We start from the raw sequence: 179,156 nt of genomic DNA, 5'->3' as shown, positions 1-179,156 counted from the left end.
CCCGTCCGTTCCGCCACTTATTTAAGCCCTGAGTCTTAAACTCAGGGCTTTTTTGTTTTTAAATTTCATCACACACGGCGGCATTGTTGCTGATTTAGCAAAAATCTTCTGCATTTATCTGCCTTTTTCATCAAAGTTCTCCCCTGCATACTCTGCCTCATACAAACGCACACCCTTTAATGAGGTTAATAATGGCAATTCCTGCATTCGGTCTGGGCACTTTCCGCCTGAAAGACGACGTCGTCATCGCATCGGTTAAAACTGCGCTGGAACTGGGCTATCGCGCAGTAGACACTGCTCAAATCTATGATAATGAAGCGGCTGTTGGTCAGGCCCTGGAAGAAAGCGGTATTCCGCGTGATGAACTGTTTATCACCACCAAGATCTGGATCGAAAATCTGAGTAAGGACAAGCTGATCCCGAGCCTGAAGGATAGTCTGGCGAAACTGAATACTGATTATGTCGATCTGACCCTGATCCACTGGCCATCACCAAACGACGCCGTTCCGGTTGCTGAATTTATGCAGGCGCTGTTGTCGGCGAAAGAAGCTGGTCTGACTCGCCAGATTGGGATTTCGAACTTTACGGTTGAGCTGATGCAGCAGGCCATTGACGCCATTGGTGCTGAAAACATTGCGACTAACCAGATCGAACTGTCGCCATACCTGCAAAACCGCACCGTTGTTGAGTGGGCAAAACAGCATAACATCCACATCACGTCTTACATGACGCTGGCGTATGGCAAGGCACTGGCAGACGAAACGATTGGCCGCATTGCACAGAAGCATCAGGCGACCCCTGCTCAGGTGATTCTGGCGTGGGCGATGGCTCTGGGTTACGCAGTCATTCCTTCATCTACCAAACGTGTGAATCTCGAAAGCAACCTGCAGGCGCTGAACTTGAAGCTGGATGCAGAAGACATGGCGGCTATTGCTGCTCTGGAATGCAATGACCGCCTGGTGAGCCCGGAAGGTCTGGCACCAAAGTGGGATAACTGATCCTGATTACGGCCCTGCATAGGGCCGTTTTACTGCGTCACTCAGAAAATCAATAAATGCACGAATACGTGTACTAACCGCCCGGTCGCTATAGTACACCGCACTGAAAGGCATATTGACCGGCAAAAGTTTATCGGCAAGCACCTCAACGAACTCTCCGCTCTCAATCTCTTTATCAATCATAAAATCCGACAGGCAGGCAATGCCGTTTCCCGTCAGGCAGAGCTGCTTAAGTGTCTCGCCACTATTCGAAGATAACCCAGGCTTGATCTCAAAAAGCTGCCCATCCGCTTGTGAAACAGGCCAGCGGTTAAGAGATGACGGTTCGGTAAAGCCCAGGCAGACATGATTCACCAGATCGGCGACAGACTCTGGCGTACCGTGTACTGCCAGATACTCAGGCGAAGCAATAATCTTGCGATAACTGCTAAAGAGCGGCCGGGCGCGCAAGCTTGAGTCGGTTAAATTGCCCACGCGAATAGCCACATCGACTTTGCGTTCGATGAGGTTAATGAAGGTTTCTGAAGATACTAGCGAGAGCGTCATTTCAGGGTAGCGTTCGCGGAACGGTTTTATCAGCGGCATCAGTAAATGCAACATTACCGGCGTTGCGGCATCAATGCGCAATAATCCCCGCGGCGTTTGCTTACTTTCCATCACTTCATTTTCGGCTGCGGACATCGCCTGCAGAATCTGCTGCACGTTACGGAAGTAGCGTTCACCTTCCTCCGTCAGGCTCAACTGCCGAGTTGTGCGGTTGAGCAGGCTTACTCCCAGCTTCATCTCCAGTTTTTTAACCGTTCTGCTTACCGCAGAGTTAGCCTGTCCCAGCTGTTCTGCTGCGCGGCTGAAACTCCCGCTTTCTACTACGGCAACGAAAATCGCAAGTTCTTCCGATGTAGCCTTCATTGTTGCTCCACAAGCAAAATTCTATTGAGATTTTACATATTTTTGTTATTTAAGCATCCCGCCATACTGCGTGTCATCAAAAGACACCTGTTATGGAGTAAATTATGCCTCTGGCGCTTCTGGCACTGACAATCAGTGCTTTCGCAATCGGTACTACCGAATTTGTGATTGTCGGGCTTGTGCCGACCATCGCTGAACAACTCGCGATCTCCGTGCCGTCGGCAGGATTGCTGGTTTCTATCTATGCCTTGGGCGTAGCAATTGGCGCGCCTGTCCTGACCGCTTTAACGGGTAAATTGCCGCGTAAACAGCTGCTGATCGGGCTTATGGCTCTCTTTACAGTGGGTAACGTTATTGCCTGGCTGTCGCCTAATTACGAGACCCTGGTTGTGGCACGTCTACTCACTGGCCTGGCACACGGCGTATTTTTCTCTATTGGCTCGACGATTGCGACAAGCCTTGTGCCTAAAGAGAAAGCAGCTTCGGCCATTGCCATTATGTTTGGTGGCCTGACGGTAGCGCTGGTGACCGGCGTGCCATTAGGCACTTTCATCGGGCAGCATTTCGGCTGGCGTGAAACCTTCCTCGCGGTATCGGCTATTGGCGTGATCGCGTTAATCAGCAGCATGATCCTTATCCCGAAAGATATTCCTAACCGTGCGATGGCGGGAATAAAAGAGCAATTACAGGTACTAACGCATCCGCGTCTGGTGCTGATCTATCTGGTTACTGCTCTGGGCTATGGTGGCGTGTTCACCGCCTTCACCTTCCTTGCGCCAATGATGCAGGATCTGGCCGGCTTCTCACCTTCTGCGGTTAGCTGGATCCTGCTCGGTTATGGCGTATCGGTGGCTATCGGTAACATCTGGGGTGGGAAACTGGCGGATCGCCACGGTGCGGTGCCGGCTCTGAAGTTTATCTTTGCTGCTCTGGCTGCGTTACTTCTGGTCTTCCAGTTCACAGCGCATTCACATGTTGCTGCCTTGCTGACGATTTTGGTGATGGGTGTTTTTGCTTTCGGCAATGTGCCGGGATTACAAGTTTATGTTGTCCAAAAGGCTGAGCAATACACGCCCAACGCGGTAGATGTTGCCTCTGGGCTCAACATCGCGGCCTTTAACGTAGGGATTGCCCTGGGCTCCATTATTGGCGGTCAGACTGTACAGAACTTCGGTCTGGCGCAAACGCCTTGGATTGGCGCCGTGATCGTTGTTCTGGCGCTGCTGTTAATAGGCTTAAGTGGCCGACTCGATAAGCAATCACGGGTTGCTATCGGTTAAGTTTTATCTTTCCGGAGCGTGATTGTTTACGTTCCGGAAAGGCAATGGTTTGTAATGGTCGTTGAAAGTCTGCGCTAAAGTCCCTATAACTGAAAGATAGCCTGCGAGCTGCAGGCAAGTTGAGTTACTGAGGTCGTTAGCCAAACGTGCACAAGAATACCTATGCCATGAGATATGTAGCCGGACAGCCAGCAGAGCGCATTCTGCCTCCTGGCTCGTTCGCGACTATCGGTCAGGCATTACCCCCCGGTGAACCTTTACCCGGTCAGGACACAATTCGCGTTCTGGTGTGGAACATCTTTAAGCAGCAGCGGGCCGACTGGCTTTCAGTGCTGCAAACCTTCGGCAAAGACGCACATCTGATGTTGCTCCAGGAAGCGCAAACGACGCCTGAGCTGGTCAGGTTTGCGACCTCTAACTATCTGGCTGCCGACCAGGTTCCTGCCTTTGTTTTACCCCAGCATCCTTCTGGGGTGATGACGTTGTCTGCAGCCCATCCGGTATATTGCTGCCCGCTGCGTGAACGTGAGCCGATCCTGCGCTTGTCTAAATCAGCTTTGGTCACGGTCTATCCGCTGCCAGACGGGCGCATGTTGATGGTGATTAATATTCATGCTGTCAATTTTAGCCTCGGTGTTGATGTCTACAGCAAGCAGTTGGGGCCTATTGGAGACCAGATAGGGCATCACAACGGGCCGGTGATCATGGCAGGAGATTTCAATGCCTGGAGCCGCCCGCGTATGAACGCTCTCTTCCGCTTTGCCCGCGAGATGACGCTCCGTGAAGTCCGCTTTACTGACGATCACCGCCGCCGGGCGTTTGGTCGCCCTCTTGATTTTGTGTTCTATCGTGGCCTGAATGTCACCGAAGCTTCGGTGCTGGTGACTCGTGCATCAGACCATAATCCGCTACTAGTTGAATTCCGTCCCGGCAAGCCTGAGCTGAAATAAGGTTCGTCAGGTCTGCCGTTGGGCAGACCTGTGCGCTGCCCTTTTTCTCACTTAACCGCAAGGACATAACGATGACAACGCAATCCCATCACGACAAAGTTGGCCAGCAGTTTGGATCTCAGGCCAGCGCCTATTTGACCAGTACGGTTCATGCTTCCGGGCGCGATCTGGAGCGGCTTAGCGCAAGGCTGAATGACTTCCCTCATGCCACGCTCCTGGACATGGGATGCGGAGCAGGGCACGCCAGCTTTATTGCCGCGGCTAAAGTGAAATCGGTGGTGGCTTATGATCTGTCCGAGCAGATGCTGGCTGTCGTTGCTGAAGCGGCAACAACGCGCGGAATAGCGAATATTGCGACGCGTCAGGGATACGCGGAATCATTGCCGTTTGACGACGGTACTTTTGACGTGGTGATCAGTCGCTACTCAGCGCATCACTGGCACGATGTTGGTCAGGCGCTGCGCGAAGTAAAGCGCGTGCTTAAGCCCGGTGGTATTGCCATCTTTATGGATGTGACCTCGCCGGGCCATCCGGTTAAGGATATCTGGCTGCAAACGGTCGAGGCGCAGCGAGATACCTCGCATGTGCGTAATTATTCCAGCGGAGAGTGGCTTAGCCTGTTCAATGAGGCGGGCCTGGTCACGCACAGCGTGTTGTGTGACAGGTTGAATCTGGAATTTACCAGCTGGATCGCCAGAATGCGCACGCCGATAGTGTTATCAGACGCAATCCGCGCCTATCAAAAAAGCGCCTCGGACGAGGTGAAACAATACTTTGAATTGCAGCGGGACGGCTCATTCACCAGCGATATCATCATGCTGGAAGCGCGAAAGGCGTGAGGTAAAAAAGAAAAGGCACCGTAAGGTGCCTTTTTTGTTCTGGCTATCAGGTATCCGGCGAGCTGTTGCCGCTGACAAACAGCGTCAAACGGTCACCCGGTCTCAGGTCATCGGTACCGCTGTTCCAGCGCATCACATCTTTGATGTTCACGCCGTGACGTTTAGCAATACTCGACAACGAGTCGCCTTTGCGCACCTGATAAGTGATGCTGCTGTTATCGGCCAGCTGCGTGGCGCCACCTTTCACGCTGAGCGTCTGCCCAACTTTAAGGTGCGAACCGCGCAGGTTATTCCAGCTCTGCAAATCCTTAGCATTCACACCGAGGCGTGAAGCAATGCTGGACAGGGTATCCCCTGAACGCACTTTATAGGATTTGTTGCCACCCGCGTTGAGGCGGTTATCCGCCACCAACGTTGGCTGTAAAGCATCGATTTCACCTGAAGCCAGAGAGGCTTTCAGCTGCTCGGCATGCTTTTTCGGCACCATCACATAGCGCTGATTTTTTCCAACGGTGGTGCTTTTCACGCCGGCGTTGAAGGTCTTCAGGTTGGTGAGCGACATGCCTGCCATTTCGGCGACCTGCGTTAACTCAACCGGACTGCTTACTTCAACACGCGCCAGCGCGCGGCTTTCATCCGTTGTCGGGAGACGTACGCCGTACTTCTGACTGTTTTTGAGTATGTCACTCAACGCCAGCATTTTCGGTACGTAGATCTTTGTTTCACGTGGCAAAGCCAGCGACCAGAAATCGGTAGGTTTACCCCGCGATTTGTTCGCTTTAATAGCATTCAGCACGCGGCCTTCACCGCTGTTGTACGCCGCCACGGTCAACAACCAGTCGCCGTCAAACATCTTGTTCAAACGCTGCATCATATCCAGTGCGGCAGTGGTGGAAGCCACTACATCACGGCGTGCATCGTACGCTTTGGTCTGCTTCAGACCGTAATTGCGCCCCGTACTTGGGATAATCTGCCAAATGCCTGCGGCATTTGCACCAGACGTCGCGTGGGGGTCAAAAGCGCTCTCCACTATGGGTAGTAGTACTAGTTCCATTGGCATGTTGCGTTTCTTAACTTGCCCGGCAATCCAGTACATATACGGCTCTGCCCGTAATGTTACATCGTGGAGATAGCTCTTATTACTCAGGTACTTCTGTTTCTGTTCGCGGATACGGATGTTTTCCGGTATCCCCATCTTTAGCTCGTTGCCGATGAAGTTCCACAGGTTTTGATCTTGCGCGAGGAAGGTTCCATCATCCATCCATCGCGCGGAGGTCGCTCGACCCGTGTACTTTCCTGCTTCACCTTGACCAGCTGCAGACAGACTCTGTGCGTGCTGTTGAATGTTGGCATCATGCTTTGACGCCTGGCACCCGACAAGCAAGACAGAGGCGAGTAGTATCGCTTTTGCCTTCATGTGTGTGTCAATGGTTGCTTAAAAGACGAGCGATGATACCGTCGCCTTTTCGACAACACAACCAGAATATTCAGAAGCTGTCCTTCTTTGTCCTTAACCAGGCGAATATCTCATGGGGTTGTTGCAAGTTTGTTTCTTTTTTTATTTCTTCTTTTAAAACAGCGTCTTCAGTGCGTAAAAAAATATTTATTTCACGTTCAGTTTGCAGGGAAGACGGCAAAGTTGAATAGTTTTTTGCGCGTAACTCCTTAACTTTTCGATAGTATCCCGCTAAATGCTCATCATGGGGCAGAATACTTAAGGAAAACTTTATGTTCGATTCCGTATACTCATGTGCGCAACAAATCAGTGTATCTGCGGGGAGTTCATTAAGCTTTTGAAATGAATTAAACATCTGATCTGCCGTGCCTTCAAAAAGCCTTCCACAGCCGCCTGAAAACATTGTGTCGCCGCAAAATAGATAAGGAAAACTAAAAAAGGAGATATGTCCTAAAGTGTGACCAGGTGTTGCTATCACGCGAAATTCACGCCCAAGCAGACTAAACTTATCCCCTTCGCCCACGATCTGAGTGGCGCCTTTCTGCCGGGTTTCCTCCGGGCCGTAGACCTTAATCTTCGGAAACTTGTCCTTTAATTGCTGAACGCCACCCACATGATCGGCATGATGATGGGTCAGCAGAATGGCCTCTGGCTGCCAGCCGTTTTCCTCTATTCCCCTCAATACCGGTGCGGCGTCGCCAGGGTCAACGATCACACATTTTCCCTGCTCGTTATTAAGCACCCAGATGTAGTTATCCTGGAAGGCACGAATACTGTTAAGATTCATAGTTCAACCTCTCTATGGCCATTAAGAAGGTAGTGATGAAACCGGCAAGGATACCTGAGATTATCACTTCCCCCCATCATTGGGCGCAGCTGCGGTGGGGAGAACACTATCGGGATGCGCTCGAAGAGCAGCTCCGCCCGTGGCTGGCGAAAATGTTCGGCTTTCACTTATTGAAAATTGGCAACCTGAGTGCGGAAGTGAACACCGAAGCCTGCGCGATTTCGCATCAGGTTAATGTGGCCCTGCAGGGTGAACACCTACAGGTTAATGCCGATCCTCTGCACTTGCCTTTTGCGGCGAAGTCGGTGGATGCTTGCCTGTTGGCCCACACGTTACCCTGGTGCCCTGATCCCCACCGCCTGCTGCGGGAAGTGGATCGTGTCCTGATCGACGACGGTTGGATCGTGCTCAGCAGTTTTAATCCCATTAGCTTGCTGGGGCTGGGGAAAATGGTCCCGTTCCTGCGTAAGCGTGTTCCTTATAATAGCCGAATGTTTACCCCCATGAGGCAACAAGACTGGCTGTCGTTACTGAATTTTGAAGTGATGTACCGGCGCAGTTTTCAGGTCCTGCCCTGGCATAAGCAAGGTGGGCGTTTGCTGAGTACGCATCTGCCGGCGCTGGGCTGTATGCACGTTATCGTGGCGCGAAAACGCACGCTGCCGCTGACGCTGAACCCAATGAAAAGCCGCAAAGCGAAAAATCAGATTCGCTCGGCGGTAGGGGCAACGCGGCAGTACCGCGAAGCCGTTGCTAAGGTGCCGCCGCGTCCGGCTGATAACCCACATCCTCATGAGTAGGGTGGGAGGCCGCGTTGCGCGCCAGTTCGTCACAGCGTTCGTTCTCCGGGTGGCCCGCATGCCCTTTGACCCATTCCCACTTAATCTGGTGATGGCTCAGGGCGGCATCCAGGCGCTTCCATAAATCGACGTTTTTCACCGGCTTTTTATCTGCCGTCTTCCAGCCGCGTTTTTTCCAGTTGTGGATCCACTGGGTAATGCCCTGGCGGACGTACTGGCTGTCGGTGCTGAGGACCACATCGCAGGGTTCGATCAGCGCCTCAAGCGCGACGATAGCGGCCATCATTTCCATGCGGTTATTGGTGGTGAGACGAAACCCTTCGCTGAAGATTTTCTCGTGCTGCTTGTACCGCAAAATTGCCCCGAAGCCGCCCGGCCCTGGATTCCCCAGGCAGGAGCCATCGGTGAAAACTTCTACCTGTTTACGCATCTCTGGTAGACTTCCTGTGATGAAAACGTCAAGTCTGACACAAACGAGCGCGATGAGCACAGCTATATGATTTCTACCCCCACCAGACAAATAGTCCTCGATACCGAAACCACCGGTATGAACCAGATCGGTGCTCATTACGAAGGGCATCGCATTATCGAGATCGGTGCGGTTGAAGTGATCAACCGTCGCCTGACGGGCAACAACTTCCACGTCTACCTCAAGCCCGACCGGCTGGTGGATCCGGAAGCCTTTGGCGTTCACGGTATTGCGGACGAGTTCCTGGCGGATAAGCCGACCTTCGATCAGGTTGCAGACTCGTTCCTCGACTATATTCGCGGCGCCGAGCTGGTCATTCATAACGCCTCGTTTGATATCGGCTTTATGGACTACGAGTTCAGCAAGCTGCGGCGCGACATTCCCAAAACGGACACCTTCTGCAAGGTTACCGACAGCCTGGCAATGGCCCGTAAGATGTTCCCGGGCAAGCGAAATAGCCTCGATGCGCTCTGTTCTCGTTATGAAATAGACAACAGCAAACGTACGCTGCACGGCGCATTGCTCGATGCCCAAATCCTGGCCGACGTTTATCTGATGATGACCGGCGGGCAAACGTCACTCAAATTTTCTATGGAAGGTGATGTGCAACAGCAGCAGGGCAGCGGCGGCATTCAGCGCGTGGTGCGTCGTGCAACAGGTATGCGGGTGATCCACGCCAGTGATGAAGAGCTGGTGGCCCATGAATCGCGCCTTGATTTGGTGCATAAGAAAGGCGGCAGCTGCCTCTGGCGCAGCTAAAAACAGCCAAAATGAGTTAAAAATCGCCACTCAGGTGATTTTTGCGGCAAACGGTTAATTTTATGATAAAAAGCGTTGACGGTTATCGGGGCAATCCGTAATATCCGCTTCGTTCCCGACGGGGAACAAAACGCGGAGCGGTAGTTCAGTCGGTTAGAATACCTGCCTGTCACGCAGGGGGTCGCGGGTTCGAGTCCCGTCCGTTCCGCCACAATTCAGAAGGCCTGAGTCAGCAATGACTCAGGCCTTCGTCGTTTTTGCCTTTCTTAAAAATTCACCTAACCCCCGCGCCGCAATCGCGCGAGGGCTGGCTGAAACCACCTCTAGTGCCTGCTGGCCAACGCCACGCCGATCAAAATTGTCGCAATCCCGATGATATGGAAAAGATGCAGCGTTTCGCCGAGAAATACCAGCGACAGCACCACGCCAAAGACTGGGATCAGGTGAATGCTAAGCCCGGCACGTGCGGCACCGACGGCTTCCACGCAGCGTCCGTACAGCAGATAGGAAACAAAAGAGGGGAATGCACCGAGGAACACGACCGCTGAAATTGTCATGGTATTCCAGTGTGGCACAGCCCCGGTGCTCATTTCATGCAGCCACAGCGGCAGCGCCACCACCAGCGCGATAGCCACCTGAACGCCCAGCAGCCCCATGCGGCTAATATCGGAAGGGATTTTTCGGATCCACAGCGTATACAGCGCAAAACAAGCCATGGCCGCCAGCAGCATCAGGTCACCCGATGAAAACGCCATTTGCAGCAGCCCGTGGATATCGCCCTTAAAGATAATAAACAGCACACCGCAGCAGGAAATTGCCAGGCCGACCACCTGCTTAACGCTGAGCTTGTGCCCAAAGAATAGCGCACCAAACAGCATAATCAGCACCGGTATACAGGAGTTAAGCAACAGCGCGTTGGTACTCGAAGTGTGGTGCAGGCCGATATAGACCAGCAGGCTAAAGCAGACGATCCCCGTCACCGACACGGCGACAATCCAGCCCAGATACTCCCGGTAGCGACGAAAGTCTCTTTTTATATAAGGCAGCGCAAACGGCAGAATCACAATGAGCGCCACCAGCCAACGCATAAAGGTGAGCCCCACCGGGGGAATATCATTGCGAACGGCTTTGCCGACGATGTAATTACACGCCCAAAGCAGCGGCGGAATGGTGAACAGGAGCAAAACATACCAGGCCGACGGCTTATGGGGGGCAGCCTCAGTGGCCGACTTCTTACTGCTGAGCAAGGGATTCTCCTTTGACACGGGATTTTGCTGGAAAGGGCGAAGGGAGAATATATTACTCGCTGTCGGGCCAGCCGTCGTCGTGGAGAAGAAAAAGAGTATGTCTGAAGATTAAAAGGCCTGAACCCGTGTGGGCTCAGGCCTCAGGTTTACTCTTTGGAGGTAGCGACTCGGCCAGCAAAACCGGCAGAAACGCTAACTTTTTCGCTACGCGCCAGCCAGCGGTAGCAGCTCAGGCCGAGGAACACGCCGATAAACCAGCTGAAGTTGGCGACTTCATGCAACGAAGGAATAAAGCTGATGGTCAGGCAAACGGCAACCGAAGGCACCAGGGCGATAATCGCTTTCGGGTTAAAGCCATTGCTGTACCAGTAGCGGCCTTTCGGCGTGTCGTTAAACAGATCGTCGACGTGAATTTTACCGCCTTTCACCAGGTAGAAGTCCGCCAGCAGGATGCCGAACAGTGGCCCAATGAACGAGCCCAGCACATCCAGCGTGTAGTGGATAAGTTCCGGGGACTGGAACAGGTTCCACGGCGTCAGCAGCACAGAACCCACCGCGGCGATCATCCCACCCGCACGGAAGCTGATCTTCTGCGGAGAGCAGTTAGAGAAGTCGAACGCCGGAGAAACAAAGTTCGCCACGATATTGATCCCGATAGTCGCGGTGATCATCGTCAGCAGGCCAATCGCCATCGCGAGGCTGTTGCCGATATGGCTCACGGTTTCGATCGGGTCAGTGATCATTTTGCCGAACAGCGACTGAGTACCCGACACAATCACCACGGTGACAATCGAGAACAGCAGGAAGTTAAACGGCAGGCCCCAGCGGTTGCCGCGGCGGATCTCATTCATGCCTTTACCGTAGCGAGAGAAGTCGCCGAAGTTCAACAGCGGGCCGGAGAAGTACGACACCACCAGCGCGGTAGCGGTGATCATCTGCCACACCTGCTCGCCGGAGCTAAGCTGTTTGCTGGCTAAGGTAAAGGAGATCCCATCGAAGCCGGTCTGATACAGGATCCAGCCTGCCAGCGCCACCATCACGATGTATACCGCAGGGCCCGCGATATCAATAAAGCGCTTAATCGCATTCATCCCGTGCCAGAACACCATCGCCTGCAGCACCCACATAATGCCGAAGCAGACCCAGCCGAGCTGAGACAGGCCGAGGAAGCTGACGCTGGTCATCGGCGCAAGCGTTGGCCAGAACTTCAACAGCACCAGCATTAATGCATTAGCGGCCAGGTAAGTTTGTATCCCGTACCAGGCGAAGGCGATAAGCCCGCGGATCACCGCCGGAATATTCGCGCCGAAGACGCCGAAAGCCTGGCGGCAAATCACCGCGTAAGGCACGCCCGCCATCTGGCTGGGTTTGGCGACCAGGTTGGCACAAAACTGCACGATGCAAATCCCTGCCAGCAGGCAAATCAGCACCTGCCAGCTGGCAAGCCCGAGCGTAAAGAAGCTGGCTGCCACCACGTAGCCGCCCATGCTGTGTACATCAGACATCCAAAACGAAAAAATATTATACCAGGACCAAGTCTGGTGGCGGGTTGGGGCCAGGTCATCGTTGCACAGGCGCGGGCTGTAGCCGGCGTTGGCACTCTCTTTCATGGCTGATGCGTTGTTCTCTATACCTGGCATGGGATCTGCTCCTATAAAAACAGAAGATGGATTACGTCTGCCATAGGTATTGCAGGAACCAGGCCAGGTTTGCATTTCTTGTATTCAATTATCAATGATATTGTATACAAATAAAGGGTGCCTGGTGCTAACAGGAGAAGTGAATGAAACGTGATTTCGGGGTGACAGCCCCAGCAGAACTGCATGATAAAGAAGCCGTTATCTGGCAATCGCTGATGACGGCGATGGTCGAACACCAGCTGCCGCCGGGCAGCAAACTGCCGGAAGAAGCGCTGGCGGACGTTTTTGGCATTAGCCGAACCGGGATCCGTAAAGTCTTAACGCGCCTCGCAACGGTGCAAATGATCACCATGCTGCCCGGGCGTGGTGCATTCGTGGCGATGCCGGACGTCGAAGAATCAAAAGCGATCTTCCAGACGCGCTCCGTCCTCGAATGCGCCAACCTGCCTCATGTACTCGAGCATCTTCAGGCGCCGCACCTGGCCGCGCTGCGTAAAATCATCCAGCAGGAAGAAAAAGCGCACCGTGACGGAGACGGGCCGGCGGCCATCCGTCTTTCAGCGGCGTTTCATATTCAGCTGCAGGCTATCTCCGGCAATGCCGTGCTGACGGAAATGGTCACCAGTTTGACGCACCGCTCCTCGCTGGTGATCGCTGCCTGGGGCGCACCGTGGCAGCGGGGCTGCCGCTGTGACGATCATGAACATCTTATCGATCTGCTGCGTAAAAAAGACATTGAGCCGCTGACCCTGTCGATGAAGCACCACTTCGATCACATTGTTTCCAGCCTGCATTTTGAGCGCAGCGGTGAAACCACCCCAGACTTCGCCCGCCTCTTTGGCGCTCGACAGGAATAACCATGCCACAGCCTATTATTCAAGTGATCAACCCCAACACCAGTCTGGCGATGACGCACACCATTGCAGAAGCCGCGCGTAGTGTTGCCGCCCCCGGTACGCAAATCCTCGCGACTTGCCCGGAGCAGGGCGTGGAGTCAATAGAAGGGCACTTTGACGAAGCCATTGCGGCCATCGGCGTGCTGGAACAAATTCAGCAGGGCAAAGCGCAGGGTGCGAGCGGGCACGTCATTGCCTGCTTTGGCGACCCTGGACTGCTGGCGGCGCGTGAGATAGCCAGCGGGCCGGTGATTGGCATTGCCGCAGCGGCAATGCATATGGCCACGATGGTCGCCACCCGCTTCTCTATTGTCACCACGCTGCCGCGCACGGTGATCATCGCCCGCCATTTGCTGCAGCAATACGGCTTCGAGCATCACTGCGCGGCGCTGCATGCCATCGATCTGCCCGTGCTGGCGTTGGAAGACGGCACCGGGCTGGCCCAGCGCATGGTGCGTGAGCGCTGCATTCAGGCCAAAAAAGAAGACAACAGTGGGGCGATTGTGCTGGGCTGCGGCGGCATGGCAAACCTGGCGAAAGAGCTGACCGAAGAGATCGGTATCCCAGTTATCGACGGCGTCACCGCGGCGGTGAAGCTGGTGGAGTCGTTGGTTGCGCTGGGGATCGGCACCAGCAAATTTGGCGATCTCGCTTATCCGAATAAAAAGCCGCTTTCCGGCTCTTTTGCTCGCCTGGGTTAAGGTTAAAGAGGCTAATTATGACGGAAGAACAAAAGCGTAATCGCTACCCTTTTACCGAAAACTATCCGCGCGATCTCGCCGGTTATGCGGGAAATCCTCCTCATGCGCAGTGGCCAAACGGTGCACGTATTGCGGTTCAGTTTGTCCTGAACTTTGAAGAAGGGGCGGAAAACAACGTACTGCACGGCGACAGCGGCTCGGAACAATTTCTCTCCGACATCATCGGGGCGGCTAGTTTCCCGGACCGCCATATGTCGATGGACTCCCTGTACGAATACGGCTCCCGGGCAGGGTTCTGGCGTATCTACAATGAATTCCAGAAGCGCGGTCTGCCTCTGACGGTGTTTGGCGTCGCCATGGCGCTGGCCCGCAACCCGGAGATTGTGGCCGCGATTAAAGCCGCTGACTACGACGTGGTCAGCCATGGCTGGCGCTGGATCCATTATCAGAATATGGACGTTGCCACCGAGCGCCAGCACCTGCATCAGGCGATGGAAATCCTGGAAGATCTGTTTGGCTCCCGCCCGCTCGGCTGGTACACCGGGCGCGATAGCCCTAATACCCGCAGGCTGGTGGTTGAGCACGGCGGTATCCTGTACGACAGCGATTACTACGGCGACGATCTGCCTTTCTGGAGCAAAGTGGCCTGCGAAGACGGTAGCACCAAACCTCATCTTATCGTGCCGTACACGCTGGATACCAATGATATGCGCTTCGCCACCGCTCAGGGGTTTAATACCGCCGAGCAGTTTTACACCTACCTGAAAGACAGTTTTGACGTGCTGTATGAAGAAGGCGACACGGCACCGAAGATGATGTCTATCGGCATGCATTGCCGCCTGTTAGGGCGACCGGGCCGTTTCCGGGCCTTGCAGCGTTTTCTGGATTACGTGCAGCAACATGAAGGGGTGTGGATTTGCAGAAGGCAAGACATTGCTGAGCATTGGGTGAAGACGCACCCGTTTGTTGAATGATGTTATTGGCCTTCCCATTCTTTTGTGGAGGCCATTTTTATACAGATATCTCTTTGAGGCTCGTTTCTGAGATATTTGTTACTTTGCTGCTATTCCGTTCACCCGTATCTCTGCTTCCCCTGCACGTTCCGAGCACGGTGAACGTGTCAGGGGGCATTACGCCGTGCCCCCTGACAATCCCCGGTGCCCGGTGAGCTTATCGCCGCTGAAGCGGTAAACCCACCGGCTATCAGCCGACCCAGGACTGGGAGATAAAACGCAGGTCTGCCGCTTTAGCGGTCGATTTTTTTGCCGGGAGTCCGGGTTCTTAGGGGAGTGACGGTGACTCCCCTAAGACGTTCACCGGTATGGTGGCAACATATGAAGCTGTATTTGAGGTGAACGGAACACGACATGGGCTTTCATAAACAGAAGATTTTTATGGTGAAGCAACAGCCTGTCACCCCATCAAACTCACATGCGCCGCCACAATCTTCCAGCCTGAAGCAAACCGGACCCAGGTCTGCATCTGGCGGCCAATCTTATCGCTGCCTTCTCGGGTAAATTCTGTGCTCGCCACCGCGAGGTCGTCGCTGAAGGTGGTGATAACGGTATTTCTCAACTGGCGATCCAGCCCCTTCGGCGAACGCCCGTTGCGGAAAGCGCGGATCTGCTCAATGCCATAAAGGTTTTCCGTTGCGCCAAAACGCACGGTGCGAGCATCCTCCCAAAACAGCTCATCCAGAACGGCGACGTCATTGGTAATCAGCGCCTGCTCGTAGCGATAAAATGCCGCAGTGACTTCATTTAAAACGGCCGGGCGGTCGATATTATCTCGCATCATTTAACTTACCTTCGTCTGTAAAATACCCTGAGATTCCAGGCGGCGAGCGGCCTGCAAACACACGTCTTCCCGCCACAGTGCGGCAATTAATTGCACGCCAATCGGTAAACCGCCGGCCGCGACCAGCGGGGCGCTGACAACTGGTAATCCCAGGAAAGAGATTGGCTGCGTCAGGATCCCCATGCTGGCTTTGACCGGGATATCTTGCCCGTTGATATGCATGGTTTGCTGCCCGATAAGCGTGGCGCAGCACGGCGTGGCGGGGGCAACAAGCAGATCAAAATGGTCAAACAGCGGCAGCGTGCGATCGCGGAACCAGGCCCGGAAGCGCTGAGCCTGGGTGTACCAGGCCGACGGCGTCATGGCCCCCGCCAGCAGGCGTTCGCGCGAGTTAGGTTCGAAGCGCTCAGGGCTGGTTCGCAGTGCGGGCAGGTACTGATTTCCCCCTTCGGCGGCGGTCAGCAAAAAAGCCGCAGAACGGGCGAGCTCGGCTTCCGGCATAGAAACTTTTTCCGTGGCCTGGAGCGCTTTGGCTACCCGGCTAACGGCTTCTTTGGCATCCGCGTCACACCAGCTTTCAAAGAAACCCTCCAGCACCGCCACGCGAAGCGTCGTATCACGCTCAAGCGCTGCGCAAACCGGCTCAATGGCGCGCGAAGTCTGAAAAGGATCGCTACTGTCGTACCCTTGCAGCACATCGTAAACCGCCGCGACATCCTCCACGCTGCGAGCCAGCGGGCCGATATGGTCGAGGCTGGCGACAAAAGGATGGCTGCCGCCGCGCGACAGGCGACCAAAAGTCGGCTTCAGGCCCACGAGCCCGCAAAGTGAAGACGGGACGCGAATGGAGCCGTTGGTGTCGGTGCCAAGGGTGAAGTTCACCATGCCCGCTGCTACAGCTGCCGCTGAGCCGCCGGACGAGCCGCCCGCAATACGCGACAGATCGTGCGGGTTTTTGGTGGCTCCGTAATAACTGTTTTCCGTGGTGAAGCCGTAGGCATAGGCATCCATATTTAACGCCCCGCTTAGCATTCCCCCCGCTTTTTGCAGCTGTGTAATCGCGAAGGCATCTTCAGAGGCCGCGGGTTGCCCGGCAAACAGCTCCGCACCTGAAAGGGTTGTTACCCCTTTAATGTCGAAAAGATTTTTTACCGCGTAAGGCACGCCCGCGAGCGCTGGCAAAGGGCTGCCGCGACCGATCAGTTGGTCGATCGAGGTCGCCTCCTCCAGAAGACGATCCTGGGTGATTTCCGTAAAGGCATTAAGCTGCGGGTTTCGCTGCTCAATCTTTGCCAGCGTTTGCTGGGCCAGTTCGGTCGCTGAAAAATCTTTGTCCCGCAGTCCCTGCTGGATCTGTCGGATAGAAAGGACGGTCATAGCGTATAAACTCCGGCGGTTTCCTGGCGGTCAGCAAGCGGGAAGCCCATCAGCGGTTCAGCCATGGCCGCAATGCGTGTCAGCTGCAACTCCAGCTCTTTGCGGCGCTCGTCGGTCAGCGGCACGGCGAGCAGTTGCTCCATCAGGGCAACGTAGTGCTGCCAGTCAAAAGAAGATGGGTTCATTGGTATTTTCCTCAAAAGCCTGCTGCGCTGCCGTTGCTGCGCGGATCCCACGCACCTTCGAGCATGCCATTGGTATGTCTGACGATGGCGCCGGCGTGGCCGACGATCTCGCTGAAGGCGGGGATTGTTTCTACCTCGTGTCCGAGGGCTTCAAGCGCGTTTACGGTGTCCTGGCTAAAGCGGCTCTCAAGCTTGAGGCTGTCGGAAACCTGCCCCCAGGTGCGGCCCAGCAGCCAGCGCGGCGCGCAGATAGCCTCCTGTAAACCGACGCCCTGAAGTACATAGCGGGTAAAGATTGTCGCCTGCGTCTGCGGCTGGCCGTCACCGCCCATCGAGCCGTAAACCAGCGTTCTGCCGTCGGCGAGCCTGGCTGCTGCCGGGTTCAGGGTGTGGAACGGTTTTTTGCCCGGTGCCAGCGCCAGCAGATGCTCTGCATCGAGGCTGAAAGACGCCCCGCGGTTTTGCCACAGCACGCCACTTTGGGGTAGCACAACCCCGCTGCCGAACTCGTGATAAATACTCTGGATAAACGACACGGCCAGGCCATTCCCGTCAATGACGCCCATCCAGACCGTGTCGCCGGGGCCTTTACCTTTGCCCCACGGGGCTGGGCTTTGGTCATCAATTTTTGCGGCCAGCAGATCTAGTTCTTCGGGATCTAACAGGTTTTGTACTGAGGTTGCGATCAGGCGTGGGTCGGTGATGTGCGTGTCGCGCAGCGCAAAGGCTTTTTTAGTGGCTTCCACGATGCGATGTACGGTCTGAACTTCACTGGCGTTTGCCATCGACAGGCGGTCGGTAATGCCGAGGATCGCCAGCGAGACCAGCCCTTGCGTAGGCGGTGCGAGGTTAAAAACTTCCCCGGCCTGGTGCTCAAGGCGAAGCGGTTTGCTGCGGGTTGCCCGATGTGCGGCGAGATCAGCCGCGGTGATTGGCAGTCCCAGTTCGGCCAGCTCTTCGGCAATGATTGAAGCCAGCGGGCCGCGATAGAAACTGTCCAGGCCTTCTACGGTCATTCGCGTCAGGGTCTTGCCCAGCCGGGGCTGCGTGAAACGACTCCCGGTCGTGGGCACTTCACCACGCTGCAGGAACGTGTCGGCAAAACCTGGAATATCAACTAGCTCGGCGTATTTGCTTTGCGTCGCGTTCGCCTGAGAGGCGGTGACCGGGATCCCGTCCGCCGCATAGCGAATAGCATCGGCCATCAGGCGGGAAAGCGGCATCTGCCCGCCGCCAAGCTCCGATGACACTTTCAGTGCTTCTGCCCAGCCGCTTAGCGTGCCGGGCACGGTCAACGCAGCGCGGGTGCCGCGATGGGGAATAGCGCGTTCTCCCCGGTAGAAATCCAGTGACGCCAGCGATCCGGCGGCCCCGCTGGCGTCGATGGCCACAGGTTCCCCCTCAGGCGGAACAATCAGCCAGAATCCATCCCCGCCTATACCGTTCATATGGGGATAAACCACCGCGATAGTTGCGGCTGCGGCGACCATCGCTTCAATGGCATCACCGCCCTGGCGCAGCACAGACAGCGCACTTTCAGAAGCCAGATGATGGGGCGTTACCGCCATGCCTCCGGGGGCCATATTGCTTTGCATATTTTTCTTCTCTTGCAGGAAATCCGCTCGGGTAGGGGAGTCAGAAGCAAGAGATGTTCCAGGTTGACGAGGATCGTTTCACTGTGTCAGGCTTTGATGAAACAAAAGTTACAGGAGTCGGCATGAAACAGTTAGACGAGCGGTTGCGGGCGTCATGGGCGCTCTTTTCCCCGCAGGAGCAGCGCGTGGCCTCGTTCATAGTTGACCACTTTGATGACTTGATCAGCTACAACAGCGCCGAGTTGGCGCGGCTTTCAGGCGTGTCCAAGGCCACCGTGAGCCGCCTGTTTAAGCGCTTAGGTTACGAACGCTACAAAGATATGCGCGAAGAGCTGCGGACCCTGCGCCAGAGCGGGATGCCGCTGACGGAAAACCGTGATGCCGTGCAGGGCAACACGCTGCTGGCGCGTCATTACAAGCAGGAAATGGCGAACCTCACTCAACTGGTGAATCAGCTTGAAGCGGGCCCGTTTGCCGAAGTGGTCAATGCCCTTGTGAACGGAAAACGGCTGTTTATCATTGGGATGCGAAACTCCTGGCCGGTGGCGATGCACTTGCGCCAGCAGCTTTTGCAGGTGCGCAGCGGCGTACATCTGCTCCCGCAGCCGGGGCAGACGCTGGCGGAAGAGCTGGTGGATATCGGCCCGGAAGATTGCGTCGTCACCGTGGCGTTTCGCCGCAGGCCGCGCATTATCAAGCCGCTGCTCACCAGTTTGCAGCAGCGCGGTATACCGCTGGTGGTGCTGAGCGAACCGGGTTCGGCGGTGCTGGCAAGTTATCCTGGCTGGCATTTGAGCGCGCCGCTCGACAGCGTTTCGGCGTTTGACAGCTACAGCAGCGCCATGAGCCTGGTGAATTTACTGGCTAACGCGGTGCTGCACGAATCATTGACCAGTGGGCGTCAGCGTATCCATAATATCGCTGAATTGTATACAGAGCTGGACGAACTCGAACAGCGCTAATGCTCCTCGCTGGTGCAACTGCACAGTTCGGGTGAGCCAAAAGAGTTCATCGTTTTTACCCAAACCTGTTTTTCCGCGGTGGCTTAAGCCTGTCAGCCGGAAAAAATGTTGCCTGCGGCTGGCACATTAGTTGCAAAAGATGATTATAAGAATCTTTTGTTTCAATCTCAGACTCAAGGAATCGCCATGTTTGATATTCAGCAGTTTTCCCAGATCAACCCGCCGCACCGTTTGCTGATGGGGCCAGGCCCGATCAATGCCGATCCGCGCGTGCTGCGTGCCATGGCGAGCCAGCTTATCGGCCAGTATGACCCGGTGATGACGGGATATATGAATGAGGTGATGGTGCTGTACCGCGAGCTCTTCCGCACCGAAAACAAATGGACGATGCTGGTGGACGGCACTTCCCGCGCCGGGATCGAGGCCATTTTGCTGTCGGCTATTCGCCCTGGCGATAAAGTGCTTGTTCCCGTGTTTGGCCGTTTTGGTCACCTGCTGTGTGAGATTGCCCGCCGCTGCCGCGCCGAAGTGCACACCCTTGAAGTACCGTGGGGCGAAGTATTCAGCCCGCAGCAAATCGAAGACGCCATCAAAGCGGTAAAACCTCGCCTGCTGCTGACCGTACAGGGCGATACTTCCACCACGATGCTGCAGCCGCTGGCCGAACTGGGTGAGATCTGCCGCCGCCACGGCGTGCTGTTCTACACCGATGCTACAGCATCGTTTGGCGGGAACGAACTGCTCACCGATGCCTGGGGACTGGATGCCGTTTCCGCCGGATTGCAGAAGTGCCTGGGCGGCCCGTCAGGTAGCTCACCGGTCACCCTTAGCCCGAAAATGGAAGAGGCGATCCGCCGCCGTAAATGCGTGGAAGAAGGCATTCGCACCGCTGCCCATCAGGACGGGGACGAAGAGATGATCTACTCCAACTACTTCGATCTGGGCATGATCATGGACTACTGGGGGCCGGAACGCCTGAACCACCACACCGAAGCGACGAGCATGCTGTTTGCTGCCCGTGAGTGCGCCCGCGTGATCCTGGAAGAAGGTCTGGACGTCGGTATTGCCCGTCATGAGCTGCACGGCAGGGCGATGGTGGCGGGGATCCAGGGCATGGGGCTGGAAACATTCGGCGATCTTGACCACAAGATGAACAACGTCCTCGGCGTGACTATCCCAGCGCAGGTTCACGGCGAAGAGGTTCGTAAGCTGCTGCTGGAAGATTTCCATATCGAAATCGGCACCTCCTTCGGCCCGCTGCAGGGCAAAATCTGGCGCATCGGCACCATGGGCTACAACGCGCGCAAAGACTGCGTGCTGCAAACGCTCACCGCGCTGGAAGCGGTGCTTAACCGTCTCGGCTTTAAAAGCGTTCAGGGTGAAGCGATGCAGGCCGCGTGGAACGTTTACGCGCAGGGGGCCCGCTAATGGGCGCGCCGCTTATGGATGCTAACTATGCCGCGGTAGCCGCACAGCGCGTCATGGACAGGGCTGAACAGCTAGCTGCTATCAGCGAAAGCGCGGGCCAGCTGACCCGGGTTTACCTTTCGGTGCAACATTTGCGGGCGAATCAGCTGGTCGCTGGCTGGATGGAGCAGCTCGGCATGACGACCTGGCAGGACGCTGTCGGCAATATTTGTGGGCGTTACGAAGGCAGGCAAGAAGGCGCGCAGGCGATTTTGCTGGGGTCCCATCTTGATACGGTGCGCAATGCGGGCCGCTACGATGGGATGCTCGGCGTGCTGTGTGCCCTGGAAGTGGTCGCGTGCCTTTATCAAAACAATATCCAGCTCGAGCAGGCCATCGAAATTGTCGGTTTTGGCGATGAAGAAGGCACCCGCTTTGGGGTTACCCTGCTGGGGAGCCGAGGCATCACCGGCAGTTGGCCGGCGCATTGGCTGAGCTGTGAAGATGCCAGCGGCGTCAGCGTGGCGCAGGCCATGACGATTGCCGGTCTGGATCCGACGCGTATTGCCAGCGCGGAGCGGCCAAAAAGCGATTTCAGCGCTTACCTTGAGCTGCATATCGAGCAGGGACCGGTGCTGGAAGAGCAGGGCCTTGCGCTGGGCGTGGTCACGGCCATTAACGGCGCCCGTCGCCTGAACTGCAGCTTTACCGGCCATGCGGGCCATGCGGGGACGGTGCCAATGGCGCTGCGTAAAGATGCGCTGGCCGCCGCTGCCGAATGGATGACCTTTATTGAATCCGCCACGCGCCGCCACGGCCCCGACGAAGTTGCCACGGTGGGAACGTTAAGCTGCGCGCCAGGCGCGGTGAACGTTATCCCTGGCGACGTTCAGCTTACGCTGGACATTCGCAGCCCGCGTGACGAAAGCCTGGCGAGTTTGTTAGGCCAACTTCTTGCCGAAGGGGAAGCGATTGCCGCCCGTCGCGGTATGCGGTTTACCGCAGAAGCCTACTACGCGATTCCGGCCACGCCGTGTGATGCGGCGTTGCAGGCAACGCTAACGCAGGCGGTGAGTGATGTTCAGGGGCGGAGCCTGTCGTTGCCAAGCGGCGCAGGGCACGACGCCATTGCCATCGCCGAGCGTTGGCCGAGCGCCATGCTGTTTGTTCGCTGCGAGAAGGGCATCAGCCATCATCCGGCGGAATCGGTGACTGAAAGCGACGTGGCTCTTGCCGTCCAGGCTTTCACTCGCGCTGTCACTTTGCTGACGGAATAATAAAAAACCGGCCTGAATAAGCCGGTTTCTGCATACTTTCATTCTTAAAGGCTGAAAGGATCGGCATCCTGCCAGGCCGGGAATTTCTCCCGGTACTCCCGCAGCGCAATTAGCGAAAGGTCGGCATCAAGTCGTGCCGCCTGGTGAGGTTCAACGCTCGCCAGGATCTCGCCCTGCGGGCTGATGATCCGGCTGTCGCCCCGGTAATGGTGGCCGTTGCCGTCGGTGCCCACGCGATTGCAGCCTGCCACATAAGCCTGGTTCTCAATGGCGCGCGCCTGCAGCAGGCTTTGCCAGTGCAGCGAGCGCGGCGCTGGCCAGTTGGCGACGTACAGCGCCAGATCGTAGTCGTTGCGATTGCGAGACCACACCGGAAAGCGCAGGTCGTAGCAAACCAGCGGTAAAATACGCCAGCCCTTCCACTCAATAATCACGCGTTCTTCCCCGGCCTGGTAATGATGATGCTCATCGGCCATGCGGAACAGGTGGCGCTTATCGTAGAAGTGAACTTTGCCATCCGGCTGAACCAGCAGGAAGCGGTTCACCGGCCCGCGTTCGGTTTGCAGAGCGGCACTACCGGCGATCATCGCCTGCGTTTGCTGGGCTTTGAACTGCATCCAGTCAATCACTTCCTGTTCCGGCATTGACTGCACGGCGGCTTCCATCGCAAAGCCGGTGGTGAACATTTCCGGCAGAATAATCAGGTCACGCCCGCGCACGCCCTCCAGCAGCACATCAAAATGACGCAGGTTCGCGGCACCGTCCATCCAGACGAGCGGTTGTTGCAGAACGGAAACTTTCAGAACAGACACCATCGGCAGCCTCTTAGCAGAATATTTCATCCACTTTAGCACGAGAAAACGTGCTTTTGTTGGCAATAAAAAACCCCTCATAAGAGGGGTTAATGGTTAGGCGGCTTCAACCTTTCTGTGCTTTTCCGGCACCTTCACCGGCTGTGTCGCCAGCGCCTCCGGATCAAACTCATCCACGTTGATGCTGCGCAGGCGGCTGGCTTCCGCTTTGGTCAGAATCGCCGCTTCATCGGCGGTGATCTTGCCTTCACCCAGCAGCTGCTTCGCCAGCTCATCCAGGCGAGTGAACGGCAGATTGCGCTTCAGCTCTTTGCACACGCGCTGGTGGATTGGCTCGGCGGCCATAATATCCAGCAGAGCGGCTTCCAGCAGGCCAGCAGGGTTATGCTCGCTTGGCGTCAGGTACTGACCGCGGCCAATACGCGACCGGGTTGCGGACGGCACCTGCAGGATTTTCGCCAGCTTGTGGTCCAGCACATCGGACGGCGCATCGTAGCGGCGACCCAGCGGGAAGATAACCAGGCGCAGCGTACCGGCCACAAAGCGGTTCGGGAAGTTACGCAGCAGGTCATCAATCGCCTGTTCGGCCTGGAACAGCGCATCCTGCACGCCCCAGTGAACCAGCGGCAGATCGGCTTCGTTACGCCCTTCATCTTCGTAGCGTTTCAGCACCGCCGTCGCCAGATAAAGCTGGCTCAGCACATCACCCAGGCGAGCAGAGATACGCTCTCTGCGCTTCAGGCTACCGCCCAGCACGGCCATGGAGACATCCGACAGCAGCGCCAGGTTTGCGCTCAGGCGGTTGATGTACTGGTAGTAGCGTTTCGTTGCATCGCGGGTCGGCGTGCCGCTGCCGAGGCCATTGGTCAGGCCCAGCCACAGGCTGCGCATTTTGTTGCTGCCAACGTGGCCGATGTGTTTGAACAGCAGCTTATCGAAGGCATTCACGTCGTTGTTCTGCGCCGCAGCCATCTCTTCCAGCACGTACGGATGGCAGCGAATTGCGCCCTGGCCAAAGATGATCATACTGCGGGTCAGAATGTTAGCGCCTTCAACCGTGATGGCGATCGGCGCGCCCTGGTAAGCACGGGCCACGAAGTTAGCGTCACCGAGCATGATGCCTTTCCCGCCGACGATATCCATCGCATCAAGAATGGCGCGCTGGCCGCGGTGGGTACAGTGGTACTTAACAATCGCAGACAGTACGGCAGGTTTCTCACCGAGCACGATACCGTAGGTAATTAAAGAAGCTGCAGCATCCATGACATACGCGTTACCGGCGATGCGTGCCAGCGGCTCTTCAATCCCTTCCATTTTGCCGATAGAGATTTTGAACTGACGGCGGATATGCGCGTAAGCACCCGTTGCCATCGCCACGGATTTCAGGCCGCCGGTAGCGTTAGACGGCAGGGTAATGCCGCGACCTACGGACAGGCACTCAACCAGCATACGCCAGCCCTGACCGGCCATTTTTGGGCCACCGATAATAAAGTCGATGGGCACAAAGATGTCGTTCCCACGGGTTGGGCCGTTCTGGAACGGCACGTTCAGCGGGAAGTGACGTTTGCCGATTTCCACGCCAGGTGTGTGGGTTGGGATCAGCGCACAGGTAATGCCGAGGTCTTCTTCGCCGCCGAGCAGGCGTTTCGGGTCAGACAGTTTGAATGCCAGGCCCAGTACGGTGGCGATAGGGGCGAGAGTGATATAGCGTTTGTTCCAGGTCAGGCGCATACCGAGCACCTGCTCGCCCTGCCATTCCCCCATGCAAACCACGCCGCTGTCCGGGATTGCGCCGGCATCGGAACCGGCTTCCGGGCTGGTCAGCGCGAAGCAAGGGATTTCCAGGCCGCGTGCCAGGCGAGGCAGGTAGTGATCTTTTTGCTCTTCGGTGCCGTAGTGCTGCAGCAGTTCGCCCGGGCCTAAGGAGTTAGGCACACCGACGGTAATCGCCAGGATCCCGGAAACGCCGGACAGTTTTTGCAGCACGCGAGCCTGAGCATAGGCAGAGAACTCGAGGCCGCCGTACTCTTTCTTGATGATCATCGCGAAGAAGCGATGCTCTTTCAGGTAAGCCCACAGTTCAGGGGGCAGGTCGGCCAGCTCATGGGTGATCTGGAAGTCGTTCGCCATGCGGCAGGCTTCTTCCACCGGGCCATCAAGGAACGCCTGTTCCTCTTCGGTCAGCTTTGGCTGAGGGTAGTTATGCAGTTTTTGCCAGTCCGGCTTGCCGCGGAACAGATCGCCTTCCCACCAGGTCGTCCCGGCGTCGATGGCTTCTTTTTCGGTGCGGGACATCGGCGGCATGACTTTGCGGAAGCCACGGAAGATCGGTGCGGAGATCAGCGATTTACGCAGCGGCGTGACCAGCAGCGGCACCAGAATTACCGCCAGCGGAACCAGCACCCAGAAAGACCAGATGCCAGCGAAGCCCAGCGCGGCGGTCCACGCGAGCAGAAGCACGCTGCTAAGCAGCAGATTTGCCTGGTGATAGAACAACACACCCAGCAGAACAACGGTAAGGACAATGCTTAAAATCAACATAAAGAAAGCTCCCTTGCTTGTAGGAGGTCTGACCACTTGTGATGTATTGGTTGTAGTGGATGTTGCTTTCTTTAGCAATGTGTTTACAAAATAATTACAACCTCGCTCACATTGTTGCCGCACTTCCAGGGAAAACCCCGGCTTAACGCGCGGGGTTACGCTTCTCGCTTTCGGCGCTATCCGGTACACTGCGGGATGTGAAATTCACTCAAACCTCAAGGACCTCCTCATGTACCAGGATCTTATTCGTAGTGAGCTCAATGAAGCGGCGGAAACGCTGACTAACTTCCTTAAGGATGAAGCCAACATTCATGCCATCCAGCGCGCAGCGGTGCTGCTGGCAGACAGTTTCAAAGCGGGCGGCAAAGTACTGTCCTGCGGGAACGGTGGCTCACACTGCGATGCTATGCACTTTGCGGAAGAGTTAACGGGCCGCTATCGTGAGAACCGCCCGGGCTATCCGGCGATCGCGATTTCTGACGTGAGCCACATCTCCTGCGTCAGCAACGATTTTGGCTACGACTATGTCTTTTCTCGCTACGTTGAAGCCGTTGGCTGCGAAGGCGACGTGCTGCTGGGGATCTCCACGTCCGGCAACTCCGGCAACGTCATCAAAGCGATTGAAGCTGCCCGCGCGAAAGGCATGAAAGTCATTACCCTGACCGGCAAAGACGGCGGCAAAATGGCCGGTACGGCGGACATCGAAATTCGTGTGCCGCACTTCGGCTATGCGGACCGCATTCAGGAAATTCACATCAAAGTGATCCACATCCTGATTCAGTTAATCGAAAAAGAAATGGTTAAAGCTTAGCCCGTAATGCCCCAGTTCCTCCCGGAGCAGGGGCATTCGTTGTGGGAGAGAAGAGATGTGCGAACTGCTCGGGATGAGTGCCAACGTACCGACGGATATCTGTTTTAGTTTTACCGGACTGGTGCAGCGCGGAGGCGGAACAGGCCCCCATAAAGACGGCTGGGGTATAACCTTCTACGAAGGAAAAGGCTGCCGCACGTTTAAAGATCCGCAGCCGAGCTTTAACTCGCCCATCGCCCGCCTCGTGCAGGATTACCCAATTAAATCCTGCTCGGTTATTGCGCATATTCGCCAGGCAAACCGCGGCAAGGTTGCGCTGGAAAACACCCATCCGTTCACCCGCGAACTGTGGGGCCGCAACTGGACCTATGCCCATAACGGGCAACTCAAGGGCTATCGCACGCTGGAGACGGGGACGTTTCGCCCGATTGGCGAAACGGACAGCGAGCAGGCGTTCTGCTGGCTACTGCACAAACTCACGCAGCGTTACCCGCGCACGCCGGGCAATATGGAAGCGGTGTTCCGCTACATCACTGAACTGGGTGCAGAGCTTAGAGAAAAGGGCGTGTTTAACATGCTGCTGTCGGACGGGCGCTACGTGATGGCGTTTTGCTCGACGAACCTGTTCTGGATCACCCGCAGAGCGCCATTCGGTGTCGCTAAGCTGCTGGATCAGGACGTGGAAATTGATTTTCAGGAAGAGACCACACCGAACGATGTGGTCACGGTCATCGCAACTCAGCCGCTGACCGCCAACGAAACCTGGCACAAAATTGAGCCAGGCAAGTCGGCGTTATTTTGCCTCGGTGAGCTTATAGTTTGAAGCCAGCTGCGGTTGAACTGGCGTCATCACGGTAGGTTTGCTGATGACGTAGTTCCCGCTGACCACGGCCACGCCCGGTGGCTGATGGTTAGCCGCGAAGTAGTCATAGCCCGGTTTCAGCTCTTTCCAGAAGTTGATGTAGGTGGAGTACTTGTGGCGTTCCATATTGGCGTCGGTCATGCGGAACGGGAAAATACTGACCTGCACGCGAGGCTGGCCAAACACCAAAGCCCCGGTCACAAACTGGAAGATTTCATCGATGCCGGAGTCGGTCATGGCATAGCAGCCAATCGACACGCAGGCGCCGTGAATCATCAGGTATTTCCCTTCATAGCCGTGAGCGCGGTCAAATTCATTCGGGAAGCCGATATTAATGGCTTTATAGAAGCGGCTGTCCGGTTTTAACTGACTGCGATCAACGCTATAAAACCCTTCCGGACTTTTAAAATCGCCCTGACGCTGTTTTGGCCCCAAGCCGCCGGAATAGTTACAGATGCGGTAACTGTTGAGGAGCTGATACTGTTCGCCCATCTTTACCCACAGTTCCAGGGTGCGCTCTTCTTTAAAGATTTGAATATAAACCGGGGAGCCCATTAGCTGCTGTCTGCTATCTTTGCCGACAGGGGCGGCGACACCGCTGCTGTTAAGCAGGCTGGCGAAAGAGAAAAACGGCATAGAGAGCATCGCAATAATCAGTGCGATCTTACGCATACTGCTTGATTCCTTGATAAACCTGAAACTAACAGCCAGGACGGCTAAAGGGACCCGAAATCAGAAAATTCTGTACAGGATTGCGCTCACATTAGCATCGTGGCTAATTTTCGCAAGCGCCAGACGCGGGCGTTTACACATTTTATTGGAATCAATTGGAGTTTTTGCGGTGTGTCACTTTATGCCCGAGGTGATGCCGCTCGCAGGGAAAGATTTGTTGGCCGGCGACAATTTCCTCATTTTGAAAATTAGCTGTATACTTATCCAGTGTTGTTTTTCTGGTTGAGTGGATATGCGCAAAATCATTCATGTCGATATGGACTGCTTTTTTGCCGCCGTTGAGATGCGTGATAATCCAGCCCTGCGCGATATACCCCTCGCTATTGGCGGCAGCGCCCAACGGCGAGGGGTGATCAGCACGGCGAACTATCCCGCCAGAAAATACGGCGTGCGCAGCGCGATGTCGACCGCGATGGCGCTAAAACTCTGTCCGCATCTCACGCTATTGCCGGGCCGGTTCGACGCCTATAAAGAAGCCTCCAACCATATTCGTGAAATCTTCTCCCGCTATACCCCGCTGATCGAACCCTTGTCGCTGGATGAAGCTTATCTGGACGTCACGGATAGCGAACACTGCCAGGGCTCGGCCACGTTGATTGCACGCGAAATTCGCCAGGCCATTGCCGACGAACTGAACCTGACCGCCTCAGCTGGAATTGCGCCGATAAAGTTTCTGGCAAAGATTGCCTCCGACCTCAATAAACCCAACGGCCAGTATGTCATTACGCCCGAACAGGTACCGGACTTTTTAGCGACGCTACCGCTCGGGAAAATTCCCGGCGTGGGCAAAGTCACGGTGGCAAAGCTGGAAACGCTCGGTCTGCGAACCTGCGCTGACGTGCAAAATGCTGACCTGGCCATGTTGTTAAAACGCTTTGGGAAATTTGGCCGGGTGCTGTGGGAGCGCAGCCAGGGCATTGATGAGCGCGAGATCAGTAACGATCGTCAGAGAAAGTCGGTGGGGGTAGAGCGGACGCTCGCGGAAGACATTCATGAATGGCCAGAATGCGAAGAGATTATTGAACGGCTGTATCCGGAGCTTGAGAAGAGACTTGCCAAAGAGCGGGCCGACCTGCGTATCGCCCGGCAAGGCATCAAGCTGAAGTTTAATGATTTTCAGCTGACGACCCAGGAGCACGTCTGGCCGAAACTGAACAAAGAAGACCTGATCGCCACCGCCCGTAAAACATGGGAAGAGCGGCGGGGAGGGCGCGGCGTCCGGCTGGTGGGGCTGCATGTGACGCTGCTCGACCCGCAGCTGGAGAGGCAACTGCTGCTGGGGTTGTGAATAAGACCCTTATCCCGGCCTTCCCCTGGAAGGGAGAAGGGGAAAAACACGTTTTCGCTGAAAATGAGGCAGACAAAGAAAATCCCCTCTCCCTTATAAGGAGAGGGTTAGGGTGAGGGTAAAACTTATTTCGCCGGAATCGCCTTTAGCAGCTCGGTCAGCAGCGTCCAGTACTGGCCAACGCTCTCAATATGTACCTGCTCGTCCGGGGAATGTGGGCCGGTAATGGTTGGCCCGATGGACACCATGTCCATCTCCGGGTATGGCTTTTTGAACAGACCACATTCCAGGCCCGCGTGGATAACCATGATGTTCGGTGTCTGGTTGAACAGCTTCTGGTAAGTCTCGCGCACCAGGGCCATCACCGGAGACTTAGCGTCCGGCTGCCAGCCAGGATAGCTGCCTTTCGCCACGGTTTTTGCCCCAGCCAGTTCACCCAGGGACTCCAGCACGCTAACCACGTAGTCTTTACCAGAATCGATCAGGGAACGAATCAGGCAGATAATTTCTGCACTGTCGTCGCTCATGGTCACGACGCCCGCGTTCAGGGAAGTCTCAACCACGCCTTTCACTTCGTCTGAGTTACGAATCACGCCGTTTGGCGTGGCGTTCAGCAGATGCAGGAAGGTATCGCGAGTTTTAGAGGTCAGCGCCTGTTTATCAGACGTTGTGGCTTCCACCAGCACGGTAATGTTCTTCTCGACCGCAGACAGTTCATTTTTCAGAACGGCCAGGTAAGCGTTAGCCGCAGACTTCAGCTCGGCAGCTTTCGCCGCAGGCACGGCCAACGTGGCGAAGGCTTCGCGCGGAATGGCGTTACGCAGGGTGCCGCCGTTCAGGTCGAGCAGACGTGCGTCCAGTTCCGCAGCATGAGCCAGCAGGAAGCGAGCCAGCAACTTGTTGGCGTTCCCCAGGCCCAGATGGATGTCTGCGCCGGAGTGGCCGCCTTTCAGCCCTTTGATAGTCAGCTTGAAGGTGTCAAACCCAGCCGGAACGGCTTCACGCTGCAGCGGCAGCGTGGTGATAAAGTCGATCCCGCCCGCGCAGCCCATGTAGATCTCACCTTCCGTTTCGGAGTCGGTGTTGATCAGGATATCTGCCTGCATCCAGCCCGCCTGCAGGCCAAATGCGCCGTCCATCCCGGCTTCTTCGGTCATGGTCAGCAGCACTTCCAGCGGGCCGTGTGCCACGCTGTCGTCAGCCAGCACCGCCAGCGCGGAAGCCATACCGATGCCGTTGTCTGCGCCCAGAGTGGTGCCGCGCGCTTTTACCCACTCGCCGTCGATGTACGGCTGGATAGGATCTTTAGCAAAGTCGTGAACGGTGTCGTTGTTTTTTTGCGGCACCATGTCGAGGTGCGCCTGAAGCGCCACAGGTTTGCGGTTTTCCATGCCCGGTGTAGCAGGTTTGCGAATCAGGATATTCCCCACCTGGTCACGTTCGACGTGCAGGCCTTTTTCTTTTGCCCAGGACAGGATGTGTTCCGCCAGCGCTTCTTCATGATAGGACGGATGCGGAATAGAACAGATTTTGGCAAAAATATCCCACAGCGGCTGTGGCGATAATTGAGACAATTCAGACACGTTGAGTCTCCCTGGAGTCGTTTTTTTGGCTGACCGGTTACGTTTTTAGCCGGGTTCAGATACACCACAAGCACGGCTTGCGCGATGTCCTGAGAATACCACTTTCTTTTGTTGCGTGAAGGCTGAATACGAGCAAAATCCGCTGCCAATGGCCTGCGGCACTGGTTTTTAGTGCGTCAGATCTCTATAATCTCGCGCAACCAAAACTCCTTCGAATACTTTTTAAGCCGTTATTTACAGGCCGGGACACTTCACATGAGCGAAAAATACGTCGTCACCTGGGACATGTTGCAGATTCACGCCCGCAAACTGGCTCAGCGTCTGCTGCCAGCCGAACAGTGGAAAGGCATTATTGCCGTTAGCCGTGGTGGCCTGGTGCCGGGCGCGCTGCTGGCTCGTGAACTGGGTATTCGCCATGTTGATACCGTTTGTATCTCCAGCTACGACCACGACAACCAGCGTGAGCTGACCGTGCTGAAGCGTGCGGAAGGCGACGGCGAAGGTTTTATCGTGATCGATGACCTGGTCGACACCGGCGGCACCGCGGTAGCCATTCGCGAAATGTATCCGAAAGCTCACTTCGTCACTATCTTCGCTAAACCAGCCGGTCAGCCGCTGGTGGACGATTACGTGATTGATATTCCGCAGGACACCTGGATTGAGCAGCCGTGGGATATGGGCGTGGTGTTTGTGCCGCCGTTGGCTGGCCGTTAATCCCTCCATGATTTGAGCTTTGTCATTTATTTGGCGCCCGGCATTGCCGGGCGTTTGTGTTATTTGGACCGTATCAGGCTACAATAGCGACGTTTCTCGTATTCATGGAGGCAGTGAAACGATGTCGCAGGCCAACCTCAGCGAAACCCTCTTTAAGCCAAGATTCAAACACCCGGAAACGTCCACGCTTGTTCGTCGCGCGCGGCATACCGCCACGCCCGCGATCCAGTCCGCGCTGGACGGCAAAAACGTGCCCCACTGGTACCGCATGATCAACCGCCTGATGTGGATCTGGCGCGGGGTCGATCCGCGCGAAATCCTCGAAGTCCAGGCCCGGATTGCCTGCACCGAGGCTGAACGTACCAACGACGACTTGTTTGATACCGTGATGGGCTATCGCGGGGGGAACTGGATCTACGAATGGTCGAAGCAGGCGATGCTCTGGCAGCAGCGTGCCGGCCAGGAAACGGACGAAGAGAAAATCGGCAAATTCTGGCTGCAGGCGGCTAACCTCTACAGCATTGCAGCTTACCCGCATCTGAAAGGGGATGCGCTGGCGGAGCAGGCCCAGGTGTTGGCTAATCGGGCTTACGAAGAGGCGGCTCCCCGGTTGTCCGGCGGGCTGCGCGAGCTTGAATTCCCGATGACCGGTGGCGGCACCATCAGCGGCTTCCTGCACATGCCTAAAGGGGCAGAAGGGCCATTCCCGACCGTGCTGATGTGCGGCGGCCTCGATGCCTTACAGAGCGATTATTACAGCCTGTTTGAGAAATATTTTGCCCCACAGGGCATCGCGATGTTGACCATCGACATGCCTTCTGTGGGCTTCTCCTCTAAATGGAAACTGACCCAGGATTCCAGCGTGCTGCACCAGCACGTGCTCAAAGCGCTACCGAATATACCGTGGGTTGATCACACCCGCGTTGCGGCGTTCGGTTTCCGCTTTGGAGCCAACGTCGCCGTGCGCCTGGCCTACCTCGAAGCGCCGCGCCTGAAAGCCGTTGCCTGCCTTGGGCCGGTGGTTCACGCCCTGCTGAGCGACCCGCAGCGCCAGGCCAACGTGCCGGAAATGTACATTGACGTGCTGGCGAGCCGCCTGGGCATGACCAGCATCTCCGACAGCGCGCTGAGCGTGGAGCTAAACCGCTACTCCCTGAAAACGCAGGGGTTGCTGGGCCGCCGTTGCCCAACGCCAATGCTGTCAGGCTTCTGGGAGAACGATCCGTTCAGCCCGGAAGAAGAATCTCGTTTAATCACTTCGTCATCTGCCGACGGCAAATTACTCCCGATCCCGTTTAAGCCGGTGTATCAAAACTTTGACAAAGCGCTGCGGGAAATTACCGGCTGGGTGAAACAAAGATTACGTTAAATATTTGCTAAATTACGGCGGTTTGCTAAAACAGTTGCTTCACAACAGGAGATCGTAATGACGTTACCGAGTGGACACCCGAAAAGTAGACTGATCAGAAAGTTCGCCTCGCTTGGCCCGTATATCCGGGAAGAGCAGTGTGAAGACAACCGTTTCTTCTTCGATTGCCTGGCGGTGTGCGTTAACGTAAAACCCGCGCCGGAGAAACGCGAATTTTGGGGATGGTGGATGGTGCTGGAAGCCCAGGAAAAGCAGTTTACCTACACCTGGCAGTTCGGCCTGTTTGATAAAGACGGCAAATGGACGGCGACCCCGGCAAAAGATAAAGAAGTGGATGAAAAACTGGAGCAGACGCTGCGCGGTTTCCACGGACGCCTGAAAGATTTACTCGCCACCCTTGAACTTGGGCTGGTGCCTGCCGAGAACTTTGCAGAAAAGTCGCTTAAACTCTCCGCCTGAAAATAAAAAATCCCCGTCAAGCTGACGGGGATTTTTTTATCCGCAGTATCGCGAATTAGAACTGGTAAACCATACCTACCGCAACAACGTCGTCGTTGTTCAGATTCAGCTTGTTGTTATCGCTCAGCTGGTTGATTTTGTAATCCACAAACGCAGACATGTTTTTGTTGAAGTAGTAAGTCGCTGCTACGTCGATGTATTTCACCAGATCCGCATCACCCACGCCTTCAATGTCTTTCCCTTTCGACTGAACATAGCCCAGGGATGGACGCAAGCCGAAGTCGAACTGGTACTGAGCGATGGCTTCGAACGCCTGGTTTTTATTGGCAAAGCCGCTCATTTTGGTTGACACATTGTTGATCAGCGCAGTGCCGCTCAGCGGGGTCATGTTGCTGGTTTCTGCATAGATAGCGGCCAGGTACACGTTGTTTTTGTCGTATTTCAGACCGGTGGTCCAGGCTTCAGCTTTGCTGCCTTTGCCGAAAGTGGAGGCTTTCTGATCGCTGGTACGGTTAGAGTTGGCGTATGCTGCGCCCACGCTCAGGCCGGTGTCCGCGATGTCGTATGACAGGCTGGTACCGAAGCCATCACCGTTCTGGCGAGTGATATCGCCGCGGGAGTTGGCGCTGTCTCCGCCGTTTTTGCCCTGGTATTGCAGGGCCAGCTTCAGGCCGTCAACCAGGCCAAAGAAGTTGTTGTTACGGTAAGTTGCCACGCCGGTTGCACGACCGGTCATGTAGGTATCTGCTCTGACGAAAGAGTCAGCGCCGAACTCTGGCATCATATCGGTGTAAGCGCCAATGTTGTACAGCACGCCATAGTTACGACCGTAATCGAATGAGCCGTAGTCCCCGGCTTTCAGGCCCGCGAACGCCAGGCGAGTTTTGGTGCCGGTAGAGTCGTTCTCTGCTTTGCTACCCGCAATCTGGTATTCCCACTGGCCGTAACCGGTCAGCTGGCTGTTAATCTGAGTTTCGCCTTTGAAGCCCAGACGAGCATAGGTTTGGTCGCCGTCAGAGCCGTTGTTATCGCTGAAGTAATGTTCGGCTTTTACGCGGCCATACAGGTCCAGCTTGTTGCCGTTCTTGTTATAAACTTCGGCTGCCTGAGCTGCAGAAGCCGCCATGATGCCCATTACCACTAATGCCAGTGTGCTCTTTTTCATTTGTTATCCCAAGAATGATGAACGCTTGCAAAATTGTTCTGGGAGTCGGGCTCCCGCTAAAAACAGGAAGGGTTTTATCGTTCTCAGATTAAAGATTTATGACAATTTAGGAGAAAGATTAAATAAACGTAATAAAGTTTGAATGTCATAAAAATGTAAAATATATCCGCTATCGTCAGCGATCCTTTCTGGCTTATTAGCCCTTTTCCCACGCCGCCTGTTGGCAAGCCGCGCGACTCCTGTTACAACGTCATCTGGCTTTTTAATTTCCCCTTATTTGTAGAAACGGCAGAGAATCATGAGTGACAGCCAGACGCTGGTCGTAAAACTAGGCACCAGCGTATTAACCGGTGGCTCCCGCCGCCTGAACCGCGCCCATATTGTTGAACTGGTTCGCCAGTGTGCCCAGCTGCACGCGGCGGGGCATCGTATTGTGATTGTGACCTCCGGGGCGATTGCCGCCGGGCGTGAACACCTCGGCTACCCCGAACTCCCCGCCACCATCGCGTCCAAGCAGCTGCTGGCCGCGGTAGGGCAAAGTCGCCTGATTCAGCTCTGGGAACAGCTGTTCTCTATTTACGGCATTCACGTCGGGCAGATGCTGCTGACCCGCGCCGATATGGAAGATCGCGAACGCTTCCTTAATGCCCGCGACACGCTCAGAGCGCTGTTAGATAACAACATTGTGCCGGTCATTAATGAAAACGATGCCGTGGCGACGGCGGAAATCAAAGTCGGCGATAACGACAACCTTTCCGCACTGGCCGCGATTCTGGCCGGGGCCGACAAGCTGCTGCTGCTCACCGACCAGCAGGGCCTCTACACCGCAGACCCGCGTAACAATCCGGCAGCGGAACTGATTAAAGAAGTGCACGGCATCGACGATGCGCTGCGCGCCATTGCGGGCGACAGCGTTTCCGGCCTCGGCACGGGCGGCATGGGCACCAAGCTCCAGGCGGCCGACGTGGCCTGCCGCGCGGGTATCGACGTTATTATTGCTGCAGGCAGCAAGCCGGGCGTTATCGGCGACGTCATGGCCGGCAACCCTGTAGGGACGCGCTTCCACGCGCAGCAGTCGCCGCTGGAGAACCGCAAACGCTGGATCTTTGGCGCTCCGCCTGCCGGCGAAATCACCGTGGATGACGGCGCGCTGTCCGCTATTCTGGAGCGCGGTAGTTCATTGCTGCCTAAAGGTATCAAAAGCGTGAGCGGCAATTTCTCCCGTGGCGAGGTAATCCGCATTCGCAGCCTGGAAGGGCGCGACATCGCCCACGGCGTTTGCCGCTACAACAGCGACGCGCTGCGCCGCATTGCCGGGCATCATTCCCAGCAAATCGACGAAATCCTCGGCTATGAATACGGCCCGGTGGCCGTGCATCGCGACGACATGATTGTTAATTAAGGAGCAGATCAATGCTTGAACAAATGGGCAAAGCGGCAAAAGAGGCCTCTTACCAGCTGGCACTGCTCTCCGGCCGCGAAAAGAGCCGCGTGCTGGAAAAAATTGCCGACTACCTTGAAGCGCGTTCGGAGCAGATCCTGACCGCCAACCAGCAGGACGTGGACGAGGCGCGTAAAAACGGCCTCAGCGAAGCCATGCTCGACCGCCTGCAGCTCACCCCGGCTCGCCTGAAGGGCATCGCCGACGATGTGCGCCAGGTGTGCAGCCTAGCCGACCCGGTAGGGCAGGTGATCGACGGCGGGCTGCTGGACAGCGGGCTGCGCATCGAACGCCGCCGCGTGCCGCTCGGCGTAGTGGGCGTGATCTATGAAGCTCGCCCGAACGTGACCGTGGACGTCGCCTCTCTGTGCCTGAAAACTGGCAACGCCGCCATTCTGCGCGGCGGGAAAGAAACCTGGCGTACCAACAACGCCACGGTGGCGGTGATCCAGCAGGCGCTGGAAGAGTGTGGCCTGCCGAAAGCGGCCGTTCAGGCGATTGAAAACCCGGACCGCGCACTGGTCACCGAAATGCTACGCCTCGATCGCTACATCGACATGCTGATCCCTCGCGGTGGCGCGGGCCTGCATAAACTTTGCCGCGAACAGTCGACGATCCCGGTGATCACCGGCGGCATCGGCGTGTGCCACATCGTGGTGGACGACACCGCCGAAATTGAACCGGCGCTGAAAATCATCGTGAACGCCAAAACCCAGCGCCCGAGCACCTGCAACACGGTGGAAACGCTGCTGGTGCACCAGGCGATTGCCGACTGCTTCCTGCCTGCGCTGAGCAAGCAGATGGCCGAGTCCGGTGTGACCCTGCATGCTGACGAGAAATCGCTGCCTGTACTGCAAACCGGCCCGGCGGCGGTGGAAGCGGTGAAGGAGGCGGATTACAACGACGAATGGCTGTCGCTGCACCTGAATGTGAAAGTGGTGGCGGATCTTGATGATGCCATCGCCCATATTCGTGAGCACGGTACTCAGCATTCGGACGCGATCCTGACCCGTACGCTGCGCAACGCGAACCGCTTTATTAACGAAGTGGATTCCTCTGCCGTGTACGTTAACGCCTCAACCCGCTTCACCGACGGCGCCCAGTTCGGTCTTGGAGCGGAAGTGGCGGTCAGCACCCAGAAGCTGCACGCCCGCGGCCCGATGGGGCTGGAAGCCTTAACCACCTACAAGTGGATCGGCTTCGGCGACGACACGATTCGTGCGTAATTGAAGACAGGGTGATGCAAAAACCAGCAGTCAGTTTGATAAGTGGTTGACGCATCACCCTATCTTCCTTAACCTTTTACACCGCAGCCACGCTCGTGGCGCGTCCTGAAAGCCGATATAGCTCAGTTGGTAGAGCAGCGCATTCGTAATGCGAAGGTCGTAGGTTCGACTCCTATTATCGGCACCATTTCAAGCTCTTCCCAAGTCTACCGAAATCAACTAAAAGCCCGTATACTGCGGTTTCTGGCCCGTATCTTATCTCCTGTTATCAACTGTACTCAACCGAAATCAAGTCACAGTTGGGGGCATAAGTGGGGGCATTCTGTGTTCGGTCCAGGGAGATGCCCCCAATGAAGCTTAATGCCCGACAGGTAGATGCTGCTAAACCCAGAGAGAAAGCCTACAAGCTGGCAGATGGTGCTGGTTTGTATCTTGAAGTCGTACCCTCTGGTTCTCGATACTGGCGAATGAAATATCGCTTCAATGGAAAAGAGAAGCGTATGGCTTTTGGTGTTTATCCAGCAGTGTCCCTTGCACAAGCGAGGGCACTACGTGATGAAGCCAAGAAAAAACTGGCCGAAGGTATCGATCCATCGTTTGCTAAAAAAGAAGAAAAGCTGGTTCGCGATGTGCAACTCAATAATACGTTCCAGTCTGTGGCACTTGAGTGGCACGGTACGAAGGTGAGTAGATGGTCAGAAGGGTATGCTTCTGACATTCTGGAGGCCTTCAATAAAGATATTTTCCCTTATATCGGCCAACTGCCGGTGAATGAAATCAAACCGCTGGTTCTGCTTAATGTGCTGCGTCGAATGGAAAGCCGTGGCGCGACAGAGAAGGCCAAGAAGGTTCGCCAGCGCTGCAGTGAAGTCTTTCGTTACGCCATAGTTACCGGTCGTGCGGAATACAATCCTGCAGCGGATCTAACCAGCGCGATGTCAGGGCATGAATCGAAGCATTATCCCTTCCTGACTGTTGAAGAGTTACCAGACTTCTTTGAAGCCCTATCCAGCTATACAGGAAGCCCGCTAGTTGTCCTTGCCGCTCGCCTGCTAATCCTTACGGGAGTTCGCACCGGCGAGCTTCGAGGTGCTTTCTGGAGTGAGTTTGATCTTGAGAAAGCTGTATGGGAAATTCCTGCCGACCGAATGAAGATGAAACGGCCTCACCTTGTCCCCCTCTCTACCCAAGCACTAGAGATCGTACAGCAGCTCAAAGTGATGTCTGGGCAATATCCTCTGGTGTTTCCTGGGAGGAATGATCCCCGCAAAACAATGAGCGAAGCGAGTATTAATCAGGTGTTTAAGCGGATTGGATACACGGGGAAGGTAACGGGGCATGGTTTCCGCCACACGATGAGTACGATTTTGCACGAGGAAGGGTTCAATACGGCATGGATTGAAACTCAGCTTGCGCATGTCGATAAGAATGCGATTCGCGGGACGTACAACCATGCTCAGTATCTGGAAGGGCGGAGGGAGATGATGCAGTGGTACGGGGAATGCATTGAAAGTATGTTTGAAAGAAAAGTAGCCGTTAAGTTGCAGGCTAATACAAAGGAGCTGTATTGAGCTAGATTGTTCCTTCTAAGCATTCTGCAAAGTGACGGTTGCTAAGGAAGCTATAAAGCAAACCGCATAATGCATGATATGCAGATATGATTCGTCGTGATGTTCTTCACGATGTCGCGTTCAACATTAGATTTAGTATGGAATTATGCTTGCGTATTTTTTATACTTTCTTCAAAATTATCCATAATTTTCATGTTGTTCAGATTATATCCTGAACCAGAACTGCAAGGTAGCAAGTCGAATGAGTATAGGAAAATCCTCCCAACCAAAGTCCAGTGCGCCTGGCCAATATTTGGGATTTGCGCTTCAACCTGTTCGCCTCTGCTACCATCTTCTCAACTGTTCTGATGATGCATGTGTATCGCTCGAGTATCTTGACGACGTAGCCGTACATTATCCTGATGGCCGGATTATATTGGAGCAGACTAAAAGTGCTTTAACGCATAACCCTTTATCAGACTGGTCGGAGGATTTCTGGAAGACAATTTCTAACTGGATCGACATAGTGACAGTAAATGATATATGTCTTAGCAAAGTAAGTTTTCGCTACTATGTTACACCTGCAAAAAATATAGGTACAATTTGTTCGCTATTTCATAATTCCAAAAATGATGACGATATTAAAAAACTGATGTTTTTTTTGCAGAGTGAACTGAAAAAATTAAAATCAGAACCTGCATGTATGAAATATATTTCTCGGTTTCTTAATGCTACACAAGAAGAACAAAAAGCAATAATTGAAAATTTAGTTATAGAGAATGACAGAATAGATCCGCTCGATTCAATTCGTAAGTGTTTAAAACCTACAATTGCAGAAGAACTAATTGAACTAACTTGCCGGTATGCGATAGGAATGGCAAAAGAAAAAGCTGATGGACTTATCCGTAATAAACAAAATGCAGTTATATCTGTGCAGGAATTTAGAAAAGTGTTTATAAATTTTGTACAGAAAAATAATATTCCTGGATACCTTCAGCCACTCAGTACAGAAATTAATAATTCTGATGCTGAAGCATTGCTCAAACGGGCCCCCACGTTTATAAAACAACTAAAATTGATAGAGCTTCCTCAAGAGCGTCAGCTTAGGGCTGTCAGTGACCTATTAAAGACGGATGCTAACATAACCATGTGGGCCGAAAATGGACTGATATTTGAACAAAATATTTCTGAATGGCATAATTCATTGTTAAGACAGTACGATGCAACATGCGATGATATTGAGATTTTCCACTCTGACAAGCCTGAAATAAGCAGAGGTAAAGTTATTTATAGCCGTTGTTCCGCTACAAAAGTATCTTTCGATAATCAGATAGTCCCTGAATATTTTACTAATGGAGGTTTCAATCTTCTGGCTGACGATCTCCGTCTAGGATGGCATCCGAATTATATAGAGCTTCTCGATAAGGATGAATAATGAGAATAGAACTGAGAAAGCCCGAACTGAATGATGCAGCTTTAGTACAAAATAGTGCTATGGGAGCCTTTTTTTTATGGCTATTTTGCCGATATTATCAACATTACAAGAAGGAGTGTCCCACTCTTACTATCGCTTTTCTAGTTTTACCGCTTATTTTACATAAATCAACTGTTAAACTCATTTGTAGTACACAAAAGGCTTCAGGTATACATCTCTTTGCAGGGAAAATACAAAAAAAGAGAGAAGCAATATTTACAATTCATGAAAGAACTCTTCAATTACGCTCACTTACATTTGAATCTTTAAGTGTTGCAGAAGTTGCTGGGTTATTAGAAATTGACACTAAAACAGCAACGTTAATAGTTAGATGTGATGATTCAGAGCTTGATTTACCATTGCTATCGGATGATTTGAAAAAAATTCATGCTTGCTGTGATAAATTAGCGTATTGGTTCTCTGAAGTTTCGGAACAACAAATTGCAAAAACATTGATGGTGGATTTCTGATGTATTTTCAAATAAGAAAATTGGTACTTTGGCCTAAAACAAATCATCAACCACGGATTGTAGAATTTGAACCCGGAAAAGTAAACATTATCAGTGGTGCATCAAAAACAGGTAAGTCGGCTGTTATCCCTATTATCGATTATTGTCTATGTTCTGATAAATGTGCAATTCCAGTAGGCGTCATTCGAGAATCATGTTCGTGGTTTGGTGTATTGATTGATACTACTGAAGGACCAAAATTGCTGGCACGTAAAGAACCTGGTAATCAGCAGGGAACTAGTGAAATGTATATAGAAGAAGGTGATGGAATAATTATACCTGCATTAGCTCCTCAGAAAAATAGTACAATGACTCATGTGAAAGGAATCTTGGATCGTTTGGCAGGTTTATCAGATTTAGCATTTGAACCAACTGGACATGATAATTTTCGCAGCCGTCCAAGTTTCCGTGACTTAATGGCATTTATTTTTCAGCCACAAAACATAATAGCAAATCCAGATGTTTTATTCTTTAAAGCAGATACTACAGAGCATAGAGAAAAGCTTAAGACTATATTTCCGTATGTTTTGGGTGCTATTAGCCCCTTGGTTCTTCAGGCAAGACATGAGTTAGATAGAGTTACTCGTCAATTACGTCGTAAAGAAACAGAACTTAAAACACGTAAAGCCTCAGGAGATGCCTGGCAACGAGAAAGTCGGATTTGGTTGTCACTTGCTATTGAATACGGGCTTTTACCCGTAGAACAGGCTATTCCTGACGAGTGGCCTGCAACTTTAAAGCTTTTGAAGTCAATCCTTAAAAAGGATATTAAAGTTTCTCAACCTTCTTTAGATTCAACACAATACGTTATCACTGAATTAAAGAAATTGAGAGCAAGAGAAGTAAGTAATATTACACAAATTAATAAGATTCGAAGCCAACTTGTAGAACTTGAGAGGCTTAATGATAGTAGTGATTTATATAAAAAAGGGCTTGAAGTAAAAAGAGAGCGTCTTAGTCTATCTACATGGATCCGTGAACAATGTACTCGCGCTGAAACAATTGAGCCGTTAAATGAAAAACGAAGCTACGAAAAAATTAGGAAGCTTTGTCTCGCACTTGAAGGTATTGAACTGCAATTGCGTTCTTATCCACAAGTCAACCATTCTTTGGATAAGGAGACTTTACATCTTCGTTCCGAACTACATGAATTTACGAAAGAGTTAGCGTCAATAAAGCAAGAAATACGAGCGTTAGAGAAACAGTCTGAAGAAGTAAGAAAATATAACACGCAAGGAGAATTGATCTCCCGTTTTATTGGTAGACTGGAGGAAGCATTACGCTTGTATCAAAGTACAGATGTGTTAACTAATTTGATAAATGAAATTAAAGAATTACAGTTAGAGCAAAATAGGTTATCGAAATTAGTTTCAGAGAAAGAAATTACACGTAAACTCGATATAGCGCTTGATAAAATTCAACGAGCAACAGGGAAATTACTTCCTTATTTGGATGGAGAGTGGCCAGATTCGCCAGTTAGGTTAATTATTAATGATTTAACTGTAAAAGTTAGTAGAGGAGAGCGCGATGATTATCTCTGGGAAACGGGGAGTGGAGCAAACTGGTTAGCTTACCATATTGCTACAACGCTAGCTTTGCAATGGATATTTACGCGAAATTCTCAGCATCCAGTACCAAGTTTGCTCATTTATGATCAGCCAAGTCAAGTATATTTTCCTGTAAGGCAAGCGGGATCTTTAGGTAGTGAAAATAGTGAGCCTGACTGGCAGAGTGAGGATATTATTGCAGTCCGTAAAGTTTTTGAGGTTTTAAATAAATTTATAGCGTCAACCAAAGGTTTATTCCAGTTTATTGTATTGGATCACGCTGATGAAGAAGTGTGGAATAGTCTGGATAACGTCCATTTAGTAGAGGAGTGGCGTGGTGCGGCGTTGATTCCATATGATTGGATTGCTCGTGATTAATTGGTATTATTATCCATGGCAGTATTGTTTTTTGTTTCAAATATGTGTTGCTAAATATATATTTCCCTCACTGGTAGGTGAGGGAAGAATGTTAAAGTATTTGAACTGAATCGATAATTAAAAGCTTTTGAAGTTTTCATTCTTTTTAGTTTTAGTGTTGTGTTCTTTAACGCCCTTATTCCGATTTTTTTTGGGGAGGGTGGGTTTTTTACTAGAATATAATAATTGGAAAACATTAGCGTTCTCTCAGTTGGGACTCAGGATCATTCTTACAATCAATGATAATAATGAATTTAACTATTCTAATTAGTCCTTTTTCGCAATTGGGAATTATTTTATCCAGAATATGGTATTGATTTTATCTAATTATTAATCCGCATGAAGATTGACCTGCTCCCCGTTGATTAATACACCGCGATGTTAGTAATGTCTTCATAAGCCACATGAGGACATCCCCATGAAGAAGCGTTTTTCCGAAGAACAGATCATCAGTATTCTCCGAGAGGCCGAAGCCGGGGTTTCTGCCCGTGAGCTTTGCTGTAAGCACGCCATTTCCGACGCCACCTTTTACACCTGGCGTAAGAAGTATGGCGGTATGGAGGTGCCCGAGGTTAAGCGCCTGAAGTCGCTTGAGGAAGAGAACGCCAGACTCAAGAAGCTGCTTGCCGAAGCAATGCTGGATAAGGAGGCACTTCAGGTGGCTCTGGGGCGAAAGTACTGACGACAGACCAGAAGCGGGAAGCCGTTGAATTTATGTGTAATGTGACCGGTCTGTCGCAACGTCGTGCCTGCAGGCTTACAGGTTTGTCCCTGTCGACCTGCCGCTATGAGGCTCAGCGTCCGGCGGCTGATGCGCATTTATCAGGGCGCATCACTGGGCTGGCCCTGGAGCGCAGGCGTTTTGGCTACCGACGCATCTGGCAGTTACTGCGCCGTGAAGGCCTTCATGTTAATCACAAGCGCGTGTACCGCCTTTACCACCTTAACGGGCTGGGCGTAAAACGCAGACGACGTCGTAAAGGGCTGGCAACAGAACGTCTGCCGCTGCTCCGCCCGGAGGCGCCCAACCTGACCTGGTCGATGGATTTTGTCATGGACGCGCTGGCCACCGGTCGCAGGATCAAGTACCTGACCTGCGTGGACGACTTCACGAAGAAGTGTCTGACAATTACCACCGCATTCGGGATTTCAGGCGTGCAGGTCACGCGAATTCTGGACAGTATTGCACTGTTTCGCGGCTATCCGGCGACGATAAGAACGGACCAGGGGCCGGAGTTTACCTGCGCAGAGCACTTGACCAGTGGGCTTATGAGCATGGGGTGGAGCTGCGGCTTATCCAACCGGGCAAGCCAACACAGAACGGATTTATTGAAAGTTTTAACGGACGATTCAGGGATGAGTGTCTCAATGAGCACTGGTTCAGCGATATCGTTCACGCCCGGAAAAAGATTAATGACTGGCGGCAGGATTATAACGAGTGTCGTCCACATTCATCGCTGAACTACCAGACTCCGGCTGAATTTGCAGCGGACTGGCGAAACGGGAAATATGAAGAAAAACCAACCGACATTACTAACTGAAGGTTGTATCTAATCCTAGGGGCAGGTCAATCAACATTAATTAATGAATAATTCTTTTTTAGGTTTACATGCGCGTTATAAAACATTTCAATGGAAATAGATAGGGCACGGATAGGTATGCATATATCAAATTACTAAAATTTATTGGAAACTGAAATAAGTATTCCAGTTCGAGATTTTTTCTTGGCATATATTTACAAATATAATATTAAAGAGTTATCTCATGTTGTACCATTTATAGAGTGATCCATTTTTTCAATCATATAGCAGATAATCAAGGCAACTCAGAGAAGCGGAGTTTCTCTGAGTTGCCTTGATTTAAATGGTATCTTATTTTGCAGATGCCACAGTAACTTTAAATCCACGTTGAGTAAGATTTGAATACGTATTCATCAGATTGACTTTACTGAAGAAAGGTAAATTTTTTAGTAATTTATTGTTATCACAGCCTAACATTAATAGAACAATTTCGAATTCACTACTCTTTATTTTTTTTTCTGGTACAAGGCTCATCGCAGCATTTCCGTAGTTATTTTTTATAACAACCCGTGCTGCTTTTCTAAACTCTTCGTCACTGAGAATCAGTTCAGAAGCGATGCTTGCTTGTGCGAAAAGATGACTTAAACCAGAGGAACCGCCTTTTCTATGTTTGGCGTGAATTAAAATTTTATTTTTAACATCAGCTAAATCACATAATTCTATGGAAGTTGTAGTCCTACTGCTTTTAACTAGTTTTTTATCCATAAGAATATAAGATTTGGTTTTACTAATGCGTTCATTATAATCGCCCTCGGATTCTAGTTTCTCTTTATTAGTAGATTTATCTATTGTTCTTATTAGATCAGGGAATGAATTTTTATGTGTAGGTATAATGCTTAATTCTTTTTCAACGTATTCTGAAAATTTCTTTTCAATTTCAAACCACTGCCCCAGAAACAACATATATGTTTTTCTTTTATGCGTTATTTCCAAGTTAAGGCATTTATAGACTGAGAATGCCTTAACTTCGGAACCTTGATGGTTAAAAGCAAAAAGCTTATCTCTCTTTAATTTATCGATATCAAAATTCGGAAGTTCGATAGTATTAAAATATATATTTTTATCAATGCTATAAGAAATATTACTCTTAGCTCTAGTAAAACTAAAGTATTCTATATCTTCATCATTCATTATTTCCGGGGCTACTATCGAAACATCATCATATTTTTTTGATTTTATAATCCCTATCAATAAATCGTCCAGTTCCTCAATCGTAGCTGGCTTACCTACTTTTTTTAGATTATCTACCCATGAGAATTGCTTTAAATACTCTTTTCCTTCATAGCGTTGTAAACACTCATCGAGGTAACGAACCAAATCACTTGGCTCTAACTCTATTTTTACTTGTAGTGAATTATCTCCTCCACAAATATTTTTGAAGGAAACCCCATCTAAAGGTAAACCAGTGACTGATCTTAAAATATCTTTAGAAATATCTACGCCAAACATAGATATCTCAGTTCCTAAAGAAGCTTGTGTTTTCTTTTGCACCGGAGAATCATCAATGGTGAATGTATCAACACTTCTTAGCGAATCATGCTTCAACATATTTAACGCTGACTTAATACCAAAGTCTGAAACAAAGTAAGATTGTTCTAATAAACTTCTTCCATATCCGAAAGTGATAGCAAACACTCTTGATTTAGATTTAATTAACAGCACTGCTGAACTGGATCTAGTTATTAAATCATTTATTTTATTTCCAGTAAACCCTTCGAAGAATTCTTTCCATTTGGGTGTGTTGTCCTTTACATCTTTTATAAAACAGGAACCTTTGATACCTTTTACACCATTTAGTGCATATTCTTTACAGACCTTAGAAAGGAAAAAAGTAAAGTCCTTGGACGCGTATTTTTTTTCAGCTAAAAATATATTAAGAGCCATCATTTTCTTAGACATAAAACCTCCTTTTTTACTAAGTCTGTAAAATATTTAATTAACTTAAATCAAATTAAAGGATTAAAATTTGCTTGGTGCTTTAACTAACTAATAAGGCGGTCAAGAATGTATCTAAATGCTCGATTTATGTATGAATTTTTTACATATTCTACTTCAATAAACATAACATTCAAAATCATATAAATCATTTGTTATCAATGACTTAAATAAAAATGTGAGTATTTCATTTATTTTCAACATCTCCTTATGATTATGATTCCTGACTGGGTAGTCAATCGGAGCGCATATCTCAAAAAATCTTAATTTAATCTAACTCATTAAATAAAAACAATTTTTTAACATGCCATAATCAGACACAGAAAATTTTACCCCACGCTGATGACCATACTTGGACTGATGGTCATCATTGCCATCGGCCTGATGCTTACCGGGCATCACGTCTGGACGGTTTCGTTGTTATTAGGCCTCTGGGGCATGCTGGCAACCGCCTCGCCAACCGGATGGTGGACATGGATTGCGCGTAAGCTTCCCGACAACGCGGAAGCCGGAGACGGGTTAATGGTCTCGGTGATTCAACTCTCAATCGCCTTTGGATCAACGACAGGAGGCATCGTGTTTGACCACCTTGGTTGGCTGAGCTCGTTTGCCATGAGGAGCGTGCTACTCCTTTGCGCGGGCGTACTGACCTTTTTCACCGCACGTCAGAAGGCCGGTGCGCTTTAATCCGTCGAAGGTCCGCGCTCTAGAAATGTGGAAAGTGCAATATAGCTGCGTACGGAGCGTACGCCCTCAAGGCTCTGAATCTCCATCAGGAAATTTTCCAGCGATTCGGTATCGGCGGCGCGTACTTTGATAAAGACGCAGCCGTCGCCGGCAACGGTATGCAATTCTTCCACTTCCTTGCTGCAGGTTTTGGACTGGCTTCACCTAACTGGGCGGGCGCGATTCTATCCTTCATTGCGCTGGGGCTGGCTTTCGTTGCGTGGCAAAGTGCGCGTAAAGGTTATATTTTGCCGGTACTTGAATAAGTTACATAAAACGATGAGCGCCCACTATGGGTTGGGCGCTCTTTTAAACGATTAGAGCGCAAGCCGTGGAAGTCGCCGCGATGATGCCATTCATGGAGAAGAACACGAACACAGCGCCGACAATCACGGTAATCCCACCTACACCCAAGCCGGTGGTAACCGCCAGCACTATTGTGGCAATGAATACGGCATTCCTGAGCAACGCTTCCAGTGGGTAGCGGTGAACCAGACGTCTGTTGACCATGCTCACCGCCATTAGTCCAACAATGTTTACTGCAAACAGCCGACCGTAGTGCTGCGGATCAACGCCGAAGTAAGTGATGTACACGAAAGGAGAGCCGGTGATAAAGGCGTAGGCTGCAACGTAGTAGAACGTCAGGCATAGCGTAAACCGCATGTATTTGGCGTTGGTGAGCAAGGCATAGTAGTTTTGAAAGGCTTTGGTTACGGAGGCTTGCAGCGTTTTTCAGCAGGTAATGTCTCCGGCAACCAGAATAAGGACATCAGCATTAATGTTCCGATAATCGCCAGCAGCCAGAAAATGGCATGCCACGAGGTGACTTTAATTTTCTGCCCGCCGATCAGGGGCCCGGCAATCGGTGCGATGGCCATGATTATCATCAGTGTCGAAAGCATTTGTGCTGCACGAGTGCGGCTAAAGAGGTCGCGGATCATTGCCCTTGCCAGCATCGGGCCGGTACAGGCACCTAAGGTCTGAAAAACACGCCAGAAGACAATTTGTACGATATCAGTTGATAACGCGCAGCCCACCGAGCCGATGATGAACAGACCTAAACCGATAAACAGCGGCAGACGGCGTCAATAACGATCGCTAATTGGTCCCCAAATCAATTGTGCAATGCAAAAGCCGATAAGGAACCCTGTGATTGTCAGCTCTGCATCACCCTGTAAATCTTTCTCCATGACGGGCATAGCTGGAAGATAGATGTCGGTTGATAAAGAGGTAACAGCCATCAGGGCGCTAAGAATGAGTAGAAACGAAAAACCGGTTTTGTTTGCTGTAACCGGTTGTATTTGTGCCTGTTGATTAAGCATGGTGATCCGTTGGACATGAAGAGATAGGAGTATGTTAACGGGTTTGTGCTTATTGATAATCACAGGGGGGAGGATAGGGATTATGAATGGCATTCATCAATTTCTGGAATTGCCTACGAAGCAATTACCCTCTTCCATAGATGCCTCAAGAGGTATTAATACTGACTACAGCCAAAAGAACGCTCTTGACGGCTGTAGGATTTGGTTCTCTCTTTAGCGAAGTAACTCAAGCGAAACGTCAGTTGATTATAAACCTCTCTGTAACCGGGGGAGTTAATATCCAGGTAATAAAGTGGGTTATCGGGAAAGCGGGCTAGCGTCCAGTGCTCTGGGCGGTGACTAAGCTGTAAAGCACTCAGCCAGGCCTCTCGTATCAAGGACGCCAGGCCCGTCCCGTCTTCTTTGTAACTCCCCAGCCCATTGAATGTATCGTTATTCACGAACAACACCATGTGGTAATGCGATTTCTGATTAATCTCACCCATCTCCCGAACCCAGGCATCGCGAAGGTGGCATGGATATGTTCGTTTACCCTGCTTCAACTTACTTCTGTAGCGCGCTGCAATCTTTGCATCAAGGGATTCAATGAAACGAGATATCAGGCCCTGTCGGTTAATGAGCATATTGTCAGGAAGACGCAGGTCTACCCGAACTGCCATCGTCCGTGCATGCTCTGCAGTCGTGTTATCTATAACGCGTAGAATACGCTGTAGGTAAGTGGTGTTGAATGGTGCATGCCGTCTATCGAGACAGATATTGTCAAACATATAATTTTCCTTGGGTAATAAATTACGGGCAGGGCAAAGCCTTACCCGCAATGGGCTGTTAAAGGGATTAAGGATTTAAAGGGTGATGCCAGCCATTAAGGCTGTCGTGTATGAGTAACCGTATATGGGCGTGACAATGAGATAATATTGCTTATATATCAGTTTGTTAATTAATATTACCAACCCGTCATGGGTTATGAATTACGAATCCACAAGCACCAGGGGCCGGATGATAGAAAGTGATTGATTTTTACTCCGAAGTTATATGCCCCCATATAATAACTTTCTGGTGTACCAATCAATCCCATGATTGCCTGGTACGTATCACTAAATTTGTATCTCCCGACTGTATATCCCTTTTCTGCATTGAGGGCAGCGTTTCTCGCCGCCATATGACAGGCCGCACATCGTGCATTGCCATTGGGTTGTTGTAATGACTGGGGGCAGTTGCGCCACGAGTTGCTGAAGTTTCTCTATGGTGGAAGATTTCCCACTTGCTGCTGCCAACCAGGGACACTGCAAAAGGGCTTCCGGTTGTCCGCGTGGAATATCGTGTTCAAACCATGACGGTGAATTTCTGGTGGGGAGGTGGAATATCAATGGGCACTGACAATGGTGGCAGCGCCACTCTTCACTTTCTGCCATATTCACCTGGCGGGCAGGCACAATTTCGCCGGTTCTACGCTGTGCGATATAACATTTTTGTACTCGCATTTTCCAGACCTCACATTGGCCTGCTGGCACGAATATAATTTTCAGTTAGCGTTTTCAGTCCCCGGTAAGATTTTGGTTTTTCTGACATCCATTGCTTCAGAGTGTCAGGAAGCAGTAAGTGCAGTGAATAACATTCATCCAAATCCCGGCCTGCAACCAGTTCACACCAGCATAGTAGTGTCAGCGTTTGCCGAAAGCCCGGTTGCGTATGCAGCCGGAATAACATCTGTAATTGTTCCGCCAGTCTGCTTTTCCCAAGGCGATAACATTCACTGAGCAACACTCCAGGTAACAGAGAATAGTCAGTACGTTTATTCAGTCGGGGGATAACAGCACACTCTTCCTCCTGGGATGTTTGAGTGACCTGTAATAGATACTGTGGGATGACAATTACCGATGCCATAGCGTCCGATGACCGGCACGATGTAATCGCAAGTTTGTGCCAGTGCTCTATTTCTTGCTGACACAAACCATGTAACAAATTGATGCGGGTAAAGTCATTAAGCCAGGCATTGTAATGGTTGAGCAATGGGATGTTTTTCATAGAAGATTTTCCTTAATTATTAAATTTCAGGCAGCCGTAAGCCTCCGCAGAAAGCGGATAGTGCAAGTACGGTCTGGGTTAGTTTTATTTGGTGAAGTAGGGCTTACTACTGTTTGCGGGATGCATCAATACGTGCCTGAAGCCAGGCTTCTACTTCACTTTTCCGCCAACGGGAGCTGCGCCCAAATTTGGTGGGTTTTGGAAACTCATCATCTTTGATGAGTTTGTAAAACCACTTATCCGTTAACCCGGTGAGTTGGGTGATAAAAATCATATCGATAAACTGGTCTTCGAGCAGGGAAGGTGTAACGGTCATGGCGGGATCCTCCGGTAGCTAAATGGATACCGGAGTCGGTTTATGAATGACTGCTGCCCGCTCCGGCATAGTTACCGGTGCTGCTGTAAAAAATAGAGATGATTGTTGCTTAGCTCCGAAGCTCATCCAGCCTTGCTGATTAAGCAATACCTCTTACACCCATCTGCAGCATCCTTAGCCTGTCCGACAAGAGGACTTCTTCCTGCGGCTTAATCTGCTGGTTGAAGAATATTGTTTGCAATTAGTGTTTTATTTCGTAGGTATGAGATGTGTTTTTTTTTGTAACTTATTGATATTTAAATTTTAAGATATGTTTTATACATACGTTTTTACTACATTAAAACCATGTTATTTTTATTTTTTTATGTCATTTTTTTATCAATATCACTATTGATAACATACGTTTTCACTATGTAAAATGAAGCCAATGAACCTCTGGAGTTGGTGGCAAAATGAACGAAAAAACGGTTGCTGAGGAAAGTCGGGCATGGGAGAAGGAACGTATCGAAAAAGAAAAAATCAGACTCAGAAAGGAACAGGCAGAAAATCGCACCTGGATAAAAAACAAGCTAAAGTGGTTGAATAAAGAGCCCCGGGCAGCTTTTTTCCATTTTTTTTACCTTGCTTTATATTTCGAAAAATTCAGAGGGGCAGGGGCTTTCCCAGAGGTTGAAAACCATGTAAACCCATTATCACAAAGTGCTCTCGGAGGTCCACCGCTTAATCTGGCGATTGATCAAACTCCAAGTCAGCAACCTGAAAAAATGGCTACGCTTGGTGTAATCGCATCAACATTTGATTTTAGTTCTAACCAGAACAAATCTGAGTTAGATGTCCCGGAGTCGCCAAAGAGTTCCGTAAAATCAGAAGAGAACAGCTTGCTTCTGTCGCATTCTGATAAGCAAGAAAACATCGCAATAGACTTAGAAAATTTTCTCGGGACATTTAATGTTTCCACGTTAAAAAACCAACCAGCCAATGGCGTTTCTTTTCCAGTTTTTGCTAATAAAATCACCGGGGTGCAAGATATTGCCGGATGTATCATAAATACATTATCTGATTTCGACACAAAGAATATTATTAATTTCTTACGAGAAACCAGCAAGGTGTGGACAAGGGCTCAGGAGGATTTTCAGCAAGCTTTCTCGTGGATGGATATTAAAAATGAAGAACAATGTATTTGGGTATGGAATACCATGAAAAATAAAGGTGTTTCCCCTCCGCTAAATCCACTTAATAATTTTCAGCGCTGGTATTTTATCTGTGCAACATTCGACTTATGGAACGGGTGGACGGATGAACAAGTTAAGGAATTAACGAAAGATCATAAAAAAATAAGCCAACAGCGCCTTGAATTAAGGGATTCACCTTGTACTCATCAGAAACACAAAGCAGTTTTGATGGATGAACTTGAAAAAGCCTGGAAGATGAAACTGGGTCGCAAGACGATAAAAAATCATAATGCAGAACTCATACTTCCGACCAAAATAAAAAAGAAACTCAGGAAGCTCTCCGTTCATTACAACATGTCTGAGTCAGATGTGATGGCCTCGCTTATTGAAAGTGAGTATGTAAGAAACAATCTATAGAAAATCAAACTTCCGCGTTTATTTAAAATAATTTCATATATATATCATCTCCCTGAACATCCCCCATTAAAGGCAGAACCATGAGGTTCTGCTTTTTTGTTTTTATTTCAGAGGAGCGGTAATGAATCAATTTGACGGTTCACAGTCACTGCAGCAATCGCTTTCCGGCCTGCCGCAATGGGCATCAGAGCATATTCTGCAGCAGATAAACCAGCTTATTCACTATGAGCCGGTGATAGGCATTATGGGCAAAACAGGAGCGGGAAAGTCTTCGTTGTGCAATGCCCTGTTTGCCAGTGAGGTTTCACCTGTCAGCGATGTGGCTGCCTGTACTCGCGAACCACTGCGCTTTCGACTGCAGGTGGGGGAACGCGTGATGAGCATCGTGGACCTGCCTGGTGTCGGGGAAAGTCAGACCCGTGATGCAGAGTATGCCGCATTGTACCGGCGACAGCTTCCCCGGCTTGACTTGGTGCTGTGGTTGATTAAGGCCGATGACCGGGCGCTGGCGGTGGATGAGCATTTTTACCGTCAGGTGATTGGCGAGCAGTACCGGCATAAGATGCTGTTTGTCATCAGTCAGGCCGACAAGATTGAGCCAGCCAGTGGCAGCGAGATATTGTCTACGGAGCAGAAACGCAATATCAGCCGCAAAATCTGCCTGTTACATGAACTGTTCCAGCCGGTAAACCCGGTTTGTGCGGTGTCAGTACGTCTGCAATGGGGGCTTCGGGTAATGGCTGAAAGGATGATCCGTTGCCTGCCACGTGAGGCCAGCAGTCCGGTAGCGGTACAGCTCAGTGCGCCGCTTCGTACCGATGCCGTTAATAAAAAAGCATGTGACGATTTTGGGGAAACGGTAGGCTCGGTACTGGATACAGTAAGTTCCATGCCCCTGATACCGGCACCGGTTCGGGCAATCATTCAGACTGTACGCGACACCGTGGTGTCGGTTGCCCGTGCCGTCTGGAATTTCTTCTTCTGAATATTGCCACTTAATCCGTCGTTTCCTGAGCCCTGTCGCCATTTGAGCGGCAGGGCTTTTTTGTCTTTATTTCCCATCATGAGGAGTCTGCTTATGACCCGTCTGGCTTCGCGCTTTGGCGCAGCAAATCTTATTCGTCGTGATCGTCCGTTAACCAGTGAAGAGCTGTTTCGTGTAGTGCCCAGCGTATTCAGCGAGGAAAAACACGAATCCCGCAGTGAACGTTACACATACATCCCCACCATCTCCCTGCTGGAAAGCCTGCAGCGGGAAGGCTTTCAGCCGTTCTTTGCCTGTCAGACCAGGGTTCGTGACCCAGGGCGTCGCGAACATACAAAGCACATGCTGCGTCTGCGCCGTGAGGGGCAAATTACTGGTAAACAGGTGCCAGAAATCATTCTGCTCAACTCCCATGATGGCACCAGCTCGTATCAGATGCTGCCGGGATTATTTCGTGCGGTATGCCAGAACGGCCTCGTCTGCGGTGAGTCGTTTGGCGAGGTGCGGGTGCCGCACAAAGGGGATGTGGTGAGTCAGGTGATTGAAGGGGCGTATGAAGTGCTGGGTATTTTTGACCGTGTGGAAGAGAAGCGGGATGCCATGCAGTCGCTGATGCTGCCGCCACCTGCACAACAGGCTTTGGCACAGGCTGCACTGACGTACCGTTTTGGTGAGGACCACCAGCCGGTGACAGCACCTCAGATACTCTCCCCACGCCGCTGGCAGGATGAGAGCAATGATCTGTGGACCACATACCAGCGTATTCAGGAGAACCTGATTAAGGGCGGGCTCAGTGGCCGGAGTGCAAAAGGCGGGCGAACACATACCCGCGCCGTGCGTGGTATCGACGGAGATGTGAAGCTCAACCGGGCTCTCTGGGTGATGGCGGAAGCTATGCTGAGTGGGTTTCAGTCCTGAGAGTGTTATCGCCATGTTAACAAAGGACACTCCCTGTCCGTTTTACCTCCATTGGATTGAGTGTTTTATCACCGCATTTCACGGTGTGCCGCGTCGGGCCTGCCTCCGGTGGCAGAGAAAAAATAGTTCATTCCATGTCCATACCCTGTCCGCCCCCCTCTTTAGAATCATTTCATATTCAGTCAGTTAATTATTACGGAGATTCGAGATGACACAGGCAGAGCGCCGTCATGACCGGCTGGCTGTCAGGCTGTCACTGATAATCAGCCGCCTGGTTGCCGGTGAAACACTGAACATGACGCGGCTTGCTGCAGAGTTTGGAGTGTCAGTCCGTACCCTGCGACGGGATTTTCGTGAACGGCTGATGTACCTCGACCTTGAGTATCGACGGGGGCAATGCCGCCTGCGCAGCACCGGTGGGGGCGTACAGGGGGAACTCGATGCGCTGACCTTCGCGCACCGGGCCGGACTGGCCGATATTTTTCCGGGGCTGGACCGGCGTCTGGCGGGCATGCTGCTCACTGCAGGAGGGATGCCGTGTCTGGTATGGCAGCCGCCACAGTCTGTGTCACCGGCCAGCTCACTGGTCTTCTACCGTCTTGTCAGTGCCATTACTGCCTGCCAGCGGGTACTGTTGCTGGCCGAGGGAGAGCGCTGTGACGGGCTGGCCCCGTACCGCCTGATATCACTCGACGGCTGCTGGTACCTCACTGGTGAACTTAACGGGTATATCACCGTGCATCCTCTGGCGACTATCCATGCGGTGACGGTTCTGAACACCACTTTTACCCCGCTAAAACGTCTCAGCCAGTTAACCACACAGGCGGGCTTTATCCGGGCTCTTCCGCACTTCAGCTGTATCCGCGAAGTCCTGTCTCCTGGTCCCTCTGAGGAGAAGCCGGACAACACACTAATTTAATAACCTCTGTTAAGAAGGAAAAGCAATGACCTGGCATTACGAGAAAAATGGCATACGTTACGGCAATATGACCAAAGACGACCTCATCGGCCTGATTTTACGCGGAGAAGCGAACGCTACCGCACTGGTGTAATGGCATTAACTTAAGGAACAGAAATCAATTTCAACAACGCTCATGGTAACTGTACTGAATCGAAACGACTATCCAACGTAACTGCCATATTTAAGTTAGCCAGGATGTTTGCCGATAGTTATTAACTGATGTTTTTTAAATTTTCAAAGAGGATAGCTGTGAAAATATTATTGATTGTCCTGACTCTATGTTTGAGCTTTAGCGTTAAAGCCACCCCGATGGAGGCTGCTGCCAACTGCACCGATAATTGCCCTTATCCTAGCGAGCTGTACAAATCAGACAAAGCATTTGCGGATGCCTTAGCCGGGAACTTGCGTGCTATTGGGATTAAGGACGCTTTTACCAGAACCGGCGCGCTTAATGGCACTGAATCGCCGGTAAGCTCGTATCAATATAAAGGCGATACCGTGATTACCGGCTCAATTTGCGCCAGTGACTGTTTTACCCACTTCAATTTCATCTACAACGTCGTTACCAAAACAGCCGCATCTGTATATATCGAAGGTGATAAAGCTACTTTGATGGGTAAGCCACCAGAGGACGTTACTAACTTTCTGCTAAAAGATGAAAATATTGCCACCACAACTATCGCCCCTTTAGCACCAAAGGGACCATCTGAGAGTGGAGAAAATTCAGACAAAACTATCTGGGAACTAAAAGACAAGAGCGGGCGGCTGTTGGGGGATGTGTGCGCTGGAAAACCGGGTACCTGCGCCATCGTAATGAACACGACAAACCTCGTGGCCGTAGTTAATCATAAATCTCTCAACGGATGCGCCATGGGAGATTTCTACGTCGTAAGTAGACCTGAGCAGTTTTGGAGTCAGTATGATACAGGCACCTGCAGCAGAGACGCCTATTTTGCTGAAGGGACAATGAATAATGGTCAATATCGTACAATCGATGTTCACCTTAATGGAGAACTGGTCAAACGTTTCCCAATCGAATACTGGTCATTGGCAAAATCCTTTTCCGGCAGTAACCGTCCGAAATGGAAGGAAAAGGAATATGGTAGAGGTTCTATTTACCAAACTAACGAAGAGCCGATGGAGAAACCAACTTACACCCCAGAGGAATTGGAAAAAATGGAGGCTGCGCAAAAAATGGGGGGGCGTGGTTTTTCTGGTACCTCAAACGACATTAATCAAGCTGTAAGCGATGCCGGTGGGATTATGAATTATATAAAGAAGACAACAGGAACAGATAAAGATCAGACACAAAAATAATCCGCCTCACTACCATGTAAGCGCTCTATTTTTGGGCGATTAGAAATTGAGAATCAAGGTACTTAGCTTAGCCCCTGTGCTCATGTTGCGGGGGTTAATTTTACTTAAAGTCTATGTGAAAGCAGAAATTATTTTTTCCTACACGCAAATCATTCATCCAGTAGCAGGCTGAAGTTGTTAGTTACCTGAATAACAACATGCCCCTCGAAGATTGCAAGCATATCCACTTTAGCTCAGCGATTCGCTGTTCTGAAAGCTGGATGGTCTGGCGGGTGTGGTACTTTGAACCTGATGCTGGTGCAGGACTTAACCGTTATATCCGCAAGTCATGCATCCTCAGAGCATCCTCCTCCTGATTACACCCCCTGCACGTCCTTTATTTCCCATACACCAGCCATCGTCGCTGGCGTTTTTATTGAAGGAGAATATCCATGACGACACAAACACAATGCGAATTGATGTCCGCTAATGAACCTCAATTTGACCTTACTGCAACACCAGTACCTGACGAGCAGTGTCTCGATTTCTGGCCGCTGTACTTTGGCGATATCCCGCATTGGATAACGCTGGAGCCCCACATTTTCGCCTGGATGGACCGCTTCTGTGATGAGTATAGCGGTGGTATCTGGTCCTTTTACACGCTCAGCAATGGCGGCGCGTTTATGGCTCCCGATGCTGACACTGACGATAAATTGCATCTGCTCAACAGCATGAACGGTAATGTTGCGGAAATGAGCGCGGAAGCTGCAGGTATCGCTGTCTGCCTGATCGAATACAGCCATCACGCCTGTCGCACCGCATGCGATGCCATGACTGAGCATTATTACCGCCTGCGGGATTACGCTCTGCAGCACCCTGAATCCAGCGCCATTCTGCGCATTATTGATTAAGGATACTTATGATGGAACAGTTACTTATCCCACTGACTCCGGCACTACCACTAACCGCACAACGCACGGTAAAACGCGCCTTAACGCTGCTTGACCAACACCTGCGCGAAACAGGCGTGGCATTCACCTCCACTCAGGCTGCCCGTGACTGGCTGAAACTGAAAATGGCGGGGCTGGAGCGCGAAGAGTTTATGGTGCTGTACCTGAATCAGCAGAACCAGTTGATTGCCCATGAAACCCTGTTTGCCGGTTCCATTAGCAGCACCGAGGTACATCCCCGTGAGGTGGTCAAACGCGCCCTGTATTTCAATGCAGCAGCAGTGATACTGGCGCATAACCACCCCTCCGGTGACACCACGCCCAGCCAGGCAGATAAGACCATAACACAGCGTCTGGTGCAGGCGCTTCAGCTCGTTGATATCCGTGTGCCTGACCACCTTATCGTCGGTGGTACGCAGATATTGTCGTTCGCTGAGCATGGTCTGCTTTGAGGTATTACATGAAAATTATCAGTAAACGCCGGGCGATGACAATTTACCGTCAGCATCCGGCCTCACGCATTTTTCGATACTGCACCGGCAGATACCAGTGGCACGGCAGTGTCTGTCATTACACCGGTAAGGTAGTACCTGACATTCCCGGCATGCTGGCGGGATACGCCGAACGCCGCCAGGACCGCAATGGACCTTATACCTGTCTGATGAGTATCACCCTGAACTGACAATAAAGAGGTTATAAATGAGCAATCCCACATGGGGCCTGCAGCGGGATATCACGCCGTGCCTGGGAGCACGTCTGGTGCAGGAGAGCAACCGACTGTACTATCTGGCTGACCGAGCAAGTATCACCGATAAGTTTAGTGATGTCGAAAGCCTGAAGTTGGATGTCGTATTTCCACATTTTATCAGTCAGATGGAATCGATGCTGACCACTGGTGAAATGAATCCCCGCCATGCCCACTGTGTCACCCTGTACCACAACGGTTTCACCTGCGAAGCCGATACCCTTGGTAGTTGCGGCTACGTATACATCGCCATTTATCCCACTCAACGTTAATTACTTTCACGAGAGAAAAAATGAAATTTCTACCTGCAAAAAATACGCGGGCGGCGAAGCCATGCCTGTCGCCCGTGACTATCTGGCAAATGTTACTTAGTCGTCTGCTGGAACAGCATTATGGCCTGACGCTAAACGATACACCTTTCTGTGATGAAACCGTCATACAGGAACATATCGATGCCGATATCACTCTGGCTAATGCCGTTAACTTTCTGGTGGAAAAGTATGAGTTAGTACGTATCGATCCCACAGGATTTACCTCACATGAACAAGCGCCATATTTGACCGTGATAGATATCCTTCATGCCAGGAAATCATGCGGATTAATGAACAGTTGTTCTTATCGGGAAGTAAGTAATATTGTTCTTAGCCGATCACGGTTGTGAGGGGATGGAGGTCTGAGACTGTCTCCACGATACGTGAAGAATTTAATGAGATTAACGACTCGATGAAAGGCTCATCGAGTCGCATGAAAAACAAGGTGGGGGCACAAAAGGGGGCATTTATAAAGATGAAACAAGAAAATATGTATATTTATCAATGGTTATGTGGGGTGCGTTATGTTCCTATTATCGCACCAGTCACTTCTACTTCATTGATTTAATTAACATTAAATTCATTCAGAGTGAAATCGCGTAGCCTCTACTACATAGAGGTCATACAGCCGATGGCTCAACGTGATAATCTGTATCGCCGTAGCAGCGGTATTTATGTTGTCCGTATTGCAGTTCCCGCCCGATACCGTCTCTACACGGACAGCGTGAGATTGTCTGATAAATTTTACCTTGCGCACCAGGAGCTGGATAGCGCGAAACCGGATGCGATATGAAGTCTCCTGGACAGGTCTTTATTATCAGTAGTGAAGTCGCTTATTTTTCGTTTTCGCTCATTGCTTACTGAGGCTCTGTTCTCGATTTGGTACCGAAATCGTAGGTATTTCAGAAGCGCTGTTGTGGGTTAACGCCTGTGGTTTTTAATGCTTTTTTGGTGAATGGTTCGTTTTGCAGGGATACTTACACTTTGGGACATCAGCCCCAGCGTCTATAATCCGGGCAGAGTTTTTTCCTGCTAAAACCGTGGCTAATCGTCCGTTGAGATAGCATAAAACCTTGCGACATCCGGGTTCCGGATTGCCGTGAGCGACCTACATTCAAAAAGGGTAATATGAAACAAATTACGTTCAGCGATCTACAAAAACAAAGCGAGCAGGCCGCAAACTCCCCTCGCTTACGTGCCAATCGTAATCTCCATCCTGAATTGAGCGATCCTGTTCAGCGTCTGGCTATTGCTATGGAACCGGGTACCTATGTCCGTCCTCACCGCCACCCGCACACGTTCGAGCTGCTGACACCCCTTAGCGGACGCTTTTTGGTATTGCATTTTGATGAGAATGGCAACGTGACCCACCGCGCTGTGTTAGGTGAAGACTGCAAGGTGCTGGAGACGGATGCCGGAACCTGGCATGCGGTGTTATCGCTGGATAAAGGTGGGGTTATTTTTGAGGTAAAACAGGGGGCGTACCAGCCTGTAGCTGAGCAAGATATGGCCCCATGGGCACCCACCGAAAATGAGCCGGGAGCGGCTGAGCTGATGAAATGGTATGCCGTGGCGCAAGTGGGAGATGGCGGTTTTTCCCTGTAATATTACCGCATCCTCTCAGGCTCTTTCCTGGTCTGGCGAAATAAACGTAAAGCCGTATACAACGGCTTTAGCGCGTTTTTATCTCGTGTTTTCAACTGAACTTGCGCCTGATTATGTCCCGATCATCCCCGAGGTCAGGATCCAGCAACCTTATCGATGGGCAGAAATGAATGCGTTCGCACAGCCTATAAGACAACCAGAAGCATAGCGTTTAATTCGACCGCTATACCTCAGCTATACATTAAATCTTTGGGTCTTCCAGGTGGCATTGGTACGCGGTGCCGCCGTGTTCGGCCACAAACCAGTCAACTGCGCCGCCTGTAAGGCGGTTGATTTCCACATTGGAAACCAGGCCCCAGGTTTTTTGGTCTCGTGAACCTTCAATTTTATAGGCGATCTCTTTGTCATTGACGACCGGCTGCACCACCCGGAACCAGGTGTCGTCGCGGCCCTGCGGTTCACCGCCGATGTCCACGATCACCGCTTCGGTCATCCACTGGGTTGTCTGGCCGTTACCCACGCAGGTGCTGCCTTTATCTGCCTGCATATTGAAACACAGCTGGCCGTTATCCAGATAAGGCGCGGGCCAAATCTCAGAGGACGTTGTTGAGCTCTTATCTTGTGGCTCACAGACAATGAGCGAAGGCTTAGCCGCCACGGCAGGCAGGCTCAGGAATAGAGCAAAGGCGAGGTATTTGCGTTTCATTAACAGTCCATATTCGTAGTAAAAGGAGGAACTAACATGAATACCGTCAATTTAGTGAGTGCCGTTGCCTTAGGCAACAAGATTATATTGCTATTAAATAACAACTCGGGTGCTCTATAATCCCGGCACTAAAAATACCTCAGGGAATTTATAATGAAGTCAATTCTTGCGGGCAGCGCCATCGTTGGGGCTGCGCTTGTCGTTTCATCCTTAATTAGTTCCGGCCCGGTTTTATTTAAGAGTGAAAATATTATTTCCGTCACTGGTGGTACAGTGAAACTCGGTAACATCTACGATGAGCACAAAGTCGTCTCTGCGAAACTGATTTTTGATGACAATGTCGCGAATCAGGAGTTTTTGGAGCAGGCTAATGCGGATGATTATAAAGTCGCCTTTAAAGACAAGCTCACCGAGCTGGCGGATTTAATCAATAAAGGCCGCAAAGAAGACGAGAAAACGACGGCAGAAAGTCTGAAACTGACTAAAGCCGCAAAATTAGAAATCACCACCGCAGTAAGATACCGCAGCGAGTACCAGCCGGTATTCACCCTGGTGCTAGGCACGAAAACGGTTGATTTACCGGTTGACACTCATCTGTATGCAAAATCTATTGAATCGGTGGATGCCTTCCTGAAGGAACAGAAACCGCGGTTTGACTCAGCGCTGTATCTCAAAAAATAGTTTTTTCATTAGCTTCTAAAACCATTGCTTTTACAAATCAGCGCGCTGGTCCTGAGGGTAAAGGCCAGCTTATCGGCGTACTTGCTGTAGTAGTTGTGCTCTTCTTCCAGGCCTTTATCCTGTGCCAGTTGAACGGTTTTTAGCGAGCAGGTGCGATAAATCAGGTCTTTTTGCATTGCCGTTTGCGTTTCCCGCTGTTTGGCTGGCGACATGGCAGCCCATTTTTCCGACAGCGAATAATCATAAACCACCTTATTCCCTTTGGCCTGGATCGCCTCGACGGTAATCACTTCGTCTACTTTGAGGCGCTCCTGGCCACGCATACGTTTTTTGTCTTCGGCAGCGGCATATGCGGCCAGCGCGTTGACATCCATCCCCTGGATTTTCTGTGTATAGGCCTGGACATAGGCGTCTGGTTGGGCGTAATGCCTGGCGTAAGCCTGCCTAATCTGGGGATCGCTGGCGCTGCATCCGCTGATGATCACCGGCAGCAGAGCGATTAATCTTCTCTTTATCATTGTTTTCTCTCCATTGTTACCAGGAGGTTATCAGCCAGTCAGCTTAGACCATTTTTCATCAGTGGATGCCGTTATTTACCGCCAGGTTGCCAGTAGCACCCTGGTGAGGCCGCTCCGGTAGTGGGCGGTATAAACCTGAACGACTCTGTGGTAATCAATCAATAAATACAGCAGCTTGCTTATTTATTCATGATATGTGCATATGTCGGGCGATATATTAATCATCAGCCTGACAATAAACGAAGTAACTAAGACAGAGAAACTTATTCCTGTCCGCCAAAAAAATGCGAATTATGGAGGTGTTTTTACAAGCTGAATGACATTGTTAAATATAGCGGTTATTGAATACCACGAAAAACTAACGCATCTAATTCCTCGCGGAGCACTGGCTTCGAAATATAATACCCTTGAAATAAACTGATGCCCATTTTCTTTAGCATAATGAATTTCTGCGGGCTATCGACACCTTCTGCCACGCACTGGCTGCCTGTCACGCTGGCATAATAGATTAAGCCATCAATGAGGTTTTTATCATCGCGATTATTGATAAATGTTTCTACAATGTAGCGATCCAGCTTATAGTGATTGAATTTTATCTGCCTGACTGGAAATGAGACGCTATTTTTTGCGAAGCAATCATCCAGCGCAATTTTTACGCCTAGCCCGGAAATCTGATTTAATACAGTTACCGTTTTAGACTCATAGCTTAAATCCACATTCTCGTTAATATCCAGCACCAGGCAGCGTATCCAGGTCGGCTCAAGCAACTGGGCTTTGGCGGCTTCAACAATTTTAAACAGGGCAGTACTCTCAGTGAGTGCCCGTGGAATATTGACTGAAAACTCTAGTTTTCCCGCATAGTTATTGATATTCACCACGGCTTCTCTGATGATGTGGGCCGTGAGCATGATCCACGTTTCTCGTGTCCGGATCTCATGGAAAAAGTCTTTTGGCAACAATACATTGCCGTTGGTGTACCAGCGGCAAAATATCTCAAAGCCCGCTATCTGCATCTCGCCGTCTACAATGGGCTGGAAAACGGGGAAGATCAGACCATGCTGAAGGGCATGGGTAATCTTTCTCTCCTCGCTGCTGAGCATTCTGGTTGTTAATCCCCTGGGCTTCGACTGGCGCTGTGCTTTGCGATGCCGGCCGGGCAGCAGCCTGGCCATCATCGGGTGAATGGCCGCCAGTTTTTTTAACCCGCTCGAACGCAGGTTATAGAGCGTTTTCGTACTGAAGCTTTTTATTGTCGCGGTGTCTTCATTGTCAGAGGGGCTAAAAAGTTCCAGAAGCGTATTGACCTCATGGATAGTGAGCCCTTCATGACGTAAGCCGCCATTGCGTTCTTCCTGCCTGGCAAGCGAGACAAGCGTGGGAATGTTTTTAATGTCTTTATGCAGCGTATTTCTGAGTTTTATCACGCTGGTATAGATGCTGACTCCCCTGATGGTACTGAGGTTCGAGTTTCGCGGCATCACATTTTTAAAATAACTAAACAGCCATGAAGATGACAACCCACTTATGATCAGGATATTTATCTTATGGTGATGAATTTGTAATAACGATATCAGGCTTTTCAGCGTCATCAGCATCTGAAAGGGATCTTCAGGAATAAAAACTATCAGATGGTTAAATTCATCGCTTTCATTTCTTTTAGAAATCAATCGGGTGTTTTTCTCGGGGGTAATCAGTTTTGTATTCATTCCCTTTTCATGAAGCAATGCAGAAAGACCTGTTGCAGAAAAATGACAGGCAGAAAGTATGTGATAAACAAACTCAACGTGGGAATGTTGAGATGGCACAGGCAATAACGGTGAGGTTATATTCATATCAATTATCCATTAGTCATTATTTCTATACCCGGTGCAATAGGTTTTATTGCGTGGTATATCCTCGCCAGAGGTTTTTTTGATATGTGAAAGCCCGGCCGGCGCAGAATGAAAAGTGTCTGCGTCAGATATTAATTTTTTAATGTGCAAACTAAGATTTGCGGTTTTTTTCCAGATTAAAGGTGCATATTAAGTTCCTTTTAATAAATTCTGGTGGGTCATTTCCCTGTAATATTAATGATAAATTCAATGCAATGAGTATTTTATAATTATTTTAAGCGAGGTTATCCCTGTTGTTTTTTGTAGGTGGTCTTTTTTTGAATTTTTAGTCAACGTTCCTGTTTCTTCTCTAGTTTCTTTACAACGTGTGGAATGTCAATAGAAATTAATTTCAAAACCGTGATTGAGAATAACATCAGGGAAAATTCCTAATAGGATTAAATATAAAAAACATTTAAAATCAATGCAATGTGATGATATTGATGTTTTGTTAAATATAATTTCAAGGACGATTTAAGAGACTTTATTAATATTTCATCCCGGCTCCCACCAATATTGAGAGGGTAGCTCTCTTAGGGGCGAGCTTATGTGAATAGGCGATCGTTTCGTGAAGCTGAAACATAGGTCTTATGGAAGGCATAGCGACTGCCGGTTCTGATTCGTTTTAGTGAAATTGTTTAAAGGAATAAATTATGAAAATCAAAAATCTGGCTTTCGTTGTACTGTCAGCCCTCTCTCTGAGCTCGGGAGCGGCTTATGCCGTTACGGTTAACGGTGGCACCGTTCATTTTAAAGGTGAAATTGTTAACGCTGCCTGCGCCGTTGATGCGGGTTCGGTAGACCAGACTGTTCAACTGGGTCAGGTTCGTTCAGCCCGACTGGCAGCGGTAGGCAGCACCAGTTCTGCGGTGGGTTTCAACATCCAACTGAATGATTGCGATACCACTGTGTCCACCAAAGCCTCCGTTGCGTTCTCTGGCGTAGCAGTAACCGGTAAACCCGACACGCTGGCAATTCAGGGTCCTGCGGCGGGCGGTGCGACTAATGTGGGGATTCAGATCCTCGACAGCACCAGCACACCGCTGGCACTGGATGGGGCAACCTTCAGCGCCAAAACTACGCTGAATGATGGCACCAATATTATTCCTCTGCAGGCTCGTTACATCGCGCTGGGTGCGGCTACGGCCGGTACCGCTAACGCGGACGCGACCTTTAAAGTTCAGTACGAGTAATCAGTCAGTCATACAGGGAAATCACTCGGGGCCAGGGACGGCCCGTCATCTACTACGGATTTGAAGGTGATAACGATGAGAGGAATAAAGTGGGTTCTATTGAGCGTTCTTCTGCCCTCGCTGGCGCTGGCCGGTAACAGAACACATGTCATGCTGCCAGGCGGCAATATGCGCTTTCAGGGCACGATCGTTGCCGAATCCTGCCGCGTAGAAGCGGGCGATCGCCAAATGACGGTTGAAATGGGCAGGATCAGCAGCAATCGCTTCCACGCGCCTGGGGAAGATAGCGACCCGGTGCCTTTCGCGCTCCACCTTCAGGACTGTAATACCAATGTTAGTCGGCACGTTGGCGTGGCGTTTATGGGCGTGGCCGACGGTAAAAACCCGGCGGTACTTTCGGTGGGCGAGGGACCGGGTATAGCTGAAGGCGTGGGCGTTGCACTTTTTGATGCCGAAGAGCGCCAAATCCCGCTCAATGCCCCGGCAAAGCTCTGGACCCGGATATATACCGGGCCAAACACACTCCATTTTATCGCTAAATATCGCGCCACCGGGCATCAGGTTACCGGCGGGCTGGCTAATGCCCAGGCCTGGTTTGCTTTGACCTATTTATAGCCTGAATGCGGGCGTAGTGGACACAAACAACAACGACAAGGACAGAGGTGCGAGCGTGACAAAAAGCTTACTAAGAGGTCGCGGTTTACTGGCGGCGATGATGATAGCTGCGGCAATGGGCTTTATGGCTCGTGCAGAGGCGGGTGTAGCGTTAGGGGCGACTCGCGTTATTTATCCTGAAGGGCAAAAGCAGGTTCAACTGGCGGTGACCAGCAACGATGAAAAAAGCACTTACCTTATTCAGTCGTGGGTAGAAAACGCCAGTGGTGACAAAGACAGCCGGTTCGTGATCACCCCGCCGCTGTTTGCCATCAAAGGGAAAAAAGAAACCACGTTACGCATTTTAGATGCGACCAATAACCAGTTGCCGAAGGATCGGGAGAGCCTGTTCTGGCTGAACGTGAAAGCTATTCCATCCATGGAAAAATCAAAGCTGAATGAGAACACGCTCCAGCTGGCGATCATCAGCCGAATCAAACTTTATTACCGCCCGGATAACCTGGCGCTGGCCCCGGAGAAAGCGGCAGAAAAGCTGACCTTTAGCCGCAGCAATGGCCAACTGATAGTAAACAATCCCACCCCGTATTACCTGACGGTGACGGATATAAATGCCGGCACCCGCGTGCTGGACAATGCGCTTGTCCCGCCGCTGGGAAAAACTTCAGTGAAGCTACCGGCCGATGCCGGGGCCAACATCACTTACCAGACCATTAACGACTACGGGGCGCTAACGCCACGGATGCAGGGCGTTATGCAGTAATTCAGGACAGGCCGTCCTGCGTTAAATAACAATGAAGAACTGACTGCCGGGCGAATGCGGACCGGAGGGACAATGTCACATCTAAAATATGGATTAGCGCGTTTCGGCTCCCGTCGCCCACGGCGCAAATTAGCTTCTTTTTGTACTCTGGTACAAACGCCGCTGGCGCTTTTCATCGCTATGCAGGCCTGTTCGGCCCACGCGGATTTGTATTTTAACCCGCGCTTTTTAGCCGACGATCCTTCGGCGGTGGCTGATTTGTCCAGTTTTGAAAGCGGGCAGGAAGCCCCCCCGGGGACTTATCGTGTCGATATTTATCTCAACCAAGGGTTTGTCGCCACGCGGGACGTCAAATTCGCTGCGGCAAAGAACAGCAGCGGCCTGGCTCCCTGCCTGACGCGTGAGCAATGGGCCGGAATGGGCGTTAACGTGGCGGCCATTGCCGGCATGAATGCCCTGGCGTCGGACGCCTGCGTGCCGATGACCGAACTTATTCCTGAGGCTACCGCCGAGTTTGATGTCGGCCTGCAAAGGCTGAACCTGACGGTGCCGCAGGCGTTTATGGGCAACCGGGCCAGAGGGTACATCCCGCCTGATCGCTGGGATAACGGCATTAACGCCGGCCTGCTGAATTACAATTTCACCGGCAATAGCGTGCAAAACGATCGCGGTGGTAACAGCAATTATGCCTGGCTGAACCTTCAGAGCGGGATCAACCTCGGGGCGTGGCGGCTGCGCGACAACACCACCTGGAGCTACAACAGCGGCGGTGGCAGCTCAGCGAACGAAAATAAATGGCAGCACGTCAACACCTGGCTTGAGCGCGATATTATTTCCCTGCGCTCACGGCTAACGCTGGGCGACAGCTATACGGACAGCGATATTTTTGACGGGGTCAATTTCCGGGGGGCTCAATTAGCCTCCGACGATAATATGCTGCCCGACAGCATGAAAGGCTTTGCGCCGGTGATCCGCGGCATTGCCCGGGGCACGGCGCACGTCATCGTCAAACAAAATGGCTATGAAATCTACCAGGGCACCGTTCCGCCTGGTCCATTCACGATTAACGATCTCTATGCCGCCACCGGCGGCGGCGATCTGCAGGTCACTATCAAAGAAACCGACGGCAGCAGCCAAATCTTTAGCGTGCCGTGGTCATCCGTGCCTGTTTTACAGCGCGAAGGGCGCACGCGTTTTTCCCTGACCGCCGGGGAGTATCGCAGCGGCAATCGCCAGCAGGAAGAGCCTAAGTTCTTCCAGGGCACGGTGCTGCATGGTTTGTCCGATGGCTGGACGCTTTATGGCGGCAGCCAACTGGCTGACCGTTACCGCAGCTTCAACCTTGGCGTAGGGAAAAACATGGGCGTGCTGGGGGCGCTGTCGATGGACGTAACCCAGGCCAATGCCAGGCTAGCGGATGACAGCGAGCACCAGGGGCAGTCGCTTCGCTTCCTCTATAACAAATCGCTGAACGAACTGGGCACCAATATCCAACTGGTGGGCTACCGGTATTCAACCAGCGGCTATTTTACCCTCGCCGACAGTGCCTACAGCCGGATGAGTGGTTACAGCGTGGAAACGCAGGACGGCGTGATTCAGGTTAAGCCTAAGTTTACCGACTACTACAACCTCGCCTACAACAAGCGCGGCAGGGTGCAGTTGAGCCTGACCCAACAGCTGGGCAGAACGACAACGCTTTATCTCAGCGGCAGCCACCAGACTTACTGGAACAGCAGCAGCGCCGACGAGCAGATGCAGGTGGGGTTGAACACCGCCGTGGATGACATCAACTGGACGGTCAGCTACAGCCTGACGAAAAACGCCTGGCAGGAAGGGCGTGACCAGATGCTGGCGGTAAACGTCAATATCCCGTTAAGCCACTGGCTGCGTTCCGACAGCAAATCCGTCTGGCGTAATGCCAACGCCAGCTACAGCGCATCGCACGATCTTAATGGCCGGATGACCAACCTGGCCGGGCTGTACGGCACGCTGCTGGAGGACAATAACCTGAGCTATAGCGTGCAGACCGGCTACGCGGGCGGCGGGCACGGGAATAGCAACAGTACAGGTTATGCCGCACTGAACTATCGCGGCGGATATGGCAACGCGAACGTGGGCTATAGCCGCAGCGACGGCATGAAACAGGTTTACTACGGCGCGAGCGGTGGCGTACTGGCGCATGCGGATGGTGTGACCTTCAGCCAGCCGCTGAATAGCACGGTCGTGCTGGTGAAAGCCCCCGGAGCCGGGGACGTCAAAGTCGAAAACCAAACCGGCGTGCGTACTGACTGGCGCGGTTATGCCGTGCTCCCGTATGCCAGCGACTACCGTGAAAACAGGATCGCGCTGGATACCAACACGCTGGCCGACAACGTAGATCTTCAGGATGCGGTCGCCAACGTGGTGCCAACCCACGGCGCCGTGGTGCGCGCGGAATTCAAGCCACAGGTTGGGGTGAAAATGCTCATGACGCTGACCCACAACGGCAAGCCGGTGCCTTTCGGGGCGGTTGTGACCGCCGAAGGCCTGCAGGTGAGCAGTATTGTGGCCGACGGCGGGCAGGTGTACCTGAGCGGAATGCCGCTGGTGGGCAAGGTGTTAGCCAAATGGGGAGACGGACCGGGTGCCAGCTGCGTGGCGGACTACCGTCTGGGTGAAGAGAGCCAGAAGCAGATGCTGAGCTCGCTTTCGGCACTGTGTCGCTAAGGAATAAGCATGACTAAATCTCTTTATATCGTCGGCATCGCCCTGTCACTGTTCGCCGCTGCTGCTGAAGCGGCAGACAGCACGATTACTATTAGCGGCAATGTCCGGGACAACGCCTGCTCGGTTGCGGCGGAGTCAAAAGATTTCACCGTCGATCTGATGAATAACTCTGCCAAACAGTTTTCTGCGGTGGGAGCCACCACGCCGCTGGTGCCTTTTCGCATCGTGCTTTCCCCATGTGGCGGCCTGGCTACCGCGGTGAAAGTCGGGTTTACCGGCGTGGCGGATAGCATCAACACCAGTTTATTAAAGCTGGACAGCGGTGTATCGGCGGCGGCAGGCATGGGGATCCAAATCCTGGACAATGCCCGGACGCCGATGCCGATCAACGCGGGATCGTCGGCTATTCAGTGGACCACGCTGGTACCCGGCCAGACCAACGTATTGGGTTTTTATGCCCGCCTGATGGCAACGCAGCTGCCGGTCACCGCCGGTCACGTAAATGCGACCGCAGTATTCACACTTGAATTTCAGTAACCGGAGGCGGACATGAAATGGATTCTACCCGGGAGAGCGCTTGCCGGAGTACTGCTGGTGCTCTCTGCCACGGCGAAGGCGGATGACGTCACGATTACCGTGAACGGCAGGGTAGTGGCGAAGCCCTGCACGATCTCGACCCCAACGGCCACGGTCGATCTGGGCGATCTCTATACCTTTAGCCTGGTGCAGGCCGGCGCCTCATCCGCCTGGCATGATGTTGTCCTGAGTTTGACCAACTGCCCGGTCGGGACCTCTAAAGTGACCGCGACGTTCAGCGGCACGGCGGATGCCACGGGGTATTACGCCAACCAGGGCACGGCGCGTAATCTCCAGCTCCAGCTGCAGGACAACGGCGGCGCGACGTTGAATAACGGCGCCAATAAAACTGTTCAGGTCGATGCCGGCAGCCAGGGGGCGAGTTTTCCTCTGCAGGTCAGGGCGATAACGGTCAACGGCGGGACTACCCAGGGAACCATTCAGGCGGTGATCAATGTCACCTACACCTGGTCCTGATCGCAAGGAGGATGCAATGAAAAAAGTCATCGCGTTATTGGCCACGGTGGCCGGTCTGGGGTGGTCAACCACCAGCCAGGCGTTTACCTGCCAGTCACTGGGGACATCCATCAGCGGCTCCGGCACCGTGAACGTCAAGGTTAATCTTGTGCCGTCCATTTCGACAGGGCAAAACTTAGTGGTCGATCTTTCCCAGTCGATTCAGTGCAAAAACGATGCCCCAGCTCAATATACCGATCCGGTAAGGATCAAGTCCGGCTCCGCGTATCAGGGCGTGCTCGCCGCTTTCAGAGGATCATTAGGCTATTTCGGGGTGCAATATCCTTTCCCAACCACAACGGAAACCGCCTGGGTAAACCACACCTGGGGCGATTATCGTGGCTGGCAGGCCGTGCTGTATTTAACGCCCGTCAGCACCGCCAGTGGCGTGGTAGTTAAAGCCAACACCATGATTGCCCAGCTTATTCTGGAAAAAGAAGACTCCATTAACGGAAATCGCCAGGTAATCAACTGGAATATCTACGCCAACAACGATGTCGTGGTGCCCACCGGTGGCTGTGACGTGTCCGCCCGTAACGTGACGGTAAATCTGCCGGATTACCCTGGCACGGCACCTGCGCCTGTCACCGTGCGCTGCGCGCAAAACCAGAGAATTGGTTACTTTTTGTCAGGCAACACGCTGGGCAGCGATAACTCCATTTTCACCAATACGTCTGCCAGCTCGCCAGCCCAGGGGATTGGGGTTCAATTGCTGCGGAACGGTACTGCCATAAAGAGCGGGGGGGCCAACACCGTTTCTTTGGGAACGGTTGGGACGACCCCGATTGATCTGGGGCTAACGGCGACCTACGCGCGAACCACCGGGCAGGTTACGGCGGGCAATGTACAGTCGATAATCGGGGTGACGTTTGTTTACCAGTAGCGGCACATCCGCAGAGGCGAGCGAGCGTGTGACCTACATTCTCTCGCCCTGCAACATGATGGCGTGCGGGCTGGCGAATTTGTTATCAGCAAGTCAAACCCGCACGGTATTTTTCCCAGGCTTGGGGGAAGAAAGATCGCAGGAAGAGAGTGGGGCGCGGTTTGTGGTCTATCTGCCCGATCGGCCCTACTGGCTGCTTGTCGTCTTGCGGCAGGTGGCGCAACTGCTCGATCGACATGATGGCCAGCTCCCCATGCTCATTTTGAGCCGAAGTTCAGCCTCATGGATCTGGCGTTCGCTACAGAAATTAGTGAAAAAAGACGGTTATCTTGGCGGCGTGCGGGTGATGCCGTCCGATCTGCCCTGCGCCAGCCTGGCCGCGCTGCTGCGCGGGGACTGGGATAACAGCGTCAGTCTCAAAAAACACGGCCTTGAAGAGGAGCTGGTGAGCCAGATCCGGCCAGACGGTTTGACCCGAAAAGAGCTGGATGTGCTGGTGGACTCTCTGGCCGGGCAGACGATTCAGGAGCAGGCGAAACAGCGCGGCGTCAGCCATAAGACGCTGTATGTGCAGCGAATATCCGGGTTAAAAAAAATGGTTCATCCGCTGCTGCATGAGAAGGCGCCGATGGCGAGTAATAAGCAGAAAAAAGGAGACTCAGCGGGGATGCTGGCTGCCCTTTCACCGTTTGAAAGGGAGCTGGTTTATGCCATCCACAACCGCCAGATTTACCCGGTATTCCAGCCTATTGTGAACGGTGGGCTGCAGCTGAAAGGGTTAGAAATCCTGGCCCGCTGGCATCGAAATGGGCAAACCCTACAGCCCGCAGAGTTTCTGCCGCAGATCCGCTCCAGCTATACGTGGCGGCTGTTAACGGCCTTTATGCTGCAAGAGGCGGTGGGCGGCATTAATCAGTACCAGGGGGAGTATTATTTCGCGGTGAATATTCCGGCCGCGGTTTCAAACAGTGAAAGTCTGTTCGGCATTATTAAACGTCTGAGTACCCGGCTGATAAATCCATTCTGGACGGACAGGCTGGTGCTGGAAATATCAGAAGATCTGAATTTGAATCAGCATCAGGAGAGCCGGTTCTTTATTACCCAGCTTCAGCACCAGGGATACCGGGTGATGCTTGATGATTGCTTTTCGCAGAGCAGCGTTTATTTCCCGGTGCGGGCGGTGCGGTTCAACGATTACAAACTGGATCGCAAAGTCGTGGCCGACGCGCAGTATGAACCTCACGCGCTGGCGCTGATCAAAAGCCTGGCGTACTACTGTGAATTAACGGGAAGTTACTGCGTTGCCGAGGGGATTGATAGCCGCGAGAAATTAAGGCTGCTGCTGGCATCCGGGGTGCATCTCTTTCAGGGGTTCGGTATCTCTCAGCCCGTTTTCAAGTTTGAACTGCGGCAAATGATTGCTGCTTTGAAAAAAAGAGAGACGGTGCAGCCTATAGCCTGAATCAGCGCTTTTATCCTACTCCTCTCCCTGGAAGGGAGAGGGGCAGAACTGTTCCCGTATGTTTGAGTGAGACCGCTAATGCCCGTGACTAGCGATTCTCTTCAATATAACGCGCCAGATCCGCCGGGGTTTTCAGCACGGTGGCGACTTCCGTCGGCGGGATCATGCAGCCGTACACGTCCTGCACTTCCAGCACCAAATCAACGGCCAGAATAGAGTCGAGAATGTCGGACTCGATCAGTTCATCGTTAAAACCGACCTTGCGGGATAACACTTTTTCAAACAGGGCGAGAATTTCTTGTTCCATCTTATTTTCCTGGGTCATTAATTCGTGCGAGCCTGGGTATCCAGCAGCTTGCGGTCGATTTTGCCGTTAGGGTTCAGCGGCAAAGCGTCTTTAATAATGATTTGTGAAGGCACCATATAAGGCGGGATCACCTTCGCGAGCGAAGTCTTGATCGCCTCCGGGGCAAGGCCAGTGACGCAGAACGCTGCAATACGCAGCACGCCGCCGCCGGACTTCATCAGCGGCAGTACCACGGCTTCGCTAATACCGGACATCGCCAGTAGGCGGTTTTCAATTTCGTTGATTTCAATGCGGTAACCGTTCAGCTTGATCTGGCTGTCGTTACGGCCCTGGCAATACAGCAGCCCGTCTTCGTAGCCGAGATCGCCGGTGCGATAGCCGCGGTATTGCTCGCTTTCGCGGCGCAGCAATTTCGCGGCGTTTTCCTGCGGCAGGCCGAGATAACCGCGCATGACGTTTTTCCCCCAGATAATCAGCTCACCTTCGGAGGTAATCTCCATGTGGGATTCCGGCATCATGGTGCCCACCGGCAGCACATCGTTTTCGCTGTGCAGGATCTCGTCGGTAATTTCAATCACCGTGGTGGCGATGGTAGCTTCCGTTGGGCCATAGGAGTTCAGGATTTTGGCCTGTGGGAAACGGCGGCGCAGTTGCCTGACCAGCGCTTTGTTCAGCACTTCACCAATAAACACAAACACGCTCAGCGTGGGCAAATACTCGGCGCTGAACTGCGGGGAAAGCAGCTTCTGGTAGGCAAAAGAGGGCGTGGAAACCCAGGCCGAAACTTCGTTGGTTTTCAGGCGATCGAGCCAGTTTTCAGCGGCAATATCTTCCTTGGCGTTCAGCACGATGTGTCCGCCGGTGGCGAGATTCGCCAGCAAAGGAATAAGAGACAGGTCGAAGCTGAACACCGCGTGGTTCATTAATACCGGCACGTCCGGCAGCGCAAAGTCATTGCGCACCCACTTCATGAAGTGCCATAGGCTCTCGCGGCCAATCTGCACGCCTTTCGGTTTCCCGGTGCTGCCTGAGGTAAACATGATGTAAGCCAGATCGGGCTCGGCCAGCACGCTGCCGGTTTCGCCGGTCGCCACAAACTGCTTCGCCACGACGTCGTAGTAATAAGGGGCGCTGGCAAGCTGGCAGATCTCTTTCAGTCGCTCCTGCGGGTAGATGCAGTCCACCGGAATATACGGGATGTTGTGCAGCAGGCAACTGTAAATTGCCACGGCAAATTCGGCCTGCTGATGCCCGTATAAAACCACCGGCGTGCCGGCGGGTTGTTCGCACTGCGCGTAGCGCTGCGCCCAGTCGGTTGCAGCGACGGAAAGCTGTTGCCAGGTCAGGGCGGTATCGCTGCCGCTGACGGCTAACTGGTTTGGACGCGCGGGGTCAAGTAATGCCGCACGCAGAAAATCCTGCAGTTCCTGAAGCTCTGGATGAAGGTTCATAGAGGTGACATTCCACTAAAGATGTAGAGGGAGACCGCGGCGCTAGCCAGCGTCAGAATTCGTCCAAAAAACGCGATAACCGGATGGCGTAAGCCGTTACTCAAGGCCGGGCTACGTTTGGCTGACCAAAGCAGCATGTTATGGGCAACGGAAATGGCGCCGAACAGCGCGCCGCTGATGACGTAGTGTCGTTCAAGCCCGTTCCAGGCCCCCATGCAAAAGAGCGTGCAGAAGATGCCCACGTTCTGTGCCAGGGTTTTGTTTTGACGGAAGAAATCGAGCTTCATCAGATTCATGTAAATTGGCATAAAGACCACGTCGCGCAGCCACTCAGACAGGCTGATGTGGAACCGGCGCCAGAAGTCCTGCGGGTTTTTGGCCAGAATCGGCATATTGAAGTTGGCCGGAATATTCAGGCCAAACAGCCGCCCGGCGCCGATAGCCATGTTGCTGTAGCCCGCAAAATCAAAGTAGAGATAGGCGCTGTAGGCGACCGACATCACCACGCCGACGGTGAGCGTGAACGGCCGGTGGCTCCAGGACTCAATCACCAGATTGTCGATAAGCATCGCAAACAAAAACTTCTGCACGACGCCGGTGACGATTTGCTCCACGGCCAGTAAAAACTGTTCGCGGGTCAGCCTGAATACCGGCTTATTAATATCGCCGACCCAGGTTCTCCAGCGGTACATCGGGCCCGCAAGAATAATAAACGGCATAAACAGATAGCAGAAGTAATGCAAAAAGTTCTGGCCATCTTTTTTGCTGCGGTAAAGCAGCACGTCAATGGCGCGGAAAGTCATAAACGACAGGCCAATCATGCCCCAGTGATTATTCAGGTGTAACTTCACCAGCAATAGCGGCAGCAGCGTCAGGGTGACCGCTTGCCAGGTTTTTAACCAACCTTTCTCTTTCAGGGTGACGAGAAGATAAAACGCAAAGAATACCGCCACCGGAACCAGGTAATCCCCCTGGAAAATATATCCCCAGGCCAGCGCCGCGAGCACGGAGAATGCCGCCAAATAAGTCAGCCGGTAATGCAATACGCGGTTAACCAGCGCAAACAGCAGCGCCGATGAAAACAGAAAGAAAAAAAATGCCCCGGAGCTATACATCATTCATCCTTCAGAATTTTTGATATTCAAAATGCACTTTGATACTCATGCTGTCGTCCACGGAAGACCATGCGATCACCGTGATAGCCAGCAAGAGGTAAAGCACAAACAGGCGAACGGCAGTTTTCATCGTGTAAAGCTCTCGGCAATAAAGCGGTCCATAGCAACCCACGCCAGCTCGGTGGGATGCAGGCGATCCCAGTTCCAGCCATTTTGATAAGGCTGGGCGTACATATCGAAATAGCGCACCTGGTTTTGCTCGAGATACGCCCTGATCTGGCGGTCAACGGGCTGGAATTTCTGCGTGTTTTTCAGCGCCCACGGGTTAAGCGGATCGACGATCACCACGAACTGGGCATGGCGGGATTTGAGCAGATCGATAGTGGCCTTGAAGGCTTCCATCTGGCGGTTTACCACCGGCGTTTCGTACCACTCTTCCGCCGTTTTTCCGTCTTCATAAACGCTTTTGTCCATCCACAAGGTGGCGGCACTTTGCTGGCGAACCTGATTCAATACGCGGGCATGGGCCAGCTGTTCGTTCCAGTCTGGCGCGGCGTACTTATCAGCGGGAGCGGGCCATGGGCGGTGAGGTTCAGGCGCAATGCGCAGCCACGCCAGCCAATGGTTTTTTACCATGGTGCAGAAGTTAGCAAACTCATAATTAATAGACTGCCAAATTACTTTTGGCCGCCAGCCATATATTTTCATTTCGCCCAGGGTTAAATGGCTGATGTCCTCTTCATCAATATGGTGTAAGTAATTGACCAGGAAAGGACGGGCTTTTTCATCCGCCATCAGTGGGTTAAAAATAGCGGCCGGGAAATGATCGGCAAAAATAGCCGGAGGAATAGTGTCAAAATAAAAACTGTCCGGGGCAAACAGCAGAACAATTTTACTGTTGGCATTTATATCGTTTTTAAAACGTGAGAGCAGCAGGAATTGTGTGATGTTATCGACATAACTATCCCCGTAAGCCACCACCGGCTGATGTAATTGCTTATTAAAGTAATTATATACAGCGTAATGTTCATCTTCCGATGTCGACACCTCAGAAGCGCCGAGGAAAAATAATGCATTACCTTGTAATGCATGGGAAATTGTCGCTATTTTCTGTGATTGCTCTTTCGCTGTACCGTCCATGCTTTTAATCAGCGGCTGGAATGTTAGCGGCGTGAACAAGCCCGTCACCAGGGCCGGAACGCATAAGACCAGAACGGCAAGCAGCGCCATCAGGATATGTAGGCAGAGAGTATTCTTGATTTTCATTATTAATTTGAGGTTACATGACTACCATTTGTTTAAAATTTGTTATTTTTTATCAACACAACAAATCATCCCTGTGCATCGCTGCACTATATACCAGCCTTTCCCCGATGATGAGCGTTGCTGTGTAACGGTATGTACAACGAAGTACGTATTGTAATAATTCCCGCTACGCTTAGATGACGGGGGAAGTTGTATGGCCTGGCCGAGTAGGCTTATGGACTTACGTCAGGTGTTTTTCTGTCAACATTCCGCCACGTTCGTGAATTTCCTCAGCCTTTTGTTAAAAGTAGCGGATGACTCCGTACGCTCTTGATGAAAATAATCTCACGCTCCTGAGTGAGCGCAGAATTTGATCTGAATATAAAAACCTCCCCCGGCAGGGCTATCGGCGAGAAAGATTCAATGACATATATTGAAAGAAAAATAAAGCCATAATCCTAAAATAGACCTGTTGCCCATAAGGGCATGGAGTTTGCGATAAAATACAAGCTGGCAATTATTTGGAATGGCTCAATATGTGCGTAATTAACTGGGATTTTATTGATAAAATTGTCTATATCAATCTGGCGAAACGTCAGGATAGAAAGGCTGAAATTATCGCGGAATTAAAAAAGGTTCAGGCCCCGGAAGAAAAAATTATCCATTTTCAGGCCATTGAGGAAGAAGAGGGCGCGCTGGGCTGCGCAAAGTCCCACCTGAATGTCCTGATCATGGCGCAAATAAATGGCTGGAACAACGTCCTGATTCTTGAAGATGATATGGTGTTCGATGAGGATCCTCAATCTATTGAAAGAGCTAATATTTTTCTGGGTGAGTTAGCGCACACTGACTGGGATGTGGGGTTTCTTTCGGCCAGCTATTACATCATTAAAAAGGTGAGTTCCGCTTTTTATAAAGTCGAGTTCGCTTTTCTTGCAAACAGTTATCTGGTGAACAGGCCTTATTATCGAACGCTGATGCACAATTATTCTCGGGCCATTTATCGAATGGAGCAGGGCGAAGCGCGCAATAAAGCCGGACTGGATACCAACTGGTTAAAACTGATGGCTCAGGGAAACTGGTACGGCGTATATCCCTGCATCGGGCATCAGCGCCCCGGGCTCAGTGATATAGAAAATACGGTCATGGACAGACGAGAGTATTTTAAACGGCCAATTGAAGACATTAAACGCTACGGCTCATTTTAAGCTTGGCGAAGAATGAAGGGGCTGAAGCATCAGCCCCCGAAAAGAAGGGATGCTTCAGCGGGAGGGTTATTCGCTTTCGCCGAGGGGCGCTTCCAGAGGAACAAAGCTGTTAATAATCCGGACATAATGTTTACGCTGTGCTTCGGTGAAATCATTATTTACGGCCAGGGTAAACACCAGCAGCTTACGTTTATTCGGGTTCAGCACCGGGTGCCCCGGAAGCGTAATGATAGACGAGACCTGGCGGATCCATGTGCCGTCCTCGAGAAACTTATTCGCGGTTTGCAGGACCGGCAGTTTGGCAGGTCCGATCTCATGCCTGAGGTTCTTCCCTTCGACCTCGAATCCCGGGACGAAGCGTTTCATTTTATCCCACTGTTTTTCACAGAACTGATCAACGGTCTGCTCTTCTTCAAGAGTGGTGCGGTTGATCAAGATGTTATAGGGATTGTGATCCTCATCCATGTAGCGAAGGATATTGATCGACTGATCCTCCTGCGGATTCAACGTCACGAAACTGCCCTCATTGAGGGGGTAGGTCACAGGTTTGTTACTCATAAGCGACTCTCTCAATCCTTGTAGTCTTGCATAGATAACGGAATGATTTCGACGCGGCGGTTTTGCGCGCGTCCTTCCTGGGTGGCGTTACTGGCTATCGGGCGAGAGTTGCCCGCGCCTTCAACGATAAACTGGCTGGCGGCCAGGCCCGAGTGTTCCACCAGCCAGTCGCGGATAACGCGAGCGCGCTCTGTGGACAGGGCCATGTTGACAGTGGCAGAGCCGGTGTTGTCAGAATGGCCGATGATCAGATACATCTGCAGCGGATTGCGCGCCATCTCAGGCACCAGCTGCGTCAGAATGTGCTGGCTTTCCGGCATCAGGTTACTGCTGCCGTTCTCAAATAAAGGCGCGTTGTTCACGAGCTGCAGGAATGCCGATGCATCGGGTTTGTCATTTATTCCCAGCAGTCTTTGGAGCGGCTTTATCTGGCTAATCTGGCCGCGAATTTCCACCGCATCCTGCTGTATGGCGTAGCCAATGCCGCCCGCGAGGCACAGCAGCAGCAGGGCGGCGAGTGCTTTAGGCCAGCGTCGGCGGCGTGGGATCTCCACCGGCACTGGAATCGGCGCAGGAGAGGGGGTAGGAGGCGGCTCTTCAACCGGCGGCAGGGGAATCTCCGGCAGCGGAGGCAGGGCGATAGAAGCCGACAGGCCGGGCAAAATACCGTATCGCTCTGAAAGCCACAGGGACCAGGCCCCATGCCGGGTGAATCCCTGGCCGTGATCGGCGAGAGTGATGCCGGCAAAGTCGAGCTGGGTGCTGTCAAACAGGGTCTGTAACACGTTCATGATACGGCTTTCAGCCAGCCAGGAAAGCAGCGTGCTGGCTACCGCGTGGCGCTGAATGGCGTAGAGATCTTTCCCGTCGTCATTAGCTTCCAGCTCGGCCAGCAGGCTCGCCCACTGATGCTCAAGCTTGAGGTGGCCGTAAGGCGGCTCGGCAAGCCCGCCGGTCCAGATAGCCCGATCCGGATCGTGGGCGGAGCGCTGCTGGCTGAGCCGGGTGTAGAGCCCCAGCATGCAGGGTAAAGGCTCAGAAAGGCGGATGGATGAAAAGGCGTATTGCCAGGCGGTAATTTGCTCGATCATGATGCTACTGCTTTCAAAGCCGTCGGCAAGCAGCGGGAAATAAGCCATCGTAGCAAGGGCGATGTTATTTTTCTTTAAATACGCCATCCGTTTGGCCAGGCCGTTGGCGTTCTCCTCAATCACCCACAGGATGCCATGCTCGCTGCCGGATGACAGGTTTGACTGGCTGAACCATTTTCCAGCAAACGGCCCGATGACGAAGATCATCAAGCGCGGGGATCCTGCCGCCCCGGCCCGCGGGCTCACCCAGGATGCCGTTGCGTGTTCCGAAGGAGGCGTCTCTGCCCGGGCGCGTGAAAAATAGCGGGCGCGTTTAGCCGCCCGCAGCGAGACCAGGGCATCGGTACTGCCTTCAATTTGCATCACCAGCGTCAGCAGCTTCCAGGCGTAGCGAAAAATGATCTCGCTGTCGGCGTTGAGCAGGGCATCCAGCCGGGCGGAAAGGGGGAGCGCTTCCTCGCTGTCAACAAAGCCATAGAAATACTGCACCAGCGAGTAGCGTTGCCAGGACAGAGAGTTGTTTTGGGCATTGCTGCTCAAGCGCTTATCAAAATAATCACACAGCGCCCGGCACAGCGCCTCGCTTTCTTCAGGCACCTGGTTTTCCACCAGCAGCGCCTTGTTGAACTGCTCAATCAGCGAGATCAGCCTGAGCTGAAAGTCCGGCGCAGAGGGAATAATGCCGTCAAAAGAAAACAGGGTATCCACGCTGACTAATCGACAAAAAAGGGCTTCACTTTTCACCATGTCTTCTCCGTGACGGTGCCCCAGCCCAGGCTGTCTGACCAGGTGCACAGCCTGATCGAGCCTGGTTTGCTTAGGCTGGTGGTTTTAAATTCCACCGGAAGCGAGATCTCTTCCGAGGACGTTTTTTGGCGTAGTTCATGCAGTTCGCTGCGGGTGAGCGTTTGCCTGTGGAACAACTCGTTCTGTTGGGTATAGACGCTGATATGCAGTGCGCTTACGTCGCCGTTGTCTGCTTCATAATCAGTCTTGCTCAGCGTAAGGGTCTTCTTATGCCAGGCATATTGCCGACGTAGCCATTCGGCATGGTCGGCGGGCGGGTCGGAGAAGAAATTCACTTTATCCTCGGCCATGACTTCCGGTAAAACCGTGCCGTTTTTCAGGCAAATACCGGCCTGATATTCAAACTGCTCCAGCGTTCTGATCTTTCCCAGCCCATAGGGGGCCAAGCCGCCTTCGGGCTCGCTCTCCAGACCTAGCACGGTTCTGACTCGCTTTTTCGACGCGGCATCGCGCTCCCACCAGGCCTTCTCAACGGAGCCCTGTTCTTTGGCCTGATTCGTGTGGTCGCCCCAGACTTTGCTGTGCTCTTTGCGCTGATAGTAGTGCCATAGCAGAGGCTTATGGGGATGGTAGATATCGTAGCCGTGGCTAAACGCGCGCACGGCCATGGCTATTTCCTCACCTGCGAAGAAAATCTGTGGGTCGTTGGGGATCTCTTTTACGAAGTCCCCGCGGGTAAAAATAAATCCTCCGGCCAGGTAGCTGCCCCTGACGGGTTCGGGAGACTCAAAAGGCGTGGAGCTGAACATCGGGAGCCCTTGCGGGTTGAACTCCCGGAAGATTAAGCGGCTCACATAACGTTTTTTACTGGCTTCTTCGTCTTCTCCGGGAACAAACGCAGGCGGGTAGGAGGAGAGCACTGGCCGGGGAGATTTCGCCGCTAGCTGGCGCAGCGTGCTTATCATTTCGTTATCCCAGCCGGGGATAAACCGGCAGTGGGAATCAATTTGCAGAAAATAGTCTGCTGCCTCAAATAGCGATTCCGCGAGGCTCCGCGCCCAGCAGGCCCCCTGGCTGGCATAGTAGTGCACGCTGATGAGTTCGATTCGGGCCTGCTGGAAACTGAAAATAAACGCCTCGTGTCCGGCAACATGCCGGCTGCCCATGGGGACGAAGCCGTGTCGCGTAAAGAGGCTGAGATCCTCATCGTCCTGCCAGCACACGGCAATGTGCAGCCTTTCAGGCTGGCTGGCGTGGCGCAGCATATCCTGAAGCGTCGGGATCAGCTGCGGATCCCGATAACTGGCAATGCTGATAAAAATTGTTGCGGGGTTGCCCATATTTCCTTATTCCCTGGCTTACTGAATACTAAAAATAATTTCTGCTTTTGCCGTGAACAGGCCACCGGCAGGTGCCGTACCGTTGCCCTGGACCAGCGTCGCTTTCCAGGCAAATTCAGCCGGACCCTGGCTGGTGATAACCCGTGAGGATTCAGAGGTGGATCCATCGACTTTCATGATTTTGTTGTCGCCGTCGGTGATGCGGATTTTTAAGCGATCCATATTGCCGTCAGAGTCTTTGATACGAATAAAACCGCCGTCTGCCGTAGGGGTATCGGTAATCATCGACGCGGAGGCCGAGTAGGATCCATAGTCACTCTTACAGACGATGGCGAAGTCCAGGCTGCGGGTAACCCCGGCTTTTAGCAGCGTGGGCGTCACGTCGTTAAAGTCGATAGTTTTAGCGTTATCCGCAGTACAGGCCGGGGTACTGATAATTTTCATTTCCCCGATAGAGAGGCTATGGGTGAACGACGCGGGGTTATCTGACAGGATATAGTTGTAGCCAATTTGTCCGGCGGGCAGGATGGTATCCCCCGTCGCGGCATTGGCCAGGCGCAGGTTATTGCTGAGTTTATAAAACTCAATTCGATAAAAAGACTGCGGTGGAATATCGAGTGAACCAACCGAGCTGCCATTTGAGAAAGTCAGATAACTGGTCGACGGGAAATTACCAAACGCCGAGCCGTTGCTCGCCAGCATTTTGATGCCAATGCCCGGAATGTTGGTCGCATAAATTTTTGTGGATGTATCCTGCCCGGACAGCGACACGGCGCGTTTGCCGTACTCTGTTCCCTTAATACAGTCGTCATAACCTACGCCAGCGCCGCCCACCGTCGGGCTGTCATATTGGGCTATTGGCGTAGAAGTACTCACCGGCGCATCAGCGGAAATAATGATTGTCTTAGCGTCAATGGTGAGCGGCGTGGGGGTCCCGCGCGCCAGCGTACAAACGGCCCATGCGCCAGGCGACATCAGCAGCCCGGAAATCAGAAGGGTGAGTATCCTTAACATTGTTTATTCCTTTTCCTGGTTCAGCATTGCGATAACTTCTGGGGGATACATTTTTTGCAGCTCGGCGAAGCTCTTGCCTATGCTTTCCTCCGCGTATTTCAGCACCGGCACCAGCGGGCTGCTTGGCTCTGCCACGGCAAACCAACTGCGGATTTCCTGCAGGCGCTGGAGCGCTTGCGCGCGCGTATTAACCCCTTTTTGCGGTTCGTGCCGCGCAGGACGAGGCACCGGGACAGGAGGCTGCCAGGCCGCTTCGTCAGCCGGGACGGCTACCTGACCAGGGGGCTGCGTGGGCACAGGCTCCGGCACGCTTTCGGGGGCTTTTTCCAAAGGGAGATCTCTGGCGGGCATTTCGCTGCCAAACTCGCGGCTAAACATGCCAAGAATGCCGGACAACAGCGGCAGTTCAGGTGCCTCGTGCCCCAGCGTCTCCGCCAGGATCTGTTTTATCTGCTGCACAAAGTAATGGGCCTGCGTTAGCGGGCGAATCTCTTCTCGTGCGCTGGTGTGCCATTCGCGAATGATGGCGGCGACGGCCTCGTCCGACAGCGCACCTTCTTCTCTTGGCAGTTGGTGGGCTTTTTCAAATTCTTTAACGGTAATTTGCAGCCCGGAAGCTTTGGGCAGCGGCTGGTTGCGCAGATCCGTCAGTAGACCACCAATATCCTCCAGCTCGGCGAAGGCGTTTGCCCGCAGCATTGGCTCGAACTCCCCTTCGTCAAGCAGCTGTGGATGCAGGTCGTCCGGCCAGCTTTGTAGCAGGGCAAGCAGCGCCTCCGCGCCTTCGGCCAGCGCAGACAGCCCGCGCTTACGCAGGCGGCAGCGCATCAAAATAATCACCAGGCGAACATCTTTGCTTTTTTGCAGCAGGGCCTGGCAGTCGCGTTCGGTTTCCGTCCAGTTCACCGGCTCAGCGGCTTCAACGAAGTCGCCGTATTCGGCCCCAAGCTTTGGCTGCAGGCGCGACTGCAGCATGATAAAAGCAGGATCGTAATCGAGCGCTTCGCCGCAGGGCGAGTCGCCCGGAAAGGGCTGCATCAATGACTGGTAATAGTCCGAGCAGGTCAGGCTTTCGTATTGATTCATGTGCGTGTCTTTTCATCCATGGTTACGTTCTCTTCCAGGCGAAGGGCTACCGGCGGTACATCTCGGGCTCAAAGCTCATCCCGAAAACGGGGGTTTCGCTGGCCTCTCTTTCCAGCCAGCTCGCATAACCCAGCTGGTGGCTACCGTCTAACGTGGCCTGGGGCACCTGATCGGCGGCAAGCACCAGCTGCACATCCCAGGCATACTCAAAGCCGATAAAACTTCGAACCAGCTCGCGCAGCACCGCCATATCGCTGCCCCAGGGGCTGAACAGCATGTACTGAGCCAGCGTGAGCGGGCCCATCATCAGCTTGAATTTATGCTGCCGGTCGAGGACGGTATTACCGAGGATGGCCCCGTCGCCCAGCAGCGCGGCGTAGCGGTCGTCGCCCAAAGCGGTCTGATCTTTGCCCTCAAGGAAAATCCACTGCAGCTCAAACTCTTCCATCTGCACCGGAACCTGGAAGTAGTACTCCATGGCGCCTAGCAGGCCATCAGGGTTGCGTGCTTCTCGAATCAGGTGAGCGGATGACGCAAGGCGGGCGTGAATCGGCAGCGGGGCGGGATCGAGCTCGGAGGGATCCAGTCCCACCAGGCTGCCCACGTAAAATGAAAAACGCTCGTCTTCTTTACGATCGAGCGAGGCGGTGTCCTGCGATAAGAACCAGGCCCGATAAAACTGGCTCAGCGCCCGGTGGTGGAAGATATCCACGAAATCAATCAGCGTCGGGTCGTGCTGTTCGTAGCGGGAATAAGCCAGCTCAGAGAGGTGCAGCGGCATTGCCCCCTGAGCGCCCCAGATCCCCAGCCCAAAAAGCTGCAGTTTGATTTTGTCGTCCTGCTGATGGATGGCCGCTATCTCTCGAGGGGAGAAGGCCATGCTGGAGATCTGGCCGAGCCTGAAGCGCTCCTGAGAGGGGAGCGCGGCCTTACCCGGCGGCGGCAGAGACGGCGTGCGTGCGGCAATAGCCCGCATAATGCTGATAAATCCCGCATCCCAGGGGGCGCTGGGATCGAACCAGTTTTCCAGCCCTGGCGGTAATGACGAGGCCTGCGGCAACTTCGGGAGGGTCATAGCGCGCCTCGCCTGCCCGGGCGCGCTTTCCAGCGGGCGACCAGGCCTCGCTGCATGGAGTGCAGCTCAGTTTCGGTAAAAATATTGATGGCGGCATGCCGCGACAAATAGTTCTCCATAATCAGCCCAAACAGATAAGGGCTGACCCCGGAGAAACCTTCTTCGTCAACCGTCAGGCTACAGTTCACGCCGCGCCCGTAAACCAACAGCCCCTCATCCGAGAGGCGGCGAACCACCGGGCGGGTCTGGCAGCCCACGAGACTGTTAATTTGCGCCATGGACTCCAGATCGGATGCGGTAGTGAACAGCCGCAGCATATTACGAAGCGCCTCGCCCCCTTGAGCATGGTCCATATCCGACAGCGGCAGATAGTTGAAGCTCAGCTGACGAATCAGGCGCCAGGCCGTTTCGCCGAGAGCAAACGGTGAGCGGGGCGCGCTGGGAGAACTGACAAAGCGCGCGCCGTGAATGGGAACCGAGTCCGACATTGTCAGATCGAGGCTGCCGCTGCTGGTCAGCAGGCGGGGCAAATCACGATTGGTGACCATCGCATCGACCAGCAGATAGCGAATATGCTCGCCGTAAGGCGCTTCTTGCTGATCAACCAGCGAGATGAAGATTTCAGTCCCGCTGTAGGGCGTGCGGGTATCGTATTTTCGGCTGCTGGACTCTTTGGTTCTCACCGTGCGGTTGACGGAAAAATAGCGGCCAAAGTTGCCGGTATCGCTATGGCGGGTCTGATAGAGCGGGTTAAAGGTCAGCTCTTCGCTGGTTTCGGCCTGCAGACCAAACACTTTATTGACCGAGAACACCTCATAGTCGAGAGGACGGCTGCGGTCCGGCACGATATGAAAGTTATTGAGCGCCCGGTTGACCTCAATCCTGTCGACACGTTTAGGGAAAAGGTTAATGACGGGCGTGCAAAACAGCAGAAAGCGCGATGCGTCCAGGTGGGCGACTAAATCCTGCGGTAACTTATTCAACAGGATAATTATCTCTACTTCATTGGTGTTATTATCCGCAAAGGATTCAGCCAGCTGCGTGAGTGAGAAAAAATAAAACCTTTCACGGCAGGAAATATATTCCTGAATCAGCGTATGACCATGAAACATATTCCACTGTAGCGGCAATAAGCTCTGATCTGGCGCCATGCCTTCAAATTTCAGCGCCTGTTCATTGATGACATGATAACGGTTTTTTTCCCGTTCTCCGCTGCGAACCACCATCGCAACGTGGCTGCCGTGAAGCAGTTCGAACGTATGAGAAACGATACGCTCATCGCCCTGGATATATATCGGCAGTTCATTCAGCCCCTTCAGTTCAGAAAAGACCAGCTCTCCCTGCAGCTTAAGTTTAATTCGCAAAGCACCTTTTAATTGATGATGCTTGATGCGGTAATGTTCAAGGTTAGGGATATCCGGGGGGATTGAGGTCAGGCGTACCTCGGCAATTTCCAGCGGCCAAAGCGTCACATCCTGGTTATTTCTGAACTCGCAGCGGGTCATCTCACCGGGCAAAATACGGCTATAAAAGGCGCTTTGTTTTGGGATCCTGTAACCCTGGGTGAGATCGCCCTCGCTAAGATTAGGCTCCAGCTGCACCACCCCCATCGAGGGGGTTGGGGAGTTATAGTTTGGATAGACAATGTCCAGCAGGCGCTGGGTAAATTTGGGAAACTCAGCGTCCAGCTTTATCTGCGTTCTGGCGGATAAGAAGCAAAACGCCTCGATTAAACGCTCAACGTAAGGATCGGCAATCTCAATGCCGTTCATCCCCAGGCGCCCGGCAATCTTGGGATGACGTTCGGCGAACTCTTGCGCCATTTCTCTGACGAAAGTTAGCTCCCGGTTGTAGTAATCCAGAAAGTTGTGTTCCACTTGTCACCCTGTCAATTATTACAGCAAATATGTTTTTGCCATGCTGGAGATAAATATTTGAAGACAGAAAAAATCTTTTTTGTCGGAGGCGTTCTTCTGTTTATGAACCCGATTCTAAAAGTAAACGTTAAGTTTTCGTATGCCTGCATCATGCGTTTTAGAGAATTTAAGAATGGCTTTCGGGCGTAATTCTTAAAACCCGTGATGTTGGCCAGCAAGGGTTTTTATTTTAATTTTTGTTAATTACTATGCCCTACAGGTAACGTTCCGTAATGCGCTTAATGCGTTGTTTCGGCTCTCTGATCCACGTGGATAAGTGGATGAATAAAATAATCGAATAATCGAATTAAAACAGGGCGAGTTTTATCGTGGCGATAACCAGAAAAAACCTATTCGGTAAGCTAAATACCATCTTGTTTAAAGGCGTAGAGAGCGCCACAACGCTGTGTAAATTACGCGGTAACCCTTATGTTGAACTGGTGCACTGGTTAAACCAGATATATCAGCAGCAGGATAGCGATATTCGGCACATCATTCGGCACTTCGAGCTTGATGCGGAAATGCTGGAGCGTGATTTTTCTCAGGCGCTGACTCGCCTGCCTGCCGGGGCCAGCGCTATCTCTGATTTCTCCTATCACATTGAGCTGGCCATTGAGCGCTCGTGGGTATTTGCCAGCCTGGAATGCCATAACAATTGCATCCGCAGCGGCCATTTGCTGATTGCCCTGCTGACGACGATGGAGCTGCGCCGTGCGCTGTTCGCCATCTCTCCGGCGTTTGAAAAAATCCCTCTCGAACATTTAAGTAAGGATCTCGGGTACATCACCCGTGAGTCGGCGGAACAAAATGATTTAGCCGGTGGCGCAGCGGTGTCCGACGAGGCCGGGGTGCCTGGCGAAGCCAGCCACGCAATGGGCAGCGCTCAGGGCGGTGGGCTGGCGCAGTATTCTACCGATCTGACGGCGCTGGCGCGGGAAGGAAAAATTGATCCTGTGCTGGGGCGCGATAAAGAGATCAACACCATGGTCGATATCCTGCTGCGCCGTCGCCAGAATAACCCGCTGCTCACCGGTGAGGCCGGGGTAGGTAAAACTGCGGTTGTGGAGGGGCTTGCTCTGGCGATTGCGGCCGGGGATGTGCCACCTTCCCTGCAAAAGGTTCGCCTGCTTACGCTGGATGTGGTTGCCCTTTCCGCAGGCGCCAGCATGAAAGGTGAGTTTGAAGCTCGCCTGAAAGCGGTGCTGGAAGAAGCGGTCAATTCGGCTGAGCCCGTCATCCTGTTTATTGACGAAGTTCATACGCTGGTGGGGGCTGGCGGTAACGCCGGAACCGGCGACGCCGCGAACCTGATGAAGCCGATGCTGGCCCGTGGTCAGCTGCGCACTATTGGCGCGACGACCTGGAGCGAATTTAAGCGTCATATTGAGAAAGATCCTGCGCTGACGCGCCGCTTCCAGGTTCTGCAGGTTGAAGAACCGTCAGAAGCGCTGGCGATTGCGATGGTGCGAGGCCTGCTGCCTGTGCTGGAGAAGCATCACGGCGTGTGGATCATGGATGAAGCTATTCGCGCCGCCGTCAGGCTCTCACACCGGTATATTCCGGCCCGCCAGCTGCCAGATAAAGCGATTAGCCTGCTGGATACCGCCTGTGCCAGGGTTGCCGTGGCACAGCACGCGCCGCCGGCCGAGCTGCAGATGCTGAAGTTCCACAGCGAGTCGGCCCAGGCCGAGCTGTCGCTGCTGGAAAAAGCCATCGGCTTTGGCAAAGAGGACGATAAGCGCAGAGAGCCTATCCAGAACGCGATTTCTGAACATGCCGAAAACGCTAAGGTTCTGGACAGCCGCTGGAGCCAGGAATGCGAGTTAGTCTCCAGCATTATCGACACGCGTCAGCAACTTCTTGCGGCCACGGTTGAAGATACCGAAGTATCAGAAACGGAAAAGGTGGCCTATCTGCAGCAGCGTTTAGGAGAGCTTGAAACCACGCTGAGCGAAATTCGCGGCGAGCAGCCGCTGGTGCAGGCCGAAGTGAATGCCGACGTGGTGGCTTCGATTGTGGCGAACTGGACGGGGATCCCGGTCGGGCAGGTGCTTAAAGATGACGTCAGCGCGGTGATGGAGCTGCCGCAGCGTTTGGCCGAGCGCGTTATCGGGCAGCAGTACGCGCTGGACTGCCTGAGCCAGAGCATTCAGACCGCTCGCGCAGGGCTGGCGGATCCGAAAAAACCGTTTGGCGTCTTTATGCTTGTGGGGCCTTCCGGGGTGGGGAAAACCGAAACGGCTTTGGCCATTGCCAGCCAGCTGTATGGCGGTGAGCAAAACCTTATCACCATTAACATGAGCGAATACCAGGAAGCCCACACCGTCTCTTCCCTGAAGGGCTCACCTCCGGGCTACGTGGGCTACGGCGAGGGGGGCGTATTAACCGAGGCCGTCAGGCGTAAACCCTACAGCGTCATTCTGCTGGATGAAGTGGAAAAGGCGCACTCAGACGTGCACGAATTGTTTTTCCAAGTCTTTGATAAAGGATCGATGGAAGACGGTGAAGGCCGGCAAATCGACTTCCGTAATACCATTATATTGCTAACAAGTAATACGGGGAGCGACATTATTAGCAGTGCTTGTGCGGATCCTGAAACCATGCCGGGCGAAGAAAGTTTGCTGAAGGTTATTCAGCCTGCTTTGCTGAAAGTCTTCCCGGCAGCATTTTTAGGTCGAGTTACCGTAATACCTTATTTACCGCTGGCAACGTCTTCACTCCAGCGCATTGTTAATATTCATCTTAATCGTATTGCCGAACGTGCTAAGGCGAATTATGACCTTGAATTAAGCTTCAGCGAAGAACTGGTGCAGCACGTTGTGGAGCAGTGCCCGGTGGCGGAAACCGGGGCAAGGATGCTAATCCGCTTTATTGAGAAAAACATTTTGCCGAAAGTTGGCGTAGCTATCTTAAATTCGACTGGCGCAGCTGCTACACAAAATAAAAATGTGGCCATGCGTGTGGCTTATTCACATGAGAAAGGCATTGAACTTATCCATCAAACGGAGGAATTGCCGACGACGTAATTTAAGAAAGTTGCACCAGGAATTATGTATCTACTGTTTATAAAGTTTTTACTTACTGAAATATAGGGAATTATATCATGCGCAATTTTAAAATGACGCTGTGCGCCATGGCTTTGGCTGCGGTATCAACTTCTGCTCTGGCGGCGAATGAAACGCAGGGCACCGTCACCTTCAACGGTCAACTGATTGCCGAAACTTGCACCATCGCCAGCGATTCTGTCGATCGCCAGGTTCAGCTGCCAAAGGTGTCTATCCAGACCCTGAATGCCTCCGGCACAACCGCGGGTTCTAAAGGTTTTGATCTGAACGTTGAAAACTGCCCTACCGGCATCACTCAGGTGGCTGCGCACTTCGAAGCCGTCGGCAGCAGCGGCGTAAACAGCCAGACCGGTAACCTGACCAACAGCGCGACCACCGGTGCCGCAACCAAAGTTGAAGTTCGTCTGTACAACTCCGACGAGCAGCAGCTGAAGCTGGGCGAAACCGGTGCTCCGGCCCCTGTAACTGGCGGTAAAGCGACTATGCGTTACTACGGTGGTTACTATGCGACCGATGCCACTACCGCAGGTTTGGTTCAGGCGAAAGCTAGCTACACCCTGGCATACCCATAACAGGTTTGCTTCTAAATGAAGTGCGGGGCGAGCAATCGCCCCATTCTTAAAACCTGCTTTCATTATCAGGTAGATGTTATACGCGCAGGGCCGTGCTATGAAATATCAATATGCAATATTCTCAAAACTGACAGCTTTATTTATTCTCCTGCTGGCCGTCTCCCAGTCGGCGTTTTCTGGGATGACGATATCCGGTACCCGGATTATATTTCCCGGCGGTGAAAGAGAGCAGACGGTGCGTACGACAAATAAAGGCCCGTCGCCTTTGCTGGTACAGGTTTGGGTCGATGATGGTGGTAAAAATGACGACATTAATAAGATAAAAGTTCCTTTTACCACTACGCCGCCCGTGTATCGTGTTGATCCGGGCAAAGGGCAAAGTATCCGTCTGATATACAATGGCATGAATCTGCCTCAGGATCGCGAATCTGTATTTTGGTTCAATATGTTAGAGATCCCGCCAATGAAAGAGGGGGCCAAAGAAACGGACCATCTGGAGTTGGCCTTCCGCACCCGAATTAAAATATTTTACCGTCCGTCGGTCTTGAAGAGCAGCAGCTCTCAGGAGATTGGTAAACTGACCTGGGAAAACCTGGGGGCAGGAAAAGGCATAAAAGTGAACAATCCTACGCCTTACCATTTCTCTTTTGATAGCGCATCGCTGATGTCCGGGACGGTAAAACAGCCATTGGCAGTGGATATGATCGCGCCCTTTAGCAGCAAAGTGTTTTTACCAGAAAATAAAGGTTCTGTATCGGGGGCTATTAGCGGTGCAGTCGTTCGTGTCATTAATGATTATGGCAGCGTAATTGAATATCGCTTAATTCCCGCCTCGGGAAATACCTTAACAATAGAAAGAAAGTCGCAATAAATTTCATCGGTTTTTCAACTGAGCCAGAAATGCTTTTTATTTAAGGCCGGATAGCCACGCTTTGTGGTCAGGGAGTCAGGGACGTGAGACTAAAAGAAAGCAAGAAATATGCACGACGAGTCACGCGCGAATCGAAAGTCGCGTTTGCTGTTCGCCATATCCTTATGGCTTCTTTAGGAGCTAGCTTTTCCGTACTGGCTCAGGGAAATACCGCCAGCCTGCCGACCAGAAATGAACAGAGTTCTCGCCCGGAAAGCGTGAAATTTAACAGCGCCTTTATCCATGGGCAGAGCGTTGATGTCTCTCGGTATTTTGAAGGAAACCCTGCACCAGCCGGAGAATACAGCGTACAGGTTGCGGTCAATGGAGAAGGGCGGGGCCAGTACAAGGTTCTGTTCAAGGACGTAAACGGCAGCGTCGGGGCTGTGCCCTGTTTTAGCCAGGAGCAGCTGGGTCGAATGGGCATTAAAGTGTCACATAACCCGCTCGACGGCGCGGCGCATACCGCCGGAGATGACGGAGACAAACAGTGCGCCACGCTTGACCGCTGGGTTGACGGAGCCAGCGCCAGCTATCAGCCCGGCGACTTCTATCTCGATTTGACGGTTCCCCAGGCCTCCACGGTTCAGTACCCAAGGGGTTATACCGACCCCAATACGTGGGATTCTGGCGTACCCATTGGATTGTTGGATTACAACTCCAACGTCTATGTGCAGCAGACTAACAACCGGTTTGACAGCAAAGACGGGCATTCCGTAAGCGGTAATCTTGGCATGCTGGCGGGCCTTAACTTTTTCGACTGGCGGCTGCGTAAACGGTTCAATACCAGCTGGAGCAACGATCAATCGTCCCACAGCCAGTCCCTGTTTACGTATCTTCAGCGCGATATCCCGGTGTTAAAAAGCCAGCTCACGCTGGGCGACAGCACAACCAGCGGCGATCTGTTTGACAGCATGACGGTGAGAGGCGTCCAGCTCCAGTCCGACGATCGTATGCTGCCGGATGGGCTTCGCTATTACACCCCGCTGGTGCGTGGCTTTGCGGAGACCAACGCCAAAGTTCAGGTCAGGCAGCGAGGGCAGGTCCTGTATGAAACGACCGTGCCACCTGGCGCGTTTGAACTGAGCGATATCGGGGCTATGGGCTATGGCGGCGATCTGCAGGTTACCGTAACCGAGGCTGACGGGCGCCAGAGAACCCAGATCGTACCGTTTTCCTCACCGCCGATGCTGCTTCACGATGGCGTATCACGCTTCGGCGTCACCGTGGGCAAATTGAAAGATGACTCGCTGAAAGAAGAGCCGGGGCTGGCGCAGGGATTTTACCAGTACGGCATCGGCAACATGTACACGCTATACGGCGGCGGGCAGCTGGCCGATAACTACAGCGCGCTGGGGATTGGTCATGCCTTCAACACGCCGCTGGGCGGGGTTTCGATGGATATTACCCGCGCACGCAGTGAGCTTGGTAATGGCAGAGTTTCCACCGGGAATAGCTATAACGTTGGCTTCAGTAAATATCTGGATACGACGTCTACCGACGTTACGCTTGCGGCTTACCGCTACTCTTCGAAAGGATTTTATAGCCTGAGGGACGCGGCGTTAGATCGCTATGGGGCCAAAAGCGATAATTTTATCGTCGATTACCGGACCAAAGAGCGCTTTACCGTGAGCGTCGGGCAGCCGCTGTGGAATGGCGCCAGGCTGAATTTGTCCGGCAACTTCTATAGCTACTGGGACGACAGGTCTTCCACCAGCCAGTACATGCTGTCGTACAACAAATCCGAGCGCTATTTCTCTTGGGCGGTGTCCGCGTCCCGGGCCTATAACAGCGACGGGGAGAATATCGATAGCGTGATGCTGTCCGTCAGCGTGCCGCTGGGCCGAGCGAGCATGACCAGCAAACCGCTGTTTAACTCGCTTTATTCCTCGGTCAGCCACGATAACCAGGGCGGCAGTGCGGTACAGATGAACGCCATTGGCAGCCAGGGCGAGCAAAACGAACTGAGCTACGGCGTCGGGACTTCCGTGAACAAAGCGAGAAACGCTGGGACGCGCAGCGCGTTCAACGGCAACGTGAACTACAACTCGCCGTTTGGCCAGTTCGGATCAACGGCCTCCGTCGGGAATAAATCGAACCAGCTCTCGTTCTCGGCCAACGGCAGCCTGGTGGCGCATCAGGGCGGGATCACTGCCGGACCTCGACTGGGCGACTATCCGTTTGCCCTCGTTGAGGCGGACGGCGCCAAAGGCGCGAGAATGCTGAATGGCTATGGGTCGCAAATTGATGGCAATGGGTTTGCCATTGTGCCTTCGCTGACGCCTTACCGGGAAAATATTGTGGCGGTGAATACCCGCGGCCTGCCGGACACGGTAGACGTCCTGGAAAGCGAGAGCACGGTCATCCCGCGCATGGGTGCGGCGGTAAAAGTGAATGTGAAAACGCTCGTCGGTGATCCGGTCGTACTGATTGTGAAAGATAGCAAGGGTGAGCCGCTGCCAATCGGGATGGATGTTTACGATGAGCGTGACGCCAGCCTCGGCATTATTGGCCAGGGAGGCATGGCCTTTATTCGTGGCTGGCAGGCTGAGAAAAATAATCTGTATTTAAAAAGTGCTTCCGGTCAGCGACTTTGCACTATTTATTCCGATAGCAATATTGCAAATAAAATGAAGGGCGCGCGTGGCTCTATTACTCAGGTAGAGGTCTTATGTCATTGATGAATACTCTTGCCGGCGGCCGAGGCACTTTCCGTGGCCTGTGCTACGCGGCCCTGGTGGGCGCTCAGTTTTTCGCCGCGGCGAACGCCTGCTCAACGAATTGTTCGATAGATGTTTTCTTTACCGGTAATTACACCGATGAAACCTGCAGTGTGGCGATCAATAACGCCAGCAGCAATGAAATTGTGACGCTCCCACGTGTCGCCGTAGCCTCGCTTAGCCGCGACGGCAATGAGGCCGGCAGCGTTCCGTTCGATATTACGCTCAAGGATTGCCCGGCCAGCAGAACGATAACGGTATTTTTTAATAGCACCATTTCTGCAGCTGATACCGAAACGGGAAACTTAGTGAATAGCAGCGGAACGGACTTAAGCCGCGGCGTTCAAATTAGATTGCGTAAAGAAAATAGTTCGCAGGTCATTATTGATAGTGCTGATTCAGGGCAGGATTACGTTATTTCCGCCACGGCCGAACCATTGAGCCACAGATTTACAGCGAGCTATTACGCAAAAGGGAACTCGACCGTCACCGCGGGCCAGGTTCACGCCGTGGCGGGGGTCGAGCTTGTTTATAAATAACAGGGAGGCTTGCTGATTATTTGAACGTTGACCATCCGACAAGCGACGGTTTATCCATAAACGGTTATTAAAGAGTATTGACTACTATGAGCAAAAGCAACTCGCAAAAATTCATCGCACGAAACCGTGCTCCGCGCGTACAGATTGAGTACGACGTGGAAATTTATGGCAGTGAAAAGAAGATTGAACTGCCGTTTGTTATGGGCGTTCTGGCGGACCTGTCCGGCAAGCCACTTGAGCCGCTTCCCCCGGTCGCCGACAGAAAGTTCCTCAGCATCGACATCGATAACTTTGACGAGCGTATGAAGGCTATGCGCCCGCGCGTGGCGTTTGCAGTCCCGAATACCCTGACGGGCGAAGGGCAGCTGATGGTTGATATGACCTTTGACAGCATGGACGATTTTGCCCCCGACGCCATTGCCCGCAAAGTCGATTCGTTATCCCAGCTGCTTGAAGCCAGAACCCAGCTTGCCAACCTGCAAACCTATATGGACGGTAAAGCCGGGGCGGAAAGCCTGGTCATGAAAGTGTTGAACGATAAGTCGCTGCTGAACACGCTGGCTTCGTCGCCAAAGCCAAAACAGGCTGATGAAGCCGCGTCCCAAAAGTGATGAAGAGAGATAATAATGGCTACTCAAGCAGAAACAAATAAACAGGCAGCCCCGCAGGCCGCCACCCAAAGCGACTTTAACGCTTTGCTGACCCGTGAATTTAAGCCAAAGTCCGATCAGGCGAAAACCGCGGTCGAAATTGCCGTAAAAACCCTGGCTGAGCAGGCGCTAAGCACCTCGATCACCATGGCCGATGACGCCTATAAAAACATTGCCGCGATCATCGCCGAGATCGACATGAAACTCTCCGAGCAGATCAACCTGATCCTGCATCACGAAGAGTTTCAGCGCCTCGAAAGCGCATGGCGCGGTTTGCATTATCTCGTCTACAACACGGAGACGGATGAAAAGCTGAAACTGCGCTTTATGGATATCTCTAAAAACGATCTGCGCCGCAACATGAAGCGTTACAAAGGGATTGCCTGGGATCAGAGCCCGCTGTTCAAGCAAATTTACGAAGAAGAGTATGGCCAGCTTGGTGGCGAGCCCTACGGCTGCCTGGTGGCGGATTACCATTTCGACCACAGCGCGCCGGACGTAGATCTGCTCTCGTCCATCGGTAAAGTGGCGGCTTCTGCCCATATGCCATTTATTACCGGCGCGGCGCCGTCCGTTATGCAGATGGATTCCTGGCAGGAACTGGCTAACCCGCGCGATCTGACGAAAATCTTCACCCAAAACCTGGAATATGCGGCCTGGAACTCGCTGCGCCAGTCGGAAGATTCTCGTTACATCGGCCTGGCGATGCCGCGCTTCCTGGCGCGTTTGCCTTACGGCATCAATACCAATCCGGTGGATGATTTTAACTTCGAAGAAACCACCGACGGGGCCGATCACGGCAAATATGTGTGGTCTAACGCCGCTTATGCGATGGCGGTGAACATCAACCGTTCATTCAAACATTACGGCTGGTGCACCATGATCCGCGGCGTAGAAAGCGGCGGCGTGGTGGAGGATCTTCCGTGCCACACCTTCCCGACCGATGATGGCGGCGTGGACATGAAGTGCCCAACCGAAATTGCTATCTCTGACCGTCGTGAGGCCGAGCTGGCTAAAAACGGCTTTATTCCGCTGGTGCATCGCAAAAACACTGACTATGCGGCCTTTATTGGCGCTCAGTCGCTGCAGAAACCTTCCGAATATTACGATCCGGACGCAACGGCGAACGCCAATTTGTCCGCACGTCTGCCTTACCTGTTCGCCTGCTCGCGTTTTGCGCATTACCTGAAGTGTATCGTGCGCGACAAGATCGGCTCCTTCAAAGAGCGTGAAGATATGCAGCGCTGGTTGAACAACTGGGTCATGAACTATGTGGACGGTGACCCGGCAAACTCATCTCAGGAAACGAAAGCTCGCCGCCCTCTGGCCGCGGCCGAAGTGGTGGTTGAGGATGTTGAAGGCAACCCGGGTTATTACCAGGCGAAGTTCTTCCTCCGTCCACACTTCCAGCTGGAAGGTTTGACGGTGTCACTGCGTATGGTAGCCAAATTACCTTCGCTGAAAGACGTTGCCTGATAAGGCAATTTAAAAATGGTTGTCTGATTCAGGCAATTTAAATAAAGAATAATCACTTCATTATTCTTTAAAGGTGCGGCCGCGCCGGGGATTCTTGCGCGCCGAAAATGTTGTAGGGAATTTTCATCATAATGAAATTGCTTCTACGACTTAATTTTAACGTTGCACACTGTGTGACACTCTTAAATGAGAGCTGAAAAGGAAATATTATGGCTCAGGATATGTTTATTAAAATTGATGGCATCGAAGGCGAGTCTCTGGATGCTACCCATAAAAATGAAATTGAAGTGCTCGCATGGCGTTGGGCCAGCTCACAGCACTCAAATATGCACAGCGGCTCCGGCGGCGGTTCCGGTAAAGCTACGGTGGACGATTTCTGCTTCGAACACTATGTCGACAAGGCCAGCACCAACCTGCTGAGCTACTGTCTGTCCGGTAAGCACATCAAAGACATTCAGTTTGTTATTCGTAAAGCCGGTGGCGATCCGCTGGAATACCTGACGCTGAAATTCACCGATGTGATTATTACTCATGTTGAAACTGCGGGCTCCAGCGAAGACGAAACGCGTCCACGTGAGAAGGTGACCTTCGCCTTCACCAAACTCACTCAGGACTACGTGATGCAGAATGCAGAAGGCGCTAAATCCGGCGTTATCTCTACCAGCTACGACGTTAAAGCTAACCTGCGCAGCTAATACTGCCGGGTTATCAATGGTTTTGCCGCTTCGGCGGCAAAACTTTCTCCAGGCGGGGGTGCGGGATATTTCGCTCCCTGCGCGGGTCGCGCGTTAATTCGATACACATCGTTCAGGAAATAAAGTGCGTGGATAGGGATATGTTTTGCAAAACAGAAATAAAGAATTGCCGGTTAGCGCTTGTGAAGTGTCTGCTGATTATTGGGCTGGGGACTTTGTTATTTTCCTGCAGCAGCAGTAACGATAAGCAGCCTGCTGGCAGTGAAATAAAAATTAATCTGGTTGCAGACAAAGATATTAATCCTAACGATGGCGGCCATCCGGCACCGCTCAACATATTTATTTATAACGTCAAAGAGCGGGATGTTTTCACCAATGCCGATTTTTTTGAAATTGTAGAAGGAAATAATAAAACCCTGCAAACCGCTATATCAAAAGAGTACGAGGCCATCCTTCAGCCGGGTGAGTCGCGTAGCGTCACAATTAAGCCTGATGGTGACGGCAGAACCCTGGGGTTTATTGGTGCTTATCGTGACCTAAATAATGCAATCTGGCTGGCGACATGGACGCGACCGGAAAAGGAAACATCGTGGTGGCGGAACATGTTCAGCGACGACTCGCTGACCCTGCAGGCACATTTCCAAAAAACAGCAATTACAATTAAAAAAATGGATTAAACCATGAGAACAAATAAAGTCGTCTGGAGTGAAGGGCTGTTTTTGCGCCCGCAGCTTTTTCAACAGCAAGAACGCTACTTTGAATATTTTGCCCACAAAAGAGCGTCGACGCTCAGCCCTTTCTTTTGGGGGTTCTCGCAGTACGAAATCGATCGTGAGGCTTTGTCATACGGCAAACTGGTGCTGCGCGCCGCGCGCGGCGTTTTGCCCGACGGCACGCCGTTCGATGTCCCCGATCATGCCGATTTGCCTGAGCCGCTGACGATCCTGCCTGAACATCTGGGCAAAATGATCTATCTGGCGGTGCCGCTGCGTCTGGATAACAGCGATGAAACGATCTTCAGCCAGCATGACGCCAGCTCGCTGGCGCGTTTCCGCGCTCAGGAAGCCGAGCTCTGCGATACCAACGCCATTCGCCAGGGGCCAAAACCCGTACAGATTGCCCAACTGAGGCTCAAGCTGGTCTCTGAAACTGAAATGACCGAATCGTGGATTGGTCTTCCGCTGACGCGGGTGAAAGCGATTCAGCCAGACGGGAGCGTGCTGCTTCACACGGATGACTACATCCCACCGGTGACCGGCTATGCGGCGAATCCTTTGCTGAGTGAATGGCTGACGCACCTTAATGGTCTGGTAAAAATGCGTGCCGGCATGCTGGCTAATCGCCTCTCCTCCTCTGACGGCAAAGCCAGCGCCAGCGCCGAAATTGTTGATTACCTGCTGCTGCAGATCTTCAACAAGTACGAGCCGATTCTTGACCATTTACGCCACATACCCGAGCTACCGCCCATTGTGCTTTATGAAGAGCTGGCCAAGCTGGCAGGGGAGCTTTCGACCTTTGTTCGAACCAAAACGCGGCGGCCAAAACCTGCGCCGGGATACGATCATGCGCGGCTTTATCCCTCGATCCGTCCTCTGGTCGATGATGTACACGATTTGCTGAACCAGATTCTGGTTCGTGCGGGCCAGCTCATTGACCTGCAGGCGAAAGGCAACGGCGTTTGGGCGGCTTCCGTGCTGCCGAACGAGCTGCGTTCCTTCTCTAACTTGGTGCTGGCCGTTCACGCGCAGCTGCCAATGGATGTGCTGCATCAGCACTTCCAGGCCCAGGCCAAAATCAGCGCGCCACAGCAGCTGCACGAGCTGGTGCGCTCCCACCTGCCGGGGCTGGTCCTGCAGGGGCTGCCGGTACCGCCGCGGCAGATTCCCTACAGCACCGGGTACGTGTATTTCGAGTTGCTTAAAAACGGACCTTTCTGGGAAAAAATCTCGGCAACCGGCGCGCTGGCGCTGCACGTTGCCGGTGAGTTCCCTGGCCTGAAAATGGAACTTTGGGGAATCCGGACCTGATGAAAGACGAGATTAATCAGCACGCTACGCCAACGCCGGGGGGCATGCAGGATGACGATACCTCTCCTCAGGCGCTGGGCCGTTTTCTTCTTGATGAGCAGGGGGACTGGATCCAGGAGCCGGAAGCCACGCCGACGGCTCAGGGCCGTGCCGGGGAAAATAGCGAGACCAGGACAGGCGATGACCGGGCGTTAAGAAGCGAAAGCGTTCAGCAGCGCATGATCAAGGTCAGCGCCGCTGAGAATCCGCTGCTTGAAGCCGCTCAGCCGCTGCTGCGTGCGCTGAGCGATATGCCGGAGCAGATTGGCGATTTAACGCACGTTGAGATCCTGAAAAATACGCTTAAGAGCCAGATTAATCTCTTCGGCATCGTCTGCGATGAAGTGAACATCCCGTGGAAAAAAATGGCGATAGTTCGCTATTGCCTGTGCACCGCGCTGGATGAAGCGGCACACACCGCGCCTTGGGGGCTTGAGGCTGGCTGGTCTCAGAGCAACCTGCTCAACCACTTTGAAGGGGATAACGATGGCGGGAACAAGTTCTTCCTGCTCATCGGTCGCCTGTCGATGAACCCGACCGAGTTTGCTGACGTCCTTGAGGTCCTGCTGCGCATCCTTGGCCTCGGCTTCGAGGGGCGTTACAGCATCATTGAGGACGGGGATCGCCAGCTTACCAAGATCCGCCAGCGCCTGTTGACCCTGGTACAAAGCACGCGCAATACCACGCCGCCTGCATTGTCGCCGCACGGGCTTCAGCCTCATGGCCCGGCGCGGCGGGAAAGGCTGATTGTACCTGTCCGGCTGACCGCGCTTTGCGCGGGCATTCTGGTGGCCTCGGCCTTTATCTGGTGTAAGTACTCGTTGCTGGTGAATAGCACGAGAATCATCAGTGATATCAATGCGATGAAGAACGTTAAGGTCAGCGCGCCGCCGGTGAAAATGCGGCTCAGGCTGAGCGTTTTGCTCCGCAATGAAATTCAACGGCAGCTGCTCAGCGTCGATGAAACGCAAAAGCAAAGCAAAGTCGTGTTGAAGGGCGATTCCCTGTTCTTATCCGGTTCAACCAAAGTGCAGCCTGAGATGATCAACGTGATTGAACGCGTGGCCCGTGAAGTCCGTCGCGTTAACGGCGATCTGGTGATTGTCGGCCACACCGACGCCACGCCGATCAGCCGGCCGGGCTTACCCAACAACGTAGTGCTTTCAGAAAAACGAGCCGCCGAAGTGGCCCGCTACTTTATTGAGGCGGGTGTGCCGGAGAGCAAAGTGAAAGTCGAAGGGGTGGGCAGCAGCCAGCCGGTGGCCTCTGATGCTACCGCTCAGGGACGGGCGAAGAATCGCCGCGTAGAGTTTTTTGTCACGTATTAACGAGAGCGACAATGTCTTATTTGAATAGAGTCTTCGCGGCGCGGTTTTTGAAGACGCTGCTGATTATGTGCTGTATCGGGCTATTGGTTGCCGCTATCTGGTTCCTGGGGCCGTTCTTTGGGTTTGGCGAGTCGCGCCCGCTGCTGAGCGTTGAGTCACGCATTATTTTTATCCTGCTGGCGGCATTTTGCCTCGCCGGGATCTGGCTACGCTGGCCGGTCTTCATCATGGTGATTGCGGCACTTTGCGTGGTGGTCTGGGTGCTGGGGCCGTTCCTTCTGGTGGGCGAAAAACATCCGCTGGAGCCGGTGAGCATCAGGCTGATGGTCATTGCAGTTATGCTGTTTTTGGCGCTGCTTTACGGCCTGTGGTTGCTGCTGCTGGCGCTGAAAGACAACCCAAAACTGCTGGATAAACTCACCCGCGGCAAGACGTCAACGGTCGAAAATGATACGTCAGAAGCGGCTGCCGCCATTGGCAACGCCGTCGACTATGTGAACAAAAATCGCAGTACGCTCTCTTTTTTCCAGCGTGTGATTTTAGCGCGTAAGCCGCTCGATCTGATGCCGTGGTACATGGTGCTCGGCACTGATGATGCCGGGAAAACCTCGGCGATTCTGGCTTCAGGGCAGAACTTCCCGGTGCCGGAGCAGCTTAATCAAGTGGGCAAATCCGCCGTGCAGACGCGTAACTGCAAATGCTGGTTCGCCAATGACGCCATCTATGTGGATACCGCTGGCAAGTACGTTAGTGACCCTGAGCAAAGCCTTAGTGAGTGGCGGGCCATACTCAAAGCGTTAAAAAAACACAGGCCGGTCAAAGCGCTGAATGGCGCCGTCGTCACTTTTTCCGCCGCCGATCTCCTGGGGCGAAGCACCGCCGAACTTTTTGAGCTGGCGGCGAGCCTGCGTGCCCGAATTGAGGATCTGCGCCAGACGCTGGGCGTGCGTTTCCCGGTTTATGTCCTCGTCACCAAACTCGATCAGCTTCCCGGTTTTGCCGAGTATTTCAGGATCCTGACCGAGCAGGAGCGTGAGCAGGTCTGGGGCGTGACTTTCCCTTACGGCGAGGCGCGCACCGAGCCTGTATCCGAGCTGAGCGGGCAAATCAGAGACGAGCTGGCCCTGCTGGAAGAGAGGATCGAGCGTGACATGATCGTTCGTCAGCAGGAAGAGTACGATAACCGCGATCGCAAAAAAATGTATGCCCTGCCGCAGGACTTCCATCTGCTCTCCGGCCTGGTGGCGGATGTGGTGCATAACATCTTCTTTGCCTCCCGCTACAACGAGTCGCAGAGCTATACCCTGCTGCGCGGGATCTATTTCTGTAGCAGCCATCAGCCGGTCGACTTTAGCCTGGTGAATAACCAAAGCATCATGCGCAAGTGGTTCAACTACGTGGAGCATAAAACGCCGCCGGTGATGGCCACCCTGATTGCGCAGCCAAAAGACAGGGACTTCCTGATAAGCGACGTTTCATACGGGCGTCAGTACTTCCTTAAGCAGTTGTTCAGTGACGTGATCGTCAAAGACAAAGATCTGGCGCGCCATAACCTGGCGAATGAATCGAAGTTCCGTTTACAGCGTTTGCTGGGCCACACGCTTAGCGTTGTTATCGCCTTTATTCTGCTGAATGGCTTCTACAACAGCTACGGGAACAACAGCGAATACCTCGCCGAGGTGAAGAGCCGGGTTGCCGTTTTGGGCGGCGAGGTCAATCGATTCGTCAGTTCGGCAAACGATAATTTGCTGCCGCGTACCTTAATGCTGGCGCAGTCTCTACCGGAGTATGGCTCTCTCGACGTCTTTAACCCGACCCTCGACTGGCGCTATGGCTTGTACACCGGCACGGATGTGGTTGAGGCCTCGGGTTCGCTGTACCAGTATTTCCTGCAGCGTCTGCTGCTGCCGCAGATTGAACAGCAGGCCACGCTGGCGTTACAGGAAGCGGTTGATGGCGGAAAACCTGAACGTATTTATGACCAGTTGAAGCTGTATCTGCAGGTTTTTGGACAAGGCAAATTCGATCGTCAGTCTCTGACGGAGAGCATCACTAATCTGTGGGAGGCTCGCGGTAAGCTTCAGCCTTACGAAGAGCGCCAGATCTTTGTTTCCCATCTGAGAAATCTGCTTTCTTCTCCAGAGTGGCGCCGCTATGGCCAGCCCGCTGACGACGGGCTGGTGAAATATGCGCGCGCCATACTGCAGCGTCAGGACCTGGCCAGTCGGCTGTATGAGCGTCTCAAAGACGCCGCCGCTCAGGATGCGCCTGCTGATTTAACGCTCAGTGACATGGCGAAGTCGCGCAGCGGTGAGCTTTTCTCCGTTATTGATGAACACGCTGAAATCGCCATTCCCGGTTTATTTACCCGTTCGGGTTACTACGACGTGTTTAAAAAAAAAATGGCTCCAGGCCTGATGTGGCTGGAGCGTGAGGATGCCTGGGTGTCCGGGAATGGGGAAGAACAGGGCAGCCAGGAGGCAAAGCCGCAGGTAAAAATGGCCGGCAACGGCGTGCTGGTTAACCCAATACAGCAGCAGGTTCTGGCGCTCTATCTCGATGAGTACACGCGGCACTGGCAGGATTTTCTCAGCAATATTCGTATCAAAACGGACGTACTGCCGCTGGGCTACGGCAGCGCGGGAGTGGCGGCAGATATTTATATGCTGCGGGCGCTGAGCGCCTCTGATTCTCCGCTGGCAAGCCTGGTTACCCGGGCGGTGCGGGAAACGACGCTGGTTGGGAAAGAGGATAAATCGCTGCTCGATAACGTCCCGAATAAAGGACGAATCCTGAATGCCGCCGCTAAGGTCAGCCTGGCCTATGCCGCGATGGAAAAAAAGCTGCTGCGGGAGCGGGTGGATGACCACTTTTCTCCCCTACGCGAGTTTGTGACCGGCAGCCGTGAACCGGCTGAAGGAGAGCGTAACGCGGGGCCGGGGGCGGAGCTGAGCAAGCTGCTTGGCGCGTTAAGTGAGCAGTACACGCTGTTCGTTATTTACGATGATGCGCTGAAGAACGGTAATGCCGTGGCGTTATCCGGCACTGCCAGAAAAATCGGCGCAGAGTCGCAAACCTGGCCCGATCCGTTACCCAATGTGATTGCCCCTCTGTTGGACGGGGCATGGACGCGGGCCAACCAGGAAGCCATCGCCAAAAGCAGCGAAGGGATAGATGAAAACCTGGGGCGCGTTTGCCGCGCAACTTTGCAGGGGCGTTACCCGTTTGCCTGGAGCCAGCGTGACGTAAAACCGTCTGATTTCGAACGCTTCTTTGCCGCTGGTGGCCTGGTGGATGAGTACTTCAAAAAGAACCTGGCGGACAAGGTGGATACCTCTTCGCATCCGTGGCGCTTTAAGGGTGACGTCGAGGGCAACGAAGACACTCTGGAAGTGTTTGAACAGGCCGCTGAGATTCGCGACGCGTTCTTCCAGTCTGAAGGCGGGCGCAAACTTTCCCTCACCTTCGACATTGCGGTGCCTTATTTGGATCCGGCCATTACGCAGCTGAACATGAATTTTGACGGCAAACAGGTGAGCTATGCCCACTGGCCGGTTGCCCCTGTATCTCTCGCCTGGCCTGCCTCGCGCATGACGTCAAGGGTCAGCATCAATGCGACTCCGCGCGTGACGGCGGGAACCTCGTCCCTGAGCTTCAGCGGGCCGTGGGCATTGTTCCGCTGGATGGACAGCGCCGACGATATGGTGGCCAGCGAAGGTGATGACACGGTGCTGGTTTATAAGCTGGATTCGCGACGGGCAAATATTCAGGTTTCAGGCCTGACCTATAAAGACATCCCCGTCCGGGATCTCTTAAAAGCGTTTCGCTGCCCCGGAGACGCATAGCCGTCTCCACCATTCGCCAGAGGAAAATATGTTGCTACGCCTGTATTTACTTGTTGATGAGTCGCGGGCTGGCCTGTTTCGCAGAAGAGGGAAAAAGCAGCGAGAGGTGCGCTCCATTATTACCCAACAGATTCTGCCGGGCATTGGCTCCTCATTACCGGACGACTATTTACCTGAGCACTATCCGTGGTCGTTTGTTATTTCGTCACCTTCGTCGCGAGGGTACGACGCTTATTGCGGTGCTTTTATGCTGCGGCCTGGAAAAGGAGGCGTTCCCTCGCTGGTCATTATTTATGGCGAAGCGCCCTGGCCGTGGCTGAAGAAAAATTTGCAGGATGAATGTCCACTGCCCTTTTGGGCATCAAGGATTTTAAACAATGTGCCCGATAGCGACGTGGCCGGGCAAAACTGGCGCCCGCTGTGGCAGTGGGTTAAAGCGCTGAGGCGAGCGTATTCGCCGCTCTGGGAGAAGCTGGTGCTGACGCCAGCCTGGCAGTTCAAAAATCATTCTCAGGTGTTACTCAGGGAGGGGTCACAGGAAGATTATCGCATTCATAACCGTGATGGTGTTGAGGCTATGCCGTGGAAGAACTGGCCCGACTGTATTGAGCAGGAGGCGGGTATCTGGATTTGGCGGCAAAGCCGGCACAGAAAAATAGTGGATTCTCAGAGGATCCCTTTACGACGCGCTGAGGCTAAACCGCCCGACGCATCCTTCTAAGTTATTGACAACGCATCGGGTGATTACATGTCACGCACTATTAGATTAAGCAGCCCGGCGATGCCTGTGCTGCTTGGGGAACCCGCGCTGGTTATCTCGAAGCTGGAAGGGGAAGAGTCACTCTCCTCCCTCTACAGCTACGCGATTACCGCTAAAACACCAGCCAATCCCCAAATACCCTGGCAGTCAGCTTCTAATGTCGACCTGAAGTCGCTGATTGGTAAAGAGATGACGGTTCATATTGAACTCGACGGGAATGGGTTGGGAGACGTTCACGGTGTCGGTCAGGAGATTCGTGAAATTTCCGGCATGGTTCAGCGTGCCCGCTATGTTGGCCGCGACGGCTATCAGGCGTTGTATGAAGTTATTATTCGCCCCTGGCTGCACCTCGCTGAGCTGACGGCTGACTTTAAAATTTTCCAGCAAAAATCGGTGGTGACCATTATCGATGAGGTGCTGGGCGACTATAACTTCCCGTTTGAGAAGCGCCTTGCAGGGAATTATCCGCTTCTCGATTTCCAGGTTCAGTATGGCGAAACGGATTTCAATTTTATTGAACGCCTGATGGAAGAGTGGGGGATCTATTGGTTCTTCGAGCATAGCGAGGGCAGTCATAAGCTGATCCTCGTGGATAACGTGGGCGCGCATAAGCGATTCTCCAGTGAGGCTTATCACGTTATTCAGTACGCTTCAGACCGTCCAAAAATGGATCAGGAATACGTCAGCCAGTTCCATTTCCAGGAGACCATTACTTCCGGGAAATGGGTAACGAATGACTACGACTTCACCAAATCACGCGCCGATATCATGGCGCTGGACAGCAAACCTCGGAAGACCAGCTTCAACCAGATGGAGATTTTCCACTGGCCGGGAGATTACGAACAGCCGAGCATCGGGGAGCAGCTTGCGCGCGTCCGCATGGAAGAGCGTGGCGCCTTGGGCTCCCGCTGCGAAGGTTCCGGTGAACTTCGTGGGATTGTCTGCGGCTGCGACTTTGAGCTTGTTAACTATCCCGTGGAAAAGGCTAACCGTGAGTACATGGTGCTGCGTAGCCATTTGCTGGTTGAGGAAATCGATCAGCTCTCATCGCACGATGAATTCCTCTATAGCTGTAACTTTACCGTTCAGCCGACGACCAAGATTTATCGTCACCCGATGACGGTGGCGAGGCCAAAAACCAGCGGTCCACAAACGGCTATCGTCGTTGGCCCTCCGGGAGAAGAGATCTGGACCGATGAATATGGCCGGGTAAAAGTCCGTTTTCTTTGGGATCGCTACGGCAAAAACCGTGAATCGGACTCCTGCTGGCTGCGAGTGAGCCAGGCCTGGGCCGGCAACAATTTCGGTGGGATTTACATTCCCCGCATTGGTCACGAAGTGATTGTTGATTTTATCAATGGCGATCCTGACAGGCCGCTTATCACCGGCAGCCTCTACAACAACGTCACCATGCCGCCCTGGGATCTCCCGGTTAACGCCACCCAGAGCGGGCTGGTTAGCCGCACCGTAGGCGGTGGTCGCAGCAATTTTAACGGGATCCGTTTTGAGGATAAGCCGGGGCTGGAGCAGTACTGGGAGCAGGCTGAACGCAACATGAGCCGCCTGACGAAACAGAACGAAGACCAGACCATAGGCATGAACTCTAACGTGAATGTTGGCCTGTCGCGTAACCTCTTTGTCGGGGCCAACTACATGTCTGACGTTATCGGGAACAGCAGCGCCATTATCGGTGCGGCGCTGGCAATCCAGGTGGGCGGCAGCCAAAGCGACAATGTTTTAGGGGCAAAAGGCATCAACGTCGGCGGCGCATTTATGACTGCCGTTGGGGGCTACCATTCGCTTTCCGTTGGGGGCGCACATCAGGTCAACGTAGGCGGTTATCATTCCCTGGCCGTTGGGGGCGCGAGCACCATGGTGGCCGGCGGGGCGATGACGCTTTCCGCGGGAGGCGAGCTGGTTATTTCCGCGAAGAAAATCAAAATCGTCGGCTCAGACCAGGTGATTATCCAGGGCGGCGAAGTGGATATTAACCCTGGCGACTGCGGTGACAACTGCGGAGGCGGCGGAGGCGGCGGTGGGGGCGGCGGCATGATTGGTTTGCCGGGGCTGCCGGCTATTACGGCTCTGTTTGGCGTGGTTATTCCTTTACCACCGCTGCCAACGCCAGAGCCGCCGCCGCCAACGATAACGCCAACTCAACCGCCGACGGAAACCCCAACGGAGACGCCGACGGAAACCCCAACGGAGACGCCGACGGAAACGCCAACGGAAACACCGACGGAAACCCCAACGGAGACACCGACGGAAACCCCAACGGAGACACCGACGGAAACCCCAACGGAGACACCGACGGAAACCCCAACGGAGACGCCAACGGAGACACCGACGGAGACGCCAACGGAGACGCCAACGGAGACGCCAACGGAGACACCGACGGAGACGCCGACCGGAAGTGAAACAATAGAGCCTTAACATTCAAATGATTACGGCGGTGGTTCGTTTGCCTCCGCCCTGACTGTTTTATTAAGGAGTGCGAACGATGCAAAACGCAGGACGAGTAGGCGATGCGACCGCGCATGGCGGAGCATTATGCAGTGGATCGGGTGACGTTTATATCAATGGATTGCCGGCGGCAATGGCTGGTATGAGCGTCGCGCCTTGTGCTTTGGGGCACGGGGCCGCCCCCGTAGCGACAGGATCCGGGTCGGTCTTTATCAACGGTTTACCAGCAGCGCGCCTGGGGGACGTGACCGGCTGCGGCGCGGTTGTCGCCACCGGTTCCGGCGATGTCTACATAGGCTAAGCCGTGAATATTCACTTTGAATGGCCTGCTTCACGCCCGCCTGTCGCGCTGCCCAGAAACCTGACGGCCGAGACGGCTGCGGTGTTTGATGTAGCCAGTGGCTGTTTCGGCATCCATAACGCCCATTCCGGGCAGGATGCCGTCATCTTCTACTGGCATCTGGCAAGACCGGTGATGTTAAGCCTTTGCTTGCACCATGTGTGCCTGCTTGATGGCTGCGAAGTGGCCTATGGGTGCAGCCAGCCGCTGAACGATAAAAGCCAGCTGCAGCTAGGCCACTTTAAACTGGGCTTTGTCAGCCAAGACAGCACTGACGTCGATGAGCAAACTTTCTATCGGCTGATTTACCCCGGCGGTGCATGGCAGTCTGCGGATAAGGTGCCTGAGGTTGAAGATATCCTGCCCAACGGCGGGCATTACATCAACGACTTACGCTATTTCAATGACGTTATCCTCGAACAGGCCAAGGGCAATGATGTGCTGAAAACGCTTGAGGTTGAATACAAGCGTTTTCTCATCTGGCGCGAGCAGGATGGCGGCTATTCAGGTGGAATGGCTCAGCATGCCGATTACATCATCAAAACGGATCTGCGATTTGATGATGTCAACGCGCAAATCAAAGGCAAGACGCTGACCGAATGTATTGTTGCTAAAGATTTTCTCATGGAGAAGGTATGGCCTGAGCTGGAACGCGGCGAAGCGGCGGATGACATTTTTAGCGAGGAGGAAAAAACCGACTTGCTGCTTGTCCTGTCGCCCGAGCACATTGCGGCCAAAGGAAAAAATACGGTGCCTGAGCTGGTATTTCAGGACTTCAATAAAGTGGGTCTGGACTCTTATTACTAATTAAAGGAATTGTCATGATGCAGGATTTTACTTCACTTACCCAGGCGCTTAAAAACGCGTCATTGAATGCGCTGCTAGAGCAGGTGCTGGCGCAGGTTAAAACGAATCCACAGGATCTTAAAGCTCGTGAAGTGCTGTTTAAGCTCTACTGCGTCGAGGGGAGCTGGGACAAGGCGCTGTTGCAGCTGCAAACCCTGGCGCTGCTGGACGATGCTCTGCACAAGCAGACAGAGCTGTATAAAAATCTGGTCTTCAGCGAAATGCAACGTTTGCAGGTTTTAACCGGTGAACGGCAGGCTGCGACGCTGCAGGGAGAAATGCCGTTATGGATGGAAAAGCTGCATCAGGCGAACGTCGAGCATTATCAGGGGCAGACCCGACTGGCGGCGCTTTCTCGCGGTGAGGCTTTTGAGCTTGCACCTGAAAGCGCAGGGCAAAGCGATACGCTGGCGGCATTCAAGTGGATAGCCGACAGCGATGGCCGCCTGGGGCCGGTCTGCGAATTTATTTGTGCAGGGGGCTATCGTTGGCTGCCGTTTGCCTCAATACAAACGCTCAGCGTTTCCACCCCTGGCGATTTGCTTGATCTGATTTGGCTGCCTGCAACCATCAAGGTTGCCGATGAGGTATACCACGGGTATATCCCTGCCCGTTACCCCGTAGAACCTCAGGACGATCAGCAAAATAAACTGGGGCTGAAAACAGAGTGGATAACGCTGTCTGAAGATCTTTCGGCGGGTACCGGGCGTAAAGTGCTGGTGACCGATATTAGCGATCGTTCAATAATGGAAGTTGGCGACATTGTTTTCGAATAATCCCTCAGAACGAAAGCAGCAATATCTTCCCACGCTGCTACAGCGCCTGCAGGACGATGAACCCAAAAGTCCTCACGATCGCGCGAGATTAATTGACATAAAGGGGATGCGGAGTCTGGTTCAAAAGGAGATTGTTGATCTTATTAATCATACCAATATAGAAGATAGACTAAATGAGCAGCAACATAAGCTAATTATGGCTTCTGTTCTCAATTATGGGGTGCCGGCCTTGATAGGCACCCAGGAAAATCACAAGAATTGGAGTGTTATAGAAAAAACGATTCGTAACACTATTTTACGCTTTGAGCCAAGAATTATTCCTGAAACGCTTATCGTCCGCTCACTACAGGACAAGGAGGGTGTAGCCCGGCATGCCGTTATACCGTTCGAGATCCGCGGGCTCATATACTGGCAGCCCAGGCCGGTTGATTTATGCATGAGCGGTCGCTATGACTTTGAGTCTGAAAAAGTCGATTTGAAGTTGCTATAAGTGCATCACAGATTTACTCTTTGGGGTATGCCCATTTCTGGGTATTCTTATCTTTAAGAAATGTGGTCGGGCTTTTTTCCTGGCTACTTATCTCAAAATATCCTCATCAGATAAATCCCCATGCTTCCTGTGTAATAAATTGCTGCGCATTATATTAATGTGCGCGGCTGTTTTTATTGTTTGTAGTTTAAAAAACTATATTTAAGCCTATTATCTAGACGATAATTTTGAAAAAACGCATGTTAATGATATATTTGATCGTTTTATGGGTTGAGGGTAAACTTAAGTCCGACTTCCAACAAAGTCTTAATCTAAGAATAGGAGGGGCGTTTATCCTCCTGCACCAATTTTTTGTGTCTCATTAAAATTAGTCTCTATCTCTGGTTGGTTTAATCATATAGGCTGTTTTTCTATCTTTAACAGTATGTTAGCTTAATCTTTCTCATCTTCGTATGGAGGAAAATATTTAAGGAAGGCATTACGTCAGGGGCCGGATAGGTTATGTCTGAATGGCTTAACTTACCATAAGTTGTTTCTATTCGCTCACTTTGTCTTTTCTGACAAGCATTTCGTATGCCCTGGAGTAGCTGCAACTTGGATGGGAATCGCAACACATGGGTGTGAAGTATGTTGAACATATTATTATTGGATTCTAACTATTACCAGACATCGGGACTGAGCCTCTTAATTACTAACCAACTTGCTGAGGAAAGCCTCGGTGAGGTCTGTTTTTTATTACCGTCCGAAGAAATGAGTTATGACATCGCTAACATTATCTTTCAGGATGACAGAGTAACGATTCAAATTAATAACCAACGGAATAATGAAGTTTCGTTTGATGGCGGATACAAGGAGAATGAAAAAATAATTGTCCATGTTCCATTTTTAACCAGAAACCAAACGCTTAACGACATATCCATGAAGATCGGCAAGATACTTGCGATTGCGCGTTCGGATTATAACCTGCTCATCAACAAGGAAGAGGCCTACTGGAGCCTGGGGCTAAAGAAATATGCACAGCTCTCTGATACTGAAAATAATGTAATGATTCTGATTGGTCGGGGGTACAACAGCACCGATATTTCTAGGATCCTTAATCGCTCAAGAAAAACCATTAGCACGCATTATCGTAACGCCAGCCGAAAAATGGGGGCGGCAAATAGAGCCGAATTTTATCGGTTTGCATCATTTATTGCCCGCTGCGGACGCGATGAAAGAAACACCCTTTGCCTGTGAGGCAATGATCAACTTAAAAGGAATTGAAAATGAAGTATAAAATATACATCAAATGGAGATTAAACCCCTTACTGCCCCAACGGCTGTGTATTTTAAGCGTACTTGCGGCTGGCTGTTCGCCCGCGTGGGCGGCCAATAATGACACGATTATTATCAACGGCGGTAATAGCACCCTAAGCAACACGACGTTGAATAATGAGGTTACAGGCAATTTTATTGTCCAGGCGAGAAATAATGCGACCGTCTCCGCCTCTCAATTGGTTCTTAATAGTTCCGGAAAGAATGGGGGAGGCGCGTGGATAGATAATAGCGAATTCAACGTGCAGGACTTGCAGGTCAACGTGACCGGCAAGGGCGGCAGCGGGGTTTACTTTGCCAATGACAGCTTTGGAACATTAGATAAATTTAACATTACCGGGCAGGACAACGCGCTGGGTCTGGTTCTGGACGGTTACTGGACGGCAAACCAGGGAACGTCGGTGGTGCAGGCATCCAATGGGGAGATCGCCACACAGGGCGGCGATGCTATCAGGGTGATGGCCGGGGAGCTGACGCTGAATAACGTCTCTGCCAGTACTGAGGGCGATCACAGCTACGCGGTTAACGCGAATTTAGCCGCAAAAATTGCGATTGAAGGCGGTACTTTCACTACCGAAGGCGCATACAGCGATGCCTTCTGGGTGGCATCCAGGGACTCCTCCGTCGCAGTGAACAACGCGAAAATCGCCACAAAGGGGGATAACGCTATTGCCGTTAATGCCCAGCGGGGTGAGGCCCGGATGACCCGCAGTACCATTGAAACGTTGGGGGATAATGCCCACGGTTTGTACAGCGAATACCTGATTACCGGCGATAACCTGTCTGTCACCACTTCGGGTAAAGGCAGCGTGGGCATGTTTACCGCACGCGGTGGGCAAGGCAGCTTAACAAATAGCCATATCTCGACGTCGGGCGAGCTTGCCCCGGGCCTGCTGGCCTACCCCAATGCGCAAATCAAAGCGGATCATGTGCAGATCGAAACCACGGGCAAAACAAGTTTTGGCCTCTGGAGCCAGGGGGGAGAGCTAGACGTCAAGCACAGCACGATTTCTACCACAGGAGAGGACGCGAGCGGCCTCTATGTGAATGGCAGTTCATCGTCAACGGCAATCAGTAACACCGTGACGCTGGAAAATGTGGGGCTGAATGCCGCCCAGGCTCGGGCCATTGACGTTACGGCGACCGAGCTGCTGCTGAACGTCAAGGATTCCGACATCAGCGGTGGCAACGGCCAGCTGATGACGGTGGAGCACTATGATGACGGGGCCAGCGGTGTCAACAACGTCTACAGCAAGGTGACATTTAATGCCGCCAGCAGCGCGCTGAAAGGTGACATTGTGGTGGACGATCCGGCCAATAGCGTGGCGGTAAATCTGACATCCGGCTCCGTGCTGACGGGAGCCGTGACCCATGCATCCTCGCTGATGCTCGACGAGAGCAGCCGTTGGAATATCAATAACCGCTCTGTCGTTGGGCAACTGACCAATAATGGCACGCTCGTTTTTACCGACGAGAACAATTTTGACTCGCTTACCGTAGCAGGCGATTACGCCGGTGATGGCGGGCTGATGGTGATGAACAGCGTGCTTGGCGACGATAATTCTCCGGCGAATAAGCTGATAGTTCAGGGTGACGTTCTGCCCGGCACAACGCACGTTAGCGTGAATAATTTGGGGGGACGCGGGGCCAGTACCGTGGAAGGCATCGAACTGGTTGATGTGCAGGGGACGTCCCAAGGCAGCTTCGTTAAGGCGGGCCGTATTGTTGCGGGAGCCTACGACTACGATCTGGTTCGGAAAAACGACAGCTGGTATCTCACCAGCCAGCTTACCCCGGTGGATCCCGAACCTACACCCGAGCCGGATCCTGCACCTACACCCGAGCCGGCACCCGAACCGAAAGTCGATCCGATCGTTCGACCTGAGGGCGGGAGCTATACGGCTAACCTCGCGGCAGCGAATAACCTGTTTATCATGACCCTGCATGACCGACTCGGAGAGACGCAATTTATTGATGCCTTAACCGGCCAACGGGAGGTGACCAGTCTTTGGCTACGCCAGGTTGGCGGCCACAATGTCTGGCGCGATGGCAGCGGGCAGCTAAAAACACAAAGTAACCGTTACCTGACGCAGATGGGCGGCGACGTGGCCCGCTGGAGCACGGACGGCACCGACCGCTGGCATGTCGGGGTTATGGCAGGTTACGGGAAAAACAGCAGCACGACGGAGAATAGATCCAGCGGCTATCGTTCGAAAGGCACGGTGGACGGCTACAGTATTGGCGGCTACGGCACCTGGTACGCTAACGAAGAGGATCGCACCGGCGCATGGCTGGACAGCTGGCTTCAGTACGGCTGGTTTAATAACGAAGTGAAGGGCGATAGCCTTGCGACGGAAACCTATAAGTCGCATGGGATAACCGCCTCGCTGGAAGCTGGTTATACCTGGAAACTAGGCCAGTTTTGGAGCAGCCAGGGTACCGTCAACGAATGGTTTGTGCAGCCACACGCCCAGGCGGTCTGGATGGGCGTTCGCGCAGACAAGCATCAGGAAGAGAACGGCACCCGCGTTCGCCAGGAGGGGGACGGCAATATGCTGACCCGCTTAGGGGTTAAAACCTGGCTCAAAAGCCACCACGCACGCGATGGCCATAAGCAGCGTGAGTTCCAGCCCTTTGTTGAGCTGAACTGGCTGCACAACACGCGCAGTTTTGCGACAAACCTCGATGAGGTTCGCATCGGCCAGAATGGCGCGACCAATATTGCAGAAGCCAAAGTTGGGCTCGAGGGGCAGATCAGCGCCCGGGTGAATCTGTGGGGCAATGTCGGCGTGCAGATAGGGGATGCGGGCTACAGCGACGCTGCGGCGATGTTTGGTATGAAATACAATTTCTAAGCCCTTAAATTCGGGCAGGCTAGCGCCTGCCCGAATGCTTTTTATGGGTTGAGGTGATGACGGATATGAGAATCGTTGCAAAGGAATGTTTTTATCTGGACGGATTGTTAACGCTGTTAGAAAGAATGCATCTCGACTACACCGAATGGGGTATCTGGATCACCGGACAGCGTTTTATCCCGTTTTTTATTTTTACAGAAAATAACGCCTACGCGCTTTATAACAGCGTGTTTCGACACAGAATACCTTCGCCGTCGATCATATTTTGTTCCGACCGGGCGAAGACTTTCCTTCAGGATATTTGGTACAGGGAAGAAATCTATTTTATTTCGTTGAGCGATGATTGTTATACGATCGGCGGAAAAATCAACTCAGCCATTGCGAAAATACTGTACCCTAAAAGGCAGCGTATCGTGCCTTCCTGCCCGTACTGCCGTTTAGACTGCGATGAAATAAATGTTATTCGCTTTTTGTTAAAAGGCTATAAGCCCGCCATGATTGCAGACTCTCTCAGCATAACGATTCGGCAGATCAGCCTCCATAAGCGTTCAGCAATGAGTAAGCTCCAGGTGAAAAGCTTCGCGGAGCTCTACTTTAAGGTTAAGTTATTAGACGCTATCGCTTAAATTCAAATTTTGATGGCAAATATCTTCTTTGTTGGGGGAAAGGCATGAGTATGAAAATACGTAAAGCAAGGCTGGAAGATGTGCCGCTCTTAGCGACGTTGGGGAGCGAAAGTTATCGCCATCACTTTGAGCGACACTGGGTATCTGCTGAGGAGCTTCAGGCTTTTATTGAAGAGGAATACGCTCCGCAGACGCTGGCCGAGAGCCTGGCCTGCCCTGAGGTCAGCTGGTTTATTGCTGAGGTAGAAAAGCCGGTGGGATTTGCCAAAATCAGCTGGAACCTGCCGGTGCCGGAGCAGTCGTTTTCCGGCGCTTTGCTGAACAAACTCTATCTTGCCCCCGGCGAGACAGGTAAACACTACGGCAAGCTGATTTTCGACGAAATGCTTCGGCTGGCGCAGCGGCGAGAACAGCATTATCTCTGGCTACAGGTTCTGGAAGGGAACGAAGGCGCCCGGCGCTTTTATGAAGCCCTGGGCATGCGCCACTTAACCAGCGAAACGTTTTCCAGTGCGAGCCAAACCAGCACCCTCTATATCCTCGGCAAGAGCATTCAGAAATGATCAAGCCTGGCGTCCTGTCCTCTTTTTTAATTATCGCACTGAGTCTGCCTGCAGCGGCTTTTGCCGTGCCAGACGTTCAGGTTGGCTTTTCGCCCGAAGGCTCGGCCCAAGCGCTGGTGCTGCAGACGCTCGCCGGAGCGCAGAAGTCTATCCGCATGATAGGTTATTCGTTCCAGGCCCCCGATATTGTTCAGGCGCTGGTGGATGCGAAAAAGCGGGGCGTTGACGTTCGCGTGGTGGTGGATAAAAAGCGTAACCAGAATAAAGCCAGTCTGAAAGCAATGCACTATGCCGCAGCCAACGGCGTGCAGCTCCGGATCGACGGGCATTATCACATTCAGCATGACAAAACGATCGTTGTGGATGAGCGAACCGTTGAAACTGGCTCGTTCAACTTTGCGCCTTCTGCCGAAACTGAAAACAGTGAAAACGTGGTGGTGCTAAGCAATATGCCTGACATTGCCAGGCAGTATGTCGCCCACTGGGAAAGCCGCTGGGCGCTGGGTGTGCCTTTTCAGCTATCCCCCTGAATGACCTCATCTTCCTTAAATTTGGTAGGTACAGTTTTGAACAGCCCTGCCGATGTCATCCGCTTCCGGGATGATGTTTTAAGGATAGAAAATGCTGCAAAAAATAAATCTCTCTGTGTTGGCAACGGCATTATTGCTGGCTGGATGTGCCTCAAAACCTTTGCCTGACACCGAAAAACGCGTGGCGACGCAGACGGTAACCTCGACGAATCAGTCACAGCTTATTGTTGAAAGTTGGGAGAAGATCGAGACCAGTATTAGCCGCCCAACTGACACCCAACTGCGCTACGTGACTCAGGGCGATACCTCTAAAACCGCGGCGCTGAAAACGCTGCAGTTCGTCGCCCTGGCATTTGCGGGAGGTGGGCAGGTCAATGGTTTTAGCAAGGAAGATTTGAAAGGGACTCAGGTGCCGGGCGTTATGAACCCTTCCATTACTTACCTGACGCCGCGCGTGAGCGACATCATGAAAAACGAGATGGATCGCCAGCCGATGAGAAAATACAACAGCCCGCTGATCATCAAGCCCACAACCTGGAAGCTGATGTATAAAAACCTGGCGGGCGGTGACGACAATTATACGTTAGTGATGAAAACGACGCTCAGTCGCAATGCCACAGACAAAACAGGAAAAGACAACTACATGTTCGTGGAGTGTGTTTCTACCGAAACGACTCAGCAATATACCCTCCCACAATGGCAGGCCAATAACTATGCCAAAGTGAATGAGGTGACAAAGCAGGTATTGGATAGCTGTCTCGCTAAATTTACTACCAAGGCGCATGATTTCCTTTAATGACGAAGGAAGTCACCGTTTTAAAAAGAATGCCTGGATCATTTCATCGGGCATTCAATTACCCCCTTGCTGTTCAGTAAATGTGTCAGTGTAAGCCCATCAGGTTAAATGACATCATCACCCGGTCAGCTCAACTGAACCGGCCTTTATCGCCGTTTCCCCTTGCTTTGCCTTACCTGAATTTATTGAAACTAACCCCATTTCCTTTCCATCCGGGATATTCATTCTCGCTGAAAACCTGATTGATGTTTTAATTGTTATGTTATAACGTTTTGCTTTTCGTGTAAGGAACACACAGGGGAACAATATGATCATGAAAAAATCGGCGTTTATTCTGGGCATGGGCGTGTTGTTGGCGAGCCATCAGGCGCTGGCGCACGGCCATCATCACGGTAAACCGCTCACGGAAGTGGAACAAAAGGCGAGCGAAGGGATCTTTGACGACGTTAACGTGAAAGATCGCGCGCTGTCCGACTGGGACGGCATCTGGCAGTCGGTCAATCCCCTGCTGCTAAGCGGTGACCTCGATCCGGTGCTGGAGAAAAAGGCCAAAAAGAGCGGCAAAAGCCTGGCGGAATATCGTGCGTATTATCAAAAGGGCTATGCGACAAACGTGGAGATGATGGGGATTGAGAATAACGTCATCGAGTTTCACGTCGGCAAAGAAGTGCAAAGTTGTCATTACGACTATGCCGGGCACAAAATCCTGACCTATGCCTCGGGAAAGAAAGGCGTTCGCTACCTGTTTGAGTGCAAAGATGCGCAGTCCAAAGCGCCAAAGTTTGTGCAGTTTAGCGACCACATCATCGCCCCGCGCCAGTCGCAGCATTTCCATATCTTTATGGGGAGCGAATCACAAGATGCTTTGCTGAAAGAGATGGACAACTGGCCGACGTATTACCCGTACAACATGACCAAAGCGCAGGTTGTGGACGAGATGCTGCATCACTAACAATGTAAAAGGGCGGCCCGGTGGCCGCCTTATTGTTAGAACAGGTAGCGAGCACCCAGAGTGAACTCGCTGGAGGCCAGGCGAGCTTTCATCTGCTCATCCTTCAGGCCACGCACGTTCCCGAAGGTGTTATAGCCGCTTTCCACTTTCCCCATATCCACGTAGCGATAGCCCACGTCGAAACTCAGGCGAGCGACCGGTGAGTAGCTGATGCCCGCGCCCAGCGAATAAGCGAGATTGTTTTGCGTGCTGTCGGCGTATTCACGGGCGGCGTTGCCCTGCCAGCCACCGGCCTTCACTTTCGCAATACCTAAGCCAGCGGTGCCAAACAGCGACACGCCATAGCCAATGTCGTAATCGCGATAGACGTTCAGCATCAGCCGCTCGGTGTTCAGCTTCAGGTGGTTCAGGCTGGTCGGGAAGGCGGATGAGCCGCTGGTAAATTCAGTTTTCTGGCGGAAAGTGTATTCTCCTTCGGTGCGCCAGCCGTTGCCGTACTGGTAGCCCGCCGCCAGTGACGCGCCGCCGAGCCTGTCTTTCTCTTTACCGCCAACAAACTGGCCGACGCCGGGACGGCTGCTGGTGTCCTGGTCACTGGCGCGCTGCTCGCTGTGTACATATTTCGCCGAAGCGTAGTAGCCTTCATCGCTGGTGGCTGCGGCGGCATGGCCTGCGCTCAGCAGAAGCGCCAGCGTCAGTAAGCTTTTCTTGTCATGCATGTCCTGCTCCTTGTGGTGTTATCCCGCGTTCAGTTCTTTCTCAATATTGTTTAAGCCTGCCAGGGCACAGGCCTGATCCAGATGGCCGCCCGGTGCGCCGCCGACGCCGACCGCGCCAATCACCTGTTCACCCGACTTCACCGGCACGCCGCCCGCCAGCAGCAGGAAGCCTGGAATATCACGCAGGTTGGCCGCGCCCGCATTGGACTGGGAACCCTTCATCACGTTGTCGGTTGGGTTTTTGGTGGTCAGCGAGGTGAAGGCCTTCATGCGGCTGGCTTCCACGGTATGCGGCCCGGCGTTGTCCATGCGCTTCATCACCAGCGGCGTGCCTGAACGATCGACTACGGTGACCGCCACGTTGTAGTTGTCTTTGGCACAGGCCTGAAGGACGTTTTGCGCCAGCTTATCGGCGAGATCGAGGGAGATGTTTTTTTGGCTCAGTACGCCATTGGCGGCGCTGGCCGTGGAGACAAGACCGCCCAGCAGCAGGGCGCTTAACAGAACACGTTTCATGATGTTGCTCCAGAGTTGTTGGCTATGGGGCAATACTATGCAACGCGGAGATAGCGGGAAATTGGCGCGAACACCTAACTTTCCAGGTAGTTTTACTTAGTCTCTTTGGCGATATCGCCGTAGGTTTTCAGCAGTTTGGGCAGCGAGTTGACTTCCAGTTTGGAGAAAATATTGGCGCGGTGCGCTTCCACGGTGCGTGGCGACAGCGAACACAGCTGCGCGATCTCCTTACTGGAATAGCCCTGAATAAGCTGCTCCAGCATCTCTTTTTCCCGCGCAGTAAGCGTGGCCAGCTTTTCCTGCAGCGGCTGCCATTGCTGCCGGGCTTCAACCTTCGCTTTCTGTTGTTCCATTGCCGCACCGACAACCTCAAACAGCAGATCGGCATCAACCGGCTTGGTCAGGAACTCAAAGGCACCGTTCTTAAAGGCGCGGCGGCACAAATCGATGTTGCCGTGTCCGGTCATGATAATCACTGGCAGCGCCAGGCCCTGCTGCGTCCACTCCTCCAGCAGCGTCAGCCCGGTTTTCCCTGGCATGCGGATATCGAGCAGCATACAGCCGTCGAGCTGGCTTAAGTCATCGGCATTTTGCTGAAACGCCTGGGCGCTGTCAAAAGCCTGGGTTTGCCAACCGACGGTGGCGAGCAGCAGACTCAGCGAGTCACGAATGGCGGCGTCATCGTCAATCAGCCAGATACACGGGGCCATTATTTCTCCTCATCCTTAAGCGGGAACCACAGGCGGAAGCAGGCTCCGCCCGCTGATGTGTTGCTGGCCTCAAGGGTGCCGTTCAGGCGCTGTACCAGCGTGTCGGCGAGCGCCATCCCCAGCCCGACGCCCTGCGCTCGGGTGGTGAAGAACGGAATAAAGACCTGTTCCAGCGCCTCAGGGGAAAGCCCCGGCCCGCCGTCGGTGACCGTCAGCGCGATGCCGTTATTATCCGAGCTTGCCTCCAGGTGTACCCAGCCTGCGCCGTTGGTTTGTGCCTGAATCGCGTTGCTGGCGATGTTATGCAGGATTTGCTCAACCCACAGCGGCGGGGCGATGAGCGGCGGCAGGTCGTCGGCAAAATGGCTGGTGACGCGGATTTTGCTGTGGCTCAGTTCGTTATCCAACAGTTTGCACACGCGCTGCCAGAGCGACGGGAGATCGACCCGCTGGTGCTCGGCGCGTTCGCTGGTGAGCTTCTGGCGAAATTGGCTAAGCAGGCCGTCGATGCGCTTTATCTGCAGCACAGCGGCGTCCAGCAGTTGTGGTACCTGAGCCGGATTATCCTGTTTAATCAGCCGTACTGCTGCCTGGTTATAGCTCATGATGGCGCTCAGCGGCTGGTTCAGCTCGTGCACCATGCCGGCCGCCAATTCTCCCATGGTATTGAGGCGCGTCAGTTCGGCGTAGCGGGCGCGCAGGTCGGCAATGTCCCGGCGGCGTTTGTTGGCCTGATATTGCGTCAGCAAGTAGATCGCCAGCGCCCAAAACAGCGCCGGGGATGCTATCAGCCACCAGGGCAGTTTCGCCCATGCCGGGCTGTCGCTGACCGAAACTAAAAACGGCTGTGTCGGGCTGGCCACGGTTTTATCCCACTGCCAGTAACCCTTGTTGGCGGTGCCCTGTTCGCAAAGAAGAGCGTTATTCCAGCTGATGCTGAGGTGTTGAAACGTCTTTTTCTCGCCCAGCGTGTCGAGCAGCGTCGGGAAATCGATCAGCAGCGAGAGGTTAGGGCGGTTCAGCCAGTAGCGGCCATTGGCTTCTGGCACAATCGCCAGGCGAGGCTCCGGGTTGTCATGCCGCCGCCACTCGACGATCTGCGGCAGAATGTGCTGCACCTCAACGGCGTTTTGGCTGACGGGCAGCAGAGGAATGATGGCATCGTGCTGGGACAGCTTAACCGTGATTTCGCGGTAAAGAATGCGGAAGTCGGCGGATTTATCTTCGTACTGCTGCTGTAAAAACCAGGCGCCAAGTCCCGCACAGCTAAGCAGCGTGAGCAGGAGCCAGCTGATTATCCTTAACATGCGAAGTCCTTGCGTTGGCATCGGCTGAAATGTGGCCTCAGTATGGGGTAACTTTGGGGCAAAAAAAAGCGGGCACCGTAGCGCCCGCCTTATTATCAGTATTCGCTGAAATCAGTGCTTGTTACAGCCCGCGCACTGTTTGTTCTGGATCTGCTGGAAGAAGTCGTTGCCTTTGTCATCCACCAGGATAAACGCCGGGAAGTCTTCCACTTCGATTTTCCAGATAGCTTCCATACCCAGCTCAGGGTATTCCACCAGTTCAAGGCTCTTGATGCTGTTTTGCGCCAGCACCGCTGCCGGGCCGCCGATGCTGCCGAGGTAGAAGCCGCCGTGTTTGTGGCAGGCGTCGGTCACTGGCTTGCTGCGGTTGCCTTTGGCCAGCATGATCATGCTGCCGCCGTTGGCCTGCAGCTGGTCCACGTAGGAGTCCATGCGGCCTGCAGTAGTTGGGCCCAGGGAACCGGAAGCGTAGCCTTCCGGGGTTTTAGCCGGGCCAGCGTAGTAGATCGGGTGATCTTTCACGTACTGCGGCAGCGCTTCGCCGTTATCGAGGCGTTCTTTCAGCTTCGCGTGGGCGATGTCGCGTGCCACGATGATGGTGCCGCTAAGCGACAGGCGAGTGGACACCGGGAAGTCGGACAGCTGCGCGAGGATCTCTTTCATCGGGCGGTTCAGGTTCACTTTCACCGCTTCGCCTTCTCCGGCCTGGCGCAGCTCTTCCGGGATGTATTTGCCCGGATTGCTTTCCAGCTTCTCAATCCAAATGCCGTCTTTGTTGATTTTCGCCTTGATGTTGCGGTCGGCGGAGCAGGAGACGCCCATGCCGATTGGGCAGGATGCGCCGTGGCGCGGCAGACGAACGACGCGGATATCGTGGGCGAAGTATTTGCCGCCGAACTGCGCGCCCAGGCCAAGCTTCTGCGCTTCTTTCAGCAGCTCTTGCTCAAGCTGCACGTCGCGGAATGCCTGGCCGTGCTCGTTCCCTTCGGTTGGCAGACCGTCGTAGTAATGGGTCGACGCCAGCTTCACGGTTTTCAGCGTGGATTCTGCGGAGGTACCGCCAATCACAAACGCGACGTGATACGGCGGGCAGGCTGCGGTGCCCAGCGTGCGCATTTTCTCAACCAGGTAATTTTTCAGCTTCGCCGGGGTGATCAGTGCTTTAGTTTCCTGATACAGATAGGTTTTGTTGGCGGAACCGCCGCCTTTGGCGACGCACAGGAATTTGTATTCATCACCGTCCACGCTGTAGAGGTCAATTTGTGCAGGCAGGTTGGTGCCGGTATTAACCTCTTTGTACATATCCAGCGCGGCGTTCTGGGAGTAGCGCAGGTTATCTTCGATGTAGGTGTTGTACACGCCCTGAGACAGCGCCGCTTCATCGCCGCCGCCGGTCCAGACGCGCTGGCCTTTTTTGCCCATGATGATGGCGGTGCCGGTGTCCTGGCAGGTCGGCAGAATGCCCTTGGCCGAGATGTCTGAGTTACGCAGGAACTGCAGCGCGACGTACTTATCGTTTTCGCTGGCTTCCGGGTCGCTCAGGATATCCGCCACCTGCTGCTGGTGCGCCGGACGCAGCATAAACGCCGCATCGTGAAACGCCTGCTGAGCGAGCAGGGTCAGCGCCTGTGGCTCAACTTTAAGGATGGACTGGCCTTCAAATTCGCTGACGGAAACGTGGTCGCGGGTTAACAGGTAATATTCGGTGTCGTCATGCGCCAGCGGGAAGGGATTTTGGTAAACAAAAGGTTTGTTCGACATAGCTCGTTACTCCATAAAAATAAACCGCCGGAGGTTGCCCTCCAGCGGCTTTAAATCAGAACATCAGGGACATCCACGGATAACCAATCACCAGCAGCGCGGCCAGGAACAGGCCACCGAAGATGGTGCCCAGGCGCCAGTAATCTTTGGTTGGCAGGTAGCCGCTACCGTAGTAGATAGGGCTTGGGCCGGTGCCGTATGGGGTGATGATGCCCATGATACCCAGCGAGGTCACCATCAGCAGACAGAACACTTCCATATTCATGCCCGGAATGGTGGAGGCGATGGTCAGCATCGCTGGCAGCAGCGCGGTGGTGTGCGCGGTGGTGCTCGCAAACAGGTAGTGCAGCAGGTAGAACGCCAGCAGCAGGACAATGGTCGCGGTGCCAGGGGCGATACCGGTCATCAGCGCGCCGCCTTCTTTACCCAGCCAGGAGATGAAGCCGGTAGAAGACAGGCCATCGGCCAGGGCAACCAGGGTGGCGAACCAGACAAAGGTGTTCCACGCTGCTTTGTTATTGGTGATGTCGTTCCAGTTCAGAACGCCGGTCCACAGCATCAGCACGATAACCAGCAGGGCCGCAAGCGCAGGTTCAATCCAGCTTGCCGCGAAAATCCACATCACCAGCGCGGAGCAGACGAACACCAGCAGCAGGATTTCGTTGCGGGACAGTTTGCCCAGTTTTTCCAGTTCACGGCTCGCCCATTTTGGCACTTCGTCGTTCACTTTCACTTCAGGCGGGTAGAGCCAGTAAGCCAGCAGCGGCATGGTCAGCAGTAACAGCAGGCCCAGCGGCAGGAAGGCGAGGAACCACATGCCCCAGGAGATGTTGATGCCAACGATGCTTTTCACCAAAGCCAGCGCCAGCAGGTTAGGGGCCAGCGCAGAGAGGAACATTGAGCTGGTGATACAGGCTGCGGTGATAGCCACCCACATCAGGTAAGAACCGATTTTACGCGCGCTTGGGTCGTTAGGTTTTGAGCCATACAGCGGCGGCAGGTTAGCGATAATCGGGTAGATGGTCCCGCCGCTGCGTGCGGTGTTGGACGGGGTAAACGGTGCCAGCAGCAGGTCGGCGAAAGCAATGGCGTAGCCCAGCGTCAGGCTGCGGCGGCCAAGGTATTTCACCAGAATAAGCGCCAGTCGGCGACCAAACTGAGTCTTATCGTAACCGGCAGCAAACATAAATGCGCCAAAGATAAGCCAGACGGTGGAGTTCCCGAAGCCGCTAACTGCCCATTTAAAGGAGGCACCCGCCAGCTTGAATTTTGGGTCGGCCATTTGCTCCGGGCTGAACAGCAGCCACTGACTGCCGAGCGAAATGACGACGATCCCGGTCAGGCCGATAACGGCGCCCGGCAGCGGTTCGAAGATAAGCCCGACGATAACGCCGACGAAGACAGCGAAGAAGTGCCAGGCGTATGGCGGCAGGCCGTCCGGAACCGGAACCAGCATCAGCAACAGCGCCACAATGATGGGCAGGGCCATCATCAGCCAACGTTTGTTGTTGCCTGCTTTTTTATTGCTCTCTTTGAGCGGCGGTAGATTGGTGGTTATTACACTCATAATGACACCGTTATAAGGAGTTAAGGATTCGTTTTATATTCCCGCTTACTTTAGTTTTTAAACTTACTTTATTAATTAAATGTTCTTGGTTAGCGGTTGCGGAAATAGGTATTCATCGCTTTTTATCGGCGGTGAATTAAATTTTATGGATAGTTATATATTGCGCTTTCGGGGTATATGACAATTGATCGAGATCAAAAAAACAGATTCTGGTTATTTTTTTCGTAAAAAATAATAGTTCGTATTTTAGCAGGGTTATTTACGACGAAAAGTTATCAGTTTGATCATTAAAAAAGCGGCGCTCAGGTCATTTTTGATGTTTTTTGCTGACTCGATTCCGCTTGCCGCATGGTCTGGCGCGTGTTCACGGCGTGCATCTGGTAGGTAACTAAAATGTTATATTAATTTAATAAGCTGTTATCTTTTATATTTTAATTAATAACACGTTGTGGGTAATTGTGTTATTACGGTTCTTCAATAGTTTTTAAACTAACGTAAATAGTTTGGTAACTAAAAATAGTCTTATATTGTTGACATGCGAAATGGCCAATAACCAGAACGAAAATAGTGCCAGCAACCGAATTCTCAGTTTTAAATTTTAAAGTTTGGAGTCGACATTATGAGCACCGACAAAAACATGTTAAGCCCATTTACTTTACCTAACGGTACGGCGTTAAAAAATCGTCTGCTAATGGCACCGATGACTACCTGTACCGGGTATTTTGATGGCACCGTGACCGAAGAGCTGGTGGAGTACTACCGCGTCCGCGCCGGGAGCATCGGTACCATCGTGGTGGAATGCTGCTTTATTGACGATTTAGGCCTGGCCTTCCCTGGCGCTATCGGGATAGACACCGACGAAAAAATTGCTGGCCTGGCGAAAATCGCCGCCGCGATTAAAGCTGAAGGCTCCAGAGCCCTGCTGCAGATTTACCACGGCGGCCGCATGGTCGACCCTAAACTCATCGGTGGCCGCACGCCGGTTGGCCCAAGCGCGCTGGCCGCACCACGCGACGGCGCTGCAACGCCTCGTGCCCTGACCACAGAAGAAGTGGCGGGCATGGTGACTAAATTTGGTGAGGCCGTTCGCCGCGCCATTCAGGCTGGTTTCGACGGTGTGGAAATCCACGGCGCGAACACCTATCTGATTCAACAGTTCTACTCCCCGAACTCAAACCAGCGTGATGACGAATGGGGCGGCAGCCGCGATAACCGCGCTAAGTTCCCGCTTGCCGTGCTGGATATCACCCATCAGATGGTGCGTCAGTTTGCTGACGATGCATTCATCATCGGCTACCGTTTCTCCCCGGAAGAGCTTGAAGTGCCTGGGATTCGTTTCGACGACACCATGTACCTGCTGGAAAAACTGGCCGCGCGAGGCCTGGACTACCTGCACTTCTCTCTGGGTTACTCGCTGCGTCCGTCCATTAACGACACCACCGACCCGACGCCGCTGATCAACAAATACTGTGCAATGCGCTCAGACGCGCTGGCGCAGATCCCGGTGATGGGCGTGGGCGGCATCGTGAATGCTTCCGATGTGGAAACCGCGCTGGAGCACGGGTATGACCTGGTGGCCGTAGGCCGCGCCTGCATTGCCTACCCGGACTGGACTGCCCGCATCGCCAACGGCGAAGTGCTGGATCTGTTTATCGACAGCACCAAACGCGAAGAATTGACCATCCCTGAGCCGCTGTGGCGCTTCTCGCTGGTCGAGGCGATGATCCGTGACATGAGCATGGGCGGTGCCTCTAAATTTAAACCGGGGATTTTCGAAGAAACCGTCAGCGATGACGTCAACCAACTGGTGATTAACGTCAGCCTCGACAGCGATCGCATCGCCGATATCGCGCTGGCCGCTGGCCCGCAGGACGACGTGGAGTTCACCACTAACTTCGAAGAAATTCGTACCCGTATCCTGACCGCCAACTCGCCGTTTGTGGATGCCATTTCCGGCGCGACTTCCCAGAGCGAAGCGGTGAAAAAAGCCGTTTCTAAAGCGATGGTGAAATCCAGCAAGCAGCAGGCGTTTGAAGAAAGCGGCGGCGTTAGCGCCCCGCAGAGCTACGACGTGGTTGTGGTCGGCAGCGGCGGTGCCGGTCTGGCGGCGGCGATTCAGGCCCACGACGAAGGTGCCAGCGTGCTGATCGTTGAGAAAATGCCGTCCATCGGCGGGAACACCGTTAAGGCATCTGCCGGGATGAACGCGGCGGAAACCCGCTTCCAGCGCGTCAAAGGTATCTTCGACAGCAAAGAGCTGTTCTATGCCGAAACCCTGAAAGGTGGCTACAACAAAAATAACCCAGAGCTGCTGCACCGCTTTGTGGAAAGCGCCCCGCAGGCCATTGAGTGGCTGGCGGATCGCGGCATCATGCTGAACGACATCACCACCACCGGCGGGATGAGCATTGACCGCACCCACCGCCCACGTGACGGATCGGCGGTCGGCGGCTACCTGATCAGCGGCCTGCTGCGTAACATCAACAAACGCAGCATCGACGTGCTGATGGAAACGGCGGTCACGGAAATCCTGTTTGACCAGGGCGCGGTGAGCGGCGTGGCGCTGCTGACGGACGAAAACGAAGCGCTGACCATCCACGCGAAAAGCGTGATCGTGGCGACCGGCGGCTTCAGCGCCAACAGCTCGATGGTGGTGAAATACCGCCCGGATCTGGAAGGCTTTGTCACCACTAACCACAAAGGCGCCACGGGCGGCGGTATCGCGCTGCTGGAAAAACTGGGCGCAGGCACCGTGGATATGGGCGAAATACAGATTCACCCAACCGTGGAGCAAACCACCTCGTACCTGATTTCCGAGTCCATTCGCGGCGGCGGTGCCATCCTTGTGAACCAAAAAGGTAGCCGCTTCTTCAACGAAATGGAAACCCGCGATAAAGTGTCGGCGCAGATTATCGCGCTGCCGGAGAAATACGCTTACATCGTGTTCGACGAGAACGTTCGCACTAAAAACAAAGCGGCAGATGAGTACATCGCCAAAGGCTTTGTGGTCAGCGCCGAAGGGCCTCGCGAACTGGCGGAGAAACTGGGAATGGATTACCACACCTTCCTCTCCACGCTTGAGCGTTACAACGGCTTCGTGGAAAATCAGTACGACGAAGATTTTGGCCGTAAAACCGCGCTGCGCAACCCGATTAAAGATGGCCCGTTCCACGCCATCCGCATCGCCCCTGGAGTGCACCACACCATGGGCGGCGTGACCATCAACGCCGAAACCGAAGTGCTGGATAAACAGCATCAGGTTATCCCTGGCGCGTTCGCGGCGGGTGAAGTGGCCGGTGGTATTCACGGCGGCAACCGCATCGGCGGTAACGCGGTGGCGGATATTATTGTCTTTGGTACCCTGGCGGGCCATCAGGCGGCAAGCTGGGCAAAACGCTAAGCCCAACTGCGCTCCGGCCCTCGCCGGGGCGCAACCTTTTCAGCAAAAGGAGCCCGCGATGTCGCAACCCGAAGGTGTTTATGGCTACTCCGCCGTTTTAATGGGCTCGCCCATTCTCCTCAAGCTGTTCGAACCCAACGAAACCCTCGCCTCTCAGGTATTCCGCCTGATCAAACAATACGAAGATCTGCTCACCGTGAACCGGGCCGAATCCCAGGTGATGAGCATTAATCACGCGGCGGGCAAACATCCGGTTGCCGTCAGCCGTCCGGTGTTCGAGCTTATCAAATGCGCCAAAGCCGCCAGCCTGTTCCCCGACAGTATTTTTAATCTCGCCATTGGCCCGCTGGTGAAGCGGTGGAAGATTGGTTTCAAGGGCGATAGCGTTCCGCCGGCAGAAGACATCGCCGCGCTGCTGCCGCGCACGCAGCCGCATCAGGTGGTGCTGGACGAAGCCGAAGGCAGCGTTTATCTGGCGCATAGTGGGATGGAAATAGACCTGGGCGCGATAGCCAAGGGCTACATTGCCGACCGGGTTCGTGACTTCCTGCGGCGGCAGGGGGTTGCGCAGGGGCTGATTAATCTCGGCGGCAACGTGCAGACGCTGGGCTCGCCGGAAGGCGGCTGGTCAATCGGGCTGAAAAAACCATTTAGCGGCCCGGACGACATGCTGGGCGTGATTGAGGTGGCGAACAAATCGGTGGTGACGTCCGGCGTTTACGAGCGCTATTTCGAGCTGGACGGCAAACGCTATCACCATATCCTCGATCCGCGCACGGGCTACCCGCTGGATAACGACCTGGATAGCGTGACGATCGTCTCGACTGACTCGCTGGACGGGGACATCTGGACGACGTTGATTTACGGGATGGGCATCGAAAAGGGCTGTGCCGTGCTGGCGAATCGCCCCGATATCGAGGCGATTTTTGTCACCAAACAGCGAGAGATTATCCTCTCTTCCGCCAGCCAGTTCCGCTTTACGTTACTGGATGACAGCTATCGGCTGATTACTGGCAGTACTGCTTGAGCAGGCCAAGCTGTTCGGCCTGCAGGCGATAGCGGTACACCGGGCGGCCAGTCATGCCGTAATGAATACTGGTGAACAGGATATTGATCTGCGCCAGCCAGATCAGATACTTACGACATGACACGCGAGAGATATTTACCGCCGCTGCCAGTTCGTCGGTGGAGAACTCTTCCGTTGGGTGCGTGTCGATCCACTGGCAAATGGTACGCAGCGTTTGCGGCGTCAGCCCCTTCGGCAGGCGCTTGGCGTCCGCCACCACCGGGGAGCCACCGTGCAGCAGTCTGTCAACGTCCGCCTGCTCGTAGTATTTGTGGGTGCCCATCAGGTTTTTCTTTTCGCGCCAGTTGGTTAACGCTTCTTCAAAGCGCGGGAACTGGAACGGTTTAATCAGGTAATCCACCACGCCGTAGTGCATCGACTTCTGGATAGTCGCCGCGTCCGCCGCCGAGGAGATAACGATCACATCGATGGTTTTCCCCGCTTCGCGCAGCGTCGGCAGCAGATCCAGGCCGTTGTCCTGCTGCATATACACATCCAGCAGGATCAGATCTATTTTTAGCTCCGGGTTGCTGACCATCTCCCGCGCCTGCTTCAGCGTGGAGGCGGAACCGCAGCAGCTAAAGCCCGGGATTTGGCTGACGTAGGCGCGGTTAAGCTCCGCGACCATCGCATCATCATCAACAATTAAGACATTAATCACGCATTGTTCCTTTCACTATCCCAGGGTAACTGCACAAAGAATTGGGTGAAGACGCCGGGTTCTGACTCCACCTGAATGCTGCCGCCAAGGCGTTCAAGCTGCTGCCTGGCAAGGAACAGCCCTACGCCGCGTTGTTCGCCTTTGGTGGAGTAGCCTTTGTCAAAAATAGACTGAATGTGGTCCGGCTCGATGCCCGGCCCGTCGTCGCTGACTTCAACGCTCAGCACGCCATTCTGGTAGTGCAGCAGCACGCCCACTTCCCCATCAGGCTGGTCGCCCATCGCGTCCAGCGCGTTTTCTATCAGGTTGCCCAGCGCGGTAATCAGCGCCATCACCTGAAGTTCGTTCGGGTTGTCCGGGAGCTGGCATTCATCGGCAAGCGCCAGATGGTGGCCCGCTTCCCGCGCGCGGTTAATCTTGCCAATCAGGAACCCGGCAATCACCGGCGACTTAATTTTGCTCTGCAGCGTGCCAATTTCCGTCTGGTAATTGCTGGCGGTTTGCAGAATGTACTCTTCAAGCTTGTCGTAATGTTTAAGCTGTAGCAGGCCAAGAATAACGTGCAGCTTATTCATAAATTCGTGCGAGCGCTCGCGCAGCGCGTCGACATAATTCACCATGCCGTCTACACGCTGGGTCAACAAATTGATTTCAGTCTTATCGCGGAAGGTGCTTATGGCGCCGATCACCTGATTATTTATACGAATTGGCACCGCATTACACAAGACTAGACGGCCATAGCTGATGATTTGCCGGTCCTGAATTGGCGTGCCGGTGTGCAGCACTTCGCACAGCGTGGCCACCAGCGGCCCTGGCGGCACGGTTTTGCCGAGGCGGAAATCATCCGGGGAGAGCAGCATTTTGCGCGCCGCGTGGTTGATGAGCGTTACCCGGCCTTCGCGGTCGACGGCAATAATGCCCTCTTTAACGGACTGCAGCATCGCCTGGCGCTGCTCGAACAGCGCGGAGATTTCATACGGCTCGAAGCCGAACAGAATGCGTTTCAGCACCCGCACCAGCACCCAGGTGCCGAGCGAGCCGAACAGGGCGCTGAACAACACCGTCCAGAGCACGCTCCAGCGGCTCTTGCTGATCTGCTCGTCTACCTTGCTCAGCGAAATGCCGATGGCGACTACGCCTATCTGCTTATGTTGCTCGTTATAGACCGGCGTAAAGACGCGCAGGGCTTCCGCCAGCACCCCGTGGTTGATCGACACATTCTCTTTGCCCTCCAGCGCCGGGAAAATGTCGTCGCCAATAAAATGCGAGCCAATATTGCCGGGTTTGGGGTGCGAGTAGCGAATGCCGTTCATGTCGGTCACCACCACAAACAGCAGGTCGTTACGCTCCTGCACGCGGGAGGCCACGGGGGGAATGATGTCTTTGTTGTGGGGCTGCGTCAGGCCGTATTTGATCGTCGGATCGTCGGCCAGGGTTCTTGCCACCGCCAGCGCGGTGTCTTTCAGGCCGCTGCGGGTGGCGTTGCTGATCTGGATAAAATACAGGGCGTAAACCACAAGCAACACCGAGCCGATAACGGCGCATAGCATCAGCGTCACCGAGGTGCTGAGTTTCATCGGGCGCTTGGCCGTCGTTTGCGGGGGCTTCGTGTCGCTCATGGTTGTTCCGGTCCGGGGCGCAAACGGTGATTATCGCCGATGGAACCGGATTGTAAAAGCCGTGTCAGAGATAGCGGCCAATATACCTCTGCGGGGAAACGCCCAGCTTTTTCCTGAACATAGCGATAAATGCGCTGCTGCTGGCGTAGCCGAGCGTGCTGGAGAGATTGCTGATGGTGGTGCCGCGCGCAAGGTGGCAGACGGCTTCCACCAGATGCATTTGCTGCCGCCATTCGGTAAAGCTGAGCTGCGTCTCTTCCCGGAACAGCCTCGCCAGGGTTCTTTCGCTCGCGCCCACCCGTTTTCCCCACCAGGCCAGGGTTTCCCGCTGGGAAAGGTCGCAGCACAGCGCATCGCAGAGCTGGCGAATACGCCTGTCGTGGGGGAGGGTGATATGGCACAGGGCAATATCCTGTAGGCGCAGCAGCTCGTTGTGCAGCAGGTCGTGCAATAGCTGGCTTCGCTGCGGGTCGGTGGTTTTTTCCAGGCCAGCGGCGGTCAGGGACTGAAACAGCGGCGTAATAGCCAGGCTGCGACTGTGGCGGCTGAACGCAGCTGAAGCCGTAGGCGTCATGTAGAGATTGTGGGTGACCACGTTGCCGATGGCTTCCAGGCCGTGAGGCAGGCGCCCCGGCAGCCAAAGCGCGTGTCCAGGGGCGACGACCCAGACATTTTGCTCGCTGCGGATTTTTGCCACGCCGCTGACCGGGTAAATCAGCTGGCCCTGCTCGTGGGCGTGAAACGGCTCCTGGCTTCCTGCGCTATAATGGAGTTCTCGTACTTCCAGAAACGCTTCCTGCGGACTCTGCTGTGTGAATTGCTTTATCATTTGTTGCCTGCCATTCGTCCGATTCTCGCCATTTCATGATGCAGTAGCGCGTTAAGACAATCTCTGTCCGCTTTGCGATATCCCGTCAACCGATCGCGCTATTCTGCCACGGGTGCTCTTCTCTTTTAAAGGTGAATAATTATCATTTCGATCCTCTTCTTATAACATGATACGGTCGATATGAAACAGGGCGGATGGGTAAACGGGAACATGCCTTTAAAGGCGTTAAGTTGTGCGATCTTTGCGGCGTGCGCGGGCTTTGCCCATGCAGCGGACAAATCGGCGGCACAGGACAGCACGATGGTTGTTACGGCCACGGCACCTTCTTCTTCCGGGCAGGAAGATGAAACCAATGTGGTGGCACATGAGGCGGTGGCTGGCACCAAATCCAGCTCGCTGATTAGCCGCACGCCGCAGAGTATTTCGGTGGTAACACAGGCGCAAATCGCGGCCATGGCGGCAAAAAATATTCCCCAGACGCTGCGCTACGTCGCGGGCGTCTCCTCGGAAGATGCCGGCCCGGATACCCGCTTTGACACCATCATGGTGCGTGGCTTTGAAGCCGACGAATATCTGGACGGCCTGCGCCTGCCGCGCGAAGCCTGGTGGAGCCGCCCGGCGTGGGATCCGTTCCTGCTTTCCCGCATTGAAGTGGTTAAAGGTCCGGCTTCGGTGCTCTACGGCCAGGCCAACCCCGGCGGCGTAGTGAATCTTGTCAGCAAAACGCCGCAGGCCCAGCCGGGCGGCCAGGTTTACGTCAGCGCCGGGAATAACAGCCAGTTTGGCACCGGTTTTGACGTCACCGGCCCGCTAACCGACAGCAAAGAGTGGCTCGGTCGGGTAGCGGGCACCTTCTTCGACACCAAAACGCAGGTCGATCACACCCGCTACCAGCACTACGACATTGCGCCGTCCGTGACCTGGCAGCCAAACGATCGCACCAGCCTGACGCTGCTGGCCCAGTTGCGCCAGGATCCTGACACCGGTTTCTACAACATGCTGCCGGTCAAAGGCACGCTGGTGAACAACCCGAACGGTAATATTGGCACCCATTTCTACGGCGGCCAGCCGGGCTTTGATACCTACACCCGCAGGCAGGGCAGCATCGGCTATCAGTTCCGTACCGAATTGAACGATAACATTACGCTGCGCCAGAATGTGCGTTACATCAGCAGCAGCGCCGATTACCGCATGGTGTACCCGTTCGGGACGTACCCAACCCAGCCGCTGGTTGACCGCTACTCCATGAACCTTACCGAAACGATGAGCAACTTTGCGGCGGATAACCAGGGCGAGTTTCGCTTTGATACCGGCCCAGTGTCGCACACCGCGCTGCTCGGCGTGGATGTGATGCACTCCTCGGTGCGCAGCCAGGCGGGCTACGGCGACGCTGCGCCACTGAATTACCTCAACCCGGACTACAGCACGCCGGTCGAGATCCCGGCGTTTACCAGCAACAGCCATTCTACGATGGATCAAACGGGGCTTTACCTGCAGGATCAGCTGGCGCTGGACAACTGGGTGATGAGCCTCGCCGGGCGGTATGACAGCGCGCAGACCAAAGCGACCAACCTGCTGGACGGTTCTCACCAGACGCGCAATGACTACGCCACCACCGGCCGCGCGGGGCTGTTGTACCACTTTGATAACGGCATTGCGCCGTACATCAGCTATTCCACCTCGTTTGTGCCAAGCGCGGGTACCGGCTTTAACGGCAATGCGTTTAAGCCAACCAAGGGCAAGCAGACCGAAGTTGGGCTGAAGTACGATCCGGTCGGAATGGACGCGCTGTTTACTCTGGCGCTGTTCGATCTGCGTCAAACCAACGTCGCCACGCCGGATCCCGATCATGTGAATTACAGCGTGCAGACCGGAGAGATCCGCTCCCGTGGGATCGAACTGGAAGGTAAAGTGAACGTCACGCCAGCCTGGCAGATCCTCGCGTCCTACTCACTGACCGACCCGGAAGTGCTGAAGGCGAACGACGGCAGCGAAGGCAAACACCCGACGGGCATTTCCCGCAACCAGGCTAAGCTCTGGAGCCAGTACGCGTTCAGCGGCCCGCTGGATGGTTTCTCCCTCGGCGGCGGCGTGCGCTATGTCGGCCCAAGCTATGCGACAACGGATAACTCGCTGCAGGTGCCGGGCGCCACCGTGTATGACGCCCGCATCGGCTGGCAGTATCGCCAGTGGCAGGTTGCCCTTAACGCCGCTAACCTGACGAACAAAACCTACCTTGCAGCCTGCCAAAACAACGGCTGTGAGTACGCGGTTAAGCGTCAGTACGTGGCAACGTTAAGCTACCAGTGGTAAGCGAATGCTCTCCCGCAGACGTTTACTGACCTTTGCGCTGGCCGCCCCGTTTATCGGGGCGGCTGGTGCCGTTTCCGGGCCTCCGCAGCGCCTGGCGGTGCTGGACTGGGGGCTGACTGAGCTGATTCTGGCGCTTGGCGTGACGCCGCAGTCGGTATCGGCCCCCGACTGGTATCGCAAGCTGATAGGCACGCCGGAACTCCCCGCCAGCGTGGTGGATATCGGCCTGCTGTTTCAGCCAAACCTCGAAATCCTGTATGCGCTGAAGCCCGATCTGATCGTTATCACGCCGGGTCACGCGCTTCTTAAGCCTCAGCTGGATCGTATTGCGCCCACGCTGACGCTGCCCACCGGCAGTCTCGCCGAATGGCAAATTTCCCTCGATAAGCTGGCTGTTGTACTCCAGCGCCAGGCGCAGGCTCGTGCGGTCACGGCGGCTTTTGAGCAGGCTGCGATTTGTGCCAGAGAATCCGCTTCTGCTTATCAACGTCCGCTGTTTATCGCCACGCCGGTAGATGTGCTGCATATGCGGCTTTACGGCGCGGGCAGTCTCGCCGGAGATGTGCTGTCGCGCTGCGGTTTCAGCAATGCCTGGCGAGGCGGCGTTAACGCGCAGGGCGAGGCTATGGTCGAGCTGACGCGCATTGGGGCAGACAATGCCGGGCTGATTCTTTTGCCGGAGGACGGGCAATGGCCGCAGATCCAACGCTGGCAGAGTTCACTGCTCTGGCAGCGCCTGCCGCTCACCTCTCAGACTCAACTGGCGTTCCCGGCGCAAAAATTCAATTCCGGTGGTGCGCTGGTGACGGCCACGCGCATTGCCGACGCATTGGGGCAAATCGTGGCGGGGTGGCAGCATGGCTGAGATGGGAAAAACAACGGCTTCCTGGCTGCTGATCGCCGGGCTTTGGCTGGCGAACATCGCCATGGCGCTGCAAAACGTGATGCAGTACGGCGGGCTTGTCCACGGCCTGAACGTCCTGTTTAGCTCGAAAATGGCCGACGCGCAGGCGGTGATCCTGCACTCCATGTGGTTCCCGCGCCAGGTGATGGCCTTACTCGGCGGCGCCGTGCTGGCCCTTTGCGGCTGGCTGATGCAGCGGGCGCTGCGCAATCCGCTGGCGGAACCGATTACCCTCGGCATGACTTCCGGCGCGACGCTGGCTTTGGGCGTGGCGTCGATGTGGTTCCCGGCGACGCTGCTATCGGCGCGAACCGGCATAGTGATTACCGGGGAAGTTGTCGCTTTGCTGCTGGTGTTGCTGCTTTCCTGGCGGCAGCGTCTGTCGCCGCTGGTGATGATTCAGGCGGGGATGTTGGTCAACCTGTGGTGCGGCTCGCTGACGATGATCATGGCGGTGATCAACGACCGTTTTCTGCTGTCGGTGCTGATGTGGGGCGGCGGTTCGCTGGCACAGCAGGACTGGAGCGGCGTGACGGCGATTCTGCCCTGGCTCGGGCTGTGCGGCCTGGCCTTGCTCCTGCTGCTGCGTCCGCTGGCGCTGCTCAGGCTGCCGGAGGCGATGGTGAGCAGCTTGGGCGCATCTCCGCTGCTGATCCGTTCGGCGGCGATGGCGCTGGCGCTGGGGATGAGTGCCTTAATCATTAATAGCGTCGGGGTGATTGGTTTTATCGGCCTGGCTGCCCCGCACCTGGCGCGCTTAGGTGGGGCGCGTACCACGCGGCAAATGCTCAGCCACTCGCTGCTTATCGGGGCCGGTTTGCTGTGGTTTACCGACCTGTGCGTCAGCCGTGTCACGCTGTTGGACGGGCAACTGCTGCCGGTGGGGATGTTAACTGCCCTGACCGGCGGGCCGCTGCTGATCCTGCTGGCGGGCAAGGCCCGGCACCAGGTACTGGATACCACGCCTTCAGCTTACGAAGGCGAGGCGGGCGGCGTGCGCTTCCCGGCGGGCATGGCTTTTGCGCTGCTACTGGTGGCTGTTGTGCTGTCACTGTTTGTCGGCCACGGGCTGCACGGCTGGCACTGGACGACGCTCGCGGAGCAACCCGCTTTGCTGCCGATGCGCCTGCCGCGCCTGCTGGCGGCATTGAGCGCCGGGGCTTTACTGGCGGCGGCGGGCGTGTTGATGCAGCGCGTCAGCGGCAACCCGCTGGCAAGCCCGGAGATCCTCGGCATCGGCGGCGGGGCGGCGATGGGCGTGACGGCATTTCTGCTGCTGTTCCCCACGGGCGGAACGGGGCTGATGATCCTCAGCAGCGCCGCCGGGGCGCTGATCAGCCTGCTGGTAACGCTGTGGAGCAGCCGGCAGAGCGCCTTTAACCCGCAGCGGGTGCTGCTGAACGGTCTGGCGCTGAACGCGCTGTTCCAGGCTATCGCCAGCATTGTGATGCTGAATAACCGCCAGGCCAGTTCGATGCTGCTGCAGCTGATGACCGGCAGCACCTACTACGTCAATAACGGCATCGCCATCGGCGTGTTCTTCGCCATGTTGCTGTTGTTGGCGTTTTCTCCGCTGTGCAAACGCTGGCTACTGCTGCTGCCGCTCGGGCAGGTGAGCGGTTCGCTGGGCGTGAATGTCGCCAGGGCGAGGATCAGCGTGCTGGCGCTGGCCGCATTGATGACCGGGCTGGCCACGCTGATCGTCGGGCCGGTGTCGTTTGTCGGGCTGCTGGGGCCGCATCTGGCGAGAAAAGCCGGTGCGAAACGCCCGATGGAGCAGTTGTTCACCGCCGCGCTGCTGTCCGCGCTGATTATGGTGCTGGCAGACTGGATGGGCCGCAATTTTCTTTATCCGCGTCAGCTGCCCGTGGGGCTGGTGGCGTCGCTGGTCGGCGTACCGCTGCTGGTATGGCCGCTGATCCGTAGCCGGGCGCATACACATCAACAATAGCGCCGGCAGAGTAATGTCGAAAAGGAAGTAACAATGTCTCTGTTAATGATGCTGTTCCGCCTGGTGGGCGGCTGGCTGGTGCTGGCGGCGTTTGCCAGCGTGGTCAGCGGGTTAAGCAACGCCTCGCTGCTGGCGGTGATCAACCATAGCCTGACGCTGCCGCCCGGCGGGCTGGCCGACGTGGCGCTGAAGTTTGTGCTGCTGGCCGCGTTAATGCTGGGCACCCGCGTGCTGGCCGAAACGCTGTTTATGTGGCTCGGGCAAAAAGTGAAGGCCACGCTGCGCAAAGACGTGGTGGATCACGTCAGCGAAACCGCCTGGGCGCAGTTGGAGAAAACCGGCATGGCAAAAGCGGTGTCCATTCTGACTCAGGATCTCGACACGCTGGTGGTCTTTTTCGTCAGCCTGCCGGGGCTGCTTATCTACGGGGCGGCGATTGTCGGCTGCCTGATTTACCTCGGCACGCTGTCGTGGCAGGTCCTGCTGCTGGCGCTGCTGGTGCTTGGCCTGGGGGCGATGGGCTACCGCGCCGCCCACGGTAAAGCGTTGGGGCTGTTGCGTAGCTCGCGGCAGCGGGAAGATACGCTGATTGCCCAGTGTAAAAAACTGTTCGATGGCGGGCGCGAGTTTCGCCTGAACCCGTCGCGCAGGCGGCATTTTGTCGACGGACCGCTGAGCGAGAATATCGAGGCGGTGCGCATCGAACGCACTCGTGGGTATGTGTTTTACGGCCTGGCGAAGAGCTGGGGTAGCGTGCTGTTCTTCGCGTTTATCGGTGTGGTGCTTTACTGGCTGCGGGAATCCCTGGCGCTCAGCTCGGCGGTGATGACCGGCTACACGATGATTTTTCTGTACATGATTGTGCCGGTGGAAGGCGTTTTGTCGGCGTTGCCGACGGTGACCAGCGCCCGCATCGCGCTCCAGCGAATCGCCCAGCTTAAAACCGATCTGCCGCAGGAAAAGCTGCTGCCGCTAAAAAGCCTGCCGCGTTTTGACGGCCTTGAGCTGGCCGATATTCGCTACGAATATCAGGGCGAAGAGGGGGAACGTTTTACTCTCGGGCCGCTTGATCTTCGTTTCACTCAGGGCGAGCTGGTCTTTCTGGTGGGCGGCAACGGTAGCGGGAAAACCACGCTGGCAAATTTGCTGGTGGGCCTTTACCCGCCGGACAGCGGCGAGCTTCGGCTTAACGGCAGGCTGATAACACCCGAGCAGCGTGAGATCTACCGCCAGCATTTCGCCGTGGTATTCAATGATTTCTTCCTGTTTGATGACGTGGATAACATCCACGAGCGCACGGCGGACCAGGTGAACAAGCTGCTGCACCTGCTGAAGCTCGACCACAAAGTGGCCTTCCGGGACGGGCGTTTCTCGACCACCGCGCTTTCTCAGGGGCAGCGTAAACGTCTCGCGCTGCTGCAGGCGTGGCTGGAGAACCGGCCTTTTTATCTGTTTGACGAATGGGCGGCGGATCAGGATCCTGGTTTTAAAGAGGTGTTCTACAAAGTGCTGCTGCCGATGCTGAAAGCGGAAGGCAAAACGGTGCTTGCCATTACCCACGATGACCGCTATTTCCCGCTGGCGGACAGGCTGATCAAGCTGGAGTCAGGGCAGGTGGTGGCAGACAGCATACTCAGGCCGCTGTCTGCCTGAATCGCAGAGCTACACCAAATGACACGCGACGCGATGAGCATCGCTCACTTCCCGCAGCGCCGGGACTTCCTGGCGGCAGCGGTCGGTGACCAGCGGGCAGCGCGAGGAGAAGCGGCAGCCGGAAGGCGGGCGAGAAGGATCGGGGATTTCGCCCTGAATGGCTGCCACCGGCTCGCTGTCCGGGTCCAGCGTCGGGACCGCGGCTAACAGCGCCTGCGTGTAGGGGTGCAGCGGTCGGCTGAACAGCACGTCGCGGCTGGCGGTTTCCACCAGTTGGCCGAGATACATCACCGCTACGTCATCGCAGAGGTGCTCCACCACGCCGAGATCGTGTGAGATAAACAGAAACGTCACGCCGCGTTCGTCACGCAGATCGGAAAACAGGTTGATGATCTGCGCCTGAATGGAAACGTCGAGCGCCGAGATCGGTTCGTCCGCAATAATAAAATCGGGGTTAAGGATCAGGGCACGAGCAATACCGATGCGCTGGCGTTGGCCGCCCGAAAACTCATGCGGGAAGCGGGTGTAATGCTGCGGTGCCAGCCCGCAAATCTTCATCACTTCCAGCACCTTGTCCCGAAGTTCGGCGCGGGTGCACAGCTTGTGCTCCAGCATCGCTTCCCCGATGGCATCGCCCACGCGGATGCGCGGGTTTAGCGAGCTGTATGGATCCTGAAATACCAGCTGGATTTTGGGGCGCAGCGCCCGCGATTCTTTGGCGCTCAACTCACTCAATTCTTTGCCGCGATACTTCACGCTACCGGCGGTTTTGTCATACAGGCCAAGCAGGGTGCGGCCAACGGTGGTTTTCCCGCTGCCGGACTCGCCCACGAGGCCGAAAATAGTGCCCTGGCGAATGTTGAAGCTGACGCCGTCGACCGCGCGCAGTTCGCCAGTTTGTTGGCCAAAAAGCCCGTCGCGCAGCGGGAAGTGTTTTTTGAGCCCTTCGACTTCAATAACGTACCGAGTGTTCACGATGCGGACTCCGCTAACTCACTGTAAAAACAGGCGGCCTGTCGCTGCTGCCCGAGCAGCGCCGGAATGCCCTGGCGGCAGCGCTCGGTAGCGCGTTCGCAGCGATCGGTAAAGGCGCAGTAAGGTGGCAGGGCAGCTAAATCAGGCACCTGGCCGGGGATCGAATAGAGCCTGCGGCGGCGCTCGCCCGGGATTGGCCGGGAAGAGATCAGCCCTTTGGTATAAGGATGCAGCGGATTGCGGAGCACCTCCGCCGTTGGCCCCTGCTCAACGATGCGCCCGGCATACATCACCACGACGTGTTCGGCCATCCGGGCGATAACGCCGAGATCGTGGGTGATCAGCATCAGCGCCATACGGTGCTGGCGAGCCTGATCCCGCAATAGACGCAGGATCTGCGCCTGAACGGTGACGTCCAGTGCCGTCGTCGGCTCATCGGCGATCAGCAGCTTTGGCCTGCAGCTCAGCGCCATGGCGATCATCACGCGCTGTAACATCCCGCCGGAAAGCTGGTGCGGATAGCTGGCCATCAGGCTTTCCGCTCGCGCCAGCCCGACGTCGGTCAGCATTTGTGTCGCCAGCTGCCAGGCGGTTTTGGGCGTATCGCCCCGGTGGCGGATTAGCGGCTCGCAAAGCTGGTCGCCGATAGTCAGCACCGGGTTCAGGGCGGTCATTGGCTCCTGGAAAATCATCGCCAGTTCGTTGCCGCGCAAATCTGCCATCTGCGCGGGCTTCAGGCCCAGCAGATTTTTCCCCTGAAACAGGATTTCGCCGCCGTCGATACGCGCCGCCTGCGGAGGCAGTAGCCCCATCAGCGACATGGCGGTCACGCTTTTGCCGCAGCCTGATTCGCCAACGACGCCGACGGTTTGCCCGGCGCGAACGATAAACGACACGTCCTGCACGGCACGCACGCGCCCCTGCTCTCCGGAGAAGGAGAGGGAAAGGTTATTAAACTCAATCAACGCTTCGTTCATTTCGCGCCTCGCTTCATTTTCGGATCCAGCGCATCGCGCAGGCCGTCGCCCAGCACGTTAATGGCGATCACGGTGATAAAAATGGCGATACCCGGCGGCATCCACAGCCACGGGCGGCGCTGGAAGTCGATCAGGCTGTTGGCGCTGTCCATCATGTTGCCCCACGAAGGCGTGGGCGGCACGACGCCGAGGCCGAGGTAGCTCAGCGCTGACTCCATCAGAATGGCGTTGGCCACCGCCATCGTCGCCATCACCACCAGAATTGGAATGGTGTTCGGCAACAAGTGCCCGAATAGGCGGCGGCGGGCGGAAAGGCCTAATACGCGGGTCGCCAGCATAAAGTCGCGCTCGCGCAGGGAGAGGATTTGCCCGCGCACCAGGCGCGCCAGCTTCGGCCACTCCAGCAGGCTCAGCATGATAACCACCATGTAAATGCGCGAGTCCGGCGAGAAGTCGAGCTCCGACAGCATCGCGCCCGCGACGATCAGCAGCGGCAGGCTGGGAATGGTCATCACAAGGTCTGCCAGGCGCATAATCAGTTTGTCGGTCCAGCCGCCGAGATAGCCGGAAACCGCGCCGAGCAGGTAGCCGAGGGTAACCGAGAGCAGCATGGTCAGCAGGCCGATAATTAATGAGATGCGCCCGGCCAGCAGCAGGCGGGTGTAGACATCGCGCCCGAGGAAGTCGGTGCCCAGCCAGTGGATTTCGCCCGGCGGTTTGTTGAGCATCAGGGCGTCGGTGGCGTCGTCCTTCCACGGTGACCAGAGCGGCCCCAGGGCACACCAGATTGCCATCACTATCAGCAGAATCAGGCAGAACATCGCCAGGCGGTTGCGCCTCAGTGCCTGCCAGGCCTGCCGCCACGGTGAAGGCGTCACCTGTGCCAGCGCCGGGATTTCGGCCTTGCGCAGGCGGCGGTTAGTAGAAAACAGAGAACTGAGCATCACGACCTCACCCGAATGCGCGGGTCAGCCCACGCGTAAAGCACGTCGGCAATCAGGTTGCCGAGGATTGTCAGTACCGCCAGAAACAGCGTGAGGCCCATCAGAACCGGGTAGTCACGGGCGGCGAGGGAATCAATATGAATGTGGCCGGCGCCCGGCCAGTTAAAGACTTTTTCGGTAATGATTGCCCCGGAGAACAGTCCCGGCAGCTCAAAGCCCAGAAGGGTGATGATCGGCAGCAGCGCATTGCGCAGGGCATGTTTAAGAATAACGGTACGTTCGCGTAGCCCTTTGGCGCGGGCGGTGCGTATAAAGTCCATTTTCACCACGTCCAGCATGCTGGCGCGGAAGTAGCGCGTCAGACTGCCCGCCTGCAGCATCACCAGTGCGAGTACGGGAAGCACAAGGTGGGCGGCAACCTGCACGACGTAGGCCCAGCCGGAGGCGTCGCTGCCGGTGTTGGTCATGCCGCCAACCGGCAGCCAGTGCAGATCCACCGCGAACCATTTGATCAGCAGCAGGCAGAGGAAAAAGGTCGGGAAAGACATGGCGGCGAACACCAGCACGCTCACCAGATGGTCAAACAGCGAATTGGGCCTCATGGCCGAAACAATCCCCACCGCCAGACCAATCCCCCAGTAGAACACCAGCGCGATGGAGGCCAGCAGGAAAGAGTTCCAGACGTACTGGTTCAGCAATTGGCTAACGGGGATTTGATATTGCAGAGAGAAGCCCAGGTCTCCCGTCAGCAGCTGTCCTAGCCAGTGGAGATAGCGGGTGAACAGCGGCTGGTCGAGGCCGTAAATAGCCTTTAGTTCGGCAACGCGGGCGGCGGTCAGCGTAATATTGCCGTCGATAAAATCACCGGGCGTTTTCGCGAACAGCATAAAGATAATAAACGAGGCGAGCAGCAGCATCGGCAGGGTTTGCAGCAGGCGGCGCAGAATAAAATTTTTCATCACGTTCTCACTGCCGCCGCCCCGGTAAAAGGGCGGCGGCAAGGGTTACTGCGTTACTTAACGATTTTCACATCCGGCAGGCTGCCGGTCAGGCCGTTGTAGATGTCTGGCTTAAAGCCGGTGACGCGGGCGCTGCTGGCGGACAGGATCTTGCGGTTGCCGAGCAGAATCGCCGGAGGATCTGCCGCCAGCACTTTATACAGCTCGTGGTAGATAGCCTTACGCTTCTCTTCATCCAGCGTGGCGTTGCCTTCGTTTATTAGCTTGTCGACCTGCGCATTGCTGTAGCCGGAGGCCTTCGCTTCATTGCTGTAGAAGTCCCAGACGCCGTCGTGCGGATCGTTCAGGGTGCTGGTGCTGAAGGAGGCCAGATCGTAGTTGCCCGCTTTGCGCTGCGCCATCAGGGCGTTGAAATCGACGACCTGCGGCTTCAGCAACACGCCGATCTGCTGCCAGTTTTCTTTGGCGATAGGGATCAGCGCGTCGTTCAACACTTTTTTGCTGACCAGCAGCGTCAGCTCCAGGCGCTTGCCGTCCTTCACGCGGATGCCGTTCGGGCCAGGTTTCCAGCCTGCTTCATCCAGCAGTTTTTTCGCCTGTGCCTGATCGAATTTGTACGGGTTCACGCCTTCCGGGTTATAGGCCCAGGAGATCGGCGAGATCGGCTCGTTGGCAACCGTGCCATAGCCCTGGTAGACCACGTCAATCAGCTTCTGGCGATCCAAGCCGTAGATTAGCGCCTGGCGAACTTTTACGTCCTGCAGCGCCGGGCGACGAACGTTGAATTCGACCTTGCTGTAGTCGCTGGAGCCGTAAAGATTGATATTGGCGAAGCCCAGCAGTTTTAGCTGCTCGATATCGTCCGGGCGGGAAGTAAAGGCGTCGTAATCCGTCTCGCCGGTCTGGAACAGCTGGAAATTGGTGGACGGGTTAGTCACGCGGTAAATAAAGCGTGGCGTTGGCGGCGTGCCGCGATAGAAATGGGTGTTGGCGTGGAAGCGAATTTCCTGCCCTGGGATGTATTTCTCATACACATACGGGCCGTTGCCCAGCGGTTTGCCGTGCAGGGTACGCAGGTAATCCAGGTTGCCGCGCTGGTAGCCTTTGCCGTAGTACGCCTTCGACAGCACCGGGCCGCCTATCTTGCCCAGCGTGGTCGCCCCCGGCTGGGTGGTGGTGACCTGCAGCGTGAGCGGGTCAATCACCTTCAGGCCGCTGACGCTGTCGGCTTTCCCGGCTTTGTATTCGGCACCGCCCGCGATGTTGGCGAGCGTAATGTCGGTGTCGCCGTCATATTTCGGGTCATACAGCACGGTGAGCGTGAACGCGACGTCTTCAGCGGTGAGCGGGGAACCGTCGCTAAAGGTCAGGTTAGGGCGCAGTTTGATGGTATAGACTTTGCCATCCGGGCTGACCGTCCAGCTTTCGGCGAGGCCAGGGACCAGATTGCCGTGGCTGTCCCAGTCGATCAGGCGTGAGAAAATGACGTTGGTGACGTTTTCATCCCAGCCGTTAACGAAGAAGTAAGGGTTGAATATGCCCTGAGGTTCGGAAATCCCTGCGACCACGGTGTCTTTGCGCAGCTTGGCCGTGGCCGGGATTTGACTGGCGTCGGTGGCGGGCGTGATGCCCTCTTTTAAGATGTCATCGGCCGCCGCCGCGCCGGAGAAAGCCACCACGCTGCTAATCAGGGCTGCCTGTAAGGCCAGGCGAAAGCGCGTGGGTTTTGTTTGTAATGCGTCAAGTAACCTGGCCAATAGCATTCCCTCAAGATTTTTTGCTGTAAAATTTACAAATCATGACGAAAGATAAAAGCCCAGATCTTGCCTGTCTAACAACGAAACGCTATGCCTTATAGCGATTTGTTCCTTTGCCCCCGCAAAGCGTATTAGTTGTGCTGGAGTAAGTCCCAGCGGTTGCCGTAGAGATCTTCAAAGACCGCAACCGTGCCGTATTCTTCCTCTCGTGGAACTTCGCAGAAATGCACGCCGTTGGCCGTCATCATGGCGTGATCGCGCCAAAAATCATCGGTGTGAAGGAAAAGGAAAACCCTACCGCCGCACTGATCGCCAATAGAAGCCTGCTGGCGTTCGTTGGTGGCTTTGGCTAACAGCAGGTGGCAATCACTTTCCGGGTTTGGCGTGACCACAACCCAGCGTTTTCCCTCTTGAGGCGTGTCCTCCACAAGCGTGAAGCCCAGTTTTTGGGTGTAGTATTCAATCGCTTTGTCGTAATCATCCACAACGATAGCCACGCAGCCCAGCGCCCGTTTTTGCGTTTTCAATGCCTGCTCCTTTCCTCTGGTGATAAACGGGGGCGAGCATAACATTCACCAAGGATTATTTCCGAAGTGTAACCATTCCTTGCCACTCTTAGTTTCAGGTGTTAAAAGGTGCCCCTTTGACAAATCACAAAGGAGCAGGGCGTGAAAAACACGTCAGTCGCCTCTGAGCCACAGGGCCAGGGTGCGGGGCCGGAGGATGGCCATCAATTACAGCGCGGCTTGCAGAATCGCCATATTCAGCTGATTGCGCTGGGCGGTGCGATCGGCACCGGACTCTTTCTCGGCATTGGCCCGGCGATCCAAATGGCGGGGCCTGCCGTCCTGCTGGGCTACGGCGTGGCGGGGATCATTGCATTTCTGATCATGCGACAGCTCGGTGAGATGGTGGTTGAAGAGCCGGTTTCTGGTTCGTTTTCGCATTTTGCCTATAAATATTGGGGGCCGTTTGCTGGCTTCCTGTCCGGCTGGAATTACTGGGTGATGTTCGTGCTGGTCGGCATGGCAGAGCTGACCGCCGGCGGCATTTATATGCAGTACTGGTTCCCGGACGTGCCGACCTGGACCTGGGTGGCGCTGTTCTTTGTGGTGATTAACGCTGCGAACCTGGTGAACGTGCGCCTTTATGGCGAGATGGAGTTCTGGTTTGCGCTGATTAAGGTGCTGGCGATTGTCGGCATGATTGGCTTCGGCATCTGGCTGCTGGCCTCCGGCCACGGCGGCGAGCGCGCGGGCGTGAGCAACCTCTGGCAGCACGGGGGCTTCCTCGCCACGGGCTGGCACGGGCTGATTTTGTCCCTCGCGGTGATTATGTTCTCGTTCGGCGGGCTGGAGCTTATCGGTATTACGGCTGCCGAGGCGCGTTCGCCACAAACCACCATCCCGAAAGCGGTAAACCAGGTGGTGTATCGCATTCTGCTGTTTTATATCGGCTCGCTGGTGGTGCTGCTTTCGCTCTACCCGTGGCTGGAGATCAAGTCCAACAGCAGCCCGTTTGTGATGATTTTCCACGAGCTGAACAGCAATGTGGTCGCCTCGGCGCTCAACTTCGTGATTCTGGTGGCTTCGTTGTCGGTTTATAACAGCGGCGTGTATTCCAACAGCCGGATGCTGTTCGGCCTCTCCGTGCAGCGCAATGCGCCAAAATTCCTGGCGAAAGTCAGCCGCGGTGGCGTGCCGGTGAATTCACTGCTGCTGTCTGGCGCGATCACTTCGCTGGTTGTTGTCCTCAACTACGTGCTGCCGCATGACGCCTTTGGGCTGCTGATGGCGCTGGTGGTGGCGACGCTGCTGCTGAACTGGATCATGATTTCGCTGGCGCACATCAAGTTCCGCCGCGCGATGCGTAGCCAGGGGCACGAAACCAGCTTCAAGGCGCTGCTTTACCCGTTCGGTAACTACCTGTGCATCGCCTTTATGATGATGGTGCTGGGGCTGATGTGTACCCTCGACGGGATGCGCGTGTCTGCCATGCTGCTGCCGGCCTGGATAGTGTTCCTCTTTATTGCCTTTAAGCTGCTGCGCCGTAAAGCATAAGTCGTCATACTGCGGTCTAAAGTCAGTTAATTTTACTCCGCCGGACAAGGGCAACAGCACTGTCCGGCACCTTATCCTCCCGGATTTACGCTATCATGCTGCTCTAAAGAAACGGGTGTTAAAAGGGCAGGGGAATGAGCGTTAGTCGGAAAGGGATGCTGTATGTGTTGTTTGCGGCGGTGCTGTGGGGAAGCTCCGGGGTTTGTGCGCAGTACATTATGGAGCAAAGCCATATTTCCTCGGCGTCGCTGACCATGCTCCGACTGCTGTTCTCCGGCCTGATTCTGCTGATGCTGTCGTTTATGCACGGGGACAAAATCTTCGCCGTGTTTAAGCAACGAAACGACCTGATTTCCCTGCTGATTTTTACCCTCTGCGGCGCGTTGACGGTGCAGCTGACCTTCCTTTTGACCATCGAACAGTCCAACGCCGCGACAGCTACGGTGCTGCAATTCCTTTCGCCGACCATTATCGTGGCCTGGTTTGCCTTTGTGCGGAAAAAGCGTTCCGGCAAACTGGTTTATGCCGCGATTGGCACCTCGTTAATTGGGACGTTTGTGCTGGTGACTCACGGCAACCCGGCGTCGATCACCATTTCCGGCAGCGCGTTATTCTGGGGTATCGCCTCCGCGTTTGCCGCAGCGTTTTACACGACCTATCCCTCGAAGCTGATTGCTCGCTACGGCACACTGCCCGTTGTGGGCTGGAGTATGCTGCTGGGCGGCGCGGCGCTCCTGCCGTTTTACGCCAGCCAGATCGGCAGTTTTACCGCCACCGGCGGCACGCTGCTGGCCTTCTTCTACCTGGTGATAGTCGGCACGGCGATCACTTTCAGCCTCTACCTGACCGGGGCGCAAATGATTGGCGGGCCAAAGGCCAGCATTCTGAGTTGCGCGGAGCCACTGAGCAGCGCATTGCTCTCGGTGCTGCTGCTGGGCATTAGCTTTACGCTGCCGGACTGGCTGGGGTCGCTGCTGATTATCTCCTCGGTGGTGCTTATCTCCCTGGATTCCCGGGGAAAGCTGCATTCACACTAAGCCGCTACATTTTGCAAGGTTTAATTACCGGCAGAAATATCATATTTTGAGGGGTAGAAGTTGCCGTTGTGATACGGTAAAAAGTGCGCTTCCCGGCGCAAGTCTGCACCTCCGATAAAGGTATTTCAGAGTGATGATTGATAATCTAATTGAGCGTATCTCTTCCGCCTTAGACGCCGAATACACCCTGGAAGGTTTGGTCAGACAGCTGCTGGAAATGTTGGAGCTGGTGACCAACATGGAATCCACCTACCTGACCCGCATCGACGCGGAGGGCAGCCAGCAGCATATTGTTTTCTCCCGCAATACCAAAGCGATGAATATTCCAGAGGGGCTTTCCGTCCCCTGGGAAGATACGCTGTGCAAACGCGCTTTAGACGAAGGCCGCCGCTATACCTGCGATGTCGCAAGCGTATGGGGTGATTCTGAAGCGGCAAAGGCGCTGGGGATTGTGACCTACGTCAGCACGCCCGTGACCCTTGCCGATGGTTCGCTCTACGGCACGCTCTGCGCCGCCAGTTCTGAACAGCGCGAGCTGACCGATCATAGCGAACAGGTCTTGCAGCTGTTTTCTCAGCTGATTGCACAGCAGATTCAGAATGAGCAGCTATTGAAAAAGCTTCAGCAGGCCAACGTCGCGCTGACGACCGCCAGCTACACCGATGAATTAACCGGATTGCCTAACCGCCGCGCGGTCTTCGACCAGCTGCCTCGTTTGTTCTCGCGCGCCAAAGATGACGCCCGCTACGTGCTGGTGGCCTTTGCCGATCTGGATGGATTTAAACAGATAAACGATTTGCACGGGCATGAAACCGGGGACGATTTCCTTTGCGCCATCGGCCAGCGGCTGAAAGAGGGCGTGAGGGGGGACGAAATATTAGGTCGCCTGGGCGGCGATGAGTTTATCGTTGCCGGTGCGGGGCCTACGGAATACAGCGAAGCTCTGCGAGCGACCATGGCTTTTCGTGCCAGGCTGGCAGAGCTGCTGAGCGGCGAGTACCAGCTAAAATCCTGCGTGATTGATTATGCGGGGCCCAGCATCGGGGCTATCGCCGTGAATCCGGCTACTATCACGCCGGACGATGCGATACGCGAGGCGGACACGCTTATGTATGTGGATAAGAAGCGCCGTAAAAATGGCGCGGCGGTAAGCTAAACGCCGCGCGCAATCCTCAGGATGCCGGTGTTACTACAGCCTTATTACCGCTAAGTTCAGTCACCAGATCGTTCACGCCGTCGCTCATGTTAACGAAGCGAGTCAGCGGCGAGCGTGTGACCACCACAAAAACGCCCACGTTGTTCTGCGGCACCATTGCCATGTAGGTGATAAAGCCGCCGCCGCCGCCGGTTTTCTGAATAATGCCCGGACGGCCCTCTTTCGGTGACATCCAGACCCAGCCCATGCCCAGCGCGTCGGCTTTCCCCGGCACGTCCATGCCAATGACCTTATGCAACTGGCTGCGCTGATAAATCAGCGTTTGCATTCTGTCTGCCTGGCCGCCGCGATGATGGAAGTCGGAAGAGAGGAATTGCTGCATCCAGCGCATCATATCGCCGGGGGTAGAATAGACGCCGCCGCTGCCCACCGCCGCCAGCGTGTTATCGCAAGGGCTGGCGCCTTTCTCGGCAATCATCAGGCGCTTGCACTGGTCTGGTGACGGGGTAAAGGTGGTGTCTTTCATTCCCAGCGGGCGAGCGATTTGCTCATCGAACAGGTCGGCATATGGCCTGCCGGTTGCGCGGGACAGGGCATCGGCCAGCAGGTCAAACGCCAGGTTTGAATAGGCGGCCACGGTGCCCGGGGCGGCTTTCAGCGTGGCCTGCGAGAGCCAGTTCCAGCGCTGATCCCGCGTCGGCCAGGTGAACACCGTGCGGTGCGGTGCGCCGCCGGGCTGTTCGCGCGGCAGGGAACTGGTATGAGTGGCCAGGTTAATCAGCGTAATCGGCTGGCCGTTAAAGGTCGGCACCCGGGCGCCGGGAGGCGCATATTTGCTGAGCGGATCGTTGAGCTGAACCTTCCCCTGATCGAGCATTTTTACCAGCATTTCGCTGGTCATCAGCTTTGTCAGTGAGGCGATGCGGATCACCGAATCCAGCTGCGGGCGAACGTTATTGCCTGGCCGGGTATCGCCGAAGCTGCGAAACACCCGCTGGTTACCGTCAATCACCACGATAGCCATGCCGGTGGCTCCACTGCCGTAATAAATATGGTTGGCATAGCGATCGACAACGTCGGCGGCAAATTCAGGTGCCGGAGACGGTTGCGCAAAACTGAGCGCCGGCAGCAGCGCAGCGGCCAGCAAAAGAAGACGAGGAAGACGAGTTTTCAACGCAAAAATCCAGTTTAAAAAATAAGGCGGTATAGCAGGTATTTATACTACTCCGCGCCCTTATGCAAAGCGTCAATTCAGCCTTTACGGCCTGAAAAGCGTAACCGTGCGTTACATCACCAGATGACGCACAAAAGTTTGTCAGTTGCGGTTTAATAAAGCATCTTTTGCGTGTTTTTACACTCCGGCTGGCGCTGTTGCCCGGCGACCATAAAGAAAGATCTTAAATAAGATTAAAGACCGATGATTTCGCTACGCTGCTTTAGCAAAAAGTGCGTATTATCCTGCTCGTTATTAACGGTCTGAGTGCAACTATTTCTGAACCCCGGAATCTTAGTAACGGCTTAAGGCGTACCGCGATTGATTCAATTCTTTATGCGATACATTATCCCCTCGCATTAAAGAAGTGAATATGTCTACTAAACCGCTGTTTTATAAGTGCCTCCTGCATCCTCGCTATTGGCTGACCTGGTTTGGGCTGGGTGTGCTTTGGCTGTGGGTTCAGCTTCCGTACCCGGTATTGATGAAAATGGGCGACCTGATTGGCCGTTTCTCGATGTATTTTCTCAAGCGCCGGGTCACCATTGCCCGCCAGAATCTTCACCTTTGCTTCCCGCACTACAGCGAAGAGCAGGTTGAGGCCACCGTGCGGCAAAACTTTTCCTCCCTCGGGATGGGGCTGATTGAGACTGGCATGGCTTGGTTCTGGCCGGATGCGAGAGTGCGCAAATGGTTTGACGTTCGCGGCCTGGAGCACATCAATGCTGCCTGCGATAAAGGCAAAGGCGTGATGGTTATCGGCGTGCATTTTATGTCGCTGGAACTGGGCGGGCGCGTAATGGGGCTGTGTCGTCCAATGATGGCGATGTACCGGCCGCACAACAACAAAGTCATGGAATATGTGCAAACCCGTGGGCGCTCGCGCTCCAACAAAGCGATGCTCGACAGGCGTAACCTGAAAGGAATGGTGAAGGCGCTGAAATCCGGTGAGGCCGTGTGGTTCGCGCCGGACCAGGATTACGGCCCGAAAGGCAGTTCCTTTGCGCCATTCTTTGCGGTTCAGGATGCTGCGACCACCAACGGCACCTTTACCATTGCTCGCCTGGCAAAACCCGCCATTCTGACCACGGTTTTGATTCGCAAGCCCGGCGGATCCGGTTACCAGTTGGTTATCGAACCTGAGTTTTATGACTATCCGGCCGAAGATGAGCAGGCTGCTGCGGCTTACATGAACCGTAAGATTGAGCACGAAATTATGCGCGCGCCGGAGCAGTATCTGTGGCTGCACCGCCGTTTTAAAACCCGGCCTTTTGGCCACGCCGGGCTTTACACGATTTAATCTTTAGGCAGGTGTGCTACGCTTTTTTCTTCTTAATTGAGGAGAGTTAGCATGCCTGCATCGCGCATTGTGATGGTCATCGATATGCAAAACGGTGTCCTGGAGTCCCCCCGCCGCGCCCGCGAAAAAACTGCCGCCAGAATTAATCAACTCATTGATGCCGCCGATAAAGTCATTTTTATTCAGCATAATGAAGCGGAACTGCAGCCGGGCAGTGACGCCTTCGACATTATTCCTGAACTTCACCGCCCGGAAGGGGCGCTGTATGTGACCAAAACGGCGTGCGACGCGTTTTACCACACCGAACTGGACTCTCTGTTAAAACAGCATGGGATTAATGCGCTGGTCGTATGCGGCTGTGCCACGGATTACTGTGTGGATACCACCATTAAAAATGGCGTCAGCCGGGGCTATGCGATGACGGTTGCCAGCGATGCCCATACCACGGCGGACCGTGCATCGGTGAGCGCCGAAGCGCTGATTAATCACCACAACGAGGTTTGGGCCAATCTGTCGATTCCGGGCAATACCCTGACAGTGAAAACCACCGCGGCCATTCTCGACGGCTGGCGCTAAGTTATGTAAGCCGCTCTCACTCCTTGATACAACATTCAGCAAGCATTATCGTAGAACGTTCGCTATAACCAGCAGATATAACAACAAAAAGTCGTACCAGGAGTGCTGTAATGTTTAAATCTTTCTTCCCGTCACCGAAGCTGTTTTTTATTTCGGCGGCAATATGGGGACTGCTCGCAGTGATATTCTGGCAGGCCGGCGGCGGCCTGTGGTTAGAGAATCTTGTGGGCGCGAGCCAGCAAATACCGATCAGTGCGGCACGTTTCTGGACGTTAAAAGCATTTGTTTTTTATGCTTTTTATGCTGTCTGTGTGGGCCTTTTTGCCGGTGTATGGGCGCTGGTGAGTCCGCATCCGTGGCAGCGCTGGTCGATTCTCGGCTCTTCGCTTATCGTCTTTGTGACCTGGTTTATGGTCGAGCTGGGCGTAGCGATCAACGCCTGGTATGCGCCGTTCTTTGACCTTATCCAAACCGCGTTAGCGTCCCCGAATAAAGTCCCGCTGCAGCGATTCTATAGCGAAACCGGCGTGTTTCTTGGTATCGCGCTGATTTATGTCACCGTCGGCGTGCTGAACAGCTTCTTTATCAGCCATTATGTGTTTCGCTGGCGCACGGCGATGAACGACTACTATATGGAGCACTGGCAGAAACTGCGCCACATCGAAGGGGCTGCCCAGCGTGTTCAGGAAGACACCATGCGCTTTGCCTCTACGCTTGAGGATATGGGCGTGAGCCTGCTGCAGTCGGTGATGACGCTGATTGCTTTCCTGCCGATTCTTGTCGCGCTGTCTCCGCACGTGAAAGAACTGCCGATTGTCGGGGCGGTGCCTTATGGCCTGGTGATTGCGGCGATTATCTGGTCGCTGATGGGAACCGGCCTGCTGGCCGCGGTCGGGATAAAGCTGCCGGGGCTGCAGTTTAATAACCAAAAAGTTGAGGCCGCCTACCGTAAAGAGCTGGTTTACGGGGAAGACGACGGCAGCCGTGCTACGCCTCCAACGGTTAAAGCGCTGTTTGGCGACGTGCGGCATAACTATTTCCGTCTCTACTTCCACTACACCTATTTTAATATTGTGCGGATTCTTTATCTGCAGATAGACAACGTGTTTGGTCTTTTCCTGCTGTTCCCTTCTATTGCCGCAGGCGCGATTACCCTGGGGCTGATGCAGCAGATCACCAACGCCTTTGGCCAGGTTCGCGGCTCGTTCCAGTACTTGATCAGCTCCTGGACCACGCTGGTTGAGCTGATGTCTATCTACAAGCGTCTGCGCAGCTTTGAGAGAACGCTGCAGGATGTGCCGGTGCCGGGCACCGAAGAAGCCGTCTGAGGCTAAAAGAAAAGGGATGACAAGATGTCATCCCTTTTTTTGATCAGTGCCCTGCGGAAGGAGCACCCGGCGCTCCAGCCCGTATAAACGGCGGACGGGCAAACCAAATCACCAAAATCAGCGCCATAAAGCCCCAGCCCAGCAGCCAGAAGTAGTCGATGGTCGACATCATATAGGCCTGCTGCTCAATGGTTTTATCCACCACGGCCAGGTGCTGCTGCGTGGCGCCGCCCATCTTGTGCAGGTAATCCACCGCCGACGGATTGTAGGCTGAGACGCTCTCCGTCAGGTTGGCATGGTGATAAACCTCGCGGCGCGACCAAATCCAGGTGGTCAGGGACGAAGCAAACGACCCGCCAAGCACGCGGAAAAAGGTTGCCAGTCCGGAGCCTTCCGCGACCTCAACGCCGTGCAGATTCGACAGCACAATGGTGGTGATCGGCATGAAGAAGAATGCCACGCCAATCCCCATAAACAGCTGCACTTCGGCGATGGTGCGGAAATCCACGTTGGTATTAAACTGTGCGCGCAGCAGGCACGAAGCGCCCATGGTCAGGAACGACAGCGTGGCCAGCAGGCGCATATCCACTTTGTTGGCGTAGCGCCCGACAATCGGCGTAAGTAAGAGCGGCAGCACGCCCATCGGGGCAGCGGCCAGCCCGGCCCAAATTGCGGTGTAACCCATCTGGGTTTGCAGCCACTGCGGCAGAATAATGTTAATGGCGAAGAACGCCGCATAGCCCAGCGTCAACGACAGTGTCCCGATGGCGAAGTTGCGGTCGGCGAACAGCCGCAGGTTGACTATCGGGTGGCGCTCGCCCAGTTCCCAGATGACAAACGACACCAGTGAAACCGCGGAGATAACCGACATGGTGATGATCTCCGGCGAGGCGAACCAGTCGAGATCGTTCCCCTTATCCAGCACCACCTGCAGCAGCCCCACGCCCAGCACCAGCAGGGCAATTCCGATGTAGTCGATAGGGGCGATGGTGGTTGTCTCTTCACGCTCGCGCAGCTGCGTCCAGACCACGATGGCGGCAAAGATCCCGATTGGCACGTTGATGTAGAAGATCCACGGCCAGGAATAGTTATCGGTGATCCAGCCGCCGGTGATCGGCCCCACAATCGGCGCGACAACCGTCACCATCGACAGCAGCGCCAGCGCCATACTTCGCTTGCTGGACGGGAAGATAATCAGCAACAGCGTCTGGCACATCGGGAACATTGGCCCGGCGAAAAAGCCCTGCAGCGCGCGGAAGATAATCAGCTCGGTCATGCTGTGGGCAAAGCCGCACAGGAACGAGGTGAGGGTGAACAGCGCCACGGATCCGACGAACAGTTTGAGCTGCCCGAACCGGCGGGTAAACCAGCCGGTCAGCGGCAGGGCAATGGCGTTACACACCGCGAACGAGGTGATAACCCAGGTGCCCTGGTCGGCGCTGACGCCGAGGTTACCGGCGATCGTCGGCAGCGCCACGTTAGCGATGGTGGAGTCCAGCACCTGCATAAACGTCGCCAGCGACAGCGCGATCGTCGCCAGCAGCAGGCTGGGAGGCGTAAACGCCGCCTTATCTTGCATAACGTCTCTCTTAGCGGTTGGCTGATGCTACCGGCTGGCTGTTGTCATGAAGGATTTTGGTGACCAGTTGGTCAGCTTCGTCCAGCGCGTTCTGGTAAACGTCGGTGGTGAAGCGCGGCGCGGCGACGGTTTTTTGCGGCAGCAGGTGGCCGTCTGCATTACGAATATCAACGCGAGCAAACATCGACAGGCCTACCCGCAGCGGGTGTTTCTGCATGTCGTGCGGATCAAGCGTAATGCGGACCGGCAGGCGCTGAACGATTTTGATCCAGTTCCCGCTGGCGTTCTGGGCCGGTAGCAGCGAGAAGGCGCTGCCGGTGCCGATGCCGAGGCTTTCAATGGTGCCGTGATACTCCACGTCGTCCCCATAGAGATCGGCAGTGAGCGTTACTTTCTGCCCCAGGCGCATGTCCTGCATCTGGCTCTCTTTGAAGTTGGCGTCAACCCAGACCTGGTCCAGCGGCACAATCGCCAGCAGGGTGGTGCCGGAATCAACGCGCATTCCCAGCTGAACGGCGCGTTTAGCGACAAAGCCGCTCACCGGCGCAACGATGGTGCTGCGGGCGTTATCGAGGAAACGCTGGCGCAGCGTGGCTACGGCGCTTTTAATTTCCGGATGGCTGTCGATAACCGTGTCATCCACCATCGCTAAATTAGTGCGTAATGCCTGCTGGGCGGCGGTGAGATCGCTTTGTGCGCTGGTGACGGCATCGCGATAGTGGGCCAAATCTTCAGCGGCGATAGCGCCGGTGGCAAAAATCTTCTGGCGGCGAGCGTAGTCGCTCTGTGCCGTTTGCAGCGCCACCTGCTTCGCGGCGACCTGGGCCCGGTAGTTATCTGCGGTGCTGTAAAGCCCACGCACCTGACGCACGGTATTTGCCAGGTTAGCTTCTGCCTGCTGGAGCGCGATTTCGGTGTCGCTCGGGTCGAGCTGCACCAGCGGCTGCCCTTTTTCGACGTAGTCACCTTCATCGACACTGACCTGGGTTACCGTGCCGCCGATTTGCGGCGTCAGCGTCACCTGGTTGCCGTTAACGTAGGCGTCGTCGGTGGTTTCGTAGTAGCGCGCGTAAAGCATGTACCACGCCACGCAACCAGCGCCGATCAGCAGCAGGATAATGAGAAAAATGGCGAAGTTACGCTTGCGCTTGCTCGGCGCGCGTTCAACCTGCTCGGTAGAGGTTTGCATTTTTATGTGGCCTTAATCAGAAAGCTTAGAGGTGGCGCTCGGTGATCTCATCCGGCAGCATTTTGATCAGCAGTTCATTGAGCTGCTTTGCTTCTTCAGGCGTCAGGCGCTCGGTAAGGGTGCCGATGATCGACGCCAGCGCATCGTTCTGGAAAGCTTCGCACAGCTCTTGCCCTTTCTCGGTCAGCGCCAGAATGACCTGGCGTTTATCTTCGGGGTTCACGTTTCGCACGATCAGATCTCGCTTCACCATTCGTTCAAGCATGCGGCTCATGGCGCCGGTATCCATCACCAGGTTTTTGCTGACTTCTACCGGGCTGTTAAAGCCCTTAAAGATGCTTATCAAGACTTTAAATTGCGCACCGGTGATGCCCATCGGCGAAAAGTACTGGGTGATGAGCTGGTCTTTGAACTGGTTCGACAGGTGAATCAGCAGGCCAAGGTGCAGTTTGGAATAGGGATTACCCGTAGTATTACTCATGGTATTTGCCTGGTCAGTAGTTGCAAATGAAATTACTGACCAGGCATATAGTTGTCAATCGGTGATTTCCAGTAGCGCACAAACTGAAAAACAGGCAGGGTGGTGCGGTTGATGATGAAAGGGAAAGGAAATTAACATGGTGGGTTCTCTCTCTCCGGCCCGGCGGCTTGCCGTACCGGGGCTGCTGGCGCTGCTTGTGCTAGCTGGCTGTACAACTAAAACCACAACCCCGGGTACCACGACAACGGCGGCAAAACCGATAGATATCGAAACCCTGGCCCAGCGTAAAATCCCTGACGGGGTGAAGGACCGCGCGGGGCTGGCAAAAGATCTGCTGACGACCCTGAAAAGCCAGAACCTCGAGCAGAGCGAAGAGAATATCTGTTCGGTGCTGGCGGTGGCGCTGCAGGAGTCTAATTTGCAGGCCGATCCCGCGGTGCCGGGGTTGAATAAAATTGCCTGGAAAGAGATCGATCGCCGCGCGGAAAAAATGCACATCCCGCCGCTGCTGGTGCACACCGCGCTGCGCATTAACTCCCCTAACGGCAAAAGCTATAGCGAGAGGCTGGATAACGTCAAAACTGAAGGGCAGCTCAGCGCAATTTTCGATGATTTCCTGACGATGGTGCCGATGGGGCAAAAGCTGTTCGGCAGCTTTAACCCGGTACGCACCGGTGGCACGATGCAGGTCAGCGTGGCCTTTGCCGAGAAACATACCGATGGCTACCCGTGGAAAATAGAGGGGACGGTGCGACAGGAAGTTTTCACCCGCCGCGGTGGGCTTTGGTTCGGGACTTACCATTTGCTGAATTACCCGGCTAACTATACGAAATCGCTTTATCGCTTCGCCGACTACAACGCGGGCTGGTACGCCAGCCGAAATGCGGCTTTCCAGAGCGCAGTGAGTAAGGCGACGGGCGTGAAGCTGGCGCTGGACGGCGACCTGATTCTGTACACCAGCGATAAACCGAGCAGCACCGAAATGGCGGTGCGTAAGCTATCGAAACAGCTGGATATGAGCGACAGTGAAATCCGTAGGGCGCTACAAAAAGGTGACAGCATTGGGTTTGAAAAAACCAGTCTTTACAAGCAGGTCTTCGCGATAGCGGAGAAAAAAGCGGGGCAGCCGCTGGCCAGAGAAGTGCTGCCGGGGATCGTGCTTGAAAGCCCTAAAATCACCCGTAATTTGACCACGGCCTGGTTTGCAAAACGCGTGGACGACAGGCGGGCAAGCTGTATGCAGAGGTGATGATGACAGGCGGAAGCGGCAAAGCTTCCGCCTTTTTGATCAGTAATACCAGGCGGAGTGGCGGCGGTTTCTCAGGCGTATCGTCAGGGCGACAATGCCGATAGCGACAGCGCCAAGCAGGAAGGGAATCAACCCGAACACGGTGCTGACCGCCAGGCCCATCTCAATGCGCGGGCGGCTGGCATCGTTGCCTTGCGCCAGGTATTCCAGCAGGCCGGGCGCCTGCACAATAAGATTCAGCATTTGGGTGGCCACCCAGAAGCAAAAGAGAACGAACAGCGCATAGGCAATATTGCCCGGCACCGATCTTTCTGATTTTGCTGTCATTATGACCCGAGTAGCCGGAATAACGGCTTTCGACAATGAAATATCAGGCATCACGACCTCCCGTAAAAACGCAATCTGAACCAAATGTGTGGCATCTCATCGCGTGAATTTTGGCAGGAGAGAAGCGTTGTCAATATCAGATTGCTGGTAATTTGAAGGCCAGAATCCTCCTGGATTTGCATTTTTTGCTCAAGTTCACATTTTCTTAACTTAAGATAAATCTCGTTAACATTATGCTAGCAGAGTGCGTGGCAACCGCGCGTTTCTCTGCCGCCGATGTGCGACAATGCCTGCAGGCTTATTTTTGAATGCGTGAGGCGGCTATGTTAACCCTGAAAATGCGTCGGGACTGGCACTACTATGCGGTGGCGATTGGGCTGATTTTTATTCTGAATGGAGTGGTCGGCCTGCTGGGCCTGGAAACGAAGGGCTGGCAGAGCTATGCGGTGGGGCTGGTGACCTGGGCGATCGGTTTTTGGCTTGCGGGCTTTATTATCCGCCGCCCCCGGGAAGAGTCGGACACGGCGGAGCCTTAAGGATTACGAAGTGATCGAGCTTTTCAGCGCGCAATCCTGCTGGTGGCGCTCAAGGGCAAGCTCAATCAGGCGGGTAATCAACTCCTGGTAGCTGATACCGCTGGCCTGCCACAGCTTGGGATACATGCTGATGTTGGTAAAGCCCGGCAGCGTGTTGATCTCATTGATGATCACGTCGTTATTTTCCGTCAGGAACACGTCGACGCGGGCCATGCCGCTACATTCCAGCGCCTGATAGGCGCGAACCGCAATTTTACGGATTTTGTCGTTAACGTCGGCGTCAAGCGCCGCCGGAACGACAACCTGTGCCGCCTGCTCATCAATGTACTTGGTGTCGTAAGAATAGAACTCGCTGTTCACCACGATCTCCCCGCAGGTGCTGGCCTGTGGGTAATCATTCCCCAGCACGGCGCACTCGATTTCACGGCCTTTAATGCCGGTTTCAACCACCACTTTATGGTCAAACTCAAAGGCTAACGCCACCGCCGCGTGATATTGCTCTTCGGTGCTGGCTTTGCTGACGCCGACGGAGGAACCCTGGTTGGCTGGCTTCACAAACAGCGGCAGACCCAGCTGTTTTTCAACCTCGGCGAAGCTGATTTTGGCGCGGTTAGCGCGGGTTAGCGTGATGAACGGAGCAACGTTCAGGCCCGCATCGCGCAGCAGGCGTTTGGCGACGTCTTTATCCATGCTGACAGCTGAGCCCAGCACGCCGGAGCCAACGAACGGCAGATTGGCGACGCGGAGCATGCCCTGCAGGGATCCGTCTTCGCCCAGCGTGCCGTGCACAATCGGGAAAATCACGTCAATTTGGGAAAGCTGTTCTGCGGTGCTGGTTTCAATCAACTGGTGTTCGGTCTGGCCGGGGACCAGCGCCACGTTTTTCTCTGACCGGTTCAGGGCGATAAGCGCCGGATTGTTGGCGTTCAGCAGGTAGCTGGACGCATCGTTGATATGCCACTGGCCCTGTTTATCAATCCCCAGCAGCACAACATCAAACTTCGACTTATCAATGGCGTCGACGATATTTTTTGCCGACTGCAGCGACACCTCGTGTTCTGCCGATTTTCCACCAAACACGATACCAACCCGCAGTTTTGCCATGCCTTTAATCCACCCATAAACTTTACGAAAGGGGACAACATAGCACGCTCATTCCGGGGATTCATGTGGTTCCTGCAACAACCTGTCCGGTCGGGCAGGATATGTGCTTTAGTAAGCAATCATGTCTGGATCGTAATGACAGCGGCGTGGCGCTGACGGCAATATTCATTAGTGTGATAAGCTTTCCAGAAATCGTTCTATTCTGGTTGCATCCCCTTTGAAAAAGCGCGCTATGGAGTCCTGGAAGGTCAATCTCATTTCGGTCTGGTTCGGCTGTTTTTTTACCGGCCTTGCGATCAGCCAAATTTTGCCTTTTCTTCCGCTCTACGTTGAGCAGCTTGGCGTCACTTCCCACGAAGCCCTTTCCCTTTGGTCCGGCCTGACGTTCAGCGTCACGTTTTTGGTTTCGGCTATCGTTTCGCCGATGTGGGGCAGCCTGGCCGATCGCAAAGGGCGTAAGCTAATGTTGCTTCGCGCCTCGTTTGGTATGGCGGTGGCGATTCTTCTCCAGGCCTTTGCCACCAACGTCTGGCAGCTGTTCCTGTTGCGCGCGGTAATGGGGTTAACGTCAGGTTATATTCCTAATGCAATGGCGCTGATTGCCTCTCAGGTGCCACGCGAGCGCAGCGGCTGGGCTATCAGTACGCTCTCAACCGGGCAAATCAGCGGCGTGATTGTGGGCCCGCTGCTCGGCGGTTTTATGGCGGATCATCTTGGGCTAAGGCCGGTATTCTTTGCCACTGCGGGGCTGCTGATGGTCAGTTTCCTGGTGACGCTGCTGCTGATTAAAGAGGGCGCTCGCCCGAAAATCAGTAAAGATGAGCGCCTGAGCGGGAAAGAAGTTTTCGCCACGCTGCCTTATCCCTGGCTGATCCTCAGTCTGTTTATCACCACGCTGGTGATCCAGCTCTGTAACGGCTCAATTGGCCCGATTCTGGCGCTGTTTATCAAACAGCTGGCGCCGGACAGCAACAATATTGCGTTTATGAGCGGATTTATCGCCGCCTTGCCGGGCATATCCGCGCTCTTTGCCGCACCTAAATTGGGCAAACTGGGCGACCGGATTGGCACTGAACGTATTTTGATGGCGACGCTGTGCTGCGCCGTGGTGTTATTCCTTGCCATGTCCTTTGTCACCTCGCCGATGCAGCTTGGCATCTTGCGCTTTTTGCTGGGCTTTGCCGACGGGGCAATGTTACCGGCGGTGCAAACGCTGTTGCTCAAATACTGCAGCGACCAGGTCACCGGGCGTATCTTCGGTTATAACCAGTCGTTTATGTATTTGGGGAATGTCGCCGGGCCTTTAATGGGGGCGGGGGTTTCTGCAATGGCCGGTTTTCGTTACGTTTTTGCGGCAACCGCCGTGGTTGTGCTGCTCAATGTCTGGCAGCTGGCGGTGGCTTTTAAGCGCAAGAATGCCCGTCAGGCGCTGGCCAGTAAAAGCGCTTAGCCGCCAGTCAGTTTCTCTGTGGGGGATATTATTGAGCAAAATATGAAGATTGATTTCGACTTATTATTCATTTAGTCGCCGCCACAGATTTAGAGGATAATATTCCATTATTCTTTTTTTGTGGTGCAAAAAATTCGTTGTCGGGATTATTATCAGACGGAATCATTTTAATATTGCTGCTATTTGCTGTGACGCACATATTTAACCTGAGATATTGCTCTCAGGTGGATCTGAGTGTTAACGTCATGCCTTAAACCCGCAGGGACTGAAAAAATGAAAAATCTTATTGCTGAGTTATTGGTTAAGCTCGCCGAAAAGGAAGAAGAATCGAAAGAGCTGGTTGCTCAGGTTGAAGCGCTGGAAATAGTTGTCACAGCCTTATTGAGACGCCTTGAACAGGGAGAACGTTCGGCACTGGTTGCCAGCATTGAAGGGGCGTTAGATGATGCCTCCCCAAAGACGGCAGTGCCGGTCCAGGATACCGAATTACTCCGACAATATTTAAAAAAGCTCCTTATCCATCCCCGTAGTTGAATCAAATTTCACTGTCATATTAGTGTCATAAGTCATTTTTATACTCGCTCTGTTTTTATTTATATTCAGTAGTTACTACATGGAGAAAATAAAGTGAAACAGAGCGTAATTATCGCCAGCCTGCTGCCTTTGCTGCTTGTCAGCGCCCCATCAAAATCACAAGAAACATCCTCTTCCCCTCTGGAAAATCGCGCCGCTCAGGGAGATTTAACTCAACCGGGTGGTGCTCGCCGTATTACAGGCGATCAAACTGAAGCGATTCGTGCCTCGCTCAACAATAAAACAGCGAAGAACATTATTCTGCTGATTGGCGACGGTATGGGCGATTCGGAAATTACCGCTGCCAGAAACTATGCCGAAGGGGCTGGTGGTTTCTTTAAAGGAATTGATGCCTTACCGCTGACCGGGCAATACACCCATTATTCTTTAGACAAGAAAACGAAAAAGCCGGATTACGTCACCGATTCTGCTGCTTCCGCCACGGCGTGGAGTACCGGCGTGAAAACCTATAACGGTGCGCTGGGCGTGGACGTTGACGGGAAAGATCATGTCACCATCCTTGAACTGGCGAAGGCGGCCGGTAAGGCGACGGGCAACGTATCCACGGCGGAAATTCAGGATGCCACGCCAGCGGCGCTGGTTTCCCACGTGACGGGGCGTAAATGCTATGGCCCAAGCGCGACCAGCGAAAAATGTGCCACTAACGCGCTGGAAAACGGGGGCAAAGGCTCCATTACCGAGCAACTGCTGAATACCCGCGCCGACGTGACGCTTGGTGGAGGGGCAAAAACCTTTAGTGAAACGGCAAAAGCCGGTGAATGGAACGGGAAAACGCTGCGCGAGCAGGCCGATGCCCGTGGCTATCAGTGGGTAGATAACGCTGCCGGCCTTGCGGCGGTAACTGAAGCTAACCAGCAAAAACCGCTGATCGGTATGTTCGCCGACGGCAATATGCCTGTGCGTTGGGAAGGGCCGAAGGCCACTTACCACGGGAATATCGATCAACCAGCCGTGACCTGTACGCCTAATCCGAAGCGCGACAGCAGCGTGCCGACCCTGGCGCAGATGACCGAAAAAGCTATCGACCTGCTGAAAGGAAACGAGAAAGGCTTCTTCCTTCAGGTCGAAGGCGCTTCTATTGATAAACAGGATCACGCCGCTAACCCATGCGGGCAGATTGGCGAGACGGTCGATCTCGATGAAGCCGTGCAAAAAGCGCTGGAGTTTGCCCGTAAAGACGGCAATACACTGGTTGTCGTCACCGCAGACCACGCCCATTCCAGCCAGATTGTGGCGCCGGACACCAAAGCGCCTGGCCTGACTCAAGCGCTGAACACCAAAGATGGCGCGGTGATGGTCATCAGCTACGGCAACTCCGAGGGTGAATCTCAGGAGCACACCGGCACCCAGCTACGCGTGGCGGCCTATGGCCCACATGCAGCCAATGTGGTGGGGCTGACCGATCAGACCGATCTGTTCTACACCATGAAATCAGCGATGGCGCTGGAGTAAAGGTGAGCTTGCGTAACAGGTAAGAAAAAAATGCGGCGGAAACGTCGCATTTTTTTTGCCTTAGGCCAGACTTTAAACGTCACAATAAAAAAGGAATAAGGTATGAAATTTTCATTATTAGCGGTGTTACTGGTAGGGCTGGTTGGGTCAGCAACGGCGGCGGATAAAACGATGACGCCGCAGCAGCAGCGTATGACGACCTGTAATCAGCAGGCTGCTTCTCAGTCTCTGAAAGGGGACCAGCGTAAGAGCTACATGAGCAGCTGTCTCAAAGGGGAAGCGCCTGCCGCGGCGGGGAAAACCCTGACGCCTCAGCAACAAAAAATGAAGGACTGTAATGCGGACGCGGCGAAGCAATCGCTGAAGGGCGATGCCAGAAAAACCTTTATGAGTAATTGCCTGAAGAAAAAGTAAGTTGTTTTGAATGATCCTCACCCCGGCCCTCTCCCTTCGGCAGAGGGCTTTTATTTTGGGTTTTAATGAGGGGATTTGTGCTCGATCTAATCCCCTCTCCCCGTGGGGAGAGGGTTAGGGTGAGGGGCTAGATCAAAATCAGGACTTCCCGAGCAGCTCTGACTTCGCCATACACTTCACCATCGCTTCCATCACGGCGGCGCGGAAACCTTTCTCTTCCAGCACTTTGACCGCTTCAATGGTGGTGCCGCCAGGGGAACAAACCATGTCTTTCAGCTCACCCGGATGGGTACCGGTTTCCAGCACCATCTTCGCCGAGCCCATCACCGCCTGAGCGGCAAACTGATAGGCCTGTTTGCGCGGCATACCGCCCAGCACGGCGGCATCAGCCATGGCTTCGATAAACATAAATACGTAAGCCGGGGCAGAGCCGCTGACGCCCACGACCGGGTGGATCATCGCTTCGCTTACTACTTCGGCCTGGCCAAAACTGCGGAAAATGCTCACCGCATCGGCAATGTCTTCCGGCGTGACTAGCGCGTTTGGCGTGACCGACGTCATGCCCGCGTTCACCAGCGCAGGGGTATTCGGCATTGCCCGGATAATTTTCCGGTCATGGCCCAGCACTTTGGCCAGGGTTTCCAGAGTGATACCCGCGGCAATGGAGATAATCACGGTGTCTTTGTTCAGGTCGGAGTTAACTTCGCTCAGCACCTTAAGCATGATGTTTGGCTTCACGGCACCAAAGACGATGTCGGCTATCTGCGCAACTTCCTGCGCGCTCTGCGCCGGGTTAATGCCGTATTCTTCGCACAGGGCCTGAACTTTGTCCGGCGACGGGGTATAGATCCAGATATTGCCGGCGGGCACAAGGCCGCTGGAAATCAGGCCGCCGAGGATGGCTTTGCCCATGTTACCGCAGCCAATAAACCCTATTTTCTTGTCCATAGCATGACTCCATGGTGATGTGTTTTGTTATTTGATGGTAATAGCTTAACCAGACTTCTGACAAATCTAATGGGGATAAAATTCTGCAATGTGTCGCCATAAAAATAAACTGGAAAATCAATTCATTGATTTTCGGCTGATAACCACAAAGAGGGAAAAACCACGCTTTTTCCCTCTTTGTCAGCAATCTCTTAACGCGCTTTTTACCGCTTAGGCTATGTTTGCACTCAACCGCGAGCGGGTGGGGGTGGAAACAGATAAATTTTGTCATTCGGCAAAAGCACGGCAAAATCGCCCCATTCCCACCGAAAGTCAGGAGCCATAATGCAAATTTGGGTGGATGCCGATGCGTGTCCAAAAGTCATCAAAGAGGTGCTGTTTCGCGCGGCAGATCGCGCTCAGGTTATGGTCACGCTGGTGGCTAATCAGGGGATGAAAACGCCGCCGTCGCGGTTTATTCGCAGCCTGCAGGTTGCCTCTGGATTTGACGTGGCGGATAACGAAATAGTGCGTCGCTGCGAGAAAGACGATTTGGTTATCACCGCCGATATTCCGCTGGCGGCAGATGTGCTGGAGAAAGGGGCGGTGGCGCTGAATCCCCGGGGCGAGCTTTATACCCCTGCAACCATTCGTGAACGCCTGACGATGCGTGACTTTATGGATACTCTGCGCGCCAGCGGCGTGCAAACCGGCGGGCCGGACAGCCTGAGCCAGCGCGACCGCCAGCAGTTTGCCAATGAGCTGGAAAAGTGGCTGCTGAAGGTCGCGCGGGCGCAAAAGTCTTAGATAAAGCTGTCGTCGTCGTCGCCGTAATCGTCGCCGCCAAAATCATCGTTACCGTAATCGGTATTGTCCTGCGACTGCCAGCCGCCCTGGTTCAGGAACTGACGGTCGTCGACCTGGCTGTAGTCGTTGACCGAGTCGAATGAGCTGTTGTCGAAGGTCGGCGCCGGTTCATTGATAATATTGACGATCTCTTCCGGCTGGCTGCGGTGGAACATGCTGGTCAGCATTTCTGCCACCACGACACCACCGGCTACGCCCGCTGCGGTTTGCAGCGCGCCAGATAAGAACCCGCCTCCGGCACGTGGGGCGCTGGCTGGGGCAGCCTGTTGCTGTGGTGCACCATACCCGGCAGGGGCACCGTACCCGCCCTGTTGTGGCGCGCCGTAGCCTGGTGCAGAAGAGGTGCCATAGTTCTGGCTACCCGGAATCGGATCGGAGCCACGAGCAGTATTATTACTGTTGCTGCTGCCGCCACCGAACAACCCGGCAAGGAAACCACCGCTGCTTTGCTGCTGGCGAGATTTCTGCTCCAGCTCGCTCACCTGCGCTTCCAGGGCCTGAATTTTGCCATTCAGCTGCTTCATGGCCGCTTCCTGGATAAGGATCGTCTGCGTCATGTAGTAAGCGGCACCCGGCTGCTGGCTGAGGTGTTGCGCAATCCGCTGTTCGGCGGCCGCATCGCGGGTGGCACTTTGGCTTTCGGCCTGTTTCAGACGGTCAAAAAGCCCGTCAATAAGACGCTGCTCTTCAGCTTGCATGGTTCATACCTCTGTCATGATGAAATCTTAAAACGAGTCTGGATCACATTCAGCGTAGGTGAAACGCCTTAATCGTAAAGCTAACCATAAATGTGTTACCGAATCTCAGATTAAGGGTTGTCATTGGCCTGGCGTTTAAAGTATTGTGGCGCAGTTAGCAGGTGGTGGATTTAGTTTACACTTGTTACGTATCAGTTAATGCCGTTATAGCTGGGTTTTAAGCGATAGGCTTCATTTTTGTAATCATAAGTTTACACTTGTCGCGTACTAGTTTAGTGGTATTATCGCATTCTGTTCTCCTGCTTTTACCCCTTGTGGCCTCAGGCCCGCATTTCCGAGGATTATCTTTGATGACTCAACCCCTATTCTTAGTCGGCGCTCGCGGCTGTGGTAAGACGACCGTCGGTCAGGCATTGGCGAGAACGCTGGGTTACGCCTTTGTCGATACCGATAGTTTTCTGCTGAACCACACCGGCAAGAGCGTGGCGGAGATTGTGGCCGAAGAGGGCTGGGAAGGGTTTCGGGCTCGTGAATCCGATGCGCTGCAGCGCGTGACGGCCCCGGCGACCGTGGTGGCAACCGGTGGCGGCATGGTGCTGGCAGAGGGCAATCGGCAGTTTATGCAGGAAAACGGTATCCCCGTTTGGTTACATGCCCCGGCGCAGGTCCTGGCTTCACGCCTGACCGCCTCTCCGGAAGAAGGGCAGCGCCCAACGCTCACAGGGAAAGGCGTTACCGATGAAATCGTTGACGTGCTCGCCGCTCGCGAAGGGCTCTACCGGCAGGTTGCCCGCCACATTGTGGACGCCACTCGCTCTCCTGATGCGGTAGTGGAAGCAATCCTCAGCGCGTTACAAATGGCCCGCGCCAGTTAGCCTATACTTAACGCTCATCCATAAGAAATTAAGGACGAGCGATGGCCATTCAGCCGCCTTCCTTCGAGATCCTGACCGGCAAGATCAGGCGTACGCCGCGCGTGCGACCTTCTTCATAAGAGAAACTTTTATCTCATTCATTTAGCTAAAATATATTCCTTAGAGATGTTGCTCAGTAGTTGATGTTTCGTTAAGGATTTCGATGTCGCTCTGGTTGTATGCTGCGGATTGTGGCGATCAAAAAGTGATCGACCCGGCGGAGTTATTTCATAGCGGACGTGGAGCAGTGCAGCGAAGAGGGCGGTAACTGAGTAATAGCGGAGCGAAGCATGAAACCAACTGTAGCCATTCTCACCGTCGGCAAAGTGTCAGTCAGTGAGGTTTTACCTTTTTTAACTGAACATATCTCTGAACAACAAATCTCCCAGGTCAGCCTGTTGGGCAATCTCTCCCCCGATGAGGTTCGCCGTCAGTTTTCCCCGTCCCCCGGCGAAGAAACGCTGCTCACGCTATTGGCGGATAACACCATTACGTCAGTCGGGCGTGACAAAATCTCCATTGCGATGCAGGGCATCATCGAACAGCTGGATAATCAGGGCTACGAAGTTATCCTGCTGATGAGCACGATGCCGCTGACGGGGTTAAGCGCCCGCAATGCCATCCTGCTGGAGCCTGAGCGCATCATACCTCCGCTGGTGGCGTCGATTGTGGATGGTCATCAGGTCGGGATCATTCTGCCGGTTGCAGAAATGATTAAGTTTCAGGAGCTGAAGTGGCGCAAGCTGACCCATCCGCCGCTTTACTCGCTTGCGAACCCGATCCACGGTAGCGAAGCCGAGCTGCTGGAGGCCGGAAAAAAACTGATCGATGAAGGGGCGGATGTTCTGGTCCTTGACTGCCTTGGCTACCATCAAAAACACCGGGATTTACTGCAAAAGCAGCTGGATGTGCCGGTGCTGCTATCCAACGTACTGGTGGCCAGATTAGCCGCAGAATTGCTTATCTGAACGGAATTAACAATTTGCGTGACAGGCCGGAGAGTTCGCCTCTATAGTGGTTTTTTCACTAATGTCGATAAAGGGCCTGTCCATGCTTCAGAGTAACGAGTACTTCTCCGGGAAAGTAAAATCCATCGGTTTTACCAGCAGCAGCACTGGCCGTGCGAGCGTTGGGGTGATGGCGGAGGGGGAATACATCTTCGGGACCGCCCAGCCGGAAGAGATGACCGTAGTGAGCGGCGCTTTGCACGTTTTGCTGCCAGGGGAAACAGAGTGGAAAACCTATGCTGCGGGCGAAGTCTTTAACGTTCCGGGCCACAGCGAGTTTCATCTGCAGGTTGCTGAGCCAACGTCCTACCTCTGCCGCTACCTGGCCGATAAATAACTGACTTTCAGGCCCCTCGTTTCACCGCGAGGGGCTTTTTTTATGCATCAGCCACGGCAATTAACGCTGTGCTTCTCCGCCGAGAGCTTCCACCAGGTTGGTAATCAGCGCCGACAGCTCGCCGGTCATCAGAATAAAATCGGCGTCGAAACGCCCGCCAAAATCTTCCCGGTCGATATCGTCGTTCTGTTCGCGCAGGATATCGGCAAACTTCAGGCGTTTGACTGAGCCATCGTCCGCCAGCACGAACTGAATGCGCTCCTGCCAGTCCAGCGCCAGCTTGGTGACCACTTTGCCGGTTTCAATGTGCGCGGCGATTTCATCGCACACCAGCTCTTGCTGCTTGCAGCGGATCACGCCGCCGCCTTCAAGGATCGCCTTGAGTTCAGCTTCGTCCATCAGCGCAAAGCCTGCCGGAACATCCCCTGAACGTACCCACTCGGTCAGCGTCAGTTCGATAGGGTTTTCCAGCGCCAGCGGGACCACCGGCAGAGAACCCAGGCTTTTACGCAGCAGGGCCAGCGTATCTTCCGCTTTTTTGGCGCTGGCGCAGTCAACCATGATCAGGCCATTGACGGTGTCTATCCACATCATAGTTTGGCTAAAGCGGCTGAAAGCGCGCGGCAGCAGGGAGTGCAGCACTTCGTCTTTCAGGGAATCTTTCTCGGTCTTCTTCAGCTTGCGGGCCTGTTCCGCTTCGAGCTTATTGATTTTGGCTTCAAGAGCCTGTTTGATGACCGGAGCGGGCAGAATTTTTTCTTCTTTACGGGCGCAAATCACAATCTGGCCGTTGGCAACATGGGTTAATGCATCGCTGTGCGAGCCCATCGGCGACACCCAGCCGGTTTTGGCCATGTCCTGGCTGCCGCAAGGGGTGAAGGTGAAGGCGGCTAACTGTTTTTCCATTGCATCCGCCGTCAGCGTGATGTCACGGCTTAAACGGTAAACCATTAAATTTTTAAACCACAGCATGATTCTGTCCCAGGTTGTCAGTTAAACGCAGCGGGCATGATAACGAATTGACGGCCTCGTTTCATTGTCTTTGCTTGGTCTGCATTTTAGGTAGTTGATAATTATCACCAAATGAGGAAGTTCTTGTGCGCATAGGTATCGATCTCGGTGGGACTAAAACAGAAGTGATCGCGCTGGCAGACGACGGTAAACAACTTTATCGCCACCGTTTGCCCACGCCAAAAAACGACTACCAGGCCACCATCAAAAACATTGTTGAGCTAGTGCGGCTGGCGGAAGAAGCCACGGGCGAGACCGGTACGGTAGGGCTTGGGATCCCGGGATCGATCTCCCCTTATACCCGGGTGGTGAAAAATGCGAACTCAACCTGGCTGAACGGGCAGCCGTTTGACAAGGATCTTAGCGTGGCGCTCAAGCGCGAAGTCAGGCTGGCGAACGATGCTAACTGCCTGGCGGTGTCGGAAGCGATTGACGGCGCTGCCGCAGGGGCGCCGATCGTCTTCGCGGTGATCATCGGCACCGGCTGCGGCGCGGGCGTGGCGATCAATGGCCGAAGTCTGATCGGCGGCAACGGCACCGCGGGCGAGTGGGGGCATAACCCACTGCCGTGGATGGATGAAGACGAACTGCGTTTCCGGGAAGAAGTACCGTGCTACTGCGGCAAACAGGGCTGTATTGAGACCTTTATTTCCGGCACCGGATTCGGCACGGACTACCAGCGCCTGAGCGGAAAAACGCTGAAAGGCCATGAGATTATCAGCCTGGCAGAGCAGCAGGATCCGCTGGCGGAGCTGGCGATCAGTCGCTATGAGACGCGTCTGGCGAAGGCGTTGGCGCATATCGTCAATATTCTGGATCCGGATGTGATCGTGCTGGGCGGAGGGATGAGCAACGTGGAGCGTTTATACCGGACGGTGCCGCAGCTGATCAAACCGTGGGTGTTTGGCGGCGAGTGTGAAACGCCCGTTCGCAAAGCGGTGCACGGGGATTCCAGCGGCGTTCGCGGTGCGGCGTGGCTGTGGCCGATAGAGAAGTAAATCGCCCCTCACCCCAGCCCTCTCCCCAAAGGGGAGAGGCGGAAAACAGATGCCGGAAACGTGGTTTTTTCCCTATGCCTCTGGGAGAGGAGTAGGGGGGAAGGGAAAAACCAGAAGCGACAGCGTAGTTGAAGTTAGTACCGGGTTTAAAGCGAAACGCGGTTCCGGCTTAAATCGCCTTCGTTTTCTCTCCGACTGGCCAGGGTCCGGACGTCGGGAACGGCCGGAGGCTGAGAGCGTCGGGAACGCATCTCAGCCGGCCCAGGACTGGGAGATAAAACGGAGGTCTGCCGCTTCAGCGGTCGATTTATTTGGCCGGGAGTCCGGGTTCTCAGGGGAATGACGGTGATTCCCCTGAGACGTTCACCGATGCGGTGGTGACATATGAAACCGAACTGGAAGTGAACGGAACCTTAACCGTTCCTTCATAAGCGTACTTGTGACTTAAAGAGCGTTCCCTCTGGTGAGAGCCTGGCAAGGATCACTCCACCGCGAAAGCCTTATCCAGCCGGCTGACACCTAACCCGTTAATCTTCTTCACCTTAATCTGCACCGGGATCCGCTCCTTCATCGCCTCAACGTGGCTGATCACGCCGATGGTTTTGCCGCTGGCGTTCAGCGTATCCAGCGCGTCGAGTGCGGTATCCAGCGTCTGCGCGTCCAGGGTGCCAAAACCTTCATCCAGGAACAGGGAATCAATACGGGTTTTATGGCTGACAAGGTCGGATAACGCCAGCGCCAGCGCCAGGCTCACCAGGAAGCTTTCGCCGCCGGAAAGCGTGCGGGTGTCACGTACCGCATCGGCCTGCCAGGTATCGACCACCTGTAACTCAAGCGCCTCGCTGTCTTTACGCTGCAGCAAGTAGCGCCCGTGCAGGCGATTGAGCTGATTGTTTGCCAGCCAGACGAGGTTATCCAGCGTCAGACCTTGCGCAAATTTGCGGAATTTATCCCCTTCTTTGGAGCCGATAAGTGCGTTGAGGTAGCCCCAGTCTTCCGCCTGAGCTTCACAGGCTTTTATTTCCTGCATCAACGTTTGCTGGCGAACCCGGTTTTCCTCGTCGTGCCGCAGCTGCTGGGTAATTTGGCCCTGTTGTGAAGCATTCTCACGCAGTTGGAGGGCAAGCGCCGAGATTTGCGTCTCCAGTGCGCCAGGAGCTGTTTCTTCATGCAGATTTTCTGGCCGCGCCGATAAGTGTTGAGTCAACGCACTTTCAGCCTGTTCCAGCAGAGTGACCTGCTGCTGATGCTGGCGTTCCAGAAGCTGTTTACGCTGTTCCAGCTCAAGGCGCTCGACCTCTTCCAGCAGAGCGCTGCGGAAATCGGCTTCGTCGCTGAACTGGCTGGCCAAAAGTGCATTCCCGAACTGCGTCCGCGCCGCCGTGCTTTCTTCTGCACTTTGCTTCAGTTGCTGTTGCAGGGACTGGCGCTGCCCTTCCAGCAGGTTGCAATCGTTATGCAGCGCTTGCCAGTTTTTCAGCGCCGCCTCATGCTCGAGTTCATCCAGCGGCTGCGGGGCGGAGCCATCGTCCGCAAGGGTTGAGAGCAACATGTCGAGAGTGGAGAGCTGCTGGCGAAGCTGCGGCAGTTTGTCCTGCTGGTGCTGCCATTGCTGAGATTCCCTTTGGCGAGCCTCAAGCCAGGTTTGCTCTTCGCCAGGCTCAGGATGCTGGAGACCGGCCTGCTCCAGCCCCGCTTGTAGTGAAGCGCGCTGCGCCACAAAGTCTCCGTGCAGTTTCTCATGCTGCTGGTTATCGCGCTGATATTGCGCCTCCAGCGCCTGCCGCTCGCCGAGCTGGCGCAGTTGTTGCTCGCGCTGTTCCTGCTCTTCAAGCCACGCGCTGAGATCGTCCTGAGGTGTTAAAGCGATAGCGAGTTCCGCGCACTGCTGCTGCCAGCGGGCTGACAGTACAGTTTTTTCTGCCTCGATGGCGGTGCTGGCCTGTGCCAGTTTTTCGCGCTGCTGGCGCTGGGTATCAAGCTGACCTTTAAGGGCAAAGCCAAGCTCTGCGAGTTTAGCCACTTCTTGCTTAAGAGCGGCCAGGCGCTGTTGGTGCTCCCCAGGTTCGAGAGCCTTATACGCCTCTACAGCCGGGTGTTGGGTTGAGCCGCAAAGCGGACACGGCGAGTCAGGCTGCAGGCGTGCGCGCTCGGCTTCAAGGCTTTGGATGCGCTTTTCCTGTTCGACGACTTTTTCCAGATCCGCTTCGTGCTGGCGTTTGTCTTTGTACTGCTGGCGCTTTTTCCCCAGGTCAACGTCTCGCTCGGCAATCTGTTTATCCAGCTCGACAAGCTCGCGCTGTTGCTCGGTTTTGCGTTTCTCCAGCGTGGCAAACTGCGGCTGCAAAGTAGCCAACAGCTGGCGGGCAGGCCGGGTTGCCAGCATCTGCTGTAAATGAGCGCTCACTTCATCAGGAGAAAGGCTAAGCTTTGGCTCCGGCAGCGCCTGCAGCTTTTGCCGACTGGCCTCGAGCGCCTGCTTTAGCTCGGTAAGCTGTTTTTCGTCGCGCTGCTGCTGCGTGAATGCCATGCGCCAGCCCGTCAGTTCGGCAGACCAAAGTCGATAACGGTCATTCGCTGCGAGCCAGTCTTCGACCTGCTGAGCTTCTCTCTTCAGCCGCTGAGCCTGTTCGGCGGCCAGCATTCGGGTTTGCTGCCGGCGGACGGAAAGCTGATGTAAGCGGGTATTCACTTTCTCCGCCGCCTCGCTGTTTTGCTTCAGCGACTGCTGCTTTTCCTGCAGCCGCTGCCAGTCAGGGCGAAGTTTTTCGGCGGGCAGAGCTCGGGTCAGTTTCGCCAGCATGGGCTCTGCGTCTTTGACCGCCTGGCTGGCTGTGTCCAGCGCCTGTTGCTTTTGGGCTTTGTCGGCAGAAAGTCGGGCTAGCTGAGTGAGCCACTGCTGGTGTTGCTGCTGCCGTTGGAGCTCCCTGGACAGCTTTTTCTCTTCCAGAGTGAGCGCCTGCAAACTCTCGGTAAGCTGCTGTTGCTGCTCAGCGGTTAGTAGCGCGACGCCGGAAGCCTGAGCCAGCAGGTTTTCAAGGCGGCTTTTGATTTGCTTATGATTTTCAAACACCGCGGCGGAAACGGTGCCGTAAATCTCCGTGCCGGTGAGCTCTTCAAGCAGCGAGGCGCGGTCGTTGGCATCGGCGTTTAAAAAGGCGGCGAACTGCCCCTGGGAGAGCATCATTGAGCGGGTGAAACGGTCGTAGTCGAGCCCGGTGAGCGCGGCGATAATCTCCAGCTTGTCTTTGATTTTATCCGCCAGGATTTTGCCGTCGCTGATTTGAGCCAGCTCCACGCGCGGCGCCTGAAGATTGCCGTTTGCCGCGTTGCGGGCGCGGTTCTGGCTCCAGAAGGCGCGGTAGCCCGTACCTTTTACCTCAAACTCGACTTCGGCCAGGCATTCTGCTGTGTCGCGGGTCATCAAGTCATTTTGCGACTGCGACACGGTGCTGAGGCGCGGTGTCTTGTGGTACAGCGCCAGGCAAATGGCATCCAGCAGGGTGGTTTTGCCGGCGCCCGTGGGGCCGGTGATGGCAAACAGCCCGTTGCTGGCGAAAGGTTCCTGGGTGAAATCAATTTTCCACTCGCCTTTCAGGGAGTTAATGTTTTTTAACCGCAGGCTGAGGATCTTCATACCTGTTCCTCCTGCTGGTGCAAATCTGAAAGGGTTTGGGCAAACAGCGTTCTTAGCCTGGCGGCGCGCTCCTCGCTGGTTTCTTCCTGACTCAGCCGCCGCTCAAAAACTTCTTCAACGCTTAACTCGCTCAGCGTCTCTTTATGCTGGCTGGCAATCACCCGCTCGCGCTGTTCGCGGCTGCGGCGAAGCAGGACAACTTCGACCGGCAAATCGTCGGTCAGCGCCTGCACCTGACGCTGCATGTCGTGCAGATATTCGTCGGTGGCGATTTCGATATCCAGCCAGACTTTGGGTTCAGCAGGCGCGTTTCGCCACTGCTCTAGCTGCTGCTCGATTTCACTCAGTGACCCTTTCACGATGGCCAGCGGCTGGCTGATGGGGACTTCCAGAGGCTCGACGCTGGTTAGCGCTCCGCCGCTGAATGTCACCAGAAAAACGGTTTTTGCTTTGCCGGTTTCGTCGAAACTCAGCGGAATCGGCGAGCCGCTGTAGCGAATATGCTCCGTGCCGCCAATTTTTTGCGCGCGATGAATGTGCCCGAGCGCAATGTAGTCGGCGGGCGGGAAGTGCTGCGCCGGGAAGGCATCCAGCGTGCCAATATAAATGTCACGCACCGCATCGGATTTCGTGACGCCTACCGTGGTCAGGTGCCCGGTCGCAATAATCGGCAGTGGCTGGTCACCGCGAAGCGCCACGGCGGCGGCATAACATTGCTGATAATGTTCGCTGATGGCTTCCATTAAAGATCGCTGTTTTTCATGGCCGGACAGCCCCGCCTGGCTGCTTTGAATGTCGCGAGGACGCAGGAAAGGAATTGGGCAGAGAATCGCCCCCGGCGTGCCGTCTTTTTGGTTGAGCAGCAGCGCCTGTTCGTCTTTGTTATGGCGGGCGCTGGCAATGACGCGGGTGTTCAGGCAGGCCAGCAGCTCGCGGGATTCATTCAGGGTAGCTACGGAATCGTGATTCCCCGCCAGCACCACCAGCTGGCAGCCGGTGCCCTGCAGCTGCACGACAAAACGATTATACATTTCACGGGCGTAGCTCGGCGGCGAGCCGGTATCAAAGATATCTCCCGCGACGAGGATCGCATCCACCTGATGTTCGACTGCGGCGTTTAACAACCAGTCGAGAAAGGCCTGATGTTCAGAAGCCCGGCTTTTGGTATAGAAGTTTTGGCCGAGGTGCCAGTCTGATGTGTGGAGAATGCGCATAACCTGTCCCATGGCAAAGAGGCGAATTACCGATTATAAGCTATTGAGCTGGCAGCGTAACCGTCAGTAAAAATCCATGGCTGTCATAATTCAAAAAGGTGAAATATCTGGCCGTCATCTTTTTCATAAATCTGTCACAAATCTGACGCATACTGGCGCACAATTAATAAGAGATGGTCTCTTTTCAACAGGGTAAATCATGGCGAGACGCATTTTAGTCGTAGAAGATGAAGCTCCGATTCGTGAAATGGTGAGCTTTGTGCTCGAGCAAAATGGCTTCCAGTCGGTAGAGGCGGAAGATTATGACAGCGCGGTTAACCTGCTGATTGAACCTTTCCCCGACCTGATCCTGCTGGACTGGATGCTGCCAGGCGGTTCCGGGATCCAGTTCATCAAGCACCTGAAGCGCGAAGCGCTGACCCGCGAAATCCCGGTGATGATGCTGACCGCGCGTGGCGAAGAAGAAGATCGCGTGCGTGGCCTTGAAGTCGGTGCCGATGATTACATCACTAAGCCGTTCTCGCCTAAAGAGCTGGTGGCGCGTATTAAAGCGGTGATGCGCCGTATTTCCCCGATGGCGGTGGAAGAAGTGATTGAGATGCAGGGGCTGAGTCTTGACCCGTCCTCACACCGCGTGATGACCGGCGAAGATCCCCTCGACATGGGGCCAACTGAATTTAAGCTGTTACACTTCTTTATGACCCACCCGGAGCGCGTTTACAGCCGTGAACAGCTGCTCAATAACGTTTGGGGAACGAACGTTTACGTTGAAGACCGTACCGTAGACGTGCATATTCGTCGCCTGCGTAAAGCGTTGGAAACAAGTGGTCATGACAAAATGGTGCAAACAGTTCGCGGCACGGGTTATCGTTTTTCAACCCGTTTTTAATATGCTGACAGGAGCGTGACGCGTGCTGGAACGGCTGTCATGGAAAAGGCTGGTACTGGAGCTGGTGCTCTGTTGTATGCCAGCGGCAATTCTCGGATTGATTTTTGGCCACCTGCCGTGGTTTTTACTGGCGGCAGTGACCGCCCTGCTAAGCTGGCATTTCTGGAATTTACTTCGTCTCTCCTGGTGGCTGTGGGTTGACCGCAGCATGACCCCGCCGCCCGGGCGGGGAAGCTGGGAACCTCTGCTGTACGGGCTGCACCAGATGCAGCTGCGTAATAAAAAGCGCCGCAAAGAGTTAGGCAACCTGATCAAACGCTTCCGAAGCGGAGCCGAATCGCTGCCCGATGCGGTGGTGCTGACCACCGAAGAAGGCACCATTTTTTGGTGTAACGGCCTGGCGCAACAGCTGCTTGGCCTGCGCTGGCCGGACGACAGCGGCCAAAATATCCTCAACCTGCTGCGTTACCCTGAATTCTCGCAATACGTGGCGAAGCAGCAGTTTGGCCGCCCGCTGACGCTGGTACTGAACAATGGCCGTCATCTTGAGTTCCGCGTGATGCCCTACGCCGACGGGCAGTGGCTGATGGTGGCGCGAGACGTCACGCAGATGCACCAGCTTGAAGGCGCTCGCCGCAATTTCTTTGCCAACGTTAGCCATGAGCTGCGCACGCCGCTGACCGTGTTACAGGGTTATCTGGAGATGATGCAGGATCAGGCTCTGGAAGGGCCGCTGCGGGATAAAGCGCTGCATACCATGCGCGAGCAAACTTCGCGCATGGAAGGGCTGGTGAGGCAATTGTTAACGCTGTCGCGCATCGAAGCCGCGCCCACGCTGTCGATGAATGAGAAAATCGACGTGCCGCTAATGCTGCGCGTGGTGGAACGAGAGGCGCAGACGTTGAGCCAGCAGAAGCAAACGCTCACTTTTAACGTTGAGCCAGGGCTGCATGTTTACGGTAACGAAGAGCAGCTGCGCAGTGCGATCTCTAACCTGGTGTATAACGCGGTGAATCACACGCCTGCCGGGACGCACATCACCGTCACCTGGCGCAGGTTGCCTCACGGCGTAGCGTTCAGCGTGAAGGATACCGGGCCGGGGATCTCCGCCGAGCACATTCCGCGCCTGACGGAGCGTTTCTACCGAGTAGACAAAGCGCGTTCCCGGCAGACCGGAGGCAGCGGGCTTGGGCTGGCCATCGTGAAGCATGCCCTTAGCCATCATGATGCGCGGCTGGATATCGAAAGCGTACCGGGGCAGGGCTCGACGTTTTCGTTCATCCTGCCCGAGCGCTTAATCGCCCCTGAGTCAGCGGTGGCTGCACATTAATTCACCGTAACCGTCAAGTACACTTTCCACAGGCCAGTTTTCTGGCCTTTTTGTTTGTATTTTCATCACTCGTTAAGTGATGAATATTGAATTGGTGCTTTTTTGTCCGAATGATAAGCCATAACAAAAGCGTATAATCAACTTTATTCACTGCTTATGCGTATTTTTAAAGGATATATTTCTGGTTTCCCGATCCCTTCTTGTCTTCAAACGCTATAAGCGTTTTAATTGCCCCCCTGTTATTACCAGACCGACTGAAATTGCGTGGTAATTCGACTAACTATTCTTCGCCACCGATCCGGAGAAGCATATTCCGCTGTCGTTACCGGTAATAACCGCGTTTTTACCGAACGTTATTTGGACTGAGCGTCGGTTTAAAAATTTGAGCATTTTCAACACCACACATCCACAGGCTGCTTTATTTTATGACCTATCATTTGAAATCTCGTGACATCATCGCTCTGGGCTTTATGACCTTTGCGCTGTTTGTGGGCGCGGGCAACATTATTTTCCCTCCTATGGTTGGCTTACAGGCTGGCGAGCACGTCTGGACGGCGGCGCTTGGCTTCTTGGTCACGGCGGTAGGTTTACCCGTTCTGACTATCGTGGCGATTGCCCGCGTCGGCGGCGGTATTGACAGCCTTAGCTCGCCTATTGGCCGCCGCGCCGGTATTTTGCTGGCGACCGTCTGCTACCTGGCCGTAGGGCCGCTGTTTGCCACGCCGCGTACCACCACCGTTTCCTTTGAAGTGGGGATTGCTCCGCTGACCGGCATGGGCGATATGCCGTTGTTTATTTACAGTCTGGTGTACTTTGCGCTGGTGATCGGTATTTCTCTTTATCCGGGTAAGCTGCTGGATACCGTGGGCCACGTGCTGGCGCCGGTGAAAATCATCGCGCTGCTGATCCTGGCGGCCGGGGCGGTGCTGTGGCCAGCCGGTGGCCTGAGCACGGCGACTGAAGCCTACCAGAACGCGGCGTTTTCTAACGGCTTCGTGAACGGTTACCTGACGATGGACACGCTGGCTTCGCTGGTGTTCGGTATTGTTATCGTGAATGCCGCGCGCTCTCGCGGTGTGACCGAATCTCGCCTGCTGACCCGCTACACGATTTGGGCTGGCCTGATTGCCGGTATCGGCCTGACGGTTATCTACCTGGCGTTGTTCCACCTCGGTTCCGATAGCGCGAACCTGGTCGATCAGAAAGCCAACGGCGCGGCTATTCTGCACGCTTATGTGGCGCATACCTTTGGCGGGGCCGGTAGCTTCTTCCTGGCTGCGCTGATCTTCCTGGCTTGTCTGGTTACCGCCGTAGGCCTGACCTGTGCCTGCGCGGAGTTCTTTAGCCAGTATCTGCCGCTTTCTTACCGCTCGCTGGTGTTTATCCTCGGTCTGTTCTCGATGGTGGTATCTAACCTGGGCCTGAGCCACCTGATTCAGATTTCGATCCCGGTACTGACGGCAATCTATCCACCTTGTATTGCCCTGGTGGTGCTGAGCTTCACCCGTCCGTGGTGGAACAATTCCACCCGCGTTATTGCCCCGGCGATGCTGATAAGCCTGCTGTTTGGTATTATTGACGGCATTAAGGCATCGGCCATCAGCGACATGCTGCCTGGCTGGGCGGCGAAACTGCCGCTGGCGGATCAGGGACTTGCCTGGCTGCTGCCGACCGTTGCGATAGTGGTGATCACCGCTATCTGGGACAAAGCAGCGGGGCGCCAGGTCACCTCCGCCGCCCACTAAGTTTTTGATTGCTAAGTAACCACGGAGTCGTCCTCCG

159 protein-coding genes, 2 tRNA genes and 5 pseudogenes are annotated in these 179,156 nt (G+C 54.1%); 104 read left to right on the top strand and 62 right to left on the bottom strand.

The window, feature by feature from the left end:
- Positions 1-191 precede the first annotated feature (191 nt).
- Positions 192-998 (top strand): 2,5-didehydrogluconate reductase DkgB, encoded by an 807-nt coding sequence (dkgB, locus tag ACR6JA_RS19025; RefSeq protein ID WP_008457256.1) that lies wholly within the window; start codon positions 192-194, stop codon positions 996-998.
- Between the two features lie 6 nt (positions 999-1,004).
- Here dkgB and yafC read toward each other — a convergent pair whose 3' ends face one another.
- Positions 1,005-1,907, bottom strand: coding sequence for a DNA-binding transcriptional regulator YafC (gene yafC, locus ACR6JA_RS19020; protein WP_494493963.1), 903 nt, complete (start codon positions 1,905-1,907; stop codon positions 1,005-1,007).
- A gap of 104 nt (positions 1,908-2,011) precedes the next feature.
- Here yafC and ACR6JA_RS19015 point away from each other — a divergent pair, with 104 nt between their 5' ends.
- The 3 genes from ACR6JA_RS19015 to ACR6JA_RS19005 all read left to right on the top strand — a co-directional run bounded on the left by ACR6JA_RS19015 (position 2,012) and on the right by ACR6JA_RS19005 (position 4,976).
- Positions 2,012-3,187 carry an MFS transporter gene (locus ACR6JA_RS19015; protein ID WP_166876476.1) on the top strand — a complete coding sequence of 392 codons (1,176 nt, stop codon included), beginning with the start codon at positions 2,012-2,014 and terminating at the stop codon, positions 3,185-3,187.
- Between the two features lie 146 nt (positions 3,188-3,333).
- A complete protein-coding gene (locus tag ACR6JA_RS19010) occupies positions 3,334-4,137 on the top strand; it encodes an endonuclease/exonuclease/phosphatase family protein (protein ID WP_008457262.1) in 804 nt (267 codons plus the stop codon).
- A gap of 71 nt (positions 4,138-4,208) precedes the next feature.
- Positions 4,209-4,976 carry a class I SAM-dependent methyltransferase gene (locus ACR6JA_RS19005; protein WP_494493964.1) on the top strand — a complete coding sequence of 256 codons (768 nt, stop codon included), beginning with the start codon at positions 4,209-4,211 and terminating at the stop codon, positions 4,974-4,976.
- 46 nt (positions 4,977-5,022) lie between these two features.
- Here the strand turns inward: ACR6JA_RS19005 and mltD are convergent, their stop codons facing one another.
- Both mltD and gloB read right to left on the bottom strand, forming a co-directional pair.
- Positions 5,023-6,393 carry a murein transglycosylase D gene (gene mltD / locus ACR6JA_RS19000; RefSeq protein WP_034808691.1) on the bottom strand — a complete coding sequence of 457 codons (1,371 nt, stop codon included), beginning with the start codon at positions 6,391-6,393 and terminating at the stop codon, positions 5,023-5,025.
- A 70-nt stretch (positions 6,394-6,463) separates the two neighbouring features.
- Positions 6,464-7,219 (bottom strand): hydroxyacylglutathione hydrolase, encoded by a 756-nt coding sequence (gloB, locus tag ACR6JA_RS18995; protein ID WP_494493965.1) that lies wholly within the window; start codon positions 7,217-7,219, stop codon positions 6,464-6,466.
- Between the two features lie 35 nt (positions 7,220-7,254).
- On the opposite strand from gloB, the gene ACR6JA_RS18990 reads away from it, so the two are divergent.
- Positions 7,255-8,019, top strand: a complete 765-nt coding sequence (locus ACR6JA_RS18990; protein WP_336818457.1) for a class I SAM-dependent methyltransferase — start codon at positions 7,255-7,257, stop codon at positions 8,017-8,019.
- Here ACR6JA_RS18990 and rnhA read toward each other — a convergent pair.
- Entirely contained in the window at positions 7,973-8,449 is a 477-nt protein-coding gene (rnhA, locus tag ACR6JA_RS18985) for a ribonuclease HI (RefSeq protein ID WP_434082312.1), read from the bottom strand. The genes ACR6JA_RS18990 and rnhA overlap by 47 nt on opposite strands.
- Positions 8,450-8,515: 66 nt before the next feature.
- Here rnhA and dnaQ point away from each other — a divergent pair, with 66 nt between their 5' ends.
- Both dnaQ and ACR6JA_RS18975 read left to right on the top strand, forming a co-directional pair.
- Positions 8,516-9,247, top strand: coding sequence for a DNA polymerase III subunit epsilon (gene dnaQ, locus ACR6JA_RS18980; RefSeq protein WP_494493966.1), 732 nt, complete (start codon positions 8,516-8,518; stop codon positions 9,245-9,247).
- A 134-nt stretch (positions 9,248-9,381) separates the two neighbouring features.
- Positions 9,382-9,458, top strand: a tRNA-Asp gene (locus tag ACR6JA_RS18975).
- Positions 9,459-9,570: 112 nt separating this feature from the next.
- Here the strand turns inward: ACR6JA_RS18975 and ACR6JA_RS18970 are convergent.
- On the bottom strand, positions 9,571-10,494 hold the full coding sequence (locus ACR6JA_RS18970) for a DMT family transporter (protein WP_494493967.1): 924 nt from the start codon (positions 10,492-10,494) through the stop codon (positions 9,571-9,573).
- Between the two features lie 146 nt (positions 10,495-10,640).
- Positions 10,641-12,134 carry an NCS1 family nucleobase:cation symporter-1 gene (locus ACR6JA_RS18965; RefSeq protein ID WP_494493968.1) on the bottom strand — a complete coding sequence of 498 codons (1,494 nt, stop codon included), beginning with the start codon at positions 12,132-12,134 and terminating at the stop codon, positions 10,641-10,643.
- A gap of 143 nt (positions 12,135-12,277) precedes the next feature.
- Between ACR6JA_RS18965 and ACR6JA_RS18960 the strand changes: the two genes are divergently transcribed.
- The 3 genes from ACR6JA_RS18960 to puuE are packed head-to-tail and all read left to right on the top strand — an operon-like array spanning position 12,278 to position 14,705.
- Positions 12,278-12,991, top strand: a complete 714-nt coding sequence (locus ACR6JA_RS18960; RefSeq protein WP_494493969.1) for a GntR family transcriptional regulator — start codon at positions 12,278-12,280, stop codon at positions 12,989-12,991.
- Between the two features lie 2 nt (positions 12,992-12,993).
- Positions 12,994-13,731, top strand: coding sequence for an allantoin racemase (hpxA, locus tag ACR6JA_RS18955; RefSeq protein WP_494493970.1), 738 nt, complete (start codon positions 12,994-12,996; stop codon positions 13,729-13,731).
- Positions 13,732-13,748: 17 nt separating this feature from the next.
- Positions 13,749-14,705, top strand: a complete 957-nt coding sequence (gene puuE / locus ACR6JA_RS18950; RefSeq protein WP_494493972.1) for an allantoinase PuuE — start codon at positions 13,749-13,751, stop codon at positions 14,703-14,705.
- A gap of 439 nt (positions 14,706-15,144) precedes the next feature.
- Here the strand turns inward: puuE and hpxZ are convergent, their stop codons facing one another.
- Genes hpxZ through ACR6JA_RS18930 form a run of 4 tightly spaced genes read right to left on the bottom strand, consistent with a single transcriptional unit; the run spans position 15,145 to position 18,685 of the window.
- Complete coding sequence (hpxZ, locus tag ACR6JA_RS18945; RefSeq protein WP_008457285.1) at positions 15,145-15,528, bottom strand: oxalurate catabolism protein HpxZ; 384 nt, start codon at positions 15,526-15,528, stop codon at positions 15,145-15,147.
- Positions 15,529-16,905: an AtzE family amidohydrolase gene (locus tag ACR6JA_RS18940; RefSeq protein WP_494493973.1), complete on the bottom strand. Its 1,377-nt coding sequence runs from the start codon at positions 16,903-16,905 to the stop codon at positions 15,529-15,531. It lies immediately after the preceding gene.
- The gene (hpxX, locus tag ACR6JA_RS18935) at positions 16,902-17,090 is read right to left on the bottom strand and encodes an oxalurate catabolism protein HpxX (RefSeq protein ID WP_494493974.1); all 189 of its coding nucleotides are present in this window, start codon (positions 17,088-17,090) and stop codon (positions 16,902-16,904) included. The genes ACR6JA_RS18940 and hpxX overlap by 4 nt, the downstream gene beginning before the upstream one ends.
- Before the next feature lie 11 nt (positions 17,091-17,101).
- A complete protein-coding gene (locus ACR6JA_RS18930; RefSeq protein WP_494493975.1) occupies positions 17,102-18,685 on the bottom strand; it encodes a gamma-glutamyltransferase family protein in 1,584 nt (527 codons plus the stop codon).
- Between the two features lie 122 nt (positions 18,686-18,807).
- Here ACR6JA_RS18930 and ACR6JA_RS18925 point away from each other — a divergent pair, with 122 nt between their 5' ends.
- From ACR6JA_RS18925 to hpxK, 3 genes are all read left to right on the top strand, one after another.
- On the top strand, positions 18,808-19,647 hold the full coding sequence (locus ACR6JA_RS18925; protein ID WP_494493976.1) for a MurR/RpiR family transcriptional regulator: 840 nt from the start codon (positions 18,808-18,810) through the stop codon (positions 19,645-19,647).
- Between the two features lie 186 nt (positions 19,648-19,833).
- The gene (locus tag ACR6JA_RS18920; RefSeq protein ID WP_213712979.1) at positions 19,834-21,075 is read left to right on the top strand and encodes a pyridoxal-phosphate-dependent aminotransferase family protein; all 1,242 of its coding nucleotides are present in this window, start codon (positions 19,834-19,836) and stop codon (positions 21,073-21,075) included.
- Positions 21,075-22,331: an allantoate amidohydrolase gene (gene hpxK / locus ACR6JA_RS18915; RefSeq protein WP_494493977.1), complete on the top strand. Its 1,257-nt coding sequence runs from the start codon at positions 21,075-21,077 to the stop codon at positions 22,329-22,331. Before ACR6JA_RS18920 ends, hpxK begins: the two co-directional genes overlap by 1 nt.
- Before the next feature lie 44 nt (positions 22,332-22,375).
- Here the strand turns inward: hpxK and ACR6JA_RS18910 are convergent, their stop codons facing one another.
- Together ACR6JA_RS18910 and fadE are read right to left on the bottom strand one after the other, a co-directional pair.
- Complete coding sequence (locus ACR6JA_RS18910; RefSeq protein WP_494493978.1) at positions 22,376-23,146, bottom strand: amidohydrolase; 771 nt, start codon at positions 23,144-23,146, stop codon at positions 22,376-22,378.
- Between the two features lie 93 nt (positions 23,147-23,239).
- Positions 23,240-25,684 (bottom strand): acyl-CoA dehydrogenase FadE, encoded by a 2,445-nt coding sequence (gene fadE, locus ACR6JA_RS18905; protein WP_213712983.1) that lies wholly within the window; start codon positions 25,682-25,684, stop codon positions 23,240-23,242.
- A 229-nt stretch (positions 25,685-25,913) separates the two neighbouring features.
- Here fadE and lpcA point away from each other — a divergent pair, with 229 nt between their 5' ends.
- Both lpcA and ACR6JA_RS18895 read left to right on the top strand, forming a co-directional pair.
- The gene (lpcA, locus tag ACR6JA_RS18900) at positions 25,914-26,495 is read left to right on the top strand and encodes a D-sedoheptulose 7-phosphate isomerase (RefSeq protein WP_213712985.1); all 582 of its coding nucleotides are present in this window, start codon (positions 25,914-25,916) and stop codon (positions 26,493-26,495) included.
- A gap of 55 nt (positions 26,496-26,550) precedes the next feature.
- On the top strand, positions 26,551-27,318 hold the full coding sequence (locus tag ACR6JA_RS18895) for a class II glutamine amidotransferase (RefSeq protein WP_008457309.1): 768 nt from the start codon (positions 26,551-26,553) through the stop codon (positions 27,316-27,318).
- Here ACR6JA_RS18895 and dpaA read toward each other — a convergent pair.
- Positions 27,289-28,029: a peptidoglycan meso-diaminopimelic acid protein amidase gene (gene dpaA / locus ACR6JA_RS18890; protein ID WP_336983802.1), complete on the bottom strand. Its 741-nt coding sequence runs from the start codon at positions 28,027-28,029 to the stop codon at positions 27,289-27,291. The two genes, ACR6JA_RS18895 and dpaA, sit on opposite strands and share 30 nt — an antisense overlap.
- A 292-nt stretch (positions 28,030-28,321) precedes the next feature.
- On the opposite strand from dpaA, the gene dinB reads away from it, so the two are divergent.
- The gene (dinB, locus tag ACR6JA_RS18885) at positions 28,322-29,377 is read left to right on the top strand and encodes a DNA polymerase IV (RefSeq protein ID WP_213712989.1); all 1,056 of its coding nucleotides are present in this window, start codon (positions 28,322-28,324) and stop codon (positions 29,375-29,377) included.
- Between the two features lie 125 nt (positions 29,378-29,502).
- Here the strand turns inward: dinB and pepD are convergent, their stop codons facing one another.
- Positions 29,503-30,960 carry a beta-Ala-His dipeptidase gene (gene pepD, locus ACR6JA_RS18880; RefSeq protein WP_494493979.1) on the bottom strand — a complete coding sequence of 486 codons (1,458 nt, stop codon included), beginning with the start codon at positions 30,958-30,960 and terminating at the stop codon, positions 29,503-29,505.
- A 255-nt stretch (positions 30,961-31,215) separates the two neighbouring features.
- Here pepD and gpt point away from each other — a divergent pair, with 255 nt between their 5' ends.
- The 3 genes from gpt to crl all read left to right on the top strand — a co-directional run bounded on the left by gpt (position 31,216) and on the right by crl (position 33,502).
- Positions 31,216-31,674, top strand: coding sequence for a xanthine phosphoribosyltransferase (gene gpt / locus ACR6JA_RS18875; protein ID WP_008457349.1), 459 nt, complete (start codon positions 31,216-31,218; stop codon positions 31,672-31,674).
- Between the two features lie 121 nt (positions 31,675-31,795).
- Entirely contained in the window at positions 31,796-33,043 is a 1,248-nt protein-coding gene (gene frsA, locus ACR6JA_RS18870) for an esterase FrsA (protein ID WP_494493980.1), read from the top strand.
- A gap of 57 nt (positions 33,044-33,100) precedes the next feature.
- A complete protein-coding gene (crl, locus tag ACR6JA_RS18865) occupies positions 33,101-33,502 on the top strand; it encodes a sigma factor-binding protein Crl (RefSeq protein ID WP_008457351.1) in 402 nt (133 codons plus the stop codon).
- 55 nt (positions 33,503-33,557) lie between these two features.
- Here the strand turns inward: crl and ompC are convergent, their stop codons facing one another.
- Positions 33,558-34,667 (bottom strand): porin OmpC, encoded by a 1,110-nt coding sequence (gene ompC, locus ACR6JA_RS18860; protein WP_494493981.1) that lies wholly within the window; start codon positions 34,665-34,667, stop codon positions 33,558-33,560.
- 298 nt (positions 34,668-34,965) lie between these two features.
- Between ompC and proB the strand changes: the two genes are divergently transcribed.
- The 8 genes and pseudogenes from proB to ACR6JA_RS18820 all read left to right on the top strand — a co-directional run bounded on the left by proB (position 34,966) and on the right by ACR6JA_RS18820 (position 44,372).
- Positions 34,966-36,069, top strand: coding sequence for a glutamate 5-kinase (gene proB / locus ACR6JA_RS18855; protein ID WP_045781450.1), 1,104 nt, complete (start codon positions 34,966-34,968; stop codon positions 36,067-36,069).
- A gap of 11 nt (positions 36,070-36,080) precedes the next feature.
- On the top strand, positions 36,081-37,334 hold the full coding sequence (proA, locus tag ACR6JA_RS18850; RefSeq protein WP_494493982.1) for a glutamate-5-semialdehyde dehydrogenase: 1,254 nt from the start codon (positions 36,081-36,083) through the stop codon (positions 37,332-37,334).
- Positions 37,335-37,445: 111 nt separating this feature from the next.
- A tRNA-Thr gene (locus ACR6JA_RS18845) sits at positions 37,446-37,521 on the top strand.
- A gap of 163 nt (positions 37,522-37,684) precedes the next feature.
- A complete protein-coding gene (locus ACR6JA_RS18840; protein ID WP_116541138.1) occupies positions 37,685-38,905 on the top strand; it encodes a tyrosine-type recombinase/integrase in 1,221 nt (406 codons plus the stop codon).
- Between the two features lie 241 nt (positions 38,906-39,146).
- Positions 39,147-40,319, top strand: coding sequence for an ABC-three component system protein (locus ACR6JA_RS18835; RefSeq protein ID WP_129985708.1), 1,173 nt, complete (start codon positions 39,147-39,149; stop codon positions 40,317-40,319).
- Positions 40,319-40,828, top strand: coding sequence for a three component ABC system middle component (locus ACR6JA_RS18830; protein WP_129985706.1), 510 nt, complete (start codon positions 40,319-40,321; stop codon positions 40,826-40,828). The genes ACR6JA_RS18835 and ACR6JA_RS18830 overlap by 1 nt, the downstream gene beginning before the upstream one ends.
- Complete coding sequence (locus ACR6JA_RS18825; protein ID WP_494493983.1) at positions 40,828-42,792, top strand: DUF3732 domain-containing protein; 1,965 nt, start codon at positions 40,828-40,830, stop codon at positions 42,790-42,792. Before ACR6JA_RS18830 ends, ACR6JA_RS18825 begins: the two co-directional genes overlap by 1 nt.
- 457 nt (positions 42,793-43,249) lie before the next feature.
- Positions 43,250-44,372 (top strand): annotated as a pseudogene (locus ACR6JA_RS18820) (IS3 family transposase).
- A 330-nt stretch (positions 44,373-44,702) separates the two neighbouring features.
- Here the strand turns inward: ACR6JA_RS18820 and ACR6JA_RS18815 are convergent.
- Positions 44,703-46,310 (bottom strand): TIGR04141 family sporadically distributed protein, encoded by a 1,608-nt coding sequence (locus ACR6JA_RS18815; RefSeq protein WP_494493984.1) that lies wholly within the window; start codon positions 46,308-46,310, stop codon positions 44,703-44,705.
- A 342-nt stretch (positions 46,311-46,652) separates the two neighbouring features.
- On the opposite strand from ACR6JA_RS18815, the pseudogene ACR6JA_RS18810 reads away from it, so the two are divergent.
- Positions 46,653-47,033, top strand: a pseudogene (locus tag ACR6JA_RS18810) (MFS transporter); the annotation flags it as partial.
- Here the strand turns inward: ACR6JA_RS18810 and ACR6JA_RS18805 are convergent.
- A complete protein-coding gene (locus ACR6JA_RS18805; RefSeq protein WP_240733391.1) occupies positions 47,030-47,197 on the bottom strand; it encodes an Lrp/AsnC ligand binding domain-containing protein in 168 nt (55 codons plus the stop codon). The pseudogene ACR6JA_RS18810 and the gene ACR6JA_RS18805 overlap by 4 nt on opposite strands.
- Here ACR6JA_RS18805 and ACR6JA_RS18800 point away from each other — a divergent pair.
- Positions 47,192-47,338, top strand: a complete 147-nt coding sequence (locus tag ACR6JA_RS18800; RefSeq protein ID WP_205745122.1) for a hypothetical protein — start codon at positions 47,192-47,194, stop codon at positions 47,336-47,338. The genes ACR6JA_RS18805 and ACR6JA_RS18800 overlap by 6 nt on opposite strands.
- Positions 47,339-47,390: 52 nt before the next feature.
- On the opposite strand, the pseudogene ACR6JA_RS18795 reads toward ACR6JA_RS18800, so the two are convergent.
- The 5 genes and pseudogenes from ACR6JA_RS18795 to ACR6JA_RS18775 all read right to left on the bottom strand — a co-directional run.
- Positions 47,391-48,394: pseudogene (locus tag ACR6JA_RS18795) on the bottom strand (multidrug effflux MFS transporter); the annotation flags it as partial.
- A gap of 155 nt (positions 48,395-48,549) precedes the next feature.
- Positions 48,550-49,161: an inovirus Gp2 family protein gene (locus ACR6JA_RS18790; RefSeq protein ID WP_116541143.1), complete on the bottom strand. Its 612-nt coding sequence runs from the start codon at positions 49,159-49,161 to the stop codon at positions 48,550-48,552.
- Between the two features lie 327 nt (positions 49,162-49,488).
- Positions 49,489-49,875: a putative zinc ribbon protein gene (locus ACR6JA_RS18785; RefSeq protein ID WP_130994061.1), complete on the bottom strand. Its 387-nt coding sequence runs from the start codon at positions 49,873-49,875 to the stop codon at positions 49,489-49,491.
- A 10-nt stretch (positions 49,876-49,885) separates the two neighbouring features.
- Entirely contained in the window at positions 49,886-50,419 is a 534-nt protein-coding gene (locus ACR6JA_RS18780) for a secretoglobin family protein (protein ID WP_494493985.1), read from the bottom strand.
- 106 nt (positions 50,420-50,525) lie between these two features.
- Positions 50,526-50,735, bottom strand: a complete 210-nt coding sequence (locus ACR6JA_RS18775; RefSeq protein ID WP_116541146.1) for a helix-turn-helix transcriptional regulator — start codon at positions 50,733-50,735, stop codon at positions 50,526-50,528.
- Between the two features lie 452 nt (positions 50,736-51,187).
- On the opposite strand from ACR6JA_RS18775, the gene ACR6JA_RS18770 reads away from it, so the two are divergent.
- From ACR6JA_RS18770 to ACR6JA_RS18705, 14 genes and pseudogenes are all read left to right on the top strand, one after another.
- Positions 51,188-52,324 carry a hypothetical protein gene (locus ACR6JA_RS18770; protein ID WP_494493986.1) on the top strand — a complete coding sequence of 379 codons (1,137 nt, stop codon included), beginning with the start codon at positions 51,188-51,190 and terminating at the stop codon, positions 52,322-52,324.
- 121 nt (positions 52,325-52,445) lie between these two features.
- Positions 52,446-53,309: a GTPase family protein gene (locus ACR6JA_RS18765; RefSeq protein WP_494493987.1), complete on the top strand. Its 864-nt coding sequence runs from the start codon at positions 52,446-52,448 to the stop codon at positions 53,307-53,309.
- 93 nt (positions 53,310-53,402) lie between these two features.
- Entirely contained in the window at positions 53,403-54,227 is an 825-nt protein-coding gene (locus ACR6JA_RS18760) for a DUF932 domain-containing protein (protein WP_128298989.1), read from the top strand.
- A 208-nt stretch (positions 54,228-54,435) separates the two neighbouring features.
- Positions 54,436-55,146 (top strand): DeoR family transcriptional regulator, encoded by a 711-nt coding sequence (locus ACR6JA_RS18755; RefSeq protein ID WP_116541150.1) that lies wholly within the window; start codon positions 54,436-54,438, stop codon positions 55,144-55,146.
- A gap of 25 nt (positions 55,147-55,171) precedes the next feature.
- Positions 55,172-55,279 (top strand): DUF4339 domain-containing protein, encoded by a 108-nt coding sequence (locus ACR6JA_RS18750; RefSeq protein ID WP_116541151.1) that lies wholly within the window; start codon positions 55,172-55,174, stop codon positions 55,277-55,279.
- Between the two features lie 158 nt (positions 55,280-55,437).
- Positions 55,438-56,505 (top strand): hypothetical protein, encoded by a 1,068-nt coding sequence (locus ACR6JA_RS18745; protein WP_494493988.1) that lies wholly within the window; start codon positions 55,438-55,440, stop codon positions 56,503-56,505.
- 164 nt (positions 56,506-56,669) lie between these two features.
- Positions 56,670-56,861 (top strand): annotated as a pseudogene (locus ACR6JA_RS18740) (DUF905 family protein); the annotation flags it as partial.
- A 75-nt stretch (positions 56,862-56,936) separates the two neighbouring features.
- Positions 56,937-57,395 carry an antirestriction protein gene (locus ACR6JA_RS18735; protein ID WP_494493989.1) on the top strand — a complete coding sequence of 153 codons (459 nt, stop codon included), beginning with the start codon at positions 56,937-56,939 and terminating at the stop codon, positions 57,393-57,395.
- Positions 57,396-57,403: 8 nt separating this feature from the next.
- On the top strand, positions 57,404-57,886 hold the full coding sequence (locus tag ACR6JA_RS18730) for a JAB domain-containing protein (RefSeq protein ID WP_116541154.1): 483 nt from the start codon (positions 57,404-57,406) through the stop codon (positions 57,884-57,886).
- A gap of 8 nt (positions 57,887-57,894) precedes the next feature.
- Positions 57,895-58,116, top strand: a complete 222-nt coding sequence (locus tag ACR6JA_RS18725) for a DUF987 domain-containing protein (RefSeq protein WP_494493990.1) — start codon at positions 57,895-57,897, stop codon at positions 58,114-58,116.
- Positions 58,117-58,133: 17 nt separating this feature from the next.
- Positions 58,134-58,451: a type IV toxin-antitoxin system YeeU family antitoxin gene (locus ACR6JA_RS18720; RefSeq protein WP_494493991.1), complete on the top strand. Its 318-nt coding sequence runs from the start codon at positions 58,134-58,136 to the stop codon at positions 58,449-58,451.
- Positions 58,452-58,471: 20 nt separating this feature from the next.
- Entirely contained in the window at positions 58,472-58,840 is a 369-nt protein-coding gene (locus ACR6JA_RS18715) for a TA system toxin CbtA family protein (RefSeq protein WP_494493992.1), read from the top strand.
- Between the two features lie 281 nt (positions 58,841-59,121).
- Positions 59,122-59,208, top strand: a pseudogene (locus tag ACR6JA_RS18710) (hypothetical protein); the annotation flags it as partial.
- Positions 59,209-59,618: 410 nt separating this feature from the next.
- On the top strand, positions 59,619-60,095 hold the full coding sequence (locus ACR6JA_RS18705) for a WbuC family cupin fold metalloprotein (protein ID WP_213713020.1): 477 nt from the start codon (positions 59,619-59,621) through the stop codon (positions 60,093-60,095).
- 241 nt (positions 60,096-60,336) lie between these two features.
- Here the strand turns inward: ACR6JA_RS18705 and ACR6JA_RS18700 are convergent, their stop codons facing one another.
- Positions 60,337-60,801: a hypothetical protein gene (locus ACR6JA_RS18700; protein ID WP_494493993.1), complete on the bottom strand. Its 465-nt coding sequence runs from the start codon at positions 60,799-60,801 to the stop codon at positions 60,337-60,339.
- Positions 60,802-60,954: 153 nt separating this feature from the next.
- Between ACR6JA_RS18700 and ACR6JA_RS18695 the strand changes: the two genes are divergently transcribed.
- Complete coding sequence (locus ACR6JA_RS18695) at positions 60,955-61,482, top strand: hypothetical protein (protein WP_213713022.1); 528 nt, start codon at positions 60,955-60,957, stop codon at positions 61,480-61,482.
- A gap of 8 nt (positions 61,483-61,490) precedes the next feature.
- Here the strand turns inward: ACR6JA_RS18695 and ACR6JA_RS18690 are convergent, their stop codons facing one another.
- Positions 61,491-62,000: a hypothetical protein gene (locus tag ACR6JA_RS18690; protein ID WP_213713024.1), complete on the bottom strand. Its 510-nt coding sequence runs from the start codon at positions 61,998-62,000 to the stop codon at positions 61,491-61,493.
- Positions 62,001-62,338: 338 nt separating this feature from the next.
- On the bottom strand, positions 62,339-63,832 hold the full coding sequence (locus tag ACR6JA_RS18685) for an EAL domain-containing protein (RefSeq protein ID WP_494493994.1): 1,494 nt from the start codon (positions 63,830-63,832) through the stop codon (positions 62,339-62,341).
- A gap of 692 nt (positions 63,833-64,524) precedes the next feature.
- Between ACR6JA_RS18685 and fimA the strand changes: the two genes are divergently transcribed.
- The 8 genes from fimA to ACR6JA_RS18645 all read left to right on the top strand — a co-directional run bounded on the left by fimA (position 64,525) and on the right by ACR6JA_RS18645 (position 72,582).
- Positions 64,525-65,064, top strand: a complete 540-nt coding sequence (gene fimA / locus ACR6JA_RS18680) for a type 1 fimbrial major subunit FimA (RefSeq protein ID WP_039300680.1) — start codon at positions 64,525-64,527, stop codon at positions 65,062-65,064.
- A 75-nt stretch (positions 65,065-65,139) separates the two neighbouring features.
- Positions 65,140-65,679: a type 1 fimbrial minor subunit FimI gene (fimI, locus tag ACR6JA_RS18675; RefSeq protein WP_213713028.1), complete on the top strand. Its 540-nt coding sequence runs from the start codon at positions 65,140-65,142 to the stop codon at positions 65,677-65,679.
- Positions 65,680-65,734: 55 nt separating this feature from the next.
- The gene (locus tag ACR6JA_RS18670) at positions 65,735-66,439 is read left to right on the top strand and encodes a fimbria/pilus periplasmic chaperone (protein ID WP_434082313.1); all 705 of its coding nucleotides are present in this window, start codon (positions 65,735-65,737) and stop codon (positions 66,437-66,439) included.
- 72 nt (positions 66,440-66,511) lie between these two features.
- Positions 66,512-69,145: a fimbrial biogenesis usher protein gene (locus ACR6JA_RS18665; RefSeq protein WP_213713030.1), complete on the top strand. Its 2,634-nt coding sequence runs from the start codon at positions 66,512-66,514 to the stop codon at positions 69,143-69,145.
- 9 nt (positions 69,146-69,154) lie between these two features.
- A complete protein-coding gene (gene fimF, locus ACR6JA_RS18660) occupies positions 69,155-69,682 on the top strand; it encodes a type 1 fimbrial adaptor subunit FimF (RefSeq protein WP_213713032.1) in 528 nt (175 codons plus the stop codon).
- 12 nt (positions 69,683-69,694) lie between these two features.
- A complete protein-coding gene (fimG, locus tag ACR6JA_RS18655; protein WP_494493995.1) occupies positions 69,695-70,198 on the top strand; it encodes a type 1 fimbrial minor subunit FimG in 504 nt (167 codons plus the stop codon).
- A 16-nt stretch (positions 70,199-70,214) separates the two neighbouring features.
- Positions 70,215-71,120, top strand: coding sequence for a fimbrial protein (locus ACR6JA_RS18650; RefSeq protein ID WP_213713036.1), 906 nt, complete (start codon positions 70,215-70,217; stop codon positions 71,118-71,120).
- The gene (locus ACR6JA_RS18645) at positions 71,107-72,582 is read left to right on the top strand and encodes an EAL domain-containing protein (RefSeq protein ID WP_494493996.1); all 1,476 of its coding nucleotides are present in this window, start codon (positions 71,107-71,109) and stop codon (positions 72,580-72,582) included. The genes ACR6JA_RS18650 and ACR6JA_RS18645 overlap by 14 nt, the downstream gene beginning before the upstream one ends.
- Positions 72,583-72,670: 88 nt before the next feature.
- Here ACR6JA_RS18645 and ACR6JA_RS18640 read toward each other — a convergent pair whose 3' ends face one another.
- The 4 genes from ACR6JA_RS18640 to ACR6JA_RS18625 form a co-directional block, all read right to left on the bottom strand.
- The gene (locus ACR6JA_RS18640) at positions 72,671-72,889 is read right to left on the bottom strand and encodes an acyl carrier protein (RefSeq protein ID WP_008454337.1); all 219 of its coding nucleotides are present in this window, start codon (positions 72,887-72,889) and stop codon (positions 72,671-72,673) included.
- Positions 72,890-72,906: 17 nt separating this feature from the next.
- Positions 72,907-74,340 carry an AMP-binding protein gene (locus tag ACR6JA_RS18635; RefSeq protein ID WP_494493997.1) on the bottom strand — a complete coding sequence of 478 codons (1,434 nt, stop codon included), beginning with the start codon at positions 74,338-74,340 and terminating at the stop codon, positions 72,907-72,909.
- Entirely contained in the window at positions 74,337-75,455 is a 1,119-nt protein-coding gene (locus tag ACR6JA_RS18630; RefSeq protein ID WP_166876646.1) for a membrane-bound O-acyltransferase family protein, read from the bottom strand. The genes ACR6JA_RS18635 and ACR6JA_RS18630 overlap by 4 nt, the downstream gene beginning before the upstream one ends.
- A gap of 126 nt (positions 75,456-75,581) precedes the next feature.
- Positions 75,582-76,721: a D-alanyl-lipoteichoic acid biosynthesis protein DltD gene (locus ACR6JA_RS18625; RefSeq protein ID WP_494493998.1), complete on the bottom strand. Its 1,140-nt coding sequence runs from the start codon at positions 76,719-76,721 to the stop codon at positions 75,582-75,584.
- A gap of 500 nt (positions 76,722-77,221) precedes the next feature.
- On the opposite strand from ACR6JA_RS18625, the gene ACR6JA_RS18620 reads away from it, so the two are divergent.
- Positions 77,222-77,908, top strand: a complete 687-nt coding sequence (locus ACR6JA_RS18620; protein ID WP_494493999.1) for a glycosyltransferase family 25 protein — start codon at positions 77,222-77,224, stop codon at positions 77,906-77,908.
- 66 nt (positions 77,909-77,974) lie between these two features.
- Here the strand turns inward: ACR6JA_RS18620 and ACR6JA_RS18615 are convergent, their stop codons facing one another.
- Genes ACR6JA_RS18615 through tssF form a run of 7 tightly spaced genes read right to left on the bottom strand, consistent with a single transcriptional unit; the run spans position 77,975 to position 86,696 of the window.
- Positions 77,975-78,466, bottom strand: a complete 492-nt coding sequence (locus ACR6JA_RS18615; protein WP_008454347.1) for a DcrB-related protein — start codon at positions 78,464-78,466, stop codon at positions 77,975-77,977.
- Between the two features lie 11 nt (positions 78,467-78,477).
- Positions 78,478-80,304: an OmpA family protein gene (locus ACR6JA_RS18610; RefSeq protein ID WP_494494000.1), complete on the bottom strand. Its 1,827-nt coding sequence runs from the start codon at positions 80,302-80,304 to the stop codon at positions 78,478-78,480.
- Complete coding sequence (locus tag ACR6JA_RS18605) at positions 80,298-81,644, bottom strand: GlcNAc-transferase family protein (protein WP_213713044.1); 1,347 nt, start codon at positions 81,642-81,644, stop codon at positions 80,298-80,300. The genes ACR6JA_RS18610 and ACR6JA_RS18605 overlap by 7 nt, the downstream gene beginning before the upstream one ends.
- An 18-nt stretch (positions 81,645-81,662) precedes the next feature.
- The gene (locus tag ACR6JA_RS18600; RefSeq protein WP_213713046.1) at positions 81,663-82,658 is read right to left on the bottom strand and encodes a fimbrial protein; all 996 of its coding nucleotides are present in this window, start codon (positions 82,656-82,658) and stop codon (positions 81,663-81,665) included.
- Between the two features lie 3 nt (positions 82,659-82,661).
- Positions 82,662-83,744, bottom strand: coding sequence for a type VI secretion system protein TssA (locus tag ACR6JA_RS18595; protein ID WP_213713048.1), 1,083 nt, complete (start codon positions 83,742-83,744; stop codon positions 82,662-82,664).
- A 46-nt stretch (positions 83,745-83,790) separates the two neighbouring features.
- Entirely contained in the window at positions 83,791-84,819 is a 1,029-nt protein-coding gene (tssG, locus tag ACR6JA_RS18590) for a type VI secretion system baseplate subunit TssG (protein ID WP_166876319.1), read from the bottom strand.
- The gene (gene tssF, locus ACR6JA_RS18585) at positions 84,816-86,696 is read right to left on the bottom strand and encodes a type VI secretion system baseplate subunit TssF (RefSeq protein ID WP_213713050.1); all 1,881 of its coding nucleotides are present in this window, start codon (positions 86,694-86,696) and stop codon (positions 84,816-84,818) included. Before tssF ends, tssG begins: the two co-directional genes overlap by 4 nt.
- 368 nt (positions 86,697-87,064) lie before the next feature.
- Here tssF and tssH point away from each other — a divergent pair, with 368 nt between their 5' ends.
- The 25 genes from tssH (at position 87,065) to zinT (ending at position 117,912) form a co-directional block, all read left to right on the top strand.
- A complete protein-coding gene (gene tssH / locus ACR6JA_RS18580; protein WP_213713052.1) occupies positions 87,065-89,761 on the top strand; it encodes a type VI secretion system ATPase TssH in 2,697 nt (898 codons plus the stop codon).
- A gap of 77 nt (positions 89,762-89,838) precedes the next feature.
- Positions 89,839-90,372 (top strand): fimbrial protein, encoded by a 534-nt coding sequence (locus ACR6JA_RS18575; protein ID WP_213713055.1) that lies wholly within the window; start codon positions 89,839-89,841, stop codon positions 90,370-90,372.
- Between the two features lie 115 nt (positions 90,373-90,487).
- Positions 90,488-91,243 carry a fimbria/pilus periplasmic chaperone gene (locus ACR6JA_RS18570; protein ID WP_494494098.1) on the top strand — a complete coding sequence of 252 codons (756 nt, stop codon included), beginning with the start codon at positions 90,488-90,490 and terminating at the stop codon, positions 91,241-91,243.
- Between the two features lie 83 nt (positions 91,244-91,326).
- On the top strand, positions 91,327-93,963 hold the full coding sequence (locus tag ACR6JA_RS18565; RefSeq protein WP_494494001.1) for a fimbria/pilus outer membrane usher protein: 2,637 nt from the start codon (positions 91,327-91,329) through the stop codon (positions 93,961-93,963).
- The gene (locus ACR6JA_RS18560) at positions 93,954-94,541 is read left to right on the top strand and encodes a fimbrial protein (protein WP_008454366.1); all 588 of its coding nucleotides are present in this window, start codon (positions 93,954-93,956) and stop codon (positions 94,539-94,541) included. Before ACR6JA_RS18565 ends, ACR6JA_RS18560 begins: the two co-directional genes overlap by 10 nt.
- Before the next feature lie 86 nt (positions 94,542-94,627).
- A complete protein-coding gene (tssB, locus tag ACR6JA_RS18555) occupies positions 94,628-95,152 on the top strand; it encodes a type VI secretion system contractile sheath small subunit (protein WP_008454368.1) in 525 nt (174 codons plus the stop codon).
- Positions 95,153-95,167: 15 nt separating this feature from the next.
- Positions 95,168-96,667: a type VI secretion system contractile sheath large subunit gene (tssC, locus tag ACR6JA_RS18550; RefSeq protein WP_008454369.1), complete on the top strand. Its 1,500-nt coding sequence runs from the start codon at positions 95,168-95,170 to the stop codon at positions 96,665-96,667.
- A gap of 209 nt (positions 96,668-96,876) precedes the next feature.
- Complete coding sequence (locus ACR6JA_RS18545) at positions 96,877-97,362, top strand: Hcp family type VI secretion system effector (protein WP_008454370.1); 486 nt, start codon at positions 96,877-96,879, stop codon at positions 97,360-97,362.
- Between the two features lie 128 nt (positions 97,363-97,490).
- Positions 97,491-98,039 (top strand): type VI secretion system lipoprotein TssJ, encoded by a 549-nt coding sequence (tssJ, locus tag ACR6JA_RS18540; RefSeq protein ID WP_494599208.1) that lies wholly within the window; start codon positions 97,491-97,493, stop codon positions 98,037-98,039.
- 3 nt (positions 98,040-98,042) lie between these two features.
- Positions 98,043-99,389, top strand: a complete 1,347-nt coding sequence (tssK, locus tag ACR6JA_RS18535; RefSeq protein WP_494494002.1) for a type VI secretion system baseplate subunit TssK — start codon at positions 98,043-98,045, stop codon at positions 99,387-99,389.
- On the top strand, positions 99,389-100,756 hold the full coding sequence (gene tssL, locus ACR6JA_RS18530; RefSeq protein ID WP_213713067.1) for a type VI secretion system protein TssL, long form: 1,368 nt from the start codon (positions 99,389-99,391) through the stop codon (positions 100,754-100,756). The genes tssK and tssL overlap by 1 nt, the downstream gene beginning before the upstream one ends.
- 11 nt (positions 100,757-100,767) lie before the next feature.
- Entirely contained in the window at positions 100,768-104,601 is a 3,834-nt protein-coding gene (gene tssM / locus ACR6JA_RS18525) for a type VI secretion system membrane subunit TssM (protein ID WP_213713069.1), read from the top strand.
- Positions 104,602-104,629: 28 nt separating this feature from the next.
- On the top strand, positions 104,630-105,322 hold the full coding sequence (locus ACR6JA_RS18520) for a T6SS protein Cts1T (RefSeq protein ID WP_166866550.1): 693 nt from the start codon (positions 104,630-104,632) through the stop codon (positions 105,320-105,322).
- A 60-nt stretch (positions 105,323-105,382) separates the two neighbouring features.
- The gene (locus ACR6JA_RS18515; protein ID WP_494599243.1) at positions 105,383-107,794 is read left to right on the top strand and encodes a type VI secretion system Vgr family protein; all 2,412 of its coding nucleotides are present in this window, start codon (positions 105,383-105,385) and stop codon (positions 107,792-107,794) included.
- Between the two features lie 67 nt (positions 107,795-107,861).
- On the top strand, positions 107,862-108,125 hold the full coding sequence (locus tag ACR6JA_RS18510) for a PAAR domain-containing protein (RefSeq protein WP_008454379.1): 264 nt from the start codon (positions 107,862-107,864) through the stop codon (positions 108,123-108,125).
- Between the two features lie 3 nt (positions 108,126-108,128).
- Positions 108,129-108,971: a TagK domain-containing protein gene (locus ACR6JA_RS18505; protein ID WP_494494003.1), complete on the top strand. Its 843-nt coding sequence runs from the start codon at positions 108,129-108,131 to the stop codon at positions 108,969-108,971.
- Between the two features lie 14 nt (positions 108,972-108,985).
- Positions 108,986-109,786: a type VI secretion system accessory protein TagJ gene (locus tag ACR6JA_RS18500; protein WP_166876286.1), complete on the top strand. Its 801-nt coding sequence runs from the start codon at positions 108,986-108,988 to the stop codon at positions 109,784-109,786.
- Complete coding sequence (locus ACR6JA_RS18495) at positions 109,773-110,276, top strand: type VI secretion system baseplate subunit TssE (protein ID WP_008454385.1); 504 nt, start codon at positions 109,773-109,775, stop codon at positions 110,274-110,276. Before ACR6JA_RS18500 ends, ACR6JA_RS18495 begins: the two co-directional genes overlap by 14 nt.
- Positions 110,277-110,903: 627 nt before the next feature.
- Positions 110,904-111,512 (top strand): helix-turn-helix transcriptional regulator, encoded by a 609-nt coding sequence (locus ACR6JA_RS18490; RefSeq protein ID WP_166866544.1) that lies wholly within the window; start codon positions 110,904-110,906, stop codon positions 111,510-111,512.
- Between the two features lie 29 nt (positions 111,513-111,541).
- Positions 111,542-114,445 (top strand): autotransporter outer membrane beta-barrel domain-containing protein, encoded by a 2,904-nt coding sequence (locus tag ACR6JA_RS18485; protein ID WP_494494004.1) that lies wholly within the window; start codon positions 111,542-111,544, stop codon positions 114,443-114,445.
- A gap of 65 nt (positions 114,446-114,510) precedes the next feature.
- Positions 114,511-115,071 carry a helix-turn-helix domain-containing protein gene (locus ACR6JA_RS18480; protein ID WP_166876280.1) on the top strand — a complete coding sequence of 187 codons (561 nt, stop codon included), beginning with the start codon at positions 114,511-114,513 and terminating at the stop codon, positions 115,069-115,071.
- Positions 115,072-115,121: 50 nt separating this feature from the next.
- A complete protein-coding gene (locus ACR6JA_RS18475; protein WP_349773463.1) occupies positions 115,122-115,634 on the top strand; it encodes a GNAT family N-acetyltransferase in 513 nt (170 codons plus the stop codon).
- Positions 115,631-116,164, top strand: coding sequence for a phospholipase D family nuclease (locus tag ACR6JA_RS18470; RefSeq protein ID WP_213713080.1), 534 nt, complete (start codon positions 115,631-115,633; stop codon positions 116,162-116,164). Before ACR6JA_RS18475 ends, ACR6JA_RS18470 begins: the two co-directional genes overlap by 4 nt.
- Before the next feature lie 91 nt (positions 116,165-116,255).
- On the top strand, positions 116,256-116,960 hold the full coding sequence (locus ACR6JA_RS18465; protein ID WP_213713082.1) for a hypothetical protein: 705 nt from the start codon (positions 116,256-116,258) through the stop codon (positions 116,958-116,960).
- Positions 116,961-117,267: 307 nt separating this feature from the next.
- Complete coding sequence (gene zinT, locus ACR6JA_RS18460; protein WP_213713084.1) at positions 117,268-117,912, top strand: metal-binding protein ZinT; 645 nt, start codon at positions 117,268-117,270, stop codon at positions 117,910-117,912.
- 35 nt (positions 117,913-117,947) lie between these two features.
- On the opposite strand, the gene ACR6JA_RS18455 is transcribed toward zinT, so the two are convergent.
- From ACR6JA_RS18455 to ACR6JA_RS18430, 6 genes are all read right to left on the bottom strand, one after another.
- Positions 117,948-118,631 (bottom strand): outer membrane protein, encoded by a 684-nt coding sequence (locus ACR6JA_RS18455; protein ID WP_494494005.1) that lies wholly within the window; start codon positions 118,629-118,631, stop codon positions 117,948-117,950.
- 18 nt (positions 118,632-118,649) lie between these two features.
- Positions 118,650-119,147, bottom strand: coding sequence for a GlcG/HbpS family heme-binding protein (locus tag ACR6JA_RS18450; protein ID WP_494494006.1), 498 nt, complete (start codon positions 119,145-119,147; stop codon positions 118,650-118,652).
- Positions 119,148-119,239: 92 nt separating this feature from the next.
- Complete coding sequence (locus ACR6JA_RS18445; RefSeq protein WP_494494007.1) at positions 119,240-119,857, bottom strand: response regulator transcription factor; 618 nt, start codon at positions 119,855-119,857, stop codon at positions 119,240-119,242.
- Entirely contained in the window at positions 119,857-121,164 is a 1,308-nt protein-coding gene (locus ACR6JA_RS18440) for a sensor histidine kinase (RefSeq protein ID WP_494494008.1), read from the bottom strand. The genes ACR6JA_RS18445 and ACR6JA_RS18440 overlap by 1 nt, the downstream gene beginning before the upstream one ends.
- A 111-nt stretch (positions 121,165-121,275) precedes the next feature.
- Positions 121,276-122,925 carry a class I fumarate hydratase FumA gene (gene fumA, locus ACR6JA_RS18435; protein ID WP_213713094.1) on the bottom strand — a complete coding sequence of 550 codons (1,650 nt, stop codon included), beginning with the start codon at positions 122,923-122,925 and terminating at the stop codon, positions 121,276-121,278.
- Between the two features lie 55 nt (positions 122,926-122,980).
- On the bottom strand, positions 122,981-124,492 hold the full coding sequence (locus tag ACR6JA_RS18430; RefSeq protein ID WP_008454410.1) for an anion permease: 1,512 nt from the start codon (positions 124,490-124,492) through the stop codon (positions 122,981-122,983).
- A gap of 619 nt (positions 124,493-125,111) precedes the next feature.
- Between ACR6JA_RS18430 and ACR6JA_RS18425 the strand changes: the two genes are divergently transcribed.
- Together ACR6JA_RS18425 and ACR6JA_RS18420 are read left to right on the top strand one after the other, a co-directional pair.
- Positions 125,112-127,892 carry a flavocytochrome c gene (locus tag ACR6JA_RS18425; RefSeq protein ID WP_494494009.1) on the top strand — a complete coding sequence of 927 codons (2,781 nt, stop codon included), beginning with the start codon at positions 125,112-125,114 and terminating at the stop codon, positions 127,890-127,892.
- Positions 127,893-127,950: 58 nt separating this feature from the next.
- Complete coding sequence (locus tag ACR6JA_RS18420; protein ID WP_494494010.1) at positions 127,951-128,919, top strand: FAD:protein FMN transferase; 969 nt, start codon at positions 127,951-127,953, stop codon at positions 128,917-128,919.
- Here ACR6JA_RS18420 and dcuR read toward each other — a convergent pair.
- From dcuR to ACR6JA_RS18405, 3 genes are all read right to left on the bottom strand, one after another.
- Entirely contained in the window at positions 128,900-129,619 is a 720-nt protein-coding gene (gene dcuR, locus ACR6JA_RS18415; protein ID WP_008454417.1) for a two-component system response regulator DcuR, read from the bottom strand. The two genes, ACR6JA_RS18420 and dcuR, sit on opposite strands and share 20 nt — an antisense overlap.
- Complete coding sequence (locus tag ACR6JA_RS18410) at positions 129,616-131,238, bottom strand: sensor histidine kinase (RefSeq protein ID WP_213713100.1); 1,623 nt, start codon at positions 131,236-131,238, stop codon at positions 129,616-129,618. The genes dcuR and ACR6JA_RS18410 overlap by 4 nt, the downstream gene beginning before the upstream one ends.
- 64 nt (positions 131,239-131,302) lie before the next feature.
- Positions 131,303-132,067, bottom strand: coding sequence for an AraC family transcriptional regulator (locus tag ACR6JA_RS18405; RefSeq protein WP_494494011.1), 765 nt, complete (start codon positions 132,065-132,067; stop codon positions 131,303-131,305).
- 300 nt (positions 132,068-132,367) lie between these two features.
- On the opposite strand from ACR6JA_RS18405, the gene ACR6JA_RS18400 reads away from it, so the two are divergent.
- Genes ACR6JA_RS18400 through ACR6JA_RS18385 form a run of 4 tightly spaced genes read left to right on the top strand, consistent with a single transcriptional unit; the run spans position 132,368 to position 138,888 of the window.
- The gene (locus tag ACR6JA_RS18400; RefSeq protein ID WP_494494012.1) at positions 132,368-134,380 is read left to right on the top strand and encodes a TonB-dependent siderophore receptor; all 2,013 of its coding nucleotides are present in this window, start codon (positions 132,368-132,370) and stop codon (positions 134,378-134,380) included.
- Positions 134,381-134,384: 4 nt separating this feature from the next.
- Positions 134,385-135,245, top strand: coding sequence for an iron-siderophore ABC transporter substrate-binding protein (locus tag ACR6JA_RS18395; RefSeq protein WP_494494013.1), 861 nt, complete (start codon positions 134,385-134,387; stop codon positions 135,243-135,245).
- Entirely contained in the window at positions 135,238-137,235 is a 1,998-nt protein-coding gene (gene fhuB / locus ACR6JA_RS18390) for a Fe(3+)-hydroxamate ABC transporter permease FhuB (RefSeq protein WP_494494014.1), read from the top strand. Before ACR6JA_RS18395 ends, fhuB begins: the two co-directional genes overlap by 8 nt.
- Before the next feature lie 33 nt (positions 137,236-137,268).
- Complete coding sequence (locus ACR6JA_RS18385; protein WP_494494015.1) at positions 137,269-138,888, top strand: cyclic peptide export ABC transporter; 1,620 nt, start codon at positions 137,269-137,271, stop codon at positions 138,886-138,888.
- Positions 138,889-138,897: 9 nt separating this feature from the next.
- On the opposite strand, the gene ACR6JA_RS18380 is transcribed toward ACR6JA_RS18385, so the two are convergent.
- The 6 genes from ACR6JA_RS18380 to ACR6JA_RS18355 all read right to left on the bottom strand — a co-directional run bounded on the left by ACR6JA_RS18380 (position 138,898) and on the right by ACR6JA_RS18355 (position 145,027).
- Positions 138,898-139,863 (bottom strand): ABC transporter ATP-binding protein, encoded by a 966-nt coding sequence (locus tag ACR6JA_RS18380; protein ID WP_213713111.1) that lies wholly within the window; start codon positions 139,861-139,863, stop codon positions 138,898-138,900.
- Positions 139,860-140,840, bottom strand: a complete 981-nt coding sequence (locus ACR6JA_RS18375; protein WP_494494016.1) for an ABC transporter ATP-binding protein — start codon at positions 140,838-140,840, stop codon at positions 139,860-139,862. Before ACR6JA_RS18375 ends, ACR6JA_RS18380 begins: the two co-directional genes overlap by 4 nt.
- Positions 140,837-141,784 carry an oligopeptide ABC transporter permease gene (gene opp4C / locus ACR6JA_RS18370; RefSeq protein ID WP_213713413.1) on the bottom strand — a complete coding sequence of 316 codons (948 nt, stop codon included), beginning with the start codon at positions 141,782-141,784 and terminating at the stop codon, positions 140,837-140,839. Before opp4C ends, ACR6JA_RS18375 begins: the two co-directional genes overlap by 4 nt.
- A complete protein-coding gene (locus tag ACR6JA_RS18365) occupies positions 141,784-142,743 on the bottom strand; it encodes an ABC transporter permease (protein WP_213713116.1) in 960 nt (319 codons plus the stop codon). The genes opp4C and ACR6JA_RS18365 overlap by 1 nt, the downstream gene beginning before the upstream one ends.
- Before the next feature lie 53 nt (positions 142,744-142,796).
- Positions 142,797-144,506: an ABC transporter substrate-binding protein gene (locus ACR6JA_RS18360; RefSeq protein ID WP_494494017.1), complete on the bottom strand. Its 1,710-nt coding sequence runs from the start codon at positions 144,504-144,506 to the stop codon at positions 142,797-142,799.
- Between the two features lie 125 nt (positions 144,507-144,631).
- Complete coding sequence (locus ACR6JA_RS18355) at positions 144,632-145,027, bottom strand: VOC family protein (RefSeq protein WP_008454438.1); 396 nt, start codon at positions 145,025-145,027, stop codon at positions 144,632-144,634.
- Positions 145,028-145,168: 141 nt separating this feature from the next.
- On the opposite strand from ACR6JA_RS18355, the gene pheP reads away from it, so the two are divergent.
- From pheP to ACR6JA_RS18340, 3 genes are all read left to right on the top strand, one after another.
- The gene (gene pheP / locus ACR6JA_RS18350) at positions 145,169-146,560 is read left to right on the top strand and encodes a phenylalanine transporter (protein ID WP_213713121.1); all 1,392 of its coding nucleotides are present in this window, start codon (positions 145,169-145,171) and stop codon (positions 146,558-146,560) included.
- 134 nt (positions 146,561-146,694) lie between these two features.
- Positions 146,695-147,597 (top strand): EamA family transporter, encoded by a 903-nt coding sequence (locus ACR6JA_RS18345; RefSeq protein WP_166876213.1) that lies wholly within the window; start codon positions 146,695-146,697, stop codon positions 147,595-147,597.
- 133 nt (positions 147,598-147,730) lie between these two features.
- Complete coding sequence (locus ACR6JA_RS18340; protein WP_213713123.1) at positions 147,731-148,753, top strand: sensor domain-containing diguanylate cyclase; 1,023 nt, start codon at positions 147,731-147,733, stop codon at positions 148,751-148,753.
- Between the two features lie 16 nt (positions 148,754-148,769).
- Here the strand turns inward: ACR6JA_RS18340 and ampH are convergent, their stop codons facing one another.
- Entirely contained in the window at positions 148,770-149,927 is a 1,158-nt protein-coding gene (gene ampH / locus ACR6JA_RS18335) for a D-alanyl-D-alanine-carboxypeptidase/endopeptidase AmpH (protein ID WP_494494018.1), read from the bottom strand.
- Positions 149,928-150,339: 412 nt separating this feature from the next.
- Between ampH and lpxP the strand changes: the two genes are divergently transcribed.
- The 3 genes from lpxP (at position 150,340) to sbmA (ending at position 153,170) form a co-directional block, all read left to right on the top strand.
- A complete protein-coding gene (lpxP, locus tag ACR6JA_RS18330) occupies positions 150,340-151,266 on the top strand; it encodes a kdo(2)-lipid IV(A) palmitoleoyltransferase (protein ID WP_494494019.1) in 927 nt (308 codons plus the stop codon).
- A gap of 51 nt (positions 151,267-151,317) precedes the next feature.
- Positions 151,318-151,842, top strand: coding sequence for an isochorismatase family protein (locus tag ACR6JA_RS18325; protein ID WP_494494020.1), 525 nt, complete (start codon positions 151,318-151,320; stop codon positions 151,840-151,842).
- A 110-nt stretch (positions 151,843-151,952) separates the two neighbouring features.
- Positions 151,953-153,170, top strand: a complete 1,218-nt coding sequence (gene sbmA / locus ACR6JA_RS18320) for a peptide antibiotic transporter SbmA (RefSeq protein WP_213713131.1) — start codon at positions 151,953-151,955, stop codon at positions 153,168-153,170.
- A gap of 43 nt (positions 153,171-153,213) precedes the next feature.
- Here the strand turns inward: sbmA and ACR6JA_RS18315 are convergent, their stop codons facing one another.
- Genes ACR6JA_RS18315 through ACR6JA_RS18305 form a run of 3 tightly spaced genes read right to left on the bottom strand, consistent with a single transcriptional unit; the run spans position 153,214 to position 156,419 of the window.
- On the bottom strand, positions 153,214-154,749 hold the full coding sequence (locus ACR6JA_RS18315; protein WP_494494021.1) for a DHA2 family efflux MFS transporter permease subunit: 1,536 nt from the start codon (positions 154,747-154,749) through the stop codon (positions 153,214-153,216).
- 10 nt (positions 154,750-154,759) lie between these two features.
- A complete protein-coding gene (locus ACR6JA_RS18310; protein ID WP_166876198.1) occupies positions 154,760-155,938 on the bottom strand; it encodes an HlyD family secretion protein in 1,179 nt (392 codons plus the stop codon).
- 25 nt (positions 155,939-155,963) lie between these two features.
- The gene (locus ACR6JA_RS18305) at positions 155,964-156,419 is read right to left on the bottom strand and encodes a transcriptional regulator, SarA/Rot family (protein ID WP_008454465.1); all 456 of its coding nucleotides are present in this window, start codon (positions 156,417-156,419) and stop codon (positions 155,964-155,966) included.
- A 136-nt stretch (positions 156,420-156,555) separates the two neighbouring features.
- On the opposite strand from ACR6JA_RS18305, the gene ACR6JA_RS18300 reads away from it, so the two are divergent.
- The gene (locus tag ACR6JA_RS18300; RefSeq protein ID WP_213713137.1) at positions 156,556-157,668 is read left to right on the top strand and encodes a DUF1615 domain-containing protein; all 1,113 of its coding nucleotides are present in this window, start codon (positions 156,556-156,558) and stop codon (positions 157,666-157,668) included.
- 39 nt (positions 157,669-157,707) lie between these two features.
- Here the strand turns inward: ACR6JA_RS18300 and ACR6JA_RS18295 are convergent, their stop codons facing one another.
- On the bottom strand, positions 157,708-158,046 hold the full coding sequence (locus tag ACR6JA_RS18295; RefSeq protein ID WP_039296508.1) for a DUF2755 family protein: 339 nt from the start codon (positions 158,044-158,046) through the stop codon (positions 157,708-157,710).
- A gap of 272 nt (positions 158,047-158,318) precedes the next feature.
- Here ACR6JA_RS18295 and ACR6JA_RS18290 point away from each other — a divergent pair, with 272 nt between their 5' ends.
- On the top strand, positions 158,319-158,531 hold the full coding sequence (locus ACR6JA_RS18290; RefSeq protein WP_213713139.1) for a DUF2754 family protein: 213 nt from the start codon (positions 158,319-158,321) through the stop codon (positions 158,529-158,531).
- Positions 158,532-158,534: 3 nt separating this feature from the next.
- Here the strand turns inward: ACR6JA_RS18290 and ddlA are convergent, their stop codons facing one another.
- On the bottom strand, positions 158,535-159,635 hold the full coding sequence (gene ddlA, locus ACR6JA_RS18285) for a D-alanine--D-alanine ligase (RefSeq protein ID WP_166866425.1): 1,101 nt from the start codon (positions 159,633-159,635) through the stop codon (positions 158,535-158,537).
- A 232-nt stretch (positions 159,636-159,867) separates the two neighbouring features.
- Here ddlA and ACR6JA_RS18280 point away from each other — a divergent pair, with 232 nt between their 5' ends.
- The 4 genes from ACR6JA_RS18280 (at position 159,868) to ACR6JA_RS18265 (ending at position 163,545) form a co-directional block, all read left to right on the top strand.
- Complete coding sequence (locus tag ACR6JA_RS18280; RefSeq protein WP_494494100.1) at positions 159,868-161,085, top strand: multidrug efflux MFS transporter; 1,218 nt, start codon at positions 159,868-159,870, stop codon at positions 161,083-161,085.
- A gap of 273 nt (positions 161,086-161,358) precedes the next feature.
- The gene (gene iraP, locus ACR6JA_RS18275; RefSeq protein WP_038475168.1) at positions 161,359-161,619 is read left to right on the top strand and encodes an anti-adapter protein IraP; all 261 of its coding nucleotides are present in this window, start codon (positions 161,359-161,361) and stop codon (positions 161,617-161,619) included.
- Positions 161,620-161,712: 93 nt separating this feature from the next.
- Positions 161,713-163,131 (top strand): alkaline phosphatase, encoded by a 1,419-nt coding sequence (gene phoA, locus ACR6JA_RS18270; RefSeq protein ID WP_494494022.1) that lies wholly within the window; start codon positions 161,713-161,715, stop codon positions 163,129-163,131.
- A gap of 102 nt (positions 163,132-163,233) precedes the next feature.
- Positions 163,234-163,545, top strand: a complete 312-nt coding sequence (locus tag ACR6JA_RS18265; protein ID WP_008454479.1) for a PsiF family protein — start codon at positions 163,234-163,236, stop codon at positions 163,543-163,545.
- Between the two features lie 138 nt (positions 163,546-163,683).
- On the opposite strand, the gene proC is transcribed toward ACR6JA_RS18265, so the two are convergent.
- The gene (proC, locus tag ACR6JA_RS18260; RefSeq protein ID WP_008454480.1) at positions 163,684-164,493 is read right to left on the bottom strand and encodes a pyrroline-5-carboxylate reductase; all 810 of its coding nucleotides are present in this window, start codon (positions 164,491-164,493) and stop codon (positions 163,684-163,686) included.
- Positions 164,494-164,817: 324 nt separating this feature from the next.
- On the opposite strand from proC, the gene ACR6JA_RS18255 reads away from it, so the two are divergent.
- On the top strand, positions 164,818-165,279 hold the full coding sequence (locus ACR6JA_RS18255) for a YaiI/YqxD family protein (protein ID WP_008454481.1): 462 nt from the start codon (positions 164,818-164,820) through the stop codon (positions 165,277-165,279).
- On the opposite strand, the gene ACR6JA_RS18250 is transcribed toward ACR6JA_RS18255, so the two are convergent.
- Positions 165,276-166,037, bottom strand: coding sequence for a DUF2076 domain-containing protein (locus ACR6JA_RS18250; protein ID WP_166876178.1), 762 nt, complete (start codon positions 166,035-166,037; stop codon positions 165,276-165,278). The genes ACR6JA_RS18255 and ACR6JA_RS18250 overlap by 4 nt on opposite strands.
- A gap of 350 nt (positions 166,038-166,387) precedes the next feature.
- Between ACR6JA_RS18250 and aroL the strand changes: the two genes are divergently transcribed.
- The 3 genes from aroL (at position 166,388) to ppnP (ending at position 168,295) form a co-directional block, all read left to right on the top strand.
- A complete protein-coding gene (aroL, locus tag ACR6JA_RS18245; RefSeq protein ID WP_008454483.1) occupies positions 166,388-166,912 on the top strand; it encodes a shikimate kinase AroL in 525 nt (174 codons plus the stop codon).
- Between the two features lie 329 nt (positions 166,913-167,241).
- Positions 167,242-167,919 (top strand): AroM family protein, encoded by a 678-nt coding sequence (locus ACR6JA_RS18240; RefSeq protein WP_494494023.1) that lies wholly within the window; start codon positions 167,242-167,244, stop codon positions 167,917-167,919.
- Between the two features lie 82 nt (positions 167,920-168,001).
- Positions 168,002-168,295, top strand: a complete 294-nt coding sequence (ppnP, locus tag ACR6JA_RS18235; RefSeq protein ID WP_494494024.1) for a pyrimidine/purine nucleoside phosphorylase — start codon at positions 168,002-168,004, stop codon at positions 168,293-168,295.
- Positions 168,296-168,355: 60 nt separating this feature from the next.
- Here the strand turns inward: ppnP and rdgC are convergent, their stop codons facing one another.
- Positions 168,356-169,267, bottom strand: coding sequence for a recombination-associated protein RdgC (rdgC, locus tag ACR6JA_RS18230; RefSeq protein WP_008454497.1), 912 nt, complete (start codon positions 169,265-169,267; stop codon positions 168,356-168,358).
- 125 nt (positions 169,268-169,392) lie between these two features.
- Here rdgC and mak point away from each other — a divergent pair, with 125 nt between their 5' ends.
- Positions 169,393-170,304, top strand: a complete 912-nt coding sequence (gene mak, locus ACR6JA_RS18225) for a fructokinase (RefSeq protein ID WP_494494025.1) — start codon at positions 169,393-169,395, stop codon at positions 170,302-170,304.
- A 481-nt stretch (positions 170,305-170,785) separates the two neighbouring features.
- Here mak and sbcC read toward each other — a convergent pair whose 3' ends face one another.
- Positions 170,786-173,941: an exonuclease subunit SbcC gene (sbcC, locus tag ACR6JA_RS18220; protein WP_494494026.1), complete on the bottom strand. Its 3,156-nt coding sequence runs from the start codon at positions 173,939-173,941 to the stop codon at positions 170,786-170,788.
- The gene (gene sbcD / locus ACR6JA_RS18215) at positions 173,938-175,155 is read right to left on the bottom strand and encodes an exonuclease subunit SbcD (protein WP_494494027.1); all 1,218 of its coding nucleotides are present in this window, start codon (positions 175,153-175,155) and stop codon (positions 173,938-173,940) included. The genes sbcC and sbcD overlap by 4 nt, the downstream gene beginning before the upstream one ends.
- A gap of 199 nt (positions 175,156-175,354) precedes the next feature.
- On the opposite strand from sbcD, the gene phoB reads away from it, so the two are divergent.
- From phoB to brnQ, 3 genes are all read left to right on the top strand, one after another.
- Complete coding sequence (phoB, locus tag ACR6JA_RS18210; RefSeq protein ID WP_008454506.1) at positions 175,355-176,044, top strand: phosphate response regulator transcription factor PhoB; 690 nt, start codon at positions 175,355-175,357, stop codon at positions 176,042-176,044.
- 22 nt (positions 176,045-176,066) lie between these two features.
- Positions 176,067-177,374 carry a phosphate regulon sensor histidine kinase PhoR gene (phoR, locus tag ACR6JA_RS18205; protein WP_494494028.1) on the top strand — a complete coding sequence of 436 codons (1,308 nt, stop codon included), beginning with the start codon at positions 176,067-176,069 and terminating at the stop codon, positions 177,372-177,374.
- 425 nt (positions 177,375-177,799) lie between these two features.
- Entirely contained in the window at positions 177,800-179,119 is a 1,320-nt protein-coding gene (brnQ, locus tag ACR6JA_RS18200) for a branched-chain amino acid transporter carrier protein BrnQ (protein ID WP_494494029.1), read from the top strand.
- Positions 179,120-179,156: the final 37 nt, after the last annotated feature.

This window comes from Cedecea sp. B1(4) (genome assembly GCF_059414925.1).
The sequence above is the reverse complement of the archived record's forward strand: the minus strand, read 5'-3'. Positions and strand labels throughout refer to the sequence as shown.

What these genes read in the sequence shown, in the direction of transcription:
- tssG (WP_166876319.1), bottom strand. Translation starts at nt 84,819, where the DNA reads ATGACCCTCCCGAAGTTGCCGCAGGCCTCGTCATTACCGCCAGGGCTG.
- ddlA (WP_166866425.1), bottom strand. Translation starts at nt 159,635, where the DNA reads ATGGCAAAACTGCGGGTTGGTATCGTGTTTGGTGGAAAATCGGCAGAA.
- ACR6JA_RS18665 (WP_213713030.1), top strand. Translation starts at nt 66,512, where the DNA reads ATGTCACATCTAAAATATGGATTAGCGCGTTTCGGCTCCCGTCGCCCA.
- ACR6JA_RS18770 (WP_494493986.1), top strand. Translation starts at nt 51,188, where the DNA reads ATGAACGAAAAAACGGTTGCTGAGGAAAGTCGGGCATGGGAGAAGGAA.
- lpcA (WP_213712985.1), top strand. Translation starts at nt 25,914, where the DNA reads ATGTACCAGGATCTTATTCGTAGTGAGCTCAATGAAGCGGCGGAAACG.
- ACR6JA_RS18630 (WP_166876646.1), bottom strand. Translation starts at nt 75,455, where the DNA reads ATGTATAGCTCCGGGGCATTTTTTTTCTTTCTGTTTTCATCGGCGCTG.
- ACR6JA_RS18445 (WP_494494007.1), bottom strand. Translation starts at nt 119,857, where the DNA reads ATGGCCCCGTGTATCTGGCTGATTGACGATGACGCCGCCATTCGTGAC.
- ACR6JA_RS18800 (WP_205745122.1), top strand. Translation starts at nt 47,192, where the DNA reads ATGCAATTCTTCCACTTCCTTGCTGCAGGTTTTGGACTGGCTTCACCT.
- ACR6JA_RS18490 (WP_166866544.1), top strand. Translation starts at nt 110,904, where the DNA reads ATGTTGAACATATTATTATTGGATTCTAACTATTACCAGACATCGGGA.
- ACR6JA_RS18990 (WP_336818457.1), top strand. Translation starts at nt 7,255, where the DNA reads ATGAAACCGGCAAGGATACCTGAGATTATCACTTCCCCCCATCATTGG.
- ACR6JA_RS18755 (WP_116541150.1), top strand. Translation starts at nt 54,436, where the DNA reads ATGACACAGGCAGAGCGCCGTCATGACCGGCTGGCTGTCAGGCTGTCA.
- ACR6JA_RS18690 (WP_213713024.1), bottom strand. Translation starts at nt 62,000, where the DNA reads ATGATAAAGAGAAGATTAATCGCTCTGCTGCCGGTGATCATCAGCGGA.
- fimG (WP_494493995.1), top strand. Translation starts at nt 69,695, where the DNA reads ATGAAATGGATTCTACCCGGGAGAGCGCTTGCCGGAGTACTGCTGGTG.
- ACR6JA_RS19015 (WP_166876476.1), top strand. Translation starts at nt 2,012, where the DNA reads ATGCCTCTGGCGCTTCTGGCACTGACAATCAGTGCTTTCGCAATCGGT.
- ACR6JA_RS18385 (WP_494494015.1), top strand. Translation starts at nt 137,269, where the DNA reads ATGTCTCTGTTAATGATGCTGTTCCGCCTGGTGGGCGGCTGGCTGGTG.
- ACR6JA_RS18815 (WP_494493984.1), bottom strand. Translation starts at nt 46,310, where the DNA reads ATGTCTAAGAAAATGATGGCTCTTAATATATTTTTAGCTGAAAAAAAA.
- fimF (WP_213713032.1), top strand. Translation starts at nt 69,155, where the DNA reads ATGACTAAATCTCTTTATATCGTCGGCATCGCCCTGTCACTGTTCGCC.
- rnhA (WP_434082312.1), bottom strand. Translation starts at nt 8,449, where the DNA reads ATGCGTAAACAGGTAGAAGTTTTCACCGATGGCTCCTGCCTGGGGAAT.
- proB (WP_045781450.1), top strand. Translation starts at nt 34,966, where the DNA reads ATGAGTGACAGCCAGACGCTGGTCGTAAAACTAGGCACCAGCGTATTA.
- ACR6JA_RS18965 (WP_494493968.1), bottom strand. Translation starts at nt 12,134, where the DNA reads ATGCCAGGTATAGAGAACAACGCATCAGCCATGAAAGAGAGTGCCAAC.
- gloB (WP_494493965.1), bottom strand. Translation starts at nt 7,219, where the DNA reads ATGAATCTTAACAGTATTCGTGCCTTCCAGGATAACTACATCTGGGTG.
- puuE (WP_494493972.1), top strand. Translation starts at nt 13,749, where the DNA reads ATGACGGAAGAACAAAAGCGTAATCGCTACCCTTTTACCGAAAACTAT.
- ACR6JA_RS18300 (WP_213713137.1), top strand. Translation starts at nt 156,556, where the DNA reads ATGGTGGGTTCTCTCTCTCCGGCCCGGCGGCTTGCCGTACCGGGGCTG.
- opp4C (WP_213713413.1), bottom strand. Translation starts at nt 141,784, where the DNA reads ATGCTCAGTTCTCTGTTTTCTACTAACCGCCGCCTGCGCAAGGCCGAA.
- phoB (WP_008454506.1), top strand. Translation starts at nt 175,355, where the DNA reads ATGGCGAGACGCATTTTAGTCGTAGAAGATGAAGCTCCGATTCGTGAA.
- ACR6JA_RS18305 (WP_008454465.1), bottom strand. Translation starts at nt 156,419, where the DNA reads ATGAGTAATACTACGGGTAATCCCTATTCCAAACTGCACCTTGGCCTG.
- ACR6JA_RS18960 (WP_494493969.1), top strand. Translation starts at nt 12,278, where the DNA reads ATGAAACGTGATTTCGGGGTGACAGCCCCAGCAGAACTGCATGATAAA.
- crl (WP_008457351.1), top strand. Translation starts at nt 33,101, where the DNA reads ATGACGTTACCGAGTGGACACCCGAAAAGTAGACTGATCAGAAAGTTC.
- ACR6JA_RS18515 (WP_494599243.1), top strand. Translation starts at nt 105,383, where the DNA reads ATGCCTGTGCTGCTTGGGGAACCCGCGCTGGTTATCTCGAAGCTGGAA.
- ACR6JA_RS18910 (WP_494493978.1), bottom strand. Translation starts at nt 23,146, where the DNA reads ATGGTGTCTGTTCTGAAAGTTTCCGTTCTGCAACAACCGCTCGTCTGG.
- aroL (WP_008454483.1), top strand. Translation starts at nt 166,388, where the DNA reads ATGACTCAACCCCTATTCTTAGTCGGCGCTCGCGGCTGTGGTAAGACG.
- ACR6JA_RS18750 (WP_116541151.1), top strand. Translation starts at nt 55,172, where the DNA reads ATGACCTGGCATTACGAGAAAAATGGCATACGTTACGGCAATATGACC.
- dkgB (WP_008457256.1), top strand. Translation starts at nt 192, where the DNA reads ATGGCAATTCCTGCATTCGGTCTGGGCACTTTCCGCCTGAAAGACGAC.
- hpxA (WP_494493970.1), top strand. Translation starts at nt 12,994, where the DNA reads ATGCCACAGCCTATTATTCAAGTGATCAACCCCAACACCAGTCTGGCG.
- ACR6JA_RS18430 (WP_008454410.1), bottom strand. Translation starts at nt 124,492, where the DNA reads ATGAGTGTAATAACCACCAATCTACCGCCGCTCAAAGAGAGCAATAAA.
- ACR6JA_RS18255 (WP_008454481.1), top strand. Translation starts at nt 164,818, where the DNA reads ATGCAAATTTGGGTGGATGCCGATGCGTGTCCAAAAGTCATCAAAGAG.
- zinT (WP_213713084.1), top strand. Translation starts at nt 117,268, where the DNA reads ATGATCATGAAAAAATCGGCGTTTATTCTGGGCATGGGCGTGTTGTTG.
- ACR6JA_RS18605 (WP_213713044.1), bottom strand. Translation starts at nt 81,644, where the DNA reads ATGGGCAACCCCGCAACAATTTTTATCAGCATTGCCAGTTATCGGGAT.
- tssL (WP_213713067.1), top strand. Translation starts at nt 99,389, where the DNA reads ATGAAAGACGAGATTAATCAGCACGCTACGCCAACGCCGGGGGGCATG.
- ACR6JA_RS19005 (WP_494493964.1), top strand. Translation starts at nt 4,209, where the DNA reads ATGACAACGCAATCCCATCACGACAAAGTTGGCCAGCAGTTTGGATCT.
- ACR6JA_RS18410 (WP_213713100.1), bottom strand. Translation starts at nt 131,238, where the DNA reads ATGAGCGACACGAAGCCCCCGCAAACGACGGCCAAGCGCCCGATGAAA.
- mltD (WP_034808691.1), bottom strand. Translation starts at nt 6,393, where the DNA reads ATGAAGGCAAAAGCGATACTACTCGCCTCTGTCTTGCTTGTCGGGTGC.
- ACR6JA_RS18715 (WP_494493992.1), top strand. Translation starts at nt 58,472, where the DNA reads ATGAAATTTCTACCTGCAAAAAATACGCGGGCGGCGAAGCCATGCCTG.
- sbcD (WP_494494027.1), bottom strand. Translation starts at nt 175,155, where the DNA reads ATGCGCATTCTCCACACATCAGACTGGCACCTCGGCCAAAACTTCTAT.
- ACR6JA_RS18280 (WP_494494100.1), top strand. Translation starts at nt 159,868, where the DNA reads ATGGAGTCCTGGAAGGTCAATCTCATTTCGGTCTGGTTCGGCTGTTTT.
- ACR6JA_RS18920 (WP_213712979.1), top strand. Translation starts at nt 19,834, where the DNA reads ATGTTTGATATTCAGCAGTTTTCCCAGATCAACCCGCCGCACCGTTTG.
- ACR6JA_RS18465 (WP_213713082.1), top strand. Translation starts at nt 116,256, where the DNA reads ATGCTGCAAAAAATAAATCTCTCTGTGTTGGCAACGGCATTATTGCTG.
- ACR6JA_RS18360 (WP_494494017.1), bottom strand. Translation starts at nt 144,506, where the DNA reads ATGCTATTGGCCAGGTTACTTGACGCATTACAAACAAAACCCACGCGC.
- ACR6JA_RS18310 (WP_166876198.1), bottom strand. Translation starts at nt 155,938, where the DNA reads ATGCAAACCTCTACCGAGCAGGTTGAACGCGCGCCGAGCAAGCGCAAG.
- ACR6JA_RS18365 (WP_213713116.1), bottom strand. Translation starts at nt 142,743, where the DNA reads ATGAAAAATTTTATTCTGCGCCGCCTGCTGCAAACCCTGCCGATGCTG.
- dpaA (WP_336983802.1), bottom strand. Translation starts at nt 28,029, where the DNA reads ATGCGTAAGATCGCACTGATTATTGCGATGCTCTCTATGCCGTTTTTC.
- ACR6JA_RS18425 (WP_494494009.1), top strand. Translation starts at nt 125,112, where the DNA reads ATGAGCACCGACAAAAACATGTTAAGCCCATTTACTTTACCTAACGGT.
- ACR6JA_RS18840 (WP_116541138.1), top strand. Translation starts at nt 37,685, where the DNA reads ATGAAGCTTAATGCCCGACAGGTAGATGCTGCTAAACCCAGAGAGAAA.
- ACR6JA_RS18400 (WP_494494012.1), top strand. Translation starts at nt 132,368, where the DNA reads ATGGTTGTTACGGCCACGGCACCTTCTTCTTCCGGGCAGGAAGATGAA.
- ACR6JA_RS18830 (WP_129985706.1), top strand. Translation starts at nt 40,319, where the DNA reads ATGAGAATAGAACTGAGAAAGCCCGAACTGAATGATGCAGCTTTAGTA.
- ACR6JA_RS18375 (WP_494494016.1), bottom strand. Translation starts at nt 140,840, where the DNA reads ATGAACGAAGCGTTGATTGAGTTTAATAACCTTTCCCTCTCCTTCTCC.
- ACR6JA_RS18835 (WP_129985708.1), top strand. Translation starts at nt 39,147, where the DNA reads ATGAGTATAGGAAAATCCTCCCAACCAAAGTCCAGTGCGCCTGGCCAA.
- rdgC (WP_008454497.1), bottom strand. Translation starts at nt 169,267, where the DNA reads ATGCTGTGGTTTAAAAATTTAATGGTTTACCGTTTAAGCCGTGACATC.
- ACR6JA_RS18595 (WP_213713048.1), bottom strand. Translation starts at nt 83,744, where the DNA reads ATGAATCAATACGAAAGCCTGACCTGCTCGGACTATTACCAGTCATTG.
- ACR6JA_RS18635 (WP_494493997.1), bottom strand. Translation starts at nt 74,340, where the DNA reads ATGAACCTTCATCCAGAGCTTCAGGAACTGCAGGATTTTCTGCGTGCG.
- tssM (WP_213713069.1), top strand. Translation starts at nt 100,768, where the DNA reads ATGTCTTATTTGAATAGAGTCTTCGCGGCGCGGTTTTTGAAGACGCTG.
- ACR6JA_RS18510 (WP_008454379.1), top strand. Translation starts at nt 107,862, where the DNA reads ATGCAAAACGCAGGACGAGTAGGCGATGCGACCGCGCATGGCGGAGCA.
- ACR6JA_RS18930 (WP_494493975.1), bottom strand. Translation starts at nt 18,685, where the DNA reads ATGCAAAGCAATATGGCCCCCGGAGGCATGGCGGTAACGCCCCATCAT.
- ACR6JA_RS18420 (WP_494494010.1), top strand. Translation starts at nt 127,951, where the DNA reads ATGTCGCAACCCGAAGGTGTTTATGGCTACTCCGCCGTTTTAATGGGC.
- ACR6JA_RS18480 (WP_166876280.1), top strand. Translation starts at nt 114,511, where the DNA reads ATGAGAATCGTTGCAAAGGAATGTTTTTATCTGGACGGATTGTTAACG.
- fhuB (WP_494494014.1), top strand. Translation starts at nt 135,238, where the DNA reads ATGGCTGAGATGGGAAAAACAACGGCTTCCTGGCTGCTGATCGCCGGG.
- ACR6JA_RS18545 (WP_008454370.1), top strand. Translation starts at nt 96,877, where the DNA reads ATGGCTCAGGATATGTTTATTAAAATTGATGGCATCGAAGGCGAGTCT.
- ACR6JA_RS18825 (WP_494493983.1), top strand. Translation starts at nt 40,828, where the DNA reads ATGTATTTTCAAATAAGAAAATTGGTACTTTGGCCTAAAACAAATCAT.
- ACR6JA_RS18340 (WP_213713123.1), top strand. Translation starts at nt 147,731, where the DNA reads ATGATTGATAATCTAATTGAGCGTATCTCTTCCGCCTTAGACGCCGAA.
- ACR6JA_RS18560 (WP_008454366.1), top strand. Translation starts at nt 93,954, where the DNA reads ATGTCATTGATGAATACTCTTGCCGGCGGCCGAGGCACTTTCCGTGGC.
- ACR6JA_RS18700 (WP_494493993.1), bottom strand. Translation starts at nt 60,801, where the DNA reads ATGAAACGCAAATACCTCGCCTTTGCTCTATTCCTGAGCCTGCCTGCC.
- ACR6JA_RS18600 (WP_213713046.1), bottom strand. Translation starts at nt 82,658, where the DNA reads ATGTTAAGGATACTCACCCTTCTGATTTCCGGGCTGCTGATGTCGCCT.
- ACR6JA_RS18500 (WP_166876286.1), top strand. Translation starts at nt 108,986, where the DNA reads ATGATGCAGGATTTTACTTCACTTACCCAGGCGCTTAAAAACGCGTCA.
- ACR6JA_RS18615 (WP_008454347.1), bottom strand. Translation starts at nt 78,466, where the DNA reads ATGAGTAACAAACCTGTGACCTACCCCCTCAATGAGGGCAGTTTCGTG.
- sbcC (WP_494494026.1), bottom strand. Translation starts at nt 173,941, where the DNA reads ATGAAGATCCTCAGCCTGCGGTTAAAAAACATTAACTCCCTGAAAGGC.
- ACR6JA_RS18485 (WP_494494004.1), top strand. Translation starts at nt 111,542, where the DNA reads ATGAAGTATAAAATATACATCAAATGGAGATTAAACCCCTTACTGCCC.
- fimA (WP_039300680.1), top strand. Translation starts at nt 64,525, where the DNA reads ATGAAAATCAAAAATCTGGCTTTCGTTGTACTGTCAGCCCTCTCTCTG.
- ppnP (WP_494494024.1), top strand. Translation starts at nt 168,002, where the DNA reads ATGCTTCAGAGTAACGAGTACTTCTCCGGGAAAGTAAAATCCATCGGT.
- ACR6JA_RS18265 (WP_008454479.1), top strand. Translation starts at nt 163,234, where the DNA reads ATGAAATTTTCATTATTAGCGGTGTTACTGGTAGGGCTGGTTGGGTCA.
- gpt (WP_008457349.1), top strand. Translation starts at nt 31,216, where the DNA reads ATGAGCGAAAAATACGTCGTCACCTGGGACATGTTGCAGATTCACGCC.
- ACR6JA_RS18240 (WP_494494023.1), top strand. Translation starts at nt 167,242, where the DNA reads ATGAAACCAACTGTAGCCATTCTCACCGTCGGCAAAGTGTCAGTCAGT.
- yafC (WP_494493963.1), bottom strand. Translation starts at nt 1,907, where the DNA reads ATGAAGGCTACATCGGAAGAACTTGCGATTTTCGTTGCCGTAGTAGAA.
- ACR6JA_RS18780 (WP_494493985.1), bottom strand. Translation starts at nt 50,419, where the DNA reads ATGAAAAACATCCCATTGCTCAACCATTACAATGCCTGGCTTAATGAC.
- ACR6JA_RS18785 (WP_130994061.1), bottom strand. Translation starts at nt 49,875, where the DNA reads ATGCGAGTACAAAAATGTTATATCGCACAGCGTAGAACCGGCGAAATT.
- proA (WP_494493982.1), top strand. Translation starts at nt 36,081, where the DNA reads ATGCTTGAACAAATGGGCAAAGCGGCAAAAGAGGCCTCTTACCAGCTG.
- ACR6JA_RS18725 (WP_494493990.1), top strand. Translation starts at nt 57,895, where the DNA reads ATGAAAATTATCAGTAAACGCCGGGCGATGACAATTTACCGTCAGCAT.
- ACR6JA_RS18760 (WP_128298989.1), top strand. Translation starts at nt 53,403, where the DNA reads ATGACCCGTCTGGCTTCGCGCTTTGGCGCAGCAAATCTTATTCGTCGT.
- ACR6JA_RS18640 (WP_008454337.1), bottom strand. Translation starts at nt 72,889, where the DNA reads ATGGAACAAGAAATTCTCGCCCTGTTTGAAAAAGTGTTATCCCGCAAG.
- tssK (WP_494494002.1), top strand. Translation starts at nt 98,043, where the DNA reads ATGAGAACAAATAAAGTCGTCTGGAGTGAAGGGCTGTTTTTGCGCCCG.
- ACR6JA_RS18775 (WP_116541146.1), bottom strand. Translation starts at nt 50,735, where the DNA reads ATGACCGTTACACCTTCCCTGCTCGAAGACCAGTTTATCGATATGATT.
- ACR6JA_RS18290 (WP_213713139.1), top strand. Translation starts at nt 158,319, where the DNA reads ATGTTAACCCTGAAAATGCGTCGGGACTGGCACTACTATGCGGTGGCG.
- iraP (WP_038475168.1), top strand. Translation starts at nt 161,359, where the DNA reads ATGAAAAATCTTATTGCTGAGTTATTGGTTAAGCTCGCCGAAAAGGAA.
- ACR6JA_RS18295 (WP_039296508.1), bottom strand. Translation starts at nt 158,046, where the DNA reads ATGCCTGATATTTCATTGTCGAAAGCCGTTATTCCGGCTACTCGGGTC.
- ACR6JA_RS18695 (WP_213713022.1), top strand. Translation starts at nt 60,955, where the DNA reads ATGAAGTCAATTCTTGCGGGCAGCGCCATCGTTGGGGCTGCGCTTGTC.
- ACR6JA_RS18685 (WP_494493994.1), bottom strand. Translation starts at nt 63,832, where the DNA reads ATGAATATAACCTCACCGTTATTGCCTGTGCCATCTCAACATTCCCAC.
- ACR6JA_RS18720 (WP_494493991.1), top strand. Translation starts at nt 58,134, where the DNA reads ATGAGCAATCCCACATGGGGCCTGCAGCGGGATATCACGCCGTGCCTG.
- ACR6JA_RS18705 (WP_213713020.1), top strand. Translation starts at nt 59,619, where the DNA reads ATGAAACAAATTACGTTCAGCGATCTACAAAAACAAAGCGAGCAGGCC.
- ACR6JA_RS18610 (WP_494494000.1), bottom strand. Translation starts at nt 80,304, where the DNA reads ATGGTGAAAAGTGAAGCCCTTTTTTGTCGATTAGTCAGCGTGGATACC.
- sbmA (WP_213713131.1), top strand. Translation starts at nt 151,953, where the DNA reads ATGTTTAAATCTTTCTTCCCGTCACCGAAGCTGTTTTTTATTTCGGCG.
- tssB (WP_008454368.1), top strand. Translation starts at nt 94,628, where the DNA reads ATGAGCAAAAGCAACTCGCAAAAATTCATCGCACGAAACCGTGCTCCG.
- ACR6JA_RS18765 (WP_494493987.1), top strand. Translation starts at nt 52,446, where the DNA reads ATGAATCAATTTGACGGTTCACAGTCACTGCAGCAATCGCTTTCCGGC.
- ACR6JA_RS18895 (WP_008457309.1), top strand. Translation starts at nt 26,551, where the DNA reads ATGTGCGAACTGCTCGGGATGAGTGCCAACGTACCGACGGATATCTGT.
- ACR6JA_RS18250 (WP_166876178.1), bottom strand. Translation starts at nt 166,037, where the DNA reads ATGCAAGCTGAAGAGCAGCGTCTTATTGACGGGCTTTTTGACCGTCTG.
- ACR6JA_RS18455 (WP_494494005.1), bottom strand. Translation starts at nt 118,631, where the DNA reads ATGCATGACAAGAAAAGCTTACTGACGCTGGCGCTTCTGCTGAGCGCA.
- dnaQ (WP_494493966.1), top strand. Translation starts at nt 8,516, where the DNA reads ATGATTTCTACCCCCACCAGACAAATAGTCCTCGATACCGAAACCACC.
- ACR6JA_RS18730 (WP_116541154.1), top strand. Translation starts at nt 57,404, where the DNA reads ATGATGGAACAGTTACTTATCCCACTGACTCCGGCACTACCACTAACC.
- tssC (WP_008454369.1), top strand. Translation starts at nt 95,168, where the DNA reads ATGGCTACTCAAGCAGAAACAAATAAACAGGCAGCCCCGCAGGCCGCC.
- ACR6JA_RS18790 (WP_116541143.1), bottom strand. Translation starts at nt 49,161, where the DNA reads ATGTTTGACAATATCTGTCTCGATAGACGGCATGCACCATTCAACACC.
- fimI (WP_213713028.1), top strand. Translation starts at nt 65,140, where the DNA reads ATGAGAGGAATAAAGTGGGTTCTATTGAGCGTTCTTCTGCCCTCGCTG.
- ACR6JA_RS18470 (WP_213713080.1), top strand. Translation starts at nt 115,631, where the DNA reads ATGATCAAGCCTGGCGTCCTGTCCTCTTTTTTAATTATCGCACTGAGT.
- frsA (WP_494493980.1), top strand. Translation starts at nt 31,796, where the DNA reads ATGTCGCAGGCCAACCTCAGCGAAACCCTCTTTAAGCCAAGATTCAAA.
- ACR6JA_RS18625 (WP_494493998.1), bottom strand. Translation starts at nt 76,721, where the DNA reads ATGAAAATCAAGAATACTCTCTGCCTACATATCCTGATGGCGCTGCTT.
- ACR6JA_RS18575 (WP_213713055.1), top strand. Translation starts at nt 89,839, where the DNA reads ATGCGCAATTTTAAAATGACGCTGTGCGCCATGGCTTTGGCTGCGGTA.
- ACR6JA_RS18450 (WP_494494006.1), bottom strand. Translation starts at nt 119,147, where the DNA reads ATGAAACGTGTTCTGTTAAGCGCCCTGCTGCTGGGCGGTCTTGTCTCC.
- ACR6JA_RS18735 (WP_494493989.1), top strand. Translation starts at nt 56,937, where the DNA reads ATGACGACACAAACACAATGCGAATTGATGTCCGCTAATGAACCTCAA.
- hpxZ (WP_008457285.1), bottom strand. Translation starts at nt 15,528, where the DNA reads ATGATGCGAGATAATATCGACCGCCCGGCCGTTTTAAATGAAGTCACT.
- ACR6JA_RS18405 (WP_494494011.1), bottom strand. Translation starts at nt 132,067, where the DNA reads ATGATAAAGCAATTCACACAGCAGAGTCCGCAGGAAGCGTTTCTGGAA.
- ACR6JA_RS18475 (WP_349773463.1), top strand. Translation starts at nt 115,122, where the DNA reads ATGAAAATACGTAAAGCAAGGCTGGAAGATGTGCCGCTCTTAGCGACG.
- ompC (WP_494493981.1), bottom strand. Translation starts at nt 34,667, where the DNA reads ATGAAAAAGAGCACACTGGCATTAGTGGTAATGGGCATCATGGCGGCT.
- dinB (WP_213712989.1), top strand. Translation starts at nt 28,322, where the DNA reads ATGCGCAAAATCATTCATGTCGATATGGACTGCTTTTTTGCCGCCGTT.
- lpxP (WP_494494019.1), top strand. Translation starts at nt 150,340, where the DNA reads ATGTCTACTAAACCGCTGTTTTATAAGTGCCTCCTGCATCCTCGCTAT.
- fadE (WP_213712983.1), bottom strand. Translation starts at nt 25,684, where the DNA reads ATGTTGATTTTAAGCATTGTCCTTACCGTTGTTCTGCTGGGTGTGTTG.
- ACR6JA_RS18520 (WP_166866550.1), top strand. Translation starts at nt 104,630, where the DNA reads ATGTTGCTACGCCTGTATTTACTTGTTGATGAGTCGCGGGCTGGCCTG.
- hpxK (WP_494493977.1), top strand. Translation starts at nt 21,075, where the DNA reads ATGGGCGCGCCGCTTATGGATGCTAACTATGCCGCGGTAGCCGCACAG.
- proC (WP_008454480.1), bottom strand. Translation starts at nt 164,493, where the DNA reads ATGGACAAGAAAATAGGGTTTATTGGCTGCGGTAACATGGGCAAAGCC.
- hpxX (WP_494493974.1), bottom strand. Translation starts at nt 17,090, where the DNA reads ATGAACCCATCTTCTTTTGACTGGCAGCACTACGTTGCCCTGATGGAG.
- ACR6JA_RS18440 (WP_494494008.1), bottom strand. Translation starts at nt 121,164, where the DNA reads ATGTTAAGGATAATCAGCTGGCTCCTGCTCACGCTGCTTAGCTGTGCG.
- ACR6JA_RS18395 (WP_494494013.1), top strand. Translation starts at nt 134,385, where the DNA reads ATGCTCTCCCGCAGACGTTTACTGACCTTTGCGCTGGCCGCCCCGTTT.
- ACR6JA_RS18345 (WP_166876213.1), top strand. Translation starts at nt 146,695, where the DNA reads ATGAGCGTTAGTCGGAAAGGGATGCTGTATGTGTTGTTTGCGGCGGTG.
- ACR6JA_RS18325 (WP_494494020.1), top strand. Translation starts at nt 151,318, where the DNA reads ATGCCTGCATCGCGCATTGTGATGGTCATCGATATGCAAAACGGTGTC.
- brnQ (WP_494494029.1), top strand. Translation starts at nt 177,800, where the DNA reads ATGACCTATCATTTGAAATCTCGTGACATCATCGCTCTGGGCTTTATG.
- ACR6JA_RS18925 (WP_494493976.1), top strand. Translation starts at nt 18,808, where the DNA reads ATGAAACAGTTAGACGAGCGGTTGCGGGCGTCATGGGCGCTCTTTTCC.
- ACR6JA_RS18315 (WP_494494021.1), bottom strand. Translation starts at nt 154,749, where the DNA reads ATGCAAGATAAGGCGGCGTTTACGCCTCCCAGCCTGCTGCTGGCGACG.
- ACR6JA_RS18650 (WP_213713036.1), top strand. Translation starts at nt 70,215, where the DNA reads ATGAAAAAAGTCATCGCGTTATTGGCCACGGTGGCCGGTCTGGGGTGG.
- fumA (WP_213713094.1), bottom strand. Translation starts at nt 122,925, where the DNA reads ATGTCGAACAAACCTTTTGTTTACCAAAATCCCTTCCCGCTGGCGCAT.
- ACR6JA_RS18940 (WP_494493973.1), bottom strand. Translation starts at nt 16,905, where the DNA reads ATGACCGTCCTTTCTATCCGACAGATCCAGCAGGGACTGCGGGACAAA.